The 223,472-nt window shown below is 67.1% G+C and carries 207 protein-coding genes, 1 tRNA gene and 2 pseudogenes (2 of these 210 only partly in view); 122 read left to right on the top strand and 88 right to left on the bottom strand.

All coding sequences use genetic code 11. The features are described from left to right. The 3 genes in view from ACQY76_RS15210 to ACQY76_RS15220 are tightly spaced (at most 19 nt apart) and all read left to right on the top strand, a layout consistent with a single transcriptional unit that may run on beyond the window. Window positions 1–542, top strand: partial view of a c-type cytochrome, methanol metabolism-related gene (locus ACQY76_RS15210; protein WP_428029575.1) — the 3' portion only. Its footprint begins 58 nt before the window's first position; only the last 542 of its 600 coding nucleotides appear in the window; its start codon lies beyond the left edge, outside the window; it ends in the stop codon at window positions 540–542. A gap of 4 nt (window positions 543–546) precedes the next feature. Continuing rightward, the gene (locus tag ACQY76_RS15215; protein ID WP_428033023.1) at window positions 547–1,425 is read left to right on the top strand and encodes a substrate-binding domain-containing protein; all 879 of its coding nucleotides are present in this window, start codon (window positions 547–549) and stop codon (window positions 1,423–1,425) included. A 19-nt stretch (window positions 1,426–1,444) separates the two neighbouring features. Then, a complete protein-coding gene (locus ACQY76_RS15220) occupies window positions 1,445–2,035 on the top strand; it encodes a PQQ-dependent catabolism-associated CXXCW motif protein (RefSeq protein ID WP_428029576.1) in 591 nt (196 codons plus the stop codon). A gap of 52 nt (window positions 2,036–2,087) precedes the next feature. On the opposite strand, the gene ACQY76_RS15225 is transcribed toward ACQY76_RS15220, so the two are convergent. The 6 genes from ACQY76_RS15225 to ACQY76_RS15250 form a co-directional block, all read right to left on the bottom strand. After that, window positions 2,088–2,717 carry a hypothetical protein gene (locus ACQY76_RS15225; protein ID WP_428029577.1) on the bottom strand — a complete coding sequence of 210 codons (630 nt, stop codon included), beginning with the start codon at window positions 2,715–2,717 and terminating at the stop codon, window positions 2,088–2,090. Between the two features lie 59 nt (window positions 2,718–2,776). Then, entirely contained in the window at window positions 2,777–3,646 is an 870-nt protein-coding gene (locus tag ACQY76_RS15230) for an ABC transporter permease (RefSeq protein WP_428029578.1), read from the bottom strand. Further along, entirely contained in the window at window positions 3,643–4,434 is a 792-nt protein-coding gene (locus ACQY76_RS15235) for an ABC transporter ATP-binding protein (RefSeq protein WP_428029579.1), read from the bottom strand. The genes ACQY76_RS15230 and ACQY76_RS15235 overlap by 4 nt, the downstream gene beginning before the upstream one ends. A 91-nt stretch (window positions 4,435–4,525) precedes the next feature. After that, window positions 4,526–4,963 (bottom strand): copper-binding protein, encoded by a 438-nt coding sequence (locus ACQY76_RS15240; protein WP_428029580.1) that lies wholly within the window; start codon window positions 4,961–4,963, stop codon window positions 4,526–4,528. Window positions 4,964–5,015: 52 nt separating this feature from the next. Further along, window positions 5,016–6,002: a PQQ-dependent catabolism-associated beta-propeller protein gene (locus ACQY76_RS15245; protein WP_428029581.1), complete on the bottom strand. Its 987-nt coding sequence runs from the start codon at window positions 6,000–6,002 to the stop codon at window positions 5,016–5,018. A gap of 26 nt (window positions 6,003–6,028) precedes the next feature. Beyond that, window positions 6,029–7,162, bottom strand: coding sequence for an ABC transporter substrate-binding protein (locus ACQY76_RS15250; protein WP_428029582.1), 1,134 nt, complete (start codon window positions 7,160–7,162; stop codon window positions 6,029–6,031). 393 nt (window positions 7,163–7,555) lie between these two features. On the opposite strand from ACQY76_RS15250, the gene ACQY76_RS15255 reads away from it, so the two are divergent. The 4 genes from ACQY76_RS15255 to ACQY76_RS15270 are packed head-to-tail and all read left to right on the top strand — an operon-like array spanning window position 7,556 to window position 10,593. Beyond that, complete coding sequence (locus tag ACQY76_RS15255) at window positions 7,556–8,110, top strand: DUF3280 domain-containing protein (protein ID WP_428029583.1); 555 nt, start codon at window positions 7,556–7,558, stop codon at window positions 8,108–8,110. Next, the gene (locus ACQY76_RS15260) at window positions 8,107–9,117 is read left to right on the top strand and encodes an ABC transporter substrate-binding protein (RefSeq protein ID WP_428029584.1); all 1,011 of its coding nucleotides are present in this window, start codon (window positions 8,107–8,109) and stop codon (window positions 9,115–9,117) included. Before ACQY76_RS15255 ends, ACQY76_RS15260 begins: the two co-directional genes overlap by 4 nt. Before the next feature lie 4 nt (window positions 9,118–9,121). Then, a complete protein-coding gene (locus ACQY76_RS15265; RefSeq protein WP_428029585.1) occupies window positions 9,122–9,871 on the top strand; it encodes an ABC transporter permease in 750 nt (249 codons plus the stop codon). Beyond that, the gene (locus ACQY76_RS15270) at window positions 9,868–10,593 is read left to right on the top strand and encodes an ABC transporter ATP-binding protein (protein WP_428029586.1); all 726 of its coding nucleotides are present in this window, start codon (window positions 9,868–9,870) and stop codon (window positions 10,591–10,593) included. The genes ACQY76_RS15265 and ACQY76_RS15270 overlap by 4 nt, the downstream gene beginning before the upstream one ends. 226 nt (window positions 10,594–10,819) lie before the next feature. On the opposite strand, the gene fae is transcribed toward ACQY76_RS15270, so the two are convergent. Next, on the bottom strand, window positions 10,820–11,326 hold the full coding sequence (gene fae / locus ACQY76_RS15275) for a formaldehyde-activating enzyme (protein ID WP_428029587.1): 507 nt from the start codon (window positions 11,324–11,326) through the stop codon (window positions 10,820–10,822). Between the two features lie 476 nt (window positions 11,327–11,802). On the opposite strand from fae, the gene ACQY76_RS15280 reads away from it, so the two are divergent. The 10 genes from ACQY76_RS15280 to ACQY76_RS15325 all read left to right on the top strand — a co-directional run bounded on the left by ACQY76_RS15280 (window position 11,803) and on the right by ACQY76_RS15325 (window position 19,055). Further along, window positions 11,803–12,012, top strand: coding sequence for a hypothetical protein (locus ACQY76_RS15280; RefSeq protein ID WP_428029588.1), 210 nt, complete (start codon window positions 11,803–11,805; stop codon window positions 12,010–12,012). Window positions 12,013–12,166: 154 nt separating this feature from the next. Then, the gene (locus ACQY76_RS15285; protein WP_428029589.1) at window positions 12,167–13,762 is read left to right on the top strand and encodes a sensor histidine kinase; all 1,596 of its coding nucleotides are present in this window, start codon (window positions 12,167–12,169) and stop codon (window positions 13,760–13,762) included. After that, window positions 13,759–14,448, top strand: coding sequence for a response regulator transcription factor (locus tag ACQY76_RS15290; RefSeq protein ID WP_428029590.1), 690 nt, complete (start codon window positions 13,759–13,761; stop codon window positions 14,446–14,448). Before ACQY76_RS15285 ends, ACQY76_RS15290 begins: the two co-directional genes overlap by 4 nt. A gap of 194 nt (window positions 14,449–14,642) precedes the next feature. Continuing rightward, window positions 14,643–14,720 carry a pyrroloquinoline quinone precursor peptide PqqA gene (pqqA, locus tag ACQY76_RS15295; RefSeq protein ID WP_081620376.1) on the top strand — a complete coding sequence of 26 codons (78 nt, stop codon included), beginning with the start codon at window positions 14,643–14,645 and terminating at the stop codon, window positions 14,718–14,720. A 39-nt stretch (window positions 14,721–14,759) separates the two neighbouring features. Then, window positions 14,760–15,698 carry a pyrroloquinoline quinone biosynthesis protein PqqB gene (pqqB, locus tag ACQY76_RS15300; RefSeq protein WP_428029591.1) on the top strand — a complete coding sequence of 313 codons (939 nt, stop codon included), beginning with the start codon at window positions 14,760–14,762 and terminating at the stop codon, window positions 15,696–15,698. Next, window positions 15,695–16,429: a pyrroloquinoline-quinone synthase PqqC gene (gene pqqC / locus ACQY76_RS15305; protein ID WP_428029592.1), complete on the top strand. Its 735-nt coding sequence runs from the start codon at window positions 15,695–15,697 to the stop codon at window positions 16,427–16,429. The genes pqqB and pqqC overlap by 4 nt, the downstream gene beginning before the upstream one ends. Then, complete coding sequence (gene pqqD, locus ACQY76_RS15310; protein ID WP_428029593.1) at window positions 16,429–16,740, top strand: pyrroloquinoline quinone biosynthesis peptide chaperone PqqD; 312 nt, start codon at window positions 16,429–16,431, stop codon at window positions 16,738–16,740. The genes pqqC and pqqD overlap by 1 nt, the downstream gene beginning before the upstream one ends. 2 nt (window positions 16,741–16,742) lie before the next feature. Continuing rightward, a complete protein-coding gene (gene pqqE, locus ACQY76_RS15315) occupies window positions 16,743–17,882 on the top strand; it encodes a pyrroloquinoline quinone biosynthesis protein PqqE (RefSeq protein WP_428033024.1) in 1,140 nt (379 codons plus the stop codon). Window positions 17,883–17,895: 13 nt separating this feature from the next. Next, window positions 17,896–18,582, top strand: a complete 687-nt coding sequence (locus ACQY76_RS15320) for a hypothetical protein (protein ID WP_428029594.1) — start codon at window positions 17,896–17,898, stop codon at window positions 18,580–18,582. Between the two features lie 23 nt (window positions 18,583–18,605). Continuing rightward, a complete protein-coding gene (locus ACQY76_RS15325) occupies window positions 18,606–19,055 on the top strand; it encodes a hypothetical protein (protein ID WP_428029595.1) in 450 nt (149 codons plus the stop codon). A gap of 40 nt (window positions 19,056–19,095) precedes the next feature. On the opposite strand, the gene ACQY76_RS15330 is transcribed toward ACQY76_RS15325, so the two are convergent. After that, window positions 19,096–19,917: a quinoprotein dehydrogenase-associated SoxYZ-like carrier gene (locus ACQY76_RS15330; protein WP_428029596.1), complete on the bottom strand. Its 822-nt coding sequence runs from the start codon at window positions 19,915–19,917 to the stop codon at window positions 19,096–19,098. 220 nt (window positions 19,918–20,137) lie between these two features. On the opposite strand from ACQY76_RS15330, the gene ACQY76_RS15335 reads away from it, so the two are divergent. The 4 genes from ACQY76_RS15335 to ACQY76_RS15350 all read left to right on the top strand — a co-directional run bounded on the left by ACQY76_RS15335 (window position 20,138) and on the right by ACQY76_RS15350 (window position 23,013). Then, window positions 20,138–20,464: a hypothetical protein gene (locus ACQY76_RS15335; protein ID WP_428029597.1), complete on the top strand. Its 327-nt coding sequence runs from the start codon at window positions 20,138–20,140 to the stop codon at window positions 20,462–20,464. A 116-nt stretch (window positions 20,465–20,580) separates the two neighbouring features. Further along, on the top strand, window positions 20,581–20,802 hold the full coding sequence (locus ACQY76_RS15340; RefSeq protein WP_428029598.1) for a YMGG-like glycine zipper-containing protein: 222 nt from the start codon (window positions 20,581–20,583) through the stop codon (window positions 20,800–20,802). An 82-nt stretch (window positions 20,803–20,884) separates the two neighbouring features. Continuing rightward, window positions 20,885–21,232, top strand: coding sequence for an ArsC family reductase (locus ACQY76_RS15345; protein ID WP_428029599.1), 348 nt, complete (start codon window positions 20,885–20,887; stop codon window positions 21,230–21,232). A gap of 173 nt (window positions 21,233–21,405) precedes the next feature. Next, the gene (locus ACQY76_RS15350; RefSeq protein WP_428029600.1) at window positions 21,406–23,013 is read left to right on the top strand and encodes a peptide chain release factor 3; all 1,608 of its coding nucleotides are present in this window, start codon (window positions 21,406–21,408) and stop codon (window positions 23,011–23,013) included. A 21-nt stretch (window positions 23,014–23,034) separates the two neighbouring features. Here the strand turns inward: ACQY76_RS15350 and ACQY76_RS15355 are convergent, their stop codons facing one another. Next, on the bottom strand, window positions 23,035–23,448 hold the full coding sequence (locus ACQY76_RS15355; RefSeq protein WP_428033025.1) for a L,D-transpeptidase: 414 nt from the start codon (window positions 23,446–23,448) through the stop codon (window positions 23,035–23,037). Between the two features lie 497 nt (window positions 23,449–23,945). Between ACQY76_RS15355 and ACQY76_RS15360 the strand changes: the two genes are divergently transcribed. From ACQY76_RS15360 to ACQY76_RS15385, 6 genes are all read left to right on the top strand, one after another. Continuing rightward, window positions 23,946–24,515 carry an NnrU family protein gene (locus tag ACQY76_RS15360; protein ID WP_428029601.1) on the top strand — a complete coding sequence of 190 codons (570 nt, stop codon included), beginning with the start codon at window positions 23,946–23,948 and terminating at the stop codon, window positions 24,513–24,515. Between the two features lie 36 nt (window positions 24,516–24,551). Further along, window positions 24,552–25,373, top strand: coding sequence for a 3-methyl-2-oxobutanoate hydroxymethyltransferase (panB, locus tag ACQY76_RS15365; protein ID WP_428029602.1), 822 nt, complete (start codon window positions 24,552–24,554; stop codon window positions 25,371–25,373). A 151-nt stretch (window positions 25,374–25,524) separates the two neighbouring features. Next, window positions 25,525–26,337, top strand: a complete 813-nt coding sequence (locus ACQY76_RS15370) for a tetratricopeptide repeat protein (RefSeq protein ID WP_428029603.1) — start codon at window positions 25,525–25,527, stop codon at window positions 26,335–26,337. Window positions 26,338–26,347: 10 nt separating this feature from the next. Then, on the top strand, window positions 26,348–26,650 hold the full coding sequence (locus tag ACQY76_RS15375) for a hypothetical protein (protein WP_428029604.1): 303 nt from the start codon (window positions 26,348–26,350) through the stop codon (window positions 26,648–26,650). A 30-nt stretch (window positions 26,651–26,680) separates the two neighbouring features. Then, the gene (gene der, locus ACQY76_RS15380) at window positions 26,681–28,021 is read left to right on the top strand and encodes a ribosome biogenesis GTPase Der (RefSeq protein WP_428029605.1); all 1,341 of its coding nucleotides are present in this window, start codon (window positions 26,681–26,683) and stop codon (window positions 28,019–28,021) included. A 185-nt stretch (window positions 28,022–28,206) separates the two neighbouring features. Continuing rightward, entirely contained in the window at window positions 28,207–29,142 is a 936-nt protein-coding gene (locus ACQY76_RS15385; protein WP_428029606.1) for a DMT family transporter, read from the top strand. Here the strand turns inward: ACQY76_RS15385 and ACQY76_RS15390 are convergent. The 5 genes from ACQY76_RS15390 to radA form a co-directional block, all read right to left on the bottom strand. Continuing rightward, a complete protein-coding gene (locus ACQY76_RS15390) occupies window positions 29,117–29,887 on the bottom strand; it encodes an SDR family NAD(P)-dependent oxidoreductase (RefSeq protein WP_428029607.1) in 771 nt (256 codons plus the stop codon). The two genes, ACQY76_RS15385 and ACQY76_RS15390, sit on opposite strands and share 26 nt — an antisense overlap. Before the next feature lie 17 nt (window positions 29,888–29,904). Then, complete coding sequence (locus ACQY76_RS15395; protein ID WP_428029608.1) at window positions 29,905–30,321, bottom strand: VOC family protein; 417 nt, start codon at window positions 30,319–30,321, stop codon at window positions 29,905–29,907. 4 nt (window positions 30,322–30,325) lie between these two features. Next, window positions 30,326–31,825, bottom strand: a complete 1,500-nt coding sequence (gene purF, locus ACQY76_RS15400) for an amidophosphoribosyltransferase (RefSeq protein ID WP_428029609.1) — start codon at window positions 31,823–31,825, stop codon at window positions 30,326–30,328. 98 nt (window positions 31,826–31,923) lie between these two features. Next, window positions 31,924–32,529, bottom strand: coding sequence for a CvpA family protein (locus tag ACQY76_RS15405; RefSeq protein ID WP_428033026.1), 606 nt, complete (start codon window positions 32,527–32,529; stop codon window positions 31,924–31,926). 102 nt (window positions 32,530–32,631) lie between these two features. After that, window positions 32,632–34,074, bottom strand: coding sequence for a DNA repair protein RadA (radA, locus tag ACQY76_RS15410; protein WP_428029610.1), 1,443 nt, complete (start codon window positions 34,072–34,074; stop codon window positions 32,632–32,634). 186 nt (window positions 34,075–34,260) lie between these two features. Between radA and ACQY76_RS15415 the strand changes: the two genes are divergently transcribed. Next, window positions 34,261–34,620, top strand: a complete 360-nt coding sequence (locus ACQY76_RS15415) for a hypothetical protein (RefSeq protein WP_428029611.1) — start codon at window positions 34,261–34,263, stop codon at window positions 34,618–34,620. Here the strand turns inward: ACQY76_RS15415 and alr are convergent. The 7 genes from alr to rpsF form a co-directional block, all read right to left on the bottom strand. Continuing rightward, a complete protein-coding gene (gene alr, locus ACQY76_RS15420; protein WP_428029612.1) occupies window positions 34,602–35,717 on the bottom strand; it encodes an alanine racemase in 1,116 nt (371 codons plus the stop codon). The two genes, ACQY76_RS15415 and alr, sit on opposite strands and share 19 nt — an antisense overlap. Before the next feature lie 10 nt (window positions 35,718–35,727). After that, window positions 35,728–37,212, bottom strand: a complete 1,485-nt coding sequence (locus ACQY76_RS15425) for a replicative DNA helicase (protein ID WP_428029613.1) — start codon at window positions 37,210–37,212, stop codon at window positions 35,728–35,730. A 166-nt stretch (window positions 37,213–37,378) separates the two neighbouring features. Beyond that, entirely contained in the window at window positions 37,379–38,638 is a 1,260-nt protein-coding gene (locus tag ACQY76_RS15430) for a class I SAM-dependent methyltransferase (RefSeq protein ID WP_428029614.1), read from the bottom strand. A 219-nt stretch (window positions 38,639–38,857) separates the two neighbouring features. Beyond that, complete coding sequence (rplI, locus tag ACQY76_RS15435) at window positions 38,858–39,433, bottom strand: 50S ribosomal protein L9 (protein ID WP_428029615.1); 576 nt, start codon at window positions 39,431–39,433, stop codon at window positions 38,858–38,860. 45 nt (window positions 39,434–39,478) lie between these two features. Next, window positions 39,479–40,435, bottom strand: coding sequence for a DUF2232 domain-containing protein (locus ACQY76_RS15440; RefSeq protein WP_428033027.1), 957 nt, complete (start codon window positions 40,433–40,435; stop codon window positions 39,479–39,481). Window positions 40,436–40,573: 138 nt separating this feature from the next. Further along, entirely contained in the window at window positions 40,574–40,843 is a 270-nt protein-coding gene (gene rpsR, locus ACQY76_RS15445; RefSeq protein WP_018390316.1) for a 30S ribosomal protein S18, read from the bottom strand. After that, a complete protein-coding gene (gene rpsF, locus ACQY76_RS15450; protein WP_428029616.1) occupies window positions 40,843–41,331 on the bottom strand; it encodes a 30S ribosomal protein S6 in 489 nt (162 codons plus the stop codon). The genes rpsR and rpsF overlap by 1 nt, the downstream gene beginning before the upstream one ends. Before the next feature lie 469 nt (window positions 41,332–41,800). On the opposite strand from rpsF, the gene fabD reads away from it, so the two are divergent. The 7 genes from fabD to gmk all read left to right on the top strand — a co-directional run bounded on the left by fabD (window position 41,801) and on the right by gmk (window position 48,212). Beyond that, a complete protein-coding gene (gene fabD, locus ACQY76_RS15455; RefSeq protein WP_428029617.1) occupies window positions 41,801–42,751 on the top strand; it encodes an ACP S-malonyltransferase in 951 nt (316 codons plus the stop codon). Window positions 42,752–42,773: 22 nt separating this feature from the next. Further along, on the top strand, window positions 42,774–43,511 hold the full coding sequence (gene fabG, locus ACQY76_RS15460) for a 3-oxoacyl-[acyl-carrier-protein] reductase (RefSeq protein ID WP_428029618.1): 738 nt from the start codon (window positions 42,774–42,776) through the stop codon (window positions 43,509–43,511). A gap of 226 nt (window positions 43,512–43,737) precedes the next feature. Then, window positions 43,738–43,974, top strand: coding sequence for an acyl carrier protein (locus ACQY76_RS15465; RefSeq protein ID WP_131834805.1), 237 nt, complete (start codon window positions 43,738–43,740; stop codon window positions 43,972–43,974). Between the two features lie 73 nt (window positions 43,975–44,047). Further along, window positions 44,048–45,310: a beta-ketoacyl-ACP synthase II gene (fabF, locus tag ACQY76_RS15470; protein WP_428029619.1), complete on the top strand. Its 1,263-nt coding sequence runs from the start codon at window positions 44,048–44,050 to the stop codon at window positions 45,308–45,310. Window positions 45,311–45,434: 124 nt separating this feature from the next. Next, window positions 45,435–46,577, top strand: a complete 1,143-nt coding sequence (gene mltG / locus ACQY76_RS15475) for an endolytic transglycosylase MltG (protein WP_428029620.1) — start codon at window positions 45,435–45,437, stop codon at window positions 46,575–46,577. An 88-nt stretch (window positions 46,578–46,665) separates the two neighbouring features. Continuing rightward, on the top strand, window positions 46,666–47,553 hold the full coding sequence (locus ACQY76_RS15480; protein WP_428029621.1) for a YicC/YloC family endoribonuclease: 888 nt from the start codon (window positions 46,666–46,668) through the stop codon (window positions 47,551–47,553). A gap of 5 nt (window positions 47,554–47,558) precedes the next feature. Beyond that, complete coding sequence (gene gmk / locus ACQY76_RS15485; protein WP_428029622.1) at window positions 47,559–48,212, top strand: guanylate kinase; 654 nt, start codon at window positions 47,559–47,561, stop codon at window positions 48,210–48,212. Here gmk and rsmA read toward each other — a convergent pair. The 6 genes from rsmA to lptF all read right to left on the bottom strand — a co-directional run bounded on the left by rsmA (window position 48,185) and on the right by lptF (window position 56,089). Continuing rightward, complete coding sequence (gene rsmA / locus ACQY76_RS15490) at window positions 48,185–49,066, bottom strand: 16S rRNA (adenine(1518)-N(6)/adenine(1519)-N(6))-dimethyltransferase RsmA (protein WP_428029623.1); 882 nt, start codon at window positions 49,064–49,066, stop codon at window positions 48,185–48,187. The two genes, gmk and rsmA, sit on opposite strands and share 28 nt — an antisense overlap. Window positions 49,067–49,075: 9 nt before the next feature. Continuing rightward, window positions 49,076–50,137 carry a 4-hydroxythreonine-4-phosphate dehydrogenase PdxA gene (gene pdxA / locus ACQY76_RS15495; RefSeq protein ID WP_428029624.1) on the bottom strand — a complete coding sequence of 354 codons (1,062 nt, stop codon included), beginning with the start codon at window positions 50,135–50,137 and terminating at the stop codon, window positions 49,076–49,078. 7 nt (window positions 50,138–50,144) lie between these two features. Further along, window positions 50,145–51,125, bottom strand: a complete 981-nt coding sequence (locus ACQY76_RS15500; protein WP_428029625.1) for a SurA N-terminal domain-containing protein — start codon at window positions 51,123–51,125, stop codon at window positions 50,145–50,147. A 110-nt stretch (window positions 51,126–51,235) separates the two neighbouring features. Further along, window positions 51,236–53,797, bottom strand: coding sequence for an LPS-assembly protein LptD (locus ACQY76_RS15505; protein ID WP_428029626.1), 2,562 nt, complete (start codon window positions 53,795–53,797; stop codon window positions 51,236–51,238). Next, a complete protein-coding gene (lptG, locus tag ACQY76_RS15510; RefSeq protein ID WP_428029627.1) occupies window positions 53,794–54,879 on the bottom strand; it encodes an LPS export ABC transporter permease LptG in 1,086 nt (361 codons plus the stop codon). The genes ACQY76_RS15505 and lptG overlap by 4 nt, the downstream gene beginning before the upstream one ends. A 49-nt stretch (window positions 54,880–54,928) precedes the next feature. Next, window positions 54,929–56,089 (bottom strand): LPS export ABC transporter permease LptF, encoded by a 1,161-nt coding sequence (gene lptF, locus ACQY76_RS15515; RefSeq protein ID WP_428029628.1) that lies wholly within the window; start codon window positions 56,087–56,089, stop codon window positions 54,929–54,931. A gap of 198 nt (window positions 56,090–56,287) precedes the next feature. Between lptF and ACQY76_RS15520 the strand changes: the two genes are divergently transcribed. From ACQY76_RS15520 to ACQY76_RS15530, 3 genes are all read left to right on the top strand, one after another. Beyond that, window positions 56,288–57,796, top strand: coding sequence for a leucyl aminopeptidase (locus ACQY76_RS15520; RefSeq protein ID WP_428029629.1), 1,509 nt, complete (start codon window positions 56,288–56,290; stop codon window positions 57,794–57,796). Between the two features lie 47 nt (window positions 57,797–57,843). Then, window positions 57,844–58,290 carry a DNA polymerase III subunit chi gene (locus ACQY76_RS15525; RefSeq protein WP_428029630.1) on the top strand — a complete coding sequence of 149 codons (447 nt, stop codon included), beginning with the start codon at window positions 57,844–57,846 and terminating at the stop codon, window positions 58,288–58,290. A 312-nt stretch (window positions 58,291–58,602) separates the two neighbouring features. Then, window positions 58,603–59,913 (top strand): porin, encoded by a 1,311-nt coding sequence (locus tag ACQY76_RS15530; RefSeq protein WP_428029631.1) that lies wholly within the window; start codon window positions 58,603–58,605, stop codon window positions 59,911–59,913. Window positions 59,914–60,102: 189 nt separating this feature from the next. Here ACQY76_RS15530 and ACQY76_RS15535 read toward each other — a convergent pair whose 3' ends face one another. The 4 genes from ACQY76_RS15535 to ACQY76_RS15550 all read right to left on the bottom strand — a co-directional run bounded on the left by ACQY76_RS15535 (window position 60,103) and on the right by ACQY76_RS15550 (window position 63,847). Next, entirely contained in the window at window positions 60,103–61,974 is a 1,872-nt protein-coding gene (locus ACQY76_RS15535) for an ATP-binding cassette domain-containing protein (protein WP_428029632.1), read from the bottom strand. A 75-nt stretch (window positions 61,975–62,049) separates the two neighbouring features. Continuing rightward, window positions 62,050–62,634, bottom strand: coding sequence for a DinB family protein (locus tag ACQY76_RS15540; RefSeq protein WP_428029633.1), 585 nt, complete (start codon window positions 62,632–62,634; stop codon window positions 62,050–62,052). A gap of 532 nt (window positions 62,635–63,166) precedes the next feature. Continuing rightward, the gene (locus ACQY76_RS15545) at window positions 63,167–63,385 is read right to left on the bottom strand and encodes a hypothetical protein (RefSeq protein ID WP_428029634.1); all 219 of its coding nucleotides are present in this window, start codon (window positions 63,383–63,385) and stop codon (window positions 63,167–63,169) included. Between the two features lie 255 nt (window positions 63,386–63,640). Continuing rightward, entirely contained in the window at window positions 63,641–63,847 is a 207-nt protein-coding gene (locus ACQY76_RS15550) for a hypothetical protein (RefSeq protein ID WP_428029635.1), read from the bottom strand. 225 nt (window positions 63,848–64,072) lie between these two features. On the opposite strand from ACQY76_RS15550, the gene ndk reads away from it, so the two are divergent. The 4 genes from ndk to ACQY76_RS15570 all read left to right on the top strand — a co-directional run bounded on the left by ndk (window position 64,073) and on the right by ACQY76_RS15570 (window position 68,622). Beyond that, window positions 64,073–64,495, top strand: coding sequence for a nucleoside-diphosphate kinase (gene ndk, locus ACQY76_RS15555; protein WP_428029636.1), 423 nt, complete (start codon window positions 64,073–64,075; stop codon window positions 64,493–64,495). 363 nt (window positions 64,496–64,858) lie between these two features. Next, window positions 64,859–65,563, top strand: coding sequence for a TerC family protein (locus ACQY76_RS15560; protein ID WP_428029637.1), 705 nt, complete (start codon window positions 64,859–64,861; stop codon window positions 65,561–65,563). Window positions 65,564–65,722: 159 nt separating this feature from the next. Then, window positions 65,723–66,466: a TerC family protein gene (locus ACQY76_RS15565; RefSeq protein WP_428033028.1), complete on the top strand. Its 744-nt coding sequence runs from the start codon at window positions 65,723–65,725 to the stop codon at window positions 66,464–66,466. Window positions 66,467–66,537: 71 nt separating this feature from the next. Next, window positions 66,538–68,622 (top strand): molybdopterin-containing oxidoreductase family protein, encoded by a 2,085-nt coding sequence (locus ACQY76_RS15570; RefSeq protein ID WP_428029638.1) that lies wholly within the window; start codon window positions 66,538–66,540, stop codon window positions 68,620–68,622. 24 nt (window positions 68,623–68,646) lie between these two features. Here ACQY76_RS15570 and ACQY76_RS15575 read toward each other — a convergent pair whose 3' ends face one another. Continuing rightward, window positions 68,647–68,919 (bottom strand): hypothetical protein, encoded by a 273-nt coding sequence (locus ACQY76_RS15575; RefSeq protein ID WP_428029639.1) that lies wholly within the window; start codon window positions 68,917–68,919, stop codon window positions 68,647–68,649. A gap of 67 nt (window positions 68,920–68,986) precedes the next feature. Between ACQY76_RS15575 and ACQY76_RS15580 the strand changes: the two genes are divergently transcribed. Further along, the gene (locus ACQY76_RS15580; protein WP_428029640.1) at window positions 68,987–69,319 is read left to right on the top strand and encodes a hypothetical protein; all 333 of its coding nucleotides are present in this window, start codon (window positions 68,987–68,989) and stop codon (window positions 69,317–69,319) included. Window positions 69,320–69,364: 45 nt separating this feature from the next. Here the strand turns inward: ACQY76_RS15580 and ACQY76_RS15585 are convergent, their stop codons facing one another. Together ACQY76_RS15585 and ACQY76_RS15590 are read right to left on the bottom strand one after the other, a co-directional pair. Continuing rightward, the gene (locus tag ACQY76_RS15585; RefSeq protein WP_428029641.1) at window positions 69,365–69,766 is read right to left on the bottom strand and encodes a DUF1398 domain-containing protein; all 402 of its coding nucleotides are present in this window, start codon (window positions 69,764–69,766) and stop codon (window positions 69,365–69,367) included. A 22-nt stretch (window positions 69,767–69,788) separates the two neighbouring features. Continuing rightward, a complete protein-coding gene (locus tag ACQY76_RS15590; RefSeq protein WP_428029642.1) occupies window positions 69,789–70,250 on the bottom strand; it encodes a MarR family winged helix-turn-helix transcriptional regulator in 462 nt (153 codons plus the stop codon). Between the two features lie 158 nt (window positions 70,251–70,408). Between ACQY76_RS15590 and ACQY76_RS15595 the strand changes: the two genes are divergently transcribed. Beyond that, window positions 70,409–71,233 (top strand): transglutaminase-like domain-containing protein, encoded by an 825-nt coding sequence (locus tag ACQY76_RS15595; protein WP_428029643.1) that lies wholly within the window; start codon window positions 70,409–70,411, stop codon window positions 71,231–71,233. A 2-nt stretch (window positions 71,234–71,235) separates the two neighbouring features. Here ACQY76_RS15595 and purN read toward each other — a convergent pair whose 3' ends face one another. From purN to ACQY76_RS15610, 3 genes are all read right to left on the bottom strand, one after another. Continuing rightward, on the bottom strand, window positions 71,236–71,889 hold the full coding sequence (gene purN, locus ACQY76_RS15600; RefSeq protein WP_428029644.1) for a phosphoribosylglycinamide formyltransferase: 654 nt from the start codon (window positions 71,887–71,889) through the stop codon (window positions 71,236–71,238). A 13-nt stretch (window positions 71,890–71,902) separates the two neighbouring features. Further along, complete coding sequence (gene purM / locus ACQY76_RS15605; RefSeq protein WP_428029645.1) at window positions 71,903–72,982, bottom strand: phosphoribosylformylglycinamidine cyclo-ligase; 1,080 nt, start codon at window positions 72,980–72,982, stop codon at window positions 71,903–71,905. 71 nt (window positions 72,983–73,053) lie between these two features. After that, on the bottom strand, window positions 73,054–74,202 hold the full coding sequence (locus tag ACQY76_RS15610; protein WP_428033029.1) for a benzoate/H(+) symporter BenE family transporter: 1,149 nt from the start codon (window positions 74,200–74,202) through the stop codon (window positions 73,054–73,056). Window positions 74,203–74,408: 206 nt separating this feature from the next. On the opposite strand from ACQY76_RS15610, the gene ACQY76_RS15615 reads away from it, so the two are divergent. From ACQY76_RS15615 to ACQY76_RS15635, 5 genes are all read left to right on the top strand, one after another. Beyond that, window positions 74,409–75,536, top strand: a complete 1,128-nt coding sequence (locus ACQY76_RS15615; RefSeq protein ID WP_428029646.1) for an AI-2E family transporter — start codon at window positions 74,409–74,411, stop codon at window positions 75,534–75,536. Between the two features lie 2 nt (window positions 75,537–75,538). Beyond that, entirely contained in the window at window positions 75,539–76,276 is a 738-nt protein-coding gene (locus ACQY76_RS15620; RefSeq protein WP_428029647.1) for a chromosomal replication initiator DnaA, read from the top strand. A 103-nt stretch (window positions 76,277–76,379) separates the two neighbouring features. Then, window positions 76,380–78,584, top strand: a complete 2,205-nt coding sequence (locus ACQY76_RS15625; RefSeq protein ID WP_428033030.1) for an RNA degradosome polyphosphate kinase — start codon at window positions 76,380–76,382, stop codon at window positions 78,582–78,584. Between the two features lie 4 nt (window positions 78,585–78,588). Next, window positions 78,589–80,106 carry an exopolyphosphatase gene (locus tag ACQY76_RS15630; protein WP_428029648.1) on the top strand — a complete coding sequence of 506 codons (1,518 nt, stop codon included), beginning with the start codon at window positions 78,589–78,591 and terminating at the stop codon, window positions 80,104–80,106. 188 nt (window positions 80,107–80,294) lie between these two features. Continuing rightward, window positions 80,295–81,464, top strand: coding sequence for a hypothetical protein (locus ACQY76_RS15635; protein WP_428029649.1), 1,170 nt, complete (start codon window positions 80,295–80,297; stop codon window positions 81,462–81,464). Window positions 81,465–81,495: 31 nt separating this feature from the next. On the opposite strand, the gene rnd is transcribed toward ACQY76_RS15635, so the two are convergent. Then, complete coding sequence (gene rnd, locus ACQY76_RS15640) at window positions 81,496–82,674, bottom strand: ribonuclease D (protein WP_428029650.1); 1,179 nt, start codon at window positions 82,672–82,674, stop codon at window positions 81,496–81,498. A gap of 138 nt (window positions 82,675–82,812) precedes the next feature. Here rnd and ACQY76_RS15645 point away from each other — a divergent pair, with 138 nt between their 5' ends. Together ACQY76_RS15645 and aspS are read left to right on the top strand one after the other, a co-directional pair. Continuing rightward, window positions 82,813–83,283 (top strand): DUF992 domain-containing protein, encoded by a 471-nt coding sequence (locus tag ACQY76_RS15645; RefSeq protein ID WP_428029651.1) that lies wholly within the window; start codon window positions 82,813–82,815, stop codon window positions 83,281–83,283. Window positions 83,284–83,447: 164 nt separating this feature from the next. Further along, window positions 83,448–85,220, top strand: a complete 1,773-nt coding sequence (gene aspS / locus ACQY76_RS15650) for an aspartate--tRNA ligase (protein WP_428029652.1) — start codon at window positions 83,448–83,450, stop codon at window positions 85,218–85,220. Between the two features lie 75 nt (window positions 85,221–85,295). On the opposite strand, the gene ACQY76_RS15655 is transcribed toward aspS, so the two are convergent. Then, window positions 85,296–87,290, bottom strand: coding sequence for a hypothetical protein (locus ACQY76_RS15655; RefSeq protein ID WP_428029653.1), 1,995 nt, complete (start codon window positions 87,288–87,290; stop codon window positions 85,296–85,298). Window positions 87,291–87,462: 172 nt separating this feature from the next. On the opposite strand from ACQY76_RS15655, the gene ACQY76_RS15660 reads away from it, so the two are divergent. From ACQY76_RS15660 to ACQY76_RS15675, 4 genes are all read left to right on the top strand, one after another. Beyond that, window positions 87,463–89,742, top strand: coding sequence for an NADP-dependent malic enzyme (locus ACQY76_RS15660; RefSeq protein ID WP_428029654.1), 2,280 nt, complete (start codon window positions 87,463–87,465; stop codon window positions 89,740–89,742). A gap of 115 nt (window positions 89,743–89,857) precedes the next feature. After that, window positions 89,858–90,175 (top strand): glycine zipper domain-containing protein, encoded by a 318-nt coding sequence (locus ACQY76_RS15665; protein ID WP_428029655.1) that lies wholly within the window; start codon window positions 89,858–89,860, stop codon window positions 90,173–90,175. A 246-nt stretch (window positions 90,176–90,421) separates the two neighbouring features. Continuing rightward, window positions 90,422–90,634, top strand: coding sequence for a cold-shock protein (locus tag ACQY76_RS15670; protein ID WP_131834841.1), 213 nt, complete (start codon window positions 90,422–90,424; stop codon window positions 90,632–90,634). A 283-nt stretch (window positions 90,635–90,917) separates the two neighbouring features. Further along, window positions 90,918–91,133, top strand: a complete 216-nt coding sequence (locus ACQY76_RS15675) for a cold-shock protein (protein WP_131834842.1) — start codon at window positions 90,918–90,920, stop codon at window positions 91,131–91,133. Window positions 91,134–91,277: 144 nt separating this feature from the next. Here ACQY76_RS15675 and ACQY76_RS15680 read toward each other — a convergent pair whose 3' ends face one another. Next, the gene (locus tag ACQY76_RS15680) at window positions 91,278–91,820 is read right to left on the bottom strand and encodes a GNAT family N-acetyltransferase (protein WP_428029656.1); all 543 of its coding nucleotides are present in this window, start codon (window positions 91,818–91,820) and stop codon (window positions 91,278–91,280) included. An 86-nt stretch (window positions 91,821–91,906) separates the two neighbouring features. Further along, window positions 91,907–95,617 (bottom strand): vitamin B12-dependent ribonucleotide reductase, encoded by a 3,711-nt coding sequence (locus tag ACQY76_RS15685; protein ID WP_428029657.1) that lies wholly within the window; start codon window positions 95,615–95,617, stop codon window positions 91,907–91,909. Between the two features lie 559 nt (window positions 95,618–96,176). On the opposite strand from ACQY76_RS15685, the gene ACQY76_RS15690 reads away from it, so the two are divergent. The 3 genes from ACQY76_RS15690 to ACQY76_RS15700 all read left to right on the top strand — a co-directional run bounded on the left by ACQY76_RS15690 (window position 96,177) and on the right by ACQY76_RS15700 (window position 98,671). Continuing rightward, window positions 96,177–97,367, top strand: a complete 1,191-nt coding sequence (locus ACQY76_RS15690; protein ID WP_428029658.1) for an MFS transporter — start codon at window positions 96,177–96,179, stop codon at window positions 97,365–97,367. Between the two features lie 96 nt (window positions 97,368–97,463). After that, window positions 97,464–97,871 (top strand): NADH:ubiquinone oxidoreductase subunit NDUFA12, encoded by a 408-nt coding sequence (locus ACQY76_RS15695; protein ID WP_428033031.1) that lies wholly within the window; start codon window positions 97,464–97,466, stop codon window positions 97,869–97,871. A gap of 131 nt (window positions 97,872–98,002) precedes the next feature. Further along, window positions 98,003–98,671 carry a DUF2155 domain-containing protein gene (locus ACQY76_RS15700; protein WP_428029659.1) on the top strand — a complete coding sequence of 223 codons (669 nt, stop codon included), beginning with the start codon at window positions 98,003–98,005 and terminating at the stop codon, window positions 98,669–98,671. On the opposite strand, the gene aat is transcribed toward ACQY76_RS15700, so the two are convergent. The 6 genes from aat to ACQY76_RS15730 all read right to left on the bottom strand — a co-directional run bounded on the left by aat (window position 98,602) and on the right by ACQY76_RS15730 (window position 104,261). After that, complete coding sequence (gene aat, locus ACQY76_RS15705) at window positions 98,602–99,282, bottom strand: leucyl/phenylalanyl-tRNA--protein transferase (RefSeq protein ID WP_428029660.1); 681 nt, start codon at window positions 99,280–99,282, stop codon at window positions 98,602–98,604. The genes ACQY76_RS15700 and aat overlap by 70 nt on opposite strands. Before the next feature lie 167 nt (window positions 99,283–99,449). Beyond that, window positions 99,450–100,802 carry an acetyl-CoA carboxylase biotin carboxylase subunit gene (gene accC, locus ACQY76_RS15710; protein WP_428029661.1) on the bottom strand — a complete coding sequence of 451 codons (1,353 nt, stop codon included), beginning with the start codon at window positions 100,800–100,802 and terminating at the stop codon, window positions 99,450–99,452. A gap of 10 nt (window positions 100,803–100,812) precedes the next feature. Next, complete coding sequence (accB, locus tag ACQY76_RS15715; RefSeq protein WP_428033032.1) at window positions 100,813–101,289, bottom strand: acetyl-CoA carboxylase biotin carboxyl carrier protein; 477 nt, start codon at window positions 101,287–101,289, stop codon at window positions 100,813–100,815. Window positions 101,290–101,321: 32 nt separating this feature from the next. Further along, window positions 101,322–101,765, bottom strand: a complete 444-nt coding sequence (aroQ, locus tag ACQY76_RS15720; RefSeq protein ID WP_428029662.1) for a type II 3-dehydroquinate dehydratase — start codon at window positions 101,763–101,765, stop codon at window positions 101,322–101,324. Window positions 101,766–101,962: 197 nt separating this feature from the next. After that, on the bottom strand, window positions 101,963–102,748 hold the full coding sequence (locus ACQY76_RS15725; RefSeq protein WP_428029663.1) for a DsbA family protein: 786 nt from the start codon (window positions 102,746–102,748) through the stop codon (window positions 101,963–101,965). Window positions 102,749–102,785: 37 nt separating this feature from the next. Beyond that, window positions 102,786–104,261, bottom strand: coding sequence for a M48 family metalloprotease (locus tag ACQY76_RS15730; protein WP_428029664.1), 1,476 nt, complete (start codon window positions 104,259–104,261; stop codon window positions 102,786–102,788). Between the two features lie 145 nt (window positions 104,262–104,406). Here ACQY76_RS15730 and ACQY76_RS15735 point away from each other — a divergent pair, with 145 nt between their 5' ends. Beyond that, window positions 104,407–105,609: a pyridoxal phosphate-dependent aminotransferase gene (locus tag ACQY76_RS15735; protein WP_428029665.1), complete on the top strand. Its 1,203-nt coding sequence runs from the start codon at window positions 104,407–104,409 to the stop codon at window positions 105,607–105,609. A gap of 331 nt (window positions 105,610–105,940) precedes the next feature. On the opposite strand, the gene ACQY76_RS15740 is transcribed toward ACQY76_RS15735, so the two are convergent. After that, window positions 105,941–106,312 carry a winged helix-turn-helix transcriptional regulator gene (locus ACQY76_RS15740; RefSeq protein ID WP_428029666.1) on the bottom strand — a complete coding sequence of 124 codons (372 nt, stop codon included), beginning with the start codon at window positions 106,310–106,312 and terminating at the stop codon, window positions 105,941–105,943. Window positions 106,313–106,467: 155 nt separating this feature from the next. On the opposite strand from ACQY76_RS15740, the gene ACQY76_RS15745 reads away from it, so the two are divergent. Continuing rightward, entirely contained in the window at window positions 106,468–107,307 is an 840-nt protein-coding gene (locus ACQY76_RS15745; RefSeq protein ID WP_428029667.1) for an NAD(P)H-binding protein, read from the top strand. 55 nt (window positions 107,308–107,362) lie between these two features. Here ACQY76_RS15745 and ACQY76_RS15750 read toward each other — a convergent pair whose 3' ends face one another. Both ACQY76_RS15750 and ACQY76_RS15755 read right to left on the bottom strand, forming a co-directional pair. Beyond that, the gene (locus ACQY76_RS15750) at window positions 107,363–108,190 is read right to left on the bottom strand and encodes a transglutaminase-like domain-containing protein (protein ID WP_428029668.1); all 828 of its coding nucleotides are present in this window, start codon (window positions 108,188–108,190) and stop codon (window positions 107,363–107,365) included. 179 nt (window positions 108,191–108,369) lie between these two features. Then, window positions 108,370–111,150, bottom strand: coding sequence for an Rne/Rng family ribonuclease (locus ACQY76_RS15755; protein ID WP_428029669.1), 2,781 nt, complete (start codon window positions 111,148–111,150; stop codon window positions 108,370–108,372). A 743-nt stretch (window positions 111,151–111,893) separates the two neighbouring features. On the opposite strand from ACQY76_RS15755, the gene ACQY76_RS15760 reads away from it, so the two are divergent. Then, the gene (locus ACQY76_RS15760; protein WP_428029670.1) at window positions 111,894–113,183 is read left to right on the top strand and encodes an N-acetylmuramoyl-L-alanine amidase; all 1,290 of its coding nucleotides are present in this window, start codon (window positions 111,894–111,896) and stop codon (window positions 113,181–113,183) included. Window positions 113,184–113,298: 115 nt separating this feature from the next. Further along, entirely contained in the window at window positions 113,299–115,737 is a 2,439-nt protein-coding gene (locus ACQY76_RS15765; RefSeq protein WP_428029671.1) for a penicillin-binding protein 1A, read from the top strand. 18 nt (window positions 115,738–115,755) lie between these two features. Here the strand turns inward: ACQY76_RS15765 and ACQY76_RS15770 are convergent, their stop codons facing one another. Then, window positions 115,756–116,373: a glutathione S-transferase gene (locus tag ACQY76_RS15770; protein ID WP_428029672.1), complete on the bottom strand. Its 618-nt coding sequence runs from the start codon at window positions 116,371–116,373 to the stop codon at window positions 115,756–115,758. 162 nt (window positions 116,374–116,535) lie between these two features. On the opposite strand from ACQY76_RS15770, the gene prfB reads away from it, so the two are divergent. Then, entirely contained in the window at window positions 116,536–117,666 is a 1,131-nt protein-coding gene (gene prfB / locus ACQY76_RS15775; RefSeq protein ID WP_428029673.1) for a peptide chain release factor 2, read from the top strand. A gap of 22 nt (window positions 117,667–117,688) precedes the next feature. On the opposite strand, the gene bcp is transcribed toward prfB, so the two are convergent. Continuing rightward, complete coding sequence (gene bcp / locus ACQY76_RS15780) at window positions 117,689–118,156, bottom strand: thioredoxin-dependent thiol peroxidase (protein ID WP_428029674.1); 468 nt, start codon at window positions 118,154–118,156, stop codon at window positions 117,689–117,691. A 175-nt stretch (window positions 118,157–118,331) separates the two neighbouring features. Here bcp and ACQY76_RS15785 point away from each other — a divergent pair, with 175 nt between their 5' ends. Continuing rightward, window positions 118,332–121,904 carry an AsmA-like C-terminal region-containing protein gene (locus tag ACQY76_RS15785; protein ID WP_428029675.1) on the top strand — a complete coding sequence of 1,191 codons (3,573 nt, stop codon included), beginning with the start codon at window positions 118,332–118,334 and terminating at the stop codon, window positions 121,902–121,904. A gap of 4 nt (window positions 121,905–121,908) precedes the next feature. Here ACQY76_RS15785 and ACQY76_RS15790 read toward each other — a convergent pair whose 3' ends face one another. After that, window positions 121,909–123,045 (bottom strand): FAD-dependent oxidoreductase, encoded by a 1,137-nt coding sequence (locus ACQY76_RS15790; protein WP_428029676.1) that lies wholly within the window; start codon window positions 123,043–123,045, stop codon window positions 121,909–121,911. A 73-nt stretch (window positions 123,046–123,118) separates the two neighbouring features. On the opposite strand from ACQY76_RS15790, the gene ACQY76_RS15795 reads away from it, so the two are divergent. Then, window positions 123,119–123,793, top strand: a complete 675-nt coding sequence (locus ACQY76_RS15795; protein ID WP_428029677.1) for a TetR/AcrR family transcriptional regulator — start codon at window positions 123,119–123,121, stop codon at window positions 123,791–123,793. Here the strand turns inward: ACQY76_RS15795 and tyrS are convergent, their stop codons facing one another. Beyond that, window positions 123,794–125,053 (bottom strand): tyrosine--tRNA ligase, encoded by a 1,260-nt coding sequence (gene tyrS, locus ACQY76_RS15800; protein WP_428029678.1) that lies wholly within the window; start codon window positions 125,051–125,053, stop codon window positions 123,794–123,796. Between the two features lie 85 nt (window positions 125,054–125,138). On the opposite strand from tyrS, the gene ACQY76_RS15805 reads away from it, so the two are divergent. The 3 genes from ACQY76_RS15805 (at window position 125,139) to ACQY76_RS15815 (ending at window position 127,841) form a co-directional block, all read left to right on the top strand. After that, entirely contained in the window at window positions 125,139–126,290 is a 1,152-nt protein-coding gene (locus ACQY76_RS15805; RefSeq protein ID WP_428033033.1) for an anhydro-N-acetylmuramic acid kinase, read from the top strand. Window positions 126,291–126,549: 259 nt separating this feature from the next. Next, the gene (locus tag ACQY76_RS15810; RefSeq protein WP_428029679.1) at window positions 126,550–126,918 is read left to right on the top strand and encodes a hypothetical protein; all 369 of its coding nucleotides are present in this window, start codon (window positions 126,550–126,552) and stop codon (window positions 126,916–126,918) included. Window positions 126,919–127,073: 155 nt separating this feature from the next. After that, the gene (locus ACQY76_RS15815; protein ID WP_428029680.1) at window positions 127,074–127,841 is read left to right on the top strand and encodes a class I SAM-dependent methyltransferase; all 768 of its coding nucleotides are present in this window, start codon (window positions 127,074–127,076) and stop codon (window positions 127,839–127,841) included. Between the two features lie 80 nt (window positions 127,842–127,921). Here the strand turns inward: ACQY76_RS15815 and ACQY76_RS15820 are convergent, their stop codons facing one another. Further along, complete coding sequence (locus tag ACQY76_RS15820; protein ID WP_428029681.1) at window positions 127,922–128,587, bottom strand: alpha/beta hydrolase; 666 nt, start codon at window positions 128,585–128,587, stop codon at window positions 127,922–127,924. A gap of 335 nt (window positions 128,588–128,922) precedes the next feature. Here ACQY76_RS15820 and ACQY76_RS15825 point away from each other — a divergent pair, with 335 nt between their 5' ends. From ACQY76_RS15825 to ACQY76_RS15870, 10 genes are all read left to right on the top strand, one after another. Continuing rightward, window positions 128,923–130,092 (top strand): cysteine desulfurase family protein, encoded by a 1,170-nt coding sequence (locus tag ACQY76_RS15825; protein ID WP_428029682.1) that lies wholly within the window; start codon window positions 128,923–128,925, stop codon window positions 130,090–130,092. A 119-nt stretch (window positions 130,093–130,211) separates the two neighbouring features. Beyond that, a complete protein-coding gene (gene sufB, locus ACQY76_RS15830) occupies window positions 130,212–131,684 on the top strand; it encodes a Fe-S cluster assembly protein SufB (RefSeq protein WP_428029683.1) in 1,473 nt (490 codons plus the stop codon). Window positions 131,685–131,808: 124 nt separating this feature from the next. Then, window positions 131,809–132,573, top strand: a complete 765-nt coding sequence (gene sufC, locus ACQY76_RS15835; protein ID WP_428029684.1) for a Fe-S cluster assembly ATPase SufC — start codon at window positions 131,809–131,811, stop codon at window positions 132,571–132,573. A 10-nt stretch (window positions 132,574–132,583) separates the two neighbouring features. After that, the gene (sufD, locus tag ACQY76_RS15840; protein ID WP_428029685.1) at window positions 132,584–133,897 is read left to right on the top strand and encodes a Fe-S cluster assembly protein SufD; all 1,314 of its coding nucleotides are present in this window, start codon (window positions 132,584–132,586) and stop codon (window positions 133,895–133,897) included. A 152-nt stretch (window positions 133,898–134,049) separates the two neighbouring features. Beyond that, window positions 134,050–135,294 carry a cysteine desulfurase gene (locus tag ACQY76_RS15845; RefSeq protein ID WP_428029686.1) on the top strand — a complete coding sequence of 415 codons (1,245 nt, stop codon included), beginning with the start codon at window positions 134,050–134,052 and terminating at the stop codon, window positions 135,292–135,294. Next, entirely contained in the window at window positions 135,291–135,665 is a 375-nt protein-coding gene (locus ACQY76_RS15850; RefSeq protein WP_428029687.1) for an SUF system Fe-S cluster assembly protein, read from the top strand. Before ACQY76_RS15845 ends, ACQY76_RS15850 begins: the two co-directional genes overlap by 4 nt. Then, window positions 135,662–136,093: a VOC family protein gene (locus ACQY76_RS15855; RefSeq protein WP_428029688.1), complete on the top strand. Its 432-nt coding sequence runs from the start codon at window positions 135,662–135,664 to the stop codon at window positions 136,091–136,093. The genes ACQY76_RS15850 and ACQY76_RS15855 overlap by 4 nt, the downstream gene beginning before the upstream one ends. Window positions 136,094–136,411: 318 nt before the next feature. Continuing rightward, window positions 136,412–136,768 carry a HesB/IscA family protein gene (locus ACQY76_RS15860; protein ID WP_428033034.1) on the top strand — a complete coding sequence of 119 codons (357 nt, stop codon included), beginning with the start codon at window positions 136,412–136,414 and terminating at the stop codon, window positions 136,766–136,768. A 15-nt stretch (window positions 136,769–136,783) separates the two neighbouring features. Continuing rightward, a complete protein-coding gene (locus ACQY76_RS15865; protein WP_428029689.1) occupies window positions 136,784–137,146 on the top strand; it encodes a TfoX/Sxy family protein in 363 nt (120 codons plus the stop codon). A 53-nt stretch (window positions 137,147–137,199) separates the two neighbouring features. After that, window positions 137,200–138,099 carry a mechanosensitive ion channel family protein gene (locus ACQY76_RS15870; protein WP_428029690.1) on the top strand — a complete coding sequence of 300 codons (900 nt, stop codon included), beginning with the start codon at window positions 137,200–137,202 and terminating at the stop codon, window positions 138,097–138,099. Here ACQY76_RS15870 and ACQY76_RS15875 read toward each other — a convergent pair. Beyond that, the gene (locus tag ACQY76_RS15875; protein ID WP_428029691.1) at window positions 138,086–139,702 is read right to left on the bottom strand and encodes a DEAD/DEAH box helicase; all 1,617 of its coding nucleotides are present in this window, start codon (window positions 139,700–139,702) and stop codon (window positions 138,086–138,088) included. The genes ACQY76_RS15870 and ACQY76_RS15875 overlap by 14 nt on opposite strands. Window positions 139,703–139,920: 218 nt before the next feature. Here ACQY76_RS15875 and ACQY76_RS15880 point away from each other — a divergent pair, with 218 nt between their 5' ends. Beyond that, entirely contained in the window at window positions 139,921–140,400 is a 480-nt protein-coding gene (locus ACQY76_RS15880) for a GreA/GreB family elongation factor (protein WP_428029692.1), read from the top strand. Between the two features lie 130 nt (window positions 140,401–140,530). Continuing rightward, window positions 140,531–142,390 carry a glycosyltransferase family 2 protein gene (locus ACQY76_RS15885; RefSeq protein ID WP_428029693.1) on the top strand — a complete coding sequence of 620 codons (1,860 nt, stop codon included), beginning with the start codon at window positions 140,531–140,533 and terminating at the stop codon, window positions 142,388–142,390. 27 nt (window positions 142,391–142,417) lie between these two features. Here the strand turns inward: ACQY76_RS15885 and parE are convergent, their stop codons facing one another. After that, on the bottom strand, window positions 142,418–144,451 hold the full coding sequence (gene parE / locus ACQY76_RS15890) for a DNA topoisomerase IV subunit B (RefSeq protein WP_428029694.1): 2,034 nt from the start codon (window positions 144,449–144,451) through the stop codon (window positions 142,418–142,420). Window positions 144,452–144,564: 113 nt separating this feature from the next. Further along, window positions 144,565–144,849 (bottom strand): hypothetical protein, encoded by a 285-nt coding sequence (locus ACQY76_RS15895; protein ID WP_428029695.1) that lies wholly within the window; start codon window positions 144,847–144,849, stop codon window positions 144,565–144,567. Between the two features lie 191 nt (window positions 144,850–145,040). On the opposite strand from ACQY76_RS15895, the gene argC reads away from it, so the two are divergent. Continuing rightward, entirely contained in the window at window positions 145,041–146,096 is a 1,056-nt protein-coding gene (gene argC / locus ACQY76_RS15900; RefSeq protein WP_428029696.1) for an N-acetyl-gamma-glutamyl-phosphate reductase, read from the top strand. 120 nt (window positions 146,097–146,216) lie between these two features. On the opposite strand, the gene phaC is transcribed toward argC, so the two are convergent. Then, window positions 146,217–147,950: a class I poly(R)-hydroxyalkanoic acid synthase gene (gene phaC, locus ACQY76_RS15905; RefSeq protein WP_428033035.1), complete on the bottom strand. Its 1,734-nt coding sequence runs from the start codon at window positions 147,948–147,950 to the stop codon at window positions 146,217–146,219. 271 nt (window positions 147,951–148,221) lie between these two features. Between phaC and ACQY76_RS15910 the strand changes: the two genes are divergently transcribed. From ACQY76_RS15910 to ACQY76_RS15935, 6 genes are all read left to right on the top strand, one after another. Continuing rightward, complete coding sequence (locus ACQY76_RS15910) at window positions 148,222–148,494, top strand: hypothetical protein (RefSeq protein ID WP_428029697.1); 273 nt, start codon at window positions 148,222–148,224, stop codon at window positions 148,492–148,494. 157 nt (window positions 148,495–148,651) lie between these two features. Further along, complete coding sequence (locus ACQY76_RS15915; protein ID WP_428029698.1) at window positions 148,652–149,002, top strand: hypothetical protein; 351 nt, start codon at window positions 148,652–148,654, stop codon at window positions 149,000–149,002. A gap of 145 nt (window positions 149,003–149,147) precedes the next feature. After that, window positions 149,148–150,365, top strand: coding sequence for an LL-diaminopimelate aminotransferase (locus ACQY76_RS15920; protein WP_428029699.1), 1,218 nt, complete (start codon window positions 149,148–149,150; stop codon window positions 150,363–150,365). Between the two features lie 58 nt (window positions 150,366–150,423). Continuing rightward, window positions 150,424–151,743, top strand: a complete 1,320-nt coding sequence (locus tag ACQY76_RS15925; RefSeq protein WP_428029700.1) for a homoserine dehydrogenase — start codon at window positions 150,424–150,426, stop codon at window positions 151,741–151,743. 14 nt (window positions 151,744–151,757) lie between these two features. After that, window positions 151,758–152,753, top strand: coding sequence for a class II fructose-bisphosphatase (gene glpX / locus ACQY76_RS15930; protein WP_428029701.1), 996 nt, complete (start codon window positions 151,758–151,760; stop codon window positions 152,751–152,753). 364 nt (window positions 152,754–153,117) lie between these two features. Then, complete coding sequence (locus ACQY76_RS15935; protein ID WP_428029702.1) at window positions 153,118–153,450, top strand: hypothetical protein; 333 nt, start codon at window positions 153,118–153,120, stop codon at window positions 153,448–153,450. Window positions 153,451–153,678: 228 nt separating this feature from the next. Here ACQY76_RS15935 and ACQY76_RS15940 read toward each other — a convergent pair whose 3' ends face one another. After that, window positions 153,679–154,386, bottom strand: a complete 708-nt coding sequence (locus ACQY76_RS15940) for an alpha/beta hydrolase (protein WP_428029703.1) — start codon at window positions 154,384–154,386, stop codon at window positions 153,679–153,681. Between the two features lie 204 nt (window positions 154,387–154,590). On the opposite strand from ACQY76_RS15940, the gene ACQY76_RS15945 reads away from it, so the two are divergent. Beyond that, complete coding sequence (locus tag ACQY76_RS15945) at window positions 154,591–155,466, top strand: DMT family transporter (protein ID WP_428029704.1); 876 nt, start codon at window positions 154,591–154,593, stop codon at window positions 155,464–155,466. 56 nt (window positions 155,467–155,522) lie between these two features. Here the strand turns inward: ACQY76_RS15945 and ACQY76_RS15950 are convergent, their stop codons facing one another. Next, window positions 155,523–156,881, bottom strand: coding sequence for an esterase-like activity of phytase family protein (locus ACQY76_RS15950; protein WP_428029705.1), 1,359 nt, complete (start codon window positions 156,879–156,881; stop codon window positions 155,523–155,525). Window positions 156,882–157,054: 173 nt separating this feature from the next. On the opposite strand from ACQY76_RS15950, the gene recJ reads away from it, so the two are divergent. The 22 genes from recJ (at window position 157,055) to ACQY76_RS16060 (ending at window position 182,437) form a co-directional block, all read left to right on the top strand. Further along, window positions 157,055–158,875, top strand: a complete 1,821-nt coding sequence (gene recJ, locus ACQY76_RS15955; protein ID WP_428029706.1) for a single-stranded-DNA-specific exonuclease RecJ — start codon at window positions 157,055–157,057, stop codon at window positions 158,873–158,875. 161 nt (window positions 158,876–159,036) lie between these two features. Continuing rightward, a complete protein-coding gene (locus ACQY76_RS15960; protein WP_428029707.1) occupies window positions 159,037–160,353 on the top strand; it encodes an NAD(P)/FAD-dependent oxidoreductase in 1,317 nt (438 codons plus the stop codon). Window positions 160,354–160,672: 319 nt separating this feature from the next. Continuing rightward, complete coding sequence (locus ACQY76_RS15965; protein ID WP_428029708.1) at window positions 160,673–160,972, top strand: hypothetical protein; 300 nt, start codon at window positions 160,673–160,675, stop codon at window positions 160,970–160,972. 161 nt (window positions 160,973–161,133) lie between these two features. Then, complete coding sequence (locus ACQY76_RS15970) at window positions 161,134–162,426, top strand: imelysin family protein (RefSeq protein ID WP_428029709.1); 1,293 nt, start codon at window positions 161,134–161,136, stop codon at window positions 162,424–162,426. Window positions 162,427–162,433: 7 nt separating this feature from the next. Beyond that, window positions 162,434–163,909, top strand: coding sequence for a multicopper oxidase family protein (locus tag ACQY76_RS15975; RefSeq protein WP_428029710.1), 1,476 nt, complete (start codon window positions 162,434–162,436; stop codon window positions 163,907–163,909). A gap of 110 nt (window positions 163,910–164,019) precedes the next feature. Then, window positions 164,020–165,297 (top strand): di-heme oxidoredictase family protein, encoded by a 1,278-nt coding sequence (locus ACQY76_RS15980; protein WP_428029711.1) that lies wholly within the window; start codon window positions 164,020–164,022, stop codon window positions 165,295–165,297. 15 nt (window positions 165,298–165,312) lie between these two features. Beyond that, the gene (locus ACQY76_RS15985; protein ID WP_428029712.1) at window positions 165,313–166,437 is read left to right on the top strand and encodes an imelysin family protein; all 1,125 of its coding nucleotides are present in this window, start codon (window positions 165,313–165,315) and stop codon (window positions 166,435–166,437) included. Between the two features lie 11 nt (window positions 166,438–166,448). Further along, window positions 166,449–167,573, top strand: a complete 1,125-nt coding sequence (locus tag ACQY76_RS15990) for a DUF1513 domain-containing protein (RefSeq protein ID WP_428029713.1) — start codon at window positions 166,449–166,451, stop codon at window positions 167,571–167,573. A 97-nt stretch (window positions 167,574–167,670) separates the two neighbouring features. Beyond that, window positions 167,671–168,846, top strand: coding sequence for an aminotransferase (locus ACQY76_RS15995; protein ID WP_428029714.1), 1,176 nt, complete (start codon window positions 167,671–167,673; stop codon window positions 168,844–168,846). A 215-nt stretch (window positions 168,847–169,061) separates the two neighbouring features. Continuing rightward, complete coding sequence (gene urtA, locus ACQY76_RS16000) at window positions 169,062–170,369, top strand: urea ABC transporter substrate-binding protein (protein ID WP_428029715.1); 1,308 nt, start codon at window positions 169,062–169,064, stop codon at window positions 170,367–170,369. Window positions 170,370–170,587: 218 nt separating this feature from the next. Continuing rightward, window positions 170,588–172,225, top strand: a complete 1,638-nt coding sequence (gene urtB / locus ACQY76_RS16005) for an urea ABC transporter permease subunit UrtB (RefSeq protein WP_428029716.1) — start codon at window positions 170,588–170,590, stop codon at window positions 172,223–172,225. An 8-nt stretch (window positions 172,226–172,233) separates the two neighbouring features. Then, entirely contained in the window at window positions 172,234–173,415 is a 1,182-nt protein-coding gene (gene urtC / locus ACQY76_RS16010) for an urea ABC transporter permease subunit UrtC (protein WP_428033036.1), read from the top strand. Window positions 173,416–173,426: 11 nt separating this feature from the next. Beyond that, window positions 173,427–174,242, top strand: coding sequence for an urea ABC transporter ATP-binding protein UrtD (gene urtD / locus ACQY76_RS16015; RefSeq protein ID WP_428029717.1), 816 nt, complete (start codon window positions 173,427–173,429; stop codon window positions 174,240–174,242). 5 nt (window positions 174,243–174,247) lie between these two features. Beyond that, window positions 174,248–174,943 (top strand): urea ABC transporter ATP-binding subunit UrtE, encoded by a 696-nt coding sequence (urtE, locus tag ACQY76_RS16020; protein ID WP_428029718.1) that lies wholly within the window; start codon window positions 174,248–174,250, stop codon window positions 174,941–174,943. Next, window positions 174,918–175,811, top strand: coding sequence for an urease accessory protein UreD (locus ACQY76_RS16025; RefSeq protein WP_428029719.1), 894 nt, complete (start codon window positions 174,918–174,920; stop codon window positions 175,809–175,811). Before urtE ends, ACQY76_RS16025 begins: the two co-directional genes overlap by 26 nt. A 58-nt stretch (window positions 175,812–175,869) precedes the next feature. Further along, entirely contained in the window at window positions 175,870–176,490 is a 621-nt protein-coding gene (locus ACQY76_RS16030; protein WP_428029720.1) for an urease subunit gamma, read from the top strand. A 72-nt stretch (window positions 176,491–176,562) separates the two neighbouring features. After that, window positions 176,563–178,275: an urease subunit alpha gene (gene ureC / locus ACQY76_RS16035; RefSeq protein WP_428029721.1), complete on the top strand. Its 1,713-nt coding sequence runs from the start codon at window positions 176,563–176,565 to the stop codon at window positions 178,273–178,275. A gap of 52 nt (window positions 178,276–178,327) precedes the next feature. Then, complete coding sequence (locus ACQY76_RS16040) at window positions 178,328–179,134, top strand: urease accessory protein UreE (protein WP_428029722.1); 807 nt, start codon at window positions 178,328–178,330, stop codon at window positions 179,132–179,134. Between the two features lie 9 nt (window positions 179,135–179,143). Next, the gene (locus ACQY76_RS16045; RefSeq protein WP_428029723.1) at window positions 179,144–179,851 is read left to right on the top strand and encodes an urease accessory protein UreF; all 708 of its coding nucleotides are present in this window, start codon (window positions 179,144–179,146) and stop codon (window positions 179,849–179,851) included. A 15-nt stretch (window positions 179,852–179,866) separates the two neighbouring features. Next, complete coding sequence (gene ureG, locus ACQY76_RS16050) at window positions 179,867–180,523, top strand: urease accessory protein UreG (RefSeq protein ID WP_428029724.1); 657 nt, start codon at window positions 179,867–179,869, stop codon at window positions 180,521–180,523. Window positions 180,524–180,664: 141 nt separating this feature from the next. After that, on the top strand, window positions 180,665–181,672 hold the full coding sequence (locus ACQY76_RS16055) for an ArnT family glycosyltransferase (protein ID WP_428029725.1): 1,008 nt from the start codon (window positions 180,665–180,667) through the stop codon (window positions 181,670–181,672). A 57-nt stretch (window positions 181,673–181,729) separates the two neighbouring features. Then, window positions 181,730–182,437, top strand: coding sequence for a hypothetical protein (locus ACQY76_RS16060; RefSeq protein ID WP_428029726.1), 708 nt, complete (start codon window positions 181,730–181,732; stop codon window positions 182,435–182,437). Window positions 182,438–182,447: 10 nt separating this feature from the next. Here the strand turns inward: ACQY76_RS16060 and metC are convergent, their stop codons facing one another. Next, window positions 182,448–183,638: a cystathionine beta-lyase gene (metC, locus tag ACQY76_RS16065; protein WP_428029727.1), complete on the bottom strand. Its 1,191-nt coding sequence runs from the start codon at window positions 183,636–183,638 to the stop codon at window positions 182,448–182,450. 283 nt (window positions 183,639–183,921) lie between these two features. On the opposite strand from metC, the gene ACQY76_RS16070 reads away from it, so the two are divergent. From ACQY76_RS16070 to ACQY76_RS16085, 4 genes are all read left to right on the top strand, one after another. Continuing rightward, window positions 183,922–184,944, top strand: coding sequence for an amino acid ABC transporter substrate-binding protein (locus tag ACQY76_RS16070; RefSeq protein ID WP_428029728.1), 1,023 nt, complete (start codon window positions 183,922–183,924; stop codon window positions 184,942–184,944). A gap of 112 nt (window positions 184,945–185,056) precedes the next feature. After that, on the top strand, window positions 185,057–186,247 hold the full coding sequence (locus ACQY76_RS16075) for an amino acid ABC transporter permease (protein WP_428029729.1): 1,191 nt from the start codon (window positions 185,057–185,059) through the stop codon (window positions 186,245–186,247). Between the two features lie 10 nt (window positions 186,248–186,257). Continuing rightward, window positions 186,258–187,634 (top strand): amino acid ABC transporter permease, encoded by a 1,377-nt coding sequence (locus ACQY76_RS16080; protein WP_428029730.1) that lies wholly within the window; start codon window positions 186,258–186,260, stop codon window positions 187,632–187,634. Window positions 187,635–187,648: 14 nt separating this feature from the next. After that, window positions 187,649–188,446: an amino acid ABC transporter ATP-binding protein gene (locus ACQY76_RS16085; protein ID WP_428029731.1), complete on the top strand. Its 798-nt coding sequence runs from the start codon at window positions 187,649–187,651 to the stop codon at window positions 188,444–188,446. A gap of 83 nt (window positions 188,447–188,529) precedes the next feature. Here the strand turns inward: ACQY76_RS16085 and sseA are convergent, their stop codons facing one another. From sseA to ACQY76_RS16105, 4 genes are all read right to left on the bottom strand, one after another. Continuing rightward, window positions 188,530–189,393, bottom strand: coding sequence for a 3-mercaptopyruvate sulfurtransferase (sseA, locus tag ACQY76_RS16090; RefSeq protein WP_428029732.1), 864 nt, complete (start codon window positions 189,391–189,393; stop codon window positions 188,530–188,532). 26 nt (window positions 189,394–189,419) lie between these two features. Then, complete coding sequence (locus ACQY76_RS16095; RefSeq protein ID WP_428029733.1) at window positions 189,420–190,133, bottom strand: alanyl-tRNA editing protein; 714 nt, start codon at window positions 190,131–190,133, stop codon at window positions 189,420–189,422. Beyond that, the gene (locus tag ACQY76_RS16100; protein WP_428029734.1) at window positions 190,133–191,164 is read right to left on the bottom strand and encodes a cysteine synthase A; all 1,032 of its coding nucleotides are present in this window, start codon (window positions 191,162–191,164) and stop codon (window positions 190,133–190,135) included. The genes ACQY76_RS16095 and ACQY76_RS16100 overlap by 1 nt, the downstream gene beginning before the upstream one ends. A 75-nt stretch (window positions 191,165–191,239) precedes the next feature. Beyond that, window positions 191,240–192,688 carry a cryptochrome/photolyase family protein gene (locus tag ACQY76_RS16105; protein ID WP_428029735.1) on the bottom strand — a complete coding sequence of 483 codons (1,449 nt, stop codon included), beginning with the start codon at window positions 192,686–192,688 and terminating at the stop codon, window positions 191,240–191,242. 146 nt (window positions 192,689–192,834) lie between these two features. On the opposite strand from ACQY76_RS16105, the gene ACQY76_RS16110 reads away from it, so the two are divergent. Continuing rightward, entirely contained in the window at window positions 192,835–193,647 is an 813-nt protein-coding gene (locus tag ACQY76_RS16110; protein WP_428029736.1) for an SDR family NAD(P)-dependent oxidoreductase, read from the top strand. A 4-nt stretch (window positions 193,648–193,651) separates the two neighbouring features. On the opposite strand, the gene ACQY76_RS16115 is transcribed toward ACQY76_RS16110, so the two are convergent. Both ACQY76_RS16115 and ACQY76_RS16120 read right to left on the bottom strand, forming a co-directional pair. Then, window positions 193,652–197,905: a translocation/assembly module TamB domain-containing protein gene (locus ACQY76_RS16115; RefSeq protein ID WP_428029737.1), complete on the bottom strand. Its 4,254-nt coding sequence runs from the start codon at window positions 197,903–197,905 to the stop codon at window positions 193,652–193,654. A gap of 8 nt (window positions 197,906–197,913) precedes the next feature. Then, on the bottom strand, window positions 197,914–199,845 hold the full coding sequence (locus tag ACQY76_RS16120) for an autotransporter assembly complex protein TamA (RefSeq protein ID WP_428029738.1): 1,932 nt from the start codon (window positions 199,843–199,845) through the stop codon (window positions 197,914–197,916). A 1,447-nt stretch (window positions 199,846–201,292) separates the two neighbouring features. Between ACQY76_RS16120 and ACQY76_RS16125 the strand changes: the two are divergent. Beyond that, window positions 201,293–201,552: pseudogene (locus ACQY76_RS16125) on the top strand (hypothetical protein); the annotation flags it as partial. Window positions 201,553–202,604: 1,052 nt separating this feature from the next. Here ACQY76_RS16125 and parA read toward each other — a convergent pair. Then, entirely contained in the window at window positions 202,605–203,261 is a 657-nt protein-coding gene (gene parA / locus ACQY76_RS16130; protein ID WP_428029739.1) for a ParA family partition ATPase, read from the bottom strand. Window positions 203,262–203,390: 129 nt separating this feature from the next. Continuing rightward, window positions 203,391–204,089, bottom strand: a complete 699-nt coding sequence (locus ACQY76_RS16135) for a L,D-transpeptidase (protein WP_428029740.1) — start codon at window positions 204,087–204,089, stop codon at window positions 203,391–203,393. 962 nt (window positions 204,090–205,051) lie between these two features. Between ACQY76_RS16135 and ACQY76_RS16140 the strand changes: the two genes are divergently transcribed. Together ACQY76_RS16140 and ACQY76_RS16145 are read left to right on the top strand one after the other, a co-directional pair. Then, the gene (locus ACQY76_RS16140) at window positions 205,052–205,585 is read left to right on the top strand and encodes a DUF7662 domain-containing protein (protein ID WP_428029741.1); all 534 of its coding nucleotides are present in this window, start codon (window positions 205,052–205,054) and stop codon (window positions 205,583–205,585) included. 5 nt (window positions 205,586–205,590) lie between these two features. Then, the gene (locus tag ACQY76_RS16145) at window positions 205,591–206,001 is read left to right on the top strand and encodes a type II toxin-antitoxin system VapC family toxin (RefSeq protein ID WP_428029742.1); all 411 of its coding nucleotides are present in this window, start codon (window positions 205,591–205,593) and stop codon (window positions 205,999–206,001) included. Between the two features lie 118 nt (window positions 206,002–206,119). On the opposite strand, the gene ACQY76_RS16150 is transcribed toward ACQY76_RS16145, so the two are convergent. Both ACQY76_RS16150 and ACQY76_RS16155 read right to left on the bottom strand, forming a co-directional pair. Continuing rightward, window positions 206,120–206,719, bottom strand: a complete 600-nt coding sequence (locus ACQY76_RS16150) for a flavin reductase family protein (RefSeq protein ID WP_428029743.1) — start codon at window positions 206,717–206,719, stop codon at window positions 206,120–206,122. Between the two features lie 3 nt (window positions 206,720–206,722). Beyond that, a complete protein-coding gene (locus ACQY76_RS16155) occupies window positions 206,723–207,295 on the bottom strand; it encodes a nitroreductase family protein (RefSeq protein ID WP_428029744.1) in 573 nt (190 codons plus the stop codon). A 371-nt stretch (window positions 207,296–207,666) separates the two neighbouring features. On the opposite strand from ACQY76_RS16155, the gene ACQY76_RS16160 reads away from it, so the two are divergent. Together ACQY76_RS16160 and ACQY76_RS16165 are read left to right on the top strand one after the other, a co-directional pair. Beyond that, window positions 207,667–208,755, top strand: a complete 1,089-nt coding sequence (locus ACQY76_RS16160) for a hypothetical protein (protein ID WP_428029745.1) — start codon at window positions 207,667–207,669, stop codon at window positions 208,753–208,755. A gap of 90 nt (window positions 208,756–208,845) precedes the next feature. Further along, a complete protein-coding gene (locus ACQY76_RS16165) occupies window positions 208,846–209,970 on the top strand; it encodes a DUF2336 domain-containing protein (RefSeq protein ID WP_428029746.1) in 1,125 nt (374 codons plus the stop codon). Between the two features lie 7 nt (window positions 209,971–209,977). Here the strand turns inward: ACQY76_RS16165 and ACQY76_RS16170 are convergent, their stop codons facing one another. The 8 genes from ACQY76_RS16170 to ACQY76_RS16205 form a co-directional block, all read right to left on the bottom strand. Further along, window positions 209,978–210,793: an NAD kinase gene (locus ACQY76_RS16170; RefSeq protein WP_428029747.1), complete on the bottom strand. Its 816-nt coding sequence runs from the start codon at window positions 210,791–210,793 to the stop codon at window positions 209,978–209,980. 181 nt (window positions 210,794–210,974) lie between these two features. Next, window positions 210,975–211,220: a DUF3297 family protein gene (locus ACQY76_RS16175; protein WP_428029748.1), complete on the bottom strand. Its 246-nt coding sequence runs from the start codon at window positions 211,218–211,220 to the stop codon at window positions 210,975–210,977. A 95-nt stretch (window positions 211,221–211,315) separates the two neighbouring features. Continuing rightward, entirely contained in the window at window positions 211,316–212,350 is a 1,035-nt protein-coding gene (locus ACQY76_RS16180) for an MBL fold metallo-hydrolase (protein ID WP_428029749.1), read from the bottom strand. 98 nt (window positions 212,351–212,448) lie between these two features. Beyond that, window positions 212,449–213,042 carry a hypothetical protein gene (locus ACQY76_RS16185; RefSeq protein WP_428029750.1) on the bottom strand — a complete coding sequence of 198 codons (594 nt, stop codon included), beginning with the start codon at window positions 213,040–213,042 and terminating at the stop codon, window positions 212,449–212,451. A 91-nt stretch (window positions 213,043–213,133) separates the two neighbouring features. Continuing rightward, entirely contained in the window at window positions 213,134–213,931 is a 798-nt protein-coding gene (locus ACQY76_RS16190; protein ID WP_428029751.1) for an ABC transporter permease, read from the bottom strand. Next, on the bottom strand, window positions 213,928–214,965 hold the full coding sequence (locus ACQY76_RS16195; protein WP_428029752.1) for an ABC transporter permease: 1,038 nt from the start codon (window positions 214,963–214,965) through the stop codon (window positions 213,928–213,930). Before ACQY76_RS16195 ends, ACQY76_RS16190 begins: the two co-directional genes overlap by 4 nt. Continuing rightward, window positions 214,958–216,034 (bottom strand): ABC transporter ATP-binding protein, encoded by a 1,077-nt coding sequence (locus tag ACQY76_RS16200; RefSeq protein ID WP_428033037.1) that lies wholly within the window; start codon window positions 216,032–216,034, stop codon window positions 214,958–214,960. The genes ACQY76_RS16195 and ACQY76_RS16200 overlap by 8 nt, the downstream gene beginning before the upstream one ends. A 140-nt stretch (window positions 216,035–216,174) precedes the next feature. Next, the gene (locus tag ACQY76_RS16205) at window positions 216,175–217,302 is read right to left on the bottom strand and encodes an extracellular solute-binding protein (protein WP_428029753.1); all 1,128 of its coding nucleotides are present in this window, start codon (window positions 217,300–217,302) and stop codon (window positions 216,175–216,177) included. 434 nt (window positions 217,303–217,736) lie between these two features. Between ACQY76_RS16205 and ACQY76_RS16210 the strand changes: the two genes are divergently transcribed. Both ACQY76_RS16210 and ACQY76_RS16215 read left to right on the top strand, forming a co-directional pair. Beyond that, window positions 217,737–218,546, top strand: coding sequence for a TerC family protein (locus ACQY76_RS16210; RefSeq protein WP_428029754.1), 810 nt, complete (start codon window positions 217,737–217,739; stop codon window positions 218,544–218,546). A 91-nt stretch (window positions 218,547–218,637) separates the two neighbouring features. Continuing rightward, window positions 218,638–219,312, top strand: a complete 675-nt coding sequence (locus ACQY76_RS16215) for a sulfite oxidase-like oxidoreductase (RefSeq protein ID WP_428029755.1) — start codon at window positions 218,638–218,640, stop codon at window positions 219,310–219,312. Between the two features lie 102 nt (window positions 219,313–219,414). Here ACQY76_RS16215 and ACQY76_RS16220 read toward each other — a convergent pair. From ACQY76_RS16220 to ACQY76_RS16255, 8 genes and pseudogenes are all read right to left on the bottom strand, one after another. Then, window positions 219,415–219,489: transfer RNA gene (locus ACQY76_RS16220), tRNA-Thr, on the bottom strand. 113 nt (window positions 219,490–219,602) lie between these two features. Next, on the bottom strand, window positions 219,603–220,664 hold the full coding sequence (locus ACQY76_RS16225) for a tyrosine-type recombinase/integrase (protein ID WP_428029756.1): 1,062 nt from the start codon (window positions 220,662–220,664) through the stop codon (window positions 219,603–219,605). Window positions 220,665–220,729: 65 nt separating this feature from the next. Beyond that, a pseudogene (locus tag ACQY76_RS16230) lies at window positions 220,730–220,849 on the bottom strand (hypothetical protein); the annotation flags it as partial. Continuing rightward, window positions 220,846–221,385 carry a thermonuclease family protein gene (locus ACQY76_RS16235; RefSeq protein ID WP_428029757.1) on the bottom strand — a complete coding sequence of 180 codons (540 nt, stop codon included), beginning with the start codon at window positions 221,383–221,385 and terminating at the stop codon, window positions 220,846–220,848. The gene ACQY76_RS16235 and the pseudogene ACQY76_RS16230, both read right to left, overlap by 4 nt. Continuing rightward, window positions 221,378–221,818 (bottom strand): helix-turn-helix domain-containing protein, encoded by a 441-nt coding sequence (locus tag ACQY76_RS16240; RefSeq protein WP_428029758.1) that lies wholly within the window; start codon window positions 221,816–221,818, stop codon window positions 221,378–221,380. The genes ACQY76_RS16235 and ACQY76_RS16240 overlap by 8 nt, the downstream gene beginning before the upstream one ends. Continuing rightward, window positions 221,815–222,030: a hypothetical protein gene (locus ACQY76_RS16245; protein ID WP_428029759.1), complete on the bottom strand. Its 216-nt coding sequence runs from the start codon at window positions 222,028–222,030 to the stop codon at window positions 221,815–221,817. The genes ACQY76_RS16240 and ACQY76_RS16245 overlap by 4 nt, the downstream gene beginning before the upstream one ends. Window positions 222,031–222,034: 4 nt before the next feature. Beyond that, window positions 222,035–222,763, bottom strand: coding sequence for a hypothetical protein (locus tag ACQY76_RS16250; protein ID WP_428029760.1), 729 nt, complete (start codon window positions 222,761–222,763; stop codon window positions 222,035–222,037). 215 nt (window positions 222,764–222,978) lie between these two features. After that, a protein-coding gene (locus tag ACQY76_RS16255) for a hypothetical protein (RefSeq protein ID WP_428029761.1) crosses the window boundary here: on the bottom strand, window positions 222,979–223,472 show its 3' portion. The gene runs 478 nt beyond the window's last position; 494 of the gene's 972 nt are visible here — the last part of the coding sequence; its start codon lies beyond the right edge, outside the window — the gene reads right to left on this strand; it ends in the stop codon at window positions 222,979–222,981.

Below are 223,472 nucleotides of genomic sequence, written 5' to 3' on the forward strand. Positions count from 1 at the left end.
CGTCGGCGCTGATCCTGGCCGCCGCCTTGTCCTTCTCGCTTCCGGTCCATGCCCAGCAGCCCGAGGCCACCGCTCCGGCACCCGCAGCCGCAGCACCGGTCGAGAAGGAAAAGGACGAACTGGGCAAGTACACGACCGCCGACGGCGACCCGATCTATAACATCGAGGCGGACGGGACGCTGGACTGGTACACCTATTCCGGCTACCGCCGCTATCACGCGGAGTGCCATGTCTGCCATGGCCCCGACGGGATGGGGTCGAGCTACGCGCCGGCGCTTGCCACCTCCCTGAAGACCATGACCTATCCGCAGTTCATGGAGATCGTCGTCAATGGCAAGCAGAACATCGGCGTCGGCACGGCCGACCAGGTGATGCCGGCCTTCGGCGAGAACAAGAATGTCATGTGCTATCTCGACGACATCTACATCTATCTCAAGGCCCGTGCCGATGGTGCGCTCGGTCGCGAACGTCCGAGCAAGCGCGAGGACAAGACCAAGGCGTACACCGCAAATGAGAACCAGTGCTTCGGACGGCCGGGCTGACGCCATGCGGATCATGGCGCAGCCGGGAAACACCGATCGCTCGGCGCGCATGAAGGGGAGGGGCGCCGCGGCGCTCCTGACGCTCGCCACGCTCCTTTCCCTGCCCCTTCCGGCCTCGGCCCAGGTGGCGGATCTGGTCGACCGGTCGACGCTGCGCGTGTGCGCCGACCCGGCAAACATGCCCTTCACCAATGAAGAGGGGGAGGGCTTCGAGAACAAGATCGCCGATCTCATGGCGCAGAAGTTGGGGATGCCGCTGGACTATACGTGGTTCCCGCAGGCCACCGGCTTCTACCGCATGACGCTCGGCGCCAAGCGCTGCGACGTGGTGATGGGCTATGTCGCCGGCGGCGACCCGGTGCTTAACACCAACGCCTATTATCGTTCGGCCTGGGTGCTGATCACCAAGAAGGACGGCGACCTCGCCGATGTCGACACGCTGGAGGATCAGCGGCTGAAGGGCCGGCGGATCGGCGTCATCGCCGGCACGCCGCCCGGCGACCTGCTCACCCGCAACGGCCTGATGCCGCTGGCGCGCCCCTATGCGCTGATGGTCGACCGCCGCTTTGAGAGCCCCGCCGAAGCCATGATCGCCGATCTCGACGACGGCGTGATCGATGCCGGCATCCTCTGGGGGCCGATCGGCGGCTACTACGCCAAGAAGTCGGACGTGCCGCTCTCCGTGGTGCCGCTGGTGAAGGAGAAGGGCGATCCCTCGCTCGTCTACCGCATCACCTTCGGCATTCGCCCGGGCGAGCTGAACTGGAAGCACCAGCTCAACGCCTTCATCAAGGACGAGCAGGGCGCCATCAACCGAATCCTGCTGGATTACGGCGTGCCGCTGCTCGATGGCCAGGACCGGCCAATCGAACAGGCGCCCTGAGCGCGGCGGGGAGGAGACGATGCACGGAAATCGTCCCGAACCATCGCTCAGTCGCCTTGCCTGGCTCGGCATGGCCGGTCTGGCGGCCGTGCTCTATGTCTTCTCCCCGACCACCGGGAGAGGCGCCACAGGGGTAGCCGAGCCGGAAGGCTACCGGATGGAGGAGTACCGGGCGCCGACACCGGCAACGCTTAAGGGCGCGCGGGTGATCGACACGGCCGAGGCCGAGCGCCTCTGGCGCGCCAAGGCCGCCCTGTTCCTCGACGTGATGCCTCGCGACGTCAAGCCGGCGAACCTGCCGCCCGGCACGCTCTGGCGCGACAAGCGGCGCGACCATCTGCCGGGCAGCGTCTGGCTGCCGAATGTCGGCTATGGCGCGCTGAGCGCCGAGACGGACGGCTATTTCCGCAGCCGCCTCGATTCGTTGACGCAGGGGCGCCGCGACGCGGCCGTAATTGTCTATTGCCAGACCGATTGCTGGATGAGCTGGAACGCCGCCAGGCGCGCGCTGGAAGAATACGGCTACACCAACATCGCCTGGTATCCCGCCGGCAGCGACGGCTGGGCCAAGGCCGGCCTGCCGCTGGAACAGGCCGAGCCCTACCCCTGACAGCCGCCCTGCGCGCGGCGAAACCCCGGCCGCCTGGGCCGGGGCTGGCCCGTTACTGCATTTTTTCCTGTATGGCACGGGAAAGGGCGAAAACCCGCTGTTCCAGAAGCACCGGGCTTTCGCACACCGCCGACATCGATTGCTGGCGCGCATCGTAGATCCGGGTGTCCCAGAGCAGCTGCTTCTCCATCTCCTGCGTCTTGGCCTTGTCCTCGTCGCTCGCGGCGGCTTTCTTGGCCTTGGCGAAGGCGAAGCTCTCCTCCTTGATGCGCTTGGAAAGCTCGATCTGGTGCTGCGCGTAGCGCTCGATGCCGTTCATGATCCGGGCGCGGCGGGCGTTGATCTGCTCGAACAGGCCGGCGAAGAGCAGGGTCAGCCGGTCCTTGCCATTCGGCCCCAGCGTGCCGGCGAAGGTGTCGATCTGCTTCGTCGCCTCTTCGATCGGCGTGCGCTGGGCCGCGAGCACGGGCACCAGCTCGGCTACCTCCCGGTCGTCCCGCCATTTCAGATTTTCGATCGGCGGGCCCGACCACATCTGGCCGACCGCAAGTTCCGGAACCTTGCGCTGAATGCAGGGCCAGAGCCCGCCCGATGGCGCCGCCGCAAGGGCGGGCGCGGCACCAAGCAGCAGGAGAGGCACGGCCAAGCGTAGAGCGCGCAGGGCGTTGTGGCATGTGGGCATGGGCTTTTCCTCGAGATTTTGTCCGGAAGCTCTCCGGCTTCCGTTCAGACAGTGCCGGCTCATTTCGCATTCTCCGGCCCGCCGCGGCGGGCCATGACGCCAGCGGAGGGATCATACGCCAGGATCGAGGCGGCGAGAAACACCAGCGCGCAGCCCGCGACCACCAGCGCCGCGAAAGGCGCGAACTGGCCGTAGAGGGCGAAGCGGATCAACTCGACAGCATAGGTGAAGGGGTTGAACGTACAGATCCACCACAGCGTCAGGCTGCTCTCCTGCACCCGCCAGAGCGGATAGAGCGCCGAAGACGCGAAGAACATCGGGAAGATGACGAAGTTCATCACGCTGGCGAAGTTCTCCATCTGCCGGAACAGCGAGGACATCAGCAGGCCCATGGCTCCCAGCATCAAGCCGCAGAGCATCAGCGCGGGGATCACGGTGAAATAGCCGATCGGCGGCAGCTCCACCTCCCAGAACCAGGCGACGGCGAGGAAGGCATAGACCTGCAGCAGCGACACGCAGATGCCGGCAACCAGCTTGCAGACCAGCAGATACCAACGCGGATAGGGGCTCACCAGCAGGATGCGCATGGCGCCGACCTCGCGGTCATAAACCATGGAGAGCGAGGACTGGAGCCCATTGAAAAGCTGGATCATCGCCACCAAGCCGGGTGTTACATAGACCTCGTAGAGCACATAGGTCTCGTAGGGCGGGATGATCGAGACGCCGAGAACAGAGCGAAATCCGGCCGCAAAGATGAACAGCCACACCAGCGGGCGCACCAGCGCCGAAAGGAAGCGACCGCGCTGGTTGAGGAAGCGCAGGCCCTCGCGCCAGCAAATGCCGACGAGGACGACGAGATAGCCCGACGGCGGCAGGCGGAAGCCGGCCGGGGGCGGGGCGCCGGGGTGCTGAGCGGAAGGCTGGCTCATGCCGCGACCTCGCCGGCATAGCCGACCAGCTGGAGGAAGGCGGCGGAGAGATCGTCCCGGCCCGATTGCGCCAGCAACTCCTCATAGGTGCCACTGGCGCGGATGCGCCCGCGGTGCAGCACCACGATGCGGTCCCCGGGGCCAATTTCCTCGATGATATGGGTCGCCCACAAGACGCCGATCCCCTCCTGGACGACCAGCGACCGAACCAGGGCGACGAGCGCCGCGCGGGAGGCGATGTCGAGCCCGACGGTGGGCTCGTCGAGCAGCAGCAGGCGCGGGCGGTGCATGAGGGCGCGGACGATTTCGATCCGCCGCATCTGCCCGCCGGAGAGGTTGCGCACCTTGTCGCGTGCGCGGTCGGCGAGGCCGTCCTGTTCGAGCAGCTCCAGCGCGCGCCGGCGGCCGGCGGCGAAGCCGATGCCGTGCAGCGTGGCGTGGTAGAGCAGGTTGTCGAGGACGGTGAGCTCAAGGTCGAGCGTTCGTGCCTGGAACACCACGCCCAGCCGGCTCAGCGCGGCAGCAGGCTGGCGGCGAACGTCCGAGCCCAGCACATGGATGGCGCCGCTGCGGTTGTCATAGAGGCGGGTGACCAGCGAAAAAAGCGTCGTCTTGCCGGCGCCGTTCGGGCCGAGCAGAGCGGTGAAACTTCCCGAGGGGACATCGAGGCTGACAGCGTCGAGCGCCTTGCGCGCGCCGAAGGCATGGCTGACGCCGCGAACGTCCAGCGCCGGAACGCTGCCGTCGGCCACATGCGGGGGAGGGGTGTCGCCGGTCCGGGCCGTCATGGCATCTCCCGGGTCGAGAGAAGAAAAGTCCCCGGGGATTAGCCGGGGACAGTGTTCACGAGGAGTACAGGAAATCAGCGTGGAGGTGCGCTCACTTGACGATGAATTCGCCCTTCATACCGCGCTCTTCCATGCCCTTGCAGTACCAGGCATAGGTGCCGGGCTTGATGGGCACGAAGAAAAGCTCGGCTTCGCCATCCTGCTCGAACTCGATCTCGGTGAGCGCGATGGCCTTGATCTCGACCTCCTCGACCTCGACCTTGCGCAGGAAGATGCTCTGGAAGAAGCCCGGCGCCTGCCAGGCGCATTCCTTCTTGCCGGTGGACTTGAGCTCGAGGCTGTACGCCTTGCCGGTTTCGAGGTTGTAGGTCTTCTCCGAGACGCCGTAGCCGGCATCCCCGAGACCGACGGTCAGCGTCTTCAGCTCGGTCGGCTTCAGTGTGAGGTCGCCCGCCGCATGGGCGGCACCGGAAGCGACGAGCGCCGCGGCGAAGGTGAGGGCGAGGGTTGTCTGGCGGCGCAGGTTCATGGGTTATTCCTCCCGAAATTGCTTGATACTTGATGCGTGTTGATGGCGAACGTCACGGCACCACGACCACGCCCCAGGGTAGGCGGCCGACGGTGACCGATTTGGTGACCTTCTCGTTCGCCACGTCGATCACCGAGATGTCGTTCGAGTTGCCGTTGGTGGAGAGCAGGAACTTCTGGTCCGGCGTGAAGCCGAGCTGCCAGACCCGCTGGCCCACCAGCAGGTACTTCTCGACCTCGAGCGTCTTGGCATCGATCACCGCGACGCGGTTGGCCGGGCCAAGCGCGACAAAGGCCTTAGAGCCGTCCTTGGTGATGCGCACGCCGACCGGCTGGATGGCATCGTCGGCCACGCCGGGGATCTTGAAGGAGATCTTCTTGATGATCTTCCAGGTCGCGGGGTCGACTACCGCCACCGTGCCGCCGACCTCGGACGAGATCCAGAGCTGCTTGCCGTCATCGGAGAACTGGGCGATGCGCGGACGGGAATCGACGAGGATGTTCTCGATGATCTCGTTGTTCGAGGTGTCGACCACATGCGCCATATTGGTCGTCTCGGACGTGTTGACCATGTACTTGCCGTCGGGGCTGATGCCCATGCCCTCCGGCTCGACGCCGACGGGTATCTCGGCGATCAGGTCGTTGTTCTCGACATTCACCACCGTGACCATGTTGTCGTCTTCGTTGGCGATGTAGAGCGGGTTCCCCGAGGGATGGAGCACGAACAGCTCCGGGTCCGGCCCCGAGCGCAGCGTCTTCACCAGCTTCAGCGTGGCGGCGTCATAGACCTCGACGCGATTGTCGTCGGAAGCGCAGACATAGATCAGCTTGCCATCCGGGCTGGCGATGATGCCCCGCGGGCGCCGGCCGGTCTTGATGGTGTCGATGACCTTGAGCGTGGTCATGTCGACGACACTCATCGTGTGGTCGCGCTCGTTGGTGACGAAGGCCCGCGGACTGGCCTGCGCCGGCAGTGCGTCTACCAGCATAAGTCCCGCGAGGGTCGCTAGGCTGGTGGACAGCAGGATCTGTCGTTTCATCGTTTCCTCCAGGCAATCATTTGATTTTATTTAAGTTTGCAGAGAGATTCGGGGCGGTCGAAACCAAGCGTGTCGAGCGGCGAGCTCTGGTGCAGGAACCCCGCCTGCGGCGAGAGCGTGACGGTGTTGGTGGCGTGAGTCAGCAGGATCGGCTGGCGCAGCTGGTGGTCCCAGTCGCGGAAGGTCGCGGCGACGCCCTTGAACACCGGGAGGTCGTAATCGGGCGCCAGCATCTGCGCCTCGATCTTGGCCGGGGCGCTATTGCGCGTCTTGAGGCTGGCGGAGCCGACGGCGAACACGCCCTGCCACATCTGGAAGTCCAGCGGCAGCATCATGCGCTTGGACTGCTTGAAGAAGCGGCTCTGCAATTGCGAGGCGCCCCAGTTCTCCATGGTCGGGTGCCAGGAGAGCGCCATCAGGCCCTGCGTGCCGGCAATGGGGCGCGACAGCCAGGTGTTGTAGGGCAGGATATCGCCGAATTCGCCGAGTTCATCGGCGACGATCAGCAGGTCATAATCACCGACCTGCGTTCCGCGCGGCACCTCCGACTGGGCGGTGGCGCGTGCGTCGGGGCCGTAATCCCAGGTCTTCTCCGCGACGATCTTGCCGCCGAACTTCTTGGCCGAACGCCGCACCGCCTCGGCATAGAGCTTGTCATTGTCGGTGCGCCCGACCATCAGGAACCAGTTCTGCCAGCGCTTGGTAACGAGGAACTGGGCGAGCGCGTCGGTCAGCATCGACCGGCTCGGCGCGATGTGGAACACGTTGGCGCGACAATCCTGCTGCCGCAGCCGATCATCGGTGGCGCCGACATTGATGAAGACGATGTCGCGGTCCTTGTAGGTGTCCGCGATCTTCAGCAGCGCGTCCGGCGGCACGTCCAGAAGAATGAATCGGTTGCCGGCGTCGACCAGCTTCTGCACCGCCGGCAGCGGGTCGCCATCCGTCGGCACGATCTCGCTGGTGAGCTTGTAGTCGAGCTTGAGGAATCGGCCGCTGGTGAGATTGTCCCGGATGCCGAGCTCGGCGCCGGCAATGCCGAGGTCCTCGGGCGGCATCTGCAACGGGGCGATCCATGGCGGAGGCTCCGGCATCTGGCGCACCACGCCGATGAGGAAGGTCTGTTCCGGCCCGATCACCGCCGCCGGCTTGGCCGCCAACGGGGGCGCCGGCGAAGTCTGGGGTGCCGGGGCAGTGCCGTTGGAGTCCTGCGCCCTTGCGGGGAAGGACGCGCATGCCATCGCAATAAGCGTCGCGCCGACGGCGCTTGCCATCCTCGTCATTGGCCTTTCCATCCCGCGGCTTGTTCGTCCGGGACAAAGTCCTCGGAACTTTTCTCGTTCGCCTTAGGGAAAACTCTACGCAAACAAAATCAAGCATTCAATAAAATTGCGAGCATAAGAAACTAATAAGAACATCTAACGCTCACGTTACTGGAAGCATAGCTCAAATATTAAAATCGGGAACTTTTTCCCGGTAGGTTGCAGCAGGACTTCTTGACGATATGATTGGCCGGCGTCGGGAAGAAGTCGCCACCAGAGAGTGAAAACGCCATGACAGTGCCAACCCTCATCGGCCGCGCTCTTGCCGTTCCCCTCATGGCTATCGCGTTCATGGCGCTTGCGGTTGCGGGCTTGGGCACCGAAGCCCACGCGGCAACCCGTGTGGCGGTATTCGAGTTCGAACTGCTCGACACCAGCGGCGAGTTCGATATTCGCGGTCCCAAGCCGGACGAGGTGCATCGGCTCAACCTCATCACCGACGACATGCGCCAGCGGCTGAAGGAGGCGGGCTATGAGATCGTCGACCTCGCGCCGCAGGATGCCCGCATCGACGAGGCGACTCCGTTCCGGAACTGCAATGGCTGCGAGCTTGAAATCGCCCGCGACCTCGGCGCGCAGATCGAGGTAATCGGGCTGGTGCAGAAGGTGTCCAACCTCATCCTCAACATCAATTTCCAGCTGCGCGACGTGGCGACCGGGCAGGTGCTGCGGGCGGGCAGTGCCGATATCCGCAACAACACGGATGAATCCTGGCTGCGCGGCATCTCCTATCTGGTACGAAACCGGCTGCTCGATCCGCCGCTGACCGGAAAGGCCGCTCCATGACACGTGCCGGCGCTCTCGTCCTGCCGTCCCGCCGCACGCTCCTCGCGGGAGCCGCTGCGCTTCTCGCCGTGCCGTCGCTCGCCCGTGCGCAGGGCGGGCCGCCGCTCGGGCTGCGGGTGGGCACGCTGAAATTCGGTACGCTCAACTGGCTGGTGGAGACGATCCGTGCCGAGGGGCTCGACACGCGGGAAGGGCTGGCGCTGGAGAGCGTCGATTTCGCCAGTGGGCAGGCGACCACCGTGGCGCTGCAGGCCGGCGATGTCGATCTCATCGTCAGCGACTGGCTGTGGGCCCTGCGCCGCAGCAATGACGGTGAGCGCATGCGCTTCGCGCCGTTTTCCAACGCGCTGGGCGCGCTGATGGTGGCGGCGGATGGGCCGGTGAAAAAACTCGATGATCTGCGCGGGCGACGGATCGGCGTCGCCGGCGGCACGCTCGACAAGAGCTGGCTGCTGCTGCGCGCCTACTCAAAAGCGAAGATCGGCGTCGACCTCGCCAGCGCCGCCGAGCCGGTCTATGGCGCCCCGCCTTTGGTGAGCGAGCAGTTGCCGCTGGGCCGGGTCGATGCGGTGCTGACTTTCTGGCCCTATGCCGCACGGCTGGATGCGCGGGGCTTTGCCCGGCTCATGGATGTCAGCGAGATGATCACCGGGCTCGGCATCGCTCCCGTGCCCCCGCTGGTCGGCTTTGTCTGGCGCAATGCGGCGATGGCGGAGCGTGGCGCGGCGATCGCCGCCTTCCTGCGCGCGGCCGCAGGAGCGAATCGCGTCCTCGCCACCAGCGGCGCCGCGTGGGAGCGTATCCGCCCGCTGATGCAGGCGGCCGACGATGCCGAATTCGCCCGGCTGCGCGACTATTACCGGGCCGGCATTCCCGGCAGCTTCGGCGAGGCCGAGCGGGTTTCTTGCGGCAAGCTCTACGAGGTGCTGGCGCAGATCGGCGGACCGGAACTGGTCGGGCCAAATCCGGGGTTTGATCGGTCGCTGTTCGGCCCGGTCGGCGAGTGACGCGGTGTCGACCTCCAAGCGCCTGCTGCTGACTGCTGCCTCGCTGCTGGCTCTGCTGCTGTTCTGGCAATTGGCGGCGCTGTGGGCGCAGTCGCGGCTGCTGCCCGGTCCGCCGGCGGTGCTCGAGGCGATGGTGCGGGCGACCCGCAGCGGCGTGATGCCGGAGAGCATCGCAATCACCCTGGCGCGGGTGGCGGCGAGTTTCCTGATCGCGATGACGCTTGGCTCGGCCATCGGCATCGTGCTCGGGCGCTCGGTGGCGCTGAACGAACTGTTCGGGCCGTGGGTGATCGTGCTGCTGAACCTGCCGGCGCTCGTGGTCATCATCCTCTGCTATGTCTGGTTCGGCCTTACCGAGGTGGCGGCGATCACGGCGGTGGCGATCAACAAGATTCCCAATGTTGCGGTGACGATGCGCGAGGGCGCGGTGGCGTTGTCGCGCGATCTCGACGAGATGGCGCAGGTCTACCGCCTGCCGCGCCTGCGGGCGTTGCGCCATGTCACCCTGCCGCAGCTCGTGCCGTTCTTCGCCGCCAGCGCCCGTTCCGGCCTGGCGCTGACCTGGAAGATCGTGCTGGTTGTCGAATTGCTCGGGCGCTCCAACGGCGTCGGCTTCGAACTGCAGACCGCCTTTCAGCTTTTCGATGTCGCCGGCATTCTGGCCTATGCGCTGGCGTTCACGGCGGTAGTGCAGGTCATCGAGCTCGGCGTCCTCCAGCCCTGGGAGCGGCGGGCCAACCGGTGGCGGCGATGAGCGCGATCACCATCGCCATCGATGAGAAGCGCTACCCCGCGCAAGCCGGGGGACCGGCGCGGGAGATATTTCGCGCGTTTCGTCTCGATGTCGGCGCCGGGGAGTTCGTGGCCTTGCTCGGCGAATCCGGCATCGGCAAGACCACGCTGCTCAACATCGTGGCCGGGCTCGACCGCGACTATCGCGGCCATGTGCGCTTCGACGCGACGTCACCACGCGTGGCCTATGCCTTCCAGAACCCGCGCCTGCTGCCCTGGCGCAGCGTGCTGGACAATGTGGCTCTGCCGCTGCCGGCGGGCGAGGGGGGGCGCCGGCGGGCGCGCGACATGCTCGGCGAGGTCGGGTTGGCCGAGCTTGCCGAGGCCTATCCCGAGCGGCTGTCGCTCGGCCAGCAGCGGCGCGTGGCGCTGGCGCGGGCCTTCGCGATCGATCCGGACGTGCTGCTGATGGACGAGCCCTTCGTGTCGCTGGACGAGACCGGCGCGGCGCGGCTGCGCGACCTGCTGCGGCGGCTTCTCGCGCGGCGGCCGGCCACCGTGCTGTTCGTCACCCATGACCGCCGCGAAGCCGTGGAACTGGCGAGCCGCATCGTGGTGCTGGAAGGCGCGCCGGTGCGCATAGCCCGCGACATGCCGCTCGCCCTGACGCCGGCCGAGCGGGCGAGCGCCGGCCATATAGACGAAGTGCGCCGCCTTCTCGGCACCGCTGCCGCGCCGGATTAGCCGTACCCAACACGACGACGCGCAATGAAAAAGGCCCGGAGCGGTGACGCCCCGGGCCAAATGTTCTGCGTCGGCGGGAGACGGCGGAACCCGCCGCCTCCGTGGCGCAAGTGACGCCGGCAAAGCGCCGTCACTTGTTCAGGAATATCGCCGCCAACCGCTGGAGCAGGCCCTTCGGATACTGGGCCGCGGGCGGAGCTGTTGTCTGCCCAGGGTTGCTTCCGATCTAAGCGGCGAAGGGATGCTTGGCCGAAGCGGCCTGAGCGAGAACTTCCTTCACCGTCGGCGAACCATCCACGGCGCGCTTGAGCGCTTCCTTGGTGGCTTCGTAGTTGAACTGCTGGATCTTGGCGTCGTCCGCCGCTTCCCAGTGGATGAACACGCCGACCGAGATGAAGAGGTCGTCGGCTTCTTCTTCCGGGATCACGCCTTCAGCGACGCTGTCGACGACGGCCTTGGCGACCGCGTACTGGGCCGGGCCGAACATCTGGACGGCCTGGCGGGCGTCCTTGATCGTCACCTTGTTGAACAGGATCGTGTTCGGCTTGGCGAGCAGGTTCGGGGTCACCACCGCGAGCAGCGAGGTGAAGCCGTCCTTGTTGTTGGTCAGCGCATTGAGGAAGGCGCTCTCGGCCGCGGAGCCGCGCGGCCCGATGATGAGGTCGATATGGGCGACCTCGTTGCCGTCGCCCACCAGCGACTCGCCGATGAGTACCTTGTTGATCTTGGCCATCTATTCCTCCCAGAACGGGGTTGCATGAAGGGACGGGAATTGTCCCCCGATGTCCCGGCTATCTTTGTTGCAGCGTTTGGAACACCAAACCGGTTGGCCCGATAGCGCGACCAGACACGTTACGATGAGAGACTAGGCCCGCTTCGCCTTTATCCGCAAGGGATTCTTCACCCGTGTGACATTCGCGCCGACGCTTGCCCAATGCTTTGTTGTCGCGGAGGAGGACGGCGGACCTGGCTGCGGTTTCTGGCGGCACGACCAAAAATGCGGCATGGTTCCGCGATGAGTGGGCAGCGAGAGAGTGGTCCCGTCGACCTGCGGAGCATGCCCATTTCAAACGGTCATGCGCATGGCCTGCCTTTTGCTGCATTGCAGCATCACAAGGTGATCCAATTGCCGCGTGCGGCGTAATGGACTCAAATAGCGGAACTGGGAAACGCTCGGACGGCGTCGAACTCACGCCACCAGGAGTTTACATGGAGCTCATTCTGTCGATCTGCCTCATCGCGAGCCCCGGCACGTGCCGCGAGGAAGCTGTCTCCGTCGGCATCGAAATGCCGCCCGCCCCGGTGCAGTGCATGCTCGGAGCGATGCCGGTGATCGCCGAGTGGCGCGAGACGCACCCCAAGTGGAAGGTGCTCAAGTGGCGCTGCGCCCAGCCGGGAGCGGCCGGTCGCGAGATCTGACCGCGCCGTCCGAGCTTTTGCGGGTGCCATGTGTTGCACCGCAGCGTGCGCGGGCGACGCGTCCGTGAAATCATCGGCAGGCCATCGCGTTTGGGATGGCGTAATCCGGTGAGACGGCATGGGGCGTGGCTTGTTCTCGTCGCTCAGGGCGCGCATGGCGCTGCTTCTTTCGATCACCGTACTGGTTACGGCGGCGTCGACCTTTGCGCTTGTCCTGGCGCTCGGCGCGGCTAACACGCAGCTTGACCGGCTGGTCTCGGCGCAAAGCCGGCTGGAGATGCTCTCCACCATTTCCGGCCGCATCGGCGACTACGCGTTGCTGGCGCTTCAGGCCGGGCATGAACAGCCGGGGAGTGAGCGCACGCCCATGCGCGCCGGAAGGGTGCTGGCTGCCGATCGCACGCGCGAGGCCTTCGCCCGGCTCGAGCAGGCGCTCGCTGCCTATGTCGGCCGGCTGGTGGGGGAGGAGCAGCGCACGCTGATGGCCGCGCGCAGCCGCACCATTGCCCGGCTGCGGGCGCAGTTCGACGTGCTGGACCGGCAGGTCGACCGGGCGCTGGCCTCGGAAGAGCCGGCGACGGCCGCGCGCGTGGCGCTGGATGTGTTCGCCGCCGGCTTCGGCGCGCCGCTCAGCCAGGCGATGGAAGAGGAGCGCACCACCGCCCTCGATGCCTACACCGAGGTTCGCGAACTGCGGGAGCGCACCATACGCTGGGGGCTGATCGGCGTAACGCTGGCCTGCCTTCTGGCTGTGGCACTCTATCATGTAATCGGCCGCTCGCTGGTGAACCGTGTTTCCGATGTTTCGGCCGCTGCAGCGGCGATCGCGCGCGGGCGCTCCGATACCCGTGTCAACGTGACGGGGCATGACGAGCTGAGTCTCGCCATGGCCCGCTTCAACCGCATGGCGGTGCATCTCGCGCGACGCGAGGCACGGCTGGTGGCGGCGCAGAAGCAGTTGCAGGAGATCGTCGACGCCCGCACCGCGGAGCTGCGCGCCGCCAATACGCGGCTGGAAAATGTCGACATGGCGCGCCGGCGATTCTTCACTGATGTCAGCCACGAGTTGCGCACGCCGCTGACCGTCATCCTCGGCGAGGTGGAGATCACGCTGCGCCCGCAGCGTCCGCGGGAGGAGGATTTGCGCGCCGCGCTGCTGGTGATCCAGTCACGCGCCCGGCGGCTGCACCGCCGGGTCGAGGATTTGCTGCGCATCGCGCGCTCGGAGAGCGGCCAGATCGAACTGGATCGCTCGCTGTTCCTGGTGTCGCATTTGCTGACCGAAGTGTGCGAGGGCATGAGCCCGGTGGCGCGCGCGGGCGGGCTGGTGCTGGAGGCGGGCGGGGCGGCCGAGGACCTCGCGGTCGATGCCGACCGGGAATGGCTGCGCCAGACCTTCGACGGGCTGGTCGCCAACGCCGTACGCCATTCGCCTTCCGGCGAGACGGTGCGGCTGGAAGCGGTGCGCGAAGACGGCGCCATCGCGATCAGGGTGCGTGACAACGGCACCGGCATTCCCCCCGACGAACTGCCGCATGTCTTTGAACGGTTCTGGCGCGGCAGCGCGGGCACACGCGAGGGGACCGGCTTCGGAATCGGCCTCGCTCTGGCGAAATGGATCGTGGATCGTCATGGTGGCCGCATCGACATAGAAAGCAGCACCGGGGTCGACGGACGGCGGCGTGGCACCTGCGTCACCGTGCGCCTGCCGTTGCCGGTGCCAGACATCACACTGGAGGCCGCCCAATGAACATTCTGGTCGTGGAGGACGATCCCGACATCGGCTCCCTGCTGCGACGCGGCTTTTCCTCGGAGAGCTACGATGTCGAGCTGGTGGGGGATGGCGAGGCGGCGCTGCGGGTGGTCAACGGCAAGCCGTGGGGGGCGATCATCCTCGATGTGATGCTGCCGGGGCGCTCCGGCATTGAGGTGTGCAAGGCGCTGCGGGCCGGCGGGCAGACTGCCCCCATCCTCATGCTCTCCGCCCGTTCCAGCGTGAACGAGCGCACCGAGGGGCTGATGGCGGGGGCAGACGACTATATCGTCAAGCCGTTCGCGTTCGAGGAATTGCTGGCCCGGGTGAAGGTGCAGGCGCTACGCCGCAGCAATGCCGGCAGCGAGCCGCGCACGCTGGAAGTGGGCAACCTGTCGCTCGATCTCGACACGCGGCAGGCCCAGCTCGGCGGCACGCGCGTGCGGCTCACCGAGCGCGAGGTGGAACTTCTGGCGCTGCTGATGCGTCATCCCGGCGAGCCCCTGTCGCGTGCGGATATCTTTGCCGCGCTCTGGGCCGGGCATGGCGGCGCATCGCTCAACGTGGTGGACGTCTATGTCGGCTATCTCCGCCACAAGCTGGCAGAGGCCCTTCCGGACGGCGCGCATCTGATCGTGACGGTGCGGGGGAGGGGCTTTATGCTTGAAGCCACGGGATCGTGAGCGGCTGACAGCGTATGTATTACGTAGAGAAGTCGCTGGTATTATGTGCACCTGAGCGAAAAATGATCAGGTGTTCTTGACGTCCGGCGAAACGATCATCACATTACTGGTGCGGCCGACTATCCGCAAAGCAACTCAGTCTCTTATGATCTTCTTAAGAAGTAAAGAGAGATTGAATAAACGAGGAGGACGATATGGCCTGGACTGCTCCCCGCATTGTTGAAGTCTGCGTCGGCATGGAAGTCAACGCCTACTATCCGGCTGATTTCTGAGCCTTCTAAGGGACGGGATGGCGCAAAATCGGTCTGCCGATGGAAACGTCCCCGTCCCGCTTCAAACTCGTGATTCTCGGATCGGCCGCTGGCGGCGGGTTCCCGCAGTGGAACTGCCGCTGCGCGGTCTGTTCGCTCGCCTGGGCCAATGATCCGCGCGTCCGGCGCCGCACGCAGGCGTCGGTTGCCGTGACCGGCAATGGCGAGGACTGGGCGCTGATCAATTGTGCCCCCGAGATTCTCGCCCAGTTGCAGGCGTGCGCCGTGCTTCACCCGCGCGAAGGGTTGCGCCACTCCCCGCTGAAATCCGTGCTGCTCACCAATGCCGATATCGACCACGTTGCCGGCCTGTTGAGCCTGCGCGAAGGGCAGCCCTTTACCTTGATGGCGACACCCGGCGTGCATGGCGTGCTCGCCGGCAGCAGCGCGTTCGATGTGCTGGCGCCCGATGTCGTGGAGCGGCGTCCGGTGCAACTGGGATCGTCCTTCGATCTGGTCGACGGGGTTCGCGCCACCATCTTCCCGGTGCCGGGCAAGATTGCCCTCTATCTCGAAGCGCGCGAGCAGGCGGAAAAGGGCTCGCTCACCACCGACATGGAGGGCGAGCAGACCATCGGCGTCGAACTCGCCGCCGGTGATCGGCGCGTTCTCTACATTCCCGGCTGCGCGGCGATGACGGATTCGCTGCGCGCCCGGCTGGAAGGGGCCGATGCGGTGCTGTTCGACGGCACGCTGTGGCGCGATGACGAGATGATCCGTGCCGGCGTCGGCAGCAAGACCGGCGCCCGCATGGGCCATATGAGCATGTCCGGCGAGAGCGGCTCCATGGAGGCTTTGCGACACGTCAAGGTGGGCCGAAAAATCTATATTCACATCAACAACACCAATCCGGTGCTCGTTGATGGCTCGGAAGAGCGGGTAACGGCGAATAAAGCCGGATGGGAAATCGCTCAGGACGGGATGGAGATCGACCTATGACCACGCTTTTGTCGCCCGAAGAACTTGAAGCGCGCCTGCGCGATGTCGGCACTCGCCGCTATCACAGCCTGCACCCGTTCCATAAGCTGCTGCACAATGGCCATCTGTCCTTCGGGCAGGTGCAGGCCTGGGCGCTGAACCGCTATTATTACCAGGCGATGATCCCGGTGAAGGATTCCGCCATCCTCGCCCGCATGGAAGAAGCCGAGCTGCGCCGCGTCTGGCGCCAGCGCATCATCGACCATGACGGCGACAGCGAGGCCGATGGCGGCATCGCCCGCTGGCTGGTGCTGACCGACAGCCTCGGCCTCGACCGCCACATGGTCACCTCGCTGTCCGGCCTGCTGCCGGCGACCAAATTCGCAGTGGATGCCTATGTGCATTTCGTGCGCGAGAAGAGCCTGCTGGAGGCGATCGCCTCCTCGCTCACGGAGATGTTTTCGCCCGGCATCATCGGCGAGCGTGTCGCCGGCATGCTGAAGAACTATGATTTCGTCTCGAAAGACACCCTGGCCTATTTCGACAAGCGCCTGACGCAGGCGCCGCGCGACGCGGATTTCGCGCTCGACTACGTCAAGCAGCACGCCCGTACGCCGGAACAGCAGGAAGCGGCAATCCGCGCTCTGGAGTTCAAGTGCAACGTGCTCTGGGTGCAGCTCGACGCGCTGTATTTCGCCTATATCGATCCCAAAATGGCCTATCCGGGGGCCTTCGTCCCGAAGGAGGGGTAATGACAGCGACTCTTGCTGCGAACGGAGTTCCGAGGCTCGCGCGCGGCGTCCGCCTGCGCCATGACGAGGCGCGCGGGCAGTGGGTGCTGCTGGCGCCCGAGCGCGTGCTCAATCCGGACCCCGTCGCGGTCGAGATCCTGAAAAAGGTGGATGGCGCCCGCTCGATCGATACCATCGTCGACGAACTGGCGAGCGCCTTCACCGTGGAGCGCGGCACCGTGGCGACGGACGTCGACGCGTTCCTTGCCGGCCTCGCGGAGAAGGGGCTGATCGAGGTGAGGTTGCCGTCGCTCGGGGATGCCGCGTCATGAGCATGGTCGACGAACCCATCGGCCGCGTCGAGGTGCCGGTCCGCCCGGCACCTCCCATCCCCTATGGCATGCTGGCGGAACTGACGCATCGCTGCCCGCTGCAATGCCCCTATTGCTCCAACCCGGTCGAACTCGACCGGCGCAATGTCGAGCTCGACACCGAGAGCTGGCTGCGGGTGTTTTCCGAGGCCGCCAAGCTGGGCGTGCTGCAGGTTCACTTGTCCGGCGGCGAGCCGACGGCGCGGCGCGATCTGGAACAGATGATCCGCCACTGCGTCGAGGTGGGGCTGTACACCAACCTCATCACCGCCGGCGTCGGCGTCACGCCGGAGCGGCTGCAGTCGATCTCGGATGCCGGCATCGACCACATCCAGCTCTCCTTCCAGGGCGCCACGGCGGAGATGACCGACAAGGTCTCGAATTTCCGTGGGGCCCATGAGCGGAAGCTGGCGGTTGGCCGCGAGGTGCGGCGTCTCGGCCTGCCGCTCACCGTCAATTCGGTGGTGCATCGGGCGAACATCCACCAGATCCCCGATTTCATCGAGCTGGCACTGTCGCTCGATGCCCGGCGCATCGAGATCGCCCATTCGCAATATTATGGCTGGGCGCTGCGCAATCGCGGCGCGCTGATGCCGACGCGCGACCAGGTGTTCTGGGCGCTCGACGTGGTGGAGGAGGCGCGGGTCCGCCTGAAGGGCGTGCTCACCATCGATGCCGTCGTGCCGGACTATTACGCCAAATATCCCAAGCCCTGCATGAATGGCTGGGGTCGCCAGTCGCTGAACGTCACGCCCTCCGGCAAGGTGCTGCCCTGCCACGCGGCTGAGACCATTCCGAGCCTCGATTTCTGGAATGTGCGCGAGCATTCGCTCACCGATGTCTGGCTGAACTCGCCCGCCTTCAACGCCTTTCGCGGCACCGACTGGATGCCGGACCCGTGCCGGAGCTGCGCGCGCAAGGAAGTCGACTGGGGCGGCTGCCGCTGCCAGGCGATGGCGATCGCCGGCGATGCCGCCGCCACCGATCCCGCCTGCCATCTGTCGCCCCTGCATGCCAATCTTCTGGCGCTGGCCGAGGCCGATGCCGAGGGCACCGACATTTACGACTACCGGCGCTATTTCCAGCCGGATCGCGCCAGCTGACCGGAGAGTTCCCATGTTGCGTCGGGCGACCACCCTTGCCGTTGCTACCTCGATCGTCGCCCTGTTTGCCACCGCCACACTGGCGGCGCCCACGGCATCCGAGCTGTTCTTCGAGACACCCTATCTGTCAAAGGTCGAGCCCGGCACGACACTGACGTACGCCTACAAGCACGTGGCCAGCGAGGCAAAGCTCGGCGACAGCTTCGATGAGACGCTGGATATGAAGGTGACCGCGCCCGCCGACGATCCCGCCAAGCGGGTCGCCGAGGTGCTCATCCATCGCGGCGATAAGGAGGGCGAGGCCGGTCCCTTCCCGACCATGAACGGCAATCCGATCGCGCTGATCCTTCTGGAACGCGAGGTCAAGGAAATGGCGCAGCTCAGCAAGGGTAGCCCGTTCTACCTGCGCAACCGCGTGCGCGAGCATCTCTCCAGCGGCACCGTGACGCCGGCGCGCTTCTCCTTCGACGGACGTGAGGTCGAGGGCTGGAAGCTCACCATGCTTCCCTTTACCGAAGACCCCAACAAGGACAAGCTGCAAGAGCTGGTCGGGCGCCGCTACGAATTCCTGTTCGCGGACAGCGTGCCCGGCGGGCTCTATTCCATTGATGTTGTCACGCCCAAGGCGGATGGCAGCACCAACATCATTGAGACCAGCCTGACGCTGACCGGCGCCTCTACGGCGCCGGCGGCGAAATAGGCGGCCGGCCGGGAGGATCTGCCATGGGAAATAGACGCACGACACGGGCGGGCAGGGCGCTTCGCCTGACCGCCGGAGCGCTGCTGGTAGCGGCACTTGGCGCCGGCCCCGCGCTGGCGCAGTCCAGCGAGCTCTCGCCGGGCCTCACCGCCGGTGCCCGCAAGCCGGTTCCGCAGGTGCCGCAATCCGGGCTGATCAACGATTATCCCACCGTCGCCCGCGCCGACTACGTGTTCGGCTGCATGGTCGCCAACGGCCAGACCCGGACGGCGCTGGAGAAGTGCTCGTGCTCGATCGACACCATCGCCACCATCCTGCCCTATGAGCGCTATGAGGAAGCCGAGACCATCATGAGCGTCGGGCAGGTCGCCGGGCAGCAGGCGGAGCTGTTCCGCAGCACCGGCATCTTCCGCGACATCGTCGCCGACCTGCACCGGGCGCAGGCGGAAGCGGAAGTCACCTGCTTTTATTGACAGCAGCGGGCGGGAGCCGCGGCTCCCGCCGTCTCCGGCCTCAGCTCGCCGGCTTGAGGGCGCCTTCGAACCTGCGCCCGTCCGTGTCGCCGGCATCGACGTGGATTTCCTTGCCCGCAGGGTCATAGGAGACCCGGATTGCCGGGTCCTCGCTCAGCGAGATGCCGCCGACCATCGAGAAGACCAGCTCGCCGCCCTGCGTCACCTTGATGTTGTCGACGAATTTGGCGGGGATATAGGCGCGCGTCAGCGGGTCCATCTGCAGGCCGGAATAGTTCGGATGCCGGATCATCAGCTGCAGCTGCGACACGCGGCTGGCCTGGCTGGCGTCGCTCACGCCGTCGGCCTTTACCGATTTCAGCTTGAGCTGGCCGAGATTCTTCAGCTGGGCTTCCTCGTCCTTCATCGCCGGGGCGGAGCAGCCGCCCGACGCCTTCACATAGCGTTCCGCCATGTGCAGGCCGCCGTCGCTGGTTTCGGCGATGGCGCGAATATAGGAATACGAGTTCACCCGCAGCCGCGTTCCCAGCGCCACGTCGCGACGGTTGCCGCCGAAGGTGAAGGTGGCGGCCAGCGGGGCGGGGTTCTCGTCGACGATGAGGGTCAGCTTGGCGATGGTGCGGGGATCGCCCTCCGGCAGCACGATTTCTACGTCGACCGGCACCATGGCGGCGTCTTCCGCCCGCTTGGGGGCGGTGAGGCGCACGAGCGGGCTGGCCTCCTCGATCGGCCGCTCGCCGAACACGTCGGGCCGGAACGACTTCCAGGAGGCGTCGGCCCCCGGCTCCTGCGCGGCAGCGGCGTTGAGCGCGAGAGCGGAAAAGAAAGCGACGGCGAGGAAAAGGCGGATACGGCGATGCATGGCGACCTCCCGGCCTGCCGGATCGTTGCCCGTCCGGCGGTTGGCCGCATCATACACTATCGCCGCGTGGAATCGCAGGCACGAACACGCGAGTGCGCCCAGGCGGGTTGCACGGCTAAGGCGAGGCCGTCATCCTTGTGCGTCGCGCGCTGCCTGTTCCCCCGCTGTCCGGGTGAGGCGGCGTTCGTCCTCTCAGACACCTCAACATCAGGGTGACAGCATGCTTTCGCGCCGTTCTCTCTTCAAGGCCGCCGCCGCTTCGCTGCTGGCGGTGCCGCTCGGCATCGCGGCGGGCGATGACTCGCAGGCGCAGTCCGCCCCCACCAGCCGGCCGCCGGACCCGCGCCGGGAGCCGCGTCCCACGCCACGGCGCGGCTACACCTGGATCCCCGGCCATTGGGCCTGGCTGCCGCGCCGGGGGTGGGTGTGGACCGCCGGCCACTGGGAGCCGAGCCGCCGCGGCTTTGAGTTCGTCGGCCCGCGCTGGGTGTTCCGCCGTGGCCAGTGGATCTACGAGCCGGGCCGCTGGGTGCGCAGCTGGCGCTAAGCCGGGACGCGACGGATCGGCCCGGTTGTCCCTGTGTCCGGTTACCCGCTGTGGTGCGATTGTAGGCGCGGTGGCTCGGAGGTAATCTCTTCCGAGTCTCATCTGGGGGAAGTCCGATGTCCAAGTCCATTGCCGTCAAGCTCACCGTCGTCGCCGTGGTCGCCCTCGTGGCGGCCGGCTGCACCAACACCCAGCGCCGCACGGGCACGGGCGCGCTGATCGGCGCCGGTACCGGCGCGGTGATCGGGGGAATCGCCGGGGGCGGCACCGGTGCCGCCTGGGGCGCGGGCATCGGCGCGGTGGCCGGCGGCGCCATCGGCGCGGCCACCGCCAAGTGATCTACGCACGGTCGCCTCGCTTCGTCGTTTGAACGGCATGCCGTCCCCGCTATGACGGGGGCGGCATTGCAAGGAGGCGGGCGTGAGCGTCACGATTTACGGCATCAAGAACTGCGACACGATGAAGAAGGCGCGCGCCTGGCTGGACAGTCACGGCGTCGCCTACGTCTTCCATGACTACAAGGCGTCCGGTATTGATGCCGCGCACCTCCAGGAATGGGCCGGCAAGGTCGGCTGGGAGCCCTTGCTCAACCGCGCCGGAACCACGTTCCGCAAGCTGTCCGATGCTGAGAAGGCGGATATCGACGAGGCGAAGGCGCTTTCGCTGATGCAGGCGCAGCCCTCGCTGATCAAACGCCCGGTGCTTGATGTCGATGGCTCGCTGCTGGTCGGTTTCAAGCCGGAAGCGTATGGCGCGACGTTCGGCTGAGCGACCGCTTCATGCGTCTCATCCCGGCGTTCGCTGCGCACGGCCGGGATGGCGGCGTGAGACAAACAGCGGGGTGAGGCATGAATGTCGGGTCCGCGGCCGGGCCGGACGTTTTTCCAACGAAATCCTGCCACCCCTTGATCCCCGACGGCTTCCCTGCCACATCCGCCTGCATGAACGCTCTCTCGAATTCTGCGGCCTCGCCCATTGCGACCGAGGTCGCGCGCCGGCGCACCTTCGCGATCATCTCGCATCCCGACGCGGGCAAGACCACGCTTACTGAAAAGCTGCTGCTGTTCGGCGGCGCGATCCAGCTCGCCGGTCAGGTGCGCGCCAAGAAGGACCGGCGCTCGACCCGTTCGGACTGGATGGCGATCGAGCGGGAGCGCGGCATCTCCGTCGCCACCTCGGTGATGACCTTCGAGTTCGACGGTCATGTGTTCAACCTGCTGGACACGCCGGGCCATGAGGACTTCTCGGAGGATACCTACCGCACGCTGACCGCGGTCGACGCGGCGGTGATGGTGATCGACGCCGCCAAGGGCATCGAGGCGCGCACCCGCAAGCTGCTGGAAGTGTGCCGCCTGCGCGATATCCCCATCATCACTTTCATCAACAAGATGGACCGCGAGAGCCGCGACCCGTTCGAGATCCTCGACGAGATCGAGAAGACGCTGGCGCTCGACACCACGCCGATGACCTGGCCGGTGGGACAGGGGCGCGACTTTGTCGGCACCATGGACATCGCCAGCGGCGGCATGCGCCTGCTCGATGGCGACGAGGGCAAGACCGGCCCGCTCCGGCAGATGAGCATGGCTGATATCGCCGCGCTGAACGTCACCCTCAAGGAGGCGACGCTGGCCGAGGAACTCGGGCTGGTGCGCGAAGTCTGCAACCCTTTCGAGTTGCAGGCCTTTCTCGAAGGGCATCTGACCCCGGTCTATTTCGGCTCGGCTCTGCGCAATTTCGGCGTTGGCGACCTGCTCGAAGGACTGGGGCGCTATGCCCCGCCGCCGCGCGCGCAGCAGGCGGACAAGCGCCGTGTCGAGGCGGAAGAGCCGCGCATGACGGCATTCGTGTTCAAGATCCAGGCGAACATGGACCCCAACCATCGCGACCGCATCGCTTTCGCGCGGCTGTGCTCGGGACGGCTGCAGCGCGGGATGAAGGCAAAGCTGGTGCGTACCGGCAAGCCGATGAGCCTGTCGACGCCGCAATTCTTCTTCGCGCAGGACCGCCAACTCGCCGAGGAAGCCTATGCCGGCGACGTGGTCGGCATTCCCAACCATGGCAATCTGCGCATCGGCGACACGCTGACCGAGGGCGAGGAACTCAACTTCGTCGGCGTGCCGAGCTTCGCGCCGGAGATTCTGCGTCGGGTGAAGCTGCCGGACGCCATGAAGGCCAAGAAGCTGAAGCAGGCGTTGCAGGAAATGGCCGAGGAAGGTGTGGTGCAGGTGTTCCGCCCCACTGACGGCTCGCCAGCTCTGGTCGGCGTGGTCGGCTCGCTGCAGCTCGACGTGCTGAAGAACCGGCTGGAGGCCGAGTACGGGCTGGAAGTCGGCTTCGACATGTCGGAGTTCCAGCTCGCCCGCTGGGTGTCTTCGGAGGACCCGAAGAAGCTCGACGATTTCGCCGCCGGCAATCGCCTTTCGACGGCGGAGGACCTCGACGGCGACCTGGTCTTCCTGAGCCCGTCCGCCTTCATGATCGGCTATACCGGCGACCGCTGGCCGGGCATCGTCTTCACCGATGTGAAAGACGTGAAGAAGGCGGCGTAAGGCCCGCCGTCGTGCGGGCGCTCAGCGGCTGACCACGATCCGGGTATTGGCGCGGCCGTGCTGGCTGACGATGGCGAACAGCGCCCGGGCGTTGTTGGGGTGCAGGCGCACACAGCCATGCGAGGCGGGGCGCCCGAGCCGGCCCAGATCATTGGTGCCGTGAATGGCCCAGCCCTGGTGGAAGAAGATCGCGTAGGGCATCGGCGCGTTGTCGTATTTGCGTGAGAAATAACGCTTGTGCATGCGCTCGGGCTGGTAAGTGCCGACCGGGGTGCGATAGCCCTTGCGGGCGGTGGAGACGGGCCAGGAGTGTCGCTGCACCCCATCCACCCACACTTCCATGCGCTGCCGCGACAGGTTTATCCGTGCCACGACGCTCGGCGTGAAGACGGGCTTCGGATCGGCGGCCGGCGGGGTGAGCGCGCTTTGCAGCATCGGCGCCGGCGAAGCCACTGCGGGCGCATCGGGGCCCGGCGTGGGCGGGGCTGCCGGCACGGCGATGGCGGTGGAAGGCGGCGGTGTCGTCGAAATGGCCGGCGCGGAGAGCGCCGCCGGCGTGGCGGTGGAAGGCGGCGACGTTTCGGCCGGAGCCGCAATGGTCGCGGGCGGCGCGGCGTCGGGAGGGGCCTCGCGCAGAGCTTCCGCCGCCGGAACGTCGCCGGCCGTGGCCACGACGTCGTTCGCGTGGCCCGGCTGCGTCAGCAGCATCAGGGCAAAGGCGAGTGCCGCAACTGTGGATTTCATCCCCGGTCCCCCAACCGATTGCGTCCTCATTGTGACACGCGCCGAGCGGGCGCGGGAGGGGTGATGCCGCTTATGGTTTACACATCCCGATGAGGCCGCAGGGCATCACGCCGTGCGACGACCAGGCGGATGGCGCGCGGATTGGAAACAATCTAGCGTGCGCGCCATCGCACACGGGGAGTCCGATCATGATCCTGATGCTGGCGGGGCTTGCCCTGTTCGTTGCCATCCACATCGTCGCCGCCCGGCGCAAGATGGCCGCGGCGGTCACGGCGCAGTTCGGCGCCACCACCTACCGGATCGTGCACGGCGTGCTCGCCATCATCGGCGTGCTGATGATCGCCTATGGCTTCGGCCAGTGGCGGGCGGAAGGCCCGGCGCAGCTGTATAATCCGCCGGTAGGACTCCGGCACCTCGCGCTGCTGCTGATGTTGTTCGCCTGCATTTTTGCGGTGGCGGCGTTGGTGCCGAGCCACATCAAGGCGCGGCTGAAATTCCCCTTCCTCGTCGCCATCAAGACCTGGGCGCTGGCGCATCTGCTGGCCAATGGCGACGCCGCGACGGTGACGCTCGCGGTCGTGCTGCTCGCCTGGGCGGTGGTGCTGCGCATCATGGCCAAGCGCCGCGCGGCGCCGCTGCCGGCGGCCCCGGCCAACTGGTGGGGCGATCTCGTTGCGGTGGCCGGCGGTGTCGTGCTTTATGCGATCCTCTCTTTCTGGTTCCACCCCTATATCGTCGGGGTGCCGGTCATGGGCTGAGCAAGCCCTTGCAAGAAAACGAGGAAACCGCTCGACATGTCTGTCCAGTCCACTGCCCGCCGTCTCACCGCACCCGATATCCGGGCGAGGAAAGGCGGTGAGCCGATCGTCTCGCTGACCGCTTACCACGCCCATACGGCCCGCCTCGTCGATCCCCATGTGGACTTCATGCTGGTGGGTGATTCGCTCGGCATGGTGATGCACGGCATGGAAACCACCGTGCCGGTGACGGTCGAGATGATGATCCTTCAGGGGCAGGCGGTGATGCGCGGCTCGTCGCGGGCGCTGGTGGTGGTGGACCTGCCCTTCGGTTCCTACGAGGGATCGCCGCAGCAGGCTTTCGCCACCGCCTCGCGCGTGCTGAAGGAGACCGGCGCCGGCGGCATCAAGCTCGAAGGCGGGCGCCGCATGGCCGAGACCGTGCGCTTTCTCGCCGATCGCGGCGTGCCGGTCATGGGCCATGTCGGCCTGACCCCGCAGGCGATCAACACGCTCGGCTCGTTCAAGGCTCTCGGCCGCGACGAGGCGAGCGCGGCGCTGATCCTCGATGATGCCCGCTCCATCGCCGATGCCGGCGCGTTCTCGATCGTGTTGGAGGCGATTTCCGAACCGCTCGCCCGCCAGATCACCGAAGAGGTGGCGCCGCCCACCATCGGCATCGGCGGCTCGCCGGCCTGTGACGGTCAGATCCTGGTGCTGGAGGACATGCTCGGCCTGTCCGACCGCGTGCCACGGTTCGTCAAGAAGTTCGCCGAGATCGGCCCGGCGATCGGTGCGGCCGTGGAAGCCTATGCGAGCGAAGTGCGCGCGCGCAGCTTTCCGGGCCCCGAGCACGTCTACGCGCCGAAAAAGGCGTAGAACCCCGCATCCGCAGGCCGAATGCGGCGCGCCTTCCGGGCGCGCCGCGCGATTTGCCTTGTTCAAGCCGCATCGGTAGTTTACGCGGCCCTTTCCAGTGCCGGCCCCGCCTCGGTGCGGCGCCCTCCGACGAGTTGCTCACGGACGTTTCATGGCTGACATCTTCAACGAGATCGACGAGGACCTGCGCCGCGAGCGTTTCGGGCGACTATGGACCCGCTACGGCGCCCATCTCATCGGCGTTGCCGTGCTCATCGTCGTCGCCGTCGCCGGCTGGCGCGGCTATGAGTGGTGGAAGCTGCAGCAGGATCAGGCAGCCGGTGCGCAGTTCGAGGCGGCCCAGAAGCTGGCGGTCGACGGCAAGGCCGCCGAGGCCGAGGCGGCCTTCGCCGCGCTCGAGAAGGACGGCACGGGCGGCTATCGCATTCTCGCCCGCTTCCGTGCTGCCGACGAACTCTCCAAGTCCGATCGCGCTGCCGCCGTCACCGCCTATGACGCGCTGGCCAAGGACCCGTCGATCAGCACGCTGATGCAGAACGTTGCGCAGGTGCGCGCCGCGTTGCTGCTGGTCGACAGTGCCTCGCTCGCCGATATCGAAGGCCGGGTGAAGCCGCTCGACACGCCCGACGGCGCGTTTCGCCATTCGGCGCGCGAAATCCTCGGCATGGCCCAGTACAAGGCCGGCGACTTCAAGGCGGCGACCGAGAGCTTCACCACGATCCTCGGTGACGGCCAGACGCCTCCCGGCCTGCGCCGCCGCGCCGATCTGATGCGCACGCTCGCGGCCTCATCGATGCCGCAGCCCGCCGCGCCGGCCCCGGCCGCCGAGGCGCCGGCCGCAGAAGCGCCCGCTCCCGTTGCTCCCGAGGCTGTGGCCCCGGCCGAGCCTGCCGTTTCGCCCGAGGTGCCCCCTGCGGCAGCCTCGCCATCCGAGCCGGCGGCCACCACCCCCGCCGCGCCGTGAGGAGGTGCTGATGCGTACCGACAGGTCCTCGTTTCCGTCCCGGCTGCGCCGGGTATTGCTCCTGGTGCCGGTGCTTGGCCTGACGCTGGCTGCTGCCGGCTGCGAGACGCTTGACTCGCTCAACCCGTTCAACGAGCGCGAGAAGCCGTTGCCGGGGGCCCGCCAGCCGGTGTTCCCCGAGGGCGTGCCGGGCGTCGATTACAACCAGGCGCCGCCGCAGCCCGCCAATTCCAGCTATAATCCTTACCAGAACGAGCCGCCGGCCGAAGGTGCGGCGGCTCCCGCACGTCCGGCAGCGGCCCCGGCTCAGTAAGACTGCCGGGCGCGGAGGCCCACTCTTCCCATGACGATGACCGTCGCCATTGTCGGCCGGCCGAATGTCGGCAAGTCGACGCTTTTCAATCGCCTTGTGGGCAAGCGCCTGGCGCTGGTCGACGACCGGCCCGGTGTCACGCGCGACCGCCGCGAAGGTGATGCGCGGCTCGGCCATCTGTCGTTTCGCGTCATCGACACGGCGGGACTGGAGGAAGCGAAGGCTGAATCGCTCGAAGGCCGCATGCGCGGGCAGACCGAGCTCGCCATCGCTGATGCCGACGTGCTGCTGTTCATGATCGACGCCAAGGCGGGCATCACGCCGAGCGACCGTGCCTTCGGCGAACTCGCGCGCCGCTCCGGCAAGCACACCATCCTTGTCGCCAACAAGGCGGAGGCGAAGGGGTCGGAGAGCGGTACGCTCGACGCCTATGCGCTGGGGCTCGGCGAGCCGGTGGAGGTTTCCGCCGAGCATGGCGACGGCATGGGCGATCTCTTGCGGGCGCTGGCGATCTGTGTGCCGGACGAGGGAGACGAGGAACCCGAATCCGAAGCCGGTCGGCGTATCCGCGTCGCTGTGCTCGGGCGCCCGAATGCCGGCAAGTCCACCCTGATCAACGCGCTGCTCGGCGAGGACCGGCTGCTGACCGGCCCGGAGGCCGGCATCACCCGCGATTCCATCGCCGTCGACGTGGAGCGCCACGGCGTCGAACTGCGGGTCTTCGATACGGCCGGCATGCGCAAGCGCGCCCGCATCGACGACAAGCTGGAAAAGCTCTCCGTCGCCGACGGCCTGCGCGCCGCGCGCTTCGCCGAAGTCGTCATCGTGCTGATGGACGCCACGCATCCTTTCGAGGAACAGGACCTGCGCATCGCCGACCTCGTCGAGCGCGAGGGGCGGGCGGTGGTGCTGGCGATCTCCAAGTCCGATCTCGTGAAGGACCAGCAGGGCTTCGTCACCCGCATGCGCGAGGAGGCCGACGACCGGCTGTCGCAGGTGAAGGGTGCGCCGGTCGTTCTGGTGTCCGGCCTGACGGGCGAGGGGCTCGACCGTCTCGTACGCGCGGTGCAGCAGGCGCATGATGTGTGGAACCGGCGCGTGGCGACCAATCCGCTGAACCGCTGGCTGATCGAGACTACCGACCAGCATCCGCCGCCGGCCGTCTCGGGTCGACGCATCAAGCTGCGCTATATTACCCAGCCCAAGGCCCGCCCGCCGAGTTTCGTTCTTTTCTGTTCGCGGGCCGATGCGCTGCCGGAGAGCTATGTGCGCTACCTCGTGAACAATCTGCGCGCGAGCTTCGACCTGCCCGGCGTGCCGATCCGGCTGACGCTCCGCGAGAAGGACAATCCCTACGCCGAAAAGGAGTAGGGCGGTGGGCTTCGCGTGAAGCGGCGTCGCCCCTTTCCTGCGGCAGAACAGATTCATCTCGCGCCTGATCGCCGTCGCCGGTGTAGACAAGTTCCCTTCCGCGTCGCGCCTGGTCGACGCACCTCCTTCAATCCGGAATCCGGCGACGCGCCTTTTGGCGCCAGCGCCCTCATTGGACGTCGCCCATGCTGATCGGCATTCTCGCGGGCCTCATGACCGGGGCATTGTGGGGGCTGGCCTTCGTCGCCCCCCGCGTAGTGGCGCCGTTCTCCGCTCTCGACATCTCGGTGGCGCGCTACCTGATCTTCGGGGTGGTGAGCGTCGCGCTGATGGTCATCCCGCATTTCCGCCCCACGGGAATGTCGTGGCGCATGCTGGTGACAGGACTGGTACTCGGTGCGGTCGGCACGTTCGGCTATTTCCTCGCCATCTCCTATGCCGTGCTGCTGGCGGGCGCGGTGCTGCCGCCGCTGATAACAGGCACAGCGCCGGTGCTGCTGGCTATCGTCGCCAATTTTCGCGAGCGTTCGCTGCCCTGGGGGCGCCTTGCCCTGCCGCTTCTGCTGATCGCGGCGGGCCTCGGCGTGGTCAATCTCGCCAGCCTGCAGGAAGCCTCGTCCGGCGAGACGGGGCGCCTGCTCGGCGGTGTGGCCCTGTCGGTTGTCGCACTGCTGATGTGGATCACCTATGGCATGGCCAATGCCGTGGTGATGCGCGCACCGGATGCACCGGATGCGTTGCGCTGGACCGGGGTTCAGGGGCTGGGCTGCGGCACGCTGGCGCTGCTGCTGCTTCCGCTGGTCTCCGGCGGCCCGGCCATGCTCGATCTCGACAGCGAGGCCACGCAGCGCTTCCTGCTCTGGGCGCTGGGGCTCGGAGTCGTCACGTCCTGGTTCGGCACATATGGCTGGGTCGTGGCCTCGGAGCGCTTGCCCATGGCGCTTTCCGCCCAGCTCATCGTCGCCGAAACAGTGTTCGCGCTCGTCTACGGCCTGTGCTTCGAGCAGCGCTGGCCGACCCCCGCCGAGGCGGTGGGTGGGCTGCTGCAGCTGGTGGGCGTCGTCGTGGCGGTAGCGATCTTCTCCCGCCGCCGCATCATGCCGGAACCGCAAACCCCTTGAGGCCGCGCGTGGGGAAGTCATAGAGCCGGCCGGTCTCTTCGAAGCTCGGCAGGCAGAGCGAGAGAATCGCCTGCGCCACCTCTTCAGGCGCGGGCAGGGTGTTCGCGTCCTCGCTGGGGAAGGCCTTGGCGCGCATGCGGGTGCGGATAGGGCCGGGGTTGATGAGGTTCACCTTCAGGCTGGAGATGTTCTCCACCTCGGCGGCCCAGGTGCGCGCGAGCACTTCCACCGCGGCCTTGGTGACGGCGTAGGGCCCCCAGAAGGCGCGTGCCTTGTGGGCGGCGCCTGAGGACACCAGGACGGCGCGTCCGGCCGTGGAGAGCCGCAGCAGCGGATCCAGCGAGCGGATGAGGCGCCAATTGGCGGTAAGGTTCACCGCCAGCGTGTCGTTCCACTCCTTCGGATCGACCTGCGCCAGCGGCGTCATCGGGCCGAGTACGCCCGCATTGCCGACGAAGACGTCGAGCTTGCCAAAGCGCTCATAGAGCGCGCCGCCGAGCCGGTCGATGCCCTCGCCGTCCTTGATGTCGAGCGGCACCAGCGTCGCGGTCGAGCCCGCCTTGACGATCCGGTCGTCGAGCTCTTCCAGCGCGCCGCTTGTGCGGCCCACGGCCACGACATGGGCGCCGGCTTCGGCAAGGGCAAGGGCGGTCGCCTGGCCGATGCCGCGGGTGGCGCCGGTGACGAGGGCGATGCGGCCGGCAAGCGGACGCGCGGCCTGATCGGCCACGGGGATGTCGGACATGGGGATTCCTCGAACGCTCAGCTGTCGTCGGTCATGATCACGGAGGGCGCTGAGCGCTTCGCCGGGCCGTGGAAGACCGCTTCGATGTTGTTGCCCTCGGGGTCGAGCACGAAGGCAGCGTAGTAGCCGGGGTGATAGTCGCGCAGGCCCGGCGCGCCATTGTCGCGCCCGCCCGCCGCGAGGGCGGCGGCATGGAAGCGGCGCACCGTTTCCTCGTCCGCCGCCTGGAAGGCAAGGTGCGCCCGGCCGGTCGTCGGCTCGCCCGGCGAGACGAAGAGCTCGTCGGCGAAGAAATAGCCGTCGCCCTCGACCACCGGAACGCCGAGCACATCGAGGACCGCCGCGTAGAAACGGCGGCTGGCCTCGAAGTCCGCGACCACCAGCGAGATATGGTCGATCAGCCGGCCACGATGCCATTCCCGCAATTCGACCATGCCGTCAGCTCGCTTCGGCCAGCAGGGAGAGCTGACGCGGCGAAACCTCGCCCTCGCGATCGGTGAGCAAGGTGGGGTATTCGCCGGTGAAGCAATGGTCGGTGAATTGCGGGCGCAACGGGTCGCGGCCCTCATAACCCATAGACTTGTAGATGCCGTCGATGGACAGGAAGGCCAGGCTGTCGGCGCCGATATAGCGGCGCATGCCTTCCAGGTCATGCGTGGCGGCCAGCAGCTTGTCGCGGTCCGGCGTGTCGATGCCGTAATAGTCCGGGTGCGTGATGGGCGGCGAGGAGATGCGGAAATGCACCTCGCGCGCCCCGGCCTCGCGCATCATGCGCACGATCTTCACCGAGGTGGTGCCGCGCACGAGGCTGTCGTCGATCAGCACGATGCGCTTGCCCTCGACCACGGCGCGATTGGCGGAGTGCTTCATCCGCACGCCCTGGTCGCGCACCGACTGGGTCGGCTGGATGAAGGTCCGGCCGACATAGTGATTGCGGATGATGCCGAGCTCGTAGGGCAGGCCGGAAGCCTGGGAGTAGCCGATCGCCGCCGGCACGCCGGAATCCGGCACCGGCACCACGAGATCGGCATCTGCCGGGGCTTCGGCGGCCAGATGCATGCCCATGGTCTTGCGCACCTGGTAGACCGAATGGCCGCCGATCACCGAGTCCGGACGGGCGAAATAGATGTACTCGAAGATGCAGGGGCGCGGCGGCACGGTGCCGAAGGGACGCAGCGTCTCCACCTTGTCGGAGGAGAAGACGATGACCTCGCCGGGCTCGATGTCCCGCACGTGACGCGCACCAATTATGTCGAGCGCGCAGGTCTCGGAGGTCAGGATCGGATGGCCATCGAGCTCGCCGAGCACCAGCGGGCGAATCCCGAGCGGGTCGCGGGCGCCGACCAGCTTCTTGTTGGTGAGGCCGACAAAGGCGTAGGCGCCTTCCAGCATGCGAAGCGCGTCGACGAAACGTTCGGTGAAGCGCGGGCGCTTGGAGCGGGCGACGAGGTGCAGCATCACCTCCGTATCGGAGGTCGACTGGCAGATGGCGCCGTCGCGGATGAGCTGGCGGCGCAGCGTCAGGCCATTGGTCAGGTTGCCATTATGGGCGATCGCGAAGCCACCCCCATCAAGCTCGGCAAATAGCGGCTGGACGTTGCGCAGAATGGTCTCGCCGGTCGTCGAATAGCGGACATGGCCAACCGCGATATGTCCCGGCAGCCGCTTGATGGCTTCGCCGTCCGAGAAGGCGTCGCTGACCAGGCCGAGACGACGTTCCGAATGAAAACGCCTGCCGTCATAAGTGGTTATGCCGGCCGCTTCCTGCCCGCGATGCTGCAGGGCATGCAGGCCGAGGGCGGTGATCGCCGCCGCGTCGGGGTGTCCATAAATGCCGAACACGCCGCACTCTTCGCGCAGCGTGTCCCCGTATTCGTCGAAGAAATCGTCCGCTTCCGCCGATTTCGGCGCCACGTGATCACCCATCAGATCGGCCATAGGACCTTCGCTCCTCGGCGCAGTTCAAGGCTGCGCCCGCTCCATGTGCTCAAAAGCAACTGCGCCTGGGACGCCTTTGTCCCATGGGCGCGGTCGAATTAAGGCGCCGACGGCGTCACCGGGGCCGGCGTGACCGGCACGGTGCCCGGAGTGACGGGCTCAGGCGGCGGCTCGGTCGGCTCGGCTTCCTTCGAGCTGCGCATTTCGCGGATCAGGCTCTCGGGATCTTCCGGCAGAATGGAGATGAGCCAGTCACCTGCACTTTGCAAGACCAGCTTGGCGCGGGCATCGCGAATCCACTCGGGCTGGCCCTGCTCGTTCTGGACCAGCCAGTTGAAGAACAGGAAGGCTACAACCATGATGAGGAAGCCGCGGGCCAGGCCGAACAGGAAGCCGAGGGTGCGGTCGAGCGCGCCGATGCGGCTGTCGAGCACGAGGTCGGAGATGCGCACCGTGATGATCGAGACGATCAGCAGCGTGACGATGAACAGCGTGCCCACCGTGGCGGCCATCGCGAAGGTGTCGTTGGCGATGTACTGCTTGGCGAAGGGCAGGGCGTGCGGATAGGCGTAAAGCGTCACCAGCGCCGCCGCGAGCCAGGAGGCGATGGCGAAGACCTCGCGGACGAAACCCCGCACCATGGCGAGGAGGCCGGAGACGACCATCACGGCGAGCAGGATGATGTCGAGCAGCGTCAAGACGATCTCACCGTGGTCGAGCTGGCCTTCAGGCGAAAGCGCAGCGAATCTGAACGTTACGGCCTCGCAGCAGAGCCCGGCGACGTATAGCGCGGCGCCGGGCGCGCGTCATCCCTCTTGGGCCTCGCGCGCCCCGCGGCGGGGGCCCTTGGCGGCGATGGCGACGACGATATCCCCAAGAGAGGCGATGGCCTCGATGGCGAGCGGCGATTCCATGGGCTCGCGCGCCGCCGCCGCGCTCTTGGCCGAACCTTTGGCCGGGCTCTTGGCTTCCGGCGCCACGGCGCGGGTGAAGCCGAGCTTGGCCGCCTCCTTCAGCCGCGCCATGGCGTGAGGCACGGCGCGGACCGCTCCGGTGAGGCTGACCTCGCCGAAATACACGCTGTCCGGCGGCAGCACCGAGCCGGAGAGCGAGGAGATGAGCGCCGCCGCCACGGCAAGGTCGGCCGCCGGCTCGCTGATGCGGAAGCCGCCGGCGACGTTGAGGTGCACGTCATGGGCGCCGAGCTTGATGCCGCAGCGCGCTTCCAGCACCGCCAGCACCATGGACAGTCGGCTCGGATCCCAGCCGACCACCGCGCGGCGCGGGGTGCCGAGGCTGGTGGGCACCACCAGCGCCTGAATTTCGACCAGCACCGGGCGGGTGCCTTCCATGCCGGCATAGACCGCCGTGCCGGGCGCACCGCTGTCGCGGTTCGACAGAAACAGTTCCGAGGGGTTGGCAACCTCGGCGAGGCCGAGATTGGTCATCTCGAACACGCCGATCTCGTCGGTCGGCCCGAAGCGGTTCTTCTGGGCGCGCAGGATGCGGAAATCATGCGCGCCGTCGCCCTCGAAGGACAGCACCGCATCGACCATGTGCTCCACCACGCGCGGCCCGGCGATCTGGCCGTCCTTGGTGACATGGCCGACAAGGATCACGGCGGCGCCGGCACGCTTGGCGTAGCGAATGAGGATCTGCGCCGAGGAGCGTACCTGCGTCACCGTGCCGGGAGCGGATTCGACCGTGTCCGTCCACATGGTTTGGATCGAGTCGATGACCACCAGCACCGGCCGCCGCCCTTCCGAAAGGGTTGCGACGATGTCCTCGACATTGGTCTCTGCGGCGAGTTCGACCGGCGCGCCGGCAAGGCCGAGCCGCTCGGCGCGAAGCCGCACCTGGGCGACCGCCTCTTCGCCCGAGACATAGATGATGCGATGCCCTGCGGTGGCCAGCGCGGCGGAAGCCTGGATAAGCAGGGTCGACTTGCCTATGCCGGGATCGCCGCCGATGAGCAGCACCGAGCCCGGCACGATGCCGCCGCCGGCCACGCGATCAAGCTCGGAGATGCCGACCTGCACGCGAGGCGCGTCCTCGGACGTGCCGGCAAGGCTTTCCAGCGCGATCAGCCGGCCCCGCCGCCCACCGCGCAGATTGGCCGGCAGCGTATCGGAAGCGGTCGTTTCCTCGGCGATGGAGTTCCATGCCCCGCAGGAGTCGCAGCGGCCCTGCCAGCGCGCATGCACCGCGCCGCAGATCTGGCAGATAAAGGATGCGGTTCGCTTGGCCATGGGGGACCGATCAGATTCGTTGGGCGCCGTCTTCTAGCCGTTATAGGCCACGAGCCAAAATGGAGAAGCCGGCGCCGGCCGCCATGGTGGTATCTGGCGCAGCATTTGCTTCGAGCCACCGTACCGGTGCTTCTGCCGGGTGATGCTCCATCAATCCGAGCAATGAAGATGCAGGTCGTTGCGCGAATGAATGGACGCTTCGTGTTCTGGTTCGTCGTGCTTCTGCCGCTGACATTCGGCATTGGCAGCTTCAGCTTGTGGCTGCGCCGCCGCTTCCTTGTCTATCGCGTCGACGATGCCGGGGTCACGCTGTGGTCCGGGCGCAGGCTCTCCTGGAGGAAGGTGCGCAACTTCCATTTCCGCAAGCGGCTGGAGAGCGCCGGGCCCCGTATCACGCGGGTGGACATACAGTTCGAGGTCGGCAGGGGTTTCATCGCGCCGGACTGGCTGCAGAATGGCGATGAGGTCGTGCAGGCCTTCCGCACCGGCTTTCGCGAAAGCGTGGCGCGCGGGCGCATACGCTCGAGCTACGCCGGGCGGCGGTGATAGCGGCGGCCGAGCGAGGTGAGGATCTCGTAGTCGATGGTGTGGGAATGGCGCGCGAGGTTGTCGAGCGTCAGCCCGTCCCCCAAAAGGGTGGTGAAATCGCCGGGCTGCACGGCGTCCTCGGCCAGTTCGGTGATGTCGACGGCGAGCAGGTCCATCGAGATGCGGCCGATCAGCGGGCAGCGATGGCCGGCCACCACCGCTTCCGCACCGGGGCGTAGGTCGGACGCGCCGGCGAGGCGCGGGATGCCGTCGGCATAACCGGCGGAGAGGATGGCGACGCGCGAGGGCCGGATGGCGGTGTGTGCGCCGCCATAGCCCACGGTCTCGCCCTCATGCACATGGCGGATCCGGGCGATCCGCAGTTCCAACCGCACCACCGGGCGCAGCGGCGCGACATCCGCGCGCGGGCGGCCGCCATAGACGGCGATGCCCGGGCGAACCAGATCGAAATGATAGGCGGGGTCGCCCACCGTACCGGCCGAGTTGGACAGCGACGCGCGCACGCCGGGGAACAGCGCGACGATGGCGCGGAAATCCTCAAGCTGGCGCGCATTGAGTGGGTGGTCCGGCTCGTCGGCGCAGGCGAGGTGGCTCATCAGCAGCGCGAGCGGAAAGCCGAGTTCGTCCCGTCCTTCGGCGACATGCACGGCCTCGGCTGGGGTGAGGCCGAGCCGGTTTATGCCGGTGTCGACATGGAGGGCGGCGGGCAGGGCTTCGCCGGTGCGTTCGCAGAACGCCTGCCAGTGGGCGATCTCCGTGGTGCTGCCGAGCACCGGGCGCAGGTCGCGCTCCTGGTAGACCGCTTCGGTACCGGGGAAGAGGCCGTTGAGCACGAAGATCTCGGCGTCCGGCAGCAGGTCGCGCAGGGTGCGGGCTTCGGCCAGCAGCGCGACGAAGAAGCTGCGCGCGCCGGCCTGCCACAATGTGGTGGCGGCGGAGGTGAGGCCGATCCCGTAGCCATCGCCCTTCACCACGGCGGCGCAGGCGGCAGGCGCGACGCGGCGCTGCAGTTCCTGATAATTCGCCGCCAGCGCGGCATGGTCGATGGTGAGGACGCCGCCGGCCTCATTCAGGGGAATCGTGTGCGCGCTCACGGTCGGGTTCTCACGGCTCGGGCAGGCGGTCGGCCTGAACCAGATTGGAGAAGCGGGTGAACTGCGGCTCGAACGAGACCTTCACAGTGCCGGTCGGGCCGTGGCGCTGCTTGCCGATGATGATCTCGGCCACGCCCAGCGCCGCCTTCATGTCCTGGTCCCACTTGAACCATTCCTCGGTGCCTTCCTTAGGCTCGCGGCCCTTGAGGTAATATTCCTCGCGGAACACGAACATCACCACGTCGGCGTCCTGCTCGATGGAGCCGGATTCGCGAAGGTCGGACAATTGCGGGCGCTTGTCGTCGCGGCTTTCCACCTGACGCGAAAGCTGGGAAAGCGCCATGATCGGCACGGCGAGTTCCTTCGCCAGCGCCTTCAGGCCGGTGGTGATCTCAGTAATTTCCTGCACACGCCCCTGCGAAGAGCTCTTGGAGGAGCCGGTGAGCAGCTGGAGATAGTCCACCACCATGAAGTCGAGGCCGCGCTGGCGCTTGAGGCGACGGGCGCGGGCCCGCAGCTGGGCGATGGAGATGCCGCCGGTGTCGTCGATATAGAGCGGGATTGTCTGCATCATCTGGGCGCAGCTGGCGAGCTTGTCGAATTCGTGCTCGGAGATGTCGCCGCGACGAATCTTGTAGGAGGCGATCTCGGCCTGTTCGGCGAGAATACGAGTGGCGAGCTGCTCGGCCGACATTTCCAGCGAGAAGAAGCCAACCACCCCGCCGTCGACCGCGCGGATGGAGCCGTCCGGCAGCGTCTCGGAGTTATAGGCCGCCGCGACGTTGAAGGCGATGTTGGTGGCGAGCGAGGTCTTTCCCATCGCCGGACGGCCGGCGAGGATGATGAGGTCGGACGGTTGCAGCCCGCCCATCATCTGGTCGAGATCGCTGAGGCCGGAGGCGGTCCCGGACAGGTGCCCGTCGCGCTGGAAGGCGCGGCTCGCCATGTCGACGGCTTCCTTCAGCGCGTCGTTGAAGCGCATGAAGCCGCCATCGTAGCGGCCAGTCTCGGCGAGTTCGTAGAGGCGCTTTTCCGCCTCCTCGATCTGCTCCTGCGGCGTGGCGTCGATCGGGGCCTCATAGGCCTCGTTGACGATTTCTTCGCCGATCTGGATCAGGTCGCGCCGCACCGAGAGGTCGTAGATGGTGCGACCATAGTCCTCGGCATTGATGATCGTCGTCGCTTCGGCGGCAAGGCGGGCGAGATATTGCGGCGCCGTCAGCCCAGCCGCATCGAAATCGCTGGGCAGGAAGGTCTTCAGCGTCACCGGTGTCGCCACCTTGCCGGCACGGATCAGCGCCGACGTGGTCTCGTAGATCGCGACGTGGATCGGCTCGAAGAAGTGGCGCGGCTCGAGAAAGTCCGAAACCCGGTAAAAGGCCTCGTTATTGACGAGGATGGCGCCCAGCAATGCCTGTTCCGCCTCGATGTTGTGCGGGGCGCTGCGAAAGGTCGCGTCGGTCTCCGCCCGGGGGCGGTTCGGAGAATCGAGCATGGCTGTTCCGGGTGCGGGTGGGTCGACGCCACTGCTAGCGCCGCCCCGGGGAGGAGTCCGGCACGAATCGCGCACGCCCTATTTTGTCCTGTGGAGGGCCTGTGGAAAGCTGAATCTCCCTTGACGGGATTCCCGCGCCGCCGACCCGCCGGTGTATGGTGCCGGGCTACTCGCCCGCCAGCCGCAGGTCGGGGCGGCTCTGCTTTTCCACGCCGCGCAGGGCCGCCTCGCCCTGGGCGATGTAGTTGCGTGTCAGCGGCACCACGCCCTCGCGCTTGGCGAGCTGGATCTGGAAGATCATCATTCCCTGATGACGGAAGGCCATTTCGGACGAGGCGAGATAGAACTCGAACATCCGCACGAAGCGTGGGTCGTAGAGCCGCTCGACCTCCTCGCGATGGGCGAGGAAGCGTTCGCGCCAGGCCTTCAGCGTCTCGGCATAATGCAGGCGCAGGATCTCGACATCGGTCACCAGCAGTCCCGCCTTCTCGACCGCCGGCAGCACCTCAGACAGCGCCGGGATGTAGCCGCCGGGAAAGATGTACTTGGCGATCCACGGATTGGTGATGCCCGGCCCCTCCGAGCGGCCGATGGAGTGGATAAGGGCGACGCCATCATCGTCGAGCAGGTCCGCAACCCTGGCGAAATACTCGTCGTAATGGCCGACCCCGACATGCTCGAACATACCGACCGAGACGATGCGATCGAACGGGCCGGGCACGTCGCGATAATCCTGCAATCGGAAATCGGCACGGTCGGACAAGCCGCGCTCCTCGGCCCGGGAGCGGGCGACGCCGAGTTGCTCCTGCGAAAGCGTGACGCCGGTGACGCGGGCGCCAGCATGGCCGGCGAGGTAAAGGCCCATGCCGCCCCAGCCGCACCCGATGTCGAGGGCGGAGAGGCCCGGTCGGTCGAACAGCAGCTTGGCTGCTATGTGCCGCTTCTTCGCGAGTTGCGCGTCATCCAGCGTCTGCTCGGGCGTCTCGAAATAAGCGCAGGAATATTGCCGGTCGGCATCGAGGAACAGCGAATAGAGGCGTCCGTCGAGGTCGTAATGGTGGGCGACATTCTTCTGTGAGCGGTCCGGCGGGTTGAACTGGGCGAGGCGGCGGAACAGGAAGCGCAGCCGCAGGAAGAATTTGGCGGTCGCGCTGGGGACTTCCAGGCCGACCTGCGACATGAGCAGCGCGAGCACCTGGGCGATGTCGCCCTGTTCGACCACCATGCCGCCTTCCATATAGGCCTCGCCGAACTTCAGTTCGGGATCGAGGACGATCTGGCGCTGCCATAGTTGGGAGGTAAACCGCACCGCCAGCGGATCGCCGCTGCCGTCGCCGAACACGGCGCGCGTTCCGGACGCGAAAGTGACGGCAAGTGTGCCACGGCGCGCAATGCGCGCGAGGACTTGGGCGAGCAACCGTTCCATCGGCCAACCCCGAGCTATGGGCAGTCGGCGACGACAAACCGCGAAGGCTGGTCTCCGCTTGAAGACTGCCTGCCCATGCACTGGGCATGTCTCTTATCTGCCGATCATTGCATCACAACCTTTTCCGCCTCGCAACATGCCACCAAGTGCCCACATGCAAAAAAGCCCGGCCGTGACCGGCCGGGCTTCGATTTTGGCGTATTACGTAACGTCAATGCTTCAGGCTTCCTCAGCCTCTTCCTCGGCAGCGGCCTCGGTGTCGGCCTCTTCCAAGTATTCGCTCTCGTCTTCGTCCTCGTCGTCACGAACGACGCTGAGGTCCTCACCGCGCGACTGGCGCTGCGCTTCCTCAGGGCTGCGGGCGACGTTGGCGCGGACCGACACCTCGACCTCGGGGTGTAGCGTGACGGGCACTTCGTGCACGCCGATGGTCTTGATCGGCTGGTTGAGGACGATCTGGCGGCGCTCCACCGAGAAGCCGGCGGCGGTCAGGGCGTCGGCAATGTCGCGGGTCGACACCGAGCCGTAGAGGTGGCCGGTCTCGCCAGCCTGGCGGACGAGCACGACCTCGGTGCCCTTGAGCTTCTCGCCGACCTTCGTCGCCTCGGACTTGAGTTCGAGGTTGCGGGTCTCGAGCTGGGCCTTCATCGAATCGAAGCGGCTCTTATTGTCCTTGGTGGCGCGCAGCGCCTTGCCCGAGGGCAGGAGGAAATTACGGGCATAGCCGTCGCGCACGCGCACGATTTCGCCCATCTGGCCGAGCTTGGCCACGCGTTCAAGCAGGATGACTTCCATTTCGATTCTCCATTCAATGCGTCAAAGCGGAAAGATTGAGTGAGGTCAGAGGTCGTTGGCCGCCGGAGGCCGCCCGGGGGGGGCGCTTTTGCGGAAGCGCTGGCGCACCCCAAACAGTGTTTCGGCAAGGCCGAGCAAAGCGAGGATGGCGAAGGGCCAGCCGAGCGCGAGCGCGGCAATCCAGACGGTGGCGATCACCAGCGTGCGCCCCGCCGCGCCGCGCGTGATCCAGTGGATGACGGCGAGCCCGATGAAGGCGAACACCATGACGAGCGTGGCGGTCAGCAGTTCCGCCAACAGCCCAATGAAGCCCCCCGCCACGCTGGTGGCGATGAAGGCGCCGAGCAGCAGCGCGGCGACGGCGCGCGGCACCGAAATCGTCGCGAGGTCGGGCCAGGGCCGCATCAGCCGGCCGGAAACGCGGGAAATATGCGCGGCGAGCCACAGATTGCCGATCTGCGTCACCATGGTGACCACGGCCGCCGCCGGCGGCATGACCAGCACCAGCAGGTACACCAGCCGCTCGACATCCGGCCCGCCGGCACCGGGGCGCTCCTCGAACATCGCCTGGAACAGGGTGCGCAGCGCCGCCTGATAGCCCTCGACGCTGCCGGCGACGAGCGGGATGAGCGCCGCCACGGCAAGGCAGCCGAGGATGCCGGCAGCTAGCACGACCCGACCGACAGGGAACCATTCGAGCGGCGCGCCTGGCTGCGGCTCGCGTGCCATCAGCGCCAGATAGGAGAGCACATAGGCGGGGAGGCCGACGCCCGCGACATAGGCGACGAGCAGCTCGACACCGAAAAACACGCCGATGGCGACGGCAGCGGCCGAGGCGGCGATCAGCGCTGAGACATGCGTCCAGCCGAGGCCCACGATCAGTACGGGGAGGGGGGCGAGGTAGAACAGCGGGAGCGCAAGCGGACTTCCGGTCGCCACCGTCGCGACCAGGAGTGCGGAAGCCGCACCGGCGCCAAGCGCCATGAGCCAGTTCTGAACCATCGACACGCTGTCCCGCCCTTAGCGGTTAGGGGAGGATCATTGTCCGCCCCAGCCAAGGCCGCCGGAATTCCGGGGGCCTGTCGGAATACACTTTAAAGGGCGTCCCCGGCCGGAGCCGGGGACGAAGACGTCACGCGATCAGCGGATCACGAAGGGCAGCAGGCCGAGGAAGCGCGCGCGCTTGATCGCCTGGGCCAGTTCGCGCTGCTTCTTGGCCGAGACGGCCGTGATGCGCGAGGGAACGATCTTGCCGCGCTCGGAAATGTAGCGCTGCAGCAGACGCACGTCCTTGTAGTCGATCTTCGGCGCATTGGCGCCGGAGAACGGGCAGGTCTTGCGACGGCGGAAGAAGGGGCGACGCGCGCCCGACGTGTTCGCGGCTGCGCCGCCGGTGCCACCGAAAGCCATCACTCAGTCTCCACGTTGGCCGGAGCTTCTTCACGGTCGCGGCGCGGGCCGCGATCGCCACGATCACCACCACGGTCGCCGCCGAAGCTGCGCCCGCCGCCGCCGAAGCCGCGGTCGCCGCCGAAGCCGCGATCACCGAAGCCACGATCGCCACGATCGTCGCGGTCGCGCTTCTGCAGCATGACCGACTGGCCTTCCTCGAGCTCCTCGACGCGGATGGTGAGGTAGCGGAGGATGTCTTCGTCGATGCGCATCTGGCGCTCCATCTCCGTCACGGCGGCAGCCGGGGCGTCGATGTTCATGAGCGAAAAATGAGCCTTGCGGTTCTTGCGGACGCGGTAGGTGAGGGTCTTCACACCCCAATATTCGGTCTTGGAGACCGAGCCGCCATTCGCTTCGATCACGCCCTTGAAGCGTGTCGTGAGTTCCTCGACCTGCTGCGCCGTCACATCCTGGCGCGCGAGGAACACGTGCTCGTAAAGAGCCATGTTCGTGCCTTTCCTTGTGTTCCGCACTATTGCGGCCATCCTCCCGACGCCGAGCCCTTCGAGCCCGGAAAGGCTCGAATATTCTCGAAGGCGGGGACACGGGACGACGCGAAACCTCAGATCCGCTGCCACGTCCGGCAAAAAGCCGAGCGCAACCGTCCGTTCAGCCCCCGGCCGGGACTGACAGTGCGCGGGCTTATACGCGAAAAGAGCGGAAAATCAAGGTTGGAACGGCGGTCCTGCGCACAGGCCGGCTTGTGCGGTCGCCCTGTCCGGCTCGCGGGCGATTTATAATGAGGCTGGCGCCTGCGGTCACCCCTCGCCATCGCGTCTCTAGTGACTCGGAACGGCCCGATCCTGCGGCGAGAAGCTGTGCGGTAGTGGCCCGGCGATGCCCTGCAACTTGACATGGGACGCAGGGCGTTGTTCCTGCGCCCGCCAATTCGAGGCGGATGGATCGCGCAACGTCATGAGCACAGCCTTCGTGTTTCCCGGTCAGGGCAGCCAGGTGGTCGGCATGGGCAAGGCCCTCGCTGATCAGTTCCCGGCGGCGCGCGCCGTGTTCGATGAGGTGGACGCAGCGCTCGGCGAAAAGCTGTCCGCCATCATGTGGGACGGGCCGCTCGAGACCCTGACCCTGACCGCCAATACCCAGCCGGCGCTCATGGCCTCCTCGCTCGCCGCGCTGCGCGTGCTGGAAGCCGAAGCCGGCCTCGACCTTGCCCGCGACGCGGCTTTCGTGGCCGGTCATTCGCTCGGTGAATATTCGGCGCTCGCCGCCGCAGGCTCGATTTCCATCGCCGACACCGCCCGCCTGCTGCGCCTGCGCGGCACGGCGATGCAGGCGGCGACGCCGGTGGGCATCGGTGCCATGGCCGCGATCCTCGGCCTCGACTTCGACCAGGTCGCGGCCGTCGCTGCCGAGGCCGCGCAGGGCGAGGTCTGCGACATCGCCAATGACAATGCGCCCGGCCAGGTGGTGGTCTCCGGCACCGCCGCCGCGGTGGAGCGCGCCTGCGAGATCGCCAAGCGCGAGGGCGCCTCGCGCGCCATTCCGCTCACCGTCTCGGCCCCGTTCCATTGCCGCCTCATCGCTTCCGCCGCTGACGCCATGCGCGAGGCGCTGGCCGGCGTGGAGGTGCGCGCGCCGCGCGTGCCGCTGGTCGCCAACGTGACCGCCGCTCCGGTTTCCGACCCGGACGACATCCGCGCGCTGCTGGTTCGGCAGGTCACCAGCACGGTGCGCTGGCGCGAATCCGTCTCCTTCATGGCCGAGCAGGGCGTCACCCGGCTCGTCGAGGTCGGCACCGGCAAGGTGCTCGCCGGCCTCACCAAGCGCATCGCCCGTCAGGTGGTCGCGTCCAGCGTGGGCGCGCCCGAGGACGTCGCCGCCTTCGCCGCCGCGCCGGCACAGGCTTGAGACAGCAATTCAGGAGGTTCCCATGTTCGATCTGACGGGGAAGACCGCACTTGTTACCGGCGCCACCGGCGGCATCGGCGGCGCCATCGCCAAGGCGCTGCACGCGCGCGGCGCAACCGTGGCAATTTCCGGCACGCGCCGCGAGGTACTCGAGACGCTCGCCGCCGAATTGGGCGAGCGCGCCCATGTGCTGCCCTGCGACCTGTCGAACATCGAGCAGGTAGAGCAGCTGGTGCCGCAGGCCGAAGAGGCCATGGGCGAGGTCGACATCCTGGTCAACAATGCCGGCATTACCCGCGATGGGCTGTTCGTGCGGCTGACCGACGAGATGTGGGACACGGTGATCGCGGTGAACCTTACCGCCGGGTTCCGGCTGACCCGCGCTGCGGCTCGCACCATGATGCGTCGGCGGGCCGGCCGCATCATCGGCATCACCTCGGTGGTCGGCGTGACCGGCAACGCCGGCCAGGGTAATTACGCCGCCGCCAAGGCCGGCATGATCGGCATGTCGAAGGCGCTGGCCAAGGAAGTGGCGGCGCGCGGCGTGACGGTGAACTGCATCGCGCCGGGATTCATCGCCACGCCGATGACCGACGTGCTGAACGACAAGCAGAAGCAGGCGATTCTTTCCGCTGTCCCGGCCGCCCGGCTGGGCTCGCCGGAGGACATCGCGGCCGCTGCCGTCTATCTTGCATCGGACGAAGCCGGTTATGTCACGGGGCAGACGCTGCACGTGAACGGCGGGATGGCCATGATCTGACGAGGCCCACCGAGACCGCTGTTAACCCGCTCTTTACGGTGCTGGTTTTGGCGTTTGAAGTGTGCTAACGACCGCCACGGCTCACAGGGTTGGACACCGCAACTCCATCGCGGAAACGTTCAGAACATCCTGTACTCGGGGCAAAAAGCAGGCCGCCAACACCGCGTTCGCGCGGGGGCCAAATGGTATAACGTAGCAACCTCCGGATACGGACGAGGGTGAACCTATGAGCGATATTGCCGAGCGCGTGAAGAAGATTGTAGCCGAGCATCTGGGCGTCGAGCCCGAGAAGGTTACCGAGAATGCGAGCTTCATCGACGACCTCGGCGCCGACAGCCTCGATACGGTCGAGCTGGTCATGGCCTTTGAAGAAGCCTTCAACTGCGAGATTCCGGACGACGCCGCCGAGACAATCCTGACCGTCGGCGACGCCATCAACTTCCTGGAAAAGAACGCGGCCTGATCGCCGCTCTCGCGCGCTGCGGCGGCTTGTCCGTCGCGGCGCCAATTGATCAGAAGTTCTCCGGAGATATCGGATGAGGCGCGTCGTCGTTACCGGCCTCGGCATGGTGACGCCGCTCGGATGCGGTGTCGAGATTACCTGGCAACGTCTGCTTGCCGGACAGAGCGGCGCCCGCCGCGTCGAGAATTTCGACGTCTCGGACCTGCCGGCCAAGATCGCCTGCCAGCTGCCGCGTGGCGACGGGACCGACGGCACCTTCAATCCCGACCAGTGGATGGAGCCGAAGGAACAGCGCAAGGTCGACGACTTCATCATCTATGCGATGGCGGCGGCGACGCAGGCGCTGGACGATGCCGACTGGCATCCGACCTCCTATGAGGACCAGTGCGCCAGCGGCGTGATGATCGGCTCCGGCATCGGCGGCCTGCAGGGCATCGCCGAGACGTCTCTGCTGCTCCAGGAGCGCGGCCCGCGCCGTGTGTCTCCCTTCTTCATTCCCGGGCGGCTGATCAACCTCGCCGGCGGCTATGTCTCGATCGAGCATGGCCTCAAGGGCCCCAATCATGCGGTGGTCACCGCCTGCTCCACCGGCGCGCACGCCATTGGGGATGCGGCCCGTCTCGTTGCCTTCGGCGATGCGGACGTGATGGTAGCGGGCGGCACCGAATCGCCGATCAACCGCCTGGCGCTCGCCGGCTTCGCTGCGTGCCGCGCTCTCTCTACCAGCTATAATGACACGCCCGAAAAGGCCTCGCGTCCCTATGACAAGGACCGCGACGGCTTCGTCATGGGCGAGGGCGCGGGCGTGGTCGTGGTCGAGGAACTCGAACACGCGCTGGCGCGCGGCGCCAAGATCTATGGCGAGATCGTCGGCTACGGCCTGTCGGGCGATGCCTATCACATCACCGCCCCTTCGGAGGATGGCGACGGCGCCTTCCGCTGCATGACGGCGGCGCTGAAGCGGGCGGGCATCACCGCGGCCGAGATCGACTACATCAACGCCCATGGCACCTCGACCATGGCGGACGAGATCGAGCTCGGCGCCGTGCAGCGCCTGCTCGGCAACAACGCGGCGAAGGTCTCCATGTCGTCCACCAAATCGGCCATCGGCCATTTGCTGGGCGCCGCCGGCGCCGTGGAAGGGATATTCTCGCTGCTCGCCATTCGTGACCAGATTGCCCCGGCGACGATCAATCTCGACAATCCGTCGGTCGACAGCCCGATCGACCTCGTGCCGCACACGCCGCGCAAGCGGGAGATCGAGTACGCCTTGTCGAACTCGTTCGGCTTCGGCGGCACCAACGCCTCCGTGGTCTTCAAGCGCTACGCGAACTGAGCGCGGCACCGCAAACGCTGGGGAAGCCGCTGCCGTTTAAAGTGGCGGCTTTCCAGCTTTCGCCACTTTTTCGGGTACTCTGCCCGGGCGTTTCGCTGCCCGCGGACGCAAGGCGAGGCATCCGATGACCGATCCCATTTCCCCGACGCCACCCGGCGCTCCCGGCCCTACGCCGCTCGGGAAAGTGCCCGATCCGCACAAGGCCTCGCGCCGGGCGAATCATCCTCTGGTCGTCGCCGGCAGCATGGTGTTCACGCTGCTGATCGTCGCCATCGTGCTGGGCGGCGGGGCGCTGTGGATCGGCAAGACGCGCTATTACGCGCCGGGGCCGCTTGCGCAGGACAAGGCGGTGATCGTGCCGAACGATTACGGCGTGATGGACATCGCCGATCTTCTGCTGAAGCAAGGCGTCATCGACGACAAATGGGTCTTCGTCGGCGCGGCGGTCGGCACCCGCGCGTCCAGCAAGCTCAAGGCGGGCGAGTATGCCTTCGCGGGAGGCTCCTCGATCCAGCAGGTGCTGAGCACCCTCGTCTCCGGCAAGGTGCTAGAATATACCGTCACCATTCCCGAAGGCCTGACCAGCGACCAGATCGTCGAGCGCGTGCTGGAGGTGGCGGAACTGTCTGGTGGCGTGCGGCAGGTGCCGCGCGAGGGCAGCCTCATGCCGGACACCTACAAGGTCACCCGCGGCACCTCGCGCGAGGACCTGCTGCGCCGCATGGCGCGCACACAGGACGCGACGCTGAAGGAGATCTGGGCGAAGCGCGATCCCGAGCTGCCGCTGAAATCGCCGGAGGAACTGGTGATCCTCGCCTCTATCGTCGAAAAGGAAACCGGCGTTCCCGAGGAGCGGACCGAGGTGGCGGCGGTGTTCGTCAACCGGCTTAACAAGAAGATGCGGCTGCAGTCCGACCCGACGATCATTTACGGGCTGGTGCGCGGCAAGGGCCGGCTGGAACGCCCGCTGACACGCACCGACATTTCGACTCCGACGCCGTTCAATACCTACACCATCCCGGCGCTGCCGCCGGGCCCGATCGGCAATCCCGGTCGCGCCTCGCTGGAGGCCACCGCCCGCCCGGCCAAGACCAAGAGCCTGTACTTCGTCGCCGACGGTTCGGGCGGCCATGCCTTTGCCGAGACGCTTGACCAGCACAACAAGAATGTGGCCCGCTGGCGCCAGGTCGAGCGCGACCGCAAGGTCGACCCGGCGGCCCAGCCTGCCGGCACGTCCGGCACCACGGGCGCCACGGCCGTCGACTGAGCCCAATGTCCCGCACGATCGGCTTGAGACGGCCGGCGTGCGCCGTTAAGGTCCGCCCGCCGTCCGCAGACGGGGCAGGGGGGACGACATGACGCTGGCCAGCATGACGGGGTTCGCACGCACGCAAGGCAGCAGCGGCGCGTGGAGCTGGGCCTGGGAACTCAAATCGGTCAACGGCAAGGGGCTCGATGTCCGCCTGCGTCTTCCCGGCGGGTGGGAAGGGCTGGAAAACGGCCTCCGGCAGACCGCCGCCCGCGTGCTGACGCGTGGCAATGTGAACGGCAATCTCTCCCTCACGCGGACCGATCCGGAAGTGAGCGTGCGCGTCAACGAGCACGTGCTGCGCGCCATCGCGCAGTCGGTGCGGCGTGTTGCCGACGAACTCGGCGCGCCGCCGGTACAGCTGGAAAGCCTCATCGGCCTCAAGGGCGTGATGGAGATCAGCGAGGCGCAGGATAGCGAGGCGGCGCGCGCAGCGGCCGAGACGGCGATCGTTGCCGGCTTCGAGCAGGCACTGGCCGAACTCGTCGCCATGCGGGTGCAGGAAGGCGCGGCGCTGGCCGTCGTGCTGGGCGAGCGCCTCACCAGCATCGCCGCGCTCACCGCCGCCGCCGAGGCCAATCCCTCCCGGCGGCCGGAGGCGATCCGCGCCAAGCTGGCCGACCAGATACGGGTGTTGCTGGATACGGGCGCCAATTTCGATCCCGACCGGCTGCACCAGGAGGCGCTGTTGATCGCCTCCAAGGTCGATGTGCGCGAGGAACTCGACCGGCTGGTGACCCATGTCGCCGCCGCCCGCGCCATGCTGGCCGAGGGCGGCGCCATCGGGCGCCGGCTCGACTTCCTGGCGCAGGAATTCAACCGCGAGACCAACACGCTTTGCTCCAAGGCCAATGACGTCTCGCTGACGGCGATCGGCCTGGAGCTCAAGGGAACGGTCGAACAGTTCCGCGAGCAGGTCCAGAACATCGAGTGAGCCGCATGAAAGAATCAAAAATTGCCCGTCGCGGCCTGATGCTGATCCTTTCCTCGCCGTCCGGCGCCGGAAAGTCGACGCTGGCGCGCCTGCTGCTGGAGCAGAACCCCGACATCTATCTGTCGGTGTCGGTGACGACGCGCGATCGTCGGCCGAGCGAGGTGGAGGGGGTTCACTACCATTTCCTCACCCGCGAGCGCTTTGAACGCCTGCGCGATGCGGCGGACCTGCTCGAACACGCCGAGGTTCACGGCAATTTCTACGGCACGCCGCGCGAGCCGGTGGAGGCGGCGCTGGATGCGGGCCGGGATGTGCTGTTCGACATCGACTACCAGGGTGCCGAGCAGCTCTATGCCCGCATGCGCGAGGATATCGTCGGCGTGTTCATTCTCCCCCCTTCCGCGACGGAGCTGAAGACGCGGCTGGAGCGGCGGGCGGAAGATGCGTCGGGGGTCATCGAGAAGCGGCTGAAGAACGCCCGCACCGAGATCGCCCATTGGGAGGACTATAATTACGTGCTGGTGAACGAGGACCTCAACAGCACCTTCGCCAACCTGCGCAATATCCTGCTGGCCGAGCGCCTGCGCCGCGAGCGTCAGCTTGGCTTACCGCCGATCGTCGAACGGCTCGATCAGGAATTGGCGACGCTGACGTCCTGAGCGCCCGCGCCGCGCATCGCCACCCACGCATTGGCGAGGGCGACGAAGCCCTCGACCGGCACGCGCTCGGCGCGTTCCGTCGGGGCTATACCGGTGGCCTCCAGCAAGGCGCCAACATCGACGCCGAGGCTCTTGAGGCTCTGGCGCAGCATCTTGCGGCGCTGGCCGAAGGCGGCCTCGGTAACGCGCTCCAGCGCCTTGCGATCGCAGGGCAGGGGCGTCGGGCGCGGTGTGAGATGAACGACCGAGGATGTCACCTTGGGTGGCGGCACGAAGGCGGAGGGCGGCACGTCGAAGGCGATGTAAGCCTGCGCCCTCCAGCCGGTGAGCACGGCGAGGCGGCCATAATGGTCCTCGCCCGGCGCGGCAACGATGCGCTCGGCCACTTCGCGCTGGAACATCAGCGTCAGGCTCTCATACCAGGGCGGCCAGGGATCCGACGACAGCCAGCCGATGAGTAATGGCGTGCCGACATTGTAAGGCAGGTTGGCGATGATGACCGCGCGCTCGTGCGGCGCCACAAGCGCCCGATAATCGGCCACCAGCGCGTCGCCTTCGACGATCTCCAGCCGGCCGGGATAATGCGCCGCCACCTCGGCCAATGCCGCCACGCAGCGCGCATCGCGCTCGATGGCGATGACGCGCCGGGCGCCGAGCGCCAGGATGGCCCGGGTCAGCCCGCCCGGACCGGGACCGACCTCGATCACCGTCAGCCCATCGAGCCGGCCGGCGGTGCGGGCGATCTTGGAGGTGAGATTGAGGTCGAGCAGGAAATTCTGGCCGAGCGACTTCAGTGCCGAGATTTCGTGGTCCCGAATGACGTCGCGCAAAGGCGGCAGGCTGTCGATGCTCATGGGTGAGGATCAGCCCGGCTCGGCGTGGAGCGGCTGGCGCTCCGACAGAAGGTGATGCGCGGCATTGGCGGCGTCCCGCTCGGCGAGCTGGCGCGCGAGACGCAGCGCCTCGATGAGGCTCGACGGGTCCGCGCGCCCAGTGCCGGCAAGGTCGAACGCCGTGCCATGGTCCGGCGATGTCCGGACAAAAGGCAGGCCGAGCGTGACATTCACCGCGCGATCGAAGGCGAGCGCCTTGGCCGGCGCCAGAACCTGGTCGTGATAGGCGCCGATGGCGGCGTCATAGGTCCTGCGTGCCGCCGCATGGAACAGCGTGTCGGCCGGCAGCGGCCCGCGCGCGTCGATTCCCGCCTGCCGCAACGCTTCGACGGCGGGACGGGTAACGTCCTCGTCCTCGCGGCCCAGCGTGCCGTCTTCGCCCGCATGGGGGTTTAGGCCGCAAATGGCGAGGCGCGGGGCGGCAATGCCGAAGCGCTGGCGCAGGTCATGGGCGGTGATGCGCGCGGTCTCGATGAGCAGTTCCCGCGTGAACAGGCGCGACACCTCAGACAGCGGCACGTGGATGGTTGCCGGCACCACGGCGAGCTCCGGCGACCAGATCATCATCACCGGCCGCAGTGCCGGCGTGCCGGCGAGATGGGCGAGATATTCCGTGTGGCCGGGAAAGGCGAAGCCGTCGGCGTAGAGCACGGCTTTCGAGATGGGGTTGGTCACCACGGCGGCTGCGCGACCGGCCTTCACCAAGGCGACGGCGCTATCGATGGCGGCGCAGGCGGCGGTTGCGCTGGTCGCGTCCGGCCGGCCCGGGGCGGCTGTCGCCGATGGGCCGGCCGGAACGATGGGAAGGGCATGGGAAAAGACCGCAGCGGCGTCTTCCGGCGTGCATTCGCGAACGGGAATGTCGAGGCCGAGAAGCGCGGCCCGGCGGCGCAGCAGTTCGGCATCGCCGGTAGCGAAGAAGGCTGGCAGATGCCGCGCGTCGCGCAGCAGCCAGGCGGCGAGGGTGATGTCGGGGCCGATGCCGGCCGGTTCGCCCAAACTCAGTGCCAGGACCGGCGAGGGGGGCGCCATGGGTCGGTCAGCGGTACTGGATCATGGCGGACTTGCGCGCGTCGTCGAGCAGCTTCTTGGAAACAGCCTCGAACTGCTTGTTCTCCAGATCGGTGCGCACCTCGCGCTTTTGCGCGCTTTCGCCGACCACTTCGCGGCGGCTGCAGATGGCGATCATCTCGATCCCGGCACGAGTCACCTCGGGGGCGGTCAACTGACCGACCGGGGTGTCGTCCATGATCTTGCGCACGGCGGCGGTGACATCGGCCGAGGTGCGGATCACCGGATCGCGGACAACCGTCTCTCGCATGCCGCGAGCCGTTTCTACGCCGCTCTCGCATCCCGAGAACTGCTTGCGCAGGCCGTTGGCCTCCGCCAGGCGCTGGGAGCGCTCGCCCGGGCTCGCGGTGCGGCCGACGACAAGCACGATCTGGCGCACCGTGTATTCGGTCGTGCGTTGGGCGCGGGTGAGATCCTCGCCCTTTGACTGGAGGGCGGCGAACACGTCGGAGTCGCGCACCGTCGCCACCGACGAGAACCGGCCGCGGACGTAGTTATTCCACACGTAATCGGCGCGCATCTTGGCCTTGAGCATGGCCGCATCGAGACCGGACTGCGCGAGCGCCTGGGTCAGTTGCTCCGGCGAGCGGCCACTGCGGCTACCCATGCGGGCGAACAACTTCTCGATCTCGTCCTTGTCGGCGGTGATCCCGAAACGCTCGGCGGTCACGACCTTGAGGCGCTGGTCGATCAATTCCTCCAGGGCCTGCTTCTGCGAAAGGTTCTGCCGTTCGGTGAGTTGGGCGAGCTTGATGCGCTGGGCGACGTCGAAGCTGGTGATAGGCTGGCCCTGCACCAGGACGAGAATCTGCTGGGCGCGAACGGGCTGAGGGAGGGTCGCCGCGGCGGCGAAGACCGCGCAACCTAGAAGCAGTGCGCGGACGACCGGGCCCGCGACCCGATCACGACCCGCGCACCAGCCCTCCCATACCCAAGACCGTCCAAGCATTTTCTCTCCACTCTTTCCTTCAGCGCGTCGCACGGGGCCTCTTCCGTTGCGTCGACGCCGTGTCCGCGCTGTTCTGGTCGGCGGATGTGGCGTCAATGCGACGCCGCTGCCTAGTCGTCGCTGCTGCTGCCGCCCGATCCCACTTCGGTCGAGAAACCGGCTTCGCCGAGGGTCTTCAGCGTGAAGGTGACGAGGACCGTGTCGACGCGCTCACGATTGCCGCTCTCCGTGTAGTCCGAACGGTAGTTCAGGGCGATGCCGAAGCACTCGTCGACATAGGAGATGCCGAACAGGGTGTAGTCGATTTCGTCGAGGTTGAGGTTGTAGCGGGCGGCCGCCTTGATGTTCCAGTTTTCGTTCAGCTTCAGCGTGCCGGTGCCGAGGATGCCTTCGCGCTCCTCGTAATAGCCGAGCAGGGGCTGCGCCGTGTACAGGCCGTAAAGGGCGGAGACCGTCAGCTGCTTGTTGATGGTCGCGCGGCCTTCGACCTCGTAGCGCTCGACCGACCAGTCGTCATTGTCAAAGCGGAAGCGGTTGATGAGCGAGAAGTGCTCGGTCGGCTGGTAGTACAGGCGGGCGACGTAGTCGGAGGCGTCGTCCTCCAGACCGGATTCGGCGCCCGTATTGGCCATGTCATAATAGGCATACGAGTTCTTGCCGAACATTTTGTAGGATTGGCCGAACAGGGCGTTGATCTGACCGCCATCGTTGAAGTTGGCGGTGTACTGGATGCCCACATTGGCGCGCCCGCCGCCTTCGACGCGGTCATAGCCGGAATATTTGTTGATCTCGAACAGGTTCGTGTCGTCGAAGATCAGGCTCTGTGCGTCTTCGTTCGGAAACTTCCCGATATCGGTCTCGTCCGGGCGGACGATGACCTGGGCGATCGGCTCGATGGTCTGCGTGCCCCACTTCTCGACAGAGATGAAGGGGTAGCGGTATTCGAGGCCGACGGCGGGCATCGCGCGGATGAGCTGTTCGTCGCCGCCCGTCCCGAGCCAAGGCGCATCTTCCGCCTCCGCCTGCACCGACGCCACGTCGAGCTGCATGTTGAAGAACGGCGTCCAGGTCTGGCCGGCGGTGTCGATGAAGGTCCGGCGCCAGTCCACCACGCCCGACAGGCGGGAATAGCTGCCAGCTATGCCGCGCATCAGGCAGGCATCGCGCAGGCTCGTGCCGGGCGGGATGCGCGAGAGGTCGCACTGGTTGGTCGGGCCATCGTAAAGCTCGGGAACCAGCGGGGCATAATTGGCCGAGGTGGCGCGCAGGTCGGCCTGCTCGCGCGTCAGGCTGGTGAAGTTGATGTCGTAGCTGAACTGGCCGCCAAACACCGACTCGCCCAGCGTCTTGCTGTAGTCGAGCACCGGGTGGATGACCGGCTGCTGGTCCTGGATGTCGTAGGAGGTCAGGCCGGTGAAATACATCGCCCGCAGGTCGAAATAGGAACGGTCGCCCTGGCCGACGAGGTAGAGCTGCGAGGTGACCTCACGCGTCGTGGTGTTGATGAGGTTGTAGTCCTGCAGGAAGGTCTCGTCTGACATCAGCCAGCCGTCCCAACCCCAGTACCAGTTCTTGTTGATGTTGAACTTGCCGTGCGTCTCGATCACGCCGCGCTGGTCGCGATAGCCCGGCTCTGGATCGGGCTGCCCCAGCACGTTGGTCCCGATGAACGCGTCCTTGTCCAGCTGGTCGATGCCGGCGGCGCGGATGCTGTAGGTGCCCGTTTCCAGCCGATGCCGGAACTCGGCGTCGAGCATCACGCCCTGCTTGGACACGATCAGCGGCGAGAACGTCACGTCCATGTTGGGCGCGATGTTCCAGAAATACGGAACGGTTGCGCCATAGCCGATTTCGGATGTGTTCACGAAAGACGGGATCAGGAAGCCGGACTTGCGCTTCACCGTCGGATCGGGAGCCTCCAGGTAAGGAACCCAGGCGAGCGGGATGCCGAGGAATTCGATCCTGGCATCCTCGAAATAGATCATCTGTTCCTTTTCTTTATGGATGATCTTCGCGGCTTTGACCTGCCAGAGCGGCGGCTTCTGCGGATTTTCCTTACAGGGTTCGCACGGCGTGTAGGCGCCGCTGGTCAGGACGGTGGTGTCGCCGTTCGAGCGATCGGCACGCGCCGCAACGAAGTGCATGCTCTCGGGCGTATCGATGCGCAGCGAGTTCACGAAACCATTGCTGAAGTCCTGGGACAGGTCGAGGTTGTCGGCGGCGATGACCGTGCCGTCCTTGTCCTTCAGGCGCACCCCGCCTTCGGCGCGAAGCCGGTTGGCATTCCGATCATAGACGACGCGACGCGCCTCGAGCACGGCGCCGTCGTAATAGATCTGGACGTTGCCTTCCGCGATCACCTCATTGCGCGTGTTGTCGTAGACCAGCTCATCGGCGGTCACGAGCATCTTGGCGTTGGGGTCTGTCTGCCGATTGACGAGGCCGGAGGCGAGGGCGGACGTCTGGGCTGCGCCGGCATGGGCCGTGCCGGTATGAGTCATCCCCGGCTGAGCCGTGCCGGTCTGGGCATGCGCCAGCGACGCCGGGCCCAACGCGACCAACGCAACGGAACCTGCACCTAAAATCAACGCGCAGGCAGAATGGCGCAGGCGACTCTTCAGTCGCCGGATTGCCGAATCTGCCTGGCCGGCTATCACGCTGCCGACCTTCATCCGTCCTCCCGGTGAAGCAGGATGAGAATGCCCATCAATGCTCCGACGACTGCTGGAAACCACGCTGCGATAATGGGATGAACAATCCCGGCCTCACCGAGATCCTCGGCGAGCTTGGTGAAAACATAAAGCAGAAAGCCGGCCGCGACGCCACCGAGAATTGTCTGGCCGATCCCGCCGAAGCGGAAGACGCGCAGGCTCACCGAGGCCGCGATCAGCACCATCGCCAGCAAGAGCATGGGGCGCGCCAGCAGGCTCTGATACTGCAGCCTGTAGCGTTCCGCGCCAAAGCCCACGCGTGTTGCGGCGTCGATGGCGGCTGGAAGCTGCCAGAACGGAACCGTCTCGCTTTGCAGCGATTCCTGGATCTGGTCGGGGGTGAGATTGGTCGCGAGCATGTACACGTCGTACTCCTCCAACCCTATTGCAGGAGTTAAGACGCGCGCTTTTTCCAGCCGCCATGCACCAGCGTCGAGCACGCCGCGCCGCGCTTCGATTCGTTCGAGCAGCTTGTCATGCGAGTCGAACAGGAAAACGTTGACGCCGGTGAGCTCCCGCCCGCCGCCACTGGTGGCGGCGGCCTGGATGATCGCCTGTCCGTCGATGCTTTGCTGGCGCAGCCAGAAGCCGCTCCTGCCCGCCGCAAACAGCCCGGTCTGGCGATCGAATATTTCCGCCTCCAGCCGGCTGGCGCGTTCCTTGAAGTCGGCGGAAACGGGATTGTAGACGGTTGTGGAAAACACCCCGAGCCCGAGGGCGATCAGCAGGGCAGGGGCCATGAACTGCCATGCCGAGATGCCGGCCGCCCGCGCCACAACCAGTTCCAGCCGCCGCGACAGGGTGAGAAAGGTGCCGATGGCGCCGAACAGCACGGCGAACGGCAGAAGCTGCTCCGTGAAGTACGGCATGCGGTAGAACACCAGCAGCAGCAGCGTGGTGAAGTCGACGTCGCGTTCGCCGACCCGTCGCGACAGTTCGAGCAGGTCGATCAGCATGATGAGGCCGGCGCAGCCGACGAAAATGCCCAGCACGGAGTTGATGAACCGGCGGCCGAAATAGAAGCCAAGCGTGCGCCCGATCACGTGGCTGCTCCGTCGCCGGTGATATTTTCGTGAGCGCGCATGTGCCGGCTCAATTCACGGTGGCGCGCACGACGCGCTGGGCGAGGCGATCGATCTTTTCCCGAATCGCGGCGGGCATGCGCGGCTTGAAGCGCCCGCTCAGCGACAGGAGCGACCCGAGAATGAACACGATGGGCACAAGGTAGACCACGGGAACCAGGCCCGGCTCGTTGCGCACTTGGTTGATCAGCCCGAAGCTGGTGACCTGCAGGAAGATGATGAAGGGTGCGGTTCCCGCCAACGCCAGTCCGCGCCCTTCGCGCGTCGTGCGCGGCTCCGCCAGCGCAGCGCAGGCGATGGCGAAGAAGGCCAGCACATAGAGCGGTAGCGAGAGGCGTCGGTGCAACTCCTCGGTAAAGCGGCCCTTGCCTTCGAGCAGAATGACGACATCCTTCGGGTTAGGACTCCACAGCTCGCCGAACGAGCGCTCCGGTGCGCGATAGACCGTCTTCTCGCCGCTGTTGGTGAAGGGCGAGAGGTCGAACGCGTAGCGCTGGAACTCGACGACATTGCTGTCGGCCTTGCCGGGGGTGCGCCTGTGGATGGCGCCGTCTTCGAGAACGAGGAACGTCCCCTCCGCCGAGTCGATCACTTGCCCGCGCTCGGCGAGATAGGTGTTTACCTGCTTGGGATCGCGGGCGTCATTGATGAAAATGCCGCCCAGCACGCCATTCGCGTTGCGCTCGCGCACGTGGAACACCATGCCCTGGGAGAGGGTGGTGAACCGGCCCGGCTGGGCGATGAAGGCGACCACGTCGGCCCGCACGCGGGTGATCTCGTAGCGGAACTGGCGCATGGCCGCCGGCACCAGCTCCATCGACAACGCGGCGCAGCAGGCGGCGACGAGCAGGGCGAGGATGATGAGAGGGCGCAGGAAGCGCCAGGTGGAAATCCCGGCAGCGCTCGCCACGACGATCTCGGAATCGCTGTTCATGCGGAAGAGCGTGTGCGTCACCGCCATGAACAGTGCCGCCGGCGCGAGGCCGAGGATGAGGGCGGGCAAAGCGAGGGCGGTGATGACGACGAAGGCGAGAATCGTCTGGCCCTGCGTCGTCATGATGTCGAGTTCACGCAGGGCCTGCGTCACCCAGATCATGGCGGTCAGAACCACGAGTATTCCCAGAAAGGCCGTGGCGGCCGAGCGGAACACGTAACGATCCAGGCGGTTCATCGAGCGGCGTATCCTGATCCCTGTCGATGGCGCCCGCCGCCCCGGCGTGGCCTTCACTGCGCACGATGCATAATTGGCTGCGCGTTCCGGCGCAAATCGGGCGAAGCCGCGTTAACGCCGTGATCCTTTGAGGCTCGTCCCCCGTCGCGCATTCGGCTAAAGAGAACGAAGAGAGCCGAGACCAATCAAGGTGCCCCGATGCCCGACCATGTGAAGATCAGTTTCGCCAAGTTTCCGGCCGCCCTGGAAGGGATCGTCGTTCTCCTTGCCGCCGAGCCGGCGGAAGGCGAGGCACCGGCGCTCGCACCGGCGGTGGAGGCCCTTCTCGCGCCGTCCGGCCCGCTCGTCGCGGGCGCCGTCCAGGCCGATCGCTTCACCGGCAAGTCCGGCAAGTCGTTGGAACTCATCGCTCCCACCGGCCTCGACGCGTCGCGCCTCATTATCATGGGCGTCGGCAAGGTGCCGAACCTGAACGCCTTTGACTGGCTCAAGCTCGGCGGGGCCATCATGGGCCGCCTGCCGGCCTCGGCCAAGGATGTGAGCGTGGTTGTGGCGCTGCCGGGCGGCGAAGTGCCGGCCGAAGCGGCGGCCGAACTGGCGCTCGGCCTTCGCCTGCGCGCCTATGCCTTCGACCGCTACAAGACGAAGAAGAAGGCGGACGAGGCGTCGCCCAAGCCGAAGGTCACTCTTTATATAGAGGATGATGCGGCGGCCAAGCGCGCCTGGAAGAAGCGCGAGGGCATCGGCGAGGGCGTCGTCATGGCCCGCGATCTGGTCAACGAGCCCGCCAACGTGCTCACCCCAACCGAGTTTGCCAAGCGCGCCGGAGATCTGGCCAAGGTCGGCGTCGACGTCGAGGTTCTGGGCGAGAAGGACCTGAAGAAGCTCGGCATGGGCGCGCTGCTCGGTGTCGGCCAGGGTTCCGAGCAGGAAACCCGCGTCGTCGTCATGCGCTGGAATGGCGGAAAGTCCGGCGAGGCGCCGGTGGCGTTCGTCGGTAAGGGCGTGGTGTTCGACACCGGCGGCATCTCGATCAAGCAGGCTGCCGGCATGGAGGACATGAAGGGCGACATGGCGGGCGCCGCCTGCGTCGTCGGGCTGATGCACGCCCTTGCCAGCCGCAAGGCCAAGGTCAACGCGGTCGGCCTCATCGGGCTCGTCGAGAACATGCCCGACGGCAAGGCGCAGCGCCCGGGCGACATCGTCACCTCCATGTCGGGCCAGACCATCGAGATCATCAACACCGACGCCGAGGGCCGCCTCGTGCTGGGCGACGTGCTCTGGTACGCCAAGGAGCGCTTCAAGCCGCAATTCATGGTCGACCTCGCCACGCTCACCGGCGCCATCATCGTCGCGCTCGGCACCGAGCATGCCGGCCTGTTCTCCAACAACGACACGCTCGCCTCCCGGCTTACCGAATCGGGCCTCACGACGGGGGAGAAGGTGTGGCGCCTGCCGCTCTCGGCGGAATACGACAAGCTCATTGATTCGAAGTTTGCCGACATGAAGAACACAGGCGGGCGCTTCGGCGGCTCGATCACCGCCGCGCAGTTCATCCAGCGCTTCGTCGGCGACGTGCCGTGGGCGCATCTCGACATCGCCGGCACCGCCATGGCCTCGCCCGCGACGGAGTTCAACCGCAGCTGGGGCGCCGGCTGGGGCGTGCGCCTGCTCGACGATCTGGTCGCCCGCCACTACGAATCGTGACCCGCGCCTTGCGCGGCCGGAGCTGAGCGGGAGAGGGGAGGCGTTTCATGACGGAAGTGCTTTTCTATCACCTGCAGAACCGGCCACTTGACGCTGTCCTGCCCCAGCTCCTGGAGAAGTGCCTGGAGCGGGGCTGGCGCTGCGCCGTTCAGGCGACGTCGCCTGAACGGGTCGAAGCCCTCGACCAGTTGCTCTGGACCTATGATGATGCGTCGTTCCTGCCGCATGGCACCGACCGCCAGTCCGAGCCGGCGCGCCAGCCGATTCTCCTGACCATCGACGAATCAAATCCCAACGATGCCGCAGTCCGATTCCTCATCGATGGCGCGATGATTTCCGATGTCGGCGCCTATCAGAGAGTGATCCACCTGTTTGACGGTAACGATTCCGACGCTGTCGAGCCGGTGCGCGAGGCCTGGCGCAGCGCGCGGGCCGGCGGCCATGAGGTCACATACTGGCAGCAGGACACAAACGGGCGCTGGCAGCGCCGTTGATTGGGGCGGTGCGGTGACGCGCCATGCCACAATTGCCGCGCCTCCACGGACCTGCCTTTCTCCCGTAGGGCCGTTAATCCCTGATTTACCAACGCTTTTCGATGCCGCTCCGGCGGCGCTTCGGTACTTTGGGGGCAACGTGAAAAATGTGTCTCGATGGCAACACTTCGTTGCGGAATAGGCGGGAAGGCGGTCAGAGGGCTACTTTGGCTTTGCACCGCCGGGGGGTTTCGAACAGTATCGCTGTGGGTGCCGCGCCGTGCGGCGGGTCCTGACAATCGAAAACCCAACATTGGTCCAATTTGGGGGAGAATGAAATTGAAGACGGTCATTAAGAATGTGCTGCTCGGCTCGGTTGCTGGGCTTGCTATGGTCGGGACTGCTGCGGCGGCCGATCTGCCTGTGAAGGCGAAGGCTGCGGAATATGTGAAGATCTGCTCCACCTACGGCGCGGGCTTCTATTATATCCCCGGCACCGACACCTGCCTCAAGGTTGGTGGCTACGTGACGGCCGACACCTACTACGCCGACATCGAAGGCAAGACCCGCTTCACGGCGCCTGGTGTTGCCATCCGTGGCGACAACGATCCGGACGGGCAGACCTACTTCTATACCCGCGTCGGCGTTCAGCTCGATGCCCGTACGCAGACCGAATACGGCACCCTGCGTTCGTACTTCGAAGGTCGCTTCGAGGCGGGCGAGTACTACGGCTTCGGCCAGGAAGTCGAGACCGGTCAGTTCAGCTTCAACGATGAGTCGCTGAACACCGTCTACATGAAGTACGGCTACATCCAGTTCGCTGGCTTCACCTTCGGTCGCGCCACCTCGGCGTTCGACTTCTGGGCTGGCGACGGCTGGCAGGGCATTCAGCCGGGTAACTACTACTCGGATTCGACCCTGAACGTGATCCAGTACACCGCTGACTTCGGTAACGGCTTCTCGGCGACCATCGCCCTCGAAGATTCGTACAACCGCGATGACGAGTACGACAACTTTACTGACCTTGATGGTCAGCAGGTTCCGGACATCGTTGCCAACATTGCCTACGAAGGCACGTGGGGCGCGTTCAAGGTCTCCGGTGCGTATCACGACATCGGAAACTACAGCGCTCTCGACGGGTTCGGCGATGAGATCCCGTTCTATTCCAATGACAAGGCTGGCTGGGCCGTTCTCGCCGGCGTTCGTTTCGACTTCGCTGAGACCACCACCCTGTACGTCGAAGGCGCTTACGCCTCGGGCGCTCCGGGCTATCTCGGCCTTGCCGGCACGATCCCGGTCGTCGACGCTCTTGGCGATGCTGTCACCGGCTGGTACGTCGGCGGCGCGCTGATCCACTACTGGACCCCCTCGGTGTTCACCACCCTGGTCGGCAGCTACACGCAGACCGACAACTTCGGCATCGCCTACGCTGTGGGTGACTCTGAAGGCGTGGCCTCGACCGACTTCACCGGCTACAATGTCGGCGTCAACATCGGTTGGGTTCCGGTCAAGGGTCTGACCCTCGTCCTCCAGTACGACTATCTGACCGCCGAATACGCTGGTTCCGACTGGCTCGAGCCGTTCAGCTACTCGGAAGAATACTCGCAGAACCGCGTTGTGTTCTCTGCCAAGCGCACCTTCTGATCTCTCCGAGATCGGTTCTACGGAAAGCCCCGGCCTTGCGCCGGGGCTTTTTGCGTTTGCGGCCGGTGTTTGTGGGCGTGCCCGCGAGTTGCCCCTGCCTGTAGCACGCGCGTCAGCCGCCCGGACAAAGGTCCGCGCGGGCGAAGATTCAGGCAGTCTGGATTTTCTAGTGGGTTGAGCCCGGCAGGCTCAGGACGCCATGGCCTCGTCGAGGCTCGCTGACGCGTGCAGCCAGTCCTCTTCCGCCTTGGCCAGCGCCTCTGCTGCGGACCCGCGCTCCCGGGCGAAACGCTGCGCCTCCGACGGCGCGCGGATGTAAAGCGAGTCATCGGCGAGCTTGGCATCGAGCGCCGCTATACTGCGCTCCAGCTTCACCATCGCCGCTTCCAGTTCCTTGACGCGTTTGCGCAGCGGCGCCGCCTCGGCCCGCCGGTCGGCAGCCTGGCGGCGCTCATCGGCGCGGGTGCCGCTTGCCTCCTTGCGCGACGAGGAGGCGCTGCGGCCGACAACCAGCTTCTGGTACTCGTCGAGATCGCCGTCATAGGGGCGCACCGTCCCCTCCGCCACCAGCCATAGCCGCTCGGCGCTGGCGTCTAGGAGGGTGCGGTCATGGCTGATGAGGATGACGGCGCCGGGGAAATCGTTGATCGCTTCGGTCAGCGCCTGCCGGGCGGCGATGTCGAGATGATTGGTGGGCTCATCGAGGATCAGCAGATGCGGCCCGTGAAAGGCGGCGAGGCCGAGCAGCAGCCGCGCCTTTTCGCCGCCGGACAGCGCGGCGATGGTGGTATTGGCGGTGCCGCCAGAAAAGCCCATCTCGGCGGCACGCGAGCGCACCTTCGCTTCCGGCGCGTCCGGCATCAGCCGGCGCACATGATCATAGACCGTCTCGTCGGCGATCAGTTCGTCGAGCTGGTGCTGCGCGAGATAGGCGATGTCGAGCCCGGCCGCGCGCACCATGGTGCCGCCGAGCGGCGCCAGTCGGCCCGAGATCAGCTTGGCGAAGGTCGACTTGCCGTTGCCATTGGGGCCGAGGAGGGCGATGCGGTCGTCATGGTCGATGCGGAGCGTCAGGCTCCGCAGGATCGGCCGCCCCGGCTCGTAGCCGGCGGAGACGCCGTCGAGGGTCAGGATCGGCGGCGAGGGGATGCGCGTTGGATGGCGTATCGAGATGGCCGCGGCGGTCTCGCTCGCGGCCTCCGCCAGTGGCGCCATCCGCGCCAGCGCCTTGAGGCGCGACTGCGCCTGCTTTGCCTTCGTCGCCTTGGCACGGAAGCGCTCCACAAACGCTTCCATATGCTTGCGCTTGGCTTCCTGCTTCGCGCGCGCCTTCTGGTCGACGACCAGCTTTTCGGCCCGCTGCCGCTCGAAGGAATCGTAGCCGCCCCGCCAGAGCGTCAGTTTCGCCTGATCCAGATGAAGGATAAAGCCGACCGACTGGTTCAGCAATTCGCGGTCATGGCTGACGATCAGCACGGTGCGGGGATAGCGGGCGAGAAAGTCCTGCAGCCAGAGCGTGCCTTCGAGGTCGAGATAGTTGGTAGGCTCGTCGAGCAGCAGCAGGTCCGGCTCGGCGAAGAGCAGGGCGGCGAGGGCTACCCGCATGCGCCAGCCGCCGGAGAATTCCGAACAAGGCCGCTGCTGGGCGTCGTCGTCGAAGCCGAGGCCGGCAAGAATGCGCGCCGCGCGCGCGGGTGCGGCATGGGCGTCGATATCGACGAGACGCAGTTCGATATCGGCAATCCGCGTGGGATCGCTCGTTTCCTCACGCTCTTTCAACAGCGCCGCGCGCTCGGTGTCGGCGGCCAGTACCACGTCGATAAGCTTCTCCGGTCCGGCCGGGGCTTCCTGCGCCACCTGGCCAATGCGGGCGGCGGAGGGAATGCGGATCTCGCCGCTCTCCAGCGAGAGGTCGCCGGTAATGGCGCGAAACAAGGTGGTCTTGCCGGTGCCGTTGCGGCCGACGAGCCCGATCCGCGCGCCTTCCGGCAGCGCCACCGAGGCGTGGTCGATCAGGAGCCGGCCGGCAACGCGCAGCGAGATATCGTCGAGAATGATCATGCGGGTCTTGTGCCGTGCCAAGGCCCGGCGGGCAAGAGCGTCAGAGGGATAGAGGGGAGGCCAGAGGCCGCGATCTCATCCGGTCCGCGCCGCGCCGCTCTCGCGTTGGAAGGCGATCAGGTCCAGCGGAGGTGCGGCCTCATTGCCGAGATGGCTGCTGATGAGGCAGTGCACCTGGCCGCGATGATGGGTCTGGTGGTTGAAGACATGGTCGAGCACCGAGGCGAGTGGCTGGCTGAAGCGACTCCCTGAGACATTGGCGTAGGACAGCTCGGCCTCCAGCGCCGTCGCGTCGAGCTGGTTCATGTGGTCGATGATGCGGGTGTCTTCGGCGGCGCGGGCGTGCGCGAGTTCCGCCAGTGTCTCGAACAAGATGGTGTCGAGGCCGGCGGGGGCGTCGCCGGTGCCAGTGATCCGCCGCATCCACAGCCGGTCGCCGACGAGGATATGGTTGAGCGTGCCGTGCACCGAGCCGAAAAAGGCGCCGCGATCGGCGCGATATTGCCCCTCGCTCAGCCGGGCGGCGGCGGCGTAGAGGCGCTGATTGGCCCATTCATTGTAGGCCGCGAAATCGCGGTAGCGCCGGGTGGCGAGATTGTCCCGCGCAATGTCAGGCCGGGCGGTGGATGAGGCGGCAGGTGGGATGATGGCGGGTGTCATGGCGCGTGTTCTCCCGTGACCTCTCGGCAGCGACCGGCAGGTAAGGCCGGCACCAGGGTGCACCGCCCGGTGACCCATTTCCAATTCACAGTCGTGATGAGCGCCATCAATCGGTCGTCAGGGCCGTGCCGCGGCCCGTTCGGCGCAGGCAGGCGCCCCGGCTCCGCTGCGAGCAACGGGCCGGGGCGATGCGTCGGGCCTCCGCCGGGTCGGCGGGGACGGAGGAGGTCGTCCGCTTCCGTTGCCGGAATAGCGCGATCATGCCTGGGGCATGGGCAACCGCTGCTGAATGCGCTGTTGGCCAACATTCATTTTCTGGCGGAGGTGCCGAGCGCGGTGATGGCCGCCCGCCGCGTCCGCTCTGCCGCACGGAACAAAAAAATGCCCCGGCTCCTTGGGGGAGAAGCCGGGGCTGATGGGCTCGCGTTGGGGCTTGGGGGAGTGGGGATGCCGCGAGCCTAACCTTCAAAATGCGTGGAGGGTGAGTGCAGTGAGGTGGAGTGTAAGGCCGATGAGGCCGACAAGACCGACCTCAGTAGCAAACCGGACGGTCGACTTCGACCATGCGGCCGGCATCGCTCACCCAGCGCGACTGCATCACGCAATCACCCGCGACTTGCTCGATCGGAATCTCGACCGTCGCGGCCGGCGACTGGCGCTTGAAATATCCCGTGGCGTCCGCCGCTCCCACGAAGAGAGCGGTAAACCCCATCGCGGCTGCGACGGCACTGATGGCAATGGCCTTGTACATCTCGGCACCTCATCCACCTGCCGGCGGATGAACCACCGGATATTAAACTGCCATTAGGTCACTCACGCCTGCGAACCCGGCTGAGAGAAAACAGGACGCCCTGCTGCTGCGCCGCTTGTCGCGGCTGGCCCAGCGGAACGGAACGTTGAACGTTCTGTCATTCCTGTTTTGCCTCTTCCCGTCCGTTAACACCCCCTTAACGTGCGAACTCCGAATGAAGTTCCAAGGGGCAATCATGAAGTCGTGATCCGACGATTATTCCGCGAATACGCAACGCGACGCCTTCACCCAGCGCGGCGTGCCATCCGTGTACACGGCGCGACGCTCCAGGAAGCAGGTCTTGTAGCCCTTAGGGGTGCGCAGCGGGTCCGTCGTCGCGTCGGCCACCGGCAGGAAAGGGAGTGCCAGAAGGCCGACAAGCACAGCCGCCATAACCAACGCGGCGACAAAACATTTCTTCATCAGTTGAACCCCTGAGCCGCGGCCACGGACCGCATCCTTCGGGTAAACAGATGAGCGCTGGTCGGTTCCCCCGCAAGGCACCTATTTCGTTGATGAACGGTTAACGCCGCGCAGCTGTCGAAACGCTGTCGAAAACGCCGCGTCCGGTTCTCTTGTCCGCAGGCGGAGGCGCCGCTATAAGCCGCTGCGAACCTTTCGCCCCCTTGTATCCTCAGGAAGCACGTCATGGCGCTCGAGCGCACTTTTTCGATCATCAAGCCCGACGCCACCCGTCGCAATCTCACGGGCGCGATCAACGCCACCATCGAGAAGGCCGGCCTGCGCATCGTCGCGCAGAAGCGCATGCTGCTCACCCGCGCCCAGGCCGAAACCTTCTACGGTGTCCACAAGGAGCGCCCCTTCTTCGGCGAGCTCGTGGACTTCATGATTTCCGAGCCGATCGTCGTGCAGGTTCTCGAAGGCGAGAACGCCGTCGCCGCCTATCGCGACGTGATGGGCGCCACCAACCCGGCGAATGCCGCCGAGGGCACCATCCGCAAGGAGTTCGCTCTTTCGGTCGGCGAGAACTCGGCCCACGGCTCCGACAGCCTTGAGAACGCCCAGCTCGAGATCGCCCAATTCTTCGCCGGTAACGAAATCGTCGGCTGATCGGCTTTCCGCTCTTTGCAGAGCGTTACTATCGCACCCCGTCCGGACTACCGGGCGGGGTGTTTCCTTTTGCGGAGCAGCGTAGACTAAGCGTTCGCAGCATCGATCTTTGAGAAAATGCGGTATTCGGGCTTGGCCACCGCATAGATTATTATGTATGTTCCCTAGATGGCGCTGCGGGGGTCCGGCCATGGAGAAGTGGCCCGCAGCGGGGATGCCGTTAATGGCGCGCCAAGAGCGCCCGGGAGTGGGCCCGCCGGAGCCACCTCCTCTTGCCTCACCAAAAACAATGGCGCGCCAACGCCGACAAACAGACTTGGAGTCCTGCCCGCATCCGGGCGGGAAGGTGAGGGAATGACGACCATGAGCTATCTCGAGCCGCTATTCTGGCTGGCACTTCTCAAAATCATCTGGATCAACGTCCTGCTTTCCGGCGACAACGCCGTCGTCATCGCCATGGCGTGCCGCTCGCTGCCCGACAGCATGCGCCGCACGGGCATGATTCTCGGCGCGGGTGTCGCCGTTGCCATGCGCATCGTCTTCACGGCGATCATCGCAGTGCTGCTGGGGCTGCCCTGGCTGCGCATCGTCGGCTCGCTGGCGCTCATGTATATCGCCGTTGACCTGGTGCTGCCCGAAGAGGGCGAGGACGGCGGCGTTGCCGCCCATGACAATCTCTGGCGCGCGGTGGGCACCATCGCCATCGCCGATCTGGTGATGAGCCTCGACAATGTGGTCGCCATCGCCGCCGTGGCGGATGGCAACTGGACGCTGATCATCATCGGCCTCGTCATCTCCATCCCGATGATCATTGCCGGTGCGGCGCTGATCATGAGCCTGCTCTCGCGCTTCCCGTTCCTTGTCTGGGCCGGCGCGGCGCTGCTCGGCTGGGTCGCCGGCGAGATGTTCGTGTCGGACATCAAGGTGCTGGAATATTTCGGCGAGGCCGTTGTCCATCACTACGAATATGCGGCGGCAGTGGCCGGCGCGGCAATCGTGCTGGCGGCCGGCTGGGGCATTTCGCGCCTGAAGGGCTCGGCCCACACCGCAGGGCCGCACGGCTCCTGATCTGACCGGGATTCCCTCCCGTCGACGCCCGCGACATCCACCGTCGCGGGCGTTCGGCGTTCAAGAGGCGAAGTCTGGTGTAAATAATTATGTATTCCAGTAATCGCCGCGGCGGGTTTCCCTTCTGACATTGCGACATCGACGACCAGAGAGGACATGATGGATTTCTCGAGCCCAATCTTCTGGGTAGCGTTGCTTCAGATCATCTGGATCGACCTGCTGCTCTCCGGCGACAACGCGGTGGTCATCGCGCTCGCCTGCCGCTCGCTGCCCGAGAAGCAGCGCAAATGGGGCATCCTGCTCGGCGCCGGCGCGGCGGTGGGCCTGCGCATCATCTTTGCGCTTGTCGTCTCCTACATGCTCGGCGTGCCGTTCCTGAAGGTGGTGGGCGGCGTGCTGCTGTTCTGGATCGCCATCAAGCTGGTGCTCGACGAGGGCGGCGAGGGGCATCATGTGGAAGGCGCGGACAGCCTGTGGAAGGCGGTGCGCACCATCGCCATTGCCGACGCGGTGATGAGCCTCGACAATGTGGTGGCGATTGCCGCCGCGGCGCGCGGCCATGCCGAACTGTTCATCTTCGGCCTGCTGCTCACCATCCCGCTGATCATCTTCGGCTCGCAGCTGATTCTGAAGCTGATCTCGCGCTTCCCGATCCTCATCTGGTTCGGCGCGGCGCTGCTCGGCTGGATCGCCGGCGAGATGCTGGTCAGCGACAAGGTGGTGCTCGAGACCATGCAGGGCATGGCCCCGTGGCTGGTCGACGTGATCGCCGATCCCGAGGACCCGGTGGGGCTGAAGCCCTCCGCCATTCCGCACTATCTCGCGGCTGTGGTCGGCGCGGTCTTCGTCATCAGCTTCGGCTGGATCGTCAAGAACCGTCGCCGTGAGGCGGCCGCGCACTGAGCGCGACCGGCCTCGGTTGAGGTGTAAAAAGGTGAGGCGCTCCGCTACAAAGGTGGTGGAGCGCCTCACCCATGAATCAGCACCTCTCGCCCACCCGCACCTTTTATTCCGCCTGCCCGCATGATTGCCCCTCCACCTGCGCGCTGGAGGTCGAGGTCAGCGACGGGCGCATCGGCCGGGTGCGCGGCTCGCGCGCCAACAGCTTCACCGCCGGAATCATCTGCGCCAAGGTCGCGCGCTATGCCGAGCGGGCGAACCATCCCGACCGGCTGACCCGCCCGCTGCGCCGCATGGGGGCAAAAGGCGCCGGCGCCTTCGCGCCGATGGGCTGGGACGAGGCGCTGGACGAAATCGCCCACCGTTTTCGCGAGGCGGAGCGGCGGCACGGGCCGGAAACCGTCTGGCCCTATTACTACGCCGGCACGATGGGCCTGGTGATGCGCGACGGCATCAACCGGCTGACCCGCGCCAAGGGCTATTCGCGCTTCTTCTCCTCGATCTGCGTCAACCCCGCCTGGAGCGGTTTCATGGCCGGCACCGGCAAGCTCGCCGGACCGGACCCGCGCGAGATGGCGAAGAGCGACCTCGTGGTCATCTGGGGCACCAACCCGGTCTCCACCCAGATCAATGTGATGACCCACGCGATGCGCGCCCGCAAGGAGCGGGGGGCGAAGATCGCCGTGGTCGATGTCTACCGCTCGCCGACCATGGAGCAGGCTGATATCGCCGTGCTTATCCGCCCGGGGACGGATGGGGCGCTGGCCTGCGCGGTGATGCATGTGTTGTTCCGCGACGGCCTTGCCGATCGCGCCTATCTCGCGGAATTCGCCGACGATGCCGCCGGCCTGGAGGCGCATCTCCAGCAACGCACGCCCGAATGGGCGGCGGCCATCACCGGGCTGCCGGCGGAGGAGATCGAGGCGTTCGCGCACGCCATCGGCCGGACCGCGAAAACCTTCATCCGCGCCGGTTACGGCTTCACCCGCTCGCGCAACGGCGCGGTGGCGATGCACGCGGTGAGCTGCATCCCCACCATCACCGGCGCGTGGAAGCATGAGGGCGGCGGCGTCTTCCATTCCAACAGCGCGATCTATCGCTGGAACAAGACCATGGTGGAGGGGCTGGATATCCCCACCGCGGCGCGCGAGCTCGACCAGTCGCGCATCGGCGACATCCTCACCGGCGACCCCGAGGCGCTGCTGGGCGGCCCGCCGGTGAGCGCCATGCTGATCCAGAACACCAACCCGGTGTCCATCGCGCCCGACCAGGAAAAGGTGCGGCGCGGTTTCGCGCGGGACGATTTGTTCGTCGCCGTGCATGAGCAGTTCATGACCGAGACGGCGGCCATGGCCGACATCGTGCTGCCCGCCACCATGTTCACCGAGCATGACGACCTCTACCAGGGCGGCGGCAATCAATATGTCATCCTCGGCCCGAAGCTGGTGGAGCCCTTGGGCGAGTGCCGCACCAATCACGAGGTGATCGGCGCGCTGGCGGAGCGGCTCGGCGCGGCGCATGCCGGCTTCGCGATGAGCCCGCGCGCGCATGTCGACTGGATGCTGCAGGCGGCGGGGCGCGGCACGGTGGAGGAACTGGAGGAGGCGCGCTTCCTCGACGTGCAGCCGGATTTCGACACCGCGCATTATGCGAAGGGCTTCAACTGGCCGGACGGAAAATTCCGCCTGAAGCCGGACTGGGCGCATGCGCGCTACGCCGCGCCGGCCAAGTTCGGGCCCTATCACGACATGCCGGCATGGCCGGACCATTGGGCGGTGATCGAGGAGGCGAATGAGGATTACCCGTTCCGCCTCGTTACCTCGCCAGCGCGGTCCTTCCTCAATTCCAGCTTCACCGAGACGGCGGGCTCGATTGCGCGCGAGAGGCGGCCGGAGCTGATGCTCCACCCGGAGGATGCGGCTTCGCTGGGGGTGGGCGAGGGCGACCTCCTCGTCGTGGCCAGCGCGCGGGGCGAGGTGCGGCTGCATGCGCGCCTGTTCGACGGGCTGCGGCGCGGGGTGGTGGTGGCGGAATCGATCTGGCCGAACCGCGCCCATGCGGGCGGTCGCGGCATCAACAGCCTGACCGGCGCCGACCCCGTCGCCCCGGCCGGCGGCGCGGCTCTGCACGACAATAGGGTGCGGATCGGGAAGGCGTGAGCGGAGGACGAGAGACGGCTCGCCTCAATCCGGGCGGTCTGGCTCGGCCGTCGTCGCCAGGCGGGTTTCCGCCCACGAACTTATTCCGCGCTCTTCGGCGCGCTCCAGGACGGTGCGAAGTGTGTCGCCGAAATCGCTGCCGGCGGCCGCTTCTCTCGCGATTGAGAGGGGAACCGTGTGGAGCAGGTCTGCAAGCCCGAAGCTAATGGTGTTTTCGCCGTCGCGGGACGCCATTCGGATTTCAATGAAGGCATCGTATAGAAGTCGGCATATCTTATTCAGGTTGGCGTTTTCCACTGTTCGATCTCCCATCCGTGAGGCAGTCTAAGCCAGTAGAGTGTTTGGTGATTTTTTGAGAAGCGCCATGCCGAAGATCATGGATATGCTGTCGTCCGAGGATGTCGACATGGTTGGCCGTGCAGTAAAAGCCGCGACGGAAGGTGATTTTTTCCCCGAAGTAGAGTTTTCTACCATATTCGGCATTGATAGAGCGACGTTGCGGCAGGTCTATATGGGCTGGCCTGAGCCAAAGATGGACCTGCGGGACTTCAGACTTGCGGTGCTCGATACGCTGAACAACCTGACGGGTTATCCCCACAACATGGATGATGAACTCGCCTACTACGTGCCCGAGGGCATCGAAGCGCTTCTAAGGGTACAGCGGGAACTCAGAGCCCGCTGGCCGGGCGGCCATTAGCGGCCCAGGGGCTCTGCACGACAAACGGGTGCGGATCGTGAGGCTCTAAGCCGGAAACAGCTCCACATGGGTCTCGGCGGTGCGGCCGATGTAAAGGGCTCGGCGGCCGGAGAAGGAGACGATGTAGCCGGCGCAACCGGCCTGCGCGGCCTTGGCGCAGAAGCCCTTATAGCTGTAGCCGGGAACCTGAAGCTGCGCTTCGCGGATCGCCGCGCGAAGCGGCGCGGGGTCGAAGGCGGGGGCAACGGGGGTGTCGAGCGCGTGCATCGGCACTTCGAGGCTTTCGCCGTCGGGCAGGAAATAGGTCGCCGTCGCCCGGCGGAAGTCGACCGCGTAGCTCTCGAAGCCGGCCTGCATCAGCGTTCCGACGATGTGCGGGAAGGGCATGGTGTCCTCTTCGGCAGCCTTGAGGCAGGCGGCGGCGACAGCAGCGAGGTGCGGGTCCATGGGATCTCTCTCCTGGAAAAGTTCAGCCGAGGGGAACGGCGTTCAGCCGGTGCTGCGCCACCGTGCGGCGCAGAAGCGCTTCAAGCGTTGCCCGCTCCTCGCTCGTGAGGTGGGCGAAGAAGGCGTCGTCATTGGCGTCGGCCAGCGCGGCGAGTTCCGGCACCAGCGACCGCCCGGCCGGGGTGAGCGCCAGCGTCTGGGCGCGGCCGTCATCCGGGCTCGCCGCGCGTGAAACGAGGCCCTTGGCGATCAGCCGGTCCGCCAGCTTGGTGATGGCGCCGCGCGTCATGCCCATGGCGTCGGCGACCCGGCTCGGCGCCAGTGCCGGGGCGCCATACAGCGTGCGCAGCGCGACCCACTCGGCCACCGTCACGCCCTTTTCCGCCAGGCGCGCGGCGAAGGCCTGCGAGACATGGTTGGAGACGAAGCGCAGCCAGAAGCCGAGATGATCCGACAGTTCCGAGGGAGGCGGGGGTGTCCCCATGGCGGTCGTCTCCGTTAGATGGTTGACGCGGAAACTAGTTGAAATGGTTTCCGTGTCAACTAAATCCGCGCGCAGGCGGCGAAAGATGTGGTAGCGGAGGGAACCGAATGGCGGACGGGGCGTCATAGGGGCAAATCCTCCCATCGGAACCGGCTCCCATGAAATTCACCGTCGCCTCGCGGCTCGCCTATGAGGTGCGCGAAACCACCGTCTTCATCCTCAACATCGAGGCGGCGGCGCTGCGCAACCAGAAGGTTCTCTCGGAAAGGCTGGACCTGACCCCCGCCGTCGCCATCGACCGGCACGAACTCGACGGCGGCACGAGGCTGGTGCGCGTCGTGGTGGAGCCCGGCACGTTCGAGGTCGACTATGAGGCCAATGTCGAGCTTTCCATGTATGACGCCGACCCGGCCACGCTCGCGGAGACGCCGGTGGCGGAATTGCCGCTGGAGGTGGTGCCGTTTCTAAACCCCAGCCGCTACTGCCAGTCCGACCAGCTGGCGCGCTTCGCCTATCGCGAATTCGGCGCACTCCCCACCGGCCATGAGCGGGTGACGGCGATCTGCAACTGGATCTACGACAATGTCGATTATCTCAACGGCAGTTCGAACTCCGAGACCTCGGCCTATGACACCATGGTGCAGCGGGCCGGCGTCTGCCGGGATTTCGCCCATCTCGGCATCGCCTTCTGCCGCGCGCTGGCGATCCCCTCGCGCTTTGCCAGTTCCTATGCCTGGCAGCTCGATCCGCCCGATTTCCACGCCGTGTTCGAGTGCTATCTCGACGGCGCCTGGTATCTGTTCGACCCCACGCGCAAGGCTGCGCTGCAGGGGCTGGTGCGCATCGGCGTCGGCCGCGATGCGGCGGATGCGGCCTTCGCCACCATCTACGGCAATGCGGTGATGACGGCGATGCAGGTCTCCATCGCCCCGCTCGAGGACGTGGAAGAAGCGCCCACGGTGCGGGCGGTCGGCATCGCCTGAGATCAGCCGACCGGCGGCACCACCAGCGCCGGCGGGGCGAGGGTGAACTCGTCGAGGGCGACGCGGTCGCCGTCGAGCCGGGCGCGGCCATCGGCGATGAGGCGCAGCGCGGCCGGGTAGATCACATGCTCCTGCGCCAGCACGCGGGCGCCGAGCGTCTCGGGCGTGTCGCCGTCCAGCACCGGCACGGCGGCCTGCATGATGATGGGCCCGACATCCATCTCCGGCGTGACGAAATGCACCGTGCAGCCATGGATGCGCACGCCTTCCGCGAGGGCGCGCTCATGGGTGTGCAGCCCCTTGAAGCTGGGCAGCAAAGCGGGGTGGATATTGATCATCCGCCCGGCCCATTTCTGTGTGAAGCTAGGGGTGAGCAGGCGCATGAAGCCGGCGAGGCAGACGAGGTCGGCCTGTTCCTCCGCCAGCACGGCGTCGAGCGCAGCGTCGAAGGCGGCGCGGTCGGCATAGGCCTTGTGGTCGACGGTACGGGTGGGGATGTTGCAGGCCTGCGCGCGGGCGAGGCCGTGCGCATCCGGGCGGTTGGAGATCACCACGGCGATCTCGGCCGGGAAGTCCGGGGCGCTCGCCGCCTCGATCAGCGACATCATGTTGGAGCCGCGCCCGGAGATGAGGAGGGCCACGCGGGGCTTGCTCATGGCCGGATGCGCCTCAGAGCGGGGTGTCGAGGACGAGGCTGCCGTCATAGACGGTGTGCGCCGCGCCTTCGCCCGGCTCGATGACGCCGAGATGCACCACGTCCTCGCCGCCCTCGGCGAAAGCGTTGGCCACGGTCTCGGCGTCTTCCGGCGCGCAGACCACCACCATGCCGATGCCGCAGTTGAAGGCGCGGAGCATCTCTTCCGGCGCCACCTTGCCCACCTGCGCCAGCCAGCGGAACACCGGGGGGAGCTTGAGGCCATCAAGGTCGATGCGGCCGACCGTGTGCTTGGGCAGCACGCGCGGCAGGTTCTCGGTGAGCCCGCCGCCGGTGATGTGGGCGAGCGCCTTCACCTTGCCGGTGGAGCGGATGGCCGCGAGCGACGACTTCACATACAGCCGCGTGGGGGTGAGCAGCGCCTCGCCCAGCGTTTGGCCGCTGGCGAAGGGGGCGGGGGCATCCCAGGCGAGGCCGGAGACCTCGACGATGCGGCGGACCAGCGAATAGCCGTTGGAATGCACGCCGGAGGAGGCGAGGCCCAGCAGCACGTCGCCCGGACGCACATTCGGCGAGGGCAGAAGTTCGCCGCGTTCCACCGCGCCGACCGAGAAGCCGGCGAGGTCGTAGTCGCCCTCGGCATACATGCCGGGCATCTCGGCGGTTTCGCCGCCGATCAGCGCGCAGCCGGCCTCGACGCAGCCCTTGGCGATGCCGGCGACGATGGTGGCGCCCACCTCCGGCGACAGCTTGCCGGTGGCGAAATAGTCGAGGAAGAAGAGAGGCTCGGCGCCCTGCACGACGAGGTCGTTGACGCACATGGCCACGAGGTCGATGCCGATGGTCTCGTGCCGGCCGGTTTCGATGGCGATCTTCAGCTTGGTGCCGACGCCATCGGTGGTGGCGACGATGAGCGGGTCCTTGAAGCCGGCGGCCTTCGGGTCGAACACGCCGCCGAAGCCGCCGATATCGGCGTCGGCGCCGCGTCGGCGGGTCGCCTTGACCAGCGGCTTGATGAGATCGACCAGCCGGTTGCCGGCGTCGATGTCGACGCCCGCATCGCGGTAGCTCAGGCCTTTGTCGGTACCGGTCATCGCGCGCCCTCTGGGAATGCTGGCGGATTAGCCGCTTATGAGACCTGGGGCAAGGTCGCGGGCGGTTTTCCTCAGCGCCGCGCCCCCGCATGCTCGATGCCGAGCGCGATCAGGCCGGCGGCGAGGCCCCAGAATGCCGAGCCGAGGCCGAACAGCGACATGCCCGAGGCGGTGACCGCCAGTGTCAGCACGGCGGGGAAGCGCTTGCCCACATGGCCCATGGCGGCGCCGAGCGCGTTCACCAGCGGCCCGAGCAGGGCGAGGCCGGCGAAGGTCGCCACCAGCGCCGGGGGCAGGGCGGCGATCAGCGCCACCGCGCCCGCGCCGAAGCCCGCGAGAACCACATAGCTCAGCGCGTAGAACGACGTCGCCATCCACCGCTTGTCCGGGTCGGGATGGGCGTCCGGCCCGGTGCAGATGGAGGCGGTGATGGCGGCGAGGTTGCTGGTGAGCGAGCCGAGCGGCGCCGTGATCAGCGAGGCGATGGCGGTCGAGGCCAGTATGGAAGGCGCCGGCGGCTTGTAGCCGGCCGCCTGCAGCACGGCGAGGCCCGGCAGGTTCTGCGAGGCCATGGTGACGATATAGAGCGGGATGCCCACGCCGATCATCGCCTGCAGGTCGAAATGCGGGATGATGAGTTCCAGCGTCGGCAGCGGCACGCCGTCCGGCAGAGGACCCACCCGGCCGAGGAAGAAGGCGAGCGCGATGCCGATCGCCAGCACGGCCAGCACCGCGCCGAAGGGGCTGATGCGGCGGGCGACGAGGAAGATCAGCACCAGCGGCAGCACGAGCAGCGGATCGACCTGCCCGGCGGTGAACACCGCGCTGCAAAAGCGGAACAGCACCCCCGCCAGCATGGCGGCGGCGATCGATACCGGCAGACGCTGCACCAGCGTGCCGAGCGGCTTCACCGCGGCGGTAATGAGGATCAGCACGCCCGCCACCAGAAAGGCGCCCACGGCCGCCTCGATGGTCAGGCCGTGCGAGCCGGCGATCAGCGCCGCGCCCGGCGTGGTCCAGGCGGTGATGATCGGCATGCGGTGGCGCCAGCCGAGCCATGCCGAGGTCGCTGCCATGGACAGGCACAGGCCGATGACGCCGGAGGTGATCTGCCCTGGGGTGGCGCCAAGCGCCTGCGCGGCGGCGACGATGAGGGTGAGGGTGCCGCCGAAGCCGACGAGCGCGGCGACGATGCCGGAGGTAACGAGCGAGGAGCGCATGCGGTCGGCCATCTGCACATCGGGACACGAGGGTGCCGAGCGCCTTGTGCCACGCCGGAACGCTTAACGCCACGGCGGCGTTGGGGAAGATGCGCTGTGAATGGCGGGGGTAGCCGCGGCTTTGGCAGCGCTTGTGCATCGCAGGCACCGGATTTTTCTGTATTTATGGGGGCGACGGTCGTCGTCCCGGTCGAGAGGCGGTTTGCATGGCGTGGCACAAGCAGGTGATGTTCTGGCTGACCATGCTCGGCCTGTTCATTGCGGCCTCATGGCTGCTGAGCGGCGTCTTGCTGCCCTTCGTCGCCGGTCTCGCGCTGGCCTATTTCCTCAACCCGGTAACGACCCGGCTGGAGCGCTGGGGCGTCCACCGGCTGCCGGCCTCGCTGGTGACCATCACTCTGACGCTGCTGCTGGCGATCCTGCTGATGCTGCTGGTGGTGCCGATCTTCGGCTCGCAACTCGCCGCCTTCATCCAGCGCCTGCCGGAATATATCGGCAAGCTGCAGAACATGCTCACCGGCGAGGGCGAAAGCGCCGCGTGGCTGCGCGATTTCGTCGGCGACCGGATGCCGAGCGTCCAGAGCGGGCTCAACGAGCTGGTGTCGCAGGGCGCCACCTACATGCTCACCCTCATCCAGGGGCTGTGGACCGGCGGGCAGGCCCTGCTTTCCCTGTTCTCGCTGCTGGTCATCACGCCCGTGGTGGCCTTCTACATTCTCAATGACTGGGAGCGCATGGTCGAGAAGGTGGATTCGTGGCTGCCGGTCCGGCACCGCGGCACCATCCGCGATCTCGCCCGGCAGATGGACCGCGCGATTGCCGGCTTCGTGCGCGGGCAGTCGCTGGTGTGCCTCATCCTCGGCAGCTTCTATGCCGTCAGCCTCACCATGACGGGTCTGAATTTCGGCTTCGTCATCGGCTTCGTGTCGGGGATCATCACCTTCATCCCCTATGTCGGCTCGCTGACCGGCCTCGTCCTCGCCGGCGGCGTCGCCATCGTGCAGTTCTTCCCCGACTATTCGATGATCGCCATCGTCATCGGCATCTTCGTCTTCGGGCAGTTCATCGAAGGCTACATCCTCTCACCCAAGCTGGTGGGCGACAGCGTCGGCCTGCATCCGGTGTGGCTGATGTTCGCTTTGCTGGCCTTCGGCTACATGCTGGGCTTCCTCGGCCTGCTGCTCGCCGTGCCGCTGGCCGCAGCGGTGGGGGTGGTGGTGAGGTTCGCCATCAACCAATATCTCGAAAGTCCGCTCTATACCGGCGAGGACGAGACCGAATTGAACAGCGCCCCCGCGCCGGTGCCCTTCCTGCCGGAAAGCCGGGTTCGCTGAGCATGGCGACCCGGCAGCTCGCCCTCGACCTTCCCCATGCCGACAGCCGGTCGCGGGACGATTTCCTGCCCGGCCTCGCCAATGAGGCGGCGCTGGCGCTGGTCGAATCGTGGCCGAACTGGCCGGCACGGGCGGTGGCGCTGGTGGGGCCTGCGGGCTCGGGCAAATCGCATCTCGCCGCCATTTTCGCCGAAAGGTCCGGCGCCCGCGTGCTGCCGGCGGCGGCGCTGGATAGCGCGTCCGTGCCTGCCCTGCTGGCGGATGGCGCGCTGGTGATCGAGGACCTCGGGAACGGCCCGATCCCGGAGGCGGGGCTCTTCCACCTGCTGAACCTCGCCGGCGAACAGAAGGCGGGCGTGCTGATCACGTCGACACGGCTGCCCTCCGCCCTTTCCGAAACGGTGGCGACCCGCGACCTTGCCTCGCGGCTACGGGCGCTGCCGGTGGTCACGCTCGGCCCGCCTGACGAGGAATTGCTGGCGTCGGTGGCGCTGAAGCTGTTCGCCGACCGGCAGATCCTTCCCGATGAGAACCTGCTGCACTACCTTCTGCCGCGCGTCGAGCGCTCCATCGCCGGGCTGCGCGACGTGGTCGGCGAGCTCGACCGCGAAGCGCTGGCGCGCAAGCGGCCGCTGACCCGGGCGCTCGCCGCCGAATTGCTGCGCGGACGGGCCGAGCCGCCGGACGAGCCGGCCTCCTCGCCGGACGAGGTTACCCTTAACGACGTGACGATAGGTTAGTCCCAACATGTCATCCAGCCGTCATGATGCCCGGCGACCTTCGCGCCGGACGAAGCGGGCCCCCCGCGAGAAGGATGGAGTGGCGACGGTGAGCGAGACGGAAATGCAGGTCGAGCAGGTTGGCGAACTGACCGAAATGCCCATTCAGGCGACCGTGCCGCCCCGTCCGCTCGAAGACGAGCTGATGAATTCGCCGGAGCGCTTCATCAATCGTGAGCTTTCCTGGCTGCAGTTCAACCGCCGCGTTCTGGAGGAAGCCTCCAACACCGAGCACCCGATGCTGGAGCAACTCCGCTTCCTCTCCATCTCGGCGAACAATCTGGACGAGTTCTTCATGGTCCGCGTCGCCGGCCTGAAGGAACAGGTGCGCGAGGGCTATACGGCGCGCAGCCCGGACGGGTTGAACCCGATCGAGCAGCTTTCGCGGATCGGCGTGGCGGCGGCCGAACTCGCCGAGGACCAGCAGGCCCGCTGGCGCGGGCTGCGCCAGTCCCTCGTCGGCTGCGGCATCGTCATGGTCGACGGCCCCGATGTCGAGAAGGCCGACAGGGCGGTGCTCGACGATTTCTTCCTCGCCCATGTGTTCCCGGTGCTGACGCCGCTCGCCATCGATCCGGCGCATCCCTTCCCGTTCATTCCCAATCTCGGCTTCTCGCTGGCGCTGCAGCTGTCGCGCATTCATGACGGGCGTTCGATGAACGCGCTCATCCGCGTGCCGGCCAAGATCGACCGCTTCATCCGCCTGCCGGATGGTGAAGGCGGCGTGCAGCGCTTCATCACCCTCGAGCAGATGATCGGCCTGTTCATCGGCCGGCTGTTCCCGGGCTATCAGGTGAAGGGCCAGGGCGGCTTCCGCGTCATCCGCGACAGCGACCTGGAAGTGGAGGAAGAGGCCGAGGACCTGATGCGCCAGTTCGAGACGGCGCTGAAGCGCCGCCGGCTGGGGCAGGTCATCCGCCTCGAGATCGACGCCTCCATGCCGGAAGAACTGCGCAACTTCGTCCGCCGCGAACTCGGCGTGATGGAGGACGAGATCTTCCTCGTCGACGGCGTGCTGGCGCTGAACGAGTTCAGCCAGCTGGTCGGCGTCGACCGGCCGGACCTCAAGTTCAAGGCGTATAATCCGCGCTTCCCCGAGCGCATCCGCGACCATGCCGGTGACTGCTTCGCGGCGATCCGCGAGAAGGACCTCGTCGTCCACCACCCCTATGAATCCTTCGACGTGGTGGTGCAGTTCCTGCGGCAGGCGGCGCGCGACCCCAATGTCGTCGCCATCAAGCAGACGCTCTACCGCACCTCCTCCGACAGCCCGATCATCAAGGCGCTGGCCGAGGCGGCGGAGGCCGGCAAGTCGGTCACCGCGCTGGTCGAGCTGAAGGCGCGCTTCGACGAAGAGGCCAATATACGCTGGGCGCGCGACCTCGAGCGGGCCGGCGTGCAGGTGGTGTTCGGGTTCCTGGAGCTGAAGACCCACGCCAAGCTCTCGCTTGTGGTGCGCCGCGAGGGCGGGGCGCTGGCGAGCTACTGCCATGTCGGCACGGGCAATTATCACCCGATCACCGCGCGAATCTATACCGACCTGTCCTTCTTCACCGCCGACCCGGCGATCGGCCGCGACATCGCCCGCATCTTCAACTTCATCACCGGCTATGCCGAGCCGGTGGGGCTGGAGAAGCTGGCGATTGCCCCGCTGACGCTCAAGAAGAACATCCTCGAACATATTGACGGCGAGATCGAATTCGCCAAGGCGGGCAAGCCGGCGGCGATCTGGCTGAAGATGAACTCGCTGGTCGACCCGATGATCATCGACGCGCTCTACCGCGCCAGCCAGAGCGGCGTGCCGGTGGAGGTGATCGTGCGCGGCATCTGCTGCCTGCGACCGGGCGTCTCCGGCCTGTCGGAGAACATCCGCGTCAAGTCGATCGTCGGCCGCTTCCTGGAGCATGAGCGGGTCTACGCCTTCGGCAACGGCCACGGGCTGCCCCATGCGGGAGCGGCGATCTACATCTCCTCGGCCGACCTGATGCCGCGCAATCTCGACCGCCGCGTCGAATCGCTGTGCCCGATCACCAACCCGACCGTGCACATGCAGATTCTCGACCAGATCATGGTCGCCAACCTGCAGGACAACCAGCAGAGCTGGCGCGTGTTGCCCGATGGCTCGTCAGAACGCATAGTGCCCGGCGAGGGCGAGGAAAAGTTCAACGCCCAACAGTATTTCATGACAAATCCGAGCCTGTCGGGACGTGGCAAGTCGCTCAAGGAATCGTCGCCTCGCAACCTCCTGCGCCGTCGCGAGCGGACGTGAGCGCATGAGCGAAGCCTTGCGTGATGCCGGACACGGCCTGTTGTCCAGCATGTCGGTTGCCGTCATCGACATCGGCTCGAATTCGGTCCGCCTCGTCGTGTATGAGCGGATCTCCCGCAGCCCGACGCCGATCTTCAACGAGAAAGCGTCCTGTGGCCTCGGCCGGGAAGTGCTGACAACCGGGCAGCTCAACCCCGACGCGGTGGAGAAGGCGCTGGCGGCGCTGCGGCGCTTCCGCGTGCTGTGCGACCGCATGGGCGTGGGCAAGGTCTATGTGCTGGCCACGGCGGCGGCGCGCGACGCCTCCAACGGGCCGGACTTCGTGGACGCCTGCGCGACGATCTGCCGGACCGAGGTGGAGGTGCTGTCGGGCAAGCGCGAGGCGCAGCTCTCGGCCCTCGGCATTCTCTCGGGTGTGCATCACGCCAACGGCGTTGTGGGCGATCTTGGCGGAGGCTCGCTGGAATTCGCCGATCTGCACGGCCAGCGCATCGGTAGCGGCGTGACCTTCCCGCTCGGCGGCCTCGCCTTGCAGGACACGTCCGGCCGCTCGCTCAAGAAGGCCGACAAGATCGTCAAGGACCTGCTGGCGAAGGAGCCGCACCTCGAACATCTGAAGGGCCGCACCTTCTACGCCGTCGGCGGCACCTGGCGCGCGCTGGCGCGGCTGCACATGTTCCAGCGCGGCTACCCGCTGCATGTGATGCACGGCTATGTCATTCCCGCCCGCGAGGCGCTGGAATTCTGCCGGCTGGTGCGCCGGGTGCCGATCGACACGCTCTCGCGCATCGACACGGTGTCGGATGTGCGCCGGCCGCTGCTGCCCTATGGCGCGCTGGTGCTCGAACACATCATCCGCATCGGCAAGCCGGCCAATATCTTTGTCTCGGCGCAGGGCGTGCGCGAGGGGCTGCTCTACGAACTGCTCGAACCTGCCGAGCGCAAGAACGATCCGCTGATCACCGCGACAGCGGAACTGAACGAGGTCCGCTCGCGCTCCCCGGCCCATGGCTGGGAGCTGATCGACTGGACCGACCAGTTCATGAAGCGCACCGGCATCGACGAGAGCACCGAGGAGAAGCGGCTGCGCCATGCCGCCTGCCTGCTCTCGGACATCAGCTGGCGGGCGCATCCCGATTATCGCGGCGAGCAGAGCCTGAACCTCATCGCCCATGCGTCGTTCATCGGGGTGGACCATCCCGGCCGCGCCTTCCTGGCGCTCGCCATCTATTACCGGCATATGGGTCTGGTCGACGAGGACCTGTCGCCCCGCATCCGTGAACTGGTCTCCGCACGGCTGCTCGACCGTGCGCGCATTCTCGGCGCGGCGATGCGGGTGGGCTATATCCTCTCCGCCGCCATGCCGGGCACGCTGCCGCTGACCCCGCTCACCGTTGACCGCGGCAAGCTGGCGCTGCAATTGCGCGGCGAACTCGCGCCATTGAGCGGCGACCGCATCGCCAACCGCCTGCGCTCGCTGGCCCGTCTCATCGGCCGCGAATCCGTGGTGCTGGCCGGCTGATACGACGGAGGCGCGACCCCGACGCGCCTCTGGATTCGGCGATGCGAGCCCGCTAGAAGAGCCGGCATTGCGCAAAAGTGCGTCGGCGGGGGCCGCTTCAGTTGTTTCACTCCAACGATGATGCGGCGCCTGAGCCGGGCGGCGGCCGGCCTGTCTCTGTGCTGATGCTGGCGCTGGCGGCGCGGCACATGTCCAGCTGCCGGCTTCCCGCTGCCTTCGCGGCGGCCGGGGCGCGCGTCGGGGTGCTGGCGACCGCTGAGAGCCTGATGTGCAAGACCCGCCATATGGCGGTGCGCTTTCCGCTTTCCGACACGCTGAACGCGCGGCGCCTGCTGGCCGAGCTCGAAGACGCGGTGGCGCGCTTCACCCCGGACCTGCTGGTGCCGTGCGACGAGCAGGCGCTGTGGTTTCTCGAGCATTGCCGCGCGCATGCCGGCCGTGTCGGCCTGGCGAGAGTGTCGGCCGGTCTGCAAGCCTGCCTGACGCGCTCGCTCGGCCGGCTCGACACGCTGCCCCAGCGCACCATCAAGCCGTTGACGCAGCAACTCGCCCGCGAGCTCGGCCTGCGTGCGCCGCGTGACATCGAGGCTTTCACACCGGGAGAGGCGCGCGCGGCAGCGCGGCAACTCGGCTTTCCCGTGGTGGTGAAGCGCCCCCGCAGCTGCGGCGGCAGCGGGGTGCGCATCTGCCGAACCCTTGAGGAACTCGACGCGGCATGCGCCCAATGGATGCGGCCGAGATCGCTGCGGCGCCGCCTGAAGGCGCGGCTGCTGGAGCGGGGCTGGATGGAGCCGTCCACCCATGTGAGCGTGCAGCCCTATGTGGAGGGCAAACTGGCGGTGACCTGCGCCGCTGCATGGGAAGGGCGCACGCTCGGCGTGCTGGCGGCGATGGCGGAACGGCAGGCCCGCGACATACTGCCGGCCGACGTGCTGCGCTACACGGACCGCCGCGATCTCATCGAGACGTCAGCGAAGATGGTGGCGGCGTTCGGGGCGACGGGCTTCGTCTCGTTCGACTTCCTGATCGACAGCCAGAACGAGGCCTGGCTGCTCGAATGCAACGCCCGGCCGACGCCGATCCTGCCGTTCGGTCCTCGGGCTGGGCTGGACCTCGCCCGGCTGTTTCTCGAAGCGATAGCGGGAGAAGATGCGCGACTGCGCGACAAGGACATTGCCACGGTGAGCGAGCCGGCGCGTGTCGCGCTGTTTCCGCAAGCGCTCATTCCCGGCGCGCCGGATGCCGAACTGCGCGCGACCTGGCACGGCGTGCCGTGGGACGACCCGCATCTGCTGCGCGCGCTGCTGGTGCGCCTGCGCACGGCGCGGCAGCATCAGGCCCGGCAGAACGCGGCCTAGCCGGCGCGGCGCGAGGTGCCGGCGGGAGGGCTCAGCCTTCCAGGGCCGCGCCGTCGCCCGCGTTGCGTTCCAGCGCGATGACGCGACCGCGCTGCATCGCCAGCGCCAGCCGGCCGGACTTCAGCGCCAGCGCGCGGTCCCCGAACAGCTCGCGCCGCCAGCCGTGCAGCGCGCCGATATCGGGCGCGTCCTCGGAGGCGATGCGCTCCAGATCGTCCACCGTGGCGATGACCTTGGCGGCGACGCCGTGCTGCTCGGAGGTCATGCGCAGCAGCACCTTCAGCAGTTCCACCGTCGCGGAGGCACCGTTGGACAGCGGCTTGTCGCGGTCGATGCGCGGCAGCGTCTTGGGGTCGCGGGCAAGGCCCGCCTTCACCGCCTCCACGATCATCTCGCCGGCGCGGGAGCGTTCGAACCCCTTGGGGATGGCGCGCAGCTGGCCGAGCTTCTCGATGGACGTCGGGTGCTGCGAGGCGATTTCGCCGATCACGTCGTCCTTCAGGATGCGCGAGCGCGGCGTGTCGCGCGCCTGCGCCTCGCGCTCGCGCCAGGCCGCCACTTCCATCAGCACGGCGAGGTCCTTGGGCTTGCGTGCGCGCGAGCGCAGCCGCTCCCAGGCGCGCTCGGGCTCCTGGCGATAGGTGTCCGGCGAGGTGAGCACCGCCATCTCCTCGCCGACCCATTCGGCGCGGCCGCGCTTCTTCAGGTCGGCGTCGAGCTTGAGGAACACGTCGCGCAGATGCGTCACGTCGGCTTCCGCATACGCCACCTGTGCCGTGGACAGCGGGCGGCGCGACCAATCGGTGAAGCGCAGCGACTTGTCGAGGATCTCGCCGGTGAGCCGCTGCACCAGCTGGTCGTAGGAGATGGAATCGCCATGGCCGAGCACCATGGCGGCGACCTGGGTGTCGAACACCGGGTGCGGGATGATGCCGGCGAGGTGCCACACGATCTCGATGTCCTGCCGGCCGGCGTGGAACACCTTCAGCACGTTGGTGTCCGACATCAGCGCGAACAGCGGCGCGAGATCGATGCCCTCCGCCAGCGCGTCGACCACCAGCGCCTCGTCGAGACTGGCGAGTTGCACCACGCAGAGCTTCGGCCAGAAGGTGGTCTCGCGCAGAAACTCGGTGTCGATCGTGATGAACGGATGGCGGGCGAGTCTTTCGCAGGCCGCGGCGAGGTCGTCTGTGGTGGTGATCATGTTCATGTCGATTTTTACATATCGGAGTCGCGGCGCCGTTTCGACCCCGAAATCATGCCGCAATTGCGCGGAAGGATGAACCGCACGCGGCGTCGAGTCGCAATGCCTTACCGGCGGCACCGCCGCCACCTCTGGGGGATATCCATGAAACACGCCGTCTTCGCTCTCGCCACCACCGCGCTGGCGCTTTCCTTCGTGCCGGCATCCGCCGCCGACCGGGTGAAGGCCGGTGTGCTGGTGTGCAATGCCGGCGCCAGCATCGGCATGCTGATCGAGTCGAAGCAGGAGCTCAGCTGCACCTATACCCCGGCCGATAACGGCCCGGAGCAGCGCTATGCCGGCACCCTCCAGAACATCGGCGTCGAGCTGGGCGTGACCGGCGGCGGCGTGCTCACCTGGGGCGTGCTGGCGCTGACCAATTCGGTGGCGCCCGGCGCGCTCGCCGGCCCCTATGCCGGCGTGACCGGCGACGTGGCGCTCGGCGTCGGGGTCGGCGCGAACGTGCTGGTCGGTTCCGACCAGTCGTTCGCGCTCAACCCGATCTCGGTCGAGGGCAATGTCGGGGCGTCGCTGGCGCTCGGCGTCGGCGGCCTGAAGCTGCGCTACGTGCCCTGATCCCTCTCGGAGGCGGCGGACCCCGGCGATGCGCCGGGCCGTCTCTTCTTGACAAAGCCGAGCCTCGCATGCACCCCTCCGCGCGCCCCGCGTGAGGGGTGTTTTGCTATGTTCCGCCACGTCGTTCACCCACGTCTCGGCGGCACCAACTCCGGGAAGACGCCATGCACCGTTATCGCTCGCACACCTGTGGCGCCCTTCGCGCCAGCGATGTCGGCTCCACCGCGCGCCTTTCCGGCTGGTGCCACCGCATCCGCGACCATGGCGGCGTGCTGTTCATCGACCTGCGCGACCATTACGGCCTTACGCAGGTGGTGGTCGATCCCGACAGCCCGGCCTTCAAGCTGGCCGAGAGCGTGCGGGCGGAATGGGTGATCCGGGTGGATGGCCGCGTGCGCTCGCGCCCCGCCGGCACCGAGAACCCCGAGCTGCCGACCGGGCAGGTGGAGATGTACGCCACCGAGATCGAGGTGCTGGGCCCCGCCGCCGAGCTGCCCATGCCGGTGTTCGGCGATGTCGAGTACCCCGAGGAGACGCGGCTGCGCTACCGCTTCCTCGATCTGCGCCGCGAGAAGCTGCACAAGAACATCATGACGCGCGGCGCCATCGTCGATGCCATGCGCGCCAGGATGAAGGGGCAGGGCTTCTTCGAGTTCCAGACGCCCATCCTCACCGCCTCCTCGCCGGAAGGCGCCCGCGACTTCCTCGTGCCCTCGCGCCTGCATCCCGGCAAGTTCTACGCCCTGCCGCAGGCGCCGCAGCAGTACAAGCAGCTCATCATGATGAGCGGCTTCGACCGCTATTTCCAGATTGCCCCCTGCTTCCGCGACGAGGATCCGCGCGCCGACCGCCTGCCGGGCGAGTTCTACCAGCTCGACCTGGAGATGAGCTTCGTCGAGCAGGACGACATCTTCGCCGCCGTCGAGCCGGTCATCACCGGCGTGTTCGAGCAGTTCGCCGACGGCAAGCCCGTCACCAAGAACTGGCCGCGCATCCCCTACGCAACCTCGATGCAGAAATACGGCACCGACAAGCCCGACCTTCGCAACCCGATCGAGATGCAGGACGTGTCCGAGCATTTTCGCGGCTCGGGCTTCAAGGTCTTCGCGCGCATGCTGGAAGACCCGAAGAACCAGGTCTGGGCGATCCCCGGCACCGGCGGCGGCTCCCGCGCCTTCTGCGACCGCATGAATAGTTGGGCGCAGGGCGAGGGCCAGCCGGGGCTCGGCTACATCATGTGGCGTGAAGGTGGGGAGGGTGCCGGCCCGCTCGCCAACAATATCGGCCCGGAGCGCACCGAGGCGATCCGCGCGCAGCTCGGCCTTGGCGCCGGCGATGCCGCCTTCTTCGTCGCCGGCGACCCTTCGAAGTTCGTCCGCTTCGCCGGCCTGGCCCGCACCCGCGTCGGCGAGGAGCTGAAGCTGGTCGACCATGACCGGTTCGAGCTGGCGTGGATCGTCGACTTCCCGTTCTACGAGTGGAGCGAGGACGACAGACGAGTCGACTTCTCGCACAACCCGTTCTCCATGCCGCAGGGCGGGCTGGAGGCGCTGAACACGCAGGACCCGCTGACCATCAAGGCGTTCCAGTACGACATCGCCTGCAACGGCTTCGAGATCGCCTCCGGCGGCATCCGCAACCATCGTCCCGAGGCGATGGTGAAGGCGTTCGAGATTGCCGGCTATGACGAGGCGACGGTGCAGGAGCGCTTCGGCGGCCTCTACCGGGCCTTCCAGTATGGCGCGCCGCCGCATGGCGGCATGGCGGCGGGTGTCGACCGCATCGTGATGTTGCTGTGCGGCACCACGAACCTGCGCGAGATCTCGATCTTCCCGATGAACCAGCAGGCGCAGGACATTCTGATGGGCGCGCCGAACGAGGCGAGCCCGAAGCAGCTGCGCGAGCTGCACATCCGCACCAACCTGCCGGAGAAATAGCCGGACCGGACGGCGCGAATAAAAAAAGGGGCGGCCGGTGGCCGCCCTTTTCTGTGTGAATTGACGCCCAGCGCGTCAGGGCTTGTCGAGCGTCTCGACGTTCACGTCGTCGACCACGGCGAGCGGGTCCTCGCCCCTCAACGTCTCCATGATCATCGTCACCGGCAGCGGCTCGTAGCGCGGCGTGATGCGCAGGGCGAGCGTGCTCATCGGCTTCTGGACGAAGGCAACGAAGGCTTCCACCGCCGGCCCGAGTTCCGGCCGGTCCGATACAGCCTGCGCCAGCAGCAGGTCGGCGAAGCCGGCGAAGAGCTGGCGGATTTCCTCGGGCTTGATTCCCTGTTCCTTTGCCGCCTCTTCCAGCTTCTGCTGGTAGAGGCCGGAATCGGTGACGGAAAGCTCAAGCGCGCCGAGATTCACCTCGGCGGCTCCCGCCAGCGCTTCGTCCGGCTGGGTGGAGAACACCGAGTCGTCCACCGCATCCAGCGTGAGCTTGGCGTTGAACGAAAAGGCGTCGGAGACTTCGACATAGGCGGGGTCGACCACCACGGTGTTTTCGGTCTCGTTCCACGCCGCGCCGAAATCCATGGCGACGCTGGCCCGGTCCACCTGTCCGGGCACCATCACAAACGCCGAGTTGCCCTTGTTCACCATGGCGGTGGGGCCGCTCATGCGCAGCGTGGCGGAAATGCGGGTCGGCAGCGCGTCCGGCTCGGCCGTCCAGGTGAGGGCGAATCTGTCGATGTTGAGCGGCGAGCCTTGCTCGGTCGGGGTCACGACATTGTCGATCTCGATCGACTCGATGGTGTTGAAGAAGGGCGCCGGCCAACGGGCGATGTCCTTGGGGGATTCCGCTGCGTCGGCGATGAGCGCCATCAGCGTGCCGGCCTTGAGCCCGGACAACTGGAACCTGCCCATCTGGAACCCGTCGCCGCCGGGTCCCTTGCCCGTCACCTTTTCCAGCGTGATGTTCTCCATCCGCCCGCCTTCGATCGCGCCAACCGCAAAAGAGCCGAAGCCGAAGGCGATGCCGCCGGGGGCCGTGCCCTCCACACCCTCCACGGCGAGGCCGCCGATGCGTACGCCCTCGTCATAGACGGAGGCGGCCATTCGGAAGAACTGCGCCGTCTCCTTGGGCGGAGCCTCCGTTCCCTCCTGCTGCAGCTTCATCAGCTGCCTTCCGGCGTCGCCCAATTCCTCCACCGGGATGGCGGAGGGCCGGATCGCAATGTCCTTCATCGACAAATGCGCCACGCGATACGTCACGCCGCTGCCCATGACGAAGTCGTAGCCATCGATCGACAAGGAATCGTGGATCGTGATGAACCCGTCGCTGGCCTGGCGCTGTTCGGGATCGAACAGGATCAGCATGCCCGCGACGTCGAAGCCCTTGACGTCGATCCGACCCACCGTGCCCCGGCCGGAGAGTTCAGGCTCGCCGCTGATGACCAGGCGCGAGGGCTCCGCAGTCATGGTGGCGAAGCGTCCATTGGCCAGCCCCTCGAGCCGAATGGCGCCGTTGGTTTCCTCATTCTTGACCAGCGTTTCCCCGGTGCCGCTGCTGCCGGTGCCCGTCGAGGCCGGGATGTCGATGCGTTCCGCGGAGATCTTCCGGAAGAACTCGAGCGCGATCTGCGACGGACTGCCGTCGACCGGCGCCTGGGCGGGAAACTCCATGGCGGCAATATCGACACGGGGAGCGTTGTAGCGCGTAATCCCGGGGGTGCTGAGCCCCGCCGGGATGTCCATTGTGAGATCGCCGATCTCCGCCGTGCGGGCGAAGACGCGGCCCGAATCGCGCTGCTCGACCCCGTTTGCCACCAGCGAGCCGATCTTGAGAATGCCCTTGCCCGGGCCGGTGAGCGACAGGTCGTGCAGCTCGAACCGTCCGGCGAACAGGTCGTAGCGGACATCGCCGACGCTTCCCTCGGCGCCGCCGCCCCGCAGCGTGGCAAGCGCCGAGTCCACCTCGCTTCGGGCGAGATAATTGACGTAGTGCGTGAGGCCGAAATAGCCGCCGACGCCGATGACGAGGAGGGCTAGCAGAGCGACGAGAAACGGCTTGCGCATGCGAGGCTGACCTGGGGACTTGCCTTGGTGGCTGATGAGGCCGGGGGGCATGCCGGCCGATGCCGCACCTTAAACCAACCGCCCAAAGACGAGCATCAGAAAATGGGAAAGGCGTTGTGTGCCGGAGCAGAATCCCTATGCTCCCGCGCCAAGCTCCGGGGAAGGAAACACAATGGCCTCTTACATCTCCGACGATCTGCGCTCTGGCGCAATGTTCTATCACCGCCATCCGCGTCCCGGTAAGCTTGAGATCCAGCCGACCAAGCCGCTTGCCAACCAGCGCGATCTCGCTCTGGCCTACACGCCGGGCGTCGCCGCCGTCTGCGAGGCGATTGCCGCCGACACGTCGCTGGTGGCGGAGCTGACCGCCCGGCAGAACCTCGTCGCCGTGGTGACCAACGGCACCGCCGTGCTCGGCCTCGGCAATATCGGTCCGGAAGCCTCCAAGCCGGTGATGGAAGGCAAGGCGGTCCTGTTCAAGAAATTCGCCGGCATCGACGTGTTCGACATCGAGATCAACGCGCTCGAGCCGGACCATGTGGTGAGCGTGGTGGCGGCGCTGGAGCCGACCTTCGGCGGCATCAACCTCGAAGACATCAAGGCACCCGAGTGTTTCGAGATCGAGACCCGGCTGCGCGAGATCATGAAGATCCCGGTGTTCCACGACGACCAGCACGGCACGGCGATCATCGTCGTGGCGGCCATCGTCAATGCGCTGTTCCTTGGCGGCAAGAAGCTGGAAGACGTGAAGATCGTCACGTCAGGCGCCGGCGCGGCCGCCATCGCCACGCTGAACCTGCTGCGCTCTATGGGCGCGAAGCTGGAGAACATCTGGGTCACGGACATCGAGGGCGTGGTCTATGAGGGCCGCGAGAAGCTGATGGACCCCTATAAGGGGGTGTTCGCCCAGAAGACCGAGCAGCGCACCCTCGCCGAGGTGATCGCCGGCGCCGACATCTTCATCGGCCTTTCCGCCGGCGGCGTGCTGAAGCCGGAGATGCTGGCGGCGATGGCCGAGCGCCCACTGATCATGGCGCTCGCCAACCCGACACCGGAAATCATGCCCGACCTCGCTCGTGAGGCGCGCCCGGATGCGATGATCTGCACCGGCCGCTCGGACTTTCCCAACCAGGTCAACAATGTCCTGTGCTTCCCGTTCATCTTCCGCGGCGCGCTCGATGCCGGCGCGACGACGATCAACGAAGAGATGAAGGTCGCGGCGGTGAATGCGATCGCCGAGCTGGCGCGCGAGACGCCGTCCGACGTCGTCGCCCGCGCCTATGGCGGCGAGACGCCGGTGTTCGGCCCGGCCTCGCTGATTCCCTCGCCCTTCGACCCGCGCCTCATCCTGCGCATCGCCCCGGCGGTGGCCAAGGCGGCGATGGAATCGGGCGTGGCCAAGCAGCCGATCGCCGATTTCGACGCCTATCAGGAGCAGCTCGACCGCTTCGTCTTCCGCTCCGGCCTGGTGATGAAGCCGATCTTCGCCCTCGCCAAGCAGGCGCCCAAGCGCGTCATCTACGCCGAGGGCGAGGATGAGCGCATCCTGCGCGCGGCGCAGGTGGTGGTGGAAGAGGGGCTCGCCCGCCCCATCCTCATCGGCCGCCCCTCGGTCATCGAGACCCGGCTGCAGCGTTTCGGCCTGTCCATCCGCCCCGGCCGCGAGTTCGACCTCATCAACCCCGAGGACGATCCGCGCTACCGCGATTACGTGACGACCTATGTCGAGCGCTCCGGCCGGCGCGGCGTGACGCCCGAGCTCGCCCGCACGCTGGTGCGCACGACGCCGACGGTGATCGCGGCAATTGCCGTGGTGCGCGGCGATGCCGACACCATGCTGTGCGGCGTCGAGGGCCGCTTTACCCGCCATCTCCGACACATCCGCACCATCATCGGCCTTGCGCCGGGGGTGCGCGACGTGGCGGCGCTGTCCATGCTGCTGACCCAGAAGGGTGCCTTCTTCCTCTGCGACACCCAGGTGCAGAACGAGCCCAGCGCCGAGGACCTCTCCGAGATGGCGCAGCTCGCCGCCGCCCATGTGCGCCGCTTCGGTATCGAGCCGAAGGTGGCGCTGCTCTCGCATTCCGACTTCGGCAGCCGCGACGATGGCAGCGCGGAGAAGATGCGCCGCACTCTCGACCTCATCCTGCAGCGCGCCCCCGACCTGATGGTCGATGGCGAGATGGAGGGTGACAGCGCGCTGGTGCCGGAAATGCGCGAGCGCGTGCTGCCGGGTTCGCGCCTGCAGGGGGTGGCCAACATCCTGGTGATGCCGAATCTCGACGCCGCCAATATCGGCTACCAGATGGTGAAGGTGTTCGGCGACGCGCTCCCCGTCGGCCCGATCCTGCTCGGCCCGGCGCGGCCGGCGCATGTGCTCACGCCCTCGGTGACGGCGCGCGGCATCGTCAACATGACCGCTATCGCGGTGGTGGAAGCGCAGCACGCCTGAGCTGCCCAATGCCGGGGCGCGCGCTGACCGGCGCGCGCTTCTGGTCTAATCTAGGCCGACATACCGACCTGCGCGGTGCCTTCCGCTCCCGCCGGCGAAGCGGGAGACCACCGACATGACGATGCGCTGGATGATCGCCGCCACTGTCGCGGGGCTGATGCTGTGGGCGACCCCGCCGGTCTCCGCCCAGAACAGCACCGCGCGCGGCGCCATTGTCGGCGGTGTCGCCGGTGCGGCCATTGGCGGTGCGACGACCGGCACGGCGGGCGGCGCGGCCGCAGGGGCGGCCATCGGCGCCGGCACGGGCGCCGTGATCGGCTCCAACCGCAGCCGCCGCGCGCGGTCCTATTATTTCCAGCGCGGCGGACGCTGCTATCTGCGCCAGAGCAATGGCCGGGTGGTGCGCGTGGACCGTCGGCGCTGCTGGCGCTGACGCGGCTGCCGGCCGCAGCGTCTCCGCGAGAGCTGCCCCTGCGTCATTTTTCCGCCGCGCGCGGCATTGCGCCCGAAATGCGGCAGAATTTGCCGTGGAAATGACACATTTCTAACCAAGCTGTGCTCAGCGTGAACATGGCCGGACGGCTGCCCGTTGGGCGGCGCGGAACGGCGGGGTTCGGCGCAATTCGGCGGGCTCCGCAGGAGGTCGCCGGTGGCTCACTGGTCTCGAAGGTTGTCTCTGATGGCGGATACCGGCACGGTTAAGTGGTTCAACGAGCAGAAGGGCTATGGCTTCATCCAGCCCGATAATGGCGGCAAGGACGTGTTCGTCCACATCAGCGCGGTCCAGCGCTCGGGCCTGCAGAGCCTGCGCGACGGCGACAAGGTCTCCTTCGATCTGCAAACCGACCAGCGCTCGGGCAAGACCTCGGCGGTGGATCTTCGGCCGCTCTGATGCGGACGTTTGATTGAAATCGGACGGTTTCGTCCGATTAGATCCAATACAATGTCGTCGTTCTCCCGGGGGACGGCGACATTTATGCTGGCCAGGCGACCGCGATACCGCTGGCACCTCTTGCAAACACGGCCATTCGCGGTAGTCTCGCTAACAGACTTTGGCTGGACTCAGGACCGTTTCACCTGGCTGCGGGTGCACGGTCAGCTTTTCTTCCAAGTTCGACCGAACGGCGGGGCCGTGCCTGCGCCGATGTGCAACCTCGATACGTGAGACTATCCTAATGTCGACCCAGACCGGCACCGTGAAGTGGTTCAACGAGCAGAAGGGCTACGGTTTCATTCAGCCCGATGGCGCTGGCAAGGACGTGTTCGTCCACATCAGCGCGGTACAGCGTTCGGGCCTGCAGGGCCTGCGTGACGGCGAGAAGGTGTCCTTCGAGCTGCAGACCGATCAGCGCTCCGGCAAGGACTCGGCGGTCAATCTCCGCGTCGGCTGATCCAGACGCCGGCACCTTGCCGGCTTCCGCGTGAACAATGGAAAGCCGCTGGCCCCCGCCGGCGGCTTTCTTTTTGCGCGGGGCAGGGTGCCTCCGGCGCTCCCAGAGCCTCGCCTGCGGCCGACGCGCTCGGTGCGAGGCAGGTCAGTCCCCGGTTGCGGTGCCGCCGCGCGGCCGCTCCAGCAGCACCATCGGATGGCCGTTATAGAGCCCGTCGGCGCTGTGGCGGAAGCCGAGCGTGCCGGCGACATGCAGCGAGGCGGCGTGGGTGGGCTCGATCATGCAGGTGATGCGCGTTTCGGCCCGGTGCGCGTCCGCCCAGCCGAGCGCGGCGGCCATCGCCTCCTGCGCATAGCCCTTGCCCTGCGCGGCGCCGGCGAACACCCAGCCCGCCTCCATCGTGCCCTCGATGGAAGGAGAGAGGGCGCGCCGGAAATCATGAAAGCCAGCCTCGCCGATGAAGGCACCGCTGGCGCGCTCCTCCACCGCGAAGGCGCCAAAGCCGAGAAACTGCCAGAGCCCGGGATGGCGCAGGAACCGGCTCCACGCCGCCTCCCGCGAGAACGGCGCCCCGCCGATGAACCGCACCACCGCCGGCTCCGCCCACATCGCCGCATAGGCGTTGAAATCCTCGGCCCGGTGCGGGCGCAGGGTAAGGCGGGCGGTGGTGAGGGTGGGGGGAATCATGCGTGCCGTGATGTTGTCGTTTCCAACGAAAGCGGCCGGGAGTGACCCCGGCCGCATCTCATCTACGAATACCCTCGTGCGCCCCCTCAGCTGCAGCCCGTCGTCGAGCCGCAGGTCTCGCACTTCAGGCAGGTGCCGTTGCGCACCATGGTGAAGTTCTGGCACTCGGGGCAGGATTCGCCCTCATAGCCCTTGGCGCGGGCCATGGCGCGGGCTTCCGCCTTGCTCGGGCCGGTGGCCGCCACCGGGGTGGGGGCGGACCAGGGGAGGGCGTCGGTGCTGCCGAGCTCCATCTCCTCGTCGTCCATCGGCTCGGCCTTGAGCGCGGTGGCGCCCTGGATGCCGCCACGCAGCGCCGTCACGTTGGACGCCGAGGTGGTGGGCAGGGTCGTGCCGGCCGGCACCACCATCAGGCTCACATTCTTGCCGCGCATCAGCCCCTTGGAGACCATGCGCGAGGCCGCCGAATTCGGCGAGGCCTTGCCCTCGTCCACGCCCTTGCCCAGCGCGTCGAAATTCGACTCGCTCGCCTCGACATGGCCGAGCTCGTTGCGCCCGAGATAGGACACCGCAAGCTCGCGGAAGATGTAGTCGAGGATCGAGGTGGCGTACTTGATCACCTCATTGCCCTGCACCGGGCCGGCGGGCTCGAAGCGGGTGAAGGTGAAGGCGTCGACATACTCCTCCAGCGGCACGCCGTACTGGAGGCCCAGCGACACCGAGATGGCGAAGTTGTTGATGAAGGAGCGCAGCGCCGCGCCTTCCTTGTGCATGTCGATGAAGATCTCGCCGAGGCGGCCATCATCATATTCGCCGGTGCGCAGATACACTTTGTGGCCGCCGACCACGGCCTTCTGGGTGTAGCCCTTGCGGCGGTCAGGCATCTTTTCGCGGTCGCGCATGGCGACGACGCGCTCGACGATCTTCTCCACCACCTTCTCGGTGATGTGGGTGGCGCGGGCGGCGGCGGGCTTCTCCAGCAGCGCCTCGACCGCGTCTTCCTCGTCATCCTCGTCGGAGATAAGCTGCGAGTTCAGCGGCTGGGAGAGCTTGGAGCCGTCGCGGTAGAGCGCGTTGGCCTTCAGCGCCAGGCGCCAGGAGAGCAGATACGCCTCCTTGCAGTCCTCGACGGTCGCCTCGTTCGGCATGTTGATGGTCTTGGAGATCGCGCCCGAGAGGAAGGGCTGCGCCGCCGCCATCATCAGGATGTGGCTGACCACCGAGAGGTAGCGCTTGCCGATGCGCCCGCACGGATTGGCGCAGTCGAAGACCGGATAGTGCTCGGTCTTCAGGAAGGGCGCGCCCTCCAGCGTCATCGCCCCGCAGACATGGATGTTCGCGGCCTCGACGTCCTTTCTCGAGAAGCCGAGGAAGGAGAGCAGGTCGAAGGACGGATCGGCCAGCTTGTCGGCCGGCACCCCGAGCTTGGCCAGCGCCTCGTCGCCCAGCGTCCAGCGGTTGAACACGAACTTGATGTCGAACGCCGCCTTCACGCTGCCGTCGATCTTCGACAGCATGGCGTCGTCGAAGCCCTTGGTGCGCAGCGTCGAATGGTTAATCGCCGGCGCCTGGGTGATGGAGCCGTGGCCGACCGCATAGGCCTCGATCTCGGCGAGCTGGCTCTCGGAATAGCCGAGCGTGCGCAGCGCCTCCGGCACGGCGCGGTTGATGATCTTGAAATAGCCGCCGCCGGCCAGCTTCTTGAACTTCACCAGCGCGAAATCGGGCTCGATGCCGGTGGTGTCGCAGTCCATCACCAGGCCGATCGTGCCGGTGGGCGCGAGCAGCGTGGTCTGGGCGTTGCGGTAGCCGTGTTCCTCGCCCAGCGACAGGGCGAGGTCCCAGGTCGCCTTGGCGCGCTCGACGAGCCGCTGCTCGGGCACCTTGGCGTGGTCGAGCGGCACCGGGTTGGTGCTCAGCCCCTCATAGCCCTCGCGCTCGCCATAAGCGGCGCGCCGGTGGTTGCGCATGACGCGCAGCATGGGGACGGCATTGGGCTCGTATTCCGGGAACGGGCCGAGCTCCTTGGCCATCTCGGCCGAGGTGGCATAGGCGACGCCGGTCATGATGGCGGTGAGCGCGCCGCAATAGGCGCGGCCGGCGTCCGAATCATAGGGAATGCCGGAGGTCATCAGCAGGCCGCCGATGTTGGCGTAGCCGAGGCCCAGCGTGCGGTAGTTGAAGGAGAGCTGGGCAATTTCCTTGGAGGGGAACTGCGCCATCAGGATCGAGATTTCGAGCACCACCGTCCACAGGCGGCAGGCATGCTCGTAGCTCTCGACATCGAACGTGCCGTCCGCGTTGCGGAACTGCAGCAGGTTCAGCGAGGCGAGGTTGCACGCCGTGTCGTCGAGGAACATGTATTCCGAGCACGGGTTCGACGCGCGGATCGGGCCGCCGGCCGGGCTGGTGTGCCAGTCATTGATGGTGGTGTGGAACTGGATGCCGGGATCGGCGCAGGCCCAGGCCGCGTGGCCGATCTTCTCCCAAAGGTCGCTGGCCTTCAGCGTCTTGGTCACCTTGCCGGTGATGCGCGAGGTCAGGTTCCAGTCGGCATCCGCCTCGACGGCGTTCAGGAAGGCGTCGTCGACGCGCACCGAATTGTTCGAGTTCTGGCCGGAGACGGTGAGATAGGCCTCCGAATCCCAATCGGTGTCGTAGATCGGGAACTCGATGTCGGTGTAGCCCTGCTTGGCGAACTGGACGACGCGGCGGATGTAGTTCTCCGGCACCTGTGCCTTCTTGGCGGCGCGGATTTCGCGCTTCAGGGCGGGGTTCTTTTCCGGGTCGTAGCAATCGTCGCCGTCGCCCTCGCAGTTCACGCAGGCCTTCATCACGGCCTTCATGTGCCTGGCGACGGTCTTGGAGCCGGTGACGAGAGCGGCGACCTTCTGCTCCTCCTTCACCTTCCAGTCGACATAGGTCTCGATATCGGGATGGTCGACATCGACCACCACCATCTTGGCGGCGCGCCGCGTGGTGCCGCCCGACTTGATGGCGCCCGCCGCGCGGTCGCCGATCTTCAGGAAGGACATCAGGCCGGAAGAGCGGCCGCCGCCGGAGAGCTTTTCGCCCTCGCCGCGCAGGGCCGAGAAGTTGGAGCCGGTGCCCGAGCCATATTTGAACAGGCGCGCCTCGCGGACCCACAGGTCCATGATGCCGCCCTCGTTCACCAGATCGTCGGAGACCGACTGGATGAAGCAGGCATGCGGCTGCGGGTGCTCATAGGAGGTCGCCGAGCGGGTAAGCTCGCGGGTGGCGTAGTCGACATAGAAATGACCCTGGCTCGGGCCGTCGATGCCATAGGCCCAGTGCAGGCCGGTGTTGAACCATTGCGGCGAGTTCGGCGCGGCCATCTGCATGGCCAGCATGTAGCGGTGCTCGTCGAAGAAGGCCTGCGCGTCCTCTTCCGAATCGAAATAGCCGCCCTTCCAGCCCCAATAGGTCCAGGTGCCGGCCAGACGGTCGAAGACCTGCCGGGAATCGGTCTCGCCGATCACGCGTTCCTTCTCGGGCAGCGCGGCGAGCGCCTTCTCGTCGGCAACGCCGCGCCAGAGGAAGGACGGAACGGTTTCTTCCTCGGCCTTCTTCAGCCGCGCGGGCACGCCCGCCTTGCGGAAATATTTCTGGGCGATGATGTCGGTGGCGACCTGCGAGAAATGCTCGGGCACGTCGATGGATTCGAGGCGGAACACCACCGACCCGTCGGGATTGCGAATCTCGCTCGTCGCCTTGCGGAACGCGATGTCCGCATAGGGTGAACGGCCGGCCTGTGTGTAACGGCGCTCGATGCGCATTCTGGTTCGTCCCCGGTTCGCGGCGGACCTGTCCGCGGCCCGCTGATCGACATTCAAAGCCTCGGACCCTGCGTCCGCACAGCTGTCATCCCGGAATCGGGCCACCGCGAGGGCCGCGCCGTTCCGTTGTGTTCTTGGCACGCACAAACGCCTCGCCGGAGGTCGATACCGGCGATGGAGCCCGCTTCAATCTGGATTGTGCCGGCTGCGAAAACTACGCTGCGTCCGACGGCGCCAAACTGGCCGACTCCCTCTTACGCGTCAACCTTATGTCACAAACTCTAGTGTGGAGTATGTGAAAAAACTCTAAATGTAGATGGTAATTCCAAGGCCCCCTTGCCAGAGGCGAAGCGTTATCGAGCGGGGATTCGCGCCCTAAGTCCAGCGCGAATACGTGATGCCGGGAGACGCGGTGAACAGCGGGGATGACGGGCAACATGTGCGTCTCCGCAATCCCGTTTTGGCGGAGGGGCCGCCTCGATTGACCCTTGGGCATCTGGACAGGGAGGGGCGCGGCGCTCAAATGGCGTGCTTCCGTTGTTGCAGCCCCGGCATAGCCATGACCCCCTCGACCGACGCGGCGGCCCCCGCCAGCGCGCTGACCTTCTTCCTGCTCGCGCTCGCGGCCGGGCTGGGTGCCGCCAATCTCTATTACGCCCAACCGCTGATCGCGCTGATCGCCGACGACATCGGGCTTGACGAGACGCTTGCGAGCCTGGTGGTGACGGTGGGGCAGGTCGGCTACATATTGGGCCTGCTGCTGCTGGTGCCGCTGGGCGACATCGTCGAGAACCGGCGCCTGATCGGGGCGATTCTTCTCTGCGCCACGGCGGGGCTCGCCCTTGCCTTCGTCTCCACCGCCCCGGCGCTGTTCCTGCTCGCGGCGCTGGTCTTTGGCATCGGCTCGGTGGTGGCGCAGGTTGCGGTGCCTTTCGCCGCTCATCTCGCCCGGCCCGAGGAGCGTGGCCGCAAGGTCGGCAGCGTGGTCAGCGGGCTGATGACCGGCATCCTGCTGGCGCGCCCGGCCTCCTCCATGCTGGCGCACTGGTTCGGCTGGCGGGCGGTGTTCCTTCTCGCCGCGCTGGCGATGCTGGCGCTGGCGGTCGGGCTGCGGCTCGCCTTGCCGGAACGCCATCCCGGCGGGCGCACCAGCTATCGCCGCCTCGTCGGCTCGCTCTGGCCGCTGATGCGCTCACAGCCGGTGCTGCGCCGGCGCGCGGCCTATCAGGCGGCGATGTTCGGCGCCTTCACCCTGTTCTGGACGGCGGTGCCGCTGCAATTGGCGGCGCCGGAATTCGGCCTCGGCCAGCAGGGAATCGCAATCTTCGCCCTGGCCGGCGCCGCCAGCGTCGTCATCTCGCCGCTGGCCGGCTGGCTGGCGGATCGCGGCTTCGCCCGCGCGGCGACCGGGGCGGCGCTGCTGCTGGCAATCGCCGGCTTCCTGATGACCGAACTCGGCGCCGTCACGTCTTCCGTCGTGGTGCTGGCCCTCGGCGCCATCGTGCTCGACCTCGCCGTGACCGCCAATCTCGTCTTCGGCCAGCGCGCCATCTTCATGCTGGCGCCGGAGATCCGCTCGCGGCTCAACGCGCTCTACATTGCCACCTTCTTCTTTGGCGGCGCCCTGGGTTCGGCGCTGGCAAGCCCGCTCTACACGATGGGCGGCTGGAGCGCGGTGACGCTGGCGGGAAGCGCCATCATGCTGCTGGCGCTGGCCTATTACGCCACGGAATTCCGCACGCGTGCGTAAGCGCCCGGAGGGCGCGCGGCCGGCTGGACACCAGCCGGTGCGAGTGGCATGTTCCGCCCAAGTTTTAAGGCCGGCGCAGGGACCAATTCCGTGAAGCTGTACGACGTCATCATCGAGACCTTCACCTGGTGGAACGGCCAGACCATGGGCACGCGCTTCCACACGTGGCGCCATGGTGAGTTCGTCGGCGATGACGAGTTCGGCAACCGCTACTACCGCACCAAGGGCCGCAAGATCGATCCGTCGCTCGGCTTCGAGCGGCGCTGGGTGATCTTCAACGGCTATGCCGAGGCCACCGCCATTCCGCCGGGCTGGCACGCCTGGATGCACCAGCGCTCCGACGTGCCGCCGAGCGAGGAGACCTATGTCCCGCACGAGTGGCAGAAGCCCCACCGGCCGAACCCCACCGGCACCGTCAATGCCTATCATCCGCCGGGCTCGGCGGTCGGCTTCGGCCATCGCCCGCAGGTGACCGGCGACTACAAGGCCTGGACGCCGGAGTGAGCCTTCAAAGCCCGGCCGGGCGGGGTGGGCCGCACGCCGCATTTTCGCGGCCGCCCCGACATCGCCGCATTGGCCGGCATCTTGGCCCCCAGCGCGTGCCGGAGGGCTGGTGCGCTTCGCGAGGCTTTTCGGTGCACGGCATTTCCGCCTTCCGTCCCATCTCCCGTTCCTTGCGCGCCGCGCTGCTGGTCGCTGCAGGGTTGATGGCGTTCGCCACGCCGCTCGCGGCCCAACAGGGCTGGCAGGGGGGCGTCGAATCGCAGCCGCTGGCGCCGCCGCCGCTGATGGAAGGCCCGGTGCAGGATCCCGATTCGCCGCCCGGCGGCCCCGGCGTTCCCTCGATCATGGAAGACCCCGATGCCGGCACGCCGCGCGCCCCGGCGGCGGCCCCGCCGGAAGTGCCCGGACAGGCCACGGTCGGCCCAAGCGGCGACATCGAGGTGATCCAGCCGCCGGACCAGAAGGTGGAGAACAAGACGGCCGCGTTCTCCGGCCTCGACAAGATCACCGGGCGTATCACCAGCTTCGACGTGTCGATCAACGAGACGGTGCAGTTCGGCGCGCTGCGCATCACCCCGCGCGCCTGCTACACCCGGCCCGAGACCGAGCAGCAGAACACGACGGGCTTCGTGGAAATCCAGGAGATCGGGCTCGACGGTAAGGTGCAGCCGCTGTTCGGCGGCTGGATGTTTGCTTCCAGCCCCGGCCTGCACGGTGTCGAGCACCCGATCTATGATGTGTGGCTGACCGACTGCAAGCAGACCGACCCGGTGATCGCCTCGCCCGGCGGCCAGCAGTAGAAATCGGCCTCGCCTTCTTCCAGCGCCTGCGACAGCAGCCGGTGATACTGGCGGCGGGGCACCTCGATGGCGCCGAAGCTCTTCAGGTGATCGGTGACGAACTGCGTGTCGAGCAGCACGAAGCCGCCCTTCTTCAACCGCGCCACCAGATGCACGAGCGCGACCTTCGAGGCGTCGCGGGCGATGTGGAACATGCTCTCGCCGAAGAACGCCCGCCCCAGCCGCACGCCATAGAGCCCGCCGACCAGTTCGCCATCCTGCCAGGCCTCGACCGAGTGGCAATAGCCACGCGCATGGAGATCGCAATAGAGCTTGCGGATGCGCCGGTTGATCCAGGTGGAGCCGCGCCCGTCGGCGGGCGCCGCGCAGCCATCGATCACCGCCTCGAAATCATGGTCGATGCGTATCTCGAACTTGTCGGAGCGGATGGTGCGGGCGAGGCGGCTGGAGATGGCGAAGTCGTCGAGCGGGATGACGCCGCGCCGCTCCGGCTCGATCCAGTAGAGACCGGGGTCGTCGGCGCTCTCGGCCATCGGGAAGATACCGCAGGCATAGGCCTTGAGCAGCACTTCCGGGGTGATCTCGACCTGGTGTTCGCGCGGGCGTGACATAGCGTCAGCATGCCGGAGATGCGCGGCGCTGTGAAGGCGCAGGCGTGGCATTCCCGCCTTGAGGCGGGCTTCCACGATGCCCGCACGCGCACCTTGCAAAAACGTGAATGGCCGGGACAAGCCCGGCCAATACGTCGTTCACACCGCTCTCGCAGGGGGCGGGTGCCTCAGGCGCCGGGCTCGCCTTCGGCGAGGAAATGTTCGAGCCAGTGAATGTCGTAGGCACCGCGCTTGATGTCGTCGTTCTCGACCAGTTCGCGGAACAGCGGCAGCGTGGTCTCGATGCCTTCCACCACGAATTCGTTCAGCGCCCGGCGCAGGCGGGCGAGGCATTCCTCGCGCGTGGCGGCGTGGACGATCAACTTGCCGATCATGCTGTCGTAATAGGGCGGGATCGAATAGCCCTGATAGACCGCTGAATCGATGCGCACGCCAAGGCCGCCCGGCACGTGCCAGTAGCCGATCTTGCCCGGCGAGGGCCGGAAGGTGCGCGGGTGCTCGGCGTTGACCCGGCACTCGATCGCATGGCCGTTCAACACCACATCGTCCTGGGTGAAGCTCAACGCCTCGCCGGCGGCGACGCGGATCTGCTCGCGGATCAGGTCGAAGCCAGTAATGGCTTCCGTCACCGGATGCTCCACCTGGATGCGGGTGTTCATCTCGATGAAATAGAACTCGCCATTCTCGTACAGGAACTCGATGGTTCCGGCCCCGAGATACTTCATGTCGCGCATCGCCTTGGCGCAGGTCTCGCCAATGCGGGCGCGCTGCTCGGCGGTGATGGTCGGGGAGGGGGCCTCCTCCAGCACCTTCTGGTGCCGGCGCTGCAGCGAGCAGTCGCGCTCGCCCAGATGCACCGCATTGCCCCTGCCGTCGCCGAACACCTGGATCTCGATGTGGCGGGGCGTGCCGAGATATTTCTCGATATAGACCGCATCATCGCCGAAATTGGCCCGCGCTTCCGAACGCGCGGTGGACAGGGCGGCGGACAGCTCGTCTTCCGAGCGCGCCACCTTCATGCCGCGGCCGCCACCGCCGGCGGCGGCCTTGATCAGCACGGGATAGCCGATCTCATTGGCGACCTTGATCGCCTCGTCATCGGAGGTGACGCCGCCCTCGGAACCCGGCACGCACGGAATGCCAAGCTTCTTGGCGGTGCGCTTGGCTTCGATCTTGTCGCCCATGACGCGGATGTGCTCGGGCTTGGGCCCGATGAAGGCGACGCCGTGATCAATCAGGATTTCGGCGAAGCGCGCATTCTCGGAAAGGAAGCCGTAGCCCGGATGCACCGCTTCCGCGCCGGTGATCTCGCAGGCGGCGAGCAGGGCAGGAATGTTGAGATAGCTGTCCTTGGCAGACGGCGGGCCGATGCACACGCTCTCGTCGGCCAGCTTCACATGCATGGCGTTGGCGTCGGCGGTGGAATGAACCGCCACGGTGGCGATGCCCATTTCCTTGCAGGCGCGCAGCACGCGCAGCGCGATCTCGCCGCGATTGGCAATCAGGATCTTGCCGAACATCAGGCGCGCCTCACTCGATGATCAGGAGTGGCTCGCCATATTCGACCGGCTGCGCATTCTCCACGAGGATTCGGGTCACGGTGCCGGCGCGGGGCGCGGGAATCGCGTTCATGGTCTTCATCGCCTCGACGATGAGCAGCGTCTGGCCTTCCTTCACCACCGAGCCGATATCGATGAAGTACTTGGCGCCCGGCTCCGGGCCGAGATAGGCGGTGCCCACCATCGGCGAGGTGACGAGGCCGGGATGTTTCGAGATGTCGTCCACGGGCGCGGCCGCCAGCGGGGCGGGCACGGCGGTGGCCGCCGGGGCCGGCGCGGCGACGGCGACCGGCGCCGGGGCGGCGGCGTAGACGGTCGGCGGGGCGCGGACGACGCGGATGCGCAAATCTTCCTGCTGTACCTCGATCTCGGTGAGGTCGCTCTCGGAGAGGAGATTGGCGATCTCGCGCACCAGCGCGGGGTCGATGTTCGGCTTGTTGGTTTTCATCATGATCCCGTGACGGTCGCTAGCCGTCTCCCTCAGCTGACCCTACCACCGGCGGTGGCGAGCGCGTCGATGGCGAGCCGGTAGCCATCGATCCCCAGCCCGCAGATAACCCCGCGGGCGACCGGCGACACATAGGAATGATGGCGGAAGGCTTCGCGCGCGAAGACGTTGGACAGGTGGACTTCGACGACATTGAGGCCGACGGCCTTGATGGCGTCCGCAATGGCGACGGAAGTGTGGGTGTAGGCCGCCGCGTTCAGCACCACGCCGAGCGAGCCGCGCGCTTCCTGCAGGAAGCTGACGAGCTCGCCTTCGTGATTGGTCTGGCGGAACACCAGCGCGAGGCTATGGCGCTCGCAGGCGGCGCGGCAGGCGGACTCCACATCGGCGATGGTCGCGCGGCCATAGACCTCCGGCTCGCGCGTGCCGAGCAGGTTGAGGTTCGGTCCGTTGAGAACATGCACCGTGTCGGGCATCGCGCCTCATTCAGCCTGCCGCCGGTGGCCCCATGCCGGGACGGCCGCGGGTTTATAGGCAATGGCTGGCCCCGCGCCAAGCCCCGCCGTGCTTTCCGCAGGATTATCCCCCGGCTGCCTGCCATCGGGCGGCCTTTGCGCAAGCGACGGCGCCGCGCGCGAAGCGGGGCGCCGCCGGCATTAGCGCCGTGTGGACATCAGCACTGGGTCTTGCCGCAGCTGCGCACGGAGGCGATGGCGTCCTTGAGCTGGTCGTGGCCGACCGCGCCGACGACGACCTGGTCGCCCAGCACATAGCTCGGCGTGCCGTCGATGCCGAGTGCCTCGGCCAGCTGCAGGTCATCCTGCAGGGTGGCGTTGACCTCCGGATTGTCGAGCGCCTTTTCCAGCTTCGCCTTGTCGATGCCGACCGCCACCGCGGCCTCGATCGCCTTGTCCTTGTTGGCCTGGCCGCGCTCGCCGAGCAGCTTCTTGTGGAAGTCGAAATATTTGTCCGGGTCGGTCAGGCGCACCGCGACCGCGACCCGTGCCGCTTCCACAGAGCCCGGCCCGAGCACCGGGAATTCCTTCAGGATCACCTTGAGCTTGGGGTCGCCCTTGACGAGGTCGACAAGGTCACCCAGCGCCCGTTTGCAGTAGCCGCAATTGTAATCGAAGAACTCCACGAGCGTGACGTCGCCGTCCGGGTTGCCGACCACGATGCCGCGCGTGGTGTCGTAGATGCGGGGCTTCAGCTCGGCCACGGCGGCTTCGCGCTGCTTCGATTCAGCGGCGGCCTGGCGCTTCTGCAGCACCATGATCGCTTCCTGGATCACTTCGGGATTGTTCACGAGGTACTCGCGGATCACGCCCTCGAACTCCTTGCGCTGGGCGTCGTCGAGCGCGGAGGCGGGGGTGTGCGCGGCGCCGAGCAGCAGGCCCGCGGCGAGGCCGAGCGCGAGGGTCGCGCGGCCGGCGCGGCGTAGGAAGGCGATGGGCGACATGGGCTTCTCCAGCGGGAAAGGGCAGGGCCTGGCCATCTTACGGGCCGGCGCTTTTGCGGCGGGCGTTCGGGTCCACCGGCGGCTTGTAGTTGACGATGTCGTCCGCCTTCAGCCAGCCCGGCGTGCCGAGCTTGAAGCCGTCGCGGGCTCGGGAGCCCAGCGTGCGCGCGAGGCGGAAGTCGCCGCTCATGAAGGCGGCCTGGGCCGAGGCGAGGTCGGCATTGGGGATGTCGCCTTTGCGGCCATAGGCCATGGCGAGATAGCGCCAGCCGGCGGGGGAGGAGGGCTCGCGCTGCAGGCTGAAGGTCAGCTCGCGCACGGCCTCTTCCATCGTCGACTTGTCGTCATTGGCCACGAGGGCTTGGCCGAGCAGCATGCGGATGAGCGGGTTGCCGTCGGAGAGGGCGACGGCGCGGCGCAGCGGCGGCACCGCCTCGCGTGCGCGCCCGGCCTCCAGCAGCGCCTGCCCCTTGATCTCGTGGAAATAGGGGTTGTTCGGCTGCTCGGCGATCAGCGCGTCGATCTGGCGAATCGCGTCCGGAATGCTGCCGAAGCGATAGGCCGAGATCGCCCGCGCATAGCGCGCCGGCAGCGAGGTGTCCGCGCGGCCATAAGCGCGATCGACCGCGTCGGGCGTCTGGGTGAAACCGATCAGCTTGGCCCGCATCATGTCGTGGCGGGCCTGCAGCGCCGGGGAATCCTTGGCGTCGAAATAGGGACTCTTGCGTGCCAGCTCCGAGAGCAGGGCGATGCGCTCGGTCGCCATGGGGTGGCTCAGCACATAGGGGTCGATGCGCTGGCTGAGGAAGATCTGGTCGTTCTGGAAGCGCTCGAACGTCGTCAGCATGCCCTTGGCGGACTGCTTGGTCGCGGTGAGGTACTTCACCGCCGCCTGGTCGGCCGAGGCTTCCTGTCCGCGCTGGTAGGAGAGCAGAGTGCGGCGGATGACCTCCTGCGGCGCCATGATCGCACCGGCGGCGGCCCCGCCCATATTCGCGCCGCTCGCCGCGCCCGCAGCAACGCCGCCGGCGGCGAGCAGCATGGCCACGATGGCGGCGGTCTGCGCCGATTCGAGCTGCTGGCGCATATTGGCCAGATGCCCGCCGGCGATGTGTCCGGTCTCGTGCGCAAGCACGCCGATAATCTCGTTCGGCACCTTGGACTGCTTGAGCGCGCCGGTATTGATGAAGATGCGCCGCCCGTCGGCCACGAAGGCGTTGAAGCTGTCGCTGCCGACCAGCACCACCTGGATGTTCTGCTGCTGGAGGCCCGCTACCTTGAAGATCGGGCGCGTGTAATCGCGCATCAGCGCCTCGATCTCCGCGTCGCGGATGATGCTGGGCTGGCGGCCCTGCCCCTGCGCCCTGGCCGGCCCGGCGGGGATGACCAGCGCGGCGGCAGCGAGAAACGCGGCGCCACGCGCCACGCGCGCGCCGAAGCTGGCGCGGCGGCGCGGCAGGGCGCCCGGGCTTTGCGCGGGCGAGGGGTTGTCAATCAGCAGGGAAGGCATCATCCATCGACACGAAATGTTTCCGGGGGAACTGACGCTGTCGTGAAGGCAGGGTCAAGCCCGCGCATCATCATCTTCTATTGAACGTCTGCCGACACGAGCCGGACAATACGGCAGGGGTGCGGCGGTTTCGGCAAGGTTCGGAAACATGACCTCAACACCGTCGTCAATCCGCCTCGCGGCTGCCTCCCGCCTCGCGGGCCCCTCGCGGCGCAGCGAGATTGCCCCCTTCATCGTCATGGACGTGATGGAGCGAGCGGCGCGGATCGAGGCGGCGGGTGGCCATGTCATCCACATGGAGGTTGGCCAGCCGGCCGCCCCCGCCCCAAGCACTGCCCGCGAGGCGGCCCGGCGCGCGCTCGACCATGGTCGCATCGGCTACACGACGGCGCTCGGCATTCCCTCGCTGCGCGCCCGCATCGCCCGCCATTATGGTGAGACCTACGGCGTCGATCTTGACCCGGGCCGGGTGGTGGTGACGACGGGTTCCTCCTCCGGCTTCCTGCTCACCTTCCTCGCGCAGTTCGAGCCGGGCGACCGGGTGGCGATCGCCAATCCCGGCTATCCGCCCTATCGCCATATCCTTACCGCGCTCGGCTGCGAGCCGGTGCTGATCGAAACCGACGCCGCCTCGCGCTGGGTAATCACGCCGGAGGCGCTGAGGGAGGCGCACCGGCGCACGCCGCTGAAGGGTCTGCTGGTGGCAAGCCCGGCCAACCCGACCGGCACGATGATGCGGCCCGAGGCGCTGGCGGAACTTGTTCGCACCGCCGAGGAACTCGGCATCCGCTTCCTCTCCGACGAGATCTATCACGGGCTGGACTATGCCTTCCCCGCCTCGACGGCGGCGGCGATCAGCCCGGACGCCACCATCATCCATTCCTTCTCGAAATATTTCTGCATGACCGGCTGGCGGGTCGGCTGGATGGTGATGCCGGAAGGCCTGGTGCGCGCGGTGGAGCGGCTGCAGCAGAACCTGATGATCTCCGTGCCGACCCTCTCGCAGATCGCCGCCGAGGCGGCTTTCGACGGGGCACGCGAGATGGAGGCGGTGAAGCATGGCTATGAGGAGAACCGGCTGATCCTCACCACGGGCCTGCCGGCTGCCGGCCTGCCGGAATTCCTGCCTGTCGACGGTGCCTTCTATCTCTATGCCGACGTCTCGCGCTTCACCGACGATTCCGCCGCCTTCGCCCGGCGGCTGCTCGACGAGGCCCATGTGGCGGCAACGCCGGGGGTCGATTTCGACCCGCATCGCGGCCACCATTATCTGCGCCTGTCCTATGCCGGCTCGCCCGCGCAGATGCGCGAGGCGGTGCAGCGCATCGGTGACTTCCTGCGCAAGGGGTGAGGCATGCGGGCCGTTACCTGCGTCCTTCGAGGCTCGCTGCGCTCGCACCTCAGGATGACGGGGGTGCCCGCTGCGCGTGTTCCCAACGGTCGTCATGCTGAGGTGCCGGCCGCAAGGCCGGCCTCGAAGCACGCAGGTGAATGCCGCCCGCGTCTAGCCGCCCGCTATTTCCGTGACTGACTGACGGGGAGGTCCTGCGTCCTTCGAGGCTCGCTGCGCTCGCGCCTCAGGATGAGGGGGGTGTGCCGCCGCGCGTGTTCCCAACGGTCGTCATGCTGAGGTGCCGGCCGCATGGCCGGCCTCGAAGCACGCAGGTGAATGCCGCCCGCGTCTAGCGCGCGGCCGCCGCTGCGTCATAGGTGGCCTGCGCCGCGAGGATGGCGTCCATGTTGTGCTCGGCCCAGTGGGTGAGGGCGGCGGCGGTCTCGGCAAGTGCCCGCCCGAGCGGGGTGAGGGCGTATTCCACCGTCACCGGCACGGTGGGAAAGACGGTCCGCGTCACCAGCCCGTCGCGCTCCAGCTTCTTCAATGTCTGCGACAGCACCTTCTGCGAGATGCCCTTGACGTCGCGCCGCAGATGATTGAACCGCACCGGCCCATCCTCCAGCCGGTCGAGGATCAGCAGCGCCCATTTGTCGGCGAGCCGGTCGAGCACCATCCGGGTGGGGCAGCGTTCTTCATAGACATCGTAGCTGTGTCGCATCTCGTCTCTCGTTTCGGCACGCCGTGCCGGCGGGCAGGTTTCCTCAGCGACACCAGGTGAGATGAAAGTGCTCTCTTTCCGCTCATCTCGATGGAGAGTATGTAGTTAATCGAAACATGGTTTCAAATAGAAACTTTAGAGACAGGAGAGTGAACATGGCAGGGAAGATTCTGGTGCTCGGCGCGAGCGGGCATGTCGGCCGCCCGCTGGTCAAGGAATTGCTCGCCAAGGGCGAGGTGGTGAAGGCGGCCTCGCGGGGCGGGCAGCCGGTGGAGGGCGCCGAGGGTGTCGCGTTCGATTTCGCCGCGCCGGATTTCGCGGCGGCGTTCGAGGGTGTCGACCGCGCCTATGTGATGCTGCCCGGCGGCTATGTGAATTCGAAGGAATTGCTGACCCCCGTCATCGAGGCCGCAGCGGCGCGCCAGGTGAAGGTGGTGCTGCAGACCGCCCTTGGCGTCGACGCGGATGATTCCATCCCTTATCGCCAGGTCGAGCTGGCGTTGATCGCGTCGGGCGTGCCCTATGTGATCCTGCGGCCGAACTGGTTCACCGACAATTTCCTCAATTTCTGGAAGCCGGGCATCGACCATACCGGCGCCATTGCCGTGCCGGCGGGCGAGGGCACGTCGAGCTTCGTGGATGCGCGCGACATCGCTGCCAGTGCCGCTAGCGCGCTCACCACGGACCGCTTCGACGGGCAGGCCTTCAACCTCACCGGGCCGGCAGCGCTGGGCTATGCCGAAGCGGCCGACATCCTCGCGCAGGTGATCGGCAAGCCGGTCGGCTACACCCCGATCGACGACGACACCTTTGTCGGCATCCTCACCGGGGTGGGCATTGGCGAGGACTATGCCCGCTTCCTCGCCACCATCTTCTATCCCGTGCGCGAAGGCTGGACCGCCGGCGTTACCGACGCGGTCAAGACGCTGACCGGCCGCGAGCCGCGCTCGGTGGCGCAGTGGGCGACGGACAACGCCGAAGCGCTCAAGGCCTGAGGCCATAGGCCTGCACTCTCCGGGCCTCGCGCCCGGGGAGTGCGCGTGCCGCAGCCTAGGCGGCGACCTGGTCGGTGATGACCTCGAATCGCTGCAGCATATGCGGCCCGAACGTATGGATCATCGGGATATCGGCGGCGTCGCGGCCGCGCGCCACCAGGATGCGTCCGATGCGCGGCACGTTGTGGCGGGCGTCGAACGTGTACCAGCGTCCGCCGAGATAGGCCTCGAACCAGGCATTGTAGTCCATCGGCGCCGGGTTCGCCGGCACGCCGATATCGCCGAGGAAGCCGTTGCAGTAGCGCGCCGGGATGTTCATGCAGCGCGTCAATGCGACGGCGAGATGGGTGAAGTCGCGGCAGACGCCGACGCGCTCGTTGAACGCTTGCGCCGCAGTGCGCGTGTTGCGGGCGAACTGGTAGTCGAAGCGGATCTGCGCGTTGACGAAATTGCAGATCTGCTGGACCCGGTTCCAGCCCGGGGCGTAGTTGCCGAACAGGTTCCAGGCGGTGCCGGAGAGCTCGTCGACCTCGCAATAGCGGCTCGGCAGCAGGAACTGCAGCACCTCCGGCGGCAGGTCGGAGGGCGCCCATTCGGAGGCGTTGCGGTCGACGACGTCGACATTGCCCGTGTCAGAAACGCTCATCCGGCTTTCGAACCGCACGCCGCCCGGCGGGACGATCAGCCGCCGGCACGTATTTCCGAAGCTGTCTTCATAGTCGACACAGGGAACGTCCCTGCCGTCATAGAGCGACGTGACACTTACGCGCGCGCCTGCAGCGATGTCGGCCTGTCGTTCAGGGTGGGGATCGAGCAGCGTGATCCCGGCCGTGAACTGGTTACAGACGATTTCGATCCGGTAACCGCATTCGATGGTGATCATTCCGTCCCCGCTTCGCGCCATTGCAGGGCAGAACACTGGGAGCCGGTTGAGGTTCCGGGCGGAGATGATGAGATTAACGGCAGGCGGCAAAAGAAAACGGCGCCCTGTGGCGCCGTTCCCCTGTTTAGCAGGCGAGGGGGATGCCCGCGCCGAGGTCCATTACGCGGCTGCGGCCACGCTCACTCGCCGAAGATCTTGCGCTGCCACCAGCCGGTGCGGCGCGGACGGTCGGGCTCCGGCTCGGCCGGCGGGGCGGCCTCGGTGGAAGCCGGCGCCTCCGTCTCGGGTGCGCTCGTCTCCGGCTCGGCGGCGGGTGCCTCGGCGACGGGGGCCGGTGCTTCCGGCACTGGGGCCTCGGCCGGCGCCTCACTCACGCCTTCGCTGTCGGCCGCGACCGCCGGGGCGGCCTCACGCACCGTCGAGCGACGGCGGCGGGGCTTCGGCTTGGCCGCTGCCGGCTCTTCGGCGGCTGCCGTCTCCGGAGCCGGGGCTTCGGCAACCGGCGCGGCCTCGGCCGCAGGGGCCTCGGCCGTCTCGGCCGCAGCCGCCTTGGTGCGACGTCCGCCACGGCGGCCACGACGCGGCTTCTCGTCCTCGGCCGGCGCGGCTTCGGCGACGGTTTCGGGCACAGCCTCGGTGGAGGCCGCTTCCGGCGCGACGGCCGCGTCCTCGGCGACAGCCAGGGCCTGTTCGGCCGGCTCTGCGGCTGTCGGCGATTCCGCCGTCACCTCTTGCGGGCCTTCTTCGGTGGTGGCGTGAACGGCGGTCGGGCCCTCGGCCTCGCCGTCCTCGCCATCATCCTCGAACTCGGCGCCGGCCAACTCAGAACCGGAATCGCCCTCGGAGCCGCGATCGCCATTCTCGCCGTGTTCGCCATTGGCGCCACCGCCGCGCCGCCGCCGACGCCGACGCCGCCGACGGCGGCTGCCGTCTCCGGCCGGGTCGCCATTGGCGGGCGCAGGCTGGGTGCGGCTTTCGCCGGCCTCGCTCTCGCCCTCGGTCTCGGGTTCGTCGGAAGCGACCTTCGCGACCTCGCTCTCGCCCTCCGTCTCGTCCTCGGCGTCATCCGCGACGGCAAGGTCGATCTCGTCCTCCGGCTCGAAGACCAGTTCGGGCGGACGCGGCAGCGGGATCGGGTTCAGAACCGCCTCGCCCTTGTCGATCGCGAAGGGCGTGAGCCCGGTAAGCGACGGGTCGGCCGAGATGGTGATGAGGACGCCGAAACGCTCCTCCAGCTCGTGCAGATGCGCGCGCTTGTGGTTGAGCACATAGAGCGCGTTCTCGGCCCGGGTGCGGATGACGAGGTTATGCGTGTTCGAACGCTGGAGAATGTCCTCGGCGCCGCGCAGCATCTGCAGCGCGACGGACGGCGAGGAGCGCACATGGCCGGTGCCGCCGCAGTGCGGGCAGACCTCGGTGGAGCTTTCCAGCACGCCCGTGCGGATGCGCTGGCGGCTCATCTCCATCAGGCCGAAATGCGAGATGCGGCCGAGCTGGATGCGGGCGCGGTCGTTCTTCAGGCAGTCCTTCAGCTTGCGCTCGACCGCGCGGTTGTTGCGCTTCTCGTCCATGTCGATGAAGTCGATCACGACAAGGCCGGCAAGATCGCGCAGGCGCAGCTGGCGGGCCACCTCTTCGGCGGCCTCCAGGTTGGTTTTCAGCGCCGTGTCCTCGATGTTGTGCTCGCGGGTCGAGCGCCCGGAGTTCACGTCGATGGAGACCAGCGCCTCGGTCGGGTTGATGACGAGATAGCCGCCGGAGCGCAGCTGCACCTGCGGCAGGAACATCGCGTCGAGCTGGCTCTCCACCCCGAAACGGGTGAACACCGGCTGCGTCTCCTTGTAGGGCTTCACGTTCTTCGCATGGCTCGGCATGAGCATGCGCATGAAGTCCTTGGCCTCGCGGTAGCCCTCGTCGCCGGCGACGAGAACCTCGTCGATGTCCTTGTTGTAGAGGTCGCGGATCGAGCGCTTGATCAGCGAGCCTTCCTCATAGACCAGCGAGGGCGCGGTCGAGCCCAGCGTGAGCTCGCGCACATTCTCCCACAGGCGCAGGAGATATTCGAAGTCGCGCTTGATCTCCGGCTTGGTGCGGTTGGCGCCGGCGGTGCGCAGGATGACGCCCATGCCCTCCGGCACTTCGAGGTCGGAAGCGACCTCCTTCAGCCGCTTGCGGTCCTCGGCCGAGGTGATCTTGCGGGAGATGCCGCCGCCGCGCGCGGTATTGGGCATCAGCACCGAATAGCGGCCGGCGAGCGAGAGATAGGTGGTGAGCGCCGCGCCCTTGTTGCCGCGTTCTTCCTTGACGACCTGCACCAGCATGACCTGCCGGCGCTTGATCACTTCCTGGATCTTGTAGGTGCGGGCCCGGCCGCGCGGCGCCCCGCGCTCGGGCATTTCTTCCATGGCGTCGTCGGAGCCGACCTCGTCGACGATCTCCTCCTCGCCGGCGATCTCCTCGATCTCGCCACCGGACTCGTCGTCGGATGAGGAGGGGCGACGGCGGGAGCGGCGGGCGGGGCCGGCATCCGAACCGGCATCGCCCTCGGCGGATTCGCCGGCAGCGTCTTCGGAAACGGTCTCGTCGCCTTCGGCGGCCTTCGGCGCGCCGCGCGGGCGGCGGGTGCGACCCTTGGGCTTGTCCTCGTTCTCCGCCTCGGCGTCCCGCCGCTGCTGGCGCTCTTCTTCGGCGAGCAGCGCCTGCCGGTCGGCGACCGGGATCTGGTAGTAATCGGGATGAATCTCGCTGAAGGCGAGGAAGCCATGCCGGTTGCCGCCATATTCGACGAAGGCGGCCTGGAGGGAGGGCTCTACCCGCGTAACCTTGGCGAGGTAGATGTTGCCGCGCAGCGGCTTGCGGTTGGCGGCCTCGAAGTCGAATTCCTCGACACGGTTGCCGCGCACCACCACCACCCGAGTCTCCTCGGGATGGGTGGCGTCGATGAGCATCTTGTTGGCCATTGAACTCTCATATGGGGCAACGGCCGCGTCGACGTCGCCATGGACGCCGGACGGCTCTGGCCGTGCCAGTAAGCGGAAACTGAAAGCGCGAAGGGTATGCGGCGGGCAGGACGGGGAGCCTCGCAGGCGGGGCGCCGACGCGGTGCGCTGGTCGCGGGCCTGCGGGCGGGTGCGCGGCGGAAATCCACCCTGCGCACGTGACCCACACTTGCCGGCTGACGCATCATCGTTGGCTGCCGTCCTTACACGACCGAACAGGACGAGCCGCGACCGTGTGTGGTCCGGCTCAAGGCAGATGGCCACGAAGGCGCGGGGAACGGCGCAGCAAAATAAGCCGCGCGAGCACCCCGTGTCCGATCGTCCGTGAATGACGAGGCCGGGCCGCGTTCCCCCCGGCGCGCGGTCGTGACGACCGCCAGAGGCACGGCTACGGGTCCTGAAAGGAAATCGCGCCTTGTGCCGGGCTCTGCCATTGCTGGAGCGCCCTTCGCCGCAGGGGCCGCGAAAGCCGGACGTCGACGAGCGACCGGAATGCGAACCATATGCATGCTCTTAATAGCGGCATGCGTGCCGATTTGGCAAGGATCGCATCCGGGCCGCCGTTGCGCGCCGGCAACGGCTGCCAGCGGAAGCGATTCGGTTTGCAAGGTCTGGTTAACGCTTCCTGCGTATTTCGGTAGAAAGGTCGGCAGCGCGGCCCGACCTTCACGTCGGGAAGCCGGCGGAGGAGAATGCAGGCAGCCATGGCGGTGCGAACGGGCATGCGGAAGATATGGCTGGCGGCGGCGCTTGCGCTGTTGCCGGCGTGGCTTTCGGCGTCCCCGCCGGCCCGCGCCAGCGAGCCCGTGGTGGCCACCGATGCGCGCCTCGCCGGCGATGGCGAGCGCACGCGCCTGGTGATCGACCTCTCGCGCTCCGTGCCGCTGGGCGCCTTCACCCTCGCTGATCCCTACCGGGTCGTGGTCGACATTCCCGACGTCATCTTCGCGCTGCCGGCCTCGGCGGGGCAGGAGGGGCGCGGCCTCGTCTCGGCCTATCGCTTCGGCCTGTTCGCGCCGGGCAAGGCCCGCATCGTGATGGACCTGACCGATCCGGTGACGGTCGACAAGGCCTTCGTGCTGGAGCCGATGGACGACCAGCCGGCCCGTCTGGTCATCGATCTCGTCAGGACCGATCGCAGCACCTTCCTGAAGGCCGTGGCCGCGCCCCTGCGGGCCACGGAGCAGCCGGAGATGCCGAAGGCCGACGTGGCTGCCGCCGGCGATGTGCGTCCGGTCATCGTGCTCGACCCCGGCCATGGCGGCGTCGATTCCGGCGCGGTGAACGCCAAATTCGGCGTGACCGAGAAGCAGCTGGTTCTTACTATCGCCCGCAAGCTCCAGCATCAATTGGAGGAGACCGGGCGCTACCGCGTGCTGATGACGCGTACCAAGGATACGTACATTTCGCTGGGCCAGCGCGTCCGCTTCGCCCGCGAGAACGAGGCCAAGCTGTTCATCTCGCTGCACGCCGATTCGCTCGGCTCGCACGATGGCGATGTGCGTGGCGCGACGATCTACACCATTTCCGACCGGGCTTCCGACGCCGAGGCCCAGCGGCTGGCCGATTCGGAAAACAAGGCCGACATGATCGCCGGTCTCGACCTTTCCGAAGAGCCGGCGGATGTCGCGGGCATCTTGTTCGACCTCGCGCAGCGCGAGACGCGCAATTTCTCCGCGCTCTTCGCGCGCAGCCTTGCCGGAAGCGTCAGCGGTGTCGCGCGCATGCATAAATCGCCGCTCAAATCGGCGGGCTTCAAGGTGTTGAAGGCGCCCGACGTGCCGTCCGTGCTGTTCGAGCTTGGCTATCTTTCGAGCGCCAAGGACCTCGAACTCATGACATCGTCTCAATGGCAGGATAGTGTCACCGACGCCATGGCGGTGGCGATCGAGGCTTATTTCGCGGCACAAAGGCCGCGCGACCGTGCCACGGTGGCGTTGCCTGCCAGTGTCGACCGGGCCAGTGCCAAGCCGGTGGCCGTGACGGCACCTTGAACGGTCGCGATAAGGCCATAGTTGCCGCGCACACGCTGCCCTTTGGGCGACGACCACATTCGGACTCGCATCGCGCTGGCGCGGTGGCGTCCTCAGCTTATGGGGGCTCGGCCGTATGCGGCTGCTTCTGCGGTTCTTAGGGTTCATGTTCGCGCTCGGCACGATCGTCTTCGTGGTCGGTGGCGCGGCGGCCGGCTATTTTGCGTGGAAATTCTCGCAGGACCTGCCGGACTACAGCCAGCTGCAGAATTACGAGCCGCCGGTGATGACGCGCGTCCACGCCGCCGACGGGTCGCTGCTGGCCGAATATGCGCGCGAGCGCCGGCTCTATCTGCCGATCCAGAACATTCCCGACCTGGTGAAGGACGCCTTCATCTCGGCCGAGGACAAGAACTTCTACTCGCATGGCGGCATCGACCTGACGGGTATCGGCCGCGCCGCCTATGCCTTCCTGCAGAATTACGGCTCCGGCCGCCGCCCGCAGGGCGCCTCCACCATCACCCAGCAGGTGGCGAAGAACTTTCTCCTGACCAACGAGGTCTCGATCGACCGCAAGGTGAAGGAGGCGCTGCTGGCGCTGCGCATGGAGCGCGCCTATTCCAAGAACAAGATCCTCGAACTCTATCTGAACGAGATCTATCTCGGCATCGGCTCCTATGGTGTCGCCGCCGCCTCGCTGCTCTATTTCGACAAGTCGGTTTCCGAGCTCAACATCGCCGAGGCGGCCTATCTCGCCGCTTTGCCGAAGGGCCCGAACAATTATCACCCGTTCCGCCGCCACGACGCCGCCGTCGAGCGCCGCAACTGGGTGATCGATCGCATGGCCGAGAACGGCTACATCACCGAGGCGCAGGCCGACGAGGCCAAGAAGAGCGACCTTGCCGTCACCGTTCGCCCGACCGGCGCGCACATCTTCTCGGCTGAATATTTCGCCGAGGAAGTGCGCCGCGAGATCTTCGAGCGCTATGGCGAGGACAAGCTGTATGGCGGCGGCCTGTCGGTCCGCACCACGCTCAACCCCAAGCTCCAGCAATATGCCAAGCAGGCGCTGCTCGACGGCCTGACGCGCTATGACGAGCAGCGCGGTTTCCGCGGGCCGGTCACCCGCATCGAGACCACCGGCGACTGGGGCGCCCGCCTTGCCGATGTGCGCACCTTCACCGACATCCCGTGGCGGCTCGCCGTCGTGCTCGATTCGGACGCGAAGGGCGCGCGCATCGGCCTGCAGCCGCAGCGCGACCGTTCCGGCGTGCTCGGCACGCAGCGCGATGTCGGCATGATCACCGCCGATGGCGCCAAATGGGCGATCCGCAACGCCAAGGGCGGCGTCGGCGGGGTGCTCAAGCCGGGCGACGTGATCTATGTCGAGCCGGTGGACGGCAAGCCGGACCAGTGGCGCCTGCGCCAGCAGCCGCAGATCGAGGGCGCGCTGGTGGCGATGGACCCCTCCACCGGGCGCGTGCTGGCGATGGCCGGCGGCTTCTCCTTCGATGAGAGCCAGTTCAACCGTGCGACGCAGGCCCAGCGCCAGCCGGGCTCGTCGTTCAAGCCCTATGTCTACGCGGCGGCCATCGACAATGGCTACACGCCCTCCAGCGTCGTGCTGGACGCGCCCTTCGAGCTGGCGCAGCAGGGGCAGGCGACGTGGCGGCCGGAAAACTATTCCGGCAAGTTCTACGGCCCGCAGACCCTGCGCTTCGGCATCGAGCAGTCGCGCAACGTGATGACGGTGCGGCTCGCCAACGATCTCGGCATGCCGCTGATCGTCGAATACGCCAAGCGCTTCGGCGTCTCCGATAATCTGCTGCCGGTGCTCTCCATGTCGCTCGGGGCGGGCGAGACCACGGCACTACGCATGGCCGGCGGCTATTCGATGTTCGCCAATGGCGGCAAGCGCATCAAGCCGACCCTGATCGACCGCGTGCAGGACCGCTACGGCAAGACCATCTACCGGCATGACGAGCGCGAGTGCCGCGGCTGCGACGCCAATGCGTGGAGCGGCCAGACCGAGCCTGTGCTGGTCGACCGGCGCGAGCAGGTGCTCGACCCGATGACCGCCTACCAGATCACCTCGATGCTGGAAGGCGTCGTCCAGCGCGGCACCGGCACGGCACTGAAGGTGCTGGGCAAGCCCATTGCCGGCAAGACCGGCACGACCAATGAAGAAAAGGACGCCTGGTTCGTCGGCTACACCCCGGAAATCGTGGTGGCGGTGTATCTCGGCTTCGACACCCCCAAGCCGATGGGTAAGGGCTCGACCGGCGGCCTCATCGCCGCGCCTGTCGTGCGCGACTTCATGAAGCTCGCCTTGGCGGATCGCCCGGCCGTGCCCTTCCGCGTGCCACCGGGCATCAAGCTCATCCGCATCAACCCGAAGAGCGGCCTGCGCGCCGGCCCGGGCGAGGGCTCGATCCTGGAGGCGTTCAAGCCGGGTACGGCGCCGCCGGACAGCTACTCGATCATCGGCGCCACCGATGCCGCCGGCAATCCGGTCGGCATCAACCCGGACGCCGACCGCGCGGTGGGTGCCAGCGGCACCGGCGGGCTCTACTGAGCCCCGCCGCCCGGGCGCTCAGCCATCATAGGGCCAGGCGCGGAACGCCTCCTGCGCCTCGGCCCGGGCGGCGAGCTGCGCCACGCCCGGGAAAGCATCTGCCGGCACCACATCGGGAATGATGCGGGTGGTGAAGGTCCAGGCGATGGCGGCGGTGATGTCCGCCTGCTGGATCTCCCCGCCCAGCAGCCATCCGTCCCGCTCGCCGATCTCGCCCTCCAGCAGACGATAGGCGGCGAAGAGCTGTTCGGTCACGCGGTCGAGCCAGGGCTGGTGGCGCTTCTCCTCGGGGCGGAGCTGGTGCTCGTAGACGATCTGCACGGACTTCTCGCAGGCGGCGAGCGCGAGGCCGATAATGCGCTGGGAGCGCGCATGGAGCGCTAGATGGCCGGGGGTGAGGGAGCGCCCGGGCGCCGCCAGCTTCTCCGCATGTTCGAGGATCAGCGTCGAATCGATCAGCACGATGCCGGCGTCGGTCACCAGCGTCGGCGCCTTCACCACCGGGTTGATGGCGGCAAACCGCTCATAGTGCCGGAAGACGGACACGGATTCGTGTGTAAACGGCAGGCCGAGGCAGGTCATCGATACCGCGACGCGGCGCACATAGGGCGAATCCAGCATGCCGATAAGGTGCATGGTCGTTTCTCCAGTGATGGACCGGCATGTTAGAGCCGGCTGTGCGCCCTGGAAACGGGCGTACGTCGCCCGCACCGGGCGATCACCCGCGCGGGGCGTTTACACTGCCGGACAACGCCTCTATTTTCCGCCGCCTTCAACGTCCTATCGAGAGTAGCCATCATGCGCGCCGAGCTCGCCGCGAGCGTCGACGAAATCCGGGAAGCCGCCCAGTTGCTGCGGCAGCACATCGATTTCGACCGTTCCAAGGCCCGCCTTGCCGAGCTGAATGCGCTCGCGGAGGACCCCAATCTGTGGAACGACCCCGAGCGCGCGCAGAAGCTCATGCAGGAGCGCGGCACGCTGGAGGATGGGCTCGGTGCGCTGGAGCGGATCACCCGCGAGCTTTCCGACAATGTCGAACTGATCGAGATGGGCGAGGCCGAGGGCGACGCCTCGATCGTCGACGAGGCGGCAAACGCCCTGACCAAGCTGAAGGCCGAGGTCGCCCGTCGCCAGCTGGAGGCCTTGCTGTCCGGCGAGGCCGACGCCAATGACAGCTATCTCGAAGTCCATGCCGGTGCCGGCGGCACCGACAGCCAGGACTGGGCGCTGATGCTGCTGCGCATGTACACGCGCTGGGCCGAGCGCCGTGGCTTCAAGGTGGAACTGGTGGACGAGCAGGCGGGCGAGACCGCCGGGCTGAAATCCGCGACCATTCTGGTCAAGGGCCACAACGCCTATGGCTGGATGAAGACCGAGGGCGGCGTGCACCGCCTCGTTCGCATCTCGCCCTTCGATTCGAACGCCCGGCGCCAGACCTCGTTCGCCAGTGTGGACGTCTACCCGGTGATCGATGACCGCATCGTCGTCGACATCAAGGAAAGCGACCTGCGCATCGACACGATGCGCTCGGGCGGCGCCGGCGGCCAGCACGTCAACAAGACCGAATCGGCCGTCCGCTTCACCCATCTGCCCACCGGCATCGCCGTCGTGGCGCAGGGCGACCGCTCCCAGCACAAGAACCGCGCGACGGCGTGGGAAATGCTGCGCGCCAAGCTCTACGAGATGGAGCTGAAGAAGCGCGAGGCGCAGGCGGCCGCCGACCAGGCCGCCAAGACCGATATCGGCTGGGGCCACCAGATCCGCTCCTATGTGCTGCAGCCCTATCAGCTGGTGAAGGACCTGCGCACCGGCGTCACGTCTGGCACGCCGCAGGAAGTGCTGGACGGCGATCTCGACCCGTTCATGGAAGCGGCGCTGGCCCAGCGCGCCTATGGCGGCGGCCCGGCCAGCGTCGAGGACGTCGACTGATGTCGCGCCCCGCGCGGCGCCGTCAAAGCGCCTGCGCGGCGGCCAGGACCTCGTCGGCATGGCCGGCGACCTTCACCTTTGGCCAGATCCGGGCGATTTTGCCGTCGCGGTCGATCAGTACGGTGGTGCGCTCCACGCCCATATATTTGTGCCCGTACATGCTCTTCTCACCCCAGACGCCATAGGCCTCCAGCATCGCGTGGGTCTCGTCTCCGGCGAGGTCGAAGGTGAGGCCCTGCTTCAAGCGGAATTTCGCCAGCGCCTTGTCGGGATCGGGAGAGATGCCGACGACACGAGTCTCGGCCGCATCGAAATCGGCCTTGAGGCGGTTGAAATCATGCGCCTCGACCGTGCAGCCGGAGGTGCCGGCCTTCGGGTAGAAATAAAGCACCAATTTGCGGCCTCGGCAGGCAGCCAGCGACAGCACATCGCCTGAATCGGTCGTCAGAGTGAAGTCAGGAGCGTGTGCCCCAACCGCAATCTCGTTCATATGCCTTCCTTTCGGCGTCTTTGGGGGTGATCGGCTGACGGAACGACATTTGCCGGAGACGTGCCGTGCCGTCTCGCGGAGTGAAAGCATAGTGTCAGCGAGTGCGGGGATAAGGTGTCGCCGCCGGCCTTTCGCAAGGGCATTATGGCTGAAGATGCAAGGATTCGTGCCGTAGATGAATGAGCCTACGACCCAGAGGTCGGAGACGCGCGGCAAGCGCCATGTCAAGCGCCTGCGCGTCCGGCGGGCTCGGAAGCTCTGTGCCGCGCCGACCGGGCGTCGGCGCTGGCTGCGCTATTGCGCCTGGTCGGGCGGTTCGGTCTTCGCTGTTGTCGCCGCCATTGCGGTGACGGTCTATCTGCTCTTCAGCACCGGCATTCTCACCGTGGACATGGCGCGCCCCTATGTGGAGAGCACGCTCGAGGCGCGGCTCGGCGCCGGCCGCACGGTGCAGATCGGCGGCATCGTCGCCGACAGGGCGCCACATGGCGGCATCATCCTGCACGCCGCGGACATCACGGTTCGCGACGATGACGGCGATGTCATTGCGACCGCGCCGCAGGCCGAGGTGGCGCTGCAGGACAGCTGGCTGCCCTGGCTCATGCAGCCCGAGCGCGTCGATCTCGTCGGTGTCCGGCTCAATGTGTTCATCGATGCGCAGGGACAGCTCTCCATTTCCACGGATGGTGGCGGCGACTCGGCCGGCGCCACCGTGCATCCCAAGGCGCTCGCCACGGTTCCCGCTTCCGAACTCGCGGCGGTGCCCGAAGCGGCTCCCGCTCCCGCGGCGGAGGGCGTCCCGGCCGAGGCTGCGGCACTCCCCGGGGGGGCCGAGACCGTGACACCTTTCGGGCCGCTGCGGCTGGCGAGCCTGGCCGCGCTTGCGCGCCAGCTCGACCAGGGTGGGCTTGATGGTGGCAAGCTGAGCGAGATCGGCCTTAAGGAAGGCGTTGTCATCATCCGCAACGAGGCCAGTGGCCGGCAGTGGACGTTCGACGACATCGACCTGTCGCTGTCGCGCCCGGCGGAAGGCGGCGTCACCTTCAACATCACGGCAGGGGGAATGGACGGGCCCTGGTCCGCCCGCGCCACCGTCGGCGCGCTCGTGGACGGGCAGCGCGACCTGGAACTGGAAGTGCGCGATCTCGCTCCGCGCGATCTGTTGATCGCCGCCGGCAAGGCCGGCGCCGACATTCTCGCCACCTCGCCGCTTTCGGTGGATCTCGCCGCGACCATCGACGCACGCGGCGTGGTGCTGGCCACCACGGGGCGGTTGGCGGCCGGCGCGGGCGAGCTTCAGGTCGGCCCGGACGCGGACGGGAGGATGCTGATCGACGAGGCGGCGCTGGCGTTTTCGCTCGATCCCGCAGCCCGGCGGATCAACCTCACCTCGGTGACCGCGCAAGCGGGGCCGTTTGCCATGGACCTCGCCGGCGTGGTGCAGATGCCCGCCGATCGCGCAGGCAACTGGCAGCTTCAAACCCGTTCGGCGCGGGCGAGCTTCATCGGCGGCGGTCCACACCAGTCGCAGGTTCCGCCCTTCGTCCTCGACGATATCGCGCTCGATCTCTCCTTCGACCCGGTGGCACAGCGGGCAACGATCGACCGTGGCGACCTCAAGGGGCCGCAGGGCGGCATCACGCTGGGCGGCGCGCTCGATCTCGGCGCGCCGGTGCCCTCGCTGTCGATGTCCGTGTCGGCCACGCCGATGACGGTGCCCTCGCTGATCCGCCTTTGGCCGGCCGTCGCCGCGCCGGCGCCTCGCAAATGGGTGTATGACCATCTGATCTCCGGCGAGGTGAGCGCCGCGGAGATTTCCTTCGATGCGCCGCTGGATTCCATCGGCAATGACGACCGCCCGCTTGCCGACGAGGCGTTGCGCATCAACATTACCGGCACCAATGGGCGCTTCATTCCGGTGCCTGGTCTTCCCCCCATCATGGATGCCGACGTTGCGGTGAAGATCACCGGCCGCACTGCGCATGTGAAGGTCGCAAAGGCGGCGATGCAGACGCCCGGCGACCGCCGGCTGGACATTGGCGAGAGCATTTTCGACATTTCCGACACCGCCCCGGACAAGCCCGAGGCCAAGGTGCGGGTGAATGTAAGCGGGCCGGCTGCGGCGGCGATCGAACTCGCCGGCATCCCGCCGCTGCGCGGCCCGACCTATGTGCCGGTCGAGGCGCAGACGGTGTCGGGCACGATCAAGGGAACGGCGCAGATCAGCGTCAAGCTGTCGGACAACATTCAGCCCTCCGATATCGACTACGCGTTCGACGCCACGCTGGACGATTTCGGCGCCTCCAAGATGGTGCTCAACCAGAACCTCGACGACGCCACCGTGCGCGCTTTCGTGACCCAGGCGGCGACGGTGGCGCGCGGCCAGGGCAAGTTCGGCGGCGCGCCGGCCAGCTTCGACTACAGCCGTTCGGCCACCGGCGACATGACCTTCGCGCTGGCCGCCTCGCTCGACGATGCGGCACGGCAGAAGCTGGGCTTCGAGCTGCCTGGCATGTCCGGCACGCTGGGCGTGAAGCTCAACGGCGTCGTCGGAGCCAAGGGCAAGACGGCGGATGTCGAGCTGGACCTTACCGGCGTGAAACTGGCCGATCTGGTGCCGGGATGGACCAAGCCGGCCGGTAAGCCGGCGCGGATGACCGCGAAGGCCATCATGAACGCCAGCGGCACCCGGCTCGACGATCTGGTGGTGACCGGGCAGGGTGTGGATATCAGGGGAACCGTCGAACTCGACGCCAAGGCGGCGCTGGTCAGCGCCAATCTGCCCACCTTTCAGCTTTCCGATGGCGACAAGGCCAGCGTGAAACTGGAGAATAACGACGGCGCCTACAAGGTGACCGTGCGCGGCGAGGTGATCCAGGCGCGCGCCTTCCTCAAGCAGCTCACCGACAAGCCTGTGGCAGGCGCCGGCGCCGCCAAGCCGGGCGACATCGATCTCGACGTCAAGCTCGGCGTCGTCGTCGGCAATAATGGCGAGACCATGCGCGAGGTCGCCCTGGTGATCTCCCGCCGCAACGGCGATCTCCGGGCATTCTCGCTCGCCGCTCTCGTCGGCCGCGAAGGGGGCGTCACGGGAAACATGCGGGCGCAGGCAAATGGTCGCCCGCAATTGCGGGTGGCGACCAGCGATGCCGGCGCGCTGCTTCGTTTCATCGACCTCTACCCGAAGATCTATGGCGGCGATTTCTGGATCGACGTCGATGCTCCGGCCGGCGACGGCCGTCCGCAGACCGGCGTCATCAACATGCGCGACTTCGTCATCCGTGGCGAACAGGGGCTCGACCGGCTGATCGCGGCTGCGCCGGCGACCATGCGCGACGGGCGTCCCCAGCCGGGCTCCGCCATCTCGTTCCGCAAGCTGCAGGTCGAGTTCCAGCGTTCGGCTCAGCAGATCACCCTGCGCGATGGCGCGATCTGGGGCCCGTCGATCGGTTCGACCTTCGACGGCACGCTCGACCTGGCCAATGACCGCGTCGCGGTGCGCGGCACCTATGTGCCCGCCTATGGGTTGAACAATCTGTTCAGCCGCCTGCCGGTGCTCGGCTTCTTCCTCGGCGGCGGGCCCAATGAGGGGCTGGTCGGCGTGACCTACGAGATTGTGGGGCCGGTGTCGGGCCCGACGCTGCGGGTCAATCCCATCTCGGCGGTGGCGCCGGGCTTCCTGCGCAAGATATTCGAGTTCCGCCAGGCCCCCGACCCCACGCCGCCCGCCGTTGTACCGACGCGCTAAGGCGCTACGCGGCGGGACGGTAGGCATTGAACAGGTCCACCACGCCCTGCGGCGCGTTTTCATCGAAGAACAGTTCGAGGTTGCGGGCGGACTCCGCGGCGATGGCCGCGCTGCGCGCAAACATGGCCGCCTCATAGGCGGTCAACGCGGCCTCCCTATCTTCGGGGTTGGCGGCGATGGCCTTGGCCAGTTCGGCGCCGTCAAACATCGCCAGATTCGCCCCTTCGCCGGCGAAGGGCGACATCAGATGCGCGGCGTCGCCGATCAGCGTCACGCCGGGCACGCGGTCCCACCGATGCCCGATCGGCAGCGCATGGATCGGGCGAGGCACGGGGGCGGTCTCGCTTTGGGTGATGAGGTCCGTCAGCACGGTGGCCCAGCCGTCGAATTCGGCGGCGATGCGGGCCAGCGCCGCCTGCGGGTCGGAGAAGTCGATGCCGGCGACCCACGCCTCCGGCTTGTTCAGCGCGACATAGGCATGCAGCGCGCCCTCGGCCTCGCGATGCGCCAGAATGCCCTTTCCGGGCGCCAGCGCCATCAGCGTGCAGCCGCCGACCGCCTCTGCGCTCGCCTTGTAGCGATTGTCGCTGTCGAACAGGTATGTCTCGATGAAGGACGTGCCGACATAGGCGGGCCTGGCCCCGGACAACAACGGGCGAACGCGCGACCACGCGCCGTCCGCGCCTATGAGGAGATCGGTCGTCACCGTCCGGCCGTTCGCGAAGATCAGTTGGTGCTTCCCGCCGCCACGCGCCGATAACGTTTCGAGCTTGTGGCCCCAGCGGATGGTGTCCGCAGGGAGCGAATCGAGCAGAACCCGGCGGAGATCGCCGCGATGCACCTCGGGCCGACCGCCATTGCCCTTGTCCGGCTGGTCGAGCAGTACGTTGCCCCGGCTGTCGAGCACACGCTGCGCCTCGGCGCCGGGCAGGATGATGGCGAGGAACTTGGCGTGGAGGCCGGCATCCCTGAGGGCAAGCTGGCCGTTATAGTCGTGAATATCGAGCAGGCCGCCCTGCGGGCGCGCATCAGGCGAAGCCTCCGCCTCGAAGATCGTGGCAGGGATGCCGTGAACGTGGAGCACGCGGGCAAGCGTCAGGCCCCCGAGCCCGGCACCGATGATGGCGATGGGGATGTTCATCCGGATGTCTTTCGCGAACAATGGAACGTCATTCCATAGTTGGAACGTCGTTCCATTTATGTCAAGATCACCCATGGTCAGGAAAACAGGCACTCAACGGCGGGAGGACTCGCTTTCGCGGGACCGCATCATCGAGGCGTCGATCGAACTGCTGGACAGCAGCGGGGAGGGGGGCCTGACGTTTCGCGCCCTGTCAGAGCGGCTCGCCACCGGTGCCGGCGCGATCTACTGGCATGTCGCCAATAAGAGCGACTTGCTGACCGCTGCGTGCGACGCCGTCATCGCCCGCACCATCACCTCATGCGGTGTCGGCGAACGGCCGGCGGCAACGATCCGTGCCCTCGCATTGGGGGTGTTCGACGCGATCGATGCCCATCCCTGGGTCGGCTCGGCGCTCACCCAGGCCCCCGGGCAGTCGCCCATGGTGCGCATTCTCGAACCACTCGGCCAGCAGGTGCGCGCGCTCGGCGTGCCGGATGACGAGCAGTGGGCGGCGGTCGGCACGCTGCTGAACTACATGCTCGGCGTCGGCGGGCAGAACGCCGCCAACGGACAGTTCGGCCGCGCGCGGGCTCTCGACCGGACGGACTTCCTCGACGCGGTGGCGACGGCGTGGTCGCAGCTCGATGCGCAGGAGTACCCGTTCACCCGCAGCATCGCCGCAGCGCTGCGCAGCCATGACGACCGCGCGGATTTCCTCGCCGGGATCGATCTCATCCTGCGCGGCATCACCTCGCCGCGCCGCTGATCACACCGGCTTCAGCAGCACGTGCTTCTTCTTGCCGAGCGAGAGCTTGATGACGCCTTCGGGCGTCAGGTCGCGCTCGGTCAGCACCGCCTTCTCATCGGTGACGGCGGCGTCGTTCACCTTCAGCCCGCCGCCCTTGATCTGGCGACGCGCCTCGCCATTCGAGGCGACGAGGCCGCTCTTCTCGGCGAAGGCGGCCAGCACGCCGATCCCCGCCGCCAGCTCGCCGGCGGGCACCTCGACGCTCGGCAGGTCGGCGGCGATGCCGCCTTCCTCGAAGGTCTTGCGGGCGGTCTCTGCGGCGGCATCGGCTGCGGCGCGCCCGTGCAGCAGGGCGGTGATCTCGGTGGCGAGGATCTTCTTCACCTCGTTGATCGCCGCGCCCTTCGCCTCCTGCGCCAGCCGGGCGATCTCGTCCATCGGCAGGGTGGTGTAGAGCTTGAGGAAGCGCTCGACATCGGCGTCCTCGGTATTGCGCCAGTACTGCCAGAACTCGTAGGGGCCGAGCATGTCGGCGTTCAGCCACACCGCGCCGTTCAGCGACTTGCCCATCTTGGCGCCGGAGGCGGTGGTGAGCAGCGGCGAGGTCAGTGCGTAGAGCTGCGGCGTGCCCATGCGGTGGCCGAGATCGATGCCGTTGACAATGTTGCCCCATTGGTCGGAGCCGCCCATCTGCAGCCGCACGCCGTAGCGCTTCGACAATTCGACGAAGTCGTAGGCCTGCAGGATCATGTAGTTGAATTCGAGGAAGGACAGCGACTGCTCGCGGTCCAGCCGGGTCTTCACGCTGTCGAAGGACAGCATGCGGTTGACCGAGAAGTGCCGGCCGACATCGCGCAGGAACTCCAGATAGTTGAGATCGCGCAGCCAGTCGGCATTGTTGATCATCAGCGCATCGGTCGGCCCTTCGCCATAGGCGAGGTAGTTCGAGAAGACGCGCTTGATCGAGGCAATGTTGGCCTCGATCGTGTCGACCGTCATCAGCTGGCGGGCATCGTCCTTGAAGGAAGGGTCGCCCACCATGCCGGTGCCGCCGCCCATCAGCGAGACCGCGCGGTGGCCGGTCTTCTGCAGCCAGTGCAGCATCATGATCTGGATCAGCCCGCCCGCATGCAGGCTCGGCGCCGTCGGGTCGAAGCCGATATAGGCGGTGACCGTTTCCTTCGCGAAGAGATCGTCGAGCCCCTGTTCATCGGACATCTGATGAATGAAGCCGCGCTCGTGGAGGGTGCGGAGGAAGTCGGATTTGAACGTGCTCATCTCGGGCCTGCGGGGCATCAACGCCATGTTAGGATTGGCCGGTCATGTATCAGCTTCGCGCGGCGAAAGCACCCCGAGGGCAGTGATGGATCGGCCATTGACGGCGATTGGGCTGATGAGCGGAACGTCGCTCGACGGTATCGACGTGGCGTTGATCGAGACCGATGGCGAGACCATCGCCTCGTTCGGGCCGGGGCGTACCTATGTCTACGCGCCGGAGACGCGGGAATTGCTGTTTCGGGCCATGGCGGATGCGCGCGAGATGACCGACCGCGCCGCCCGTCCCGGCATTCTGGCCCGCGCCGAGCGGGTTTCGACCGAGCGACACGGGCAGGCGCTCGCGGCCTTTCTCAAGGAATTCCCCGCCTACCGCGACGTCGATGTCATCGGCTATCACGGCCAGACCGTGTTGCACCGGCCGGAGATCGGGCTGACCGTCCAGCTCGGCAATGGGCCCGCCTTGGCGCGCGCGGTGAGGGGGACGACCACCGGGCGCGGGGCGACGCTGGTCTATGACATGCGCGCCGCCGATGTCGCGGCCGGGGGGCAGGGGGCGCCGCTGGTGCCGGTGTATCACCGTGCGCTGGCGCGCGGGCTGGGGCCGCCCAAGCCCTTGCTGGTGCTGAATCTCGGCGGAGTGGCGAATGTCACCTATGTCGACGGCATGGCTGACCCGATCGCCTGCGATACCGGCCCGGCCAATGCGCTGATCGACGATTTCCTCAAGGACCGCACCGATCTGCCCTTTGATGACGAAGGCGTCATCGCCGCGTGGGGCAAAGTGGATGAGGCGGTGGTCGACAGGCTGATGACCCACCCGTTCTTCCACCGGCCGCCGCCGAAATCGTTGGACCGCAACGATTTCCGCGCCTGGGTCAACGAGCATGCCGGGCTGGATTCCATGAACACGGCGGACGGGGCGGCGACGCTGACCGCGCTCAGCGCGGCGAGCATTGGTGCGGTGCTGCCCTTTTTGCCCGACCGGCCTACCCGGCTCATCGTCGCCGGCGGCGGGGCGCATAATGCGACGCTGTTGCGGATGCTGCAGCTTCGCACCGGCATCGCGACCGTGACCGCCGATGCCGTCGGCTGGTCGACGGACGCCCTGGAAGCGCAGGCGTTTGCCTTTCTGGCGGTGCGCGCGCTCAGGGGATTGCCGCTCAGTTTCCCGACGACCACCGGCGTGCCGGCACCGATGACGGGCGGGCTCATCGAACGACCGCCGTCGGCTGCATGACGTGCTGCAGAAGCAAGCTGCAGAACCGGCGGGAGCAAGCTGCAGCCATGTGGGGCTGCAGCGAATCTGAACATTAAGTTCAGAAAATCTGAATTCCATAACAGATTGTCGCACTATTCCTGAAACGCATTAGTGCGATGCAAAATCGTATGATGCGGTGCACAATATTCCATGTACTTTACGGGCTCCCGGAAGTCCGGCTCGCCAGGCAGGCAGCTTCCTCTTCAACAGGCCTGGACAGAAACTTGGAGCCTTCGAGATGCGCAGCCTCAGCCGCGATATTCTGCCGCTTGCCGTCGCTGGCGGCCTCATTGCCGTCGCCGTCATCGCCCCCGTCCGCGCCGCCGACAAGGTCGGCCTGAAGCCGGCCACGGCGCAGACCATCAATATCGGTTACGTGAACGGCGTTGCCTATTACACCCCGCAGGCCGACGGCTACCATGTCGTCGCCACTCTGACCGTTGCCGGTGGCTCCCCGATCCGCGTCGCCGCCACGCTTCAGCCCGAGCAGGTGGTCAGCTTCTCCGTGCCCGGCGCCGCCGACACCGCAGAGAGCATCGTCCAGATTTCCCGTCGCGGCGACAGCATCACCGTGACCAACCCGCCGACCCGGTTGGTTCTCAACTGAACCTCGCCGTCTCCACCACGTAAAAAGCCCGGCGTTTGCAGCGCCGGGCTTTTTTCGTTTCTCGCGATGGGGGCAGGGTGCCGTTCCCTGCCCGCATGACGGCACTTCTGCCTTGGTGAGTACCACAGGTTCCTGTAGAACACGGGGTGTGGTATTTGGGTGGTGAGGAGGCTGTTTTGTTTCTTGCTTTGGCCAAGAAGGTCTTGCCCAAATCCGTCAAAAAAGAACTGTTGGCACGCAAGGCAAAGTGGGATGGTTACCTGGAGAGTCGACGTAACCGCCACAGAGCAACGTCCGAGGTGTTCTCGGAAATATACAAGAATAATATTTGGGGCGGTGAGGACCATGTCCTCTTCTCAGGTCCCGGCTCACGCGGTGTATTGGCAGAACAGTATGCCGATAAAATAAATGAATTCATAAAAGCTAACAATGTATTGTCAGTGGTAGATGTCGGCTGCGGCGATTTTCACGTCGGCAGCGGATTGAAATGTGAAGACTATACGGGGATAGACGTCGTCCCTGACCTTATATCCCACAATCAGGCGACGTTCGGGACGCCGGGTCGGCGGTTTTTATGTCTGGATGTTGCAGGGAGCGAGCCGCTTCCGTCGGCGGATCTCGTGCTGATCCGGCAGGTGCTTCAGCATCTGTCCAACGCGCAGATCGAGACCATTCTGCGAAAACTCGCGCCGTTCAAATACGTCATCGTGACGGAGCATCAGCCTTCGGCGAGCGATTTCAGGGTCGCCAATCTGGACCATGTGCATGGCAGCAGTACGCGCCTGCTGCGCGGGTCAGGCGTTTATCTCGACAAGCCGCCTTTCGGCCGTTCCGTCGAGTTGCTGTTGGAATGTCCGGGCGACGACAGCGCCAATGACGCCCATAATCGTGGGCCCATCCGCAGCTTTCTTGTGAAAGTGTAGCCGCGCGCCGCGTGGTCGCGGCAGATATAGGACCCCCGCGAACGGGGCCGGCTCTGTCGCCGGCCCCTTGCGAACCGATATCAGGCGGCGCTGGTCTTCTTGGCGGTCTCGGGCAGGCGCTTGTCCAGATAAGCACCGACAACCTCCATGAGGTCCTCGGTCTTGCCGTCGAAGAAGTGGTTCGCGCCCGGCACGGTCTGCTGGTCGATGACGATGCCCTTCTGCGTCTTCAGCTTCTCGACGAGGCCAGTGACGGCGGAGAACGGCACCACGGCGTCCTTGTCGCCATGCACGAACAGGCCGGAGGACGGGCAGGGGGCGAGGAACGAGAAATCGTAGAGATTCGCCGGCGCGGCGATGGAGATGAAGCCCTCCACTTCCGGGCGGCGCATCAGCAGCTGCATGCCGATCCAGGCGCCGAAGGAGAAGCCGGCGATCCAGCACGCCCGCGCGTCCGGGTTGATCGACTGCGCCCAGTCCAGCGCGGCGGCGGCATCCGCCAGCTCGCCCTGGCCATGGTCGAACGAGCCCTGGCTGCGGCCGACGCCGCGGAAATTGAAGCGCAGGGTCGAGAAGCCCCGGTTCACGAACTGGTAATAGAGGTTGTAGACCACCGGGTTGTTCATCGTGCCGCCGAATTGCGGGTGCGGGTGCAGGATGATGGCGATGGGCGCATGGCGCGTCTTGGCGGGCTGGTAGCGGCCTTCGAGCCGCCCCTTCTCGCCGGTAAAGATGACCTCGGGCATGAAGTTCGTGACCTTGAATGCGGCGGCGGGTAGGGCGATCCGTCCGGAGGGGCCGGAACCCGCGTACGGGCTGCGTCCCGGAGGACGGCCTTACCGCATGCGCCTTGACGACATAGGGTGGCAGCCCTAAACTATTAGAATAATTCTAATATTCGACGTCGGGTTGCGATTTTGTCGCGTTCAATCTGCGCGGCAGGCATCCCTTCGAAGAAGACAGGACGCCAAGCTATGCCGGACGCGGCCTGAATTTGCAAGCATCGAGCGGAAAAGGACGGCAGACGGCGCGACGCATTCCTATATAGGAGACGACCGCGGAACATCGAGCCCCCGAGATCATGAACCAACGGACCTATCTCGACCATAACGCCACCTCGCCGGTTCGCCCCGAGGCACGGGCGGCCCTGCTGGAGGCGCTGGACGCCACGGGCAACGGCTCTTCCGTGCACGGCGAGGGCCGCGCCTCCCGCACGACGATCGACACGGCGCGCGGGCGGGTGGCGGCGCTGGTTGGGGCGGAGGCCGGCGGGGTGATCTTCACCTCCTGCGGCACCGAGGCGGACACGCTGGCGCTGACCCCCGATTTCCGGCGCGGCGAGACGCCCGTCACCTGCGACGTGCTGCTGGTCAGCGCGGTGGAGCATGCCGCCGTGCTGCGCGGCCATCGTTTCCCGGCCGACCGGGTGGAAGTGCTGCCCGTCGATGCGCGCGGGCGCGTGCTGATGGACCCGTTTGCGGCGGCGCTGGAGCGCCACGCCGAAGCCGGGCGGCGGGCGCTGGTTTCCGTGATGGTGGCCAATAACGAGACCGGCGTGCTTCAGCCGATGGCCGAACTGGCCCGCCGGGCCCATGCGCATGGTGCGCTGATCCATACCGACGCGGTGCAGGCGGCGGGGCGCATTCCGCTCTCGCTGCCGGAACTCGGCGTCGACATGATGTCGGTCTCCGCCCACAAGCTCGGCGGCGCGCCGGGAGCGGGCGCGCTGATCCTCGCCGACCCGAATCTGCGCCCGGCGCCGGTGTTCGCCGGCGGCGCCCAGGAGCGCGGACGGCGCGCCGGCAGCGAGAACGTGCCCGCGATTGCCGCCTTCGGCGCGGCGGCTCATGCCGCCGCGGCGTTTGTGGAAGCCGATGGCGTGCGCATCAATGGCTTGCGCGAGAGGCTTGAAGACGCTCTAAGGTGCGAGTTTCCCGAGCTCGTCCTGCTCGTGGGCGATGTCGACCGGCTGCCGAACACCTCGTGCCTCGCGCTGCCGGGCGTGCCGGCCGAAACCATCGTGATCGCGCTCGATCTGGCGGGGGTGGCGGTGAGCGCCGGCGCCGCCTGCTCGTCGGGCAAGGTCGCCGCCTCGCACGTGCTGGGCGCGATGGGCGTCTCCGAGCGTATCGCGCGCTCGGCGATCCGCCTGTCCTTCGGCTGGTCGAGCGGGGAAGAGGATGTCGACCGGGCGCTCGGCGTATTCCGCCGGGTGTTGCCGGGTCTTTTGCGTCGCCGCGCGGCGGCGTGAGGGAAAGGCCGCCTTCGGGCGGCAGAGCAGACGCCGGCGCCCCGCACATGGCGGCCACTGGCGGAATTGGTTGACCTGACCCGTGGGCCTTGACCCCGCGTGGGAGAGGAGATGAGACGATGCCGGCCGTACAGGAGACAGTGGACCAGGTCCGCTCGCTTGACGTCGATCAGTACAAATACGGATTCTTCACCGAAATCGAGACCGAGAAGGCCCCCAAGGGCCTGAGCGAAGACACGGTCCGCTTCATTTCGGCGAAGAAGAACGAGCCCGAATGGATGCTCGAATGGCGGCTCGAGGCGTTCCGCCGCTGGCTCACCATGCGCGAGCCGGACTGGGCGCGGGTGAGCTACCCGCCGATCGACTATCAGGACCTCTATTACTACTCCGCTCCGAAGCGGCCGAGCGAGCTGTCGATCGACGACATCGACCCGGAGATTCTCGCCACCTATGACAAGCTCGGCATTCCGCTGCGCGAGCGCGACGCGCTGCTGGGCATTGCCGACGGGGGCCGTAAGGTGGCGGTCGACGCGGTGTTCGACAGCGTCTCCGTCGCCACCACCTTCAAGGAGGAGCTCTCCAGGGCCGGCGTGATCTTCATGCCGATCTCCGAGGCGGTGCGCGAGCATCCCGAGCTGGTGAAGAAGTATCTCGGCTCGGTAGTGCCGGTGACGGACAACTACTTCGCCACGCTGAACTCGGCGGTGTTCTCCGACGGGTCCTTCGTCTACGTGCCCAAGGGCGTGCGCTGCCCGATGGAGCTCTCGACCTATTTCCGCATCAACGAGCGCAACACCGGCCAGTTCGAGCGCACGCTGATCATCGCCGACGAAGGCGCCTATGTCAGCTATCTCGAAGGCTGCACCGCGCCGATGCGCGACGAGAACCAGCTGCACGCCGCCGTCGTCGAGCTGGTGGCGCTGGACGACGCCGAGATCAAGTACTCGACGGTGCAGAACTGGTATCCCGGCGACAAGGACGGCAAGGGCGGCATCTTCAATTTCGTCACCAAGCGTGGCGACTGCCGGGGCGACCGCTCGAAGATCTCCTGGACGCAGGTCGAGACCGGATCGGCGATCACCTGGAAGTACCCGAGCTGCATCCTGCGCGGCGACAATTCGCAGGGCGAGTTCTACTCGATCGCCATCTCCAACGGGCGCCAGCAGGTCGATAGCGGCACCAAGATGATCCATCTCGGCAAGAACACGTCGAGCCGGATCATCTCCAAGGGCATCGCGGCGGGTTATTCCGACAACACCTATCGCGGCCTCGTCTCGGCGCACCGCAAGGCGACGGGCGCGCGCAACTTCACCAATTGCGACAGCCTGCTCATCGGCGACAAATGCGGGGCGCACACCGTGCCCTATATCGAGAGCAAGAACTCCTCCGCGCAGTTCGAGCACGAGGCCACCACCTCGAAGATCTCCGACGACCAGCTGTTCTACTGCCGCCAGCGCGGCCTCGATCCCGAGGAAGCGACGGCGCTGATCGTCAACGGCTTCGTCAAGGACGTGCTGCAGCAGCTGCCGATGGAGTTCGCGGTCGAGGCGCAGAAGCTGATCGCGGTGAGCCTCGAGGGGAGCGTGGGTTAACGCCCCTGCCGTAATCGTCATCCCGGACGCGGCCGCGCCGTGCTCCGGGATTGCTCGCAGATTTCAGCGCGCTCCCGGCTTTCACCCCCGCCGGTCGACGCGCACCAGACACGGAACAACTGACATGGCTCTGCTCGACATCGAAAACCTCCACGCCAAGATCGACGGGGAACACGGCAAGGAGATCCTCAAGGGGCTCACGCTGAAGGTGAATCCCGGCGAGGTGCACGCGATCATGGGGCCGAACGGCTCCGGCAAGTCCACGCTCTCCTACATCCTTGCCGGCAAGGATGATTATGAGGTCACCGACGGCTCCGTCATGTTCGACGGCGAGGACCTTCTGGAGATGGAAATCGACGAGCGCGCCGCGAAGGGCGTGTTCCTCGCCTTCCAGTACCCGGTCGAGGTGCCCGGCGTCGCCACCATGACCTTCCTGCGCGCGGCCCTGAACGCCCAGCGCAAGAAGCGCGGCGAAGCGGAAGTCTCCACCCCGGACTTCCTGCGTCTGGTGCGGGACAAGGCGGCCAATCTCGGCATCAACCAGGACATGCTGCGGCGCGGCGTCAATGTCGGCTTCTCCGGCGGCGAGAAGAAGCGCGCCGAAATCCTGCAGATGGCGATTCTGGAGCCCAAGCTCTGCGTGCTGGACGAGACCGATTCCGGCCTCGACATCGACGCGCTGAAGGTCGTCTCCGAGGGCGTCAACGCGCTGCGTTCGCCCGACCGCGCGATGATCGTCATCACCCACTACCAGCGCCTTCTGAACCACATCGTGCCCGACTTCGTCCATGTGATGAACAAGGGCCGCATCGTCCGTTCGGGCGGCAAGGAACTGGCGCTGGAACTCGAAGCCAATGGCTATGCCGAGTACCAGCAGGACGCGGCGTGAGGTGGATGACATGAACGCCGATATCCGTCCGATCCGCACGCCGGCCGAGCTGGCGATCCTCGCCGCTCTCGGCAGCGTGCCGGCGGGCAGCGACCGGCTGGCGGATCTGCGCCGCGCCGCCGCCCGTTCGTTCGAGGAACATGGCCTGCCGCACCGGCGGGTCGAGGAATGGAAATACACCGACCTGCGCAGCCTGATGCGCGAGGCCGTGCCGGTGGCCGGCGCCGCCGCCGTGGCCGAGGCGGAGGCACGCGCGCGCCTGCTGCGCGGCATTGAGGCGCGCCGCATCGTCATCGCCAATGGCGCGGTGGTGCCCGAACTCTCCGACCTCGCCGATCTTGAGCCGGGGCTGACCCTCACCACGCTGAAGGCGGCGATGGCGGCGGGCGACGAGGTGCTGAGCCGCCTCGGCGGCATCGTGCCGAGCCGCTACGACGCCTCGCTGGCGCTGAACACCGCGCTGGCCAGGGATGGCGTGGTCATCACCGTGGCCCCCGGCGCGCGCATCGAGCGGCCGGTGCATGTGGCGCATGTCTTCACCGGGGCGACCGCCGCGGCGATGTATGCCCGTTCGCTGGTCGTGGTCGGGGCCGGCGCGTCCTTCACCTATGCCGAGAGCTTCGAGGGGCCGGACGGGCTGGCCTACCAGGCCAATTCCGCCACCGAGTTCACGGTGGGCGACGAGGCGCATCTCGACGTGGTGCGGCTGCAGGAAGAGGGCGCGGGGGCTTTCCACCTTGCCACCCTGCTGTTCGACGTCGGCCGGGAGTCGAAGGTCCACACCTTCAGCTTCTCGCTCGGCGCCAATGTCGCGCGCACCACGCTCTACGCGACGCTGTCGGGCGAGGACAGCCATGTCAGCTTCAACGGCGCCTCGCTGCTGAAGAACCGCCAGCATGCCGACACGACGCTGCATGTCGACCACCAGGTGCCCGGCTGTGAGAGCCGCGAGCTGTTCAAGCACGTGCTGGACGATTCCGCGCGCGGCGTGTTCCAGGGCAAGATCGTCGTCCGCCAGGCGGCGCAGAAGACTGACGGGCGGATGATGAGCCGCGCGCTGGTTCTCGGCGACGAGGCGGAGATGGACAACAAGCCGGAGCTGGAAATCTTCGCCGACGACGTGCAGTGCGGCCATGGCGCCACCTGCGGGGCGATCGACGACGAGCTGCTGTTCTATCTGCGCGCCCGCGGCATTCCGATGAAGGAGGCGCAGAGCCTCCTGGTGCAGGCCTTTGTCGGCGAGGCGGTGGAAACCGTCGAGCATGACGGGCTGCGCGAGGCGCTTATCGAGCGCGCCGAAGCCTGGCTCGCGGCGCGGGCGTGAGGCGCTGTTGCCCAGTCGCCTAGAGCCGTCATCCCGGACGCGGCAACGCCGCGATCCGGGATCGTCCGCAGAAGTAGGGCCATCTCTCGGCCCGCGATCCCGGCTCTGCGCTTCGCTCCCGCCGGGATGACGCCTTAACGAAAGGCCGGAAGATGACCCTTCACCCCGCCGTTGCCAACGGCACCTATGACGTCGCCCGCGTGCGGCAGGATTTCCCCATCCTGTCCAAGCAGGTCTACGGCAAGCCGCTGGTCTATCTCGACAACGCCGCCTCGGCGCAGAAGCCGGTGCAGGTGCTGGACCGGATGCGCTACGCCTATGAGAACGAATATTCCAACGTTCATCGCGGCTTGCACTTCCTCGCCAATGCGATGACGGATGCCTATGAGCAGGCGCGCGAGCGCTGCCGCGCCTTCCTCAATGCACCGACGCTGGAAGAGGTGATCTTCACCCGCTCGGTGACGGGCGCGATCAACCTCGTCGCCTCCTCGCTCGGCCAGTCGATCGGCGAGGGCGACGAGATCGTGCTCTCGATCATGGAGCACCACTCCAACATCGTGCCGTGGAACTATCTGCGCGAGCGCAAGGGCGCGGTGATCAAATGGGCGCCGGTGACGGAAGAGGGCGCATTCGACCTCGACGCCTTCAAGGCGCTGCTCACCGAGCGCACCAGGATCGTCGCCATCACCCACATGTCGAACGTGCTGGGCACGGTGACGCCGATCAAGGAAATCGCCCGCCTGGCCCATGAGGTCGGGGCGCTGGTCGTGGTCGACGGCGCGCAGGCGGCGGTGCACATGCCGGTGGACGTAGTCGACCTCGACGTCGATTTCTACGGCGTCACCGGCCACAAGCTCTACGGCCCCACCGGCATCGGCGTGCTCTACGGCAAGCGGGCGCTGCTGGAAAAGATGCCCCCCTATGAGGGCGGTGGCGAGATGATCCGCTCCGTCACCGAAGAGGGCGTAACCTATGGCGAGCCGCCGCACCGCTTCGAGGCCGGCACGCCGCCCATCGTCCAGGCTGTCGGCCTCGGCGAGGCGCTGGTCTATATGGAAAGCCTCGGCCGCGACCGCATCGCCGCGCATGAGGCCTCGCTCGGCGCCTATGCGCGCGAGCGGCTGTCGCAGATCAACTCGATCCAGATCTATGGCGACGCGCCGGGCAAGGGAGCGATCTTCGCTTTCGACGTGAAGGGCGCCCATCCGCACGACATTGCCACCGTCATCGACCGGGCCGGCATCGCCGTGCGCGCCGGCACCCATTGCGCGATGCCGCTTCTGGGGCGATATGGTGTCAATGCGACGTGCCGGGCGTCGTTCGCGCTGTACAACACCCATGAGGAAGTCGACGCTCTCGCCGACGCCCTCATCAAGGCTCAGGATCTCTTCGCATGAGCGAACCCCAGACATCCGCAAACCCGAACGCGCCGGCGATCCAGTCCGGTATTCCGGAGGAGGAGCTTGAGCGCCTGACCGACGACATCGTCGCGGCGCTGAAGTCCGTCTACGATCCGGAAATCCCGGTCGACATCTACGAGCTCGGGCTGATCTACAAGGTCGACATCGCCGATGACCGGCAGGTGGCCGTGGAGATGACGCTGACCACGCCGAACTGCCCCTCCGCCGCCGAACTGCCGGGCATGGTGGAAGGCGCGGTGGCCGGGGTGGGCGGCGTATCGGGCGTGACCGTCAACCTCACCTTCGATCCCCCCTGGGACCAGGGCCGCATGTCCGAGGAAGCGCGGCTGTCGCTGAACCTCTGGTGAGCGAGACCCCGACGGTGCCGCCGCTTTCCGGCGTGCTGGAGACGGGGCTCTATGTCGACGATCTCGCCACGGCCCGCGCCTTCTATGAGCGCGTGCTGGGCCTGAAGCCGATGATCGCCGATGCGCGCTTCTGCGCCTATGATGCCGGGCCCGGCAGCGTGCTGCTGCTGTTCGCGCGCGGCCAGACGCTGGAGCCGGTGGTGATGGCGGAGGGCACCATTCCCCCGCATGACGGAAACGGCCCGCTGCACTATGCGCTGGCCATTCCCGCCAGCGCGGTGGCGCAGTGGGAGCAGCATCTGGCGGCGCATGGCGTCGCGATGGAGAGCCGGGTGACGTGGAAAGGCGGCGGCGTGAGCCTGTATTTCCGCGACCCCGACCGGAACCTGGTGGAGCTGGCAACGCCGGGGCTGTGGCCGAACTATTGAGGCGGCGCGGCAGGACGTTTGCCCAAGGGTTTTCGCTGGGTCCCGGAGCGGCGCCGCACTTTGTGCGGCTTGTCCGGGAAACGACAGAGTCCCGTGTCCCGGACCAGCGGAGCCGAAGGCGAAGCGCCGCTCCGGGACCCAGCAAAGACTTTTCTGCATATCCGGTTCCGCGCCGTGCAAGGCAGCCCCGCCGCCTTCGCCCTTGCCTGCGCCCCCCGCATCCCCCATCTTAAGCATACCGATCCGCCGGCCTTGAACCGGCGTCGATGTGGAGACAGCGAAATGACCCAGCCTCAACCCCGCCCGCGCCCGCAGGTAATGACCCTGACCGACGCCGCCGCCGACCGCGTGCGCGCGGTAATCGCGCGTTCCGAGAAGCCGGTGGCCGGCCTGCGCATCGGCGTGAAGAATGGCGGCTGTGCCGGCATGGAATACACGATGGAATTCGCCGAGGAGGCGGGCAAGTTCGACGAGGTGGTCGAGGACAAGGGCGTGAAGGTGCTGATCGACCCCAAGGCGATCCTGTACCTGCTGGGCACCCAGATGGACTTCAAGTCCGACACCTTCGCTGCCCAGTTCGTGTTCAACAACCCGAACCAGACCTCGGCCTGCGGCTGCGGCGAATCCGTGGCGATCACGCCGGTCCGCTCGGAGACCGCCGAAGCCGGCGCCTGAGCATCCGGGACGGCGATGAACACGGCCGACATCGCCGACATCTTCGCCGCCTTCGGGCCCGTGCGCTGCCGGCGGATGTTCGGCGGTCTCGGGCTCTATGCCGATGGCGTCATGTTTGCCATCGCGGTCGACGACGCCATCTACCTCAAGACCGATGCCGACTTCGCCGCGCGGCTGCAGTCGGCCGGGTCGTGCATCTTCGGCTATGAGCGGCAGGGCAGGCCGGTGACGCTCGGCTTCTGGTCGCTCCCCGAGGCGGCGCTCGATGATGCCGATCTCGCCGCCGAGCTTGCCGCGCGTGCCGCCATGATCGCGCAGACCGCCGCACTCCGGCGCCCCGCGCGCCGGCGAACGCCGACAGACGCACCCGAAGAGTGAACCCAGCCGCGCTTCAGCCGTTGCCCCCGGACGACACTTTACGGAGCGATGGCGTGGATATTGAAGCACTTGGCAATCTGTTCGTTCTCTATGGCCTGAACATACTCTACGCCGTGGCGCTGCTGATCGGCGGCTGGTGGATCGCCGGATTGGTGGAGCGGATGATCGCCCGGGCGCTCGGCAGCACGCGGCGCGTCGATCCTACCGTGGCCGGGTTCTTCTCCAGCATTGCGCGCTACGGCGTGCTGGTCTTTGTCGGCCTTGCCGTGCTGCAGCGCTTCGGCATCCAGACCACCAGCCTCATTGCCGTGCTCGGCGCGACATCGCTGGCCATTGGCCTCGCCTTGCAGGGGACGCTGTCCAATGTCGCGGCGGGGGTGATGCTGCTGCTGTTCCGCCCGTTCAAGCTGGGGGATTCGGTGGAGGTCGGCGGCCAGAGCGGCACGGTGAAGGCGATCACGCTGTTCACCACCGAACTCGCGGCGGGCGACAATGTGCAGGTGCTGATGCCCAATGGCCGGGTGTGGGGCTCGCCGATCGTCAACAAATCGGTCTATGGCCAGCGCAACTTCGCCTTCTCGCTGGAGCTGAAGCCCGAGGACGACATCGAGGGCGTGATGGACCGCGGCCTCGCCTTCCTGAAAAGCGACCCGCGCGTCTCGACTTCGCCGGGACCGTCGGCCTCCATCGCCAAGATGGCGCTGGACCGGGTGGAGATCGGCTTTTCCGGATGGGCCTCGGCCGGCGATGCCGGCGCGGTGCGCGGCGAACTTGTCCGCCGCCTGCGCGAGATCACGCGCGTTCCCGTGGTGGCCGAGCCGGCAGCGGTGCCGGAGCGGCCGAAGCGCCTGCGCAAGGAGGGCGCCGACCGCGCAATGGCGGACGACCCGCGCGCGGAAACCGGCGTGCCGGTTCCCGGGTCGCTGTCCCGCCAGCCGCTCAGCCGGCCTTGATCTTCACCGGGCGCAGCAGGAAGGCCGGCAGGTGCGAGGTGTCCGCCGGCTCGTCCATCGGGGCGCGGTCGTTGCGGCGATGGGTGAGGGGGGTGACGGGAGCCCGGGCCGGGGCCGGCGCGGGCTTCTCGCGGTTGCGCTCGCGCGGCGCAGGGGCGGCAGCGGGAGCAGCGACGGCGGCAGCAGCGGGCGCGGCCTCCGCTTCCTTGCCCCGGCCGCGACGGCGGGCCGGCTTGGCGCTGGTCGGTGCAGCCTCGGATGCCACGGCGGCGAGGGGCGCCTCGGCGGCCTCGACCGGCACGGACACAGGCTCGGCATCGCGACGACGGGCCGGGCGGGCGCCACGGCTCTCGCCGCCATCCTCGCGCTCGCGGCCGGCGCTGCGACCGCCGCGACCCTTTTCGCGGGACGGCTTTTCGCGCGAGGGCTTCTCGCGGGAGGGGCGGGTGCGCGAATCGGAGGCGGGCACGCTGTCGAGCCCGGCGCCGTCCTTCCAGTCGATCGGGCGGCCGATCAGCTTCTCGATCGCCGCCAGCGACTTGACCTCGCCAGCCGTCACGATGGTGAAGGCGGCGCCGGCGCGGCCGGCACGGCCGGTGCGGCCGATGCGGTGCACATAGTCTTCCGCATGGTGCGGGGTGTCATAGTTGAAGACGTGGCTCACCGCCGGAATGTCGAGGCCGCGCGCGGCGACGTCGGATGCCACCAGCAGGGTGGCCTCGCCGGTGCGGAACTGGTCGAGCGCCTGCATGCGCGAGCGCTGGTCCATGTCGCCGTGCAGGCACACGGCCTTGTAGCCATGGCGCAGCAGCGACTTGTGAACCACCGCGACTTCGCTCTTGCGGTTGCAGAAGATGATGCCGTTCTGCAGCGCCTCTGCATTGTTGATCAGGTCGCGCAGCGTCTCGCGCTTGGCGAAATCCTCCTTGGCGGAGGGGACGAGCAGCTGGGTGATCGTCGAGGCGGTGGAGGAAGGCCGCGAGGCCTCGATCTGCACCGGGTTCGACAGGAACTGCGAGACGAGGCGCTGGATTTCCGGCGGCATGGTGGCCGAGAAGAACAGCGTCTGGCGGGTGAACGGCACCAGCTTGCAGACGCGTTCGATGTCCGGGATGAAGCCCATGTCCAGCATGCGGTCGGCTTCGTCGATGACGAGGATCTCGATGCCGGAGAGCAGCAGGCGGCCGCGCTCGACATGGTCGAGCAGCCGGCCCGGCGTGGCGATGAGGATGTCGACGCCGCGCAGCAGCTTGGCGTCCTGATCCCCGAAGGAGACGCCGCCGATCAGCAGGGCGACGTTGAGCTTGTGGTTCTTGCCGTAGCGCGTGAAGTTTTCCTCGACCTGCGCGGCGAGTTCGCGCGTCGGCTCAAGGATAAGGGTGCGCGGCATGCGGGCGCGGGCGCGGCCCTGCTCCAGCAGGGTGAGCATCGGCAGAGTGAAGGCCGCGGTCTTGCCGGTGCCGGTCTGGGCAAGACCCAGCACGTCGCGCCGCGCAAGAATGTGCGGAATGGCTTGCGCCTGAATCGGTGTCGGCTCTGTGTAGCCGGTGGCCTCGACGGCCGCGAGCACCTTGTCGCTCAGGCCCAGTTCGTTAAAAGGCATCTGGATCAATTCTGCGGCTGCGCACCGCACACCGGCTCCCCGAGCCGTAACCGGGGATGGTTGCATCGTCGTCGCGCGGAGCGCATCAGTCGGATATGGTATGACGACGCGTTGCACCATAGGGATAACGCTCGGAAAGTCAACGGATTTGGCCGCTGTCAAGGGCTTTTCGGCAAGTTTCGGCCCATAGGACGGTTATCGGGGAGGCGAGCGACGCAATGAGCCGTGCATTCGTCAAGGAGGACAGCGGTGCCGACACGCTGCCCGAGCGCCCCGTCAGCGCCAATCGGAACCTCGTGACGCGCCGCGGGCTGGCTCTCATCGACGCCGAAGTGGCGCGCCAGCGCGAGGCGCTTTCCGCCGCCGGCGCACGGGGCGACAGGGACGCGGTCGCCGCCGCCTCGCGCGAACTCCGCTACTGGTCCGCCCGCCGTTCCAGCGCCGAGCCGGTCGATCCGCCGCAGGCGGGAGAGGCCGTCACCTTCGGCATGGCGGTGACGATCGAGGACACGAAGGGCGCCCGCCGCACCTTCCGCATTGTCGGCGAGGACGAGGCGGATCCGGCACAGGGGCGCATCGGCTGGGTATCCCCGGTCGCCCGCGCCCTGATGGGCAAATGGAGCGGCGACGAGGTGGCGCTGCCGGGCGGAACCATGGAGATCGTCGCGGTCGATCCGCGCCCGGAGGCCGTGCCGTAGCCCGGCGCGGCGGTGTAGCAGCGCTGCCGGCGAAACTGGTTTAATGGACGGCGAGAGAGCCGCGCCATCCACGGGGTGAAGAATGAAACTCGCCGAGATACCCAGACGCCTGCGGAAAAAACTCCGCGGGGTGTTTCGTGCGCTCGCGGGCGGGCGCCGCCTCACGCGTCATCCGGTGAAGCCGGGCACCGCGTCCGGGCGACCTCTCGACGATTTCGTCTCGGCCTTCGAGGAATATGAGGCGGTCCGGCAGAGCGGGCTGTTCGACGCGCGTTGGTATCAGACCCGCCATCCGCAGCTTCCGGCCGGCGAGGCGCGCCTCTTCGACCATTACCTCGCGAGCGGCTGGAAGCAGGGCGCCGATCCCTCGCCCTATTTCGACGGCGCGGATTATCTCGCCGCCCATCCCGATGTCGCCGCCTCCGGCGTCAATCCGCTGGTGCATTACGTCCTGCAGGGCGCGGCGGAGGGGCGGGCGATCCGTGCCCCGGCGGATACCGACGCGGCGGCGGCGGACGTCGCCTTCTCGGTCATTCTCGCCACCTTCAACCGCGCCGGCATCATCGAGGACGCGATCGACGCGGTGCTCGGCCAGACGCACCGGAATTTCGAGCTGATCATCGTGGATGACGGTTCGACGGACGGCACGCAGGAGCGGCTGCGCGCCCGCTACGGCGCCGAGCTGGAGAGCGGGCGGATCGTCTATCTCCGCTTCTCGCGCAATATCGGCGTGTCCTCCGCCCGTAATGCCGGGCTGCTGGTGGCGCGCCATCCGTGGATCGCCTATGTCGATTCCGACAACACCATTCGCCCGCGTTTTCTCGACGCCTTCGCCCGCCGCATCGTGGTCGAGGACGGGACGATGACCTTTTACGCGCGCTTCCACCAGGAGAGCCGGCAGCGCATCATCGGCAAGCCGTTCGATCTGGATGAACTGCGCCAGCAGAACTACATTGACCTCGGCGTCTTCGTGCACAACATCTCCTGCTTCCGGGAACTGGGCGGCTTCGACATCAGCCTGCGCCGGCTGGTCGACTGGGACGTGATCCTGAAATTCGTCCACCGCTTCCCGCCGGTCTTCATCGGCGAGGTGTTGCTGAACTACCGCGACCGCGACGCCGCCAAGCTGAACCGGATCAGCGACCGCGAGGCCGTCACCCTGCCGATGGCGCGCATCCTGCGCCGCTACAAGGTGCGCCCGACGGTGACCACGGTGATCGTCAGCTACAACCAGAAGGACTATATCGCGCAGGCGATCGAGAGCGTGCTCGCCCAGCGCGGCGACTTCTTCCACGACATCGTGGTGGCCGATGACGGCTCCACCGACGGGACGGCCGAAATCGTGCGCGATTTCCACGCCCGCTACGCCCACCGCATGCGGGTGATCGGCGACGGCGTCAATCGCGGCATCTCGGGGAATTTCCGCCGTGCCTTCGAGACGGCGGGGGGCGAATTCCTCGCGGTGCTGGAGGGCGACGATTACTGGTCGGACAAGAACAAGCTCGCCCGGCAGATCGCCTTCCTGCAGGAAAATCCCGACTGCTCGATGGTGTTCTGCAAGATCGAGATCGAGACGCCCGGCACGCGCGGGCGCACCACGCTCGAGCGACAGGATCGCCTGAACACGGACAAGCTGGACGGGTCCGACTTCCTCGCCGATCCCAGCCTCAACCTGATCGCCAATTTCTCCAGCTGCCTGTTCCGCAGCGATGTGATGAAGGCACTGCCGAACGGGCTGTTCCGGCACCGGCTGAGCGAGATCGCGCTGGCTTTCCACCTGGAGACGCTGGGGCCTATCGGCTATCTCGACCGGCCGATGAGCGTCTATCGCCAGCATGCGCAGGGCGTGTGGACCGGCGCCACCGAGGAGGCGCAGCGCGCCAGCGGGCGGCTGGTGCGCGAGGCGGCGCTGCGCGTGGCGCGCGACGTCTACAAGCCGGCGATCCAGGCGATCATCGACACGAAGTACGGCGCGCCCTCGCCGGGGTGAGCGGGCGCGACGCGGCCCGGGCCGCTCTCAGATGTCGAGCAGTTCCTCGCTGGCGAAGGCCGCGCGCTCGGAGATGAAGGCGAAGCGGCTTTCCGGCTTGTTGCCCATCAGCCGCTCGACGATGTCGGCGGTCATGGCGCGCTCGGCTTCCTCGATGGTGACGCGCAGCAGCGTGCGCGTCTTGCGGCTCATCGTGGTTTCCTTGAGCTGTGCCGGCATCATCTCGCCAAGGCCCTTGAAGCGGCCGATGTCGACCTTGCCGCGCGGAGAAAATTCCTTCTTCAGCAACTGGTCGCGATGCGCCTCATCGCGGGCATAGAGCGTCTTGGGGCCCTGGCTGAGCCGGTAGAGCGGGGGCACGGCGAGGAAGAGGTGGCCGTTCTCGATCAGCTTGGGCATCTGCCGGTAGAAGAAGGTGACGAGCAGCGAGGCGATGTGGGCGCCGTCGACATCGGCGTCGGTCATGATGATCACGCGCTCATAGCGCAGATCCTCGTCGCGATACTGCGCGCCGGTGCCGGCGCCGAGCGCCTGCACGAGGTCGCCGAGCTGCTGGTTCTGCGCGAGCTTGTCGCGGCCGGCGCTGGCGACGTTGAGGATCTTTCCGCGCAGCGGCAGCACCGCCTGGGTCTGGCGCTCGCGCGCCTGCTTGGCCGAGCCGCCGGCGGAATCGCCCTCGACGATGAACAGCTCGGAGCCGGCCGCCGAATTGTTGGAGCAGTCCGCCAGCTTGCCCGGCAGGCGCAGCTTGCGCACGGCGGTCTTGCGGGAGATTTCCTTCTCCTGCCGGCGACGCAGCCGCTCCTCGGCGCGCTCCACCACCCAGTCGAGCAGGCGGTTGGCCTGTGTCGGGTTGCCGCCCAGCCAGTGGTCGAACGGGTCGCGCAGCGCCGCCTCGACGATGCGGGTCGCCTCGGCGGTGGCCAGCTTTTCCTTGGTCTGGCCCTGGAATTCCGGCTCGCGCACGAAGACCGAGAGCATGGCGACGCAGCCGGCCATGACGTCGTCCGCCGTGACGATGGCGGCGCGCTTGGCGCCGCCGGTGCGCTCGGCATGGTCGCGCAGCCCCTTGAGCAGCACGGCGCGCAGGCCGGTCTCGTGGGTGCCGCCCTCGGCGGTGGGGATGGTGTTGCAATAGGAGGAGATGGCGCCGTCGGCATCGCCCAGCCACGCCACCGCCCACTCCGCCGAGCCATGGCCGCCGGGGCGCGTCGTCTTGCCGGAGAAGATGTCGGGATGGACCAGCGTATGGCCCTCGATATCGGCGCCCAGATAGTCGCGCAGGCCGCCGGGGAAGCGGAAGACCGCCTTTTCCGGGATATCCGTGCCGGCGACCAGCGAGGCGTCGCAGCTCCAGCGTATTTCGACGCCGCCGAACAGATAGGCCTTGGAGCGGGCCATCTTGAACACGCGGGCCGGCTTGAAGCGGGCGCCCTCGCCGAAGATCTGCGGGTCGGGATGGAAGCTCACCCGCGTGCCACGCCGGTTGAGGATGCGGCCAACCTCCTGGATCTTGCCCTGCGGCACGCCGCGCGAATAGGTCTGGCGATAGAGCGTCTGCCCGCGCGCCACCTCGATCTCCAGCACGTCGGACAGCGCGTTGACCACCGACACGCCGACGCCGTGCAGGCCGCCGGAGGTCTCGTAGACCTTGCTGTCGAACTTGCCGCCGGCATGCAGCGTGGTGAGGATGACCTCCAGCGCCGACTTGCCGGGATATTTCGGGTGTTCCTCGATCGGGATGCCGCGCCCATTGTCGGTGACGGTCAGGAAGCCGTCATCGGTCAGCTCCACCTCGATGAAGCTGGCATGGCCGGCCACCGCCTCGTCCATGGAATTATCCACCACCTCGGCGAAGAGGTGGTGCAGCGCCTTCTCGTCGGTGCCGCCGATATACATGCCCGGCCGGCGCCGCACCGGCTCCAGCCCTTCCAGCACCTCGATGTCGGCGGCGGTATAGCCGGCCTCGCCGGGCGTTCCCTCACGCGGCGCGGGAGCCCGTGCGGCAACGCGCGGACGCGGGGTGGGGACGGAGGCGAAGAGGTCGTCGGAATTCGACATGGGTGCGGAAGGTCTCGGCTAGGGCAATCGATTCGGTGTTCCTAGCACTATGGCAGGGCCGGCGCGAAACCGGAACGCTCCGTGAACATGGACGCTATGCGGGGCGGCAGGGGTCAGCGCTTCAGGCGGCGGCGGTTGGCCCGCACCTTGCGGCCATAGAGGGCGAGGATTTCCGGCCCGGCGCGTTCGATATGGCCGGCAGCCGCCGCCGTCATCAGGTAGGCGTTCGCTTCGCCAAGCGCCAGCGCCTTCTCCGTCACCATGCGCACGGCCTCTATCCCGGCCGCGCTGTCGCCCCGGGCCAGCCGGGTCATGCGCTCGGCGATCACCACCTGCATGTCCATGCCGAGACGCGCCAGCTGCAGGCCGGTCTCGAACCAGGAGAAGGGATCGGTCATTGGGGGCTCCGGGTTGGTGAGGGCCGGACGAGAAGCGGCGGCCGGCGCATTCGGTTCCGGTCTCCCACGCGCAGCCGCCATGCACCGGACGCCGCCCTCTTGTCTTTCGCCGGACATGCGAAAGGTGTAATGGCGCAAATCCACGCGCGCCGGCGAAATGGGGCGGCGCGGCAGAGAGAAGGGTCGCCACCATGACGGACAGCAAGGCGCGGATCGCCATCCTCGGGGCCTCGGGCTATACCGGCTCGGAACTGCTGCGCCTGCTGCTGCGCCACCCGCGCGTCGAGATCGTCGCCCTCACCGCCGACCGCAAGGCCGGGCAGGCGGTGGCGGACGTGTTCCCCCAGTTCGCGCCCTTCAGCCTGCCGAACCTCATCACCATCGAGCAGGTGGCGTGGAAGGACGTGGACCTCGTCTTCTGCGCCCTGCCGCACGGCACCACCCAGCTCGTGATCAAGAACGTCTTCGAGACCGCGCCGCATGTGAAGGTGGTCGACCTCTCCGCCGACTTCCGGCTGCGCGACGATGGCGCCTATGAGCGCTGGTACGGCCACCCGCACCAGGCACTGGAGCTGCAGCAGGAGGCCGTCTACGGCGTCGTCGAGCTGTACCGCGACGACATCCGCAAGGCGCGGCTCGTCGCCAATCCCGGCTGCTACACCACCACCGCCATCCTGCCCGTGGTGCCGCTGATCGAGGCCGGCGCCATCGAGCCCGAGCATATCGTCATCGACGCCAAGAGCGGCGTCACCGGCGCGGGGCGTTCGGCGAAGGAGAACCTGCTGTTCACCGAGGTGACGGACGGCATGCACGCCTATGGCGTCGGCGGCCACCGCCACATGGCCGAGCTCGACCAGGAATTCTCCAAGGCCGCCGGGCGCACGCTGACCCCCAGCTTCACCCCGCATCTCGTGCCGATGAGCCGGGGCATCTACGCCACCATTTACCTGAAGACCGGCGCCGGCGTCGGGGCGGAGGGCGTGCACCGGGTGCTGTCCGACTTCTACAAGGGCGAGGCCTTCGTGCATGTGCTGCCGCTCGGCCAGGTGCCGCAGTCGCGCTTCGTGAAGGGCTCCAACATGGCCTTCATCGGCGTGGTGAAGGACCGCGCGCCGGACCGGGTGATCGTGATCTCCACCACCGACAACCTGATGAAGGGCGCCTCCGGCCAGGCGGTGCAGAACATGAACCTCGTGCTCGGCTATCCCGAGACGATGGGGCTGGAGCAGATCGCGCTGTTCCCGTGAGGTGAGGCGTCCAGCCCCGATTTCGTCATCCCCGGGCTTGGCCCGGGGATCCACGATGTGACATCGCGCGGCCATTGTCGTGGATGGCAGGGCCACGCCCGGCCATGACGGCCAGTTTATCTAAGACCTCACCTTCACATAGCTGCCCGGTGCGTCTTCGATGGCGGCGTACGGGCCCTCGCCGGGCAGGCGCTTGCTTGCCGGCACGCGCTTTCCGTCCTGTGCCTCGATCCAGCCGAGCCAGTCCGGCCACCAGGAGCCGGGGTGCATCTCGGCCTTCTCGATCCAGTCGTCGAGCGCGCCGGCCGCCGGGCCGCCGGTCCAGTACTGGTACTTGCCGCGCGCCGGCGGGTTGATGACGCCGGCGATATGGCCGGAGCCGGCCAGCACGAAGCGGCCGGGATTGCCGAATTTCTGCAGGCCCAGGAACACCGAGGCCGCCGGGGCGATGTGGTCCTCGCGCGTCGCCACGCTGTACATCGGCAGGTCGATGGCCTCGAGGTCGAGCCGCTTGCCGGCGAGCAGCAGGCTGCCCTGCGCCAGCTTGTTGTCGAGGTAGCAGTTGCGCAGATAGAAGGAATGGTTGGCCGCCGGCAGCCGGGTCGAGTCCGAATTCCAGTAGAGAATGTCGAACGGGAAGGGCGCCTGGCCCTTCAGATAATTGTTCACAACATAGGGCCAGATCAGGTCATTGGCGCGCAGCATGTTGAAGGCGTTGGCCATGGTGCGGCCTTCCATCACGCCGGTTTCCAGCATCTTGCGCTCGAGGCTGGCGATCTGTTCCTCGTCGATGAACACCTTGAGGTCGCCGGCAAAGGTGAAGTCGACCTGCGTGGTGAGGAAGGTGGCGCTGGCGAGGCCGGGCTTCTTCCCCGTCGCCGCCAGCCAGGCCAGCGTCATCGCCAGCATGGTGCCGCCGACGCAATAGCCCACCGCGTGGAAATCCTTGGTGCCGGCCGCCTTCTTCGCCACCTCGAAGGCTTTCAGCACGCCGTCCTTCATGTAGTCCTCGAAGCCCTTGCCGGCGAGCTCGGGGCCGGGGTTCACCCAGGAGACGATGAACACGGTGAGCCCGTTGGCCACCGCCCAGCGCACGAAGGATTTCTCCGGCGTCAGGTCGAGCACGTAGAATTTGTTGATCCAGGGCGGGATGATCACCACCGGGGTCGCCAGCACGTTCTCGGTCTGCGGCGCGTATTGGATGAGCTGCATCAGCTCGTTCTGGAAGATCACCTTGCCGGGCGTGACCGCCAGGTTCTCGCCGACATGGAACTTGGAATCGTCGGTCTGGCGGATCTTCAGGTCGCCGCCGCCGGCCTCGATGTCCTCGGCCAGCATCTTCATGCCGCGCACCAGGTTCTCGCCATTGGAGGACAGCGTGGTGCGCAGCAGCTCGGGATTGGTGAGTACGAAGTTGGAGGGCGAGACCGCGCCGGCGATCTGGCGGACGTAGAAGTCGGCCTTGTGCTTGGTGCGGGCGTCGATCTGCGCCTCCTCCACCATGTCGGTCGCCCAGTTGGCGGTGAGCAGATAGGCCTGCTTGATGGCGTCGAAGAACGGGTTGGACTTCCATTCCGGATCGGCAAAGCGCGCGTCGCGCGTGGCGGGCTCCACCACCGGCGCCGTCTTCTCGCCGCCGAGATTCTTCAGCGCCGAGGTCCAAAGATCGAGATAGCCGCCGATCAGGCGCGACTGCGCCTCCACGGTGCGCTGCGGGTCGGAGAGCCAGTATTCCGCGACATTGCCGATGGTCTTGGCGACCTCGGCGAGATCCTCGGCCACCTCGTCCTTGATGCGGCCGTCCTCGCGCGGGCGCAGATAGGCCGCCATCGCCCGCCCGCCTTCCTCGACCATGCGGGCGAGATTGGCGGCGAAGACTTCAAGGTCGATCGGGCTGGCCCGCCCGGCCTCGGGCCCAGCGGCGGGGTCGGGGGGAGCGGCGGCAGGCGAGGGGGGCGCGACAGGCGGCGCCGTCTCGGGCCGGGGCATCGCGCGGGGCGGGACCTCGGTCGCGGCAGGGGCAACGCTCTTCGGCGCCGGGCCCGGCTTTCCAGCAGTGCGCCGGGCCGGCTGATTCGGAGCAGGAGCCGCGACCGTTACCGGCGCCGACGCGGCGGGCGCCGCCTTGCGGTCCTTTGCCGTCGCGACTTTCGTCGTCCGCGCGGATTTCGCCGCCGCCTTCACGGCCGGCGCGGCCTTGAGCGCGGTCTTGGCCGCAGTCTTGGCTGCGGCCTTTGGCACGGCTTTGGGCGCGGTCTTCGCCGTGGCCTTGGGTGTGGGCGCCGCGCTCGTGGCCGTCGCGTTGTCCGCCGGCGCGCGGGCGCGGGAAGGACTGGAAGGTATCTTGCTGCTGCGTCGGGTGCTCACCGCTTGTCCCCGCGGGTTGGTGCGTTCATAGGTGGCATAATAGACGTGCCATCGGGTGCTAGCGAGAGCGTAACGGACCGCACGCGCGCAATGCTGACGCACAGGCAGGCCGGCGCAGGCAAACAGCGCAGGAGAGGGAGACCATCTTGGCTCACGGGCAAGGCAGGCAAGGCGGCAGCGCCGCACGGATGCACGTTCTCGCCGGCTGCGGTCTGATGGCGCTGCTGCTCGGCGGCTGTGCCTCGGCGGACGGAATCGCCGGCAATGCGCCGGTGGCGGCGGCGGGTGGCGTCGAATCGACCGGGACGCCGGCGACCAACTCCGCCGCATCCGCGACCGGCGCGTCGCGCGCGGCGCCGGTGCTGCCGGGGCGCGAGAAGGAGCCGGAGAAGGCCTATCCCAGCTTCGGCGCCCCGGCGCAGGTCGGCGACCGTCCGGTGCTGACCAAGGAGCAGAGCGCGGCCATGCAGAAGAATCTCGAAGGGCTGGCGAGCGACCGCGAGAAGACAATGCTGCGGCAGATCGAGGCGGACCAATAGTCGCGCCTGGCCCGAAGTGCCGCCGCCATTACCATTCTTCCGCCCATTTGGCCTGACATGCCTCGCTGTGCGGGCGCACGAACGGTGATATGAAGCGCCCGTGACGCCGCCGCCGGGGAACGGGGCGGCCTGGAGCTTGGGACCCATGACCGATTTTCATCGTATCCGCCGGCTGCCGCCTTATGTGTTCGAGCAGGTCAACCGTGTGAAGGCCGGCGCCCGCAATGGCGGCGCCGACATCGTCGACCTCGGCATGGGCAACCCGGATCTCGATGCCCCGGCCCATGTGGTGGACAAGCTCAAGGACACCATCGGCCGCCCGCGCACCGACCGCTACTCCGCCTCCAAGGGCATTCCCGGCCTTCGTCGGGCGCAGGCCAACTATTATGAGCGCCGCTTCGGGGTGAAGCTGAACCCTGACACGCAGGTGGTGGCAACGCTCGGCTCCAAGGAAGGCTTCGCCAACATGGCGCAGGCCATCACCGCCCCCGGCGACGTGATCCTGGTGCCGAATCCCAGCTACCCCATCCACGCCTTCGGCTTCCTGATGGCGGGGGCGGCGATCCGCTCCGTGCCCTGCGAGCCGGGGCCGGAATTCTTTCACGCGCTGGAGCGCGCGGTGGCGCACTCGATTCCCTCGCCACTGGCGCTGGTGCTTTGTTACCCGTCCAACCCGACGGCGCAGGTCGCCGACCTCGATTTCTACCGCGACGTGGTGGCCTTCGCGAAGAAGCACGATCTCATCGTGCTCTCGGACCTCGCTTATTCCGAAGTCTATTTCGACGACAACCCGCCGCCTTCCGTGCTGCAGGTGCCGGGCGCGATGGATGTGACGGTGGAGTTCACCTCCATGTCCAAGACCTTCTCCATGGCCGGCTGGCGCATGGGCTTTGCGGTGGGCAATGACCGGCTGATCGCGGCGCTGGCGCGGGTGAAGTCCTATCTCGACTATGGCGCCTATACGCCGATCCAGGTGGCGGCCACCGCCGCGCTGAACGGCCCGCAGGAGTGCATCGCCGAGATGCGCGGCGTCTACAGGAAGCGCCGCGACGCGCTGGTCGACAGCTTCGGCAAGGCCGGCTGGGAGATTCCCGTGCCCACCGCCTCCATGTTCGCCTGGGCGCCCATCCCGGAGAAGTTCCGCCATCTCGGCAGCCTCGAATTCTCCAAGCTGCTGATCGAGAAGGCGGATGTCGCGGTGGCGCCCGGCGTCGGCTTCGGCGAGCATGGCGACGACTATGTGCGCATCGCCCTTGTGGAGAACGAGCAGCGTATCCGGCAGGCGGCGCGCAACATCCGCCGCTTCCTTGAAACCGGCGCGGAAACATTGCACAACGTCGTCCCTCTCGCCGCGGCGCGCTGATACCCGTTTCCATCGGGGCGGCGCCGCATTCGGATCGTTTGTTGAGTTCGGATAGACAATGGCGCCGCCGCTGAAAATTGGCATCGCCGGCCTCGGTACGGTCGGCGCGGGTGTGGTGCGCATGCTGGCCCGCCGTGGGGACGCGATTGCCGCCCGTGTCGGCCGCCCGGTCGAGGTGGTGGCCGTCAGCGCCCGCGACCGTTCGCGCCCGCGCGACTGCGACGTTTCCGGCATGCGCTGGTATGACGACGCCATCGAGCTGGCGCGTGACCCGGATATCGACGTGTTCGTCGAGCTGATCGGCGGCCCGGACGGTATCGCCAAGGCGGCGGTCGAAGCGGCCATCGCCGCCGGCCACTCCGTCGCCACCGCCAACAAGGCGCTGCTCGCCCATCACGGTGTCGCGCTCGCCCGCGCCGCCGAGGCGAAGGGCGTGGCGATCCGTTTCGAGGCGGCGGTCGCCGGCGGCATTCCCGTCATCAAGACCCTGCGCGAGGCGCTGCTCGGCAACGAGATCACCCGCGTCTCCGGCATTCTCAACGGCACCTGCAACTACATCCTCACCCGGATGCAGGAGGAGGGGCTGTCTTTCGACACCTGCCTCGATCAGGCGCAGAAGCTCGGCTATGCCGAGGCCGACCCGACCTTCGATGTCGACGGCTTCGACACCGCCCACAAGCTGGCGCTGCTCGCCTCGCTGGCCTTCGGCGTCCAGCCGGACCCCGAGGCGATCCATATCGAGGGCATTCGCTCGATCACCCTCGCCGATATCGAGGCGGCGGACGAGCTCGGCTACCGCATCAAGCTGCTCGGCGTCGCCGCCCGCACCGGCGGGCAGGTCGAACTGCGCGTGCACCCGACCATGGTGCCCAAGCACTGGCCGATCGCGCAGGTTTCTGGCGTCACCAACGCCGTGGCTATCGACGGCGACGCGGTGGCGCTGACCCTTGTCGGCCCCGGTGCCGGCGGCGACGCCACCGCCTCGGCGGTGGTGGCCGATCTGTGCGACGCTGCCGCCGGCCAAAGCGGCGCGCCCTTCGGCTGGAAGGCGGACACGCTGCAGCCAGCGGAGAAGGCGGCGATCCGGCGCCATGAGGGCGGCTATTACATCCGCCTCGCGGCGGTGGACCGGCCGGGCACGGCGGCCGCCATTGCCCGCCACATGGCCGAGCAGAACATCTCGCTCGAATCGATCATGCAGCACCGTCGCGGCCGGCCTCATGGCGGCGAGCGGGCGGAAAGCGCGGAGGACCCGGCACCGGTGGTGCTGGTCACCTACGCCACCAATGAGGACGCGGTGCGCCGCGCGATCGCCGCCATCGAGATCGATGGCGTCATCGCCTCGCCGCCGCAGGTGATACGTATCGAGAAGGACTGAGGGGGCTGGGGACGATGGCGGAGATTACGGTCAAGGCGGACCAGGCGCTCGAGCGCATCCTGACGCTCGAACTGGTGCGCGTCACCGAGCGCGCGGCAGTGGCTTCGGCCAGCCTGCGCGGACGCGGCGACGAGAAGGCGGCGGACAAGGCGGCGGTGGACGCCATGCGCCGCGAGCTGAACCGCCTGCCGATCGCCGGCCGCATCGTCATCGGCGAGGGCGAGCGCGACGAGGCGCCGATGCTGTTCATCGGCGAGGAGGTCGGCACCGGCAAGGGCCCGGCGGTCGACATCGCCGTCGACCCGCTGGAAGGCACCACCTTGTGCGCCAAGGACATGCCCGGCTCCATCGCCGTGATGGCGATGGCCGAGGGCGGCACCATGCTCTACGCGCCGGACGTCTACATGGAGAAGATCGCCATCGGGCCGGGCTACCCGCGCGGCACCATCGACATCGACGCCTCCCCGGAAGACAACATCCAGTCGCTCGCCCGCGCCAAGGGTGTGAAGCCGTCCGAATTGACGGCGCTGATTCTCGACCGGCCCCGCCATGCCGCGATCATCGAGGCGGTGCGCCGCACCGGCGCCGCCGTCCAGCTCATCGCCGATGGCGACGTGGCCGGCGTGATCCACACCACCAATCCGGACGAGACCGGCGTCGACATCTATCTCGGCACCGGCGGCGCGCCGGAAGGCGTGCTGGCGGCGGCGGCCCTGCGCTGCATCGGCGGCGAGATGTATACCCGCCTCATCCTCGACAGCGAGGCCAAGCGCGAACGCGCCAAGAAGATGGGCGTCAGCGACCCGAAGAAGATCTACACCATCACCGACATGGTGCGCGGCGACTGCCTGATCGCGGCGACCGGCGTGACCACCGGCAACCTGCTCAAGGGCGTGAAGTATGAGAAGGGCGTGGTGAAGACCCACACCGTCGTCATGCGCTCGGCCACCGGCACGGTGCGCTGGATCGAGGCCGAGCACCGCGACCTCTCCAAATTCCACCTGGGCTGAGCGGCACGTCGTCCCGGACGGCCGGGGCCGATCCGGGACCGAGAGCGGAATGGCGACCGATGCCGGCGCACCGCTTCGCGACGACGGATTTTTCCTACGGGGCGCCTAGGCGCCCCGTTTTCGTTCCAGCCCTTGGCGCGCAAGCGCCCCGTTTCATTTCAGAGCTTGGCGCGCAAGCGCGGCGTTCTCGTTTCAGTGGCAGCGGCGTTTTCGTTTCGCCGTCCGGCGTTGTCCCGGCGCGAGGCGGTCTTGCATCTCGCGCTTTGGCGCTGGCCCGGTGTGCTGTATACCAGAGCGGTGCGCGGGCTGGCCCTTCAGGGCGCCTCGCACCCGAACGCCAAGCCAATTGCCAAGGGAACGCCCCATGACCGCTCCTCATTCGCTGCTTCCGCCCCTGCTGACCAAGATCGACGGCCTTATCGGCGCCGAGAAGTACCAGGAGGTCGCCGAGGCCTACACGGCCTTCGTGAAGGAGCACCCGACCACCAACTACCTCGCTTCCGAGCCGATCCCCTTCAAGCTGAACACCGCCTTCGCGAAGAAGTACGGTTCCTCGGCCACCAACACCTTCACCCTGCGCAACACCACCTGGGCGTCGGACGTGAAGTCGGCGCTGAAGGCCGGCCCGAGCGATTTCTCGGCGCTGGTCGCCAAATACGAGGCGGACATTGCCGGCATCGCCAAGAAGGCGGCGTGATCCGCAAGGCGGCGTGATGCGCTGACGGCTGCACGCTCTCGACGGAAAGGCCGGCTCGCGCCGGCCTTTTTTGTTGGCGGGCCGCTTTCGGCTTCGCGGCGGGCGGTCATCCGTGCCATCAGTCCGTCATCCCGGCCGAAGCGACGCGGAGAGCCGGGATCGCCCGGGACCGGCTTGCGATCCCGGATCGGCCTTCGGCCGTCCGGGATGACGCGGGAGCGTGGCTGCTCAGCCGGCCCTCGCCACGCCCTTCAGGAACGTGTCGACGCCCATCTGCACCATGTCGGGCTGCGAGGCGTGTGGGCCGGGGTGCTCGACATAGGTCAGCTCGTAGCCCGCTGGGCGCAGCTTGGCGGCGTGCGAACGGCCGGCGGTGGCGATCGGCGTCTGGGTGTCGTTCTGGCCGTGGGCGATGAACACTTTCGGCGCGCCGTCCTGCGCCAGCACGGTCATGAAGCCGGCGGAGAAGGCGAGGATGTGGGTGACGATGCGCCCATTGCTGAGCCCGGTGGAGAGCGAATAGCTGCCGCCATCGGAATGGCCGGCAAAGGCGAGATGCGCGGGGTCGAGCGCAAAGCGCGCGGCAACCTCGGCGAGGGCGAGGTCGAGCCGCTCCAGATCCGGGCCATTGCCCGCGATGACGATGTCCCAGGTCGGCAGCAGCGATTGCGGCACCAGCAGCAGGAAGCCGCGCTCCTGCGCGTGCCGCAGCATGATCGGCAGGATCTTCTCGGCGCTGCCGCCGCCGCCATGGAAAAGCACCATCAGCGGCGTCGGCCGCGCGGGGTCGATGCCTTCCGGCACGACCAGCACGGCGTCGCGCGTCTCGAACAGGCCGAGATCGTGGCGGCCGGGGGCGAGCGCCGGCTTTGTGGGGGCGGCGTGGTGGAAGGAGAGGCGACCGAGCAGGGACAGGTTCAGCATGGCGCGCACCATAATCGGCCCGCCCGCGCGTGCAACCCGCCTGTGGCCGGCGCGCACGGCCTGCCATGAGGGCGGCGCAGGGCAGACATGGTGACGCGGGACTTTGCAGATGGCAGGCAGTGGACTATCAGCAAAACGGCCGGCGTGCGGTTTCCAGCGCTGCCAGCCTGTGACTCGCCCCGGGTCGCCGCGTCGCCTCCTGCTCTCTTCGGTCACATGCCGCTCAAGCACAAGCTGCTCGCTCTCGCCGTCATCTGCGTGTGGTCGCTGAACATGATCGTCGTCAAGCAGGGCATCGCGGAGATTCCGCCGATGCTGATGAGCGTGCTGCGCTTCACGCTCGCGGCAGCGCTGCTCTGCCCGGTGTTGCGGATCCGGCGTGATCAGATACGCGGCGTCCTGCTGGTCTCTTTCACCTTCGGCACCCTGCATTTCGGCGTACTCTTCGCCGCGCTCGCCGATTCCGAGGCCGGCACCAGCGCGGTGATCATCCAGCTTGGCGCGCCGATCGCCACCCTGCTCGCCTGCCTGGTGCTGCGCGAGCCGCTGGGCCGGATGCGGCTCGCCGGGCTTCTCGTCTCGGTCGCCGGCATCATGGTGCTCGCGCTCGGCCCAACCCTGCCGCCGCCGCTGGCGCTCTGCATGCTGGTGGTGAGCGCCACCGGCTGGGCGGTGACCAACCTCATCATCAAGGAGCTCAAGGGCATTCGGCCGATGACGATCATGGGCTGGTCGTCGCTGTTCGCCGTGCCGCAGCTGCTGCTGATGTCGTGGATCTTCGAGTCGGACCGCTGGTGGATGGTGGGCAGCGCGGGGTGGAATGGCTGGTTCTGCGTCGCCTACAGCGCCATCGGGTCGTCGATCATCGGCTATGGCATCTGGTACTGGCTGCTGCAGCGTTACTCGATCAATGCCGTCGTGCCCTATTCGATGCTGACGCCCCTGCTCACCGTGCTGTTCGGCATCGTGCTGATCGGGGACGACCCGTCGCCGGTGAAAATCGTCGGTGCGCTGGTGATGGTGGCCGGCGTGGCGCTCATCCTGCGCCGGCCGCGCAACCTGCCCGATCCGACCCTGCCTGACACGGCCTGACGCGCGAAGGCCGGAGCGTCGCCGCCCCGGCCCCTGGCGTCACGCGTGGATGGGGCTCACTTCGCTTTCAGGAACTCCCCGACGTCCAGCAGGATCATCTCGTTGTCGTCGGCCTTCGCCGGGTCGCGCGAGGAGGAGAAGGGCAGGTTATTGTCGTTGCCGATCACGATGTGGGTGGCGTCGACCACGTCGACATTCTCGATGGTGAAGAACGGGAAGGTCAGCACCCCGTCATTCAGTGGCTTGCGGGCGACCTTGTTCGGGTCGGCGATCTTCATCAGGTCGATATGGCCGATCTTGCGCACCGGGCCGCCGGCATTGGCGTCGGTCAGCTCGATCTTGGTGACGCGCTTGAAATTGGCGAGGTCGTGGAAGCAGTCCGCGCCCTTGGTCCCCGTTGCGCAGGCCTTGTCGGCCGTGCCTTCGCCATTGTCCCGCTCGATGATCAGCCCGGTGGTGCCGTCGATCATGTTGAAGTCGCCGATGGCATTGCCGTTCTTCTCCAGAACGTACTGCCACATGCGGCCGGTCCATTTCTCGGCGGCGACGTCGAATTCGAGGATCGGCAGGAACTCGCGGCCGTCGGCGGTCTTCTGCCAGTCCTTCTTGTCAGCGTCCCAGAGCGGGCCTTCGAGCAGCGCATAGAGATATTTGCCGTCCTTGGAGGCGGCCATGCCCTCATAGCCCTTGGAGCGGCGGGCATTGAAGGTGGCGGGCGCATTCGGCGCGGCGGCGGAGACCACGCGATGATGGTCCGGCGAGCGCACCGGCATCTCGCCGGCCACGGTCTCGAACACCGCCTGCACCTTGCCGGTCCTGTCGGCCTTGATCAGGTACGGCCCGAACTCCTCGCCGATCCACAGCTGGTCGCCGATGATCTGGAAGCTCTCAAGGTCGAAATCGGCGCCGGTGAGATAGCGCTTTTCCGTGCCCTCATGGACGATGCGGAACGGCACCTTCCTGTCGGGATCGGTGAGGAAGACGGTCTCGATCGGCTCGAACGCACCGGTCGCCCAGTCGATCTTGTAATGGCGCAGGAACAGCGCCGCGTCCGGGCTGTTGGCGCGCGAGCCGAAGCCATTGTCGGTGATGATCCAGAAGCTGCCGTCCGGCATCGCCTTGATGCCGGAATGGCCCTGCACCGGCTGGCCCTCGAAGGGCAGCGACACGCCGGTCGGGCGCCCGCCGGACGTGCCTTCCACCGTGCCGACCGCCTCGACGCGGGTGCCGGTGGTGTATTTGCCGGAGACCTTGAGGTCCTGCGGCGCATCCGCCGGCATGGCGATGAAGGTCTGCGCCGGCAGCACGGCATGGCCGGCAAGCGTGGCCGGGTAGGTCTCGTCGGCGCGCAGGCCGGTGGTGGCAAGGGCAAGCACCGCGAGGGCGGCGCCGGCGAGCAGCGGGAGGCGATTCATTGGGGGGCTCCTTTCGGGCATTCGGCGCGAGGCCGGAGCCGCCTTCTGCCCGCCGCCCATGTCCCTCGCGTCACGGAACCGTGACGCGGCGATGACGCGCCGCATGGTGGAGGCCGGGCGTCGCCGCCGCGCCTCTCGACGCGGGCGCGCGGATAGGGCTTATCCTGCGGGCCATGAGTCTGAACCTTCCCACCGCCGCGCCGGCGCCCCGCGCCTTTCTCGGCGTGTCCCGCTCGGCCACCGGGCGCTTCTGGCGCGAGCGGCTCGACGCGCGCGGCGCCCAGACCACGCTCGCCATCGTGCAGCGGCACGGCGTGCCGGAAATCCTCGCCCGCGTGCTTGCCGGGCGCGGGGTTGCGATCGACGAGGTCGAGGCCTGGCTCGACCCGACGGTGAAGCGCCTGCTGCCGGACCCCGACACGCTGACCGACATGCCGGCCTGCGTCGCCCGCCTCGCCGATGCGGTGACGCGCGGCGAGCAGGTGGCGGTGTTCGGCGATTACGATGTCGACGGCGCCACCTCCACCGCGCTGCTGGTGGAGGTGCTGCGCGCCGGCGGGCTCGACCCGGCCTTCCATATCCCGGACCGTATCTTCGAGGGCTATGGGCCGAACATTCCGGCCATCGAGGCGCTGGCCGAGCGCGGCGCCACGCTGCTCGTCACCGTCGATTGCGGCACGATGAGCTTCGAGCCCTTCGCCCGCGCCCATGAGCTCGGGCTGGATGTCGTGGTGATCGACCATCACCAGGCCGGCGAGAGCCTGCCGGAGGTCGCGGCGCTGGTGAACCCCAACCGCGCCGACGACCTTTCCGGCCTCGGCCATCTCTGCGCCGTCGGCCTCGTCTTCGTGGTCGCCGTGGGGCTGCTGCGCGAGCTGCGTGTGCGGGGCTGGTGGAACGACGTCCGCCCGGCGCCGGACCTGCTCGCCAGCCTCGACCTGGTGGCGCTGGGCACGGTGGCGGATGTGGTGCCGCTGCTCGGGCTCAACCGTGCCTATGTCACCAAGGGGCTGCTGCAGCTGCGCAAGCGCGAGCGGCCGGGGCTGACGGCGCTGATGGACGCCGCCCGGCTCACCGGCCCGCCCAAGGCATGGCATCTCGGCTTCCTGCTCGGCCCGCGCATCAATGCCGGCGGGCGCATCGGCAATGCCACGCTCGGCACCAAGCTGCTGCTCACGCGCGACCCCATCGAGGCGCAGATGATCGCCGCCGAGCTGGACCGGCTCAACACCGAGCGACAGCAGGTCGAGCGCGCCATCGTCGCCGAGGCGGAGGCGGAGGCCGATGCCTCGCTCGGGCTTGCCGGCGCGGGGGCGGTGGTGCTTTCCAGCGGGCAGGGCTGGCATCCCGGCGTGGTCGGGCTGGTGGCGGCGCGGCTGAAGGAAAAGTTCGGCCGCCCCGCCTTCGCCATCGCCTTCACCGGTGAGACCGGCGCCGGCTCGGCGCGCTCCATTCCCGGCGTCGATGTCGGGCGGGCGGTGCGCGGGGCGGTGGAGGCCGGCATATTGGTGAAGGGCGGCGGCCACGCCATGGCGGCGGGACTGACGGTGGCGCGCGGCCGGCTCGGCGATCTTCGTGCCTTTCTCGAAGAGGCGCTTTCGGAAACGGTGGAGGAAGCCCGCGCGGTGGACGAGACCATGATCGACGGCGCTCTCTCGGCGGCCGGGGCGACGCCCGAGCTGGTCGAGCTGGTCGAGCGGGCAGGGCCGTTCGGTGCCGGCAACCCGCAGCCGGTCTTCGCCTTTCCCGCCCATCGCATGGTCTATGCCGAGCCCGGCAGCGCCGGGCAAATCCGGGTGCGCCTGCGCAGCACCGACGGCGCGACGATATCGGGCGTCGTCTTCCGCGCCGTCGACACGCCGCTCGGGGCGGCGCTGCTGGCCGCGCGCGGGCAGCAGATCCACGTCGCCGGCACGCTCGACCTCGATAGCTGGCAGGGGCGCACGCAAGTGAGCCTGCGTATCTCCGACGCCTCGCTGCCGGAAATCGGTTGAGACATCATGGGCTTGGGCGCCGTTTCTGAATCAGGCACTGAGATGCCGGCCGCCCGGCAGGGGCGGTTGCGGCCGGAATCGGGGTTTCAACCCATGGCCGCAAGCCTCGGGAACGACTCGGCAATCCGCGCGGGGCGGTCTTTGAATCGAAAGCTGAGCCGGTGACGCCAGAGGCCGGAAGCGACTCGCGAATTCCCCTCATCGCCATCATCGGCGCCGGTCCGGCCGGGCTGATGGCGGCGGAGGTGCTGGCGCGCGCCGGCTGCCGGGTCACCGTGTATGACCGCATGCCCTCGCCGGCGCGCAAATTCCTCATCGCCGGCCGTGGCGGGCTGAACCTCACCCATTCCGAGCCGCGCGCCGGCTTTCTCGCCCGCTATGGCGCAGCGACCGAATGGCTGGCGCCGTCGCTCGATGCGTTCCCGCCCGCCCGGCTGCGGGCATGGGCGGAAGGCTTGGGCGAGCCGACCTTTGTCGGGTCGAGCGGGCGTGTGTTCCCCCGCAGCTTCAAGGCGTCGCCGCTGCTGCGGGCTTGGCTCGGCAGGCTTGATGCGCTGGGCGTGCGGCTGGAGAGCCGGCACCGCTGGCTCGGCTGGAACCGCGCGGGCGCGCTGCGCTTCGCCGGACCGGAGGGGGAGAGCGAGGCGGAGGCCGACGCCGTGCTTCTGGCACTTGGCGGGGCGAGCTGGCCGCGCCTCGGCAGCGATGGCGGCTGGGCGGATATTCTGCGCGAGGACGGCGTCGAGATCGCCCCGCTGCGCCCGGCCAATAGCGGCGTGCGGATCGACTGGTCGGCGCCGTTCCGTACGCGCTTCGCCGGTGCGCCGCTGAAGCGCATCGCGCTTTCCCTAGGTGCGACGCGGGTGCGCGGCGAGGCGATGATCGACGGCGCGGGGCTGGAGGGCGGCGCGGTCTATGCGCTCTCCGCCACCCTGCGCGAAGCCATCGACCGGGAGAGCGCGGTTATCCTCCATGTCGACCTGCGCCCCGATGTGACGGCGGAAGCGCTTGCCGTTCGGCTCGCGGCCGGCCGCAAGGGCGAGTCGATGTCCAACCGGCTGCGCAAGGCCGCTGGCCTCTCCCCCGTCGCCGCCGGCCTTTTGCGCGAGGCGGGGCCGCTACCGGCGGAGCCCGAAGCGCTGGCCCGGCGCATCAAGGCGCTGCCGCTCACGGCCACCGGCATGGCGGGGCTGGAACGCGCCATTTCCACCGCCGGCGGCGTCACGCGCACCATGGTCGACGACGGGCTGATGCTGAAGGCGCGGCCGGGCGTGTTCATCGCCGGCGAGATGCTGGACTGGGAAGCACCCACCGGCGGCTACCTGCTGCAGGCGTGCCTTGCCACCGGCCATGCGGCAGCCCGCGCCATGCTCGCAAGGCTCGGCCTTGCCGTGCCGGAGCGCTGGAACGGCGCATGGGAAGCCGATGCCGGGGAAGCGGCGGACAGGCGCGAAGAGTGGTCGCGGGACGACGGCTGAGGGAGCGCGTGCCGTCGTCCCGCGTGGTTCACGAGACCTGCCGGGAAAAGTGGCCTCGCGAAGTCGTTGCCGATGACCGGAGCCGCTTTGCGTATTCGCAGCTCGTCACCAGCGTTGGCAGGATGAATACGATCATCCGTCAGCGCGAACAAGAATTATCTTCCGTTATTGTTATAGTTCTAAACTAAAGACGGTGACGTTTACTTGCGAGCGGGCGCTTCCCCAGCGGCGGCTTGCGCCGGCGGGAGGGCGGGCTTACTTCCCTGCGGGGCGGTTCCGCGCCCGGCCACGCCGCGCGGGAATGAAGGAAGGAGAGACGATGGCACGTCTGTTTTTTCGCCGGGGAGCAAGCGCCGAGGCGGCTCCGGATGCCGCCCGCGAACTGGCCGCCAAGGCGCGGGCCATCCTGGGTGTCGACGAGGAGACCACCATCTCCATCAGCGAGATCGCCTGCGGGGATCCCGCCTGCGGCGGCGCGGAAACTGTGGTGCTGGTGATGCGGCCGGGCCGCCGCACCGAGGCGGCGAAGCTCCTGAAGCCTCTCGCCACCGTGACCGACGCCGAGCTCGCCGAGGCGTTGCGGCCTTTATTTGACGCTGCGTCAGGAAGCCCGGCGTGAAATAAAGTATTTTGACGCATGGGCGAAAATACATCCTGCAATCGCCGGGTGTTCACACTGTGAAACCATTCTAATGTGCGACCGAAGACTTGCGACTGCTTGCAGCGGTGGCGTAGGAGTCTCCCGCTAAGGCGCCCCGGGGGCGCGGGAGGAGACAATCCATGCGAGCCAGATCACTGTTCGCCACGCCGCTCGTCGCGGCCATCGCGCTGGGAGCGGCCTTCGCGGTCGGTCCTGCCGCGGCCGACACGCCGGCGCCTAAGGTGCGCGACATCGTCGCCACCTATGCCGACATCGCCGAGGCGATGTACACGGACAGCCTGACGACCGCCCAGCAGCTGCAAAGCGCCGTCAACACCTTCATCGCCACGCCCACCGACGCCACTCTCGACGCCGCCAAGACGGCGTGGAAGGCGGCGCGCGTGCCCTACCAGCAGACCGAGGGCTTCCGCTTCGGCAACCCGATCGTCGATGAGTGGGAAGGCCGCGTGAATGCCTGGCCGCTCGACGAGGGGCTGATCGACTATGTCGACAAGGGCTATGGCGAGACCTCCGACGAGAACCCGCTCTACACCGCCAACGTGATCGCCAACACCAAGATCCGCGTCGGCAAGAAGACCATCGACGCCACCAAGATCACCCCCAAGCTGCTCGACAGCCTGCAGGAGGCCGGCGGCGTCGAATCCAACGTCGCCATCGGCTACCACGCGATCGAATTCCTGCTGTGGGGCCAGGATCTCAATGGCACCGGGCCGGGCGCTGGCAAGCGGCCCGCCACCGACTATTCCACCACGAACTGCACCAACGGCAATTGCGACCGCCGCGCCGCCTATCTCAAGGCCGCCACCGACCTGCTGGTGACCGACCTCGGCGACATGGCGAAGTGGTGGGGCAAGAAGGGCAAGGCCCGCGCCGCCGTGGTGAAGCAGAAGGACAAGACCGCGCTCGCCACCATCCTTACCGGCCTCGGCTCGCTCTCCTATGGCGAACTGGCCGGCGAGCGGATGAAGCTCGGCCTCATCCTGCACGACCCGGAAGAGGAGCATGACTGCTTCTCCGACAACACCCACAACTCGCATTACTATGACGAGCTGGGCATCGCCTCGATCTATCGGGCTAAGTACACCCGCGTCGACGGCTCGGTGGTCGATGGCGCGTCCGTCGCGGCCTATGCCAGCGCCAAGGCGCCCAAGGCCGCCGCCGAGGCGGAATCCAAGATCGACGCCGCGCTCGCCGCGCTGAAGGCGATCAAGGACGAGGCCGACAGCGGCAAGCAGGCCTATGACCAGATGATCGGCGAGGGCAATGCCGAGGGCAACGCGCTGGTGCAGAAGGGCGTGGATTCGCTCGTCGCCCAGACCCGCGCCATCGAAGGCGTGGTCGGCGCGCTCAAGCTGAAGATCAAGGTCGAGGGTTCCGACAGCCTGGACGATCCCTCCAAGGTCGGCGAGTGAGCCTGTCATGAACACCGGCGGCGCGGGTTTCTCGCGCCGCGCCTTCCTCGGTGCGGGCGCGGCGATCAGTGGGCTGGCCCTGCTGGCGCCGACCCGCACCGGCATGGCGCGCGCCGCCGCGCCGTTTGAGCCGACCCGCACCGTGAGGCTGGCCGCCGGCCATATGGAGATGAAGCTGCTCGGTCCGGACAAGCCGGCGAGCCGCGTCCTCGCCTATGACGGCATCCCCTTCCAGACGCTGCGTCTGCCGCGCGGCACCCGCCTCCAGGCCGATTTCGTCAACGGCCTCGATGAAGGCTCGACGCTGCATTTCCACGGCATCCGCATGCCGAACGAGTTCGACGGCGTGCCCACGCTGACGCAGCCGCTGGTGCAGCCCGGCGGGCGCTTCGTCTACCGCATCCCGCTGGACGATCCCGGCACCTTCTTCTTCCATCCCCATTGCGACGAAACCGGCCAGGTCGGCGAGGGCCTTGCCGGCGTGCTGATCGTCGAGGATCCGCGCGACCCCGCCTTCGACGCCGAGCATGTGCTGTGCCTGAAGGATTGGCGGCTGGCGGAGGATGGCAGCTTTTTGGCCATGTCGGAGCCCGATGGCGCCTCCAAGGCCGGCACCTTCGGCGCCACCCGAACGGTGAACGGCGCGGCCTCGCTCGCTCTCACTGCCCCTGCCGGCGGGCATGCGCGCCTGCGCATCCTCAACCTCGATTCCACCCGCGTCATGGATATCGGCGCCGAGGGCGGCAAGGCCGCGGGCTTTGAGGCCTGGCTCATCGCGGTGGATGGCCACGCGCTGAAGCCGGTGCGGCTCGACGACCTGCCCGACGGCATCTGGCGCATGGGCCCGGCGCAGCGCATCGACCTCGATATCCGCATGCCGGCCGATGGCTCGCCGGTGACGCTGGGCGACTACCGCGCCGCCGACATCTACGCGTTCGCCACGCTCACGGCGGAAGGGCGCGTGCAGAAGCCCCGCAAGGGCCCGCTGGCGCTTCCCCGGGCGGAGCTGCCGAGAGCGGACCTGAAGAAGGCCGGGCGCTTGTCCTTCACGCTGCAGCAGGCGACCGACCAGGCGGTGAAGGACCTTGCCCTGCCGGCGGATGATCCGCTCGCCAAGGCGCTGATCGACAGCCTGTGCGTCGGCTCGACCACCTATTGGGGCATCCAGTCCGAATCCTGGCCGACCGGCGCCAACCGCAGCCTGCCGCCGCCGCTGGCCCGCATGGAGGAGGGCGCCTCCTATGCTGTCACCATCAAGAACGAGACGCGCTTTCCCCATCCCGTCCATCTGCACGGCCACGCCTTCGAGGTGCTGACCTCGAGTCTCGGCCGCCTGCCGCGCCACTGGGCCGATACGGTGCTGGTGCAGCCGGGCGAGGCGGTGGACGTCGCCTTCGTCGCCGCGCCCGGGGACTGGGTGTTCCACTGCCACATCCTGGAGCATATGGAGACCGGGATGATGGGCTGGTTCCGGATCGTGTGATGGCGGGCCAGCACCGCCGACAAATCAGTGCGGATGCCGCCTTCGGCGGTGTCTCCCCTGGGTCCCGGATCGGCGCTCCGGCTTCGCCTCCGCTTGTCCGGGACACGTCCTTGTTTCCCGGACAAGCTGCGCGCGGCGCAGCGCCGATCCGGGACCCGGCAGAGACCCCGCGCGGCGGCCTTCTCCGTCGTGTTGTCCTGCTCAGCGCCCTGTTTGTCTGTGCCTCCGCTCCCGCCACCGCCGAGGAGGCGCGGCTCGATGCCGCCATCGGCAAGGCGCTGTTCGAGCGGCCCTGGGTGCCGGCGCCGAGTTCCACCCGCGCCAATGACGGGCTCGGCCCGCTTTTCGACGCCCGCTCCTGCTCCGCCTGCCACCCCGGCGGCGCCGGTCCTGGCACGACCGCGCTCGACGCCGAGGGCCGGCCGGAAGCGCTCGGCCTCGTGCTGTCGCTGTTCCGCAGCGATGGCGGCGGTGATCCGGCCTATGGCCACCGGCTGGAGACGATGACGCTGCCCGGCGTGCCGGCCGAGGGCGGCTTCAAAGTGGAGGTGCAGGATGGCCGCCGCATACCCCGCCTCGCTTCGCCCGGCTATGGCCCGCTCGACCCGGCGACCCATATGTCGCTGCGCGCGGCGCCGGACCTGCGCGGGCGCGGCAAGCTGGAATTCGTCGACGACGCGACCATCCTCGCGCTGGAGGACCCGGATGATCGCGACGGCGACGGCGTGCGCGGGCGGGCGCGGCGCCTTGCGACGCCCGAGGGTGGCTCGTCCATCGGCCGCTTCGGCTGGAAGGCCAGCCATGCCACGCTTGCCGGACAGGCCTCGGAGGCCTTCGCGCTCGATCTCGGCCTGTCGACACCGCTTCGGCCGGAGCCGTGGGGCGATTGCACCGAAGCGCAGACCGCCTGCCGCAACGCCCCGCATGGGCGCGACGCGGAGGGCGAGCCAGAGATTTCCGACGCCATCGTCCAGCGCATCGTCACCTATCTGCGCGGCCTCAAGGTGCCGCCACCGCCGGACGACCGACGCGGCGCCAGGCTCTTCGCCGCCACCGGCTGCGCCGCCTGCCACCGCCCGACGCTCGCCACGCGGCAGGGCGGCACGGTGGCGCTGCACACGGATGTGCTGCTGCACGAGATGGGCGACGGTCTCGCCGACCCGGCCGGCGTGCCCGGGGCGGCGGCCGGCGAATGGCGCACCGCGCCACTGGCCGGGCTGTCGCGCGCACTGGCAACCGGCACCGGGCTGCTGCACGATGGCCGCGCCGGCACCGTGGCGCAGGCCATTGGCTGGCATGGCGGCGAGGCGGCGGGCGCACGTGCCCGCTTCGACGCCCTCGACGCGGCGGAGCGCCGGCGGCTGATCGCTTATGTTTCTTCACTCTAGAGCGAGGTGCATCCCATGAACCGATCCCCCGTCGCCGTGGCGCTGGCGCTGGCGAGCCAGATCGGGCAGGCGGCGCAGGGCGTGCCGGCGATTGCCGCCGCCACCACCTTGCTGACCACCCTGTTCGTCAGCCGCGTGCATGCCGCGCCGGTCGCGGCGCCGGATGTCGTCGAGAGCTGGCTGCTGCCGCGCTACGACACGCTGCGCGCGGCGGCGGACGCGCAACAGGGCGCGTGGGACGCCTTCTGCAAGGCGCCCTCGGCCGAGGGCGTGTCAACGCTGAAGACGCGGTTCGCGGCGGTCTCCGATGCGTGGGCGTCGGTGGAGTTCATCACCTTCGGTCCCATCATGCTGTCGCTGCGGCCGGACCGGTTCAATCTGTTCCCGGAGCGGCGCAACGCGGTGGGCCGCTCGGTGGCGGAACTGGTCGCCGATCCCACCGATGAGCGCCTGCAGCCGGCGCGCTTCTTCCGGCTGAGCGCGGCGGCGCAGGGCCTGCCGGCGCTGGAGCGCCTGCTTTATGACGAAGGCGCGGACGCCGCGCTGCTCGCCGGCCCGGAAGCGGGCCGGCGCTGCGCCATCGGCCAGGCCATCGCGCTCAACCTCGCCACCATCGCCGGGGAAATCCGCACCGGCTGGGGCAGCCGCGACGAGGGGCTGCTGGCGCAGTTGCGCGCCGGGAAGGCCGATCCGGTCTATTTCCCCGATCCCGATGCGCTGCTCAGCCAGGTGGTCACCGACCTCGCGGGCGCCTATCAGCGGGTGGTCGACCAGCGCCTGCTGGTGGTGCTGGGCAAGAGCACCGACGAGGCCAAGCCGCTGATGGCGGACCGCCGCCGCAGCGGGCTCTCCAAGGAGACCATCGTCGCCATCATCGACAGCGCGGGCGCGCTGGCCGATGCGCTCGGCGCCGGGCTCGACGCCAAGGACCGCGCGAGCCTTGCCGCAACCATGCAGGCGGCGCGGGCGGCGGCGAACGGCCTGCCCGAGGATATCGGCGCGGCCGCCACCACGCCCGAAGGCCGCAAGGCGCTGCAGGCGGCCATTGCCAGCTTCAAGGCGGCCCAGGCCGCCGTCGCCAAGCCGCTGGCGTCGGGGCTCGGCGTGCCGCTGGGCTTCAACGCGCTCGACGGCGATTGAGGGAGGCACTTATGGGCCTGATCGACCTCACCCGCCGGTCGATGATCGGCACGCTCGGCGCCCTCGCCGCCGTGCCGCGCGTGCTGTTCGCCAGCGGGGCGGCGCATGCGCGCGACCATCTGCTGGAAGCGGAATGGCTTGCCACCGCCGGCGTCGGCGAAGGCTTCGCCCCGGTGGTGCTCTCCCCCGATTTCGCCGCCACCCCGGTCGGATCAGGCGCCCAGCGCCTGCACTGGGTGGAGCCGAGCCCGGACGGGCGCACCGCCGTCGCCGTGGCGCGCCGGCCCGGCACCACCGCCGTGCTGTTCGACCGCCGCGCCGGTACGGTGCTGGCGACCTTCGAGCCCGGGGAGGGGCGGGTGTTCTCCGGCCATGGCCGCTTCATCGACGGCGGCCGGCGCTTCCTCGCGGTGGAAATCGCCAGGGCGGACGGGCAGGGCGTGGTGACACGGCGCGCGGTGGAGGCCGGCTTCGCAGTGGAGGCGGAATGGGCCTCCTCCGGCATCGGCCCGCACGACATGCTCCCCGTTGCGCTTCCGATGGGCGGCGCGCTCGTCGTCGCCAATGGCGGCATCGAGCCGCACACGCCGGAAGCGCTGGGCGCCGAAATCGCCGGCTCCAGCCTCGCCCAACTCGACCCGGTGAGCGGCGCGGTGCGCTCCGTGGCGGCGCTGAGCGAGGACCTCGCCTCGCTCTCGCTTCGCCATCTCACCACCGGGACCGACGGCTTCACCGTGGTGGCGGCGCAGGATTTGCTGGCCGATGGCGTCGCCCGGCCGCTGCTCTATGCCGTGGAGGGCGAAGGGCTGCGCGCCTTCGACGCCCCGGACGAGGCGTGGCGCGGCCTGCGCACCTATGTCGGCTCGGTGGCGCTCGATGCGTCCGGTGCCTATGTCGCCGCCGCCAGCCCGCGCGGCAACCGGGTGGCGCTGTGGCGGCGCGACGGGCGCTTCATCGGCGCGCTGCCGCTGGTCGATGGCTGCGGCCTTGCCACAACGCGCGAGGCCGGCCAGTTCCTCGCCACCAGCGGGCTGGGCGAGACGGTGCTGATCGGCACGGATGGCGAGGGGTTAGGCGTCATCGCCCGCCGCTCCGGTGGCCCGCGCTACGACAACCACGCCGTGCTGGTGGCGTGAGAGGAAGGGCCGCCCGGGGGCCCTTTTCTTTCGGCGGCGTACCGATAAAACAGGGCGGTCGCGTTCGACCTGTTTTTGTCCTGCCACCGGTTGTGAAATGAATTCCCTGTTCGCCGCCCTGCCGACCACCGTGTTCGAGACCATGTCGGCGCTGGCGCGCCAGCACGACGCGGTCAATCTCGGACAGGGCTTCCCGGACGACCCCGGCCCGCTCGATGTGCGCGAAAAGGCGGCCGAGGCGGTGCTGAACGGCTGGAACCAGTATCCGCCGATGATGGGCACGCCGGAGCTGCGCCGGGCGGTGGCCGATCATTACCGCGACTGGCAGAGGCTTGATCTCGACCCCGACCGCGAGGTGATGATCACCTCCGGCGCCACCGAGGCGATCGCCGGCGCGCTGCTGGCGCTGATCGAGCCGGGCGACGAGGTGGTGCTGTTCCAGCCGCTCTACGACGCCTACCTGCCGCTGGTGAAGCGCGCCGGCGGGGTGCCGCGCCTCGTCCGCCTGGTGCCGCCGCACTGGCGGCTGACGGAAGAGGCGCTGGCGCAGGCCTTCACCCCGCGCACAAGGCTGGTGCTGTTCAACAACCCGCACAACCCGACGGGCCGGGTGTTCGATGCCGGTGAACTGGTGCTGCTCGCGCGCTTCTGCACCCGCTCCGACGCGGTGCTGGTCAGCGACGAGGTGTGGGAGCATGTGATCTTTGACGGGCTGCAGCACCAGTCGGTTCTGTCGCTGCCGGGCCTGCGCGAGCGCAGCGTGAAGATCGGCTCGGCCGGCAAGATCTTCGGCATGACCGGCTGGAAGGTCGGCTTCGTCTGCGCCGCGCCGGAGCTGATGCGGGTGCTGTCCAAGGCGCATCAGTTCCTCACCTTCACCACGCCGCCGGCGCTGCAGCACGCGGTGGCCTATGGGCTGGGCAAGGAGCGCGAGTGGTTTCTCGCCACCCGCGCCGGGCTGCAGCGCTCGCGCGACCGTCTGGCGCACGGGCTGAGCGCGCTGGGCTTTCCCGTGCTGCCCTCGGCCGGCACTTATTTCCTCAATGTCGACCTCGCCCCGCTCGATCCCGGCCTGCGCGACGAGGCGTTCTGCCGGTCCCTGGTGGCGCGCGAGGGCGTGGCGGCCATCCCCGTCTCCGCCTTTTATGCCGAGCAGCCGGTGGAGAGCGTGGTGCGCTTCTGTTTCGCCAAGACCGATGCCACCATCGACCGCGCGCTGGAGCGGCTGAGCCGCGTCGAGCCCGCCAAGCAGGCAGCCCATTCCGCGCAATAAGTGGGCAGGGGGCGGTTCAAGGCCCGTCTGTGCGCACTATTTCGAAACATTGCCCAATATGCGGGCATTTTCTCCGTTATATGTTGGTGCGGCCGTGAACCGAACATCGGCGCGCCGCCTCATCGCCCTATTCCCGGCCTTGGCACGCAGGTTGCACTCCATCCCTCCGGCACGCGGACGGGGGTCCTGCGTGTGAACTCCAGAAGGGAATAAAGATGCTGAACATGTTCACGCATGCCCGGCGTGCGGCCGGTCGCGCGCTTGTGGGTGCGGCTGCGCTGGCGCTGGCCGGGGGCGGCGTCGCGAGCGCTCAGGAGACGATCAAGGTCGGCGTGCTCCATTCTCTGTCCGGCACCATGGCGATCAGCGAAACCACGCTGAAGGACACCGTGCTGTTCATGGTGCAGGAGCAGAACGCGGCCGGCGGCGTGCTCGGCAAGAAGCTGGAAGCCGTGGTGGTCGATCCCGCCTCGAACTGGCCGCTCTTCGCCGAAAAGGCCCGCGAGCTGATCGAGAAGGAAAAGGTGGCGGTGGTGTTCGGCTGCTGGACCTCGGTGTCCCGCAAGTCCGTGCTGCCGGTTTTCAAGGAGCTGAACAGCATCCTGTTCTACCCCGTCCAGTATGAGGGCGAGGAGAGCGAGCGCAACGTGTTCTACACCGGCGCCGCGCCGAACCAGCAGGCCATTCCCGCCGTCGATTACCTGATGGCGAACGAGAATGTGCAGCGCTGGGTGCTCGCCGGCACCGACTATGTCTACCCGCGCACCACCAATAAGATCCTTGAAGCCTATCTGAAGTCGAAGGGCGTCAAGTCCGAAGACATCATGATCAACTACACGCCGTTCGGTCATTCCGACTGGCAGACCATCGTCGCCGACATCAAGAAGTTTGGCTCGGCGGGCAAGAAGACGGCCGTCGTCTCCACCATCAATGGCGACGCCAATGTGCCGTTCTACAAGGAACTCGGCAACCAGGGCATCAAGGCGACCGACATCCCGGTCGTGGCCTTCTCGGTCGGTGAAGAAGAACTCGCCGGCATCGACACCAAGCCGCTGCTCGGCCATCTCGCCGCGTGGAACTACTTCCAGTCGGTGGACGTGCCGGAGAACGCCGCCTTCATCAAGAAGTGGCAGGCCTACACCAAGAACGACAAGCGCGTGACCAACGACCCGATGGAAGCCACCGTCATCGGCTTCAACATGTGGGTCAAGGCGGTCGAGAAGGCCGGCACCACCAATGCCGACGCCGTCATCGACGCGCTGATCGGCGTTACCGTGCCGAACCTCTCGGGCGGCTTCTCGGCCATGATGCCGAACCACCACATCACCAAGCCGGTGCTCATCGGCGAGATCAAGGAAGACGGCCAGTTCGACATCGTCGAGCAGACCCCCGGCCTGATCGTCGCCGAGGAATGGTCCCCCTATCTCGAAGGCTCCAAGGACCTGATTGCCGATTGGCGCAAGCCGCTCAACTGCGGCAACTTCAACGTCAAGACCGGCAAGTGCGGCGGCGCCGGCAAGTGATCCGGCACACGTGACGCCGACGCCCGGGCGACCGCTTCGCGCGGCTGCCTGACCGCTGGACGATCCCCGGCCGCCCTCGTGGCGGCCGGGCCCCGGCCCCGATCCACCATGATCTTGAGTGCCCGGCGACCTGCCAAGATGCGGGCGATGCCGGACCGCGTACCGCCGTCGCCGCCGGAGACCTGCTCCGGCCATCCGCAGCGCCACATCGACGGACGATGATGACCTCACGCGCTCGACTGCCTCACCTCATCCGCGTGCTCTGTGCCGCGCTCGCCGTCCTTTTTGCTGCCGCGCTCGCAGGGACCTTCCCCGGGCGCGCCGAGGCGCAGGACATCAGCGGCGCGCTGACGCAACTCACCACCAACAAATATGACGATACCGAAGCGGCGCTGGCGACACTGGCGCTCAGCGGCAGCCCCGCCGCCGCCGGCATCGTCGCGGCGCTTGCCGATGGCAAGCTGGTTTTTGGCGGCCTTCCGCCGCGCGTCTTCATCGAGGGGGAGGGCGGTGCGCTGCTCGACCCGCTGACGATGCAGCCGGTCACCGATGCGCCCGCCGTCAAGCCCGTGCGGGTCAATAACCGCGTCCGCCGCGCCCTCGATGCGGCGAGCGGCGCCCTGTCGCTGGTCAGCCCCGACGCGGCGAAGCGCCGTGAGGCGGCGCTGGCGGTCGGCCGCTCGCGCGACGAGGCGGCGCTGCCGGCCCTCGACATGGCGCTCGCCAAGGAGACCGATCCGAAGGTGAAGTCGGCGATGACACTCGCCCGCGCCTCCATCCTCATCGGCAAGGAGGGCATCAGCCCCGCCGAGCGCATCGCGGCGGTCGAACTGGTCGGCGCGGAAGGCAACCAGGACGCGCTCGCCATACTGCGCAGCGTGCCCGACAGCGCGGCGCCCGAGGTGAAGCAGGCCGCCGCCGCCGCCATCGAGGGCATCGAGCGCAACCTCGCTCTGTGGAGCATGGCGCAGAATGTCTGGTACGGGCTGTCGCTCGGCTCGGTGCTGCTGCTCGCCGCCATCGGCCTCGCCATCACCTTCGGCGTGATGGGCGTCATCAACATGGCGCATGGCGAGATGGTGATGCTCGGCGCCTACACCACCTTCGTGGTGCAGGAGGTCGTCCGCACCTCCTATCCCGGCCTGTTCGACGTCTCGCTGCTGATCGCCATTCCGCTGGCCTTCCTGTTCACCGGCCTGATCGGCGTGCTCATCGAACGCACGGTCATCCGCTTTCTCTACGGCCGGGCGCTGGAAACGCTGCTCGCCACCTGGGGCATCTCGCTCATCCTGCAGCAGGCGATCCGCACCATCTTCGGGCCCACCAACCGCGAGGTCGGGGCGCCGAGCTGGATGTCGGGCAGCTTCGAGATCGGCCAGCTCTCGATCACCTCCGGCCGGCTCTGGATCATCGTGTTCGCGCTGCTGGTGTTCTTCGCGCTGCTCGCCACCCTGCGCCTGACCCGCATCGGGCTCGAGATGCGGGCAGTGACGCAGAACCGCCGCATGGCCGCCTCCATGGGCATCCGCACCAATTGGGTGGACGCGATGACCTTCGGCCTCGGTTCCGGCATCGCCGGCATGGCGGGCGTGGCGCTTAGCCAGATCGACAATGTCTCGCCCAACCTCGGGCAGAGCTACATTATCGACAGCTTCCTGGTCGTGGTGTTCGGCGGCGTCGGCAATCTGTGGGGCACGCTGGTCGGCGCCATGACGCTGGGCGTGGCCAACAAGCTGCTGGAGCCCTATGCCGGCGCCGTGCTGGGCAAGATCGCGCTGCTGGTCATCGTGATCCTCTTCATCCAGAAGCGGCCCCGCGGCCTCTTCGCCCTCAAGGGGAGGTCGATCGAGGCATGAGCGCGCCCATGACCCGCACCGGCAGCGCGAGCACGCGCAGCACCACCATCACCCGCCAGCCCGCCCTGCTGGGCACCAGCGGCATCGTCTTCCTCGCGGTGCTCTTCGCCGCAGCGGTGCTGGTGCCGCTTCTCAACCTCTACGCCACGCCGGGCTCGGCCGTGCACGTGCCGACCTATGTCGTCTCTCTGCTCGGCAAATACCTCACCTACGCCCTGCTGGCGCTCTCGGTCGATCTGATCTGGGGCTATGTCGGCATTCTCTCGCTCGGGCAGGGGGCGTTCTTCGCGCTCGGTGGCTATGCCATGGGCATGTATCTCATGCGCCAGATCGGCACGCGCGGCGTCTATGGCGACCCGGTGCTGCCGGATTTCATGGTGTTCCTCAACTGGAAGGAACTGCCCTGGTTCTGGTACGGCTTCGACATGTTCCCCTTCGCCGCGCTGATGGTGCTGCTGGCGCCGGGCATCCTCGCCCTGGTGTTCGGCTGGTTCGCCTTCCGCTCGCGCGTCACCGGCGTGTACCTGTCGATCATCACCCAGGCGATGACCTTCGCCCTGCTGCTCGCGTTCTTCCGCAACGACATGGGGTTCGGCGGCAATAACGGGCTGACCGACTTCAAGGACATACTCGGCTTCAACATCCAGGCGGACGGCACGCGGCTCACCCTGTTCGTGCTCTCGGCGCTGGCGCTGGGGCTCGCCTATATTCTCTGCCGGTTCCTCGTGCGCTCGCATTTCGGCAAGGTGCTGGTCGCCGTCCGCGATGCCGAGACGCGGGTGCGCTTCACCGGCTACCGGGCGGAAAACTACAAGCTGGTCGCCTTCGTCGTCTCCGCCATGCTGGCGGGCATCGCCGGCGCACTCTACGTGCCGCAGGTCGGCATCATCAACCCGTCGGAATTCTCGCCCGCCAACTCGATCGAGATCATCGTCTGGGTGGCGGTGGGCGGGCGCGGCACGCTGGTGGGCGCGGCACTCGGGGCCGTGCTGGTGAACTACGCCAAGACCTACTTCACCTCAGGCATGCTGGCTCCGTACTGGCTGTTCATGCTCGGCGGGCTGTTCGTTGCCGTCACCCTGTTCCTGCCCAAGGGCATCGTCGGCACGTTCTACGAGTGGCGCGAGAAGCGCCGGCAGCATGATGACATCCCCGGCGAACCGCTCGCCTCGCCCCGGCCGGCCGAGTGAGGGACGCCGACATGACCGACATCGCCACGCTTGACCCCGCCACCACCTCCGCCGAGGCGGCACCCGCCGCCAAGAAGGAACTGACCGAAGCGCTGCTCTATCTCGACGCCGTAACCGTTACCTTCGACGGCTTCCGGGCGCTCAACGCGCTTTCCTTCACCGTCGATCCCGGCGAGATGCGGGCCGTCATCGGCCCCAATGGCGCCGGCAAGACGACGATGATGGACGTCATCACCGGCAAGACACGTCCCGACCGCGGCGACGTCTTCTTCAACGGCGGCACCACCGACCTGACGAAGCTGGACGAGACCCAGATCGCCACGCTGGGCATAGGTCGCAAGTTCCAGAAGCCGACGGTCTTCGAGAACCACACGGTGCTCGACAATCTGCGCCTCGCGCTGAAGGGCCAGCGCCGCGCACTGCCGAACATCTTCCGGCGCGAGAGCGCGGCGGAGCGCGATCTCATCGACGAGATCTTCGAGACCATCCGGCTGACCGAGCACCGCGACCGGCTGGGCGGCGCGCTCTCGCATGGGCAGAAACAGTGGCTGGAGATCGGCATGCTGCTGGCGCAGGACCCCAAGCTGCTGCTGGTCGACGAGCCGGTCGCCGGCATGACCGATGCCGAGACCGCCCAGACCGCCGAACTGCTGCGCGCGATCAACGCCAATGGCCATTCGGTGGTGGTGGTCGAGCACGACATGACCTTCGTGCGCGACCTCGGCGTGCGGGTGATGTGCCTGCATGAAGGCTCGGTGCTGGCCGAGGGAACGCTCGACCAGGTGAGCGCGAATGAGCGCGTCATCGAAGTGTATCTGGGGCGCTGAGGCTCATGCTCGAAGTTCAGGACATCAACCTCTTCTACGGCGCGGCACAGGCGCTGCGCGGCGTCTCCCTCACCGCCGAGCCGGGCAAGGTGACCTGCGTTCTCGGCCGCAACGGCGTGGGCAAGACCAGCCTGATGCGCGCCATTGTCGGGCAGGCGCCGGTGGCCAAGGGCTCGGTGCGCTTCAACGGCGAAGACATCACCACGATGGCGCCCTCCGAACGGGCGCGGCGCGGTATCGCCTTCGTGCCGCAGGGGCGCGAGATCTTCCCGCTGCTCACCGTGGCCGAGAATCTGGAAACCGGCTTCGCGCCCTTGAAGCGGGCGGAGCGGTTCATCCCGGACGATGTGTTCTCGCTGTTTCCGGTGCTCGATTCCATGATGCGCCGGCGCGGCGGCGATCTCTCCGGCGGCCAGCAGCAGCAGCTTGCCATCGGCCGGGCGCTCACCATGCGTCCCAAGGTGCTGGTGCTGGATGAGCCGACCGAGGGCATCCAGCCCTCCATCATCAAGGATATCGGCAACGCCATCCGCTACTTGCGCTCGAAGGGCGACATCGCCATCGTGCTGGTCGAGCAGTATTTCGATTTCGCCAGGGAACTCGCGGACCATTTCATCGTGATGGAGCGCGGGGCGGTGGTGATGTCGGGCGACGGTGCCGCCCTCGAGGATCCCGATGTTCGCAACCGCATTGCCGTCTGACGCCGTCGCCGCCTCGATCCCGGTCGAGCGGCGTGGACAGGGGCGGGTACTGGTCGAGGCCCGCGCGCTGGACGGGCGCACGGTGCGGGGGCGGATCGAGGAGGAAGGGTTCGCCCGGGTGCGCTTCCCGCGCTCCGGCCGGCGTGGACGCTCGCTGGAGGCGGTGATGATCAACACCGGCGGCGGGCTGGCCGGCGGCGACGCCTCGCAAAGCTGCCTGCATGCCGGGCGCGATGCCCAATTGGTGGTCACCACCCAGGCGGCGGAAAAGATCTACCGCTCCGACGGGGCCACCTCGCGCATTGCCGTGGAGCTGACGGCGGAAGCCGGTGCCCGCCTTCACTGGATGCCGCAGGCGACCATCGTGTTCGACGGCGCGCGGGTGGAGCGCTCCATCGCCGCCGAGGTGGCGGCGGATGCCAGCCTGCTGCTGGTGGAGCCTGTCATTCTCGGCCGCACAGCGCGCGGCGAACGCCTCACCTATGGCCGGCTGCACGACCGCTGGCGCATCCGTCGCGGCGGCCGGCTGGTCTATGCCGACGGCCTGCAGCTCGATGGCGACATCGCCGGCGCGCTGGATCGTCGTGCCACGGCGGGCGGCTGGGCCGCCTTCGCGACGCTGCTGCTGGTGTCGCCCGATGCCGAGAGCCGGCTGGAGGCGGTGCGCGCGGCGCTAGGCCTCGGCGAGAGCGAGCCGGATGGTTTGGCCTGCGAACTGCCGGATGGCCTCGATGCCGGGGCCAGCGCCTGGGACGGGATGCTCTCGGTGCGGCTGCTGGCCCGCGACGGCGCGCCGCTGGAAAGCGCGATCCGGCGGGCAATCGCCGCGCTGGGGGTCGAAGAAGTGCCGCGCATCTGGCATTCCTGATGCAAGCCGCCCGCTGTTTGAACTGACATTCGCCTTTTGCAGAGCCGGAGACGCATCCATGAACCTCAGCCCGCGCGAGAAGGACAAGCTCCTCGTCGCCATGGCGGCCCAGGTGGCCCGCCGCCGCCTGGAGCGTGGCGTGAAGCTCAATTATCCCGAGGCGGTGGCGCTGATCACCGATGTGGTGGTCGAGGGCGCACGCGACGGCAGGACGGTGGCCGAGCTGATGACGCTGGGCACCACGGTGCTGACGGGCGACCAGGTGATGCCGGGCGTGGCGGAGATGATCGTCGAAATCCAGGTCGAAGCGACGTTTCCCGACGGCACCAAGCTCGTCACCGTGCACGAGCCGATCGCCTCCAGCCATGGTGCCGGGGCGCCCGGCGAGATGCTGCTGGAAGAGGGCGACATCGAGCTGCTGGCCGGCCGCGCATTCGTCTCGCTCACCGTTGCCAATACCGGCGACCGGCCGATCCAGGTCGGCAGCCACTACCATTTCTACGAGACCAACCCGGCACTCGCCTTCGAGCGGGAGAAAGCGCGCGGCATGCGGCTGGCCATCGCCTCCGGCACCGCGGTGCGCTTCGAGCCGGGGCAGAGCCGGGAGGTGACGCTGGTGGCGCTCGCCGGCAAGCGCGAGGTCTACGGCTTCCGCCAGGACGTGATGGGCAAGCTGTGACGCCTCTCGCCTAGGACCTGCCGCCTGAAGGCTCCCGCCGCCCGCTGCCCCTTTGCCGAAACGGATTGCCCCATGTCCATCAAGATTTCCCGCGCCAGCTATGCCGAGATGTTCGGCCCGACCACGGGCGACCGGGTACGGCTCGCCGACACCTCGCTCGTCATCGAGGTGGAGAAGGACTTCACCGTCTATGGCGAAGAGGTGAAGTTCGGCGGCGGCAAGACCATTCGCGACGGCATGGGCCAGTCTCAGGTCATGCGCTCGGAAGGGTCGGTCGACACCGTCATCACCAATGCGCTGATCCTCGACCATTGGGGCATCGTGAAGGCCGATATCGGCATTCGCGACGGGCGCATCCACGGCATCGGCAAAGCCGGCAACCCGGATATCCAGCCCGGTGTCGACATCGTCATCGGCGCCTCGACCGAGGTGATCGCGGGCGAGGGCAAGATCATCACGGCCGGGGGCTTCGACTGCCACATCCACTTCATCTGCCCCCAGCAGATCGAGCACGCGCTGATGAGCGGCGTCACCACCATGCTCGGCGGCGGCACCGGCCCGGCGGCCGGCACCAACGCGACCACCTGCACGCCCGGTCCGTGGCATATCGAGATGATGCTGCGCGCCTTTGACAGCTTCCCGGTCAACCTCGCGCTTTCCGGCAAGGGCAACGTCTCGCTGCCCGGCCCTCTGGTCGAGCAGATCGAGGCGGGCGCCTGCTCGATGAAGCTGCACGAGGACTGGGGAACCACGCCGGCGACGATCGACAACTGCCTGTCGGTGGCGGACGACTACGACATCCAGGTGATGATCCACACCGACACGCTCAATGAGAGCGGCTTCGTCGAGGACACCATCGCCGCCTTCAAGGGCCGCACCATCCATGCCTTCCACACCGAGGGCGCCGGCGGCGGACATGCGCCCGACATCATGAAGGTGGCCGGCCTGCCCAACGTGCTGCCGTCTTCCACCAACCCGACGCGGCCCTTCACCATCAACACGCTCGACGAGCATCTCGACATGCTGATGGTGTGCCACCACCTCGACCCGCTGATCGCCGAGGACCTCGCCTTCGCCGAGAGCCGCATCCGCAAGGAGACCATCGCGGCGGAGGACATCCTGCACGATCTCGGCGCCATCTCGATGATCTCGTCGGACAGCCAGGCCATGGGCCGGCTGGGCGAGGTGATCACCCGCACCTGGCAGACCGCGCACAAGATGAAGCTGCAGCGCGGCCTGCTGCCGGGCGACAGCGAGCGCAACGACAATGCCCGCGCCAAGCGCTACATCGCCAAATACACCATCAACCCGGCCATCGCGCACGGCATCTCCCGGCACATCGGCTCGGTGGAGAACGGCAAGCTGGCCGACCTCGTGGTCTGGTCGCCGGCGTTTTTCGGCACCAAGCCGGACATGGTGATCAAGGGCGGCACCATTGTCGCGGCGGTGATGGGCGACCCGAATGCTTCCATCCCCACCCCGCAGCCGGTGCATTACCGGCCGATGTGGGGCGCCTATGGCAAGGCGCGCACGGCGACCTGCCTGACCTTCGTCTCGCAGGCGGCGATCGACCTGAATGTCGCCGCCAAGCTCGGGCTGGAAAAGCGTACCGTGGCCGTGGAGAACGTGCGCGGCGGCATCTCCAAGGCGTCGATGATTCACAACAGCGCGACCCCGCATCTCGAAATCGACCCGGAAACCTATGAGGTGCGGGCGGATGGCGTGCTGCTGACCTGCGCGCCGGCCACCGAACTGCCCATGGCGCAGCGCTACTTCCTGTTCTAAGCATCGGGCTTCAGGCTGCCGCATAGCCGAATGCGCTCCGAAGGAGACGATCATGATCCGTGCCCGCCAGATTCTTCCCGCTGGTAGCTGGGACGCCGCCACCGCTGCCGACCGCGTCGTGCTGCCTCATGACGGGCGCTACCGCCGGCGCATCGCCATGCGCGGCGAGGGCGATGTGACGTTTCTGCTCGACCTCGACGAGGCGACGCGGCTGAAGGATGGCGACGGGCTGTCGCTGGAAGACGGGCGCGTCGTCGCGGTGGTCGCGGCGGAGGAGCCGGTGGCGGAGATCGTCGCCCGCGACGCCCATCACCTCGCCCGCCTCGCCTGGCATCTGGGAAACCGGCACGTGGCGGCCGAGCTGCTTTCCGACCGTATCCGCATCGCCCGCGACAGCGTGCTGGAGGAGATGGCGCGCGGCCTCGGCGCCAGCGTCGACGTCGTGGAAGCGGCCTTCGAGCCCGAGGGCGGCGCCTATGAGGCCGCCGAGGCGCACGGCCACGGGCATGAGGCCCACGCCCATCACGACCACGCCCATGGCGAGGACTGCGGCTGCGGCCATGACCACCATGATCATGAGCCTCACAAGCACGATCACGCGCATCATGGGCACGAGCATCACGGCCACGACCACAAGACCCATGCTCATGAGCCACACGGGCACGAGGCCCACGGGCACGAGCCGCACGCCAAGGCGCATGACGTGCTGCATGTCCACAGTGAGACGTCCGCGCCCGCCCATGAGCATGGCTGTGGCTGCGGGCACGACCACAGCCATGATCACGGTCATTCTCACGACCATGGCCATTCCCACGACCATGGCCACGGCCACGCGCACGGCCACAAGCACGGCCATTAGGGGCAGGGGATGAGCGAGGCCGCCGCAGCGCCGCCCGGCGCCTCGCCCGACCTCCTGGCGCTGTTCGTCTGGCTCTCGCCGGCCTACTCGGTGGGCGCCTTTGCCTATTCGCACGGTCTCGAATGGGCGGTGGAGACGCAGGATGTTTCCGACCTGCCCTCGCTGACGGGCTGGGTCGACGACCTTCTGCGCCATGGCGGCCCGTTTGCCGATGCGGCTCTGCTGGCGCACGCCTTCGAGGCGACCCGCGCGGGCGAGGACGACCGGCTGCGCGAGGTGCTCGAACTTGCCTCCGCCTTCGCGCCCTCGCGCGAGCGGCAGATGGAGACGCTGAACCAGGGCGACGCCTTCATCGCCGCCACGCGTATGGCCTGGCCCGCGCCGATCTTCGAGCGCCTTGCCGCTCTCTGGGACGGGCGCGTCGCCTATCCCGCCGCCGTCGGCATCGCGGCGGCGGCACATGGCCTGCCGTTGCCGGAGACGCTTTCGCTGTATCTGAACGCCGTGGCGGCCAATCTGATCTCCGCCGCCGTGCGCCTCGTGCCGCTGGGCCAGACCGATGGCAACCGCGCGCTGGCCGCCGCGACGCGGGTGGTGCGCGACGTTGCCGTGCGCGCGGCGAATGTGCCGCTCGACCAGCTCGGCGGGGCGGCGCTGAAATCCGATATCGCGTCGATGCGGCATGAGACGCAGTACACGCGGCTGTTCCGAAGCTGAACAAGGGGAAATTCCATGGCGAGCGATAGCAGCGGCCCGCTTCGGGTCGGCATTGGCGGTCCGGTCGGCTCCGGCAAGACGGCGCTGATGGAGGCGCTGTGCCGCATTTTCCGCGAGCGCTACGACCTCGCCGCCATCACCAACGACATCTACACCAAGGAGGACGCGGAAATCCTCACCCGCGCCGGCGCGCTGCCGGCCGACCGCATCATGGGCGTGGAGACGGGCGGCTGCCCGCACACCGCCATTCGCGAGGACGCTTCCGCCAATCTCGCCGCCATCGCCGAAATGCGCGGGCGCTTTCCCCGGCTCGACCTGATCCTCATCGAATCCGGTGGCGACAATCTCGCCGCGACCTTCTCGCCCGAACTGGCGGACCTGACGATCTATGTGATCGACGTCTCGGCCGGCGAGAAGATTCCGCGCAAGGGTGGCCCCGGCATCACCCGCTCGGACCTGCTGGTCATCAACAAGATCGATCTCGCGCCTTATGTCGGCGCCTCGCTGGAGGTGATGGACCGCGATTCGCGGCGCATGCGTGGGCGCCGTCCGTTCGTCTTCGCCAATGTGCGCGCCGGTAACGGCGTGGCGGAGGTGGCGCGCTTCATCGAGGAGGCCGGCGGGCTCTCGGTGGCGGAGCCCGCGCTGCGGGACGACGTGGCGCCGGCCTGAGCTGGCGACGGTGGCCCTGTCGCGGGGCACCGTCGTCCCGTCGGCAACACTCGCGCAGATGATGCGCCGTGCAGGCGGCGGCCGATGGGGCGTCGCGCTTCCGTCTGATATGAGTTTGTCAGGCTGGAAGGGATTCCCTTGATGAAGTCACTGACAATGGGCCGCAAAGGGCGCTCCGCCCCGCTCTACACCAAGCGCGGCCCGCGCATTCCCGACCGGATCGTCGAGCTGTTCGACCATTTCTGCCGGACCGACCGGCGCGCCTGCCTATTTCTCGTCCTGCTGTGCCTGGTGGCGCTGCTGCCGGGGTTCTTTTCCATCCCGCCTGTCGACAGGGACGGAGCCCGCTTCGCGCTGACCAGCCGGCACATGGTGGAAACCGGCGATCTGACCGAGACGAGGCTCGGCTGGGAGACAAAGCGCACGCGCGCGCTGGGGCTGCACTGGCTTCAGGCCGGCGTGGTGAAGGCCGCCCAGCTGGTGGGCGTTCCGCAGGCGCCGACGCGCGTCTGGCTGTACCGGCTGCCTTCGCTCGCCGCCGCGATCGCCGCCGTTCTGCTGACCTATTGGGCGGCTCTGGCCTTCGCGCACCGACGCGCCGCCGTCCTGGCCGCGAGCCTGCTGGCGAGCAGCGTCGCGCTCGGCGTGGGCGGGCGCCTTGCCGTACCGGAAGTGTTCCTGCTCGCCTCCGTGGCGGCGATGATAGGAGCGACCGGCCGCCTCTATCTTGCCGAGCGGCAGAGCGACGGCGTCGGCGTCTGGCAGCAGACACCGCATGAGGCGAGACTCGCGCTGATTTTCTGGGCAGCGCTGGCGTTTGGACTGTTCACCAAGGGGTTGATGACGCCGGTCTATGTGCTGCCGCCGCTGCTGGCGCTGGTGCTCGTGGATCGTTCGGCGCGATTCCTTCAGCGCGCACGGTCCTATTCGGGGCTCGCGCTGCTGGTTCTGGTGGCTGCCGGCTGGTTCCTGCTGCGGCGCTACGCGCCGCCGGAGACGCAGGCGGAGTTCGTCGCGCGCACGATGCTCGGACCGGTGGCTGCCGACTATCAGGGATTCACCGGCCTGCCGGGCGTTTACCTGCTGCTGTTCTTCGCGCTGTTCTGGCCGGCGGCGCCGTTGGCGGCACTGGCCGCCCCCTTTGTCTAGAAGGCCCGGCGCAACAGTGCGATTCGCTTCCTGCTGGCCTGGGTGGTGCCGGTCTGGGTGCTGTTCGAGATCCTGCCCACCAAGATTCCCGCCTATGTCGCGCCCACCCTGCCGGCCATCGCCATATTGATCGCCATCGCCGTGGAGCGCGGTGCCCTCGCGCTCGGCAATATGCGGCTCACCCGCGTGCTGTGGCTGTGGCCGGTGATCGGTGCGGTGATCGCGGTGGCGGCGCTTCTGGGCATGGCGGTGTTCGACCGCTCGACCAGCGTCCTGGCCTGGCCGCTGCTGCTGCTCGGCTTCCTCGCGCTGGTGATCGCAGCGGCTTCGGTGCGCGATTATGGGGTCGAGAAATCCGCGCTGGTCGCCATTGTCGGCATGCTCGTCTCCGGCTTCGGTGTGATGCAGCTGGTGCTGCCGAACCTGGAGAGCTTCTGGATGGCGCCGCGCGTCGTGGCGGCGGTCGCGCGCGAATCGTGCGCCCCGGGCACGGGAAAGATCCAGGTCGGCATTGCCGGCTATAACGAGCCGAGCTTCGCCCTGCTGCTGCCGGACGCGCCGCGTTTTCTGGACGGTGCCGCGGCCGCCGATTTCCTCAAGGCCGGGGGAGGCTGCCGCGTCGTCTTCGTCGAGCGGCGGCAGGAGCGCGGCTTCGCCCGGCGGGCGGAGACGATCGGCCTGCGCATCCAGCGGGGGGCCGATCTTCGCGGCTTCGATTACAATGGCCTGCGCGAAGTTCGGCTCGCGCCCTACCACCGCGGCTGACGTTCCGGCGCTAGCGGGTGGCCGCCATCGCGGTGAAGCCGCTGTCGAGGTCGGCGATGAGGTCGGCCGGGTCCTCAAGGCCGATCTGCAGCCGGATGGCGGGGCCGCCAGGCGCCCAGCGCGTCGCGCTGCGGTATGTGCTGCAGTCGAAGGGAATGGCGAGGCTCTCGAAGCCGCCCCAGCTGTAGCCGAGCCCAAACAAAGCGAGGCTGTCGAGGAAGGCATCGACGGCTGGCTTCGGCACAGGCTGCAGGATGATGCTGAACAGCCCCGAGGCACCCTTGAAGTCGCGCTTCCACAGCGCGTGGCCGGGATGGTCCGGCAGAGCCGGGTGCAGCACCTCCCGCACCTCCGGCCGCGCCGCCAGCCAATGGGCGACCGTGAGTGCCGATTGCTGGTGCCGCTCCAGCCGCACGGCCATGGTGCGCAACCCGCGCGCCGCCAGAAACGCGTCTTCCGGCGCGACGGTGATCCCGAGGTCGCCATGGGTCAGTTGCACGCTGCGGAACGTGCGCTCATTGGCGGAGATCGTTCCGATATTGAGGTCGGAATGACCGCCGAGATATTTGGTGCCGGCCTGGATGGAGATGTCGACGCCAAAGTCATGTGGGCGGAAAAACAGCGGCGTCGCCCATGTATTGTCCATCAGCGTGACGATGTCATGCCGGGACGCGACGTCGACGATGGCGGGCACGTCCTGAATCTCGAAGGACTGCGAGCCCGGCGATTCCAGGAAGATCGCCCGCGTGTTCGGGCGGATCAGCTCGGCGATGCCGGCGCCGACCAGCGGGTCATAATAGCTGGTTTCTATGCCGTAGCGCGTCAGGACATGGTCGCAGATGCGGCGGGTTGGCTGATAGGCACTGTCGACCATGAGCAGATGGTCGCCGGCCTTCAGCACGGAAAGCAGCGAGACGCTGACGGCGGAGAGCCCGGACGGGGTGAGGACGACACCTGCACCGCCCTCTATCCGGGTGAGCGCGACCTCCAGAGTCTCGACTGTCGGATTGCCGCGCCGGCCATAGGTGTAGCGGCCGGTGTGGCCTTCGAGATCGGCAACGGTGGGGGACAGCACCGTGGAACCGCGCACGATGGGCGTGTTCACGAAGCCGTCATAGCGAAACGGATCGCGCCCGGCGAGCACGAGCTCGGTCTCGACCGAGAGGTTGCCGGAGCAGGTGCTATTCGTCGTGTTCGCCATGGTTGCAGCCTGTCTGACGTGCCTAATCAAAGGTCGCATAGGGAACGGAGCCGCTGCGCGTCGTCAAGCGCTTGACCGGACCGGATTGCGGCGCTCTGATGACGATGCGTCTACTACGGTGGTGCCCGAGGGGGTCTTTTGTGGCGCCGCCAGACGAAGGAAGTAGGCATGTCGGTTTGCTGGACGCCGTTGGCGGCATGCGAATTGCCTTTTCTGTCACTCGTGCCGCTCGCACCTTTGCGTCGGACACATCAGCTCCATCCGAATGAAGAAGGCTGCCATAATGAAACGCCTCCTCTCCACGTTCGCCCTTGCGGGTGCCATGGGCCTCAGCGCGTTCGGCGCGCAAGCCGCCACCAAGCTCGAGCAGGTGAAATCCAAGGGCTTCGTCCAGTGCGGCGTCAGCCAGGGGCTGCCTGGCTTCTCCAACCCCAACGACAAGGGTGAGTGGAGCGGCCTCGATGTGGAATTCTGCCGCGCCGTCGCTGCCGCGATCTTCGGCGATGCCACCAAGGTGAAGTTCACGCCCCTCTCCGCCAAGGACCGCTTCACGGCCTTGCAGTCGGGCGACATCGACATCCTGTCGCGCAACACCACCTGGACCATCACCCGCGACACCTCGCTGGGCCTGAACTTCACCGGCGTCACCTATTATGACGGCCAGGGCTTCATGATCCGCAAGGACAAGAAGGTGAATTCGGCGCTTGAACTGTCCGGCGCCTCGGTCTGCACCCAGACCGGCACGACGACCGAGCAGAACCTCGCGGATTATTTCCGCGCCAACAACATGACCTATGAGGTCATCGCCTTCGCCACCAATGACGAAGTGGTCAAGGCCTATGACGCCGGCCGCTGCGACGTGCTCACCACCGACCGTTCGGGCCTTGCCGGCGAGCGCCTCAAGCTGACCAACCCCGACGATCACATCGTGCTGCCCGAGATCATCTCCAAGGAGCCGCTCGGCCCCGTGGTCGCCCATGGTGACGACCAGTGGTTCGATATCGTGAAGTGGGTGCTCTACGCCCAGCTGAACGCCGAGGAACTGGGCGTCGATTCCAAGAACGTCGACGAGCAGCTCAAGAGCGCGACCAACCCCGAGATCAAGCGTCTCCTCGGCACCGAGGGCAAGTATGGCGAGGGCATGGGCCTAGGCAATGACTGGGGCTACCTGATCGTCAAGAACGTCGGCAATTACGGCGAAATGTACGACCGGACTGTCGGTCCCGACACCCCGCTGAAGCTCTCGCGCGGTCTCAACGCGCTGTGGAACAAGGGCGGAATCCAGTACGCCGCGCCGGTGCGCTGAGCGCACGTGAAACGAGAGGCTCCCGGTATTCGGGAGCCTCTTCGCTCTGGCAGAGCCGACATCAAGTTTGGCGCCGGAGACATTGGGGCCTCGTTTCGAGGCGAGGGGGACTATGACGGATTTGGCTGGGCCCGTCGGCGGGCGTGCAAAGAGTTCATTCATCAACGACCCGAAGGTCCGGAGCATCGGCCTTCAGCTGATCGCCCTGATCGTGGTCGTATTCCTTGGCTGGAGCTTCACGGAAAACGCCCGCGACAACCTCGCGGCGCAGAAGATTGCCACCGGATTCGGGTTCCTCGACAACACGGCCGGCTTCGGCATCAACCAGACGCTGATCCCCTACAGCGAAACCTCGACCTATGGCCGGGCCTTCCTCGTCGGCCTCCTCAACACCATTCTGGTCGCAGTGGTCGGCATCTTCCTCGCGACGATCATCGGCTTCCTTGTCGGCATTGGCCGCCTGTCGAAGAACTTCGTCGTGCGAACGATCTCGACCGTCTATGTCGAGCTGCTGCGCAACCTGCCGCCGCTGTTCCAGATCCTGTTCTGGTATCTCGCGGTGCTGAGCGCCATGCCGGGCCCGCGCGACAGCATCAGCCTGTTCGGCGAGGTGTTCATTTCCAACCGCGGCATCATCATCCCCCGGCCGATCTTCGGCGATGGGGCGGGGATGGTCATGTGGGCGATCGGGCTTGCCGTGCTCATCGCCATCCTGTTCGGCCATTGGTCGGCGAGCCGCCAGGCGGAGACGGGGCAGCGCCTCCCGGTGCTGTGGATCAATCTCGCCCTGATCATCGGCCTCCCGCTGGTGGCGATGATTGCCACCGGTTTTCCGATCGTCTTCGAGGCGCCCGCACTGAAGGGGTTCAATTTTGTCGGCGGCGTGCGGGTCATTCCCGAATTCGTGGCGCTGACCGTGGCGCTGGCGACCTATACCGCCGCCTTCATCGCCGAGAATGTGCGCTCAGGCATCCAGTCGGTCAGCCACGGCCAGTCGGAAGCGGCGCACTCTCTGGGCCTGCGCCACGGGCAGACGCTGCGGCTCGTGATCATTCCGCAGGCCATGCGGGTGATCATTCCGCCCCTCACCAGCCAGTATCTCAACCTCACCAAGAACTCGTCGCTGGCGGTGGGCATCGGCTACCCCGACCTCGTGGCGGTGTTTGCCGGCACGGCGCTGAACCAGACCGGGCAGGCCATCGAGATCATCGCCATCACCATGAGCGTCTATCTGGTGCTGTCCATCATCACCGCGACCATCATGAACGCCTACAACAAGCGCGTCGCGCTGGTCGAAAGGTGAGGGCCCGCGCATGAGCATGACCTTCGACGACGGCACCTTCATCCGCAACGAGATGGTGGAGCCTCTCCCGCCGCCCCGGCAGCGTATCGGCGCCGTGGCATGGATGCGCGAGAACCTGTTCTCCGGCGTCTTCAACACCATCCTGACCGTTCTCGGCATCCTGCTGGTGGTGATGGTCGTTCCACCCTTTGTCCGCTTCATGTTCATTGACGCGGTGTGGACCGGCGAAAATCGCGAAGCGTGCCTTGGCCCCGAGGTCGGCGCCTGCTGGCCGTTCATCAAGGCCAAGTTCGGCCAGCTCATCTACGGTTTCTACCCGATCGACCAGCGCTGGCGGGTGGACATCGTCTTCGCCGCCGGCGCGCTGCTGCTGGTGCCGCTGCTGGTGCCGAGCCTGCCGTTCAAGCGGGTGAGCGCGTTCCTGTTCTTCGTGGTCTACCCGGTGGTGGCCTTCGTGCTGCTCACCGGCGGCAACATCAACGCCTCGGCCTTCCTGCTGGAACGTTTCGGCCTGATCCGGGGGCTGGTCGGCGACGGCCAGATCGGCGGCGTTAACCTCGCATTCTGGGTTGATTACGGGCTGACCGCGCTGCTCGTTATAGTGGCAATCGGCGGCTTGATCGCCCTGCTCGGCGGCAGCGGTCGCTCCGCCGCCCTGACGACCTTCTGGGTTTTCCTGGCGCTCGGGCTGCTCATCTTCGCCTGGGACGTCGATGTCGGGCTCGAATATGTGGAAACCCGCCAGTGGGGCGGCCTGCTGGTCACGCTGGTGATCGCCGTGACCGGCATCGTCGCCTCACTGCCGCTCGGCATCCTGCTGGCGCTCGGGCGGCGTTCGGAGATGCCGATCGTCCGGCTGCTGTCGGTGGTGTTCATCGAGTTCTGGCGCGGTGTGCCGCTGATCACCGTGCTGTTCTTCGCCACCTACATGCTGCCGCTGTTCCTGCCGCAGGGCACCAATCCCGACGCGCTGCTCCGCGCGCTGGTCGGTGTCGCCCTGTTCTCCGCCGCCTATATGGCGGAGGTGGTGCGCGGCGGCCTGCAGGCGATTCCGAAGGGGCAGTATGAGGGCGCGATGGCTGTCGGGCTGACCTGGAGCCAGATGATGCGCCTCATCATCCTGCCGCAGGCGCTGACACTCGTCATTCCCGGCATCGTGAACAGCTTCATCAGCCTGTTCAAGGACACGACGCTGGTGCTGATCGTGTCGATCTTCGACTTCCTCGGCCAGCTCCGCGCGTCCTTCACCGACCCGAACTGGGCGACGCCGGTAACGCTCTACACCGGCTTCGCCTTCGCCGGCGTGGTCTACTTTCTCTTCTGCTTCGGCATGTCACGCTACTCGCTCTTCGTGGAGCGGCGGCTGAACACCTCTCACCGGCATTGACGGAGACTTGCGGTATGTCCGACCTTCATTCGATCGTCCCGAGCGACGCTCTGCCTGCCGTCCACACGCCTCCCGGACGCGAGGTCGCCGTCGACCTCGTCGGGGTGCACAAATGGTATGGCGAATTCCACGTCCTCAAGGACATCAATCTCAAGGTGCATCGCGGCGAGCGCATCGTGATCTGCGGGCCTTCCGGTTCCGGCAAGTCGACGATGATCCGCTGCATCAACCGGCTGGAAGAACATCAGCAGGGCTCGATCGTGGTCGATGGCATCGAGCTGACCAATGATCTCAAGCGGATCGACGAGATCCGGCGTGAGGTCGGCATGTGCTTCCAGCACTTCAACCTATTCCCGCACCTCACCATCCTGGAAAACCTGACGCTGGCGCCGATCTGGGTCCGCAAGATGCCCAAGAAGGACGCCGACGAACTGGCGATGCACTTCCTCACCAAGGTGAAGATCCCCGAGCAGGCGCATAAATATCCCGGCCAGCTCTCCGGCGGCCAGCAGCAGCGCGTCGCCATCGCCCGCGCCCTGTGCATGAAGCCGAAGATCATGCTGTTCGACGAGCCGACCTCGGCGCTCGATCCGGAAATGGTCAAGGAAGTGCTGGAGACCATGGTGAGCCTGGCGGAAGAGGGCATGACCATGCTCTGCGTGACCCATGAGATGGGCTTCGCGCGGCAGGTCGCCAACCGGGTGATCTTCATGGATGCCGGGCAGATCATCGAGATGAACGAGCCGGAAGCGTTCTTCTCCAACCCGCAGCACGAACGCACACGGCTCTTCCTCAGCCAGATTCTGCACTGAGCCGACGCGCCACGAACAAAGGCCGGACCGCGCGGGCGGTCCGGCCTTTGTCATTTATCCGGCATTTGGGATCGCCGAAGGCGTCAGTCCGCCGGCCCGGTCGCCACCGGCCGATCGGAGGCCCCCCATTCGGTCCAGGACCCGTCATAGAGAGCCACCGGCGGCGCCCCGATGGTGTCCAGCGCCAGCCAGAGAATCGCCGCCGTGACCCCCGAGCCGCAGCTGGTGATCACCGGTTTCGCCGGGTCGATACCGGCGGCCTCGACCGCCCGGCGGATGGTGGCGGCATCGGCCAATCGGCCGTCCTTCACCAATTCGGAAACCGGCAGGTTGCGCGCGCCGGGAATGTGACCCGGCCGCACGCCGGCGCGGGGTTCCGGGGCCTCGCCGCGAAAACGTTCGGCCGGGCGCGCGTCCAGTATCTGCGCCCGGCGATCCGCGACCCGCGCCGCGACGTCGTCGATCGAAGCGACCCAGTCATGGTCGAGAGTGGCGTCGAAACGGGCGGGAAGATAGGGCGCCTCGCCGGATTCCGTTGGTCGGCCCTCGGCGAGCCATTTCGGAAAGCCCCCATCGAGAATGGCGACGTCCACGGCGCCGAAGGCGCGCAGGGTCCACCACACGCGCGGCGCCGAGAACAGGCCTTCGGTGTCATAGACCACGATCTTCATCTGCCGGCCGATGCCGAGCGATTCCATTGCCGCCCGGAACAGCGTCGGCGAGGGCAGCATGTGCGGCAGGGGGCTCGCGACGTCCGAGACGGCATCGATGTCGAAGAACACCGCGCCGGGAATGTGCGCCTTGAGGAACTCCTCGCGCCCCTTCCGCCCGGTCGCCGGCATGTGCCAGGAGCCGTCGACGATGACCAGGTTGGGCGCGCCCAGATGCGCGGCGAGCCATTCGGTGGAGACAAGGCGGCTGGTGTCAGGCGGTTCGCGTTCGGGCATCGAGCACTCCAGAGCTGCGCGCGGCGTCAGGCCCAGGCCAGCCGCACGCGGCGGTTCTGCTGGCCCTTCTTCTCAATCTTGGTCACCTGCACGGCGCCGATCTCGTCCAGGCCACGTACATGGGTGCCGCCGCAGGGCTGCAGGTCCAGCCCCTCGATCTCCACAAGGCGCACCTTGCCGCTGCCCATGGGCGGCTTCACGGCCATGGTCTTCACCAGGCCGGGATTGGCGAGGAGCTCGTCGTCGGTGATCCAGCGCTCGCTCACCCGCGCGCTGGTCGCGATCATTTCGGCGAGCCGGGCGGTGATCTCGTCCTTGTCGATGCCAGCGTCGGGAATATCGAAGTCCAGCCGGCTCTCCTCCTCGCCGATCGAGCCGCCGGTAACGGGAAAGGGCAGGGCGACGGAGAGCAGGTGAAGCGCCGTGTGCATGCGCATGCGCTTGTGGCGGGTTTGCCAGTCCAGCCGCAAGGTCACCGCTTCGCCCGGCTCGGGCAGTTCGCATCCGCTGGCGAGAACGTGGATGACGTCGACCTTGGAAGGGCTGTACAGGGCCGTCTCTATGGCGATCTCGCAACCATCGGCGCGCAGCAGCGTGCCGCGATCGCCGGGCTGGCCGCCTGCCGTGGCATAGAACACCGTGCGGTCGGTGACGATGCCGCCCTCCGGGGTCACCGCCGTCACGACGGCAGAGGTTTCCTGGCAATAGGCATCGTCGCGGAAGAGAAGGAGGGTAGCCATTAGACCAGTACGCTGGGAACGTCGACGCTGCGCTCGAGCCAGCCCGGGACGGGCAGGCCCTTCTCGCGCAGGAAGACCGGGTTGAAGAGCTTGGATTGATACCGGGTGCCGTAGTCGCACAGCACGGTGACGATGGTATGGCCGGGGCCAAGCTCCCGGGCGAGGCGGATCGCCCCGGCGACATTGATGCCGGACGAGCCGCCCAGGCACAGGCCTTCATGCTCGAGCAGGTCGAACACGATCTGCACCGCCTCCGCATCGGGAATCTGGTAGGCGGCGTCGACCGGCGCGCCTTCCAGATTGGCGGTGATGCGCCCCTGGCCGATGCCTTCGGTGATGGAGGAGCCCTCGGATTTCAGCTCCCCGGTGGTGTAGTAGCTGAACAGCGCCGCGCCGAAGGGATCGGCAAGGCCGATCTTGATCGCCGGGTTGCGCTCCTTCAGGGCGATGCCGGTGCCGGCCAGCGTGCCGCCGGTGCCGACGGCGCAGACGAAGCCGTCGACCTTTCCGTCCGTCTGCGCCCAGATCTCCGGGCCTGTCGTCTCGATATGGGCGAGGCGGTTGGCGACGTTGTCGAACTGATTGGCCCAGACCGCCCCATTGGCCTCCGACGCTGCCAGCGCCTCGGCCAGACGGCCGGAAACCTTCACGTAATTGTTGGGGTTGGCATAGGCGACGGCAGGGACCTCGACCAGCGTGGCGCCGGCAAGGCGAAGCATGTCCTTCTTTTCCTGGCTCTGCGTCTCGGGAATGACGATCACCGAGCGAAACCCCAGCGCATTGCCCACCAAGGCGAGGCCGATGCCGGTATTGCCTGCGGTGCCCTCGACGATGACGCCGCCGGGCCGCAATTGCCCGCCCGCAACCGCATCCTGGATGATGAACAGGGCCGCCCTGTCCTTCACCGACTGGCCGGGATTCAGGAATTCAGCCTTGCCCAGAATAGTACATCCGGTGGCTTCGGAGGCGCGTTTGAGCTTGATGAGCGGCGTGTTGCCGATCGCCTCGACGAGACCGTTGCGAATGTCCATGGTGCTGATTTCTTTTGCCGTTTGAAGGCCCCCGAAGGTAGTGATCCACGCTTGCCTCGGCAACCGGGTTGCGCGCTAATCCCCGCGAATGCGCTGAAATCGTTCAAGCGCGCGCTGGCGTGCCTGCGCGTGGTCGACGATCGGGCGCGGATAGTGTTCGCCCAGCACGATGCCGGCCTTGCGCAGCACGTCCGATGGCGCCTCCCACGGCCGATGAATGAATTTGTTCGGCAGCGCAGCCAGCTCAGGGACGAAATTTCGCACATAGTCCCCGTCGGGATCGAATTTCTCGCCCTGCGCGACAGGGTTGAAGATGCGGAAATAGGGGGCGGCGTCGGCGCCCGAGCCGGCCACCCATTGCCAACTCGCCGGGTTGTTGGCGGGGTCGGCATCCACCAGCGTATCCCAGAACCAGTCCTCGCCGCGGCGCCAGTCCGTGAGGCCATGCTTGATGAGGAACGAGGCCGCGACCATGCGCACGCGATTGTGCATCCAGCCGGTCTGCCAGAGCTGGCGCATGCCGGCATCGACAAGGGGATAGCCGGTCAATCCGCGCCGCCACGCCCGCTCGAGCGCCGGATTATTTGTCCATTCGAACGCATCGAAGCGCGCATTGAAATTGACCCGCACCAGATCGGGGAAATGGAACAGCAGGTGATAGCTGAACTCGCGCCAATAGACCTCACTGACGAACTTCTCGGCGTCGCGCGACGAGGCCTCGCCTGCCGCCTCGGCGTGCCGCACGGCGGCCAGCGCCTGATGGGGCGAGAGCTCGCCGAAACGCAGATGCGGCGACAGGCGCGAGGTCGAGGAAAGATCGGGCCGGTCGCGCCCTTCGGCATAGCCGTGGAGCCCGCCATCGATAAAGGCTGAGAGCTCCGCGCGCGCACCGTTCTCGCCCGGTGTCCACGCCCGGCGCAGGCGGCCCGCCCAGTCGGGCGCGCTTGGCTCCAGCGCCCAGTCCCGCAACAGTTCGCTGTCCGGCGCGGGGGCGAATGGCAGCGCCGCCGGGGCGCGCACAGGCGTGCGGACGGGCTGACCCATCGCCCGGCGGTAAAAAGGTGTGAACACGCGGAAGGGTCCGCCCGACTGCGTCTTCATGGTCCAAGGCTCGTGCAATAGATTGCCGCCAAACGTCTCGACGGTCAGCCCACGCGCGGCGAGGGTTGCTTTCAGAGCCGTGTCGAGAGCGATCTCGGCAGACCCGTAGCGGCGGTTCCAATACAGGGCGTCGGCACCAACATCCTCGGCGAGCTGCGGCAGCAGATCGCCCGCCGCGCCCCGCCGCAGGACCAGCCGCCCGCCCTTTTGCTCTAGGGCGGCCGCAAGCGACGCCAGCGAGCGGCCCAGCCACCACCGCGCGGCGCCACCCAGCGGGCGGATGCCGTCGCTTTGCTCGTCCAAGATGAACACCAGTATCAGGGGGCGCCCGCTGGCCAGAGCCGCGTCCAGCGCCGGATTGTCGTCGAGCCGCAGGTCGTCCCTGAACCAGATGAGCGCAGGGCGGTCGGGGGAGGTGGGCATGCGGGTGTTCCTGGCGATCGGCGAGCTTTTACGAAACAGCATGCAGAAGCGATCAGCACGGCTGGCGCAACCTCTCACGATTTAATAATTATGCTCATCATGAAACAGCGGCCGCCGCTTCGGGGTCGCGGCAATGGAGACGTAAGATGAGCAACCTTTCCCGCGGCACCGCACTGGTCACCGGCGCCTCCAGCGGCATCGGCAGGGTTTATGCCGAGAAACTCGCGCAGCGCGGCTATGACCTGCTGCTCGTGGCGCGCGACCGCAGCCGCCTCGATGCGCTGGCGGCGGCAATCACCGGCGCGACCGGCCGCCGGGTGAGCGTGCTCGCGGCCGACCTTTCGCGGGCGGAAGGGGTCGAGGAGGTCGCCGCCCGGATCGCCTCGGACACGGAGATCAGCCTGCTGGTCAACAATGCGGGCATGGGCACCGAGGGCCCGGTGGTGGGCGCCGATGCCGGAAAGATCGACGTCATGGTGCAGCTCAACATCGCCGCACTCACCCGCCTCTCGGTCGCCGCCGTCAATGCCTTTTCCGGGCGCGCCGTAGGGACGCTGATCAACATCGCCTCGGTCGTCGCTCTCGTGCCGGAGGCCTTCCCCGGCGCCTATGCGGGCACCAAGGCTTATGTGCTGGCTTTCACCCAGTCGCTTCACAGCGAACTCAAGGACAGCCCGCTGCGCGTTCAGGCCGTGCTGCCGGGCTACACGCAGACCGAATTCTTCGACCGCGCCGGGATCGATGCCGCTGCCGTACCGTCTGAGCTGGTGATGTCGCCGGAGGACCTCGTCGAGGCCGCCTTGCGCGGGCTGGAAGCAGGCGAGGCGATCACCATTCCTTCGCTGCCCGACATGGCGGCCTGGCAGTCGGTGGTGGATGACCGCATGCGGATGGTGCCCGGCCTGTCGCTGCGCCGTCCGGCGGCGCGCTACGGGCTCGAAGAGGCCGTGCCGGCCTGAGCCTTCAGTAATCCCACTGCGCGCCGATGCCGACCTCGGCCGCGCCATCGGCGCCCGTCGCACCCTGCAGGCGGATGTTCTTCGTCACATCCACATCGACCGTGACGCGGCTGGACCCCGAGGAGGTGCCCTGCCGCACGCCGAGATAGATGTTGTCGTTCAGCCGGCGGCCAATGCCAACCTGGCCGCCGGTTCCCTCCGCATCAGTGCCCAGCTCAAGGCTGTCCACGCCGAGCGAGCGGCGTACGTTTTCCAGCGCATTGGTGCCGCCGGAGAACTGCGCCACGGCCTGCGCAAGCTGGATCGCCTGGCCGCCGTTCAACGACCCGGCGGAGCGGCCGAACAAAAGGCGGGCAATCACCTCATCCTGCGGCAGCGTCGGGGTGGAGGAGAAGCTGACCACGGGACGGGAGGCCGGGCCGGAGACCAGTACCCGTGCGGTGATGTCGGTGCTGGTGGTCTCGGCGATGAAGTCGAGTTCCGGATTGGTCGTGCCGGTGAAGGTGATATTGCCGCGCGTGAAGGTCAGCCGGCGCCCGCCGAAATCGAATGAGCCGCGGCGAAGCTGGAAGGCGCCGAGCGTCACCGGCGCCCGGGTGGTGCCGCTGAGTTTCAGTTCGCCGCCGAGTTGCGCCTCCATGCCGAGGCCGCGCACATAGACATTGTTGTTCGGGGCCGACAGGACGAGGTCGAGGGCGATGCCGTTGCGGGTGGGCCCCGGGGCCTGCTGCTGGCGCTGCACCGTCGGGCTATTGCGCTTGAACTCGGCACTGGCATTGACGTGGCGGACATTGAGGTCCTGTACGCCACCCGGGAAGCGATCCGGGATGTTGATGTCGAGCGCGCGCAACACCAGGCGGCCGGTGAGGCGCGGACCGTTCAGGAAGGCGCCTTCGACACCCAGCCGGCCCTCCGCCACCAGGCGCATCAGGTCGCTATTGACCAGCGCGGCGTTGACGAGATCGAGATCGACCCGCCCGGGATAACCGGCGGAGGGATCGAGCGCGACATTGCCGCGCCCGGTGATGCTGCCGCCATTGGTGGTCGCGGCGCGGAAACTGGTGATGGTGACCGAGCGGTCGGTGCCGGTGAGTACCGCCTCGATATTGCTGAGCGCCACGCCGTTTACGGAATCGTCGAAGCGCGCGCCGCTAATGCGCACCGTTCCGCCGGCACGCGGCGCAGCCGCCGTGCCACGCAACGTGGCGTCGACATTGGCGTTGCCCGTGACCCGCGCGCCCGTCGTCGACAGCATGGGGTTGGCGATGGCGAGGTTGATGGCGCCGCGCAAGGCGAGATCGAGTTCGCCTGCTCCCAGCGGCACCGAGCCATTGACCGTGAAATTCTGCACATTCTGGCCGGCAATGGTGGCACGCAGCTGAGCGCGTCCGTTGCCGAGAGTGCCGTTCGCGGTGATGTCGAACGGCCCGGCGCCGGAACTTGTGAGGTCGGGATTGCTCAGCCGCGTGACGCGGAGCTCATAGGTGCCGGTCGGCGCTGCGGCCGTGCCGCCGATGCGTGCCGTGCCGGCCAGCGTGCCCGAGAGGTTAGTACCCGGCGCGACAAGGCTGAGGAGCGAGAGGGGCAGGGCGCGAAGGTCCACCGCGAGGTCGAGCCTGTCACCGGCGCTGCCCGTCACGGTGGCGGTGCCGCCGCCGGCCGTCAGAGCCAGCCGGTCGACCGCGACCGTGCCGTTCGACAGGGTGAAAATGGCCGGCGCGTTCAGGGCGGCATTCAGCCCCGGTCGCGCGGCGGTGAAGCGGTCCAGCCGAAGCCGGGCGCCGTTCGTCTCCGGCTCCAACCGGCCGGCGGCGCGCAGATTGGTGCCCTGCGCGAGCGCTTCAAGCGTCAGATCGGTCCCCGAAGCGGTGCCATTTGCGCGCAGTGTGGCCGTCTCCACCGCGACGCCGGACACATTCAGCGCGCGCAGATCGGCTGAACCGTTCAGCAGCGGCACACCCAGCAGGTCGCGGACGCTGCCATTTATATCGGCCGAGCCGATCGACTGGCCGAACCCGCTGAGCCGGTTGGCCGTGGCCCGCACATCGGCGTTCTGGCGACCCTCCGTGGCGCTGAGCGTCACATCGGCATTCAGCGCCCCCGCCATCTCGGTGAGGGCCAGGGCCGCGATATCGGCCAGTTCGCCGGCGACGATCGTCAGCTGTCCGGCGACGAGGCCGGCCGGATCGAGCGCGAGATCGCCACGCGCCGTCACCGAGCCGATGGCAAGATCGAGCCCCGAGAGCCGGCGCGTGCCGTCCGGCAGGCTGGACAGCGAGGCGGTGCCGCGCGCCGGCTTGCCGCCGACATCGCCGCTGAGGTTCAAGGTGCCCGCGACATCCCTGGTGATGTTGGATGCGGTAATGTCGAGCGCCAGATCGCGGACCGAGCGCCCTTCAGCCACGCCATTGGGCACCAGCAGCGTCGCTTTGACATTGAGAGCGTCGAGGGTGCCCGAGAAGGCGGCATTGGCCTGCAGCCCGCCGCCGAGGCGCGGATCGATCCGCGCGAGGTCGTCCAGCGTGAGCGCGGCGGTCAGATCGGCGAGATCGGTGGCGATGCGGCCATTGATTGTCGCCGCCACGCCTTCCGCGTCGATCTTCAGATTGTTGACGGAGAGGGCGTTGGCGCCGTCGCGGGCCAGCGCACCGTCGATCGCTATCGCCCGCCCGACCAGTGCGTCGACCCGCTGGATGCCGGTTTCCAGTCCCTGTGCGCTGCCCTTGAGCTGGGCGCTGGCGCGGCTGAGATCCGTGGAGGCGGAAAGCCGCGCGTCGAGCGTGGCCGTGCCGGCGAGGGGCCGGCCCGCCAGGGGCGAGAACGCGGCGAGGTTAAGCCGGCTGATCGCCAAATCGCCATCGATGGCGCGCTTGTCGGCGGTGCCGGCGAAGCGGGCGGAAATGGCGGCCAGTTCGGCGGACGCGGCCTCCAGCATGGCCTCGCCATTCGCCGGCAAGGTGCCGGTGGCGGTAAAGCGGCCCTGCGTGCCCAAAGCCGACGCGACCTGGGGGTCGGATGCGGAGAGCCCTTCCGCCGTCCCGTCAACCGAGAAGGCGAGCGCGCCGGAGGGATCGGGGATGGTGCGCAGCGTGGCCGCAAGCAAGCCGGCACTGTAGCCTAGGCCGGTGAGTTGCGTTGCCGTGATTCGCGCGTCAAGGGCAGGGCTTCGCAGCGCGCCCTTCAGCGTTCCGGCGAGGCCGAACTGGCTCCAGCCGACACCCGGCGAGAGCGCTGCAAAGCGCGCCGCATCGCCGAGCGTCGCCTGGAAGGCGAGGTCGGCCTGCTCGCTCGCGTCGATGCTGCCGCTCAGCGTCGCCTGGAAGCCGGCCGTGCGGGCGGAGAAGGTCTCGATGGTCAGATTCCGGTCGGAATCGACGAGTGCTGAGCCGGCTAATTCACTTCGCCCCTCGAAGAGTGACGAAATATTTGCCGGCAAAATATTGGCGATATCGGCGTCGATGGCGAAGTTCACCTTATGCACACCGGCAACGGCGCGGATCCCCGCAGCGCCGCTGGCTTCCGCCTTGTCGCCGACCGTGAGGCGCAGATGGCCATCCCACGCGTCGAGCGGACCGGCGCCCTTCAGCGAGGCGGCGATCTCCGGCAGGCCCTCGAAGCCGGCGGCGCGCGCCATCAGCCCACCGGCCGGCTCGCGCGCAGCAATGTCGAGATCGAGGCGGCCGGTGTCGGGTGCGTAGCCGGCTGATCCGTTCAATGTGCCGGGTGCATCCAGCCGTTCCAAAGCGAAAGTGGCCGACAGGCCCTGTGCCAGCGACGAGACATCCGCGGCGCCGTTCAGCGACAGGCGCGCGGCATGGTCAAGCACCGGCTCGGCCAGCACGATCTCCGGGATCGAGAGGCGCTCGACCCGCACGGGCAGGGCGAAGCCGGTGCTGGCCGGGTCCGAGGCCGGGGAGGGCGGCAGGTGGGGGCGGCGGTCGAGCGTGACGCGCTCGGCACCAAGGGATGTGACGTCGACCCTGCCGGCCAGTAGTGCCAGCGGCCGCCAGTCGAGGCGTGCGCCCTCGATGCTCGCGAACGGGCCCTGCGCGTCGGCGAGTTCGACGGTGTCGACGCTCAAATCGAACGGAACAAACCCGCCAAGGCCGCGAATGGTCACTGTCAGGCCGGGAGAGGAGGCCAGCGAGGAAGCGAAATTGGCCAGCAGCGCCTTGCCGGGCGGGGTCTGCAGCGCGCCGAACGCCGCCGCCAGCAGCACCAGCAGCGAGAGCAGGGTTACGCCGATGATCTTGAGCATGCTTCGCATCAGAAGGCCTGCCCCAGGCTGACATAGATGCCGAAATCGCCGTCTTCCGGCCCCGGATTGAGCGGGAAGGCGAGATCGACCCGCAACGGACCGATGGCCGTGTAATAGCGCAGGCCCACGCCGGCCGAATATTTCATGCCATCGAAGTCCGGCCATTCGGAGGCGAAGGCCGAGCCCATGTCGAAGAACGGCACGATGCCGATCGTGTCGGTCACGCGCACCCGCGCCTCGACCGACGCCTCGAAGAAGCTGCGGCCGCCGATGATGATGCCATCCTCGTTGCGCGGGCTGGCGGACTGGTAGTCATAGCCGCGCAGCGAGCCGCCGCCGCCGACATAGAAGCGCCGCTGCGGCGGCACGTCGTAGAGCCCGGCGCCGATGATGCTGCCGGCCGCGACACGCCCGGCGAGGATGAAGCGCTTGCCTTCGTCGAAGGCGTAATAGGTCGAGGCCGAGCCGTTGAACAAGGTCGGTCCGGCGCCGGCATCGCCGAGATAGGCAAACGGCTCCACGGTCGCGCTCACGCGCCAGCCGCGCGAGGGATCGAGCTTGCTGTCCGTATTGTCGTAGGTCAGCTCGAACGGGATGCCGAGAATTCCGTAATCATTGGTGCCGGTGCTGTCCTCGACGCGCGATTCCTCGATGTCGAGGCTCACCTGCAGTTTCAGATCGTCGCTGAAGCGGTGACGTATGCCGACCAGCAGCGTGACCGCCTCGCGGACATAGGCGTTGGTCACCTCGCGCAGAATGGCGGCCTCGGCCACGAGATCCTCGCGCGCGGTGTAGATGCCGGGCTTCACGAAGGTCGCTGCGAATTTGTAGCCGAAGGGATCGGCGTTCGGCACCGCCTCGGACTTCTCGCCGAACCAGGAGGCCTGCGCGTCGAGTCGCAGCGTCTCGCCGCCGCCGAACAGGTTGCGATGGCCCCAATAGCCGTTCAGCGCCGAACCCTCGGTGGAGGAATAGGTGGCGCTGAAGCCGACATAACGCGGCTTGCGGGCGGAGACCTCGAGGGTGATCGGCAGGCTTCCATCGGCGTCGAGCTTGTCCGCCTCGCGGATGCGCACACTGGCGATGGCTTCATATTCCAGCAGCCGGCGGCGCAGGCGGTCGAGCGTGTCCGGCGAGTAGGGTGTGCCCGGCGGAATCTCGATGCGTTCCTCGATGAAGCCAGGTGTGAGGAAATCGGCGCCGACCACGCTGAATCGGCCGAAGGTGGCCACCGGTCCCGGAGCGACGAGAAAGGTCACATCGACCGTTTTCGCCACATGGTCGGCCACGACTTCCTTGTCGGCGATGCGGGCAAAGGGGTGGGCCATCCGTCGCCAATGGTCGACCAGCATCCCCTCTGCCCGCACGATGGAGGTGGCGAGGGCGGGCTCGCCCGGCACCAGCCGCAGCCGCTCGAGGCTGGGCGCGTCGGCCAGCGGGCGACGGGTCGCGGCGTCGAGCACGGTGATGCGACCGAACTGGAACAGCGGACCTGCTTCCACCTGAACCGCTACCGGCACCGGCCCGCTCCGGCGCGCGGATTCCACGCGCTCGAAGATGTCGGGGGCATCGGGTGGACTGCCGGCAATGCGGATGCGGATCACGCCGCCATAATAACCGGCCGAATAAAGTGCGGCGTTGATGTCGCGTTGATCGGCCACGGCCCGGCGCACCAGGCCGGCGGCGCCTGAGGGCGGGCGGTCGCTCAGCCGTTCCAAAGTTGACGCCCCCTCGACCCGCTCGGTCAGGGCGCGGTCGCCGCCAGTGACCTTAAGGGCGACGGTATAGGGCGTCGCGTCCGGCGCCGGCGGGCCGGCATTAGTGGGCTTGGGGCTGAACAGGTTTACGATCGGTCCGAAGAAGCCGCCGCGCGTGCCGTCCTCAGCTGTGTCGTCCTGGTTGCCACCGAACAGCTGCGCGGCGGCCGGCGTCGCGAGCACGAACAGCGCCAGCGCACCGCAAAAAGCGAATGCAAGCCAACGGTATCCGCTCCGCTTCAGGCCACCCAAACTGCTGTCTCCCCCACATCTGGCGCCGCCGCGTTGCCGATCGCTCACCTCACGCCGCCAGCCTAGTGCCCCGACAATGAACATTGGCTTTCCAAGCGGCAGCCCTTCCCTGATTGCCGTGCGGAACACGGAAGCGTCAACCTTTTCAGCGCAAAGAATGCAAACTTCCGTCGTTGCCGAACGGGTTGCGGGGCCGCGCCAAGAGAAATCTCCGGCGCCGCGATCCGTGAATCCTACGCATTCTCTCCATGGCTTCCCCCAAACGGCGCCTGCCCCCACCGCCTCACCTTTACGGCCGGCGCGCGGCAAAGTTCCCCGCAGGCGTAAATCGGTGGCGGGTTACGCCGCAGCCTCTGTGTGTCTAAATATCGCGGCGCCGGAGAGTGCGGCCTCACGGGGCGCTGCCAGTAATCCTCGCGAGGGCGCCGAGCGATCATTTGCTGGCAGATCGGGAAGGCTGAGACACGCCCTGCCGGACGGGGCGGCGGTCGGGCCCGCAAAGGGGTCCGGCTCGAGGCGAAAGGGGTCCGGCTCCGAGCGGGGGCTGCTGCGCCGGACCCAGGTGGCCGCTGTAGCGACCAAAAAGCCGTCGCGGCTGGAAACCTTCGCAGTCCCATCGACACGCCCTATCGGCGCTCGATCGAGCGGAGCCGCGCCGCGCAGAAAAGAAGTGCGGCTGCTCCGTGCGGCGGATGACGATGCGACGCACCGACGGCGTCGTCCGACCTCCCAGTGGGCGGCCGTCGGAAAGAGGCACGTCGAGCTACCATCCCCAAACGGGCGATCTCGTTCACGGCCGATCCGCGACAGGCCGCGTGCGTGGCAGGCGCGTAATCACGCGCCGCAGCGTTCCCGAGGTGGATCGGGTGAAAGGTGATATCGGCGCCGGCGCACTTGGCTATGCCCTCATCGTCGGGCCAGCGAGCTCCGTGTTGCCGGCGTCGTCAAGCCGCAGAGATCAGGGCAGGAGAGATCACGGCAGGAGAGAGCAAGGCGGGCCATCTGGGGATCACCTTTACTTCCAACCCGTTCGGATGTCTCACAGGCGTCATTCCAGCGCGGAGTCCAAGCCCCCCAGCGTTGCCCTCCGACTCGCCGCGCGCCGTGGCACAGCGGCGGTAAACTGGCAAAGCGGGGCCCGGAGTTATCTCGTGTCGACCGCCTCAAGCGCCTCGACAGCGGCGTAGCGCGCGTCGACCGACAGAACTTTCGGCCGACGTCGTCCGCCTCGCTGCTGGCAAAATCGCTTTCTCGAGGCAGCAATGCGCATCAGTGCCCGCGCCCGTGCTCGCTGTTGCGGAGCGGGGAGCGCCGGACCAATGCGCGCTGTGGCTTCTCAGTCGCCCGCCGTGCAGGACGTCCGTGACGCCATGCTCAGGCAAGCGGTCCCCTCCTGTACCTGCCGCCCTACAGCCCGGACTTCAACTCAATCGAGAGTGCCTTCGCCCATCGCAGGTCACTCCTGAGGGCCAGAGCCGAACGCACCGTCGGTGCCTGATGGGCGCTGTCGGTGCGCCTCTCGACGTCTCCGTGCCAGCCAATTGCGCAACCGACGTCGTTGCCGCAGGAGATGAGCCGCATTTAAAGTGGAGGTGCGCTGGAATGAGACAACTCGCTGCGCCTGGGAAGACGCTGTGATGGGTGATCTGTGCGGCTATGCGAACGCGGGATGGCGCGGATCGAATGGTAATTTTATACTGCCGCACGGGGTACTCCCCATGAGCGATGGATGCGTGCGGCAGGGGTCGTTCAGCTGATCCGCGAACATTCTGCCGGCGACGGAGACGCCCGAGGACCGGCGCCCGCGCAGGGCGCTCCGCAATCGCTCTGATGGAGCCGGCTGGAGGCAGTGGTTTCCTCGGCGTCGGGCCGGCGAAGGGTCCAGGCCAAAGCCGGCGCCCGAGCGCATCCTGATCGAGCTCAAGCTTTTGACGGCCTGCCCCATGGCGGCAAGTCGACTCAAAAAGGCGTGTTCGCTGTCGCATCAAACGGATCAACGGCGGCCTGAGCCCAAAGGTCGGTGACGCGCGTCGTTCCAACCACCGTCCAGTCCTTGCAGGGCCGGTTGGGCACTCGGGAACTCCCAAGATGGATGCTTAATCGCATCCGCCGACCACGTCCCTCATCGCCGATCGCGGCACCGACACCACGCGTTCCGCCGGGCGCTTCTCGACGAGAGCATTGCGTCGCGCGTCTATCGGGTCGAAGCGGGAAAATCCCTTACTCCAGGGCAAGGCGCTCTCCTGCCGCGAACAACCTCAGGAGCCTCTCGCAGGATACGATCCGCGTGCCTTCCGTCAGGCGGAGTGCTGGCCGAGGTGCGCGGCGTTAAGTTGTCCGCTCGGGATGGGCGCGGCGCGGCAGGGGCGATGAAGAGACGCCCTCAGGGTTCGACACGATGCAGAAGCTACGCACCCTCACGCTGCCACCGAGGGGGCGCGAGAGCCGCCGGCATGTCACGGCTGGCGGGTTGTTGCAGTGACGGCGCCACGTGACGGCGACATCCCTAGGCCCACAAGGCGCCCGCGACCCAACTGAAACCAGCGCCCGCGGGCTCGTCGCGCTTATCCGATCTCGGCGTTAAGCGGAAGCGAACCCTAGCGCCAAGCACTCGCAATGCTCGAATACGCGGCTGCAGCGCGCCGAGCTTGGACGTGGCTCTGCCTAACGGTGGCGCATTGGCGTGGTGCTCAGCCGCCGAGGTGACGGCGAAACTCGGCAGCAAGCGCCTCGATTTCGAGGGCTCCCTTCGAGCCGGGTCCCGTCTCGAGCACGGTGAGCCCGTGGCCCATGCTCGCGGCATAGCCAACCCGGTTGCCGAGCCGGGTGAGGGCCGCGGGATGGCCCAGCGCGGCGATCGCCGTGCTGATCTCCTGCGTGAGCGCCACGCGAGACTGTGCCCGATTGATGACGAGCAGCGAAGCCGTTCCTTCTTTCGCGATCATGTCGAGTGTTGATTGCGTGGCCCAAAGGTCGATGGGCGTTGGTTGAACCGGCACGGCCACCAGATCGGCGGCCTCGATCGCCGGACGCGATTCGACATCCGATTTCGGCGGCGTGTCGATGACCACATAATCGAAGTCGCGCGCGAGGCTGCGCGCCTCGCGGCGCGCTCCCCAGCCCGAGGCGGTGCGAAACGTCAGTCCCGTTCCGTTCTCACCCAGTGCTGCCTCCCGCGCCTCGAACCATTCGCCAAGGCTGCCCTGCGGGTCGCAATCCAGCACGGCGATTTGAGCACGCCTGCCATCCGGCCCGCGTTGCGAAAGAGCAACAGCCAAATGTGCCGCCAGGGTCGTCTTTCCTGACCCACCCTTCTGCTGCGCAACAGTGATAATTCTGCCACTCATGGAAAGGTCCCTTCCGTTTCCGAGCTAGCGGTATGTGTCAAAAATAACACTATTTCACGAGCGCGGCCATAATCAGGGTGGGGTCTTGGCAATCAATGGTTGCGGTCGGCCGATGGAGGGTTTGGGGTGTCAGGCGCCGGCGACGCCGCCCAGGACGACCACCTTGGTTCCGACATTGACCCGCCCATAGAGGTCCATGGCATCTTGATTGATCATCCGGATGCAGCCCGATGAGACATTGGTGCCAATTGTGGCCGGCTCCAGCGTCCCGTGGATGCGGTAGAGCGTGTCCTTGCCGTTCTGCCACAGGTACATCGCCCGCGCGCCAAGCGGGTTCGACAAGCCTCCGGCGACGCCCTCACCGCTCTGCAGCTTGGTGAGCTGGGATTTGATGTCGGGCCGACGCTCGATCATCTCCTTCGGGGGGTACCAGTCCGGCCATTCCTGCTTCGAGTTGATCGTCGCCGCGCCCGACCAGCCGAACCCTTCCTTGCCGACACCGACGCCGTAGCGAATGGCCGTGCCGCCTGGCTGCACGAGGTAGAGGAAGTGTGCCCTCGGATCGATGACGACCGTGCCCGGCGGATACGCCGAGGCATAGGCAACCTCGCGCCTCAGATAGGCGGAATCGATCGTCGACGTGTCGACTCCCGCAATAGGAAACTTATCCGCTACCGGTCCGTAAATGCCAGACGGGGCGTAGGCCGACATGGACGGGAGCGAGGCGACGGGTGCGCTGCTTTGCGTGGTGCGCTTGCAGCCCGCGAGCGCCATGGCAACAGAGGCCAAAGCGGCGCCCACCACGGTGCGACGATCAAGAATCAACATAAGGCAACCCCTTTGGCTCCGTTCTCAAAATCTTAACGCAATCTTGGTAAACAAGTCGTTGCCGAGCACGTGAACGTTGGTGCACGAGGGTACGCGTGGCCGGATCGTCGAAGCCTCCCACGGGAACAGGTTTGTGTATGTCCCTGAAGGTCGGCTCGATCAATCCGCTAAAGGTACGTTGCACTACCGTTTTTTTCAGAGTTACTGCATATCAAAAAAAGAAAGTGAAACAAAACTTTCATCGATGTTGCGGACGATTAGCTCGATCTAAAAAGACATAAAATTCAATTAATTGAACGATAAATATGATGTCAAATATGAGATTCTGGCGTCGCGGAGAATTACAAGTCAACACTCTGACCTAAGTTGAACTGAGGTGACTATTCCAGGCTTGAGGTGAGAGGGACTCGTGGTGGCTAGACGGGTTTCGGCCGGGTGGAAAATAGCAGATCGAGATGTCGCGTCGCCGCCCACCTGGTCGGAGGTCGACAAAGAGGGCGTGCGCGGGCGCCAGCCGAACTGCTTCCGGCACGGGCGCCGTCTACGTCGCCTTGTGCGTGGATAATTAGACTTCAGGGTTATAATCTCGAGCCACACTGCGACTCTGAGTGCCGATGTGTGTTTGACCGAATGTCTCAATTTTATCGACAGGCGCCTGATACAGTTCGTTTGAAAAATGATGATTATATAAGGACTTCTAGAGAGTGTATAAGTAATTAGATCTGAAAAATTGTGACGGATCCAATCGCAGAAAAAACAAACAGTCCCTCCGTTTCGTGATATATGTTCTGGCCTTGAACACCGCTCCAAAAGCGTGTGATGGCCCACGCTAAATAACCTGGTCCGCTGCGATTCTTACAGGAGCGACTGAGCTGGCCGGGCCGTGAGCGGCAATTTGCCAACGAAAAATTTACACTGACATAGTTAGTATCGTTTCTGTCTCCAATTGGAGGGAGCTGACTATGTCCAAATACAGCGCATTGACCACGTTTTTGTCGAGCCGCACGCAGCCACGAATATCTATGTCTTTTGAGGACATTGAGCGGATCGTTGGCACGCGACTTCCGCCGTCGGCCTTCAATCATCGAGCCTGGTGGAGCAACAATCCAACCAACAGTGTCATGACGCGAGCCTGGCTGTCCGCCGGCTTCCGATCGGAAGAAGTCGACATGACGGGGCGCAAACTTGTGTTCGCCCGTCATCTGCCGAACGCCTCGCCGGGACCTGGGGCGCGGGTCGCGCCGGCGTCGACGGGGTCGCCGCTCGCGGGACTGTTCGGCGGATTGAAGGGCACGGTCCATATCGAATCGGGCACCGATCTGACCCTGCCCAGTACAGCACCGATTTACCTCTATGAAAGCGTCGATGCCGATCTGCCACACCAGGACCATCGGCCGTTGTCGACGGACTGGGCGCCGGAATCAAAGCACGATCTCACGATGACGCGGCAGGATTATAATCCGATTTCCGGCCATTCGACGTCGGAGGAAGGTTGATGGGAATGCCGCTTCTACTCGACACCTGCGCGGCGCTTTGGATTGCGCAGGGCGCACCAATTTCGGACGAGGCGCGGGGCACCTTGATCGAGGCACGCCTGCGTGGCGCGCCAATTTCCGTCTCGCCGATGTCGGCGTGGGAACTCGGTCGGCTGGTAGAGCAGGGGCGGGTGCGGCTTGCCATGGAACCGGCGAAGTGGTTCGCGGCACTGGCGGCGCTGCCGGGCATGAGCATTGCGGCGATGACGCCGGAGACGCTTATTGCGTCGTCGTTTCTACCGGGCGCGGCGCCCCTCGATCCTGTCGACCGCGTCTTGATCGCCACCGCGCGCGACCATGGCTATCGGCTGATGACGCGTGATCGCATCATGCTCGACTATGCCGAGACCGGTTATCTGCAGGCGATTGCCTGCTGAAGGCGATTGTCTGCTGAACGCAGCTGCCGGCACGCACGGATGGCTGCGTCAGGTGCGCTGATCTCTCTCCAGGGCGCGATGGGGCTACGCGCGCCCTCTGCGCCGGCCGCCCGACGCGTCAGCGGGGACGGGCAACCGACCTCTGGGCTTCGACCCACGAGTAGTCGAAGTAACCGTTACGCGCGAGGGGGTGCAACTTTTCCGTGCTCACCCGTCCGTTCTCGATGAACCGCTCGTCGATATGCACGCCAATGATTTCGCCGAAGGTGACGTGACGTCCGGTGGGATCCCCGTGGCGGTCGCTGATGTCGAGTGTGTCTATCCAGATACACTCGAGGGCGCAGGGTGAGGCCGCGACCCGGGGTGGCTTCACCAGCCGGCATGGGGCCTGAGCAAGGCTCGCGAGATCGAACTCGCTCTCGCCGGACGGGATGGGCTTGGAAGTGAGATTCACCGCCTCGATCAGTTCGAGCGTCGCGAGATTGCAGACGAACTCACCGGTCGCCCTCGCGTTGCGCGCCGTGTCCTTCAGGCCCGCGCTGGAGAACATGACGATATCCGGACTTTCGCTGACGAGGTTGAAGAAGGAATAAGGGGCGAGATTGGCGATCCCGTCCTCCGTCAGCGTCGAAATCCAGCCGATCGGCCGAGGCGCGACGATCGCCTTCAGCGGATTGTGCGGCAGTCCGTGGTTCTGGCGCGCGGGCTCGTAGAACATGAGTCAGTACCTCGTGACGATGTCGGCGAGGGCCGGTCGCGGTCGGTCTTCCTGTGGCCGGGCGAGCGTGCCGATATGGACGAAGCCGGTGATGCGCTCATGTTCTTCGAGTCCCAACGCCGCGCGCGCGCGTGAGTCATAGGCGTACCATTCCGTCAGCCAGGTCGCGGCGTAGCCATGGGCATGGGCGGCGACGACCAGCAAGGTGCAGGCGGCTGCGGCGGAGAGAGTCTGTTCCCATTCCGGGATTTTGACGTGGGCGCCGGCTTTCGAGACGACGGCGACGACCACCGGCGCGCGGGTCAGTCGGGTCTGTTCGATGGCGACCCGATCGGCGTCGGCGTCGGGGTGGTCCTTGAGGAACAGTGCGGCGATGGCGTCGCCCGCCCTTTCGCGCCCCGCGCCCTCGAAGATAATGAACCGCCAGGGGGCGAGCTTGCCGTGATCGGGCACGCGCGAGGCGATGGCCAGCATGGCATCCAGCTCGGCGGCGTTCGGCCCCGGGGAGGTCAGGTCGAACAGCTTCGGGCTTTTGCGCGTCTTCAAGAGATGGAGCATCGAGGGGGCTGGGGTCATGGCTCGGTTCCGATTCGCCGCTCCGCCTGTCGAGGCACCCGCGGCACGCTGAATCTGCCTAGCATGGTGGAGCGCAGCCGACCAAGGCGCGGCCGGGACGGCGACGTTCGGGTGCGCTGCGTGTTCACGGAGCGGGCACTGGGCGGGCAAATGGCGCAGGCCGCATCGCGGGGCGATGACGGAGCCGGGCAGTGGGCGGCGCAGGCACGCAAGACGACTTGAATTTGCCTCTGTTTGGAGGCACCAACGGGGCGATGTCTCAGCCTCCTCACGCTTCCGTTCGCGCGCTCGCGGGCGCTTCCCGCCAGGATCCGACGCGTTGCCGCCGCCGCAGGGCGACGCAGCGGCGCGTTGCCGCCGCGCTGGCCGCCATGCTGGTGCTGGCCGTGCCGGCGGCGGCGGTTGCCGAGGTGGCCGGCCCGCCACCTGCCGCCCAGATCGCGCAGTTCTCGCCCTTCCAGTCTCCGCCGTCGTCGCTCTCGCCGTCGCAGTTCAACTCGTCCCAGATACAGCCCTCCCGCGCCTTGCCATTTGTCGGGGCGCCCCCGGTCGAGGTGCCTTCGGGCAGCGCCGGCCCGGCGGCGCGGATTCCCGCCGCGGGGCGCGTCGAGGGCGGCGATCCGCACACCATCCTTCCGCAGCCGCCGGCCGGCAAGGTCGCGATCGGCATGAGTGCCCGCTTCGGCGAGAAGGAGGGGCTCATTCCCCGCGGCCTCATCTGGCGCGTCTTCGCCGACAGGCCGGAAGCGTCGGGGGCCTATCCGTTGGTTGCCGAAGCGGCCGATCCCGCGCCGGTGTTCTTCCTGTCGCCGGGGGGGTACGTGGTGCATGTCGCCTATGGCCTCGCCAGCGTGGCGCGGCGAATCGTGGTCGGCGAGGAATCGCGGCGTGAGCAGCTCACCGTGCCGGCGGGCGCCGTGACGCTGCACAGCGATGTCAACGACAAGCCGCTGCCGGCCGAGAAGGTAACGTACGATCTCTTCGAGGGCAGCTTTCTGCAGGGAAGGGCGTCGAGCCGTCCCTATTATCGGGGCGCACTGCCGGGCGATCTCATCATCCTGCCCGCCGGCGAGTACTATGTCGTCTCCACCTATGGCGACGGCAACGCGGTCATCCAGGCGGACCTGGCCGTTGCGTCGGGTAAGGTTACGGATGCGACGCTGCACCACCGTGCCGGCGAGGTCACGCTGCGGCTGTTGAAGGTGGCGGGCGGTGAGCCCTTGCCCGAAACGCAATGGTCGATCGGTACGCCGGGCGGCGACAGCGTGAAGGAATCGATCAACGCCCAGCCAACCTTCGTGCTCGCCGAAGGGGAATACACCGCCGTCGCACGCTATGAGGGCAAGACCTATTCGAAGGTGTTCAATGTCGAATCCGGGAAGAATGGCCCGGTCGACGTTCTGGTCGGCGATCAGGTGACGCCTGACGCGCTCGACACGCAAGATGGCAGCGGCGACTGAACGCTTCTTGCCGGCCTCGCATGGTCAACGCTTTCTTAAGCGCGTGGTGCGCATCATCGCCAGCATGGTGAACGGGGCCGGGAGACGGCAATGATCGTGCGGCAGTTTCTGGAATGGGCGCAGACGGCACCGGAGCCCGCGCGGGCCAAAGCCGTTGCGGCGCTGGCGCGCGCCTATGTGAGGCCCGAGCTGGAAGCGGCGGACCGGTCGGAGATGGACGCGGCGCTACCGGACATCGCTGCCGATCCTTCCCCCCTCGTGCAGTTCGAACTGGTCTCGGTGCTGTGCCGCCACCCGCTGGTGCCGGTCGAACTTGTTCTTCAGCTTGCCCGCTTGCCCGGCTATGCCGGCGCGCTGATGCTGGAACATTCGCCGGTGCTCAATGTGCGTGAGCTGATCGCGCTGTCCGCCGAAATTGATGCGGCCGGACAGGGGGCCTTGGCGCGCCGCGCCCATCTGCCAGCCCCGGTGACCGCCGTATTGGCGGAGGGGGCTGATGTCGGCGCCTGCCTGTCGCTGGTGCAGAATCAGACGGCGGACATCCCCGGCTTCGTGCTGGGGCATATCGTGGCGCGCTTCGGCCGGGTGCCGGAGCTGCGGGAAGCGTTGCTCACCCGGCCCGACCTTCCGGCGGCGGCACACCAGGCGCTCATCCGCGTCGTCGCGGGGGAGCTCTCGGCCTTCGTGTCGGAGCGGCAGTGGCTTTCCCCCGCCGAGGCCGCACGGCTGGCGCGCGAGGCGTGCGACCAGGCCACGGTGACCCAGGCCTCGGTTCCCCATTTCACGCAAAGTCGCGCCCTGGTCGAAGGGTTGCAGGCGCGCGGCGAACTCACCTCGGCTCTCGTCCTGCGCTCGCTGCTGTCGGGACAGATGCGGCTGTTCCTCGAGGCAGTATCCGTGCTGTCGGGCATCGCCGTCGATCACGTCGCAGCGCTGGCGGCGGATCGCTCGGGCGAGGCCTTCCGGGTGCTCTATGCGCGTCTCGGCCTGCCGGCCGGCGCGTTCACCGCGTTCCGCACTGCGCTCGCCGTTCTTCAGTCGGAAGCCTATCTCGACGATGTCGACGCCGCGCCGGGCCTGCGCCTGCGCATCCTCGACGAAGTGCTCGCGGCCTACGAAGAGGCGGGCGAGAGTGCCGAGGGCAACCGCATTGTCGGCATGCTGCATCGCTGGCAGAGCGAGGCGCGCGAGCGCGAGCAGACGCTCGCGGCCTGAGCCAGCTTCAGCCGAACTGTTCCGCGAGAATGCGTTCCTCGATCGAATGGTCGCGGTCGACCAGCATGGTCATGGATGAGGACTGGTCGAGACGCGCGCGGACGGCGACGACGTCCAGCACCTGGAAATGGTCGGCGGTCGCGTTCACCGGGCGCTTCTCGAACTCCATCACCGCGATGTCGACGCGCGCACGATCGGGAATCAGTGCTCCGCGCCAGCGCCGGGGCCGGAAGGCCGAGATCGGCGTCACCGCCAGCAGGGGCGTGCCGATGGGCAGGATCGGGCCCTGGGCAGAGAGATTGTAGGCGGTGGAGCCGGCGGGCGTCGCCACCATCACGCCGTCGCAGATCAGCTCTTCCATCCGCATCTTGCCGTCGATGGCGATGCGCAATTTTGCCGCCTGGTAGGACTGCCGGATGAGCGAGACTTCGTTGATCGCCCAGGCGCGGTGCTGGCGTCCCTTGATGTCGGTCGCCTCCATCATCAGCGGATGGATGACGACACGCTGGGAGGCGGCGATGCGCTCGGGCAATTCCTCTTCCCGGAAGCTGTTCATGAGGAAGCCAACCGAGCCGCGATTCATGCCGTAGATCGGCGTGCCGCTGTCGCGGAAGCGGTGAAGGGTCTGCAGCATGAAGCCGTCGCCGCCGAGGGCGACGATGATGTCGGCGTCCTCCGGGGCGACAGTGCCGTAGCGTGCGACGAGGCGGGCCTGCGCCTGATGGGCGTCCGGCGCCTCGCTCGCGACGAAGGCGATCCGACCGGCGGGTGCGCTATCGGTTTCCGCACTGTTCTGTGCGTCGGGGCGGGCGACTTCGTTCATGCGGGACGGCCCGGTGCGTGGTGGGATTCGATGCCCGATGAGAACGGCGCACGGCGTTGATCTATACGATCTCGTCCGGTGCCGTCGAGGCGGAAGCGGCGCGGCCGGCGAACGGTGCCAGACGCCGCCCGCCATCGAAGGCCTCGGCTGATGTCCCGCCGCGCGGCGCGGGAGGTGCCGTTCAGCTCTCCGGCTCGCGCAGATAGGGCTCGACCGGCCCGACCAGCTTCACCGTCATCGGGTTGCCGGCGCGATCCTTGGCCTTGCCGACCGAGACGCGAATCCAGCCCTCGCTGACGCAGTACTCCTCGACATTGGTCTTCTCCGCGCCCTTGAAGCGGATGCCGACGCCGCGCTCCAGCAGTTCGGCGTCGTGGAACGGGCTGTTGGGATCGCTCGACAGGCGATCGGGAAGGGGGGCGGACATGGCTGGGCCTCGGCTGAAAGTGACAATCGGGGGAGACATAGCCTCGCCCCGACGGATTTGCCAAGCCAGCGGCGCGGGATCGTCCCGCCATTGCCTCAGAGCACGGGCCGCCAGATTGCCGGCACCACCGCGTAGCCCTCGCCTTCCTTGCGGATGAAGCCGGTGGCGGGGAAGGGGTAATGGTAGCCCGTGAGCTGGAGCCGCTCGGCCGCCACCATGTCGTAGATGCGCCGGCGGGTCTGCACGGCCTTTTCGCCGTCCATGTCGAACTGCACCTGCCATTCCGGGTGCGGCGCGAAAAGGATGGGCGTGTTGGTGGTGTCCGACTGGATGAACAGGCGGTCATTGCCGGCGGCGAGGATGAAGGCGGTATGCCCCGGCGTATGGCCGACGGCTTCGACCGAGGTAAGCCCGGGCACGATCTCCTTGTCCCAGGCGTAGCGGTTCACCTTGCTGTCGATATCCTTGAAGACGCGACGCGCATTCTGGAAATTGGCCTTCAGCGCCTCCGGGGCGCGGCTCATCTCGCCCTCGTCCATCCAGAAGGCCCATTCGGCCTCGGGCACCAGTATCTCGGCGTTGGGAAAGGCTAGCCCGCCATCGGCGGCCCGCAGACCGTTGATATGATCGCCATGGAAATGCGAGATCACCACCGTCCCGATGTCCGACGGCTTCACGCCGGCCCAAGCGAGATTGGCCTGCAGGCGACCGACCGTGGAGTTGCCGGACTGCGGGCCGTTGCCGGTGTCGATGAGCGTCAGCTTGCCGCCATTGTTGATCAGCAGCGGGTTGAACTGGCTCGCAATCGTGTCCTTGGGCTGGAAAGCGGTCTCCAGCGCCGTATTGATCTCCTCGCGCGTGGCGTTGCGCACAAAGCCGTCGGCGAGAGGGGAGGTGCGCATTCCGTCATTGACCGCCGTCACCTCGATGCCGCCGATCTTGTAGCGGTAGAGGCTTGGCACCTGCTGGCCGGAGGCGGTCTGCGCGGATGCGGCCGAGATGCCGGCAAAGGTCGCCGAACTGACCAGCGCGGCGGCAACCGGCAATGCGCCGGCACCGGCCACCAACTGGCGGCGGGAAACACCTGTTGAGGAAGAGGCGTCGGGAAGACGGACGGGTAGCTCGACCATGGGCGGGCTCTCCACTGGGGGGAATCTGGGCGCCCGAAGCTAGGGGTCCCACCCCTCGCGGTCACGACCGGGGGGTGTCACGTTGGCGTGACTGCGTCTCAGAAGTGGTATTTGTAGCCCAGCTCGATGCCCGTATAGGAGGGCTCGTTCTGCGACCAGTCATACTCCACCATCAAGGAAAGACTGTTCTTGCCATCGATCTTGTAGCTGACGCCGGTCGCGATTTCGGGTGTGATGTAGTCGTTCTTGCTGTCGAAGGCGTTGCGATAGCGGAGGCGGAACGCATTCCAGGTCCATTTGTCGTCGATCGGCAGCGCGCCTGCGAGCGTCAGATAATAATAGGTGAAATCTGACGACTCGTCCGAATCGATGAAGTGCTGGCCGATCCCGACCGTGCCCGTCACCGAGAGCTTTTCGAGCTGTACCGTATAGCCGATGCCGATCTGGGCATTGGTCTTGGAATCGCTCGTGCCGGCGGTGTCGTAATATTTGACGGCGCCGCCGATGCTGACCTTGTTGTCGAAGGTGTGGGTGTAATCGACCTGCCAATCGGATGATTTCGTCGCACTGAAATCGTCGATCGCGCGTTCGGTCGTGTAGGACACGCCGATCACGTTGTCTCCCGCGACTGCGGATGTTGCCCCGATAGTGGAGACAAACAGGCCGGAAAGCAGGAGTGCGATGGCGCGCATGTACGGGCCCCCAGGATTGTTCTCTAAGCGTGCACAATATCGGCCGAGTTGAGTATGCGTGCCGGCCTGCTGCAATCACACATTGGTATGGCTAGCTCTTCGGCCGGCTCTTGAGCAGGACGTAGGAGATGGCCGCAATGAGCGTCAGCGCCACGAAGATCACGCCCACGACATTGATGACCGGCGAGAGCCCGAAGCGCAGGCGCGAGGCGATCTCGGTGACCAGCGTCCATTCACCGCCGATGGCGAACACCGTGGTGTTGTAGTTCTCGAACGATTGCAGGAAGGCGACGACGGCCGCGGTGAAGCAGGTCGGCGCCAGGAAGGGCAGGGTGATGCGCCGGAACACCAGCGTGTGGCTGGCGCCGAGGTCGAGCGCCGCTTCCTCTAGCGTGCGGTCCTGCCGCTGCAGGCGCGCGAGGAAGAGCAGCATGGCGTAGGATGCGATGAAGCTCGACTGCGCCATGACGGCGACGAAGAGCCCGCCCGGCACGCCGAACTCGCGCCAGAAGATGAGGCTGGAAATGCCGAGGATGATGCCAGGCGTCAGCACCGGCGAGACCAGCACGGAATAGAGCACCGTGCCGGAGCGCTGGCCGAGCCGCGTGAGGATGAGCGCGCCCGACAGGCCGGCGGGGATCGAGACGGCGATCACCCCCAGCGCCACGAGGACAGAGTTCACCAGCCCCTGCAGCAGCCGCTGGTCATGGGCAAGCGCCACGAACCATTTCAGGGTGAAGCCCTGCCATTGTGTGACCGACGGGTAGTCGAAGGCGTTGAACGCCGCCGCCGACATCACGGCGAGCGGCAGGAAGAGATAGAGGACGAACAGCCCGATATAGATGTTCAGCACCAGCCGCGCGCCGGCGCTTTCCGTGGCGGTGCTCATTTCGCGATATCCCTCAGCCCGACGCCGAACAGGCGCATCATGAGGAGGATGAAGGCGGTGCAGACGACGAGGAGCGAGACGGCATAGGCCGAGCCCATGTTCCAGTTGTTGCTCTCATAGAACTGCCGGTAGACGAGCTGGCTGAACCAGTCCCCGCCCTGGCCGCGGGTCATGATCGCCGGCACCGAATACGAGCCGGCCGACAGCATGAAGGTCATGATGCAGCCCACCGCGATGCCCGGCTTGGCGTGCGGGATGATCACCCGTCGATGGATGCGCAGTGTCGAGGCGCCGAGGTCCCGCGCCGCCTCGATCTGGTTGCGGTCAAGCGTCTCCAGCGTGTTCACCATCGGGAACACCATGAACAGCACGTAGGTATAGATCATCGCCAGGAAGACGGCGGAGGGGTTCTCCAGAAAGGGGATCCACTCGCGGGCGTCCAGATTGATGAAGCCCATCCATTGCAGCACGCCGTTTATGACGCCGCGATAGTCGAGGATCATCAGCCAGGCATAGACGCGCAGCAATTCGTTGATCGCGTAGGGCACGATGAGCGCGACCATGAGGATGATCGCCTTGCGCGGCCCGCTGGCCAGCGCCACCACATAGGCGACGGGGTAGCAGACGACCAGCGCCAGCGCCGTGACCAGCAGCGCGTAGAAGATGGTGCGCACGAAGATGTAGAAATGCAGCCCGCTCATGCGGGTGAAGTTGGCGAGGCCGTAGGTCTTCGGCGGGTTCTTCTCCTGCGCCTCCAGCGTGGCGATCTCCGCCTGCTTCTCGGCGACGCTCTGGTCGAAGGCGGCTTTCTTGGCCGGGTCGGTCTCGGTCGCGCGGTCGAGCTCGATCAGCGAGATGTCGTTGTAGAGACGGTCGATGGTGAGCGAGACGTCGCCCTTGGCTTCCCGCCACCACAACGACTGCTCGACCATCGCGCCGAGCGGCACGAGGATAAGGACGAGAATCCAGAGCACCGCGATGCCAGCGATGACGGAGGCGAGCGGTCGTCCATAGGCGCGGGCGAGGCTACCCATGGGCCAGCGCTCCCACCGGATAGACCAGCGCATCCTCGACACCGAAGGAGAGCGTCAGCTCTTCCGGCAGATCGCGCACCGAGGGGCCGTTCGGCACTGTGACGGTGAGCGTCTGGCCGGCGGCGGCGCATTGGAGATGCACGGCCGGGCCCTCCAGGCTGCGGGCGGCGAGCCGGACGGGAACCGCGTTCGCACCGCCGGGGCCGAGCACGATACGCTCGGGCCGGATCATCAGCAGAGCTTCCTCACCGAGCCGGAGCGGTCCCTTGATCCGTCCCTCGATCCGCCCGATCGGCGTGTCGAGCACGGCGGCGGTGTCGGCCAGGCCCGCCACCGTGCCGCGCAGCACGTTCTGCTCGCCGACAAAGGTGGCGACGAAGGGCGTGGCCGGCTCGGCATAGAGCGTATCGGCATCCGCGACCTGCTCCAGCCTGCCACGGCTCATCACCGCCACGCGGTCGGACATGGCGAGCGCCTCGCCCTGGTCGTGGGTGATGTAGATGAAGGTGATGCCGACGCGCTTCTGGATGGCGCGCAGCTCGCTGCGCATGTGCTGGCGCAGCTTGAGATCGAGAGCGGAAAGCGGCTCGTCCAGCAACAGCACCGCTGGCTCGACGGCGAGGGCGCGGGCGATGGCCACGCGCTGGCGCTGGCCGCCCGAAAGGTCCGCCGGCTTCTTGTCGCCGTAACCGCCGAGCGCCACGAGCTCCAGGAGTTCCTGCGCGCGCTTCAGCCGCTCTGCCTTGCGCATGCCGCGCGCTTCCAGGCCGAACGCGACGTTTTCGGCCACGCTCATCAGCGGGAAGAGCGCGAGGTTCTGGAAGATCAGCGCGGTGGGGCGTTCATTGGGGCCCTTGCCGGCCATGTCCTCGCCGCCGATCAGCACCCGGCCCGCCGTCGGCTCGATGAAGCCGGAGATGGTGCGCAGCAGGGTGGTCTTGCCGCAGCCGGAGGGGCCGAGAATGGAGAAGAACTCGCCGGCATGGATGGAGAGGTCGGTCGGCTGCACGGCGGTGGAATCGCCGAAGCGGATCGAGACCTGGTCGAGACGCACGTCCTTGCCGCGCATGGGAGTTCCATCGGCCATGATGTGGGTCGCCAGCGCCGGGCTTGTCCCGGTCGTCCACGTCCTCGGGGGCCATCCGCGAGACGGGCGTGGATCCCCGGGACACGCCCGGGGATGACGTTTGCGAGAAGGGCGTCGTCGGCTCAGCTATTGGTCAGCTTCTCGACATACTCGCCGCGCAGCTTGGCGTAGAAGTCGGTCTGCATCGGCCACCAGAACAGGTTGTCGATCGTGCCGGCCGGGTAGGCCGCCTCGAATGCCGTGCGGGCTTCATCCGAGAGGAACTGCTGGGCGCCGGCCGCGCAGCTGTTGTAGCCGGTGGTGTTGGCGAAGCGCGCACCGACTTCCGGCTGGTAGAGGAAGTTGGCGAAGGCGTAGGCCTGCTCGACATTCTCGGCGCCGGCGGGGATGCCGAGCGTATCGGTCCAGGCGAGGCCACCCTCCTTGGGCATGCCGTAGCTCCACTTCTTGTCAGTGTTGCGGTGGAGCAGGATGCCGGTGGTGTCCCAGGTTTGGCCGATCGTGCAGCCGGCGTCGGTGAAGGCCGCCGTCGCTTCGGTCGCGTTGTTCCAATAGGCGCCGATATTGCCCTTGTGGGCGAGGATGTACTTCAGCACGCCCTCGAAGACGCGGCGGGATTCGGCCTCGGACTTGTAGAGGTCCAGGCCGCGGTCCGACTTGAGCTCGCCAGTGGCGTCGAGATAGAGCGCGACGCCGTTGAAAACCGACTTCTGGCGGATCGCGGTCTGCTTGGGGTGGTCGGCGAGCCACATGTCGCCATAGGAAATCTCGCCGGACTTCTTGCCGGGGAACTTGCTCGAATCCCAGGTGATGCCCTCGGTGCCCCAATCGAACGGCACGAGATAGCGCTTGCCGCGATAGGCGGCGCCGAGCGTGAGCGAGTTGCGGTAGATCGAGGGGATGATCTGCGCGCTCTTGAACTTCGCCTCGTCGATCGGCTGGAGAAGGTTGTCCTTGTAGTAGTTCGGGCCGGTATCGACCGACGGGAAGATGATGTCGAAGCCCTTGCCGCCGGCGGCGCGCAGCTTGTTCTCGCATTCCTCGTTGGAACCGTAGGTCGACAGGTTCACCTTCACGCCGGTGGCATTGGTGAAGTCGGCCAGCAGGGTGTTCTTGTCGAAATAATCACCCCACGCATAGACGTTGAGCGAGCCGGAGGTGGCGAGCGCGTCGTTCGCGCGCAAAACGGCGGGCGCGGCGAGCACGAAGGCGCCGGCCTTCATCAGGTCACGACGTGAAAAGCGGGTCATCAGTACCTCCCTTTGCCCCCGGAGGGCGAAACGGCGTCCGCTCTAGTTTGGGGCGATGAATGGACGATGACACGACCACCTCGCGTGAGAAAGTCGCTGTCGCTCGAGGACAGTGGAGATGTCGCCTTTGTACCGGGATGCCGCTGCGGGCTTCCCGGCAGGATGGCGCCCGGGGTGCCGGGTGCGACAATCTGTCATGTGCGGCGAGGCTGGCTTTGGAACGCGGCTGCCTTAACTTCTGCGCACCCGTTGATCCGGGCCCCTCTGACGCGAGCCGCCGGCGTTCGCGTGATGTCGGATCGCTTTCCGACGTCGCGCCGGCAGGATTGTGTCAGTAATGACTTTGATACCCATTCCATATGCATCCGGAAGTGGCCCTCGCGCATTATACTGCCGCGAGCGGCTTGTCGTATCGATTTCGGGGGAGTGATCCGGTGGACTATTTGATGGAACTTGCTGCCAGCCCGGCAGCCTGGGCGGCGCTGATTACCCTGATCGCGATGGAAGTCGTGCTGGGCATCGACAACCTGCTATTCATCTCGATTCTGACCAACAAGCTGCCCGAGGACATCCGTCCGCGCGCCCGCCGCATCGGCATCGGGCTGGCGCTGGTGATGCGCCTTGGGTTGCTCAGCACCATCGCCATCATCGTGACGCTGGTCGAGCCGGTGTTCTCCGTGTTCGGACACCCGTTCTCCTGGCGCGACCTCATCCTGATCGCCGGCGGCCTCTTCCTGGTGTGGAAGGCGACCAAGGAAATCCACCACAGCATGGCCTCGCATGACGAGCAGGAGGCATCGCTGGGCGGCACGCTGCAGGTGAGCTTCAGCGCTGCCATCGTGCAGATTCTGATCCTTGATCTCGTCTTCTCGGTTGACAGCATCATCACCGCCGTCGGCATGACCGAGCACATTCCCATCATGGTCATCGCGGTCGTGTTCGCGGTGCTCACCATGCTGTTCGCGGCGGGTCCGCTGGCGAACTTCATCAACCGCAACCCGTCCATCGTGATGCTGGCGCTGGGCTTCCTGCTGCTGATCGGCACGACGCTGATCGCCGAGGGCTTCGGCGCCCATGTCTCGAAGGGCTACATCTACGCTGCCATGGCGTTCTCGGCGCTGGTGGAGGGGCTGAACATGCTCCAGCGCAGGCGCCGTCCCACGGCGGTCGGTCAGGCGGTGGCAGGCAATCCGCACCCCGCGCCGAATGCGCAGCCGGCCGATCACGGGCGACTGGGTGCCTGATTCGGCCTTGCGACGACGTGGGGAAGTGAAAGCCCCACGTCGCCGGACGATGCTATGATCCGGGTTCACTCCATGGAGGAGACCCCGGATCATGGCGGAACCAACCGATCCCGCTACGCCCACCGACAGCAAGCTCACCCGGACGAAGCGGGCCTGGGCGCGGCAGGGCAAGTTCCTCACCGGCAAGATCGCCCGCCCGGAGGAAGACCGCCTGCCGCCCGGCCAGCATCTGGTGCGCGACTGGCCGGTGCTCGACCTCGGCATGCAGCCCCGCATCCCGCTGGATCGCTGGCGGCTCGACGTGACGGGCGAGGTGGAGCACCCCGTCTCCTGGGACTGGGAGACGTTCAAAGCCCAGAAGCAGACGCGCGAAACCACTGACATCCACTGCGTAACCACTTGGTCGCGCTACGATAATCGCTGGGAAGGGCTCGCCACGCGCGACCTGCTCGACGTGGTGATGCCACGCGAGGAGGCGCGTTTCGTCCTCCTCTACTCCCATGACGGCTATCTCACCAATCTCGCCCTGGAGGACTTCGCCGCCGAGGATGCGCTGATCGTCCATAGCTGGGAGGACAAGCCGCTGACGACCGAGCATGGCGGCCCGGCGCGGCTGATGGTGCCGCATCTTTATTTCTGGAAAAGCGCCAAGTGGTTGAAAAAAATCGAGTTTGTCACCGCCGACAAGCGGGGCTTCTGGGAGGAGAACGGCTACCATAATCACGCCGATCCCTGGAAGGAGGAGCGCTATTCCGACGAGGAATGACACCTCGCCCGCAGGGCGCGACCGGCTGATGCGGCGCTGGCGCAACTGCGGCCGCTGCTGCTCCTTCAAGCTGCAGAACAGCGTGCAGCTTGAGGGGGGCGCTGGTGCCGGGTGAGGGGATCGAACCCCCGACCTTCGGTTTACAAAACCGCTGCACTACCGCTGTGCTAACCCGGCATAGAGCTTAAATTCTCAAGGCGCGTCAGTATCTTCGTATATACTTGGCACGATGCAGACCGATGGTCCTGTGTCGTGCTTTGTGCCAACCCCGCTCGGGTGCCGACCGTCGCTTATTCGCCCAAGGCGGCGCGCCGGTCAAGCCGCCCGCGTTTCGCGGCTTCGGCTTCTTCCGGCGTCAGGAACTCCAGGTAAAGCTCGGTGGTCTTCACCGAGGAGTGCCGGAGGTGCTCCTTAAGCGTGTAGATGTCGCCCCCGCCTCGGAGGAACTCCACGGCGTAGAGGTGGCGCATGTCGTGGAAGCGAAAGCCCCGGAACGCGCGGCCTTCCTTCTGTGCCGCCTTCTGTGCCGCCCGCCGGGCGCGCGAATAAACGAACGCTGCTTGGCCGATCGGCTTGCCGTTGACGTGGAAGATGTTGTCGCACAGCAGGGATGCCGGCTGCCGCTCGAAAATCTCCGAGGCTTCCGCCGACAGCGAAATCGCCCGCTGCTTGTTCCCCTTGCCGCGCACCAGCAGGCTGCGGCCGGAGGCGTTGAACTGCTTCCGGGTGGCACGCACGAGCTCGTCCTGGCGCATGCCGGTGGCGCGGGCGGCGCGCATCATGTCCGCGTAGGCAGGCGCTAGGCGCGAGAGCACGAAGCGATAGTCTTCCTCATCGGGCAGGGTGATGGGGTCGCGGTTTTCTTTCAGGCGCCGCATCTTGTCGAGCGCAGGGTTCCCCTCCCGCCATCCCTCATCCTCCGAGAAATCCAGTAGCGACGAAATCGCCATCAGGTCGCGGCGGATCGTGGCGTTAGTGACGCTGCCGGCGCGGCGGGTGGCGACGAAGCGGTTGATCTCGGCTTTCCCTATATCGCAGATCGGCATGCCGCCGAGCGACCGGCCGGCGATCACCAGCGAATCGGCATAGCGCTTCACCGTGCGCGGGGATCCGACCTGCTGGCGGATATAGCTCGCCCAGGCGACGATGGCGTCTTCCCAAAGCCGCTGCTCCTCGCCGAACTTGGCGCGGCCGACGGCCTTCTCTCTCATCTCGGCTACACGCTTTGCCGCAATTCGCGGAGAGCCTGTTCGCAGGCTTTCGCGGACTTCGAGGCCTGCAACGGTAAATCGCGCCCAGAGCGTTTCCCCTCGCCAGTAGCAGTGTTTCGGGGCCGGCGGTCTTTCGGGCATTGCGTTCGCTCCTTGATCCATGATCGCAGCGCGGATTCATCGAAGGTCCAGAGCCCGCCGATCTTGGCCGCCCCTGGCACCTCGCCGCGCGCCGCCAAGGCTTGCACAGTGCGAACCTCGACGCCAAGGATGCCGGCTGCAGCGTCCGCCCGGATGCGCTCGAAGACGATGGGCTTGCGCTTCATCCCCCACCTCCGCACCAGCCGGCCCGGCGTGGGCAGCGCCCATTCGGACAGTCGTAGGGTCGCGCCCAGCCTGCGCCGATCATCGCGGCGGTCACATCGCGTCCGCCTGCCGTGATATTCGCGAGCGTTCGGCCGTAGCGATCCCGGCGGGGCAAGCGGGCAATGCCAAGGCACCGCGATGGCTCGGCCTTGGCGAGATCGCCGCACGCCGCCGACAGCAGCCCCATCAGCCCGGCTTTTGCGTCGAGCCCGCGCTGGAGCTCGGAATCGCATTTTGCCTGCCGCGTCTCCGGCGCATCCAAGCCGACGATCCGCACGACCTCGCGCGGCTGGCCTGGGGAGGTCAGCACGATGGTGTCGCCGTCGGTCACGTAGATGCCCGCAGCGGCGGGGCCGATCCGCCACAGAAAGATGCCCGCGATCAGGATCAGCAGGCCGGCGAAGATCAGCCAGAAGCTGAGCGGCAGCCGGCCATGCGGCGCCCGAGGCGGCAGGTTGTCGTTCTCGGCCTGCTGCTCGTCGTCGAGGTCAAGCATTTGCTCCCGCCCCCCTCGGCCCAAACTTCCGCCGATTGATCCCCAGCCGCGTCGCCATCTGTGACACAAGCGACGGAGAGCAGCCGAGCCGTTGAGCGATCTCAGCGATGGGGGTGCCGGCCCGGTACATCCGCTCGATCTGGTCCGCGACGCCGAGGGAGTGCTTCGGCCTCTTTGGCAGTCCAGCCATGGCGCGGTATTTCATCACGGTGTGCTTGCTGCACCCGTATTTGTCGCAGATGTCCTGCACCAGCACGCCGCGCATGTAGTCGTCCACGATGGCAAGAAAGCGCGGCGGCCGGTTCTGGCGCTCGTACTCAAAATCGACGAGTGGGCGGTTCGCATCCAGGACGCGGCGCAGCTCCGGCGATGCCTCGTGCGACTGCACGTAGGCCGCGGCGTGCTGAAGGTTCGGGCGGATCGCGTTCGTCATCCGCCGTCGCCATTGGCGAGAGCGGCGCGGCCTGCTTCTGTGGGCGAATAGACGACGCCAGCGGCGAAGCGTTCTCGGACCACGAAACCGCGAGCCTCCAAACTTTCAAGGCACACAGACATCCATGCGCCCCACGCGATAGGCGCGCCGTCGTGGTGCGTTGTCCGGCCCGTGATGATATGGTCGAGCAAGTCAGTTTCGAGGGGCGACATTCTCTCACTCCCCATCCCCGCCTCCCTGTGCGCTGGGAGGGGTGGGGAGCGGGCGCCAGTGGGTGGGTTCGAAGCTCTCGAGGAAAAGCCCGTAGCCGGACCATCCGCCATGGTCGTCATGTCTTGGGGTGGCCCAGCGGACTACGGCGGCGTCTTCCGGGTAAAGGCGTCCATCGTCGCCTTCGCGCTTGAAGTTCTCGACGGCAAGGATGCGCGTCCCATCCTTCGGCGCCGTCGCTATCGGCCTCCACCCCTCCGCCTCCCCCGGCTTGTCGGCGAAAGGTTCGGCCATGTCCACGATCAACGCAGAGGCGATCTCGCGCAAATCGTCAGGGTAGAACCCCGTGCAGCGCTCCTCCATGCTATCCGCGACGAGCCTCAAGCGACTGGCTGCGGCCTTTGCCGCCTCCCTCCGCGCCTGCGCTCGGATGGCGTCGGTGGTGGGTGGGGAGCGGTAGAGGGGGTATTTCTGCGAGTCTTTGTCCCGCAGCCACGCCTCAAACTGTGGGGTCAGATCAACCCGTCGATACTGACCGTTATCCCATGTGCTAAGGATCGCCGCCGGCTCCTCCTCAGCGCCCGGCGCTGCCGGAGAGGCGGCGAGCGCAGCGGCAAGGATTGCGCAGACGGCCTCGCGGCGCTCGTCCTCTGTCAGGCCCATGCACCCGCCCTCGGCGTAGTGCTCCAAGCCAGCCACGATCATTTCTTCGGTCGGGACAGTGCGGTCAGTCATGGGGGTGTGGCCTCAGATTGAGGCCCTTGAAAGCCTCTCGGAATAAGCGAATTGCACGACAGCAATCGGGGCAGGTGACCCGAACTCCAGGGGCAGGGTCGATAAAGTCGTCATCCGTCTCGTGATCGCCGCTGCCGAATGAGTCAAAGGCCAGCCCGCAAAATGAATACTCTCCGCCGCCGATGGGGGTTAGGATGTGACGAACCTTCGCCATCTCACCCTCCCGCCTTGGCCGGAGACAGGGCGGCGGCCGCCATGTCGAGCGTGTCGGCGAGGAACTGCGACGGGTAATGCGCCCCCGTGTTGTCGATGCAGTCGCAGAGCTTGCCGTCATCGTTCGCCTGGTAGAAGCGCTCGACAATCACGCGCAGCCTCGCCAACTCGGCCTTGTAATGGTCCGCACGGCTGCTCTCCGCCGCGAACCGCGCCTCGTGCTCGGCGTTGCGCTCTGTCAGCGCGGCGAGGTCGGCTTCTGCGGTCGTGGCGCGGGCCAGTCCTCCCTTCTGTGCCGAGTGCAAAGAACGGATCATTTCCAAGAAATTGCCCTTCTTCAGGATAGGGTCGGGATCCCCTTCGATGATCGCGCGGCGGTATTCGACGATCTCGGCCTCCAGGGCCTCGATGCGGGAGGCGGCTTCGTCTACGTCCGCCGCTGCCGTTGGGCATCTCAGAAGTCGAAGATCATCAGTGGCCCTACGTGTCCGCTCCA

This window comes from Ancylobacter sp. (genome assembly GCF_965279025.1).
Classification (GTDB): Bacteria; Pseudomonadota; Alphaproteobacteria; order Rhizobiales; family Xanthobacteraceae; genus Ancylobacter.

What these genes read in the sequence shown, in the direction of transcription:
- ACQY76_RS15215 (WP_428033023.1), top strand. Translation starts at nt 547, where the DNA reads ATGCGGATCATGGCGCAGCCGGGAAACACCGATCGCTCGGCGCGCATG.
- ACQY76_RS15220 (WP_428029576.1), top strand. Translation starts at nt 1,445, where the DNA reads ATGCACGGAAATCGTCCCGAACCATCGCTCAGTCGCCTTGCCTGGCTC.
- ACQY76_RS15225 (WP_428029577.1), bottom strand. Translation starts at nt 2,717, where the DNA reads ATGCCCACATGCCACAACGCCCTGCGCGCTCTACGCTTGGCCGTGCCT.
- ACQY76_RS15230 (WP_428029578.1), bottom strand. Translation starts at nt 3,646, where the DNA reads ATGAGCCAGCCTTCCGCTCAGCACCCCGGCGCCCCGCCCCCGGCCGGC.
- ACQY76_RS15235 (WP_428029579.1), bottom strand. Translation starts at nt 4,434, where the DNA reads ATGACGGCCCGGACCGGCGACACCCCTCCCCCGCATGTGGCCGACGGC.
- ACQY76_RS15240 (WP_428029580.1), bottom strand. Translation starts at nt 4,963, where the DNA reads ATGAACCTGCGCCGCCAGACAACCCTCGCCCTCACCTTCGCCGCGGCG.
- ACQY76_RS15245 (WP_428029581.1), bottom strand. Translation starts at nt 6,002, where the DNA reads ATGAAACGACAGATCCTGCTGTCCACCAGCCTAGCGACCCTCGCGGGA.
- ACQY76_RS15255 (WP_428029583.1), top strand. Translation starts at nt 7,556, where the DNA reads ATGACAGTGCCAACCCTCATCGGCCGCGCTCTTGCCGTTCCCCTCATG.
- ACQY76_RS15260 (WP_428029584.1), top strand. Translation starts at nt 8,107, where the DNA reads ATGACACGTGCCGGCGCTCTCGTCCTGCCGTCCCGCCGCACGCTCCTC.
- ACQY76_RS15270 (WP_428029586.1), top strand. Translation starts at nt 9,868, where the DNA reads ATGAGCGCGATCACCATCGCCATCGATGAGAAGCGCTACCCCGCGCAA.
- fae (WP_428029587.1), bottom strand. Translation starts at nt 11,326, where the DNA reads ATGGCCAAGATCAACAAGGTACTCATCGGCGAGTCGCTGGTGGGCGAC.
- ACQY76_RS15280 (WP_428029588.1), top strand. Translation starts at nt 11,803, where the DNA reads ATGGAGCTCATTCTGTCGATCTGCCTCATCGCGAGCCCCGGCACGTGC.
- ACQY76_RS15285 (WP_428029589.1), top strand. Translation starts at nt 12,167, where the DNA reads ATGGCGCTGCTTCTTTCGATCACCGTACTGGTTACGGCGGCGTCGACC.
- ACQY76_RS15290 (WP_428029590.1), top strand. Translation starts at nt 13,759, where the DNA reads ATGAACATTCTGGTCGTGGAGGACGATCCCGACATCGGCTCCCTGCTG.
- pqqA (WP_081620376.1), top strand. Translation starts at nt 14,643, where the DNA reads ATGGCCTGGACTGCTCCCCGCATTGTTGAAGTCTGCGTCGGCATGGAA.
- pqqB (WP_428029591.1), top strand. Translation starts at nt 14,760, where the DNA reads ATGGAAACGTCCCCGTCCCGCTTCAAACTCGTGATTCTCGGATCGGCC.
- pqqC (WP_428029592.1), top strand. Translation starts at nt 15,695, where the DNA reads ATGACCACGCTTTTGTCGCCCGAAGAACTTGAAGCGCGCCTGCGCGAT.
- pqqD (WP_428029593.1), top strand. Translation starts at nt 16,429, where the DNA reads ATGACAGCGACTCTTGCTGCGAACGGAGTTCCGAGGCTCGCGCGCGGC.
- pqqE (WP_428033024.1), top strand. Translation starts at nt 16,743, where the DNA reads ATGGTCGACGAACCCATCGGCCGCGTCGAGGTGCCGGTCCGCCCGGCA.
- ACQY76_RS15320 (WP_428029594.1), top strand. Translation starts at nt 17,896, where the DNA reads ATGTTGCGTCGGGCGACCACCCTTGCCGTTGCTACCTCGATCGTCGCC.
- ACQY76_RS15325 (WP_428029595.1), top strand. Translation starts at nt 18,606, where the DNA reads ATGGGAAATAGACGCACGACACGGGCGGGCAGGGCGCTTCGCCTGACC.
- ACQY76_RS15330 (WP_428029596.1), bottom strand. Translation starts at nt 19,917, where the DNA reads ATGCATCGCCGTATCCGCCTTTTCCTCGCCGTCGCTTTCTTTTCCGCT.
- ACQY76_RS15335 (WP_428029597.1), top strand. Translation starts at nt 20,138, where the DNA reads ATGCTTTCGCGCCGTTCTCTCTTCAAGGCCGCCGCCGCTTCGCTGCTG.
- ACQY76_RS15340 (WP_428029598.1), top strand. Translation starts at nt 20,581, where the DNA reads ATGTCCAAGTCCATTGCCGTCAAGCTCACCGTCGTCGCCGTGGTCGCC.
- ACQY76_RS15350 (WP_428029600.1), top strand. Translation starts at nt 21,406, where the DNA reads ATGAACGCTCTCTCGAATTCTGCGGCCTCGCCCATTGCGACCGAGGTC.
- ACQY76_RS15355 (WP_428033025.1), bottom strand. Translation starts at nt 23,448, where the DNA reads ATGCTGCAAAGCGCGCTCACCCCGCCGGCCGCCGATCCGAAGCCCGTC.
- ACQY76_RS15360 (WP_428029601.1), top strand. Translation starts at nt 23,946, where the DNA reads ATGATCCTGATGCTGGCGGGGCTTGCCCTGTTCGTTGCCATCCACATC.
- panB (WP_428029602.1), top strand. Translation starts at nt 24,552, where the DNA reads ATGTCTGTCCAGTCCACTGCCCGCCGTCTCACCGCACCCGATATCCGG.
- ACQY76_RS15370 (WP_428029603.1), top strand. Translation starts at nt 25,525, where the DNA reads ATGGCTGACATCTTCAACGAGATCGACGAGGACCTGCGCCGCGAGCGT.
- ACQY76_RS15375 (WP_428029604.1), top strand. Translation starts at nt 26,348, where the DNA reads ATGCGTACCGACAGGTCCTCGTTTCCGTCCCGGCTGCGCCGGGTATTG.
- der (WP_428029605.1), top strand. Translation starts at nt 26,681, where the DNA reads ATGACGATGACCGTCGCCATTGTCGGCCGGCCGAATGTCGGCAAGTCG.
- ACQY76_RS15385 (WP_428029606.1), top strand. Translation starts at nt 28,207, where the DNA reads ATGCTGATCGGCATTCTCGCGGGCCTCATGACCGGGGCATTGTGGGGG.
- ACQY76_RS15390 (WP_428029607.1), bottom strand. Translation starts at nt 29,887, where the DNA reads ATGTCCGACATCCCCGTGGCCGATCAGGCCGCGCGTCCGCTTGCCGGC.
- ACQY76_RS15395 (WP_428029608.1), bottom strand. Translation starts at nt 30,321, where the DNA reads ATGGTCGAATTGCGGGAATGGCATCGTGGCCGGCTGATCGACCATATC.
- purF (WP_428029609.1), bottom strand. Translation starts at nt 31,825, where the DNA reads ATGGCCGATCTGATGGGTGATCACGTGGCGCCGAAATCGGCGGAAGCG.
- radA (WP_428029610.1), bottom strand. Translation starts at nt 34,074, where the DNA reads ATGGCCAAGCGAACCGCATCCTTTATCTGCCAGATCTGCGGCGCGGTG.
- ACQY76_RS15415 (WP_428029611.1), top strand. Translation starts at nt 34,261, where the DNA reads ATGAATGGACGCTTCGTGTTCTGGTTCGTCGTGCTTCTGCCGCTGACA.
- ACQY76_RS15425 (WP_428029613.1), bottom strand. Translation starts at nt 37,212, where the DNA reads ATGCTCGATTCTCCGAACCGCCCCCGGGCGGAGACCGACGCGACCTTT.
- ACQY76_RS15430 (WP_428029614.1), bottom strand. Translation starts at nt 38,638, where the DNA reads ATGGAACGGTTGCTCGCCCAAGTCCTCGCGCGCATTGCGCGCCGTGGC.
- rplI (WP_428029615.1), bottom strand. Translation starts at nt 39,433, where the DNA reads ATGGAAGTCATCCTGCTTGAACGCGTGGCCAAGCTCGGCCAGATGGGC.
- ACQY76_RS15440 (WP_428033027.1), bottom strand. Translation starts at nt 40,435, where the DNA reads ATGGTTCAGAACTGGCTCATGGCGCTTGGCGCCGGTGCGGCTTCCGCA.
- rpsR (WP_018390316.1), bottom strand. Translation starts at nt 40,843, where the DNA reads ATGGCTTTCGGTGGCACCGGCGGCGCAGCCGCGAACACGTCGGGCGCG.
- rpsF (WP_428029616.1), bottom strand. Translation starts at nt 41,331, where the DNA reads ATGGCTCTTTACGAGCACGTGTTCCTCGCGCGCCAGGATGTGACGGCG.
- fabD (WP_428029617.1), top strand. Translation starts at nt 41,801, where the DNA reads ATGAGCACAGCCTTCGTGTTTCCCGGTCAGGGCAGCCAGGTGGTCGGC.
- fabG (WP_428029618.1), top strand. Translation starts at nt 42,774, where the DNA reads ATGTTCGATCTGACGGGGAAGACCGCACTTGTTACCGGCGCCACCGGC.
- ACQY76_RS15465 (WP_131834805.1), top strand. Translation starts at nt 43,738, where the DNA reads ATGAGCGATATTGCCGAGCGCGTGAAGAAGATTGTAGCCGAGCATCTG.
- fabF (WP_428029619.1), top strand. Translation starts at nt 44,048, where the DNA reads ATGAGGCGCGTCGTCGTTACCGGCCTCGGCATGGTGACGCCGCTCGGA.
- mltG (WP_428029620.1), top strand. Translation starts at nt 45,435, where the DNA reads ATGACCGATCCCATTTCCCCGACGCCACCCGGCGCTCCCGGCCCTACG.
- ACQY76_RS15480 (WP_428029621.1), top strand. Translation starts at nt 46,666, where the DNA reads ATGACGCTGGCCAGCATGACGGGGTTCGCACGCACGCAAGGCAGCAGC.
- gmk (WP_428029622.1), top strand. Translation starts at nt 47,559, where the DNA reads ATGAAAGAATCAAAAATTGCCCGTCGCGGCCTGATGCTGATCCTTTCC.
- rsmA (WP_428029623.1), bottom strand. Translation starts at nt 49,066, where the DNA reads ATGAGCATCGACAGCCTGCCGCCTTTGCGCGACGTCATTCGGGACCAC.
- pdxA (WP_428029624.1), bottom strand. Translation starts at nt 50,137, where the DNA reads ATGGCGCCCCCCTCGCCGGTCCTGGCACTGAGTTTGGGCGAACCGGCC.
- ACQY76_RS15500 (WP_428029625.1), bottom strand. Translation starts at nt 51,125, where the DNA reads ATGCTTGGACGGTCTTGGGTATGGGAGGGCTGGTGCGCGGGTCGTGAT.
- ACQY76_RS15505 (WP_428029626.1), bottom strand. Translation starts at nt 53,797, where the DNA reads ATGAAGGTCGGCAGCGTGATAGCCGGCCAGGCAGATTCGGCAATCCGG.
- lptF (WP_428029628.1), bottom strand. Translation starts at nt 56,089, where the DNA reads ATGAACCGCCTGGATCGTTACGTGTTCCGCTCGGCCGCCACGGCCTTT.
- ACQY76_RS15520 (WP_428029629.1), top strand. Translation starts at nt 56,288, where the DNA reads ATGCCCGACCATGTGAAGATCAGTTTCGCCAAGTTTCCGGCCGCCCTG.
- ACQY76_RS15525 (WP_428029630.1), top strand. Translation starts at nt 57,844, where the DNA reads ATGACGGAAGTGCTTTTCTATCACCTGCAGAACCGGCCACTTGACGCT.
- ACQY76_RS15530 (WP_428029631.1), top strand. Translation starts at nt 58,603, where the DNA reads ATGAAATTGAAGACGGTCATTAAGAATGTGCTGCTCGGCTCGGTTGCT.
- ACQY76_RS15535 (WP_428029632.1), bottom strand. Translation starts at nt 61,974, where the DNA reads ATGATCATTCTCGACGATATCTCGCTGCGCGTTGCCGGCCGGCTCCTG.
- ACQY76_RS15540 (WP_428029633.1), bottom strand. Translation starts at nt 62,634, where the DNA reads ATGACACCCGCCATCATCCCACCTGCCGCCTCATCCACCGCCCGGCCT.
- ACQY76_RS15545 (WP_428029634.1), bottom strand. Translation starts at nt 63,385, where the DNA reads ATGTACAAGGCCATTGCCATCAGTGCCGTCGCAGCCGCGATGGGGTTT.
- ACQY76_RS15550 (WP_428029635.1), bottom strand. Translation starts at nt 63,847, where the DNA reads ATGAAGAAATGTTTTGTCGCCGCGTTGGTTATGGCGGCTGTGCTTGTC.
- ndk (WP_428029636.1), top strand. Translation starts at nt 64,073, where the DNA reads ATGGCGCTCGAGCGCACTTTTTCGATCATCAAGCCCGACGCCACCCGT.
- ACQY76_RS15560 (WP_428029637.1), top strand. Translation starts at nt 64,859, where the DNA reads ATGAGCTATCTCGAGCCGCTATTCTGGCTGGCACTTCTCAAAATCATC.
- ACQY76_RS15565 (WP_428033028.1), top strand. Translation starts at nt 65,723, where the DNA reads ATGGATTTCTCGAGCCCAATCTTCTGGGTAGCGTTGCTTCAGATCATC.
- ACQY76_RS15570 (WP_428029638.1), top strand. Translation starts at nt 66,538, where the DNA reads ATGAATCAGCACCTCTCGCCCACCCGCACCTTTTATTCCGCCTGCCCG.
- ACQY76_RS15580 (WP_428029640.1), top strand. Translation starts at nt 68,987, where the DNA reads ATGCCGAAGATCATGGATATGCTGTCGTCCGAGGATGTCGACATGGTT.
- ACQY76_RS15585 (WP_428029641.1), bottom strand. Translation starts at nt 69,766, where the DNA reads ATGGACCCGCACCTCGCTGCTGTCGCCGCCGCCTGCCTCAAGGCTGCC.
- ACQY76_RS15590 (WP_428029642.1), bottom strand. Translation starts at nt 70,250, where the DNA reads ATGGGGACACCCCCGCCTCCCTCGGAACTGTCGGATCATCTCGGCTTC.
- ACQY76_RS15595 (WP_428029643.1), top strand. Translation starts at nt 70,409, where the DNA reads ATGAAATTCACCGTCGCCTCGCGGCTCGCCTATGAGGTGCGCGAAACC.
- purN (WP_428029644.1), bottom strand. Translation starts at nt 71,889, where the DNA reads ATGAGCAAGCCCCGCGTGGCCCTCCTCATCTCCGGGCGCGGCTCCAAC.
- purM (WP_428029645.1), bottom strand. Translation starts at nt 72,982, where the DNA reads ATGACCGGTACCGACAAAGGCCTGAGCTACCGCGATGCGGGCGTCGAC.
- ACQY76_RS15610 (WP_428033029.1), bottom strand. Translation starts at nt 74,202, where the DNA reads ATGCGCTCCTCGCTCGTTACCTCCGGCATCGTCGCCGCGCTCGTCGGC.
- ACQY76_RS15615 (WP_428029646.1), top strand. Translation starts at nt 74,409, where the DNA reads ATGGCGTGGCACAAGCAGGTGATGTTCTGGCTGACCATGCTCGGCCTG.
- ACQY76_RS15620 (WP_428029647.1), top strand. Translation starts at nt 75,539, where the DNA reads ATGGCGACCCGGCAGCTCGCCCTCGACCTTCCCCATGCCGACAGCCGG.
- ACQY76_RS15625 (WP_428033030.1), top strand. Translation starts at nt 76,380, where the DNA reads ATGCAGGTCGAGCAGGTTGGCGAACTGACCGAAATGCCCATTCAGGCG.
- ACQY76_RS15630 (WP_428029648.1), top strand. Translation starts at nt 78,589, where the DNA reads ATGAGCGAAGCCTTGCGTGATGCCGGACACGGCCTGTTGTCCAGCATG.
- ACQY76_RS15635 (WP_428029649.1), top strand. Translation starts at nt 80,295, where the DNA reads ATGTCCAGCTGCCGGCTTCCCGCTGCCTTCGCGGCGGCCGGGGCGCGC.
- rnd (WP_428029650.1), bottom strand. Translation starts at nt 82,674, where the DNA reads ATGAACATGATCACCACCACAGACGACCTCGCCGCGGCCTGCGAAAGA.
- ACQY76_RS15645 (WP_428029651.1), top strand. Translation starts at nt 82,813, where the DNA reads ATGAAACACGCCGTCTTCGCTCTCGCCACCACCGCGCTGGCGCTTTCC.
- aspS (WP_428029652.1), top strand. Translation starts at nt 83,448, where the DNA reads ATGCACCGTTATCGCTCGCACACCTGTGGCGCCCTTCGCGCCAGCGAT.
- ACQY76_RS15655 (WP_428029653.1), bottom strand. Translation starts at nt 87,290, where the DNA reads ATGCGCAAGCCGTTTCTCGTCGCTCTGCTAGCCCTCCTCGTCATCGGC.
- ACQY76_RS15660 (WP_428029654.1), top strand. Translation starts at nt 87,463, where the DNA reads ATGGCCTCTTACATCTCCGACGATCTGCGCTCTGGCGCAATGTTCTAT.
- ACQY76_RS15665 (WP_428029655.1), top strand. Translation starts at nt 89,858, where the DNA reads ATGACGATGCGCTGGATGATCGCCGCCACTGTCGCGGGGCTGATGCTG.
- ACQY76_RS15670 (WP_131834841.1), top strand. Translation starts at nt 90,422, where the DNA reads ATGGCGGATACCGGCACGGTTAAGTGGTTCAACGAGCAGAAGGGCTAT.
- ACQY76_RS15675 (WP_131834842.1), top strand. Translation starts at nt 90,918, where the DNA reads ATGTCGACCCAGACCGGCACCGTGAAGTGGTTCAACGAGCAGAAGGGC.
- ACQY76_RS15680 (WP_428029656.1), bottom strand. Translation starts at nt 91,820, where the DNA reads ATGATTCCCCCCACCCTCACCACCGCCCGCCTTACCCTGCGCCCGCAC.
- ACQY76_RS15685 (WP_428029657.1), bottom strand. Translation starts at nt 95,617, where the DNA reads ATGCGCATCGAGCGCCGTTACACACAGGCCGGCCGTTCACCCTATGCG.
- ACQY76_RS15690 (WP_428029658.1), top strand. Translation starts at nt 96,177, where the DNA reads ATGACCCCCTCGACCGACGCGGCGGCCCCCGCCAGCGCGCTGACCTTC.
- aat (WP_428029660.1), bottom strand. Translation starts at nt 99,282, where the DNA reads ATGTCACGCCCGCGCGAACACCAGGTCGAGATCACCCCGGAAGTGCTG.
- accC (WP_428029661.1), bottom strand. Translation starts at nt 100,802, where the DNA reads ATGTTCGGCAAGATCCTGATTGCCAATCGCGGCGAGATCGCGCTGCGC.
- accB (WP_428033032.1), bottom strand. Translation starts at nt 101,289, where the DNA reads ATGAAAACCAACAAGCCGAACATCGACCCCGCGCTGGTGCGCGAGATC.
- aroQ (WP_428029662.1), bottom strand. Translation starts at nt 101,765, where the DNA reads ATGCCCGACACGGTGCATGTTCTCAACGGACCGAACCTCAACCTGCTC.
- ACQY76_RS15725 (WP_428029663.1), bottom strand. Translation starts at nt 102,748, where the DNA reads ATGTCGCCCATCGCCTTCCTACGCCGCGCCGGCCGCGCGACCCTCGCG.
- ACQY76_RS15730 (WP_428029664.1), bottom strand. Translation starts at nt 104,261, where the DNA reads ATGATGCCTTCCCTGCTGATTGACAACCCCTCGCCCGCGCAAAGCCCG.
- ACQY76_RS15735 (WP_428029665.1), top strand. Translation starts at nt 104,407, where the DNA reads ATGACCTCAACACCGTCGTCAATCCGCCTCGCGGCTGCCTCCCGCCTC.
- ACQY76_RS15740 (WP_428029666.1), bottom strand. Translation starts at nt 106,312, where the DNA reads ATGCGACACAGCTACGATGTCTATGAAGAACGCTGCCCCACCCGGATG.
- ACQY76_RS15745 (WP_428029667.1), top strand. Translation starts at nt 106,468, where the DNA reads ATGGCAGGGAAGATTCTGGTGCTCGGCGCGAGCGGGCATGTCGGCCGC.
- ACQY76_RS15750 (WP_428029668.1), bottom strand. Translation starts at nt 108,190, where the DNA reads ATGATCACCATCGAATGCGGTTACCGGATCGAAATCGTCTGTAACCAG.
- ACQY76_RS15755 (WP_428029669.1), bottom strand. Translation starts at nt 111,150, where the DNA reads ATGGCCAACAAGATGCTCATCGACGCCACCCATCCCGAGGAGACTCGG.
- ACQY76_RS15760 (WP_428029670.1), top strand. Translation starts at nt 111,894, where the DNA reads ATGGCGGTGCGAACGGGCATGCGGAAGATATGGCTGGCGGCGGCGCTT.
- ACQY76_RS15765 (WP_428029671.1), top strand. Translation starts at nt 113,299, where the DNA reads ATGCGGCTGCTTCTGCGGTTCTTAGGGTTCATGTTCGCGCTCGGCACG.
- ACQY76_RS15770 (WP_428029672.1), bottom strand. Translation starts at nt 116,373, where the DNA reads ATGCACCTTATCGGCATGCTGGATTCGCCCTATGTGCGCCGCGTCGCG.
- prfB (WP_428029673.1), top strand. Translation starts at nt 116,536, where the DNA reads ATGCGCGCCGAGCTCGCCGCGAGCGTCGACGAAATCCGGGAAGCCGCC.
- bcp (WP_428029674.1), bottom strand. Translation starts at nt 118,156, where the DNA reads ATGAACGAGATTGCGGTTGGGGCACACGCTCCTGACTTCACTCTGACG.
- ACQY76_RS15785 (WP_428029675.1), top strand. Translation starts at nt 118,332, where the DNA reads ATGAATGAGCCTACGACCCAGAGGTCGGAGACGCGCGGCAAGCGCCAT.
- ACQY76_RS15790 (WP_428029676.1), bottom strand. Translation starts at nt 123,045, where the DNA reads ATGAACATCCCCATCGCCATCATCGGTGCCGGGCTCGGGGGCCTGACG.
- ACQY76_RS15795 (WP_428029677.1), top strand. Translation starts at nt 123,119, where the DNA reads ATGGTCAGGAAAACAGGCACTCAACGGCGGGAGGACTCGCTTTCGCGG.
- tyrS (WP_428029678.1), bottom strand. Translation starts at nt 125,053, where the DNA reads ATGAGCACGTTCAAATCCGACTTCCTCCGCACCCTCCACGAGCGCGGC.
- ACQY76_RS15805 (WP_428033033.1), top strand. Translation starts at nt 125,139, where the DNA reads ATGGATCGGCCATTGACGGCGATTGGGCTGATGAGCGGAACGTCGCTC.
- ACQY76_RS15810 (WP_428029679.1), top strand. Translation starts at nt 126,550, where the DNA reads ATGCGCAGCCTCAGCCGCGATATTCTGCCGCTTGCCGTCGCTGGCGGC.
- ACQY76_RS15820 (WP_428029681.1), bottom strand. Translation starts at nt 128,587, where the DNA reads ATGCCCGAGGTCATCTTTACCGGCGAGAAGGGGCGGCTCGAAGGCCGC.
- ACQY76_RS15825 (WP_428029682.1), top strand. Translation starts at nt 128,923, where the DNA reads ATGAACCAACGGACCTATCTCGACCATAACGCCACCTCGCCGGTTCGC.
- sufB (WP_428029683.1), top strand. Translation starts at nt 130,212, where the DNA reads ATGCCGGCCGTACAGGAGACAGTGGACCAGGTCCGCTCGCTTGACGTC.
- sufC (WP_428029684.1), top strand. Translation starts at nt 131,809, where the DNA reads ATGGCTCTGCTCGACATCGAAAACCTCCACGCCAAGATCGACGGGGAA.
- sufD (WP_428029685.1), top strand. Translation starts at nt 132,584, where the DNA reads ATGAACGCCGATATCCGTCCGATCCGCACGCCGGCCGAGCTGGCGATC.
- ACQY76_RS15845 (WP_428029686.1), top strand. Translation starts at nt 134,050, where the DNA reads ATGACCCTTCACCCCGCCGTTGCCAACGGCACCTATGACGTCGCCCGC.
- ACQY76_RS15850 (WP_428029687.1), top strand. Translation starts at nt 135,291, where the DNA reads ATGAGCGAACCCCAGACATCCGCAAACCCGAACGCGCCGGCGATCCAG.
- ACQY76_RS15860 (WP_428033034.1), top strand. Translation starts at nt 136,412, where the DNA reads ATGACCCTGACCGACGCCGCCGCCGACCGCGTGCGCGCGGTAATCGCG.
- ACQY76_RS15865 (WP_428029689.1), top strand. Translation starts at nt 136,784, where the DNA reads ATGAACACGGCCGACATCGCCGACATCTTCGCCGCCTTCGGGCCCGTG.
- ACQY76_RS15875 (WP_428029691.1), bottom strand. Translation starts at nt 139,702, where the DNA reads ATGCCTTTTAACGAACTGGGCCTGAGCGACAAGGTGCTCGCGGCCGTC.
- ACQY76_RS15880 (WP_428029692.1), top strand. Translation starts at nt 139,921, where the DNA reads ATGAGCCGTGCATTCGTCAAGGAGGACAGCGGTGCCGACACGCTGCCC.
- parE (WP_428029694.1), bottom strand. Translation starts at nt 144,451, where the DNA reads ATGTCGAATTCCGACGACCTCTTCGCCTCCGTCCCCACCCCGCGTCCG.
- ACQY76_RS15895 (WP_428029695.1), bottom strand. Translation starts at nt 144,849, where the DNA reads ATGACCGATCCCTTCTCCTGGTTCGAGACCGGCCTGCAGCTGGCGCGT.
- argC (WP_428029696.1), top strand. Translation starts at nt 145,041, where the DNA reads ATGACGGACAGCAAGGCGCGGATCGCCATCCTCGGGGCCTCGGGCTAT.
- phaC (WP_428033035.1), bottom strand. Translation starts at nt 147,950, where the DNA reads ATGGTCGAGGAAGGCGGGCGGGCGATGGCGGCCTATCTGCGCCCGCGC.
- ACQY76_RS15915 (WP_428029698.1), top strand. Translation starts at nt 148,652, where the DNA reads ATGCACGTTCTCGCCGGCTGCGGTCTGATGGCGCTGCTGCTCGGCGGC.
- ACQY76_RS15920 (WP_428029699.1), top strand. Translation starts at nt 149,148, where the DNA reads ATGACCGATTTTCATCGTATCCGCCGGCTGCCGCCTTATGTGTTCGAG.
- ACQY76_RS15925 (WP_428029700.1), top strand. Translation starts at nt 150,424, where the DNA reads ATGGCGCCGCCGCTGAAAATTGGCATCGCCGGCCTCGGTACGGTCGGC.
- glpX (WP_428029701.1), top strand. Translation starts at nt 151,758, where the DNA reads ATGGCGGAGATTACGGTCAAGGCGGACCAGGCGCTCGAGCGCATCCTG.
- ACQY76_RS15935 (WP_428029702.1), top strand. Translation starts at nt 153,118, where the DNA reads ATGACCGCTCCTCATTCGCTGCTTCCGCCCCTGCTGACCAAGATCGAC.
- ACQY76_RS15940 (WP_428029703.1), bottom strand. Translation starts at nt 154,386, where the DNA reads ATGGTGCGCGCCATGCTGAACCTGTCCCTGCTCGGTCGCCTCTCCTTC.
- ACQY76_RS15945 (WP_428029704.1), top strand. Translation starts at nt 154,591, where the DNA reads ATGCCGCTCAAGCACAAGCTGCTCGCTCTCGCCGTCATCTGCGTGTGG.
- ACQY76_RS15950 (WP_428029705.1), bottom strand. Translation starts at nt 156,881, where the DNA reads ATGAATCGCCTCCCGCTGCTCGCCGGCGCCGCCCTCGCGGTGCTTGCC.
- recJ (WP_428029706.1), top strand. Translation starts at nt 157,055, where the DNA reads ATGAGTCTGAACCTTCCCACCGCCGCGCCGGCGCCCCGCGCCTTTCTC.
- ACQY76_RS15965 (WP_428029708.1), top strand. Translation starts at nt 160,673, where the DNA reads ATGGCACGTCTGTTTTTTCGCCGGGGAGCAAGCGCCGAGGCGGCTCCG.
- ACQY76_RS15970 (WP_428029709.1), top strand. Translation starts at nt 161,134, where the DNA reads ATGCGAGCCAGATCACTGTTCGCCACGCCGCTCGTCGCGGCCATCGCG.
- ACQY76_RS15975 (WP_428029710.1), top strand. Translation starts at nt 162,434, where the DNA reads ATGAACACCGGCGGCGCGGGTTTCTCGCGCCGCGCCTTCCTCGGTGCG.
- ACQY76_RS15985 (WP_428029712.1), top strand. Translation starts at nt 165,313, where the DNA reads ATGAACCGATCCCCCGTCGCCGTGGCGCTGGCGCTGGCGAGCCAGATC.
- ACQY76_RS15990 (WP_428029713.1), top strand. Translation starts at nt 166,449, where the DNA reads ATGGGCCTGATCGACCTCACCCGCCGGTCGATGATCGGCACGCTCGGC.
- ACQY76_RS15995 (WP_428029714.1), top strand. Translation starts at nt 167,671, where the DNA reads ATGAATTCCCTGTTCGCCGCCCTGCCGACCACCGTGTTCGAGACCATG.
- urtA (WP_428029715.1), top strand. Translation starts at nt 169,062, where the DNA reads ATGCTGAACATGTTCACGCATGCCCGGCGTGCGGCCGGTCGCGCGCTT.
- urtB (WP_428029716.1), top strand. Translation starts at nt 170,588, where the DNA reads ATGATGACCTCACGCGCTCGACTGCCTCACCTCATCCGCGTGCTCTGT.
- urtC (WP_428033036.1), top strand. Translation starts at nt 172,234, where the DNA reads ATGACCCGCACCGGCAGCGCGAGCACGCGCAGCACCACCATCACCCGC.
- urtD (WP_428029717.1), top strand. Translation starts at nt 173,427, where the DNA reads ATGACCGACATCGCCACGCTTGACCCCGCCACCACCTCCGCCGAGGCG.
- urtE (WP_428029718.1), top strand. Translation starts at nt 174,248, where the DNA reads ATGCTCGAAGTTCAGGACATCAACCTCTTCTACGGCGCGGCACAGGCG.
- ACQY76_RS16025 (WP_428029719.1), top strand. Translation starts at nt 174,918, where the DNA reads ATGTTCGCAACCGCATTGCCGTCTGACGCCGTCGCCGCCTCGATCCCG.
- ACQY76_RS16030 (WP_428029720.1), top strand. Translation starts at nt 175,870, where the DNA reads ATGAACCTCAGCCCGCGCGAGAAGGACAAGCTCCTCGTCGCCATGGCG.
- ureC (WP_428029721.1), top strand. Translation starts at nt 176,563, where the DNA reads ATGTCCATCAAGATTTCCCGCGCCAGCTATGCCGAGATGTTCGGCCCG.
- ACQY76_RS16040 (WP_428029722.1), top strand. Translation starts at nt 178,328, where the DNA reads ATGATCCGTGCCCGCCAGATTCTTCCCGCTGGTAGCTGGGACGCCGCC.
- ACQY76_RS16045 (WP_428029723.1), top strand. Translation starts at nt 179,144, where the DNA reads ATGAGCGAGGCCGCCGCAGCGCCGCCCGGCGCCTCGCCCGACCTCCTG.
- ureG (WP_428029724.1), top strand. Translation starts at nt 179,867, where the DNA reads ATGGCGAGCGATAGCAGCGGCCCGCTTCGGGTCGGCATTGGCGGTCCG.
- ACQY76_RS16055 (WP_428029725.1), top strand. Translation starts at nt 180,665, where the DNA reads ATGAAGTCACTGACAATGGGCCGCAAAGGGCGCTCCGCCCCGCTCTAC.
- metC (WP_428029727.1), bottom strand. Translation starts at nt 183,638, where the DNA reads ATGGCGAACACGACGAATAGCACCTGCTCCGGCAACCTCTCGGTCGAG.
- ACQY76_RS16070 (WP_428029728.1), top strand. Translation starts at nt 183,922, where the DNA reads ATGAAACGCCTCCTCTCCACGTTCGCCCTTGCGGGTGCCATGGGCCTC.
- ACQY76_RS16075 (WP_428029729.1), top strand. Translation starts at nt 185,057, where the DNA reads ATGACGGATTTGGCTGGGCCCGTCGGCGGGCGTGCAAAGAGTTCATTC.
- ACQY76_RS16080 (WP_428029730.1), top strand. Translation starts at nt 186,258, where the DNA reads ATGAGCATGACCTTCGACGACGGCACCTTCATCCGCAACGAGATGGTG.
- ACQY76_RS16085 (WP_428029731.1), top strand. Translation starts at nt 187,649, where the DNA reads ATGTCCGACCTTCATTCGATCGTCCCGAGCGACGCTCTGCCTGCCGTC.
- sseA (WP_428029732.1), bottom strand. Translation starts at nt 189,393, where the DNA reads ATGCCCGAACGCGAACCGCCTGACACCAGCCGCCTTGTCTCCACCGAA.
- ACQY76_RS16095 (WP_428029733.1), bottom strand. Translation starts at nt 190,133, where the DNA reads ATGGCTACCCTCCTTCTCTTCCGCGACGATGCCTATTGCCAGGAAACC.
- ACQY76_RS16100 (WP_428029734.1), bottom strand. Translation starts at nt 191,164, where the DNA reads ATGGACATTCGCAACGGTCTCGTCGAGGCGATCGGCAACACGCCGCTC.
- ACQY76_RS16105 (WP_428029735.1), bottom strand. Translation starts at nt 192,688, where the DNA reads ATGCCCACCTCCCCCGACCGCCCTGCGCTCATCTGGTTCAGGGACGAC.
- ACQY76_RS16110 (WP_428029736.1), top strand. Translation starts at nt 192,835, where the DNA reads ATGAGCAACCTTTCCCGCGGCACCGCACTGGTCACCGGCGCCTCCAGC.
- ACQY76_RS16115 (WP_428029737.1), bottom strand. Translation starts at nt 197,905, where the DNA reads ATGCTCAAGATCATCGGCGTAACCCTGCTCTCGCTGCTGGTGCTGCTG.
- parA (WP_428029739.1), bottom strand. Translation starts at nt 203,261, where the DNA reads ATGAGTGGCAGAATTATCACTGTTGCGCAGCAGAAGGGTGGGTCAGGA.
- ACQY76_RS16135 (WP_428029740.1), bottom strand. Translation starts at nt 204,089, where the DNA reads ATGTTGATTCTTGATCGTCGCACCGTGGTGGGCGCCGCTTTGGCCTCT.
- ACQY76_RS16140 (WP_428029741.1), top strand. Translation starts at nt 205,052, where the DNA reads ATGTCCAAATACAGCGCATTGACCACGTTTTTGTCGAGCCGCACGCAG.
- ACQY76_RS16145 (WP_428029742.1), top strand. Translation starts at nt 205,591, where the DNA reads ATGCCGCTTCTACTCGACACCTGCGCGGCGCTTTGGATTGCGCAGGGC.
- ACQY76_RS16150 (WP_428029743.1), bottom strand. Translation starts at nt 206,719, where the DNA reads ATGTTCTACGAGCCCGCGCGCCAGAACCACGGACTGCCGCACAATCCG.
- ACQY76_RS16155 (WP_428029744.1), bottom strand. Translation starts at nt 207,295, where the DNA reads ATGACCCCAGCCCCCTCGATGCTCCATCTCTTGAAGACGCGCAAAAGC.
- ACQY76_RS16160 (WP_428029745.1), top strand. Translation starts at nt 207,667, where the DNA reads ATGCTGGTGCTGGCCGTGCCGGCGGCGGCGGTTGCCGAGGTGGCCGGC.
- ACQY76_RS16165 (WP_428029746.1), top strand. Translation starts at nt 208,846, where the DNA reads ATGATCGTGCGGCAGTTTCTGGAATGGGCGCAGACGGCACCGGAGCCC.
- ACQY76_RS16170 (WP_428029747.1), bottom strand. Translation starts at nt 210,793, where the DNA reads ATGAACGAAGTCGCCCGCCCCGACGCACAGAACAGTGCGGAAACCGAT.
- ACQY76_RS16175 (WP_428029748.1), bottom strand. Translation starts at nt 211,220, where the DNA reads ATGTCCGCCCCCCTTCCCGATCGCCTGTCGAGCGATCCCAACAGCCCG.
- ACQY76_RS16180 (WP_428029749.1), bottom strand. Translation starts at nt 212,350, where the DNA reads ATGGTCGAGCTACCCGTCCGTCTTCCCGACGCCTCTTCCTCAACAGGT.
- ACQY76_RS16185 (WP_428029750.1), bottom strand. Translation starts at nt 213,042, where the DNA reads ATGCGCGCCATCGCACTCCTGCTTTCCGGCCTGTTTGTCTCCACTATC.
- ACQY76_RS16190 (WP_428029751.1), bottom strand. Translation starts at nt 213,931, where the DNA reads ATGAGCACCGCCACGGAAAGCGCCGGCGCGCGGCTGGTGCTGAACATC.
- ACQY76_RS16195 (WP_428029752.1), bottom strand. Translation starts at nt 214,965, where the DNA reads ATGGGTAGCCTCGCCCGCGCCTATGGACGACCGCTCGCCTCCGTCATC.
- ACQY76_RS16200 (WP_428033037.1), bottom strand. Translation starts at nt 216,034, where the DNA reads ATGCGCGGCAAGGACGTGCGTCTCGACCAGGTCTCGATCCGCTTCGGC.
- ACQY76_RS16205 (WP_428029753.1), bottom strand. Translation starts at nt 217,302, where the DNA reads ATGACCCGCTTTTCACGTCGTGACCTGATGAAGGCCGGCGCCTTCGTG.
- ACQY76_RS16215 (WP_428029755.1), top strand. Translation starts at nt 218,638, where the DNA reads ATGGCGGAACCAACCGATCCCGCTACGCCCACCGACAGCAAGCTCACC.
- ACQY76_RS16225 (WP_428029756.1), bottom strand. Translation starts at nt 220,664, where the DNA reads ATGCCCGAAAGACCGCCGGCCCCGAAACACTGCTACTGGCGAGGGGAA.
- ACQY76_RS16235 (WP_428029757.1), bottom strand. Translation starts at nt 221,385, where the DNA reads ATGCTTGACCTCGACGACGAGCAGCAGGCCGAGAACGACAACCTGCCG.
- ACQY76_RS16240 (WP_428029758.1), bottom strand. Translation starts at nt 221,818, where the DNA reads ATGACGAACGCGATCCGCCCGAACCTTCAGCACGCCGCGGCCTACGTG.
- ACQY76_RS16245 (WP_428029759.1), bottom strand. Translation starts at nt 222,030, where the DNA reads ATGTCGCCCCTCGAAACTGACTTGCTCGACCATATCATCACGGGCCGG.
- ACQY76_RS16250 (WP_428029760.1), bottom strand. Translation starts at nt 222,763, where the DNA reads ATGACTGACCGCACTGTCCCGACCGAAGAAATGATCGTGGCTGGCTTG.